Source organism: Salmonella sp. SSDFZ54, from assembly GCF_004010735.1.
Classification (GTDB): domain Bacteria; phylum Pseudomonadota; class Gammaproteobacteria; order Enterobacterales; family Enterobacteriaceae; genus Salmonella; species Salmonella enterica.
This window is the reverse complement of the sequence record NZ_CP034819.1, coordinates 691,442-922,127: the sequence shown is the minus strand read 5'-3', so window position 1 is coordinate 922,127 and position 230,686 is coordinate 691,442. Positions and strand designations below refer to the sequence as shown.

At 52.0% G+C, this 230,686-nt stretch carries 209 protein-coding genes, 7 tRNA genes, 5 pseudogenes and 2 CRISPR repeat arrays; of the genes and pseudogenes, 144 read left to right on the top strand and 77 right to left on the bottom strand.

The features are described 5' to 3' along the window. Positions 1–55: 55 nt before the first annotated feature. The 4 genes and pseudogenes from kduI to EOS97_RS04365 all read left to right on the top strand — a co-directional run bounded on the left by kduI (position 56) and on the right by EOS97_RS04365 (position 4,302). Positions 56–892: pseudogene (gene kduI, locus EOS97_RS04380) on the top strand (5-dehydro-4-deoxy-D-glucuronate isomerase). A 56-nt stretch (positions 893–948) separates the two neighbouring features. Further along, positions 949–1,710, top strand: a complete 762-nt coding sequence (gene kduD, locus EOS97_RS04375) for a 2-dehydro-3-deoxy-D-gluconate 5-dehydrogenase KduD (RefSeq protein ID WP_000602496.1) — start codon at positions 949–951, stop codon at positions 1,708–1,710. 353 nt (positions 1,711–2,063) lie between these two features. Then, entirely contained in the window at positions 2,064–3,482 is a 1,419-nt protein-coding gene (araE, locus tag EOS97_RS04370; protein ID WP_000253646.1) for an arabinose-proton symporter AraE, read from the top strand. Positions 3,483–3,594: 112 nt separating this feature from the next. Then, positions 3,595–4,302 carry an aspartate/glutamate racemase gene (locus EOS97_RS04365; RefSeq protein ID WP_127836124.1) on the top strand — a complete coding sequence of 236 codons (708 nt, stop codon included), beginning with the start codon at positions 3,595–3,597 and terminating at the stop codon, positions 4,300–4,302. On the opposite strand, the gene EOS97_RS04360 is transcribed toward EOS97_RS04365, so the two are convergent. After that, positions 4,274–5,209, bottom strand: coding sequence for a LysR family transcriptional regulator (locus EOS97_RS04360; protein WP_000741798.1), 936 nt, complete (start codon positions 5,207–5,209; stop codon positions 4,274–4,276). The two genes, EOS97_RS04365 and EOS97_RS04360, sit on opposite strands and share 29 nt — an antisense overlap. Positions 5,210–5,326: 117 nt before the next feature. On the opposite strand from EOS97_RS04360, the gene lysA reads away from it, so the two are divergent. Beyond that, positions 5,327–6,589 carry a diaminopimelate decarboxylase gene (gene lysA / locus EOS97_RS04355; RefSeq protein ID WP_000056580.1) on the top strand — a complete coding sequence of 421 codons (1,263 nt, stop codon included), beginning with the start codon at positions 5,327–5,329 and terminating at the stop codon, positions 6,587–6,589. 9 nt (positions 6,590–6,598) lie between these two features. Here the strand turns inward: lysA and EOS97_RS04350 are convergent, their stop codons facing one another. Both EOS97_RS04350 and galR read right to left on the bottom strand, forming a co-directional pair. Then, complete coding sequence (locus EOS97_RS04350) at positions 6,599–7,621, bottom strand: LacI family DNA-binding transcriptional regulator (RefSeq protein ID WP_000968353.1); 1,023 nt, start codon at positions 7,619–7,621, stop codon at positions 6,599–6,601. 10 nt (positions 7,622–7,631) lie between these two features. Continuing rightward, positions 7,632–8,660, bottom strand: coding sequence for an HTH-type transcriptional regulator GalR (galR, locus tag EOS97_RS04345; RefSeq protein ID WP_000201030.1), 1,029 nt, complete (start codon positions 8,658–8,660; stop codon positions 7,632–7,634). A 592-nt stretch (positions 8,661–9,252) separates the two neighbouring features. Between galR and aas the strand changes: the two genes are divergently transcribed. Both aas and lplT read left to right on the top strand, forming a co-directional pair. Beyond that, entirely contained in the window at positions 9,253–11,412 is a 2,160-nt protein-coding gene (aas, locus tag EOS97_RS04330) for a bifunctional acyl-ACP--phospholipid O-acyltransferase/long-chain-fatty-acid--ACP ligase (protein WP_000896101.1), read from the top strand. Beyond that, a complete protein-coding gene (lplT, locus tag EOS97_RS04325) occupies positions 11,405–12,607 on the top strand; it encodes a lysophospholipid transporter LplT (RefSeq protein WP_000004686.1) in 1,203 nt (400 codons plus the stop codon). Before aas ends, lplT begins: the two co-directional genes overlap by 8 nt. 86 nt (positions 12,608–12,693) lie before the next feature. Here the strand turns inward: lplT and EOS97_RS04320 are convergent, their stop codons facing one another. The 4 genes from EOS97_RS04320 to mutH all read right to left on the bottom strand — a co-directional run bounded on the left by EOS97_RS04320 (position 12,694) and on the right by mutH (position 15,903). After that, positions 12,694–13,734 (bottom strand): NADP(H)-dependent aldo-keto reductase, encoded by a 1,041-nt coding sequence (locus EOS97_RS04320; protein WP_000558960.1) that lies wholly within the window; start codon positions 13,732–13,734, stop codon positions 12,694–12,696. Between the two features lie 190 nt (positions 13,735–13,924). Beyond that, positions 13,925–14,143: a YgdI/YgdR family lipoprotein gene (locus EOS97_RS04315; protein ID WP_000758662.1), complete on the bottom strand. Its 219-nt coding sequence runs from the start codon at positions 14,141–14,143 to the stop codon at positions 13,925–13,927. A 169-nt stretch (positions 14,144–14,312) separates the two neighbouring features. After that, positions 14,313–15,026 (bottom strand): TerC family protein, encoded by a 714-nt coding sequence (locus EOS97_RS04310; RefSeq protein WP_127836123.1) that lies wholly within the window; start codon positions 15,024–15,026, stop codon positions 14,313–14,315. Between the two features lie 181 nt (positions 15,027–15,207). Further along, positions 15,208–15,903, bottom strand: coding sequence for a DNA mismatch repair endonuclease MutH (gene mutH, locus EOS97_RS04305; RefSeq protein WP_001274930.1), 696 nt, complete (start codon positions 15,901–15,903; stop codon positions 15,208–15,210). Positions 15,904–16,585: 682 nt separating this feature from the next. On the opposite strand from mutH, the gene rppH reads away from it, so the two are divergent. The 12 genes from rppH (at position 16,586) to recD (ending at position 35,008) form a co-directional block, all read left to right on the top strand. Further along, on the top strand, positions 16,586–17,116 hold the full coding sequence (gene rppH / locus EOS97_RS04300) for an RNA pyrophosphohydrolase (RefSeq protein ID WP_000564481.1): 531 nt from the start codon (positions 16,586–16,588) through the stop codon (positions 17,114–17,116). A 12-nt stretch (positions 17,117–17,128) separates the two neighbouring features. Beyond that, positions 17,129–19,375, top strand: coding sequence for a phosphoenolpyruvate--protein phosphotransferase (gene ptsP, locus EOS97_RS04295; protein WP_000957888.1), 2,247 nt, complete (start codon positions 17,129–17,131; stop codon positions 19,373–19,375). A 215-nt stretch (positions 19,376–19,590) separates the two neighbouring features. Continuing rightward, positions 19,591–20,466, top strand: a complete 876-nt coding sequence (gene lgt / locus EOS97_RS04290) for a prolipoprotein diacylglyceryl transferase (protein ID WP_000204645.1) — start codon at positions 19,591–19,593, stop codon at positions 20,464–20,466. A 6-nt stretch (positions 20,467–20,472) separates the two neighbouring features. After that, entirely contained in the window at positions 20,473–21,267 is a 795-nt protein-coding gene (gene thyA, locus EOS97_RS04285) for a thymidylate synthase (RefSeq protein ID WP_000816247.1), read from the top strand. Between the two features lie 184 nt (positions 21,268–21,451). Further along, the gene (locus tag EOS97_RS04275) at positions 21,452–21,922 is read left to right on the top strand and encodes a prepilin peptidase-dependent protein (protein ID WP_000744668.1); all 471 of its coding nucleotides are present in this window, start codon (positions 21,452–21,454) and stop codon (positions 21,920–21,922) included. Beyond that, the gene (locus tag EOS97_RS04270) at positions 21,913–22,476 is read left to right on the top strand and encodes a prepilin peptidase-dependent protein (RefSeq protein ID WP_000029153.1); all 564 of its coding nucleotides are present in this window, start codon (positions 21,913–21,915) and stop codon (positions 22,474–22,476) included. The genes EOS97_RS04275 and EOS97_RS04270 overlap by 10 nt, the downstream gene beginning before the upstream one ends. Continuing rightward, the gene (locus EOS97_RS04265; protein WP_001078536.1) at positions 22,473–22,880 is read left to right on the top strand and encodes a DUF2509 family protein; all 408 of its coding nucleotides are present in this window, start codon (positions 22,473–22,475) and stop codon (positions 22,878–22,880) included. The genes EOS97_RS04270 and EOS97_RS04265 overlap by 4 nt, the downstream gene beginning before the upstream one ends. After that, positions 22,865–23,185: a prepilin-type N-terminal cleavage/methylation domain-containing protein gene (locus EOS97_RS04260; protein WP_000019293.1), complete on the top strand. Its 321-nt coding sequence runs from the start codon at positions 22,865–22,867 to the stop codon at positions 23,183–23,185. The genes EOS97_RS04265 and EOS97_RS04260 overlap by 16 nt, the downstream gene beginning before the upstream one ends. Positions 23,186–23,200: 15 nt before the next feature. After that, a complete protein-coding gene (gene recC, locus EOS97_RS04255) occupies positions 23,201–26,572 on the top strand; it encodes an exodeoxyribonuclease V subunit gamma (RefSeq protein WP_000946843.1) in 3,372 nt (1,123 codons plus the stop codon). A gap of 177 nt (positions 26,573–26,749) precedes the next feature. Further along, on the top strand, positions 26,750–29,638 hold the full coding sequence (gene ptrA / locus EOS97_RS04250; RefSeq protein ID WP_001138241.1) for a pitrilysin: 2,889 nt from the start codon (positions 26,750–26,752) through the stop codon (positions 29,636–29,638). Beyond that, positions 29,631–33,176, top strand: coding sequence for an exodeoxyribonuclease V subunit beta (recB, locus tag EOS97_RS04245; RefSeq protein WP_001000528.1), 3,546 nt, complete (start codon positions 29,631–29,633; stop codon positions 33,174–33,176). Before ptrA ends, recB begins: the two co-directional genes overlap by 8 nt. Next, the gene (gene recD, locus EOS97_RS04240; protein ID WP_127836122.1) at positions 33,173–35,008 is read left to right on the top strand and encodes an exodeoxyribonuclease V subunit alpha; all 1,836 of its coding nucleotides are present in this window, start codon (positions 33,173–33,175) and stop codon (positions 35,006–35,008) included. Before recB ends, recD begins: the two co-directional genes overlap by 4 nt. Before the next feature lie 102 nt (positions 35,009–35,110). Here the strand turns inward: recD and argA are convergent, their stop codons facing one another. Then, on the bottom strand, positions 35,111–36,442 hold the full coding sequence (gene argA / locus EOS97_RS04235) for an amino-acid N-acetyltransferase (protein WP_000588964.1): 1,332 nt from the start codon (positions 36,440–36,442) through the stop codon (positions 35,111–35,113). Between the two features lie 232 nt (positions 36,443–36,674). On the opposite strand from argA, the gene amiC reads away from it, so the two are divergent. Then, entirely contained in the window at positions 36,675–37,928 is a 1,254-nt protein-coding gene (gene amiC, locus EOS97_RS04230) for an N-acetylmuramoyl-L-alanine amidase AmiC (RefSeq protein WP_000011919.1), read from the top strand. A gap of 109 nt (positions 37,929–38,037) precedes the next feature. Here amiC and EOS97_RS04225 read toward each other — a convergent pair. Both EOS97_RS04225 and EOS97_RS04220 read right to left on the bottom strand, forming a co-directional pair. Next, positions 38,038–38,114, bottom strand: a tRNA-Met gene (locus EOS97_RS04225). A 29-nt stretch (positions 38,115–38,143) separates the two neighbouring features. Further along, positions 38,144–38,220, bottom strand: a tRNA-Met gene (locus EOS97_RS04220). Between the two features lie 207 nt (positions 38,221–38,427). Between EOS97_RS04220 and mltA the strand changes: the two genes are divergently transcribed. Continuing rightward, a complete protein-coding gene (mltA, locus tag EOS97_RS04215; protein ID WP_000678626.1) occupies positions 38,428–39,525 on the top strand; it encodes a murein transglycosylase A in 1,098 nt (365 codons plus the stop codon). A gap of 109 nt (positions 39,526–39,634) precedes the next feature. After that, positions 39,635–40,441 (top strand): tRNA cyclic N6-threonylcarbamoyladenosine(37) synthase TcdA, encoded by an 807-nt coding sequence (gene tcdA, locus EOS97_RS04210; protein WP_000117742.1) that lies wholly within the window; start codon positions 39,635–39,637, stop codon positions 40,439–40,441. Positions 40,442–40,492: 51 nt separating this feature from the next. Here the strand turns inward: tcdA and rarD are convergent, their stop codons facing one another. The 3 genes from rarD to csdA form a co-directional block, all read right to left on the bottom strand. Beyond that, entirely contained in the window at positions 40,493–41,380 is an 888-nt protein-coding gene (gene rarD / locus EOS97_RS04205; protein WP_077248417.1) for an EamA family transporter RarD, read from the bottom strand. A 299-nt stretch (positions 41,381–41,679) separates the two neighbouring features. Then, positions 41,680–42,123, bottom strand: coding sequence for a cysteine desulfurase sulfur acceptor subunit CsdE (gene csdE, locus EOS97_RS04200; RefSeq protein WP_000184191.1), 444 nt, complete (start codon positions 42,121–42,123; stop codon positions 41,680–41,682). After that, the gene (csdA, locus tag EOS97_RS04195) at positions 42,123–43,328 is read right to left on the bottom strand and encodes a cysteine desulfurase CsdA (protein ID WP_000991053.1); all 1,206 of its coding nucleotides are present in this window, start codon (positions 43,326–43,328) and stop codon (positions 42,123–42,125) included. The genes csdE and csdA overlap by 1 nt, the downstream gene beginning before the upstream one ends. Before the next feature lie 192 nt (positions 43,329–43,520). On the opposite strand from csdA, the gene EOS97_RS04190 reads away from it, so the two are divergent. From EOS97_RS04190 to rlmM, 4 genes are all read left to right on the top strand, one after another. After that, on the top strand, positions 43,521–43,748 hold the full coding sequence (locus EOS97_RS04190) for a YgdI/YgdR family lipoprotein (protein ID WP_000750393.1): 228 nt from the start codon (positions 43,521–43,523) through the stop codon (positions 43,746–43,748). A gap of 346 nt (positions 43,749–44,094) precedes the next feature. Beyond that, the gene (gene gcvA, locus EOS97_RS04185; RefSeq protein ID WP_000044409.1) at positions 44,095–45,012 is read left to right on the top strand and encodes a glycine cleavage system transcriptional regulator GcvA; all 918 of its coding nucleotides are present in this window, start codon (positions 44,095–44,097) and stop codon (positions 45,010–45,012) included. 18 nt (positions 45,013–45,030) lie between these two features. Beyond that, entirely contained in the window at positions 45,031–45,426 is a 396-nt protein-coding gene (locus tag EOS97_RS04180; RefSeq protein ID WP_000203913.1) for a DUF423 domain-containing protein, read from the top strand. Next, on the top strand, positions 45,419–46,519 hold the full coding sequence (gene rlmM / locus EOS97_RS04175; RefSeq protein WP_001045497.1) for a 23S rRNA (cytidine(2498)-2'-O)-methyltransferase RlmM: 1,101 nt from the start codon (positions 45,419–45,421) through the stop codon (positions 46,517–46,519). Before EOS97_RS04180 ends, rlmM begins: the two co-directional genes overlap by 8 nt. 58 nt (positions 46,520–46,577) lie before the next feature. On the opposite strand, the gene fucR is transcribed toward rlmM, so the two are convergent. From fucR to fucP, 5 genes are all read right to left on the bottom strand, one after another. Further along, positions 46,578–47,288, bottom strand: a complete 711-nt coding sequence (fucR, locus tag EOS97_RS04170; protein WP_000642330.1) for an L-fucose operon activator — start codon at positions 47,286–47,288, stop codon at positions 46,578–46,580. Between the two features lie 57 nt (positions 47,289–47,345). Beyond that, on the bottom strand, positions 47,346–47,768 hold the full coding sequence (gene fucU, locus EOS97_RS04165) for an L-fucose mutarotase (protein ID WP_000920848.1): 423 nt from the start codon (positions 47,766–47,768) through the stop codon (positions 47,346–47,348). Position 47,769: 1 nt separating this feature from the next. Next, positions 47,770–49,188 carry an L-fuculokinase gene (fucK, locus tag EOS97_RS04160; protein ID WP_000806781.1) on the bottom strand — a complete coding sequence of 473 codons (1,419 nt, stop codon included), beginning with the start codon at positions 49,186–49,188 and terminating at the stop codon, positions 47,770–47,772. A gap of 100 nt (positions 49,189–49,288) precedes the next feature. Continuing rightward, positions 49,289–51,064 (bottom strand): L-fucose isomerase, encoded by a 1,776-nt coding sequence (gene fucI, locus EOS97_RS04155; RefSeq protein ID WP_000724126.1) that lies wholly within the window; start codon positions 51,062–51,064, stop codon positions 49,289–49,291. Between the two features lie 31 nt (positions 51,065–51,095). Further along, complete coding sequence (fucP, locus tag EOS97_RS04150) at positions 51,096–52,412, bottom strand: L-fucose:H+ symporter permease (protein WP_000528622.1); 1,317 nt, start codon at positions 52,410–52,412, stop codon at positions 51,096–51,098. Between the two features lie 555 nt (positions 52,413–52,967). Here fucP and fucA point away from each other — a divergent pair. After that, positions 52,968–53,615 carry an L-fuculose-phosphate aldolase gene (fucA, locus tag EOS97_RS04145; protein WP_000440825.1) on the top strand — a complete coding sequence of 216 codons (648 nt, stop codon included), beginning with the start codon at positions 52,968–52,970 and terminating at the stop codon, positions 53,613–53,615. A gap of 16 nt (positions 53,616–53,631) precedes the next feature. After that, positions 53,632–54,780, top strand: coding sequence for a lactaldehyde reductase (fucO, locus tag EOS97_RS04140; protein ID WP_000013564.1), 1,149 nt, complete (start codon positions 53,632–53,634; stop codon positions 54,778–54,780). 91 nt (positions 54,781–54,871) lie between these two features. Here the strand turns inward: fucO and xni are convergent, their stop codons facing one another. From xni to queF, 5 genes are all read right to left on the bottom strand, one after another. Next, a complete protein-coding gene (gene xni / locus EOS97_RS04135) occupies positions 54,872–55,627 on the bottom strand; it encodes a flap endonuclease Xni (RefSeq protein WP_001519360.1) in 756 nt (251 codons plus the stop codon). Positions 55,628–55,796: 169 nt separating this feature from the next. Further along, positions 55,797–57,164 (bottom strand): L-serine ammonia-lyase, encoded by a 1,368-nt coding sequence (locus tag EOS97_RS04125; RefSeq protein WP_000626389.1) that lies wholly within the window; start codon positions 57,162–57,164, stop codon positions 55,797–55,799. Between the two features lie 58 nt (positions 57,165–57,222). Beyond that, entirely contained in the window at positions 57,223–58,512 is a 1,290-nt protein-coding gene (sdaC, locus tag EOS97_RS04120) for an HAAAP family serine/threonine permease SdaC (RefSeq protein WP_000450462.1), read from the bottom strand. Positions 58,513–59,076: 564 nt separating this feature from the next. Next, on the bottom strand, positions 59,077–60,441 hold the full coding sequence (gene ppnN, locus EOS97_RS04115; protein WP_000627973.1) for a nucleotide 5'-monophosphate nucleosidase PpnN: 1,365 nt from the start codon (positions 60,439–60,441) through the stop codon (positions 59,077–59,079). Between the two features lie 112 nt (positions 60,442–60,553). Next, on the bottom strand, positions 60,554–61,402 hold the full coding sequence (queF, locus tag EOS97_RS04110) for an NADPH-dependent 7-cyano-7-deazaguanine reductase QueF (protein ID WP_000100458.1): 849 nt from the start codon (positions 61,400–61,402) through the stop codon (positions 60,554–60,556). Positions 61,403–61,470: 68 nt separating this feature from the next. Here queF and syd point away from each other — a divergent pair, with 68 nt between their 5' ends. The 8 genes from syd to EOS97_RS04060 all read left to right on the top strand — a co-directional run bounded on the left by syd (position 61,471) and on the right by EOS97_RS04060 (position 69,965). After that, positions 61,471–62,016: a SecY-interacting protein gene (gene syd / locus EOS97_RS04105; RefSeq protein WP_000343990.1), complete on the top strand. Its 546-nt coding sequence runs from the start codon at positions 61,471–61,473 to the stop codon at positions 62,014–62,016. Positions 62,017–62,627: 611 nt separating this feature from the next. Continuing rightward, complete coding sequence (locus tag EOS97_RS04095) at positions 62,628–62,957, top strand: YqcC family protein (protein WP_001804977.1); 330 nt, start codon at positions 62,628–62,630, stop codon at positions 62,955–62,957. Next, a complete protein-coding gene (gene truC / locus EOS97_RS04090) occupies positions 62,957–63,739 on the top strand; it encodes a tRNA pseudouridine(65) synthase TruC (protein WP_000890028.1) in 783 nt (260 codons plus the stop codon). Before EOS97_RS04095 ends, truC begins: the two co-directional genes overlap by 1 nt. 18 nt (positions 63,740–63,757) lie before the next feature. After that, positions 63,758–64,207 carry a flavodoxin gene (locus tag EOS97_RS04085; protein ID WP_000807736.1) on the top strand — a complete coding sequence of 150 codons (450 nt, stop codon included), beginning with the start codon at positions 63,758–63,760 and terminating at the stop codon, positions 64,205–64,207. 481 nt (positions 64,208–64,688) lie between these two features. Beyond that, entirely contained in the window at positions 64,689–66,047 is a 1,359-nt protein-coding gene (gene gudP / locus EOS97_RS04075) for a galactarate/glucarate/glycerate transporter GudP (RefSeq protein ID WP_000097015.1), read from the top strand. Then, the gene (locus EOS97_RS04070; RefSeq protein ID WP_000211797.1) at positions 66,044–67,384 is read left to right on the top strand and encodes an enolase C-terminal domain-like protein; all 1,341 of its coding nucleotides are present in this window, start codon (positions 66,044–66,046) and stop codon (positions 67,382–67,384) included. The genes gudP and EOS97_RS04070 overlap by 4 nt, the downstream gene beginning before the upstream one ends. Before the next feature lie 20 nt (positions 67,385–67,404). After that, on the top strand, positions 67,405–68,745 hold the full coding sequence (gene gudD / locus EOS97_RS04065) for a glucarate dehydratase (protein ID WP_000107113.1): 1,341 nt from the start codon (positions 67,405–67,407) through the stop codon (positions 68,743–68,745). A gap of 77 nt (positions 68,746–68,822) precedes the next feature. Next, positions 68,823–69,965 (top strand): glycerate kinase, encoded by a 1,143-nt coding sequence (locus EOS97_RS04060; protein ID WP_000706477.1) that lies wholly within the window; start codon positions 68,823–68,825, stop codon positions 69,963–69,965. A gap of 43 nt (positions 69,966–70,008) precedes the next feature. On the opposite strand, the gene barA is transcribed toward EOS97_RS04060, so the two are convergent. Further along, positions 70,009–72,765 carry a two-component sensor histidine kinase BarA gene (gene barA / locus EOS97_RS04055; protein ID WP_000186400.1) on the bottom strand — a complete coding sequence of 919 codons (2,757 nt, stop codon included), beginning with the start codon at positions 72,763–72,765 and terminating at the stop codon, positions 70,009–70,011. A gap of 57 nt (positions 72,766–72,822) precedes the next feature. Here barA and rlmD point away from each other — a divergent pair, with 57 nt between their 5' ends. From rlmD to EOS97_RS04035, 4 genes and pseudogenes are all read left to right on the top strand, one after another. Beyond that, a complete protein-coding gene (rlmD, locus tag EOS97_RS04050) occupies positions 72,823–74,118 on the top strand; it encodes a 23S rRNA (uracil(1939)-C(5))-methyltransferase RlmD (protein ID WP_000046867.1) in 1,296 nt (431 codons plus the stop codon). Positions 74,119–74,169: 51 nt separating this feature from the next. After that, positions 74,170–76,404, top strand: a complete 2,235-nt coding sequence (gene relA / locus EOS97_RS04045; RefSeq protein ID WP_000226841.1) for a GTP diphosphokinase — start codon at positions 74,170–74,172, stop codon at positions 76,402–76,404. Between the two features lie 84 nt (positions 76,405–76,488). Continuing rightward, complete coding sequence (locus EOS97_RS04040) at positions 76,489–76,845, top strand: type II toxin-antitoxin system ParD family antitoxin (protein ID WP_023888681.1); 357 nt, start codon at positions 76,489–76,491, stop codon at positions 76,843–76,845. After that, positions 76,811–76,930 (top strand): annotated as a pseudogene (locus EOS97_RS04035) (type II toxin-antitoxin system RelE/ParE family toxin); the annotation flags it as partial. The gene EOS97_RS04040 and the pseudogene EOS97_RS04035, both read left to right, overlap by 35 nt. Positions 76,931–77,048: 118 nt before the next feature. Here EOS97_RS04035 and EOS97_RS04030 read toward each other — a convergent pair. From EOS97_RS04030 to EOS97_RS03995, 8 genes are all read right to left on the bottom strand, one after another. Next, the gene (locus tag EOS97_RS04030; RefSeq protein WP_001804980.1) at positions 77,049–78,098 is read right to left on the bottom strand and encodes a hypothetical protein; all 1,050 of its coding nucleotides are present in this window, start codon (positions 78,096–78,098) and stop codon (positions 77,049–77,051) included. An 11-nt stretch (positions 78,099–78,109) separates the two neighbouring features. Continuing rightward, the gene (locus tag EOS97_RS04025) at positions 78,110–79,195 is read right to left on the bottom strand and encodes a hypothetical protein (RefSeq protein ID WP_001188944.1); all 1,086 of its coding nucleotides are present in this window, start codon (positions 79,193–79,195) and stop codon (positions 78,110–78,112) included. A gap of 28 nt (positions 79,196–79,223) precedes the next feature. Continuing rightward, entirely contained in the window at positions 79,224–79,760 is a 537-nt protein-coding gene (locus EOS97_RS04020) for a fimbrial protein (RefSeq protein WP_001079646.1), read from the bottom strand. After that, positions 79,757–80,227, bottom strand: a complete 471-nt coding sequence (locus EOS97_RS04015) for a fimbrial protein (protein WP_000832396.1) — start codon at positions 80,225–80,227, stop codon at positions 79,757–79,759. The genes EOS97_RS04020 and EOS97_RS04015 overlap by 4 nt, the downstream gene beginning before the upstream one ends. 14 nt (positions 80,228–80,241) lie before the next feature. Next, on the bottom strand, positions 80,242–80,748 hold the full coding sequence (locus EOS97_RS04010) for a fimbrial protein (protein ID WP_000178264.1): 507 nt from the start codon (positions 80,746–80,748) through the stop codon (positions 80,242–80,244). Positions 80,749–80,767: 19 nt separating this feature from the next. After that, entirely contained in the window at positions 80,768–81,541 is a 774-nt protein-coding gene (locus tag EOS97_RS04005; protein WP_001044454.1) for a fimbria/pilus periplasmic chaperone, read from the bottom strand. Positions 81,542–81,553: 12 nt separating this feature from the next. Then, the gene (locus tag EOS97_RS04000) at positions 81,554–84,199 is read right to left on the bottom strand and encodes a fimbrial biogenesis outer membrane usher protein (protein WP_001804982.1); all 2,646 of its coding nucleotides are present in this window, start codon (positions 84,197–84,199) and stop codon (positions 81,554–81,556) included. Between the two features lie 133 nt (positions 84,200–84,332). Next, positions 84,333–84,920 carry a fimbrial protein gene (locus tag EOS97_RS03995; protein ID WP_000842512.1) on the bottom strand — a complete coding sequence of 196 codons (588 nt, stop codon included), beginning with the start codon at positions 84,918–84,920 and terminating at the stop codon, positions 84,333–84,335. A gap of 604 nt (positions 84,921–85,524) precedes the next feature. On the opposite strand from EOS97_RS03995, the gene mazG reads away from it, so the two are divergent. The 5 genes from mazG to EOS97_RS03970 all read left to right on the top strand — a co-directional run bounded on the left by mazG (position 85,525) and on the right by EOS97_RS03970 (position 92,757). Continuing rightward, complete coding sequence (gene mazG / locus EOS97_RS03990) at positions 85,525–86,325, top strand: nucleoside triphosphate pyrophosphohydrolase (RefSeq protein WP_000210454.1); 801 nt, start codon at positions 85,525–85,527, stop codon at positions 86,323–86,325. 227 nt (positions 86,326–86,552) lie between these two features. Further along, positions 86,553–88,190, top strand: coding sequence for a glutamine hydrolyzing CTP synthase (gene pyrG / locus EOS97_RS03985; protein ID WP_000210863.1), 1,638 nt, complete (start codon positions 86,553–86,555; stop codon positions 88,188–88,190). 82 nt (positions 88,191–88,272) lie between these two features. Further along, complete coding sequence (eno, locus tag EOS97_RS03980; RefSeq protein ID WP_000036734.1) at positions 88,273–89,571, top strand: phosphopyruvate hydratase; 1,299 nt, start codon at positions 88,273–88,275, stop codon at positions 89,569–89,571. 135 nt (positions 89,572–89,706) lie between these two features. Further along, the gene (gene queE / locus EOS97_RS03975) at positions 89,707–90,378 is read left to right on the top strand and encodes a 7-carboxy-7-deazaguanine synthase QueE (protein ID WP_001199959.1); all 672 of its coding nucleotides are present in this window, start codon (positions 89,707–89,709) and stop codon (positions 90,376–90,378) included. 296 nt (positions 90,379–90,674) lie between these two features. Beyond that, a CRISPR array of direct repeats spans positions 90,675–91,862; the repeat unit is 29 nt; unit sequence GTGTTCCCCGCGCCAGCGGGGATAAACCG. Between the two features lie 97 nt (positions 91,863–91,959). Further along, positions 91,960–92,757, top strand: coding sequence for an MBL fold metallo-hydrolase (locus tag EOS97_RS03970; protein ID WP_001208007.1), 798 nt, complete (start codon positions 91,960–91,962; stop codon positions 92,755–92,757). Between the two features lie 89 nt (positions 92,758–92,846). Here the strand turns inward: EOS97_RS03970 and queD are convergent, their stop codons facing one another. Next, on the bottom strand, positions 92,847–93,209 hold the full coding sequence (gene queD, locus EOS97_RS03965; protein WP_000108313.1) for a 6-carboxytetrahydropterin synthase QueD: 363 nt from the start codon (positions 93,207–93,209) through the stop codon (positions 92,847–92,849). A gap of 423 nt (positions 93,210–93,632) precedes the next feature. Here queD and cysJ point away from each other — a divergent pair, with 423 nt between their 5' ends. The 3 genes from cysJ to cysH all read left to right on the top strand — a co-directional run bounded on the left by cysJ (position 93,633) and on the right by cysH (position 97,953). Then, the gene (cysJ, locus tag EOS97_RS03955) at positions 93,633–95,432 is read left to right on the top strand and encodes an NADPH-dependent assimilatory sulfite reductase flavoprotein subunit (protein ID WP_000210912.1); all 1,800 of its coding nucleotides are present in this window, start codon (positions 93,633–93,635) and stop codon (positions 95,430–95,432) included. Then, positions 95,432–97,144 carry an assimilatory sulfite reductase (NADPH) hemoprotein subunit gene (gene cysI, locus EOS97_RS03950; protein ID WP_001290651.1) on the top strand — a complete coding sequence of 571 codons (1,713 nt, stop codon included), beginning with the start codon at positions 95,432–95,434 and terminating at the stop codon, positions 97,142–97,144. Before cysJ ends, cysI begins: the two co-directional genes overlap by 1 nt. Before the next feature lie 74 nt (positions 97,145–97,218). Continuing rightward, a complete protein-coding gene (gene cysH / locus EOS97_RS03940) occupies positions 97,219–97,953 on the top strand; it encodes a phosphoadenosine phosphosulfate reductase (protein ID WP_000080387.1) in 735 nt (244 codons plus the stop codon). Between the two features lie 87 nt (positions 97,954–98,040). Here the strand turns inward: cysH and sopD are convergent, their stop codons facing one another. Both sopD and EOS97_RS03930 read right to left on the bottom strand, forming a co-directional pair. After that, complete coding sequence (gene sopD / locus EOS97_RS03935) at positions 98,041–98,994, bottom strand: SPI-1 type III secretion system effector SopD (protein ID WP_001805329.1); 954 nt, start codon at positions 98,992–98,994, stop codon at positions 98,041–98,043. Positions 98,995–99,377: 383 nt separating this feature from the next. After that, positions 99,378–102,077, bottom strand: coding sequence for a CRISPR-associated helicase/endonuclease Cas3 (locus EOS97_RS03930; RefSeq protein ID WP_000192066.1), 2,700 nt, complete (start codon positions 102,075–102,077; stop codon positions 99,378–99,380). A 357-nt stretch (positions 102,078–102,434) separates the two neighbouring features. Here EOS97_RS03930 and casA point away from each other — a divergent pair, with 357 nt between their 5' ends. Genes casA through cas2e form a run of 7 tightly spaced genes read left to right on the top strand, consistent with a single transcriptional unit; the run spans position 102,435 to position 108,322 of the window. Beyond that, positions 102,435–103,970 carry a type I-E CRISPR-associated protein Cse1/CasA gene (casA, locus tag EOS97_RS03925; RefSeq protein ID WP_000366314.1) on the top strand — a complete coding sequence of 512 codons (1,536 nt, stop codon included), beginning with the start codon at positions 102,435–102,437 and terminating at the stop codon, positions 103,968–103,970. Positions 103,971–103,986: 16 nt separating this feature from the next. After that, complete coding sequence (gene casB / locus EOS97_RS03920) at positions 103,987–104,589, top strand: type I-E CRISPR-associated protein Cse2/CasB (RefSeq protein ID WP_000935100.1); 603 nt, start codon at positions 103,987–103,989, stop codon at positions 104,587–104,589. 22 nt (positions 104,590–104,611) lie between these two features. Further along, positions 104,612–105,670, top strand: a complete 1,059-nt coding sequence (gene cas7e, locus EOS97_RS03915) for a type I-E CRISPR-associated protein Cas7/Cse4/CasC (protein ID WP_001537534.1) — start codon at positions 104,612–104,614, stop codon at positions 105,668–105,670. A gap of 9 nt (positions 105,671–105,679) precedes the next feature. Beyond that, a complete protein-coding gene (cas5e, locus tag EOS97_RS03910; RefSeq protein ID WP_000666424.1) occupies positions 105,680–106,405 on the top strand; it encodes a type I-E CRISPR-associated protein Cas5/CasD in 726 nt (241 codons plus the stop codon). After that, positions 106,405–107,109 (top strand): type I-E CRISPR-associated protein Cas6/Cse3/CasE, encoded by a 705-nt coding sequence (gene cas6e / locus EOS97_RS03905; protein WP_000281415.1) that lies wholly within the window; start codon positions 106,405–106,407, stop codon positions 107,107–107,109. Before cas5e ends, cas6e begins: the two co-directional genes overlap by 1 nt. Further along, a complete protein-coding gene (cas1e, locus tag EOS97_RS03900; RefSeq protein ID WP_000118674.1) occupies positions 107,109–108,026 on the top strand; it encodes a type I-E CRISPR-associated endonuclease Cas1e in 918 nt (305 codons plus the stop codon). The genes cas6e and cas1e overlap by 1 nt, the downstream gene beginning before the upstream one ends. Positions 108,027–108,028: 2 nt before the next feature. Further along, positions 108,029–108,322: a type I-E CRISPR-associated endoribonuclease Cas2e gene (cas2e, locus tag EOS97_RS03895; RefSeq protein WP_000062282.1), complete on the top strand. Its 294-nt coding sequence runs from the start codon at positions 108,029–108,031 to the stop codon at positions 108,320–108,322. Between the two features lie 84 nt (positions 108,323–108,406). After that, positions 108,407–110,815: a CRISPR direct-repeat array (repeat unit 29 nt; unit sequence GTGTTCCCCGCGCCAGCGGGGATAAACCG). A 14-nt stretch (positions 110,816–110,829) separates the two neighbouring features. On the opposite strand, the gene EOS97_RS03890 is transcribed toward cas2e, so the two are convergent. Beyond that, positions 110,830–111,876, bottom strand: a complete 1,047-nt coding sequence (locus EOS97_RS03890; RefSeq protein WP_000490481.1) for an aminopeptidase — start codon at positions 111,874–111,876, stop codon at positions 110,830–110,832. 250 nt (positions 111,877–112,126) lie between these two features. On the opposite strand from EOS97_RS03890, the gene cysD reads away from it, so the two are divergent. The 10 genes from cysD (at position 112,127) to EOS97_RS03840 (ending at position 119,568) form a co-directional block, all read left to right on the top strand. Beyond that, positions 112,127–113,035: a sulfate adenylyltransferase subunit CysD gene (gene cysD, locus EOS97_RS03885; protein WP_000372384.1), complete on the top strand. Its 909-nt coding sequence runs from the start codon at positions 112,127–112,129 to the stop codon at positions 113,033–113,035. Between the two features lie 9 nt (positions 113,036–113,044). After that, complete coding sequence (gene cysN, locus EOS97_RS03880; protein ID WP_001092269.1) at positions 113,045–114,484, top strand: sulfate adenylyltransferase subunit CysN; 1,440 nt, start codon at positions 113,045–113,047, stop codon at positions 114,482–114,484. Beyond that, the gene (gene cysC / locus EOS97_RS03875; protein WP_001173663.1) at positions 114,471–115,076 is read left to right on the top strand and encodes an adenylyl-sulfate kinase; all 606 of its coding nucleotides are present in this window, start codon (positions 114,471–114,473) and stop codon (positions 115,074–115,076) included. Before cysN ends, cysC begins: the two co-directional genes overlap by 14 nt. 50 nt (positions 115,077–115,126) lie before the next feature. Beyond that, complete coding sequence (locus EOS97_RS03870) at positions 115,127–115,450, top strand: DUF3561 family protein (protein ID WP_001537530.1); 324 nt, start codon at positions 115,127–115,129, stop codon at positions 115,448–115,450. Positions 115,451–115,640: 190 nt separating this feature from the next. Further along, a complete protein-coding gene (gene ftsB, locus EOS97_RS03865; protein WP_000517480.1) occupies positions 115,641–115,952 on the top strand; it encodes a cell division protein FtsB in 312 nt (103 codons plus the stop codon). 18 nt (positions 115,953–115,970) lie between these two features. Beyond that, positions 115,971–116,681, top strand: a complete 711-nt coding sequence (ispD, locus tag EOS97_RS03860) for a 2-C-methyl-D-erythritol 4-phosphate cytidylyltransferase (RefSeq protein ID WP_000741642.1) — start codon at positions 115,971–115,973, stop codon at positions 116,679–116,681. After that, on the top strand, positions 116,681–117,160 hold the full coding sequence (ispF, locus tag EOS97_RS03855) for a 2-C-methyl-D-erythritol 2,4-cyclodiphosphate synthase (RefSeq protein ID WP_001219244.1): 480 nt from the start codon (positions 116,681–116,683) through the stop codon (positions 117,158–117,160). Before ispD ends, ispF begins: the two co-directional genes overlap by 1 nt. After that, a complete protein-coding gene (gene truD, locus EOS97_RS03850) occupies positions 117,157–118,206 on the top strand; it encodes a tRNA pseudouridine(13) synthase TruD (RefSeq protein WP_000134246.1) in 1,050 nt (349 codons plus the stop codon). Before ispF ends, truD begins: the two co-directional genes overlap by 4 nt. Further along, the gene (gene surE, locus EOS97_RS03845; RefSeq protein WP_001221537.1) at positions 118,187–118,948 is read left to right on the top strand and encodes a 5'/3'-nucleotidase SurE; all 762 of its coding nucleotides are present in this window, start codon (positions 118,187–118,189) and stop codon (positions 118,946–118,948) included. The genes truD and surE overlap by 20 nt, the downstream gene beginning before the upstream one ends. Then, the gene (locus EOS97_RS03840; RefSeq protein ID WP_000253545.1) at positions 118,942–119,568 is read left to right on the top strand and encodes a protein-L-isoaspartate(D-aspartate) O-methyltransferase; all 627 of its coding nucleotides are present in this window, start codon (positions 118,942–118,944) and stop codon (positions 119,566–119,568) included. The genes surE and EOS97_RS03840 overlap by 7 nt, the downstream gene beginning before the upstream one ends. Before the next feature lie 138 nt (positions 119,569–119,706). On the opposite strand, the gene EOS97_RS27045 is transcribed toward EOS97_RS03840, so the two are convergent. Beyond that, a complete protein-coding gene (locus tag EOS97_RS27045) occupies positions 119,707–119,865 on the bottom strand; it encodes a peptidase (RefSeq protein WP_223148970.1) in 159 nt (52 codons plus the stop codon). Here EOS97_RS27045 and nlpD point away from each other — a divergent pair. Both nlpD and rpoS read left to right on the top strand, forming a co-directional pair. After that, the gene (gene nlpD / locus EOS97_RS03835; RefSeq protein WP_223149274.1) at positions 119,795–120,877 is read left to right on the top strand and encodes a murein hydrolase activator NlpD; all 1,083 of its coding nucleotides are present in this window, start codon (positions 119,795–119,797) and stop codon (positions 120,875–120,877) included. The genes EOS97_RS27045 and nlpD overlap by 71 nt on opposite strands. A gap of 62 nt (positions 120,878–120,939) precedes the next feature. Further along, positions 120,940–121,932, top strand: a complete 993-nt coding sequence (gene rpoS, locus EOS97_RS03830; RefSeq protein WP_000081498.1) for an RNA polymerase sigma factor RpoS — start codon at positions 120,940–120,942, stop codon at positions 121,930–121,932. A gap of 44 nt (positions 121,933–121,976) precedes the next feature. On the opposite strand, the gene EOS97_RS03825 is transcribed toward rpoS, so the two are convergent. From EOS97_RS03825 to EOS97_RS03815, 3 genes are read right to left on the bottom strand one after another with little or no spacing between them, the layout of a single operon-like run. After that, complete coding sequence (locus EOS97_RS03825; RefSeq protein WP_000562964.1) at positions 121,977–122,213, bottom strand: non-oxidative hydroxyarylic acid decarboxylases subunit D; 237 nt, start codon at positions 122,211–122,213, stop codon at positions 121,977–121,979. A gap of 10 nt (positions 122,214–122,223) precedes the next feature. Continuing rightward, entirely contained in the window at positions 122,224–123,651 is a 1,428-nt protein-coding gene (locus EOS97_RS03820) for a non-oxidative hydroxyarylic acid decarboxylases subunit C (protein WP_000863168.1), read from the bottom strand. Beyond that, positions 123,651–124,244: a non-oxidative hydroxyarylic acid decarboxylases subunit B gene (locus tag EOS97_RS03815; protein WP_001237180.1), complete on the bottom strand. Its 594-nt coding sequence runs from the start codon at positions 124,242–124,244 to the stop codon at positions 123,651–123,653. Before EOS97_RS03815 ends, EOS97_RS03820 begins: the two co-directional genes overlap by 1 nt. 170 nt (positions 124,245–124,414) lie before the next feature. Between EOS97_RS03815 and EOS97_RS03810 the strand changes: the two genes are divergently transcribed. Further along, positions 124,415–124,819 carry a MarR family winged helix-turn-helix transcriptional regulator gene (locus EOS97_RS03810; RefSeq protein WP_000423343.1) on the top strand — a complete coding sequence of 135 codons (405 nt, stop codon included), beginning with the start codon at positions 124,415–124,417 and terminating at the stop codon, positions 124,817–124,819. Between the two features lie 18 nt (positions 124,820–124,837). On the opposite strand, the gene ygbI is transcribed toward EOS97_RS03810, so the two are convergent. Then, entirely contained in the window at positions 124,838–125,602 is a 765-nt protein-coding gene (gene ygbI / locus EOS97_RS03805; RefSeq protein ID WP_000613178.1) for a DNA-binding transcriptional repressor YgbI, read from the bottom strand. Between the two features lie 196 nt (positions 125,603–125,798). Between ygbI and ltnD the strand changes: the two genes are divergently transcribed. From ltnD to EOS97_RS03775, 6 genes are read left to right on the top strand one after another with little or no spacing between them, the layout of a single operon-like run. Continuing rightward, the gene (gene ltnD / locus EOS97_RS03800; protein WP_000206955.1) at positions 125,799–126,722 is read left to right on the top strand and encodes an L-threonate dehydrogenase; all 924 of its coding nucleotides are present in this window, start codon (positions 125,799–125,801) and stop codon (positions 126,720–126,722) included. Then, positions 126,716–127,978 carry a 3-oxo-tetronate kinase gene (gene otnK, locus EOS97_RS03795; protein WP_000912498.1) on the top strand — a complete coding sequence of 421 codons (1,263 nt, stop codon included), beginning with the start codon at positions 126,716–126,718 and terminating at the stop codon, positions 127,976–127,978. The genes ltnD and otnK overlap by 7 nt, the downstream gene beginning before the upstream one ends. Then, entirely contained in the window at positions 127,975–128,613 is a 639-nt protein-coding gene (locus EOS97_RS03790) for an aldolase (RefSeq protein WP_000209068.1), read from the top strand. Before otnK ends, EOS97_RS03790 begins: the two co-directional genes overlap by 4 nt. A gap of 4 nt (positions 128,614–128,617) precedes the next feature. Continuing rightward, on the top strand, positions 128,618–129,394 hold the full coding sequence (locus tag EOS97_RS03785) for an HPr family phosphocarrier protein (protein ID WP_001136899.1): 777 nt from the start codon (positions 128,618–128,620) through the stop codon (positions 129,392–129,394). A gap of 39 nt (positions 129,395–129,433) precedes the next feature. Further along, positions 129,434–130,384: a D-erythronate dehydrogenase gene (gene denD, locus EOS97_RS03780; protein ID WP_001165730.1), complete on the top strand. Its 951-nt coding sequence runs from the start codon at positions 129,434–129,436 to the stop codon at positions 130,382–130,384. Next, a complete protein-coding gene (locus EOS97_RS03775) occupies positions 130,381–131,877 on the top strand; it encodes a GntP family permease (protein ID WP_000202725.1) in 1,497 nt (498 codons plus the stop codon). The genes denD and EOS97_RS03775 overlap by 4 nt, the downstream gene beginning before the upstream one ends. Positions 131,878–131,918: 41 nt before the next feature. Here the strand turns inward: EOS97_RS03775 and EOS97_RS03770 are convergent, their stop codons facing one another. Then, on the bottom strand, positions 131,919–132,851 hold the full coding sequence (locus tag EOS97_RS03770) for a LysR family transcriptional regulator (RefSeq protein WP_000216308.1): 933 nt from the start codon (positions 132,849–132,851) through the stop codon (positions 131,919–131,921). Positions 132,852–132,938: 87 nt separating this feature from the next. On the opposite strand from EOS97_RS03770, the gene EOS97_RS03765 reads away from it, so the two are divergent. Together EOS97_RS03765 and EOS97_RS03760 are read left to right on the top strand one after the other, a co-directional pair. Continuing rightward, complete coding sequence (locus tag EOS97_RS03765) at positions 132,939–134,147, top strand: MFS transporter (protein ID WP_000222391.1); 1,209 nt, start codon at positions 132,939–132,941, stop codon at positions 134,145–134,147. Then, the gene (locus EOS97_RS03760) at positions 134,144–134,524 is read left to right on the top strand and encodes a DUF4440 domain-containing protein (protein WP_001070481.1); all 381 of its coding nucleotides are present in this window, start codon (positions 134,144–134,146) and stop codon (positions 134,522–134,524) included. Before EOS97_RS03765 ends, EOS97_RS03760 begins: the two co-directional genes overlap by 4 nt. A 55-nt stretch (positions 134,525–134,579) precedes the next feature. Here the strand turns inward: EOS97_RS03760 and mutS are convergent, their stop codons facing one another. Further along, positions 134,580–137,147, bottom strand: coding sequence for a DNA mismatch repair protein MutS (gene mutS, locus EOS97_RS03755; protein ID WP_001005807.1), 2,568 nt, complete (start codon positions 137,145–137,147; stop codon positions 134,580–134,582). A gap of 158 nt (positions 137,148–137,305) precedes the next feature. On the opposite strand from mutS, the pseudogene EOS97_RS03750 reads away from it, so the two are divergent. From EOS97_RS03750 to EOS97_RS03735, 4 genes and pseudogenes are all read left to right on the top strand, one after another. After that, positions 137,306–137,704 (top strand): annotated as a pseudogene (locus tag EOS97_RS03750) (cytoplasmic protein); the annotation flags it as partial. A 210-nt stretch (positions 137,705–137,914) separates the two neighbouring features. Further along, positions 137,915–138,133, top strand: a pseudogene (locus EOS97_RS03745) (hypothetical protein); the annotation flags it as partial. Between the two features lie 156 nt (positions 138,134–138,289). Then, entirely contained in the window at positions 138,290–138,958 is a 669-nt protein-coding gene (locus EOS97_RS03740) for a hypothetical protein (RefSeq protein ID WP_000445914.1), read from the top strand. A gap of 26 nt (positions 138,959–138,984) precedes the next feature. Further along, a complete protein-coding gene (locus EOS97_RS03735) occupies positions 138,985–139,479 on the top strand; it encodes a hypothetical protein (protein ID WP_000424946.1) in 495 nt (164 codons plus the stop codon). A 244-nt stretch (positions 139,480–139,723) separates the two neighbouring features. Here EOS97_RS03735 and pphB read toward each other — a convergent pair whose 3' ends face one another. Further along, the gene (gene pphB / locus EOS97_RS03730; protein WP_000420450.1) at positions 139,724–140,380 is read right to left on the bottom strand and encodes a protein-serine/threonine phosphatase; all 657 of its coding nucleotides are present in this window, start codon (positions 140,378–140,380) and stop codon (positions 139,724–139,726) included. 232 nt (positions 140,381–140,612) lie between these two features. On the opposite strand from pphB, the pseudogene EOS97_RS03725 reads away from it, so the two are divergent. Beyond that, positions 140,613–141,031, top strand: a pseudogene (locus EOS97_RS03725) (transposase); the annotation flags it as partial. 72 nt (positions 141,032–141,103) lie between these two features. Here the strand turns inward: EOS97_RS03725 and EOS97_RS03720 are convergent. Then, a complete protein-coding gene (locus tag EOS97_RS03720; RefSeq protein ID WP_000971651.1) occupies positions 141,104–141,631 on the bottom strand; it encodes a GNAT family N-acetyltransferase in 528 nt (175 codons plus the stop codon). After that, entirely contained in the window at positions 141,628–141,918 is a 291-nt protein-coding gene (locus EOS97_RS03715) for a DUF1778 domain-containing protein (RefSeq protein ID WP_000855694.1), read from the bottom strand. The genes EOS97_RS03720 and EOS97_RS03715 overlap by 4 nt, the downstream gene beginning before the upstream one ends. Before the next feature lie 593 nt (positions 141,919–142,511). On the opposite strand from EOS97_RS03715, the gene EOS97_RS03710 reads away from it, so the two are divergent. Beyond that, complete coding sequence (locus EOS97_RS03710) at positions 142,512–142,838, top strand: hypothetical protein (RefSeq protein ID WP_000393295.1); 327 nt, start codon at positions 142,512–142,514, stop codon at positions 142,836–142,838. A 272-nt stretch (positions 142,839–143,110) separates the two neighbouring features. Here the strand turns inward: EOS97_RS03710 and EOS97_RS03705 are convergent, their stop codons facing one another. From EOS97_RS03705 to invH, 3 genes are all read right to left on the bottom strand, one after another. Continuing rightward, entirely contained in the window at positions 143,111–143,458 is a 348-nt protein-coding gene (locus EOS97_RS03705) for a DUF1493 family protein (protein WP_001555786.1), read from the bottom strand. Next, on the bottom strand, positions 143,443–143,892 hold the full coding sequence (locus tag EOS97_RS03700) for an STM2901 family protein (RefSeq protein ID WP_000381609.1): 450 nt from the start codon (positions 143,890–143,892) through the stop codon (positions 143,443–143,445). The genes EOS97_RS03705 and EOS97_RS03700 overlap by 16 nt, the downstream gene beginning before the upstream one ends. Positions 143,893–144,323: 431 nt before the next feature. Continuing rightward, positions 144,324–144,767: an SPI-1 type III secretion system invasion lipoprotein InvH gene (gene invH, locus EOS97_RS03695; protein WP_000715095.1), complete on the bottom strand. Its 444-nt coding sequence runs from the start codon at positions 144,765–144,767 to the stop codon at positions 144,324–144,326. Positions 144,768–145,223: 456 nt separating this feature from the next. On the opposite strand from invH, the gene invF reads away from it, so the two are divergent. From invF to sptP, 22 genes are all read left to right on the top strand, one after another. Beyond that, positions 145,224–145,874, top strand: a complete 651-nt coding sequence (gene invF / locus EOS97_RS03690) for a type III secretion system transcriptional activator InvF (protein WP_001728903.1) — start codon at positions 145,224–145,226, stop codon at positions 145,872–145,874. After that, entirely contained in the window at positions 145,871–147,559 is a 1,689-nt protein-coding gene (invG, locus tag EOS97_RS03685; RefSeq protein ID WP_000848102.1) for a type III secretion system outer membrane ring protein InvG, read from the top strand. The genes invF and invG overlap by 4 nt, the downstream gene beginning before the upstream one ends. Further along, the gene (gene invE, locus EOS97_RS03680; protein WP_000612171.1) at positions 147,556–148,674 is read left to right on the top strand and encodes a type III secretion system gatekeeper InvE; all 1,119 of its coding nucleotides are present in this window, start codon (positions 147,556–147,558) and stop codon (positions 148,672–148,674) included. Before invG ends, invE begins: the two co-directional genes overlap by 4 nt. Positions 148,675–148,698: 24 nt before the next feature. Next, on the top strand, positions 148,699–150,756 hold the full coding sequence (gene invA / locus EOS97_RS03675) for a type III secretion system export apparatus protein InvA (protein ID WP_000927219.1): 2,058 nt from the start codon (positions 148,699–148,701) through the stop codon (positions 150,754–150,756). A gap of 23 nt (positions 150,757–150,779) precedes the next feature. Further along, on the top strand, positions 150,780–151,187 hold the full coding sequence (gene spaK, locus EOS97_RS03670; RefSeq protein ID WP_001164066.1) for an SPI-1 type III secretion system chaperone SpaK: 408 nt from the start codon (positions 150,780–150,782) through the stop codon (positions 151,185–151,187). Continuing rightward, positions 151,184–152,479, top strand: coding sequence for a SctN family type III secretion system ATPase InvC (gene invC / locus EOS97_RS03665; protein ID WP_000856766.1), 1,296 nt, complete (start codon positions 151,184–151,186; stop codon positions 152,477–152,479). Before spaK ends, invC begins: the two co-directional genes overlap by 4 nt. After that, on the top strand, positions 152,457–152,900 hold the full coding sequence (gene spaM, locus EOS97_RS03660; RefSeq protein ID WP_000555884.1) for an SPI-1 type III secretion system protein SpaM: 444 nt from the start codon (positions 152,457–152,459) through the stop codon (positions 152,898–152,900). Before invC ends, spaM begins: the two co-directional genes overlap by 23 nt. Further along, positions 152,900–153,910, top strand: coding sequence for an SPI-1 type III secretion system protein SpaN (spaN, locus tag EOS97_RS03655; RefSeq protein WP_000503104.1), 1,011 nt, complete (start codon positions 152,900–152,902; stop codon positions 153,908–153,910). Before spaM ends, spaN begins: the two co-directional genes overlap by 1 nt. Continuing rightward, the gene (gene spaO, locus EOS97_RS03650) at positions 153,910–154,821 is read left to right on the top strand and encodes an SPI-1 type III secretion system protein SpaO (RefSeq protein WP_000058734.1); all 912 of its coding nucleotides are present in this window, start codon (positions 153,910–153,912) and stop codon (positions 154,819–154,821) included. The genes spaN and spaO overlap by 1 nt, the downstream gene beginning before the upstream one ends. After that, a complete protein-coding gene (gene spaP / locus EOS97_RS03645; RefSeq protein WP_000526016.1) occupies positions 154,811–155,485 on the top strand; it encodes an SPI-1 type III secretion system export apparatus protein SpaP in 675 nt (224 codons plus the stop codon). The genes spaO and spaP overlap by 11 nt, the downstream gene beginning before the upstream one ends. Positions 155,486–155,510: 25 nt before the next feature. Further along, positions 155,511–155,771: an SPI-1 type III secretion system export apparatus protein SpaQ gene (gene spaQ / locus EOS97_RS03640; protein ID WP_000342503.1), complete on the top strand. Its 261-nt coding sequence runs from the start codon at positions 155,511–155,513 to the stop codon at positions 155,769–155,771. Positions 155,772–155,774: 3 nt separating this feature from the next. Then, positions 155,775–156,566: an SPI-1 type III secretion system export apparatus protein SpaR gene (gene spaR / locus EOS97_RS03635; RefSeq protein WP_000498965.1), complete on the top strand. Its 792-nt coding sequence runs from the start codon at positions 155,775–155,777 to the stop codon at positions 156,564–156,566. Beyond that, positions 156,553–157,623: an SPI-1 type III secretion system export apparatus protein SpaS gene (spaS, locus tag EOS97_RS03630; protein ID WP_000097721.1), complete on the top strand. Its 1,071-nt coding sequence runs from the start codon at positions 156,553–156,555 to the stop codon at positions 157,621–157,623. Before spaR ends, spaS begins: the two co-directional genes overlap by 14 nt. 137 nt (positions 157,624–157,760) lie before the next feature. After that, positions 157,761–158,258, top strand: a complete 498-nt coding sequence (sicA, locus tag EOS97_RS03625) for a SycD/LcrH family type III secretion system chaperone SicA (RefSeq protein WP_000386309.1) — start codon at positions 157,761–157,763, stop codon at positions 158,256–158,258. Positions 158,259–158,260: 2 nt separating this feature from the next. Then, a complete protein-coding gene (sipB, locus tag EOS97_RS03620) occupies positions 158,261–160,042 on the top strand; it encodes an SPI-1 type III secretion system needle tip complex protein SipB (RefSeq protein WP_000245782.1) in 1,782 nt (593 codons plus the stop codon). A 27-nt stretch (positions 160,043–160,069) separates the two neighbouring features. Then, complete coding sequence (gene sipC, locus EOS97_RS03615; protein WP_000909028.1) at positions 160,070–161,299, top strand: SPI-1 type III secretion system needle tip complex protein SipC; 1,230 nt, start codon at positions 160,070–160,072, stop codon at positions 161,297–161,299. A 70-nt stretch (positions 161,300–161,369) separates the two neighbouring features. Then, the gene (gene sipD / locus EOS97_RS03610) at positions 161,370–162,401 is read left to right on the top strand and encodes an SPI-1 type III secretion system needle tip complex protein SipD (RefSeq protein WP_000932241.1); all 1,032 of its coding nucleotides are present in this window, start codon (positions 161,370–161,372) and stop codon (positions 162,399–162,401) included. An 18-nt stretch (positions 162,402–162,419) separates the two neighbouring features. After that, on the top strand, positions 162,420–164,477 hold the full coding sequence (gene sipA / locus EOS97_RS03605) for an SPI-1 type III secretion system effector SipA (RefSeq protein ID WP_000258823.1): 2,058 nt from the start codon (positions 162,420–162,422) through the stop codon (positions 164,475–164,477). Between the two features lie 18 nt (positions 164,478–164,495). Continuing rightward, positions 164,496–164,744, top strand: a complete 249-nt coding sequence (locus tag EOS97_RS03600) for an acyl carrier protein (protein ID WP_001055579.1) — start codon at positions 164,496–164,498, stop codon at positions 164,742–164,744. Positions 164,745–164,787: 43 nt separating this feature from the next. Then, positions 164,788–165,048, top strand: coding sequence for a hypothetical protein (locus tag EOS97_RS03595; protein ID WP_000692255.1), 261 nt, complete (start codon positions 164,788–164,790; stop codon positions 165,046–165,048). A gap of 26 nt (positions 165,049–165,074) precedes the next feature. Further along, a complete protein-coding gene (sicP, locus tag EOS97_RS03590) occupies positions 165,075–165,467 on the top strand; it encodes a chaperone SicP (protein WP_127836121.1) in 393 nt (130 codons plus the stop codon). Then, positions 165,454–167,085 (top strand): SPI-1 type III secretion system effector GTPase-activating protein SptP, encoded by a 1,632-nt coding sequence (gene sptP, locus EOS97_RS03585; RefSeq protein ID WP_000922308.1) that lies wholly within the window; start codon positions 165,454–165,456, stop codon positions 167,083–167,085. The genes sicP and sptP overlap by 14 nt, the downstream gene beginning before the upstream one ends. 53 nt (positions 167,086–167,138) lie before the next feature. Here sptP and iagB read toward each other — a convergent pair whose 3' ends face one another. The 3 genes from iagB to hilD all read right to left on the bottom strand — a co-directional run bounded on the left by iagB (position 167,139) and on the right by hilD (position 171,318). After that, a complete protein-coding gene (gene iagB / locus EOS97_RS03580; RefSeq protein ID WP_000558930.1) occupies positions 167,139–167,621 on the bottom strand; it encodes an SPI-1 type III secretion system invasion protein IagB in 483 nt (160 codons plus the stop codon). A gap of 17 nt (positions 167,622–167,638) precedes the next feature. Then, positions 167,639–169,300 carry a transcriptional regulator HilA gene (gene hilA, locus EOS97_RS03575; protein WP_001120081.1) on the bottom strand — a complete coding sequence of 554 codons (1,662 nt, stop codon included), beginning with the start codon at positions 169,298–169,300 and terminating at the stop codon, positions 167,639–167,641. A gap of 1,088 nt (positions 169,301–170,388) precedes the next feature. Continuing rightward, a complete protein-coding gene (gene hilD, locus EOS97_RS03570; protein WP_000432699.1) occupies positions 170,389–171,318 on the bottom strand; it encodes a transcriptional regulator HilD in 930 nt (309 codons plus the stop codon). Between the two features lie 315 nt (positions 171,319–171,633). On the opposite strand from hilD, the gene prgH reads away from it, so the two are divergent. From prgH to avrA, 10 genes are all read left to right on the top strand, one after another. Next, complete coding sequence (gene prgH / locus EOS97_RS03565) at positions 171,634–172,812, top strand: type III secretion system inner membrane ring protein PrgH (RefSeq protein ID WP_000450196.1); 1,179 nt, start codon at positions 171,634–171,636, stop codon at positions 172,810–172,812. 24 nt (positions 172,813–172,836) lie between these two features. After that, positions 172,837–173,079 carry a type III secretion system needle filament protein PrgI gene (gene prgI / locus EOS97_RS03560; RefSeq protein WP_000235228.1) on the top strand — a complete coding sequence of 81 codons (243 nt, stop codon included), beginning with the start codon at positions 172,837–172,839 and terminating at the stop codon, positions 173,077–173,079. 18 nt (positions 173,080–173,097) lie between these two features. Next, positions 173,098–173,403: a type III secretion system inner rod protein PrgJ gene (prgJ, locus tag EOS97_RS03555; protein WP_000020431.1), complete on the top strand. Its 306-nt coding sequence runs from the start codon at positions 173,098–173,100 to the stop codon at positions 173,401–173,403. Further along, a complete protein-coding gene (gene prgK / locus EOS97_RS03550; RefSeq protein WP_000621238.1) occupies positions 173,400–174,158 on the top strand; it encodes a type III secretion system inner membrane ring lipoprotein PrgK in 759 nt (252 codons plus the stop codon). The genes prgJ and prgK overlap by 4 nt, the downstream gene beginning before the upstream one ends. Then, complete coding sequence (orgA, locus tag EOS97_RS03545) at positions 174,130–174,729, top strand: oxygen-regulated invasion protein OrgA (RefSeq protein ID WP_001591231.1); 600 nt, start codon at positions 174,130–174,132, stop codon at positions 174,727–174,729. Before prgK ends, orgA begins: the two co-directional genes overlap by 29 nt. Further along, on the top strand, positions 174,686–175,357 hold the full coding sequence (gene orgB / locus EOS97_RS03540) for a type III secretion system linker protein OrgB (RefSeq protein ID WP_000916655.1): 672 nt from the start codon (positions 174,686–174,688) through the stop codon (positions 175,355–175,357). The genes orgA and orgB overlap by 44 nt, the downstream gene beginning before the upstream one ends. Positions 175,358–175,372: 15 nt before the next feature. Continuing rightward, positions 175,373–175,825 carry a type III secretion system effector protein OrgC gene (locus EOS97_RS03535; RefSeq protein WP_127836120.1) on the top strand — a complete coding sequence of 151 codons (453 nt, stop codon included), beginning with the start codon at positions 175,373–175,375 and terminating at the stop codon, positions 175,823–175,825. A 345-nt stretch (positions 175,826–176,170) separates the two neighbouring features. After that, a complete protein-coding gene (gene hilC, locus EOS97_RS03530) occupies positions 176,171–177,058 on the top strand; it encodes an invasion transcriptional regulator HilC (protein WP_000243998.1) in 888 nt (295 codons plus the stop codon). A gap of 384 nt (positions 177,059–177,442) precedes the next feature. Further along, positions 177,443–178,198 (top strand): transcriptional regulator SprB, encoded by a 756-nt coding sequence (sprB, locus tag EOS97_RS03525; protein WP_001246668.1) that lies wholly within the window; start codon positions 177,443–177,445, stop codon positions 178,196–178,198. Between the two features lie 160 nt (positions 178,199–178,358). After that, entirely contained in the window at positions 178,359–179,267 is a 909-nt protein-coding gene (gene avrA / locus EOS97_RS03520; RefSeq protein ID WP_077906539.1) for a type III secretion system YopJ family effector AvrA, read from the top strand. A 98-nt stretch (positions 179,268–179,365) separates the two neighbouring features. On the opposite strand, the gene sitD is transcribed toward avrA, so the two are convergent. The 4 genes from sitD to sitA are packed head-to-tail and all read right to left on the bottom strand — an operon-like array spanning position 179,366 to position 182,797. Beyond that, complete coding sequence (sitD, locus tag EOS97_RS03515; RefSeq protein ID WP_000480209.1) at positions 179,366–180,214, bottom strand: iron/manganese ABC transporter permease subunit SitD; 849 nt, start codon at positions 180,212–180,214, stop codon at positions 179,366–179,368. After that, entirely contained in the window at positions 180,205–181,065 is an 861-nt protein-coding gene (gene sitC, locus EOS97_RS03510; RefSeq protein WP_001104334.1) for an iron/manganese ABC transporter permease subunit SitC, read from the bottom strand. Before sitC ends, sitD begins: the two co-directional genes overlap by 10 nt. Further along, complete coding sequence (sitB, locus tag EOS97_RS03505) at positions 181,062–181,883, bottom strand: iron/manganese ABC transporter ATP-binding protein SitB (RefSeq protein ID WP_000083153.1); 822 nt, start codon at positions 181,881–181,883, stop codon at positions 181,062–181,064. The genes sitC and sitB overlap by 4 nt, the downstream gene beginning before the upstream one ends. Next, positions 181,880–182,797, bottom strand: coding sequence for an iron/manganese ABC transporter substrate-binding protein SitA (sitA, locus tag EOS97_RS03500; RefSeq protein ID WP_000182930.1), 918 nt, complete (start codon positions 182,795–182,797; stop codon positions 181,880–181,882). The genes sitB and sitA overlap by 4 nt, the downstream gene beginning before the upstream one ends. A 181-nt stretch (positions 182,798–182,978) precedes the next feature. On the opposite strand from sitA, the gene EOS97_RS03495 reads away from it, so the two are divergent. Further along, positions 182,979–183,323, top strand: coding sequence for a nitrous oxide-stimulated promoter family protein (locus tag EOS97_RS03495; protein ID WP_001805308.1), 345 nt, complete (start codon positions 182,979–182,981; stop codon positions 183,321–183,323). A gap of 61 nt (positions 183,324–183,384) precedes the next feature. Here the strand turns inward: EOS97_RS03495 and flhA are convergent, their stop codons facing one another. From flhA to hypA, 6 genes are all read right to left on the bottom strand, one after another. Further along, entirely contained in the window at positions 183,385–185,463 is a 2,079-nt protein-coding gene (gene flhA / locus EOS97_RS03490) for a formate hydrogenlyase transcriptional activator FlhA (RefSeq protein ID WP_000122692.1), read from the bottom strand. Between the two features lie 218 nt (positions 185,464–185,681). Continuing rightward, positions 185,682–186,692: a hydrogenase expression/formation protein HypE gene (hypE, locus tag EOS97_RS03485; protein ID WP_001059964.1), complete on the bottom strand. Its 1,011-nt coding sequence runs from the start codon at positions 186,690–186,692 to the stop codon at positions 185,682–185,684. Then, positions 186,689–187,810, bottom strand: a complete 1,122-nt coding sequence (gene hypD, locus EOS97_RS03480; protein ID WP_001212958.1) for a hydrogenase formation protein HypD — start codon at positions 187,808–187,810, stop codon at positions 186,689–186,691. Before hypD ends, hypE begins: the two co-directional genes overlap by 4 nt. Continuing rightward, positions 187,810–188,082 carry a hydrogenase 3 maturation protein HypC gene (gene hypC / locus EOS97_RS03475; protein WP_000334871.1) on the bottom strand — a complete coding sequence of 91 codons (273 nt, stop codon included), beginning with the start codon at positions 188,080–188,082 and terminating at the stop codon, positions 187,810–187,812. Before hypC ends, hypD begins: the two co-directional genes overlap by 1 nt. After that, positions 188,073–188,945, bottom strand: a complete 873-nt coding sequence (hypB, locus tag EOS97_RS03470; protein ID WP_000337636.1) for a hydrogenase nickel incorporation protein HypB — start codon at positions 188,943–188,945, stop codon at positions 188,073–188,075. The genes hypC and hypB overlap by 10 nt, the downstream gene beginning before the upstream one ends. A gap of 68 nt (positions 188,946–189,013) precedes the next feature. Beyond that, positions 189,014–189,370, bottom strand: coding sequence for a hydrogenase maturation nickel metallochaperone HypA (hypA, locus tag EOS97_RS03465; RefSeq protein ID WP_000544461.1), 357 nt, complete (start codon positions 189,368–189,370; stop codon positions 189,014–189,016). Positions 189,371–189,579: 209 nt separating this feature from the next. Here hypA and hycA point away from each other — a divergent pair, with 209 nt between their 5' ends. The 12 genes from hycA to hypF all read left to right on the top strand — a co-directional run bounded on the left by hycA (position 189,580) and on the right by hypF (position 201,429). Next, positions 189,580–190,041, top strand: coding sequence for a formate hydrogenlyase regulator HycA (hycA, locus tag EOS97_RS03455; RefSeq protein WP_000158073.1), 462 nt, complete (start codon positions 189,580–189,582; stop codon positions 190,039–190,041). Between the two features lie 145 nt (positions 190,042–190,186). Next, positions 190,187–190,795 carry a formate hydrogenlyase subunit HycB gene (gene hycB, locus EOS97_RS03450; protein WP_001079164.1) on the top strand — a complete coding sequence of 203 codons (609 nt, stop codon included), beginning with the start codon at positions 190,187–190,189 and terminating at the stop codon, positions 190,793–190,795. Continuing rightward, complete coding sequence (gene hycC, locus EOS97_RS03445) at positions 190,795–192,621, top strand: formate hydrogenlyase subunit 3 (protein WP_000097054.1); 1,827 nt, start codon at positions 190,795–190,797, stop codon at positions 192,619–192,621. The genes hycB and hycC overlap by 1 nt, the downstream gene beginning before the upstream one ends. 2 nt (positions 192,622–192,623) lie before the next feature. Next, on the top strand, positions 192,624–193,547 hold the full coding sequence (locus tag EOS97_RS03440; protein ID WP_000110563.1) for a respiratory chain complex I subunit 1 family protein: 924 nt from the start codon (positions 192,624–192,626) through the stop codon (positions 193,545–193,547). A 17-nt stretch (positions 193,548–193,564) separates the two neighbouring features. Continuing rightward, the gene (gene hycE, locus EOS97_RS03435) at positions 193,565–195,274 is read left to right on the top strand and encodes a formate hydrogenlyase subunit HycE (protein WP_001288155.1); all 1,710 of its coding nucleotides are present in this window, start codon (positions 193,565–193,567) and stop codon (positions 195,272–195,274) included. 9 nt (positions 195,275–195,283) lie between these two features. Further along, the gene (gene hycF, locus EOS97_RS03430; protein WP_000493773.1) at positions 195,284–195,826 is read left to right on the top strand and encodes a formate hydrogenlyase subunit HycF; all 543 of its coding nucleotides are present in this window, start codon (positions 195,284–195,286) and stop codon (positions 195,824–195,826) included. Continuing rightward, positions 195,826–196,593, top strand: a complete 768-nt coding sequence (hycG, locus tag EOS97_RS03425; RefSeq protein WP_000067422.1) for a formate hydrogenlyase subunit HycG — start codon at positions 195,826–195,828, stop codon at positions 196,591–196,593. Before hycF ends, hycG begins: the two co-directional genes overlap by 1 nt. After that, positions 196,590–197,000 (top strand): formate hydrogenlyase maturation HycH family protein, encoded by a 411-nt coding sequence (locus EOS97_RS03420; RefSeq protein ID WP_000003725.1) that lies wholly within the window; start codon positions 196,590–196,592, stop codon positions 196,998–197,000. Before hycG ends, EOS97_RS03420 begins: the two co-directional genes overlap by 4 nt. Next, positions 196,993–197,463: a hydrogenase maturation peptidase HycI gene (hycI, locus tag EOS97_RS03415; RefSeq protein WP_000132982.1), complete on the top strand. Its 471-nt coding sequence runs from the start codon at positions 196,993–196,995 to the stop codon at positions 197,461–197,463. The genes EOS97_RS03420 and hycI overlap by 8 nt, the downstream gene beginning before the upstream one ends. 24 nt (positions 197,464–197,487) lie before the next feature. Further along, complete coding sequence (locus tag EOS97_RS03410) at positions 197,488–198,297, top strand: hypothetical protein (RefSeq protein ID WP_023165883.1); 810 nt, start codon at positions 197,488–197,490, stop codon at positions 198,295–198,297. Between the two features lie 200 nt (positions 198,298–198,497). Continuing rightward, positions 198,498–199,043, top strand: a complete 546-nt coding sequence (hydN, locus tag EOS97_RS03405) for an electron transport protein HydN (protein ID WP_001078791.1) — start codon at positions 198,498–198,500, stop codon at positions 199,041–199,043. Between the two features lie 145 nt (positions 199,044–199,188). Continuing rightward, positions 199,189–201,429 (top strand): carbamoyltransferase HypF, encoded by a 2,241-nt coding sequence (gene hypF / locus EOS97_RS03400; protein WP_000963439.1) that lies wholly within the window; start codon positions 199,189–199,191, stop codon positions 201,427–201,429. Positions 201,430–201,525: 96 nt separating this feature from the next. Here the strand turns inward: hypF and norW are convergent, their stop codons facing one another. Continuing rightward, positions 201,526–202,659, bottom strand: coding sequence for an NADH:flavorubredoxin reductase NorW (norW, locus tag EOS97_RS03395; RefSeq protein ID WP_023165884.1), 1,134 nt, complete (start codon positions 202,657–202,659; stop codon positions 201,526–201,528). After that, positions 202,656–204,095 carry an anaerobic nitric oxide reductase flavorubredoxin gene (gene norV / locus EOS97_RS03390; RefSeq protein ID WP_000026008.1) on the bottom strand — a complete coding sequence of 480 codons (1,440 nt, stop codon included), beginning with the start codon at positions 204,093–204,095 and terminating at the stop codon, positions 202,656–202,658. Before norV ends, norW begins: the two co-directional genes overlap by 4 nt. A 185-nt stretch (positions 204,096–204,280) precedes the next feature. Here norV and norR point away from each other — a divergent pair, with 185 nt between their 5' ends. Further along, positions 204,281–205,801 (top strand): nitric oxide reductase transcriptional regulator NorR, encoded by a 1,521-nt coding sequence (gene norR, locus EOS97_RS03385; protein WP_000010808.1) that lies wholly within the window; start codon positions 204,281–204,283, stop codon positions 205,799–205,801. Here the strand turns inward: norR and gutQ are convergent. The 7 genes from gutQ to srlA form a co-directional block, all read right to left on the bottom strand. Further along, complete coding sequence (gene gutQ, locus EOS97_RS03380; protein ID WP_127836119.1) at positions 205,798–206,763, bottom strand: arabinose-5-phosphate isomerase GutQ; 966 nt, start codon at positions 206,761–206,763, stop codon at positions 205,798–205,800. The genes norR and gutQ overlap by 4 nt on opposite strands. Continuing rightward, positions 206,756–207,529 carry a glucitol operon DNA-binding transcriptional repressor SrlR gene (gene srlR / locus EOS97_RS03375; protein ID WP_000804536.1) on the bottom strand — a complete coding sequence of 258 codons (774 nt, stop codon included), beginning with the start codon at positions 207,527–207,529 and terminating at the stop codon, positions 206,756–206,758. The genes gutQ and srlR overlap by 8 nt, the downstream gene beginning before the upstream one ends. A gap of 197 nt (positions 207,530–207,726) precedes the next feature. Then, positions 207,727–208,086: a transcriptional regulator GutM gene (gene gutM, locus EOS97_RS03370; protein ID WP_000255198.1), complete on the bottom strand. Its 360-nt coding sequence runs from the start codon at positions 208,084–208,086 to the stop codon at positions 207,727–207,729. 76 nt (positions 208,087–208,162) lie between these two features. Then, on the bottom strand, positions 208,163–208,942 hold the full coding sequence (gene srlD, locus EOS97_RS03365; RefSeq protein WP_001077369.1) for a sorbitol-6-phosphate dehydrogenase: 780 nt from the start codon (positions 208,940–208,942) through the stop codon (positions 208,163–208,165). Positions 208,943–208,953: 11 nt separating this feature from the next. Next, positions 208,954–209,316: a PTS glucitol/sorbitol transporter subunit IIA gene (gene srlB, locus EOS97_RS03360; protein WP_000111553.1), complete on the bottom strand. Its 363-nt coding sequence runs from the start codon at positions 209,314–209,316 to the stop codon at positions 208,954–208,956. Between the two features lie 11 nt (positions 209,317–209,327). After that, positions 209,328–210,299, bottom strand: coding sequence for a PTS glucitol/sorbitol transporter subunit IIB (locus tag EOS97_RS03355; RefSeq protein ID WP_000199039.1), 972 nt, complete (start codon positions 210,297–210,299; stop codon positions 209,328–209,330). After that, complete coding sequence (gene srlA, locus EOS97_RS03350; protein WP_000573333.1) at positions 210,296–210,859, bottom strand: PTS glucitol/sorbitol transporter subunit IIC; 564 nt, start codon at positions 210,857–210,859, stop codon at positions 210,296–210,298. The genes EOS97_RS03355 and srlA overlap by 4 nt, the downstream gene beginning before the upstream one ends. Before the next feature lie 252 nt (positions 210,860–211,111). On the opposite strand from srlA, the gene mltB reads away from it, so the two are divergent. After that, positions 211,112–212,191, top strand: a complete 1,080-nt coding sequence (gene mltB / locus EOS97_RS03345; protein WP_000476826.1) for a lytic murein transglycosylase B — start codon at positions 211,112–211,114, stop codon at positions 212,189–212,191. A gap of 37 nt (positions 212,192–212,228) precedes the next feature. Here the strand turns inward: mltB and EOS97_RS27040 are convergent, their stop codons facing one another. Then, complete coding sequence (locus tag EOS97_RS27040; RefSeq protein WP_001519391.1) at positions 212,229–212,474, bottom strand: hypothetical protein; 246 nt, start codon at positions 212,472–212,474, stop codon at positions 212,229–212,231. Between the two features lie 195 nt (positions 212,475–212,669). Here EOS97_RS27040 and pncC point away from each other — a divergent pair, with 195 nt between their 5' ends. The 15 genes from pncC to EOS97_RS03260 all read left to right on the top strand — a co-directional run bounded on the left by pncC (position 212,670) and on the right by EOS97_RS03260 (position 224,359). Continuing rightward, complete coding sequence (gene pncC, locus EOS97_RS03335; protein ID WP_000132239.1) at positions 212,670–213,167, top strand: nicotinamide-nucleotide amidase; 498 nt, start codon at positions 212,670–212,672, stop codon at positions 213,165–213,167. Between the two features lie 84 nt (positions 213,168–213,251). Further along, positions 213,252–214,313, top strand: a complete 1,062-nt coding sequence (gene recA, locus EOS97_RS03330) for a recombinase RecA (protein ID WP_000963150.1) — start codon at positions 213,252–213,254, stop codon at positions 214,311–214,313. Positions 214,314–214,429: 116 nt separating this feature from the next. After that, positions 214,430–214,930, top strand: a complete 501-nt coding sequence (gene recX / locus EOS97_RS03325) for a recombination regulator RecX (protein ID WP_001294861.1) — start codon at positions 214,430–214,432, stop codon at positions 214,928–214,930. A 235-nt stretch (positions 214,931–215,165) separates the two neighbouring features. Next, the gene (alaS, locus tag EOS97_RS03315; RefSeq protein WP_127836118.1) at positions 215,166–217,796 is read left to right on the top strand and encodes an alanine--tRNA ligase; all 2,631 of its coding nucleotides are present in this window, start codon (positions 215,166–215,168) and stop codon (positions 217,794–217,796) included. Between the two features lie 234 nt (positions 217,797–218,030). After that, positions 218,031–218,216 carry a carbon storage regulator CsrA gene (gene csrA, locus EOS97_RS03310; protein ID WP_000906486.1) on the top strand — a complete coding sequence of 62 codons (186 nt, stop codon included), beginning with the start codon at positions 218,031–218,033 and terminating at the stop codon, positions 218,214–218,216. A 303-nt stretch (positions 218,217–218,519) separates the two neighbouring features. Then, positions 218,520–218,612, top strand: a tRNA-Ser gene (locus EOS97_RS03305). A 3-nt stretch (positions 218,613–218,615) separates the two neighbouring features. Continuing rightward, positions 218,616–218,692 (top strand) — tRNA-Arg (locus EOS97_RS03300). Positions 218,693–218,753: 61 nt separating this feature from the next. After that, positions 218,754–218,830, top strand: a tRNA-Arg gene (locus EOS97_RS03295). Positions 218,831–218,892: 62 nt separating this feature from the next. Further along, positions 218,893–218,969, top strand: a tRNA-Arg gene (locus tag EOS97_RS03290). A 61-nt stretch (positions 218,970–219,030) separates the two neighbouring features. Further along, positions 219,031–219,107, top strand: a tRNA-Arg gene (locus EOS97_RS03285). A 249-nt stretch (positions 219,108–219,356) separates the two neighbouring features. After that, positions 219,357–219,923, top strand: a complete 567-nt coding sequence (yqaB, locus tag EOS97_RS03280; protein WP_000271296.1) for a fructose-1-phosphate/6-phosphogluconate phosphatase — start codon at positions 219,357–219,359, stop codon at positions 219,921–219,923. Continuing rightward, on the top strand, positions 219,920–220,345 hold the full coding sequence (locus tag EOS97_RS03275) for a YqaA family protein (RefSeq protein ID WP_001279499.1): 426 nt from the start codon (positions 219,920–219,922) through the stop codon (positions 220,343–220,345). Before yqaB ends, EOS97_RS03275 begins: the two co-directional genes overlap by 4 nt. Positions 220,346–220,421: 76 nt before the next feature. After that, positions 220,422–221,978 (top strand): glutamate--cysteine ligase, encoded by a 1,557-nt coding sequence (gshA, locus tag EOS97_RS03270; protein ID WP_000611821.1) that lies wholly within the window; start codon positions 220,422–220,424, stop codon positions 221,976–221,978. 149 nt (positions 221,979–222,127) lie between these two features. Further along, complete coding sequence (gene luxS / locus EOS97_RS03265; protein WP_001130194.1) at positions 222,128–222,643, top strand: S-ribosylhomocysteine lyase; 516 nt, start codon at positions 222,128–222,130, stop codon at positions 222,641–222,643. A 345-nt stretch (positions 222,644–222,988) separates the two neighbouring features. Next, entirely contained in the window at positions 222,989–224,359 is a 1,371-nt protein-coding gene (locus EOS97_RS03260) for a carbohydrate porin (RefSeq protein WP_127836117.1), read from the top strand. A gap of 48 nt (positions 224,360–224,407) precedes the next feature. On the opposite strand, the gene emrB is transcribed toward EOS97_RS03260, so the two are convergent. From emrB to proX, 5 genes are all read right to left on the bottom strand, one after another. Then, positions 224,408–225,946: a multidrug efflux MFS transporter permease subunit EmrB gene (emrB, locus tag EOS97_RS03255; protein WP_001187297.1), complete on the bottom strand. Its 1,539-nt coding sequence runs from the start codon at positions 225,944–225,946 to the stop codon at positions 224,408–224,410. A gap of 16 nt (positions 225,947–225,962) precedes the next feature. Next, the gene (gene emrA, locus EOS97_RS03250) at positions 225,963–227,135 is read right to left on the bottom strand and encodes a multidrug efflux MFS transporter periplasmic adaptor subunit EmrA (protein WP_001275604.1); all 1,173 of its coding nucleotides are present in this window, start codon (positions 227,133–227,135) and stop codon (positions 225,963–225,965) included. A gap of 126 nt (positions 227,136–227,261) precedes the next feature. Beyond that, entirely contained in the window at positions 227,262–227,792 is a 531-nt protein-coding gene (gene mprA / locus EOS97_RS03245) for a transcriptional repressor MprA (protein ID WP_000378431.1), read from the bottom strand. Positions 227,793–228,288: 496 nt separating this feature from the next. Then, on the bottom strand, positions 228,289–229,473 hold the full coding sequence (locus EOS97_RS03240; RefSeq protein WP_000165758.1) for an MFS transporter: 1,185 nt from the start codon (positions 229,471–229,473) through the stop codon (positions 228,289–228,291). 164 nt (positions 229,474–229,637) lie between these two features. Continuing rightward, positions 229,638–230,633: a glycine betaine/L-proline ABC transporter substrate-binding protein ProX gene (gene proX / locus EOS97_RS03235; protein ID WP_001216613.1), complete on the bottom strand. Its 996-nt coding sequence runs from the start codon at positions 230,631–230,633 to the stop codon at positions 229,638–229,640. Positions 230,634–230,686: the final 53 nt, after the last annotated feature.

The window sequence follows — 230,686 nt, the reverse complement described above, 5'->3', positions numbered from 1 at the left end:
CAAAACAGTGTTTTGATTTTATGCCATTGCGATCGATTTATCATTGGAGGGAAAAGTGGACGTAAGGCAAAGCATCCATAGCGAGCACGCTAAAACGCTGGACACCCAGGCGCTGCGACGCGAGTTTTTAATAGAAAATATTTTTGTCGCTGATGAATATACGATGGTCTACAGCCATATCGACCGTATTATTGTCGGCGGCATTATGCCCGTCAGCCATTCTGTTGAAATCGGCGGAGAGGTGGGTAAATAGCTTGGCGTTTCCCGGTTACTGGACCGCCGCGAGCTGGGCGTCATTAATATTGGCGGCGCGGGCGCCATTATCGTTGACGGGCAGCGCCATGATATTGGTCATCGTGATGCTCTGTATATTGGTAAAGGGGCGAAAGAGCTGGTCTTCGTCAGCAATGAGGCGAGCAGACCGGCGAAGTTTTATTACAACAGCGCGCCAGCGCATACCGCTTATCCGACGAAAAAAGTGTCGCCTGCCGACGTTGCGCCCGTCACCTTAGGCGATAACCTCACCAGTAACCGTCGCACCATCAATAAATACTTCGTACCGGATGTACTGGAAACCTGTCAGCTCAGTATGGGACTCACCGAACTGGCGCCCGGCAATCTATGGAACACCATGCCATGCCATACCCATGAGCGCCGTATGGAAGTGTACCTCTATTTCAATATGGAAGAGGACAGTTGCGTTTTCCATATGATGGGGCAGCCTCAGGAAACCCGTCATATTGTGATGCGTAATGAACAGGCGGTTATTTCCCCAAGCTGGTCAATACATTCTGGCGTTGGCACCAAAGCCTATACGTTTATTTGGGGCATGGTGGGAGAAAATCAGGTCTTCGATGACATGGATCACGTTGCGGTACAAGATCTGCGCTAGTCGCGACTGGTGATAACGCCTGTGCGTGACAGGCATGACAAAAATAAGGATTAACAATGATTTTGAATGCATTTTCTCTTGAAGGTAAAGTCGCGGTTGTGACGGGGTGCGATACCGGATTGGGGCAGGGGATGGCGTTAGGGCTGGCGGAAGCGGGCTGTGACATTGTCGGTATTAACATTGTTGAACCGACGGAAACTATTGCGCGCGTCACCGCTCTGGGACGTCGTTTTTTAAGCCTGACAGCCGATCTGCGTCAAATCGATGGCATTCCGGCGCTACTGGAACGGGCGGTGACGGAATACGGTCATATTGATATTCTGGTGAATAACGCGGGTTTGATCCGTCGTGAAGATGCGATTGATTTCACGGAAAAAGACTGGGATGACGTCATGAACCTGAACATCAAGAGCGTGTTCTTTATGTCTCAGGCGGCGGCAAAACATTTTATTGCCCAGGGCAACGGCGGCAAAATTATTAATATCGCGTCTATGCTTTCCTTCCAGGGCGGTATTCGCGTTCCGTCTTATACCGCGTCGAAAAGCGGCGTAATGGGAATAACGCGTCTGATGGCGAACGAGTGGGCGAAACACAATATCAATGTGAACGCCATCGCGCCGGGCTATATGTCCACGAATAATACCCAACAATTGCGCGCTGATGCACAACGTAGCGCCGAAATTCTCGACCGTATTCCGGCTGGACGTTGGGGGCTACCGGGCGATTTAATGGGGCCGGTAGTCTTCCTGGCATCCAGCGCCGCTGATTATATTAACGGCTATACCATAGCGGTAGATGGCGGTTGGCTGGCGCGTTAATCCGCTACTGACAAATGCGTTTCTGGGAAAATCGACGCTTTGGCCGAAAAAACTGATAAAGCCCTGTCCTCGTACAGGGTTTTTTTATGATCTCATTAGCATAGTCCATATTGTGGGTTTAACTTAATCCATATATTGTTAAATAATAGCCATGATCAATGGTTTAATTCATTGAAATATTGGTGGTTTAAAAAAATACCCGGCAACGGCGTTAAATTTAAAAAGTGTAATATCCATCACATATCGCTATAGCGTAGCCATTTAATCCATATTTATGCCGTTTCCAGCCTGACACTTGAGGAAGAGTATCCCGTACTTTCAGGCTATGTCTTACTCTGTTGTGGCAGGAAAATATGGTCTCTATTAATCATGACTCTGCTTTAACGCCGCGTTCGCTTCGCGACACACGACGTATGAATATGTTTGTTTCGGTTTCTGCAGCGGTAGCGGGACTGTTATTTGGTCTGGATATCGGCGTTATCGCCGGGGCGCTGCCTTTTATTACCGACCATTTCGTACTGACCAGCCGGCTGCAGGAATGGGTCGTCAGCAGCATGATGCTTGGCGCGGCAATTGGCGCATTATTTAACGGCTGGCTTTCATTCCGGCTGGGGCGTAAGTATAGCCTGATGGCCGGCGCGATTTTGTTCGTGCTCGGCTCGCTGGGGTCGGCGTTTGCTTCCAGCGTGGAAGTATTGATTGGCGCCCGCGTGATACTGGGCGTAGCAGTAGGGATTGCCTCCTATACCGCGCCGCTTTATCTCTCTGAAATGGCAAGTGAAAATGTTCGCGGCAAAATGATCAGTATGTATCAACTGATGGTGACGTTAGGCATTGTGCTGGCTTTTTTATCCGATACGGCATTCAGCTACAGCGGCAACTGGCGCGCGATGTTGGGCGTGCTGGCGCTGCCTGCGGTGTTGCTCATTATTCTGGTGATATTCCTGCCGAATAGTCCGCGCTGGCTGGCGCAAAAAGGTCGCCATATTGAAGCGGAAGAGGTGCTGCGTATGCTGCGCGATACCTCGGAAAAAGCCCGTGATGAACTGAATGAGATTCGGGAAAGCCTCAAACTCAAGCAGGGCGGGTGGGCATTATTTAAAGCTAACCGCAATGTTCGCCGCGCCGTGTTCCTCGGTATGTTGCTACAGGCAATGCAGCAGTTCACCGGCATGAACATCATTATGTACTATGCGCCGCGCATTTTTAAAATGGCCGGCTTTACCACCACGGAACAGCAAATGATCGCTACGCTGGTGGTCGGACTGACCTTTATGTTCGCGACGTTTATCGCCGTCTTTACGGTCGATAAGGCCGGGCGTAAACCGGCGTTAAAAATCGGTTTCAGCGTAATGGCGTTAGGGACATTGGTGTTGGGCTACTGCCTGATGCAGTTTGATAACGGTACGGCATCAAGCGGTCTCTCCTGGCTTTCCGTTGGGATGACGATGATGTGTATCGCCGGTTACGCGATGAGCGCCGCTCCGGTGGTGTGGATACTGTGTTCGGAAATCCAGCCGCTGAAATGCCGTGATTTTGGCATTACCTGTTCAACCACGACAAACTGGGTATCGAACATGATCATCGGCGCGACATTCCTGACACTGTTGGACAGCATTGGCGCGGCAGGTACATTCTGGCTTTACACCGCGCTGAATATCGCTTTTATCGGCATCACCTTCTGGCTGATTCCGGAAACCAAAAATGTCACCCTGGAGCATATCGAACGCAAGCTAATGGCGGGCGAGAAGCTAAGAAATATTGGCGTGTAATCCCCCCTCCCATGCCGGATAACGCCTGTTATCCGGCATGATGAAAAATAGACTGGAAACGGATGTGTAAGTTTGCTTCACTGCCATAATGCTTTACAAAAAGGAGAGCGCAGTGAAAACGATCGGACTGTTGGGTGGTATGAGCTGGGAATCGACTATCCCTTATTACCGTTTAATCAATGAAGGCATTAAACAGCAGCTGGGAGGCCTGCACTCGGCGAGCTTACTGCTGCATAGCGTAGATTTCCACGATATTGAAGTATGTCAACGCCGCGGCGAGTGGGATAAAGCGGGCGATATCCTGGCGCAGGCCGCCCAGGGGTTACAGCAGGCGGGCGCAGAAGGCATTGTGCTGTGTACCAACACCATGCATAAAATCGCGCACGTTATTGAATCTCGTTGTTCTCTGCCTTTCCTACACATCGCGGATGCTACCGGGCGAGCTATCGCCCGTCAGGGGTTGTATCGCGTGGCGCTATTAGGGACCCGCTATACGATGGCGCAGGATTTTTATCGCGGGCGGCTGGAACAGCAATTTGCGATTGAGACCATCGTGCCGGAGGCGGACGATCGGGCGCGTATCAATCAGGTCATTTTTGACGAGCTCTGTCAGGGGACATTCACCGACGCGTCGCGCCACTATTATTTACAGGTTATCGAACAACTGGCTGCGCAAGGCGCGCAGGGCGTTATTTTTGGCTGCACTGAAATAGGTTTGCTTGTTCCCCAGACGCAAAGCGCGCTACCGGTTTTCGATACTACGGCAATTCATGCCGCAGATGCAGTGAGCTTTATGCTTTCGTCATCGGCCCCAGAATAACCTCCAGCGGTTCGACCAGGCGCGAAAGGTGCGTTTGTAAATGCTTACTGAAGGCGTCAACCAGCGCGGAGGCGGGGCGGTGTAGCGGGCGAATCAGGCTGACGGTAAAGGGCACGTCAATGCTGAAGCGGCGAACGGTGACGCCGCTGGCGGCATAGTCCAGCGCGGTCAGCGGGTTAACGATCGAAACGCCCGCCCCGGCGCGCACCATCGCGCAGACGGAGGCCGCGCTATGCGTTTCCACCACCATTCTGCGCTTCACCTGATGTTCGGCAAATAACGTATCCAACAACTGTCGATAGCTGTCCAGGCGGGAGAGGCTGATAAAGTTTTCCCCCTGAAAATCGTCTGGCGTCAGTACCGTTTTGGCGGCAAGCGGATGGTCGCAGGGCAGTACGCACACTTCATTTAGCGTTAGTAACTCGGTACGGGTTGTTCCTGCCGGGGCATGAAGCGTCTCCGTCAGCCCTAAATCGTGGCGCTGAGCGGAGAGCCACTCTTCCAGCAACGGCGACTCCTGCGGCACAATATTCAGGCTGACATCCGGATAACGCGCCAGAAAAGGCGGTAGTAGCGGCGGCAAAAAGGATTGTGAAAAGACCGGCAGGCAGGCGATAGAGAGTTCGCCCTGACGGAACTCGCGCAGACTTTCCGCCGCGCTGACGATGCGATCCAACCCATACCAGGAGCGTTGTACCTCTTCGAACAGGCGTAGCCCTTGCACCGTCGGATGTAAGCGCCCGCGTGTGCGCTCAAACAGCGTTAATCCCAGCACTTTCTCAAAACGCGCCAGCTCGCGACTGACGGTAGGCTGCGAGGTATGCAGCAGCCGCGCCGCTTCGGTGAGATTTCCGGCGGTCATTACGGCATGAAAAATTTCAATGTGACGTAAATTTACGGCAGCCATACGTTTCCCTGAATCATTTATCCCATATCATTTTTGCATAGGCTGACAATAAAACGATATTTTTTATTCTTTCTAAGGTATGGCGTAATCGTTAAAAAGCCTGTTCCGGAGTTTGTTATGTCATTGCCGCATTATCACGCTGAAACTGACCTTAACGCTGAAAATTTGCTCAGATTGCCTGCTGAATTCGGCTGTCCGGTCTGGGTCTATGACGCGCACATTATTCGCCGTCAGATAGCCGCCCTGCAGCAGTTTGACGTCGTGCGTTTTGCGCAAAAAGCCTGTTCGAACATTCATATCCTGCGCTTAATGCGCGCGCAGGGCGTAAAGGTGGATTCTGTTTCATTGGGAGAGATCGAACGTGCGCTGGCGGCGGGCTACGATCCGCAAACGTGCCCTGATGATATCGTTTTTACCGCCGATGTGATTGACGCCGCCACGCTGGCGCGCGTCAGCGAACTGCATATTCCGGTCAATGCCGGCTCGGTAGATATGCTGACGCAGCTTGGTCAGGTTTCGCCTGGGCATCGCGTCTGGTTGCGCGTGAATCCTGGCTTTGGTCACGGCCACAGCCAGAAAACCAACACCGGGGGCGAAAACAGCAAACACGGCATCTGGCATAGCGATCTTCCGGCGGCGTTGGCGATAATGCAGAAATACCGACTGAAACTTGTCGGTATCCATATGCACATTGGTTCCGGCGTCGATTATGGCCATCTGGAGCAGGTTTGCGGCGCGATGGTACGCCAGGTGCTGGAATGTGGTCAGGATGTGGAGGCGATTTCGGCAGGCGGCGGACTCTCGATACCTTATCGTGAGGGAGAAGAGCCCGTTGATACGCGCCATTACTATGGCCTGTGGAACGCGGCGCGCGAGCAAATCGCCCGCCATCTGGGACATGCGGTCAAACTTGAGATCGAACCCGGACGTTTTCTGGTGGCGCAATCGGGTGTGCTGGTAACGCAGGTGCGTAGCGTAAAACAGATGGGAAGCCGCCATTTCGTGCTGGTAGATGCGGGTTTTAACGATCTGATGCGCCCGGCGATGTACGGTAGCTATCACCGTATTTCGGCGCTGGCGGCGGATGGTCGCGCGCTTGAAAATGGCCCGTGGGTCGAGACGGTGGTCGCCGGGCCGCTATGCGAATCAGGCGATGTTTTTACGCAGCAGGAAGGGGGAATGGTTGAAACACGCGCCTTACCTGCGGTCATCCCCGGCGATTACCTCGTATTGCACGATACCGGCGCGTACGGCGCGTCTATGTCATCGAATTACAACAGCCGCCCGCTCCTGCCGGAAGTACTGTTTGACAATGGACAGGCGCGGCTGATCCGCCGTCGTCAGACCATTGAAGAGCTGTTAGCGCTGGAGATGCTCTGAAGCTCATCATTAGGCCGGACGTTGAAAAAACGGGCCTGCGGCGACGGACTCGCGCAGAATCAGCGTGCCGGTAAAGGGTGGGATCGGGGCGACCGGCTCGCTGTTCGCCAGACGAACGGCCTGATCGATCGCGGTGGCTATCATATCCTCGATGGGTAAATAGACTGTTGAAAGCCCCGGTTCAAGCCAGGTTGCGCCCGGCGCATCGTCAAAACCAAACAGCGACACATCCTGCGGGATGCGTAATCCGGCCTGGCGCAGCGCTTTTGCCGCGCCCAGCGCCGTGTCATCATTACAGGCGAATAGCGCGCTAAACGTGACGCCTTCTTCCAGCAATTCCCGGCAGGCGTCATAGCCGCGCGTCAGCGTGTAATCGCCGTATTTCACTTTTGCCGGTTGCCAGGGGATGCCATATTTTTCCAGCGCCTTGCGATAACCCGCTACGCGTGATGTGCCGGTGGGAGTATGAACAGGCAGCGTAATACAGGCGATATCGCGATGGCCCTGCGTAATCAGATATTCCACCGCCTGGAATGCCGCCGTCTCCTGCTCGAAGAAAATAGCGCGATCGCGGGCCTGAGTGACGTTGCGATTAATAATCACCAGCGGCATTTCCGTGGCGTCAATCAACGACAAAATCGCCGGCTCATCCATATAGCGAGTGTAAAGAATAATAGCGTCGCACTGTCTGTCGGCCAACATTTGTACGGCTTTCTGCTCTCGTTCCGGCGTATCGTGACCATCGGTGACGATCAACTGCTTGTTATGAAACTCCGCCTGGCGCGACGCCCGGCGCAACAAACTGCCAAAATAGAAGCCGTCAAACGTAGAGACGACCAGACCGATGCTGTTGCTGGTGCGATTCGCCAGCGAGCGTGCCAGCAGGTTGGGGCGATAGCCCAGAGCCTGCATCGCCGTAAACACTTTCTGGCGCGTACTTTCTTTTACCTGCCCCGTCCCATTCAGCACTCGTGAGACGGTGGCCTTTGATACGCCCGCATGGCGGGAAACATCCAGCATTGTCGCCATCATGCTACCCTGATTAATCGGTTGTCGACAGGTGCCCGGTATCCGTCGGTGTGGATACCGAATGTCGGCGTACCAGTGTCGGACTAAATACATGGGTCACTTCCGGCGTAGGGCATTTCCCTGCCAGCGCTAACGCCAGTTCCGCCGCCTGTGTCGCCATGGTGACGATCGGATACCGAATGGTGGTCAGTCGGGGACGCACATAGCGTGAGACCAGTACATCATCAAAACCGATGAGCGATACTTCGCCCGGCACCCCCACGCCATTATCATTTAATACTCCCATCGCGCCGGCCGCCATCGAGTCGTTATAGCAGGCCACTGCGGTAAAATTTCTGCCGCGACCTAATAACTCAGTCATCGCCTGCTCGCCGCCGCTTTCATCCGGTTCGCCGAACGTCACCAGCCGATCGTTAGCCGGGATATGGCTTTCCGCCAGCGCATCGTAATAGCCCCTCAGGCGATCTTCGGCATCAGAGATAGTGTGATTGGAACAGATATACCCAATACGCGTATGACCTTGCTGGATCAGATGCCGGGTCGCCAGCCATGCCCCGTAACGGTCGTCCAGCGCGACACAGCGATGTTCTAACCCCGGTAAAATGCGGTTAATCAGCACCATGCCGGGGATTTGCTTCATTAATGAGGCCAGGTCCGCATCCGGAATCATTTTGGCGTGTACCACTAACGCTGCGCAACGATGACGAATCAACTGTTCAATAGCCTGACGCTCTTTTTGTTCGTTATGATACCCGTTGCCAATCAGTAAAAAATTGCCGGTGTGATACGCCACCTGTTCAACGGCTTTCACCATCGCGCCGAAAAAAGGATCAGAAACGTCGCCGACCACCAGACCGAGGGTTTCCGTTGCCTGCTGTGCCAGCGCGCGCGCGTTGGCGTTAGGGTGATAGCTCAGGGACTCCATTGCGCTGGTCACCGCCAGCCGGGACGCTTCGCTGGCTTTTGGCGAATCGTTAATAACGCGAGAAACGGTGGCGACTGAAACACCGGCCAGTCGGGCTACATCTTTTATGGTCGCCATGATAATACCTATAGTGGGTAAACGCTTACATTACGCCAGTTTTACGGAAAATGAACGTCTGTTCAAGCCTCTTGCCCCGCCGTGTCGGGCAAATGTGACCTGCACGGGAGAAATGCGTCTGTAAAGTGACAATACAAATCTTTCGTTACAGTTTGCGAAGCGCTGTTGCGATTGTCTGCTGGCAGGCCAGCGAGTGAGGTTGATAGAGTGGTGATCCCAGAGGTATTGATAGGTGGAATCAACGTCATTGTTGATCACACGAATTACACCAACCTGCGTAGAGATGCGCAGGTTTTTTTTTGTTTCGCCTGAACCTGTAACAGTAACGGATAATTTACACAACTCGTTGCATTTCCGTTTATTCCTTTGCGTTTTCGGACTGGCGATGCAGACGCGCGAAGCCCACAATCAAGATCCCAGAGGTATTGATTGGTGAGATTATTCGGTACGCTCTTCGTACCTGTCTCTTGCACCAACCTGCGCGGATGCGCAGGTTTTTTTTCGAACCTATTTTGCTATCGCTCCTGTTACGCAACTCGTGTAATCTGCCACAACTCATGTTTTAGCGAATTGTCGGCCAAAGGGAGTTGAAATGCTGTTTGGATTTTTCCGTAACCTGTTTCGCGTGCTTTATCGTGTGCGCGTCACTGGCGATGTCCGGGCGCTACAGGGGAACCGGGTCTTAATTACCCCCAATCACGTTTCATTTATCGATGGTATGCTACTGGCGCTGTTTTTGCCGGTACGGCCTGTCTTTGCGGTATATACCTCCATCAGCCAGCAATGGTATATGCGCTGGTTAACGCCGCTGATCGATTTTGTACCGCTCGATCCCACTAAACCCATGTCCATTAAACACCTGGTGCGTCTGGTGGAGCAGGGGCGTCCAGTGGTGATTTTCCCGGAAGGGCGGATTTCCGTGACCGGCTCGCTGATGAAAATTTATGACGGCGCAGGCTTTGTGGCGGCAAAATCGGGCGCAACCGTCATTCCGCTCCGTATTGACGGCGCGGAGCTTACCCCTTTCAGTCGCCTGAAAGGTCTGGTTAAACGGCGCTTATTCCCCCGCATTCAGCTTCATATTTTACCGCCGACGCAAATACCGATGCCGGAAGCGCCGCGCGCGCGCGACAGACGTAAGATAGCGGGTGAGATGCTGCACCAGATCATGATGGAAGCGCGTATGGCGGTGCGCCCGCGCGAGACGTTATACGAATCGTTGCTGGCGGCGCAATATCGTTACGGCGCGGGTAAAAACTGTATTGAGGACATTAACTTTACGCCGGATACGTATCGTAAGTTACTGACCAAGACGCTTTTTGTTGGCCGGATTCTGGAAAAGTACAGCGTTGAGGGCGAGAAAATCGGTTTAATGCTGCCGAATGCCGCCATCAGCGCGGCGGTGATTTTCGGCGCGGTTTCTCGTCGCCGCATTCCGGCCATGATGAACTACACGGCGGGGGTAAAAGGGCTGACCAGCGCGATTACCGCGGCGGAAATTAAAACGATTTTTACCTCCCGCCAGTTCCTCGATAAAGGTAAATTGTGGCACCTGCCGGAGCAGCTAACGCAGGTTCGCTGGGTTTACCTGGAAGATTTAAAAGCGGACGTCACACCCGCCGACAAGCTGTGGATTTTTGCCCACCTCCTGGCGCCGCGACTGGCGCAGGTAAAACAGCAGCCGGAAGACGCGGCGATCATTCTTTTTACCTCCGGCTCGGAAGGGCACCCGAAAGGGGTGGTGCACAGCCATAAAAGCATTCTGGCGAACGTCGAGCAGATAAAAACGATTGCGGATTTCACCGCCAATGACCGTTTTATGTCGGCGCTGCCGCTCTTTCACTCGTTCGGTTTGACGGTGGGCCTGTTTACGCCGTTGTTGACCGGCGCGGAAGTATTTCTTTATCCAAGTCCGCTGCACTATCGCATTGTGCCGGAACTGGTCTATGACCGTAACTGTACCGTGCTGTTTGGTACGTCAACCTTCCTCGGCAACTATGCGCGCTTTGCCAATCCGTATGATTTTTATCGCCTGCGCTATGTGGTGGCCGGTGCGGAAAAACTTCAAGAGAGCACCAAACAACTGTGGCAGGATAAATTCGGTCTGCGCATTCTTGAGGGCTACGGGGTAACGGAATGCGCGCCAGTAGTCTCGATTAACGTGCCGATGGCGGCTAAGCCTGGCACTGTTGGCCGCATTCTGCCTGGCATGGACGCGCGTCTGCTGGCGGTGCCCGGTATTGAAAACGGCGGTCGGCTACAGCTGAAAGGGCCGAATATCATGAATGGCTATCTGCGCGTGGAAAAACCGGGCGTGCTGGAGGTGCCGTCGGCGGAAAACGCCAGAGGCGAAACTGAGCGCGGCTGGTACGACACGGGCGATATTGTACGCTTCGATGAAAATGGTTTTGTGCAGATTCAGGGGCGCGCGAAACGCTTTGCGAAAATTGCTGGCGAAATGGTCTCGCTGGAGATGGTCGAGCAACTGGCGCTTGGCGTTTCGGCGGACAAAATGCACGCTACCGCCATTAAAAGCGATGCCAGCAAAGGTGAAGCGCTGGTACTGTTTACGACTGACAGCGAACTCACCCGAGAAAAGTTACAGCACTATGCCCGTGAACACGGTATTCCGGAACTTGCCGTCCCGCGTGATATCCGTTATCTGAAGCAGCTTCCCTTGCTTGGCAGCGGGAAACCCGATTTTGTGACGCTGAAAAGTTGGGTGGATGCGCCGGAACAACATCATGAGTGAGTCAGTACGTACTAACACCTCCATCTGGTCGAAAGGGATGCTGTCGGTGATTGTCGCGCAGTTTCTCTCGGCTTTTGGCGATAATGCGCTGCTGTTCGCGACGCTGGCACTGCTGAAAGCTCAGTTTTACCCGGACTGGAGCCAGCCTGTTTTGCAAATGGTGTTTGTGGGCGCTTACATTCTTTTTGCGCCGTTTGTCGGCCAGATAGCGGACAGCTTTGCCAAAGGCCGGGTGATGATGGTCGCCAATGGTCTTAAACTGGCGGGAGCGGCAGGTATCTGCCTCGGCGTAAATCCTTTTGTCGGTTATACGTTGGTCGGGATTGGCGCGGCGGCTTATTCTCCGGCGAAATACGGTATTTTGGGCGAACTGACGACGGGCGATAAGCTGGTGAAAGCCAATGGTCTGATGGAAGCCTCTACGATTGCGGCGATTTTGCTCGGTTCCGTCGCGGGCGGCGTATTGGCCGACTGGCATGTCATCGCCGCGCTGGTTGCCTGCGCGTTGGCCTACGCTGGCGCAGTGGCGGCGAACCTGTTTATCCCGAAGCTTGTGGCGGCGCGTCCAGGACAATCCTGGCGGTTGTCGGCGATGACGCGTAGCTTCTTCAGCGCTTGCGTTGTCCTTTGGCGTAACGGTGAAACGCGGTTTTCGCTGGTGGGGACCGGGCTATTCTGGGGCGCAGGCGTGACGCTGCGTTTTCTGCTGGTGCTGTGGGTGCCGGTGGCGCTGGGGATTACGGATAACGCCACGCCGACTTACCTGAACGCCATGGTGGCGGTAGGCATTGTGGTCGGCGCGGGCGCGGCGGCAAAACTGGTGACGCTGGAAACCGTATCGCGCTGTATGCCCGCCGGGATTTTGATTGGCGTTGTGGTTGCGATCTTCTCATTACAGCACGCATTGCTGCCTGCTTATGCCTTGTTGCTGTTGATAGGTATGCTGGGCGGCTTTTTTGTGGTGCCGCTCAACGCTTTGCTCCAGGAGCGCGGTAAGAAGAGCGTTGGCGCCGGGAATGCCATTGCCGTACAAAATCTGGGCGAGAATAGCGCCATGCTATTAATGCTGGGACTGTACTCGCTGGCGGTGCTGGTTGGCGTTCCGGCAGTGGCGATAGGTATCGGCTTTGGCGTGCTGTTCGCGCTGGCGATCGCGGCGCTGTGGATCTGGCAGCGCCGGCAGGCATCATACTGAGTGAATATGCCGGGCGGCGAGTGCGCGTTATCCGGCTTACATTGTCTCTGTAAGCCCGGAAGCGTAGCGCCACCGGGCACTGACCATCACGGCGCCGGATAAGTATAAACCTGATGCGCCGCCTCAATCTCCGCCAGAACCTCTTCGCTTAACGTCAGATGCAGACTTTCCACATTCGTCTTGAGCTGCGCCATCGTGGTTGCGCCCAGTAACGTACTGGCGACAAACGGCTGGCGGCGAACAAAGGCCAGCGCCATCTGCGCCGGATCAAGATTGTGACGCTTCGCGATATCGACGTAGGCGGCAACGGCTTTTTGCGCCTGTTCGCCGCTGTAACGTGTGAAGCGGCTGAACAAGGTATTCCGCGCGCCTGCGGGTTTGGCCCCGTTCAGGTATTTACCGGTTAATGTGCCAAACGCCAGACAGGAATAGGCGAGCAATTCAACACCTTCATACTGGCTGACTTCCGCCAGCCCGACCTCGTAGCTGCGGTTTAACAGGCTATAGGGGTTCTGGATCGTGACAATACGCGGCAGGTCATGTTTTTCCGCCAGATGCAGATAGCGCATAACGCCAAACGCTGTCTCATTTGAAACGCCAATATAACGAATCTTACCCGCTCGCTGAAACTCACTTAGCGCGTCTAACGTCTCCAGCAGACTTACTACTGGCGTGGAGTCCGTCCAGTTATAGCCGAGTTTACCGAAGCAGTTAGTGGGGCGCTGCGGCCAGTGCACCTGATACAAATCCAGATAGTCGGTCTGCAACCGGGTCAAACTGTCGTGTAGCGCTTCGCGAATATTTTTACGATCCAGCGCCTGATGAGGCCGGATGCCTTGATCATTATTACGTGCCGGTCCGCTAACTTTGCTGGCGATGATCAGTTTTTCACGGTTGCCGCGTTTGGCGAGCCAGTTACCGATATAGGACTCCGTCAGCCCTTGTGTTTCCGGGCGCGGCGGTACCGGATACATCTCGGCGGCATCGATAAGGTTAATGCCATTTGCGATGGCATAGTCGAGCTGTGCGTGAGCGTCGGCTTCGCTGTTTTGTTCACCAAATGTCATTGTGCCCAGCCCTAGCGTACTTACTTCGAGCGAGCTGTGGGGTATACGGTGATAGTGCATAGCCGTTTCCTTTTTATTATGAAGTCAGAAATTCCCGACAAAGGACAATAAAAATGGCAGAGGGAAGGCAAAAGGGAAAGTAAAATTGCAGGCTGCGCGGCGTAATTGTTACCGGGCGTGGTCGCCACGCACCGTTACGGGACGCAGCCTGAAGGCTTGCAGAACGCTGACCTCGATCACAGGCCACCGCTTAACGTTCGATGATTTGAGACACTTCGTCACGGTTGATTTGCATCTCGTTTCCCTGTGCATCGGTATAGCTGACCAGACCGGTATCATCGTCAACTTGTGGTTTTCCATCGGTCAGGATCATACGACCATCTTTCGTCGCCATTACATAATCGCTGCTGCATCCGGATACCGCAAAAGCCAACCCTACTGCGGAAATTACAACTGCCCACTTTTTCATCCGTTTGTCCTCACATAGCCTGCATCTGATAATAGTCTGTTAATCATATGTCTGATAATAGTCTAGTAATAACGCGCAGCTCTGCATGTCGGAAGCAGCAAAATCTTAATCTGTGAGAAGAAAGGAAATAAAGTGAGTATTCGCTCCCCGGCGGGGGAGCGAGACAGGATTACAGCGGATTCTTTTTATTACGCAACAGGTTCAGGCTCTCTACTGCGATAGAGAAGAACATGGCGAAATAGATATACCCTTTCGGAACGTGAACGTCGAAACTTTCCAGAATCAGGGTAAAGCCAACCAGGATCAGAAAGGAGAGCGCCAGCATTTTTACCGAAGGATGGCGATCGACAAACTCGCCGATGGGCCGTGCCGCAAACATCATGACGCCCACGGCAATAACGACTGCCGTCATCATAATAAACAGATGATCGGAGAGGCCAACCGCTGTGATAACTGAATCAAGGCTGAAAATAATATCCAGCAGCATAATCTGTACAATTGCGCCCAGGAAAGAAGAAACCCGGGTTTTTAACCCTTCTTCTTCGCCTTCGATGGACTCATGGATCTCCTTGCTGGCTTTCCAGATTAAAAATAACCCGCCCAGTAACAGAATGAGATCGCGGGCGGAAATCGCTTCGCCGAAAAGCTCAAACAGCGGATTAGTCAGACGAGTGACCCAGGCGATTGACGCCAGCAGCGCCAGACGCATGACCATCGCCGCCGCCAACCCAAGCCGCCGTGCGTGGTTCCGTTGCGCCGTAGGAAGTTTTGCTACCACCAGAGAAAGAAAAATAATGTTGTCGATCCCAAGTACAATCTCCAGCAGCGTCAGCGTACCGAGCGCCAGCCAGGCATTAGGATCGGTTATCCATGCAAATAACATCGAACAAAGTCCTGCCAAAAAAAGAAGCGGTAATTATAGGCCCGTCGAGTGACGGGCGAAAGCCCAGGCTGAATTTGCGCAACCAGGAACGGTGTAAAATAGCGGCGTCAATACGCTTACGTTTATCCGGCGCCGGCTCGATGCGTAGCCATAGCGGAGGCGCATTTGCGTGTAATGGACGTTACGGATTCTGCAATAAAAAATGGCGAGCCAGCAGCGCCTGCGTAAAATTTTTTTTCAGATAAAATCCACGCGGTAGCGTCAAAATAGGTTCCCCGCGCGCGCCGATAGCCTCGGTGAGCGCCCTGGCATTGGCGGCTTTGGGTCGTAGTTGCAAGACTTCGCCATGGCGGGCGGTAATGCGTTCCACCTGGCCCAGCACTATCATGTCCATCAGCTCTTCCCAGTCGAGGCGTAGCTGCCTGTCCTCTTCTTCACTCGGACTCCAGAGTAGAGGCGAACCTACGCGGCGTTCGGCTAACGGTATGCTGCGATCGCCTTCGACCGGCACCCATAGCACGCGCTTCAATTTATGCCGTACGTGACTTGTCTCCCAGGTCACGCCGCTGTTACCGGTTAACGGCGCCACGCAAACAAAGGTTGTTTCCAGAGGACGACCCAGACTATCCACCGGGATGGTTTTCAGTTCTACGCCTAACGCGGCGAAATCCTGCTCCGGCTTGCTCCCGGCGCTGGCGCCGAGCCAGATCTCCAGCAAGACGCCAATCCAGCCTTTGTCTCGCTTCAAATCTTTAGGCGTGGTAATGCCGGCCATCGCCGCCAGCTCGCCTAACGTATAGCCGGAAAGCTGCCGCGCCTGGGCTAACAGCAATGCTTCCGAAGCAGGCGGAGTCAGTAGCGGACAAAGAGCGGACATGACAATTACCTTAGGTCAAAAAATGAGCAGTGATTTTATACCGTATGGGCAGAGTTTATCTTTTTCTGTGTCTTATATTCAATAGACTGATTTTTATTGCCTTTTTTGTGTTGTTTCTTCGTGTTGCGCAACGCTGAAGCGGGTTTTCCAATTCTGGTCACTGACAATAAACAGGATCTTACACTATGTTATCCACAGAAAGTTGGGATAACTGTGTAAAACCGCCACTACTGTTTCCATTTACAGCCTTGACGTGCGACGAAAATCGAAAATTCAGACAAATAGTGCGTAAGTTATTGGCACAATCTGTGGATAAAACCGACGCTGGTTGATCTTTCATCAGCATAAGGATCTTAGATGTGATGCTGGTCACGCTTTATGAAGGTGGCATGTAAGATTTGTCTATAACACAATGAATATAAGGCACTATTTTTACTGTTTTCCGCATGAGGAATTCAGACTGTTCTGGGTTTTCCCGTGGTAATTCCATACTTCTTCACAACTATATCCACAGAAAAGGTGAATAAAATGGCGCAAGGGCGTCATCATCTGTTTATAACTCGGCTATTTACTGTGAGTTATTCAATTGTTATTAGGCTGTGTCACTATTACAGAGTGGTTTACCGCCTCACTGGAGTATGAAACAATCGTTCATATATAAGGTTTATGTTGAGGTAGTCCGGTGATTGATGACGATGGCTACCGCCCAAATGTAGGTATCGTAATTTGTAATCGTCAGGGGCAGGTGATGTGGGCCCGGCGATTTGGTCAGCACTCCTGGCAGTTCCCGCAGGGCGGGATAAATCCAGGGGAGTCGGCAGAACAGGCGATGTACCGGGAACTGTTTGAAGAAGTTGGGTTAAGCCGTAAAGATGTGCGGATCCTTGCTTCTACTCGCAACTGGTTGCGTTACAAGTTACCAAAACGTTTGGTGCGTTGGGACACAAAGCCGGTATGTATCGGCCAGAAACAAAAGTGGTTTCTTTTGCAGTTAATGAGCGCCGACGCCGAAATCAATATGCAAACCAGCAGTACGCCGGAGTTTGACGGCTGGCGCTGGGTAAGTTACTGGTATCCGGTTCGACAAGTGGTGTCATTTAAACGCGATGTCTACCGCAGGGTAATGAAAGAGTTTGCAAGTGTTGTCATGGCGCTTCAGGATAATCCCCCTAAGCTACAAAGCGCGCCTGCTTATCGACGTAAAAGAGGTTAAGCCACGCAAATTATGCTCACTCGCCTGCGCGAAATAGTCGAAAAAGTGGCCAGTGCGCCGCGTCTGAACGAGGCGCTGAATATTCTGGTCACGGATATCTGTCTTGCGATGGATACAGAGGTTTGCTCGGTTTACCTGGCCGATCATGACCGACGCTGTTATTACCTGATGGCGACGCGGGGGTTGAAAAAACCGCGTGGTCGAACCGTTGCGCTTGCGTTTGATGAGGGGATCGTCGGTCTGGTGGGCAGGCTGGCGGAACCCATTAACCTTGCCGATGCGCAAAAACATCCCAGCTTTAAATACATTCCTTCGGTAAAAGAGGAGCGTTTTCGCGCGTTTCTCGGCGTGCCGATCATTCAGCGTCGCCAACTTCTCGGCGTGCTGGTCGTACAGCAGCGCGAATTGCGCCAGTACGATGAAAGCGAAGAGTCTTTCCTCGTCACGCTCGCTACGCAGATGGCGGCTATCCTGTCACAGTCGCAGGTCACAGCGCTGTTCGGGCAATACCGGCAGACGCGAATCCGCGCGCTTCCTGCGGCGCCGGGCGTGGCTATCGCAACGGGCTGGCAAGACGCGACCATGCCGCTGATGGAACAGGTTTACGAAGCGTCTACGCTGGATACCTCTCTTGAACGCGAACGACTGACCGGCGCGCTGGAAGAGGCGGCGAACGAATTCCGACGATACAGCAAACGCTTTGCCGCCGGCGCGCAAAAAGAGACGGCGGCCATTTTCGATCTGTACTCACACCTGCTTTCAGATGCCAGACTGCGTCGCGAACTCTTCGCCGAGGTCGACAAAGGCGCTGTTGCGGAGTGGGCCGTTAAAAAAATCATCGAAAAATTTGCCGAGCAATTTGCGGCGCTAACCGATAACTACCTCAAAGAACGTGCGGGAGACTTACGCACGCTGGGGCAGCGGCTGTTATTCCACCTTGATGATTCAGTTCAGGGGCCAAACGCCTGGCCGGAACGTTTTATTCTGGTCGCGGATGAGCTGTCGGCGACCACCCTGGCGGAGCTGCCGCAGGACAGGCTGGCGGGCGTTGTAGTGCGCGACGGCGCGGCAAACTCGCATGCGGCGATTATGGTGCGCGCGCTCGGTATCCCGACCGTCATGGGCGCGGATATCCAGCCTTCGGTGCTACATCGCCGTACGTTGGTGGTGGATGGCTATCGCGGTGAATTACTGGTCGATCCTGAACCCGTGCTTATTCAGGAATATCAGCGACTCATTAGTGAAGAGATAGAACTCAGTCGTCTGGCGGAGGACGACGTCAATCTTCCCGCCCAACTGAAAAGCGGCGAGCGAGTCAAAGTGATGCTGAATGCCGGGCTCAGCCCCGAGCATGAGGAAAAGTTAGGCAGTCGGATCGACGGTATCGGCCTGTACCGTACTGAAATTCCCTTTATGCTGCAAAGCGGGTTTCCCTCGGAAGAAGAGCAGGTGGCGCAGTATCAAGGGATGCTGCAAATGTTTAACGATAAACCGGTGACGCTGCGGACCCTGGATGTGGGAGCGGATAAGCAACTGCCCTATATGCCGATCAGCGAGGAGAACCCGTGTCTGGGCTGGCGCGGGATCCGCATTACGCTGGATCAGCCGGAGATCTTTTTGATCCAGGTCCGCGCGATGCTGCGCGCCAATGCGGCGACTGGCAACCTCAGCATTTTGCTGCCGATGGTCACCAGTATTGATGAAGTCGATGAAGCGCGGCGTCTGATCGAACGCGCCGGGCGCGAGGTCGAGGAGATGATCGGCTATGCGATCCCGAAACCGCGTATCGGCATTATGCTGGAAGTGCCATCAATGGTATTTATGCTGCCGCATCTGGCTAACCGGATCGACTTTATCTCGGTCGGCACCAACGATTTAACGCAATATATCCTGGCGGTAGATCGCAACAATACCCGCGTGGCCAGTATTTACGACAGTCTGCATCCGGCTATGCTGCGCGCGCTGTCCATGATTGCGCAGGAAGCCGAAAAAAATGGCCTCGATCTTCGCTTGTGCGGCGAGATGGCGGGCGATCCGATGTGCGTGGCGATTCTTATCGGTCTGGGATATCGCCATCTTTCAATGAATGGCCGTTCGGTAGCGCGTGTGAAATATCTGCTGCGGCATATCGATTTTGAAGACGCGCAAACTCTTGCCAGACGCAGCCTTGAGGCGCAGATGGCGACCGAAGTGCGTCATCAGGTGGCGGCGTTTATGGAGCGCCGCGGGATGGGGGGATTGATTCGCGGAGGGTTGTAACGACTGGAGCGGGAAAAGAGAGTGACTGTGGATTCACGGCGCAGACAACACGCCTGCAAGATGAAAGACAATGCGTATACATATCTTTTAACGGTAATCGGCATCTCGCTTTTAACCCTTGTGCTATTATTCGCACCTTTGGAGCGTCTGCAACGCGCAGGCGCGCTTATCAATCGCTATCTCTTCAGCGAAATAACAAGAAATTGTGGTGACAGATGACCAGTAGCTATCTGCATTTTCCGGACTTTGATCCGGTCATTTTCTCAATTGGGCCCGTCGCGCTTCACTGGTATGGCTTGATGTATCTGGTGGGGTTCGTTTTCGCGATGTGGTTGGCGGTGCGTCGTGCTAACCGTCCGGGAAGCGGTTGGACCAAAAACGAAGTTGAAAATTTACTCTATGCAGGTTTCCTGGGGGTCTTCCTGGGGGGGCGTATTGGCTATGTCCTGTTTTATAACTTCCCTCTGTTTCTGGATAACCCGCTCTATTTATTCCGCGTCTGGGACGGCGGCATGTCCTTCCACGGCGGGCTTATCGGTGTGATACTGGTGATGATTATCTTCGCCAGGCGCACGAAGCGCTCGTTCTTTCAGGTGTCTGATTTTATTGCGCCGTTAATTCCGTTCGGCCTGGGCGCCGGGCGTCTGGGCAACTTTATCAACGGTGAATTGTGGGGGCGCGTCGATCCTGACTTCCGGTTTGCCATGCTCTTTCCTGGCTCACGCGCGGAAGATATTGCGCTGCTGCCGTCACATCCGCAATGGCAGCCTATTTTTGATACCTACGGCGTATTGCCGCGCCACCCTTCCCAGTTGTATGAACTGGCATTAGAAGGCGTGGTGCTGTTTATCATCCTTAATCTCTTTATTCGCAAACCGCGTCCGATGGGCGCAGTCTCCGGATTATTCCTGATTGGCTATGGCGCGTTTCGTATCATTGTTGAATTCTTCCGCCAGCCGGACGCGCAATTTACCGGCGCGTGGGTACAGTACATCAGCATGGGGCAGATTCTCTCTATCCCGATGATTATCGCTGGCGCGATCATGATGGTTTGGGCATATCGCCGCCGCCCGCAGCAACACGTTTCCTGAGGAACCATGAAACAGTATTTAGAACTGATGCAAAAAGTGCTGGATGAAGGCACACAGAAAAACGACCGTACCGGCACCGGCACGCTTTCCATTTTTGGCCATCAGATGCGTTTTAACCTGCAGGAAGGCTTTCCTCTGGTGACGACAAAACGCTGCCATTTACGTTCAATTATTCACGAACTGCTATGGTTTTTGCAGGGCGATACCAACATCGCTTACCTGCACGAAAATAATGTCACCATCTGGGACGAATGGGCCGATGAGAACGGCGATTTAGGCCCGGTTTATGGTAAGCAGTGGCGTGCATGGCCAACACCGGATGGCCGCCATATCGATCAGATCGCCACGGTCTTAAGCCAGCTTAAAAACGACCCGGACTCTCGTCGTATTATCGTTTCTGCGTGGAACGTCGGCGAGCTGGATAAGATGGCGCTGGCGCCGTGTCACGCCTTTTTCCAGTTTTATGTCGCAGATGGAAAACTCTCCTGTCAGCTTTATCAGCGCTCCTGCGATGTGTTCCTCGGTCTGCCGTTCAACATTGCCAGCTACGCGTTACTGGTGCATATGATGGCGCAACAGTGCGACCTGGACGTCGGCGATTTTGTCTGGACCGGCGGCGACACGCACCTGTACAGCAACCATATGGAGCAGACGCACCTGCAATTAAGCCGTGAACCTCGCGCGCTGCCGAAATTGGTGATTAAGCGTAAACCCGATTCGCTTTTTGACTACCGGTTCGATGATTTCGAAATTGAAGGCTATGATCCGCACCCCGGTATTAAAGCGCCGGTCGCTATCTAAGCGCTGACGATCCTGCCATAACCGACGTCATTGCGCGTCGGTTTTTTTTACCCTTCGTCTCAATCTTCGGCGCGGATTCCTGAAATTTTGCAACGCGCTGCAAGACATGAACTTTTTTCCGTAACGCGCCGAACAATCTGTATTTGGCGCTCGTTATTTTTTCTCCGCCCGCCATACTGCCGACATGAAAAAACAACAGGGCTATACGCTCATTGAAACGGTGGTCGCGATGTCGCTCATTATCATTCTCAGCGCCACAGGACTTTATGGCTGGCAACGCTGGCAGCAGCAACAGCGCCTGTGGCAAACCGCATGTCAGGTGCGGGATTACCTGCTGCAACTTCGTGAGGACGCTCACTGGCATAACCGCGATCACATTCTTCGCGTGGTCAGCGAAGGTGGTTCATGGTGCTTTGTCAGCTCTGTTGCTACGCAAACATCGTGTACGCCATCTTCCCCCTTTGTGTTTACGCCCGACTGGCGTGATGTCGTCCTTGCCGATATCACGCCGTCGTTAGCCTTCTTTGGCCTGCGCAATACGGCATGGGCAGGGCACATCGTACTGAAAAACGCTGCCGGAGAGTGGCGTCTGGTCGTCTCCTCCTGGGGGCGAATCAGGCTATGCGAGCGTAACGAGGCCGCCACGTGTCAATAACCACGCGGGGGTTCTCGCTACTGGAGGTTGTGCTGGCGATGGCGATAGGTTCCATTTTACTGCTTGGGTCCGCACGATTTTTACCGGCGCTACAGCGTGAGATCTGGCACAACACGCGACAGTTATCGCTGGAAGATGAAATCTGGCAGCGAACCTATACCGTAGCGAAGCATCTTCAACGTGCGGGTTACTGTCATGGCCACTGTATTGGCGAAGGGTTACATCTTGCCGAACAGGGGCAATGTGTCATCGTTCAGTGGGACGGGAATAATAACGGTGTCTGGGATACCATACCGGCGAAAGAGGCCGACCAGACCGGGTTTCGTGTGAAGGATAACGTTCTGGAGACATTACGCGGAGCAACATCTTGCCAGGGTAAGGGATGGGAAAAAATGACCGATCCCAATACGGTACTCATCACGGCGTTTACCGTTGAGCGCCGGGATATAACGGGATTCTCGCCAGTGCTCATGCTGCATCTGCGCGGCGCCAGCAAAGCCGAGCCTCAGACGGTTATTGACGCGCAATACAGCGTAACGGGATTTAATCTGTGAATCGGGAACGTGGCGCTTCTTCGCTAATACTGGCGCTTTTAATACTGATTCTGGGTAGTCTGCTACTGCAAGGCGTAAATCAGCAGCAGGCCAGCTATGCCGCCCGCGTGACGACGCAGAGCATGGCGATACAACGCCAGGCGCTCGTACAGTCGGCGCTGGAATGGGGGCGGGGGCAGCTATGGTCAGGCGTAACCGAAATGGAATGTCGGCGCTATTCCTCTTCAGGAGCAAGAGTCTGTTTGCGGAGATTATCGGGGGATGAGGTGGTGATGGCGGCGCAAGATGACGGCATGACGTTATGGCGTTTGGGCAACGTCATTCAGGGAAGTATTGTCTTTTCTCCCCACGGCTGGAGTGATTTTTGTCCGTTAAAAGAGGTGGCGTTATGTCGCATCCCCTGAATTTACAACGCGGGTTTAGCCTCCCGGAAGTTTTAGTGGCGATGGTTCTAATGGTAATGATCGTCACCGCGCTGTCAGGCTATCAGCGGGTATTAATGCACAGTTTTGCATTACGACACCAGTATCTCCAGATCTGGCGGCAGGCGTGGCAGCAAACGGCGCTGTATCCATTTTCGCCTGCTGAAGGGTGGAAGGCCAACCGGATGCAGACAATGCAATCGGGATGTGTCAGCATCAGCGTCACGATGGTTTCACCCTCTGGCAGGCAGGGGCAGATGACGCGCTTGCATTGTCCAAATCGTTAATCGTCAGGAGTAATTATGTTAAGGGTCTACCACTCCAATCGTCTGGATGTGCTGGAAGCGTTGATGGAGTTCATCGTCGAACGCGAGCGGCTGGATGATCCCTTTGAACCAGAAATGATTCTGGTACAAAGCACGGGTATGGCGCAGTGGCTGCAGATGACCCTTTCACAAAAGTTTGGTATTGCGGCGAATATCGCTTTTCCGTTACCGGCGAGTTTTATCTGGGAGATGTTTGTCCGCGTGTTGTCGGATATCCCCAAAGAAAGCGCTTTCAGCAAACAAAGCATGAGCTGGAAACTGATGACCTTGCTGCCGCAGTTGCTGGATAAGGATGAGTTTGTACTGCTGCGCCATTATCTGACCGACGACACCGATAAACGCAAACTCTTTCAGCTTTCCGCGCGCGCCGCCGACCTGTTCGATCAGTATCTGGTTTATCGGCCTGACTGGCTTACGCAGTGGGAAGCGGGACAAACCGTGGAAGGTCTGGGGGAGGCGCAAAACTGGCAGGCGCCGCTGTGGAAAGCATTGGTGGAATATACCGCCGCGCTGGGGCAGCCGCGCTGGCATCGCGCCAATCTCTACCAACGCTTTATTCAAACGCTGGAGAGCGCGACCGCCTGCCCGCCAGGGTTGCCGTCCCGCGTTTTTATTTGCGGCATTTCCGCGTTACCGCCAGTGTATCTCAGCGCATTGCAGGCGCTGGGTAAACATATTGAAATCCATCTCCTTTTTACTAATCCGTGTCGGTATTACTGGGGGGATATTAAAGACCCAGCCTGGCTGGCAAAACTCATGGCTCGCCAGCGTCGTCACACTTTTGAAGACCGTCATTTACCGCTGTTCCGTGAAAATCAGAATCCGGAAGCCTTATTTAACAGCGACGGTGAACAGGATATCGGTAATCCGCTACTGGCCTCATGGGGAAAACTGGGGCGGGATTATATCTACCTGCTATCTGAACTGGAAAACAGCCAGGAGCTGGATGCGTTTGTTGATATTACGCCAGATAATCTTTTGCATCGGATTCAGGCAGATATCCTTGAACTGGAAAGCCATGCGGTGGCGGGCGTAAATCTTGAGGAGTATTCGCGCAGCGACAATAAGCGTCTGCTCGATCCTGAGGATAACAGCCTCTCTTTTCACGTTTGTCACAGCCCGCAGCGCGAGGTGGAAATACTGCACGATCGCCTGCTGGCGATGCTGGAAGCCGATCCGACACTAACGCCGCGCGACATTATCGTTATGGTGGCTGATATTGACAGCTATAGCCCGTTTATCCAGGCGGTATTTGGTAGCGCGCCAACGGAGCGCTATCTGCCTTATGCCATTTCCGATCGGCGGGCGCGTCAGTCACATCCGGTGTTACAGGCATTTATCAGCCTACTTTCGTTACCGGACAGCCGCTTTGTCTCCGAGGATGTTCTGGCGTTGTTAGACGTACCGGTATTGGCTGCCCGCTTTACGATCAACGAAGAAGGGCTGCGTTATTTGCGCTTGTGGGTCAATGAGTCAGGCATTCGCTGGGGAATTGACGATGACAACGTACGCGAGCTGGAACTTCCTGCCACGGGGCAGCATACGTGGCAATTTGGCCTGACGCGTATGCTGCTGGGGTATGCGATGGAAAGCGCCCAGGGCGAGTGGCAGTCGGTTCTGCCTTATGACGAATCCAGCGGTCTGATTGCTGAGCTGGTCGGGCATCTGGCTTCGCTGCTGATGCAGCTTAATATCTGGCGGCGCGGTCTGGCGCAGGAGCGACCGCTGGAAGAGTGGTTGCCCGTTTGTCGCGATATGCTCAATGATTTCTTCCTGCCCGATGCGGACACGGAAGCGGCAATGACATTGATTGAACAGCAGTGGCAGGCCATTATCGCCGAAGGCGTCGCGGCGGAATATGGCGACGCGGTACCGATTTCGCTACTGCGGGATGAACTGGCGCAGCGTCTGGATCAGGAACGTATTAGCCAGCGCTTCCTGGCGGGCCCCATCAATATTTGTACGCTGATGCCGATGCGTTCCATTCCGTTCAGAGTCGTTTGCCTGCTGGGAATGAACGACGGCGTATACCCGCGCCAGCTTGCGCCGTTGGGCTTTGACCTGATGAGCCAAAAACCCATGCGCGGGGATCGAAGCCGTCGCGACGATGACCGCTACCTGTTTCTGGAAGCGTTAATCTCGGCGCAGCAGACGCTGTATATCAGCTACATCGGTCGCTCCATCCAGGATAATAGCGAACGCTTTCCCTCTGTACTGGTGCAAGAATTGGTGGATTACATCGGGCAAAGCCACTATTTGCCGGGCGACGAAACGCTGACCTGTGATGAGAGCGAAGCACGAGTCAAAGCGCATATTACGCGTCTGCATACCCGTATGCCTTTTGATGCGCAAAATTACCAACCCGGCGAACAGCAAAGTTATGCCAGAGAGTGGTTGCCCGCGGCGAGTCAGTCGGGAAAAGCGCATTCTGACTTTGTGCAGCCGCTTCCTTTTACGATGCCGGAAACATTGACTCTGGAAAGTCTGCAGCGTTTTTGGGCCCATCCGGTACGCGCATTTTTTCAGATGCGGCTTCAGGTTAATTTCCGCTCGGAAGAGAGTGAGATTCCTGATGCGGAACCGTTTGAATTAGAGGGATTGACGCGATATCAACTTAACCAACAGTTGCTCAATACGCTGGTTGAAGAGGACGACGCCGAACGCTTGTTCCGCCGTTTCCGGGCTGCGGGAGAGTTGCCTTACGGCGCGTTTGGCGAAATATTCTGGGATGCGCAATGTCAGGAGATGCAGCAACTGGCAAGCCGGGTCATCGCCTGCCGTAAGCCGAGCCAAAGCCTGGAAGTGGATCTGCTTTGCAATGGCGTTCAGCTAACCGGCTGGCTACCGCAGGTACAGGAGGATGGATTATTGCGCTGGCGTCCCGCTTTAATCAGCGTGGCGCAAGGTGTGCAACTTTGGCTGGAACACCTTGTCTATTGTGCCAGCGGCGGGAGTGGCGAAAGTCGCCTGTTTTTGCGCAAAGAGGGAGAGTGGCGATTTCCGCCTCTTGATAAAACGCAGGCAATGGCTTACCTGGCGCAACTGATTGAAGGCTACCGGGAAGGCATGTCTTCTCCACTATTGGTACTGCCGGAAAGCGGCGGCGCATGGATAAAAGCCTGTTATGACGCTGAAAATGATGTCATGTTAGACGACGATGATACCTTACAGAAGGCCAGGACAAAGTTTTTACAGGTTTATGAAGGCAACATGATGGTGAGCGGCGAAGGCGAAGATATCTGGTATCAACGTCTTTGGCGTCAACTGGAATCTGAAACGTTGCAGGCTATCATTGCGCAGTCCCGACATTACCTGTTACCACTGTTTCGTTTTAATCAGTCTCGTTGATTGTATGAAAATCGCGCAATTAAAAGGCTTCGACTATGATGCGCTCTTCGTCACGGACTGATTACTGATAAAAAGATGCTGCCTGGTTCAGCACAATAATATCCCGTTCTGCTCAGGTCGATGGTTTACGTGACCATACAGATGAGTGGGAATGAAAGTTAATGATGAGGTCCGTGAATGCCCCGCAGCACCTGGTTCAAAGCGTTATTGTTATTGGTCGCCCTCTGGGGGCCTGCAGTTCAGGCGGATATCGGTTGGCAACCGCTGCAAGAAACTATCCGTAAAAGCGATAAAGATACCCGGCAGTATCAGGCGATACGTCTTGATAATGACATGGTGGTGTTGCTGGTATCCGATCCGCAGGCTGTAAAGTCGCTTTCTGCGTTAGTGGTGCCCGTTGGATCGCTTGAAGATCCTGAGGCTCATCAGGGGCTTGCTCATTATCTTGAGCATATGTGCCTGATGGGGTCAAAAAAATATCCGCAGGCGGATAGCCTTGCCGAATACCTTAAAAGACATGGCGGTAGCCACAACGCCAGCACCGCGCCTTATCGAACAGCCTTCTACCTGGAGGTTGAAAACGACGCGCTTCCAGGCGCCGTAGATCGCCTGGCCGACGCCATTGCCGCGCCATTGCTCGATAAAAAGTATGCCGAACGCGAACGAAACGCGGTGAATGCCGAGCTGACGATGGCGCGCACCCGCGACGGTATGCGTATGGCGCAGGTAAGCGCCGAAACCATTAACCCGGCGCATCCAGGCTCGCACTTTTCTGGCGGCAATCTGGAAACGTTAAGCGATAAGCCGGGCAATCCGGTGCAACAGGCGTTGATCGCTTTTCATGAAAAATACTATTCATCTAATCTGATGAAGGCGGTGATTTACAGTAATAAACCCTTGCCGGAACTGGCGAGTATTGCCGCCGCAACCTATGGTCGCGTGCCGAATAAACAGATTAAAAAACCGGAAATTACCGTACCTGTCATCACCGAGGCGCAGAAGGGCATCATTATTCATTACGTGCCGGCGCTACCGCGTAAAGTGCTGCGCGTGGAGTTTCGTATTGATAACAATAGCGCGCAGTTCCGTAGCAAGACCGATGAACTGGTCTCTTATCTGATTGGCAATCGTAGCCCGGGGACGCTCTCTGACTGGCTGCAAAAACAAGGACTGGTCGAAGGTATTAGCGCGGATTCCGATCCGATTGTTAATGGTAACAGCGGCGTATTTGCCATTTCGGCAACGCTGACTGATAAAGGTTTGGCCAATCGTGATGAAGTCGTCGCAGCTATCTTTAGCTATCTCAATACGTTACGTGAAAAAGGGATAGATAAACGTTACTTTGACGAGCTGGCGCATGTGCTGGATCTCGACTTCCGCTATCCGTCGATTACCCGCGATATGGACTATGTCGAATGGCTGGCGGACACTATGATCCGCGTCCCGGTAGCGCATACGCTGGATGCGGCGAATATCGCCGATCGTTACGATCCTGCCGCTATCAAAAATCGCCTGGCGATGATGACGCCGCAGAATGCGCGCATCTGGTACATCAGTCCCCAGGAACCCCATAATAAGATTGCGTATTTTGTGGATGCGCCTTATCAGGTCGATAAGATTAGCGAACAGACGTTTAAAAACTGGCAGCAAAAAGCACAGGGCATTGCGTTGTCGCTGCCGGAGTTAAACCCCTATATTCCTGATGATTTCACGCTTGTGAAGAATGACAAAAACTACGTGCGGCCAGAACTGATTGTCGATAAAGCGGATTTGCGCGTGGTTTATGCGCCGAGTCGTTATTTCGCCAGCGAGCCAAAAGCTGACGTGAGCGTGGTATTGCGTAATCCGCAGGCGATGGACAGCGCCCGCAATCAGGTACTGTTCGCCCTTAATGATTATCTGGCGGGAATGGCGCTCGATCAGCTCAGCAACCAGGCGGCAGTAGGCGGCATTAGCTTTTCTACTAACGCCAACAATGGTCTGATGGTCACTGCGAACGGTTATACACAGCGTTTGCCGCAGCTTTTCCTGGCGTTGCTGGAAGGATATTTTAGCTACGACGCCACAGAGGAACAGCTGGCGCAGGCGAAATCCTGGTATACGCAGATGATGGATTCTGCGGAGAAGGGAAAAGCCTACGAACAGGCGATTATGCCAGTGCAGATGATTTCGCAGGTGCCTTATTTTTCCCGTGATGAACGTCGCGCTTTGCTGCCGTCCATTACGTTGAAAGAGGTGATGGCCTATCGTAATGCGTTAAAAACGGGCGCTCGTCCGGAATTTCTGGTTATAGGGAATATGAGCGAAGTCCAGGCGACCTCTCTGGCGCAAGATGTTCAAAAACAGCTCGCGGCGAACGGATCGGCGTGGTGTCGTAACAAAGACGTGGTGGTTGAGAAAAAGCAGTCCGTAATATTTGAAAAAGCGGGCAGTAGCACCGACTCCGCGTTAGCAGCGGTCTTTGTCCCGGTCGGCTACGACGAGTACGTCAGCGCCGCCTACAGCGCGATGTTAGGTCAGATTGTTCAACCGTGGTTTTACAATCAGCTACGAACCGAAGAGCAACTGGGATACGCCGTTTTCGCCTTTCCGATGAGCGTTGGCCGTCAGTGGGGAATGGGATTCCTGCTACAGAGCAACGATAAACAGCCCTCTTACCTGTGGCAACGCTATCAGGCATTTTTCCCTGACGCCGAGGCGAAGCTGAGGGCGATGAAGCCGGAAGAGTTCGCCCAAATTCAGCAGGCGATCATTACGCAAATGCGCCAGGCGCCGCAAACGTTGGGCGAAGAAGCATCCCGTTTAAGCAAGGATTTCGATCGGGGTAATATGCGCTTTGACTCGCGTGATAAAATCATCGCTCAGATAAAATTGCTGACGCCACAAAAGCTTGCCGACTTCTTCCACCAGGCGGTGGTGGAACCACAAGGTATGGCAATATTGTCACAGATTGCCGGTAGCCAGAATGGAAAAGCAGAATACGTGCATCCGACAGGCTGGAAAGTGTGGGATAACGTCAGCGCATTGCAGCAAACGTTACCTCTAATGAGCGAAAAGAATGAATGATGTCGCCGAGACTCTTGATCCTCTGCGCTTGCCCCTGACAGGCGAGCGTCTGATTGAAGCATCAGCGGGCACAGGCAAAACGTTTACTATCGCGGCGCTGTATCTGCGGTTATTGCTCGGTTTAGGCGGCAGTGCCGCATTTCCCCGTCCGTTGACCGTTGAAGAACTGCTGGTGGTAACCTTTACGGAGGCCGCCACTGAAGAGCTGCGTGGGCGAATCCGCAGTAATATCCATGAGTTGCGCATCGCCTGTCTGCGGGAAAGCACGGATAATCCGCTGTATGCCCGCTTGCTGGAAGAAATTAGCGACAAAAAGCAGGCCGCGCAGTGGTTATTACTGGCGGAACGACAAATGGACGAGGCCGCGGTCTTTACCATCCACGGTTTTTGCCAGCGTATGCTCAGCCTGAACGCTTTCGAATCCGGTATGTTGTTTGAGCAACAGCTTATTGAAGACGAATCTTTGTTGCGTTATCAGGCCTGCGCCGATTTCTGGCGGCGTCATTGCTATCCGCTGCCGCGCGACATCGCGCAGGTGGTGTTTGACGTGTGGAAGGGACCGAAGGCGCTCTTAAAGGATATCGATCGTTATCTGCAGGGCGAAGCGCCGGTCATTAAAGCGCCGCCATCGCAGGAGGAGACGCTGGCATCGCGTCATGAACAGATCCTGGCGCGCATCAACCAGGTGAAGCAGCAGTGGTGTGAGGCGGTTAGCGAGCTGGACGCGCTGATCGAATCATCCGGCATCGATCGCAGAAAGTTCAACCGCGGCAATCAGGCGAAATGGATCGAAAAGATCACCGCGTGGGCGCAAGAAGAGACTAAAAATTATCAATTACCTGAGGCGTTGGGAAAATTTTCACAGCGTTTTTTAGCTGAGCGCACCAAAGCTGGCGGCGTGACGCCCCAGCACCCATTGTTTGTCGCCATTGATAACCTGTTGGGCGAACCGCTATCGATTAAAGATCTGGTTCTTACCCGAGCGCTCTCAGAGATCCGTGAAACGGTGGCTCAGGAAAAACGCCGGCGCGGCGAGCTGGGGTTTGACGATATGCTCAGCCGTTTGGATACCGCGCTGCGTAGTGAAAGCGGCGAGGCGCTGGCTGCGGCGATTCGTACCCGTTTCCCGGTGGCGATGATCGATGAATTTCAGGATACCGACCCACAACAGTACCGTATTTTTCGCCGTATCTGGCGACATCAACCCGATACGGCGCTATTGCTGATTGGCGATCCTAAACAGGCGATTTATGCGTTTCGTGGCGCGGATATCTTTACCTACATGAAGGCTCGCAGCGAAGTGAGCGCGCACTATACGCTTGACACTAACTGGCGCTCCGCGCCGGGGATGGTGAATAGCGTTAACAAGCTGTTCAGTCAGATGAACGACGCCTTTATGTTCCGCGATATTCCCTTCAGTCCGGTAAAGTTTGCGCCCAGAAACCAGTCGCTGCAATTTAAAGTGAATGACGCGCCTCAACCGGCGATGACCCTGTGGCTAATGGAGGGGGAAAGCTGCGGTTCGGGCGATTATCAAAGTTATATGGCGCAGGTGTGCGCCACGCAAATTCGCGACTGGCTGCGCGCCGGGCAAACGGGCGACGCGCTGCTGACGAACGGCGATTCGTCGCGGCCCGTTCGCGCCTCGGATATCAGCGTGCTGGTGCGCAGCAGGCGGGAGGCCGCGCTGATACGGGATGCGCTGACCTTACTGGCGATCCCTTCCGTCTATCTTTCTAACCGCGACAGCGTATTCGAAACGCTCGAAGCGCAGGAGATGCTGTGGGTGTTGCAGGCGGTGATGGCGCCCGAACGTGAGAATACGCTGCGTAGCGCTCTGGCGACATCAATGATGGGCCTTACCGCGCTGGATATCGAAACGCTTAACAATGATGAAAATGCGTGGGATGCGGTTGTTGAAGAGTTTGATGGCTACCGACAGATTTGGCATAAACGCGGCGTGATGCCTATGCTGCGCGCGCTAATGTCGGCGCGCAATATTGCTGAAAACCTGCTGGCGACGGCGGGAGGCGAACGTCGGCTGACGGATATTCTGCATATTAGCGAACTGTTACAGGAAGCCGGTTCGCAGCTGGAAAGCGAACATGCGCTGGTGCGTTGGCTGGCGCAACATATCCTTGAACCCGATAGCAATGCTTCCAGCCAGCAACTACGTCTGGAAAGCGATAAGCATCTGGTGCAAATCGTCACCATTCATAAATCGAAAGGTCTGGAATACCCGCTGGTCTGGTTACCTTTTATCACCCATTTCCGCGTGCAGGACCAGGCTTTTTATCACGACAGGCACTCCTACGAGGCGGTGCTGGACCTTAGTCACGCCGAAGAGAGCATAGCACTGGCGGAAGCCGAGCGCCTGGCGGAAGACCTGCGCCTACTTTATGTCGCGCTGACCCGTGCAGTGTGGCATTGCAGCCTCGGCGTCGCGCCGCTGGTACGGCGTCGCAGCGATAAGAAAGGCGAGACGGATGTGCACCAAAGCGCGCTTGGGCGACTCCTGCAAAAAGGCGAACCGATGGATGCCGCAGGTCTTCGCGCCTGTATTGAGGCGCTATGCGACGAGGATATCGTGTGTCGAACGCCAGGCAACACGGATAACGACCGCTGGCAAATTGCCGCTGCATCGCACGCGGAACTCAGCGCCAGAACGCTGCAACGCCTGCTTTATGATAGCTGGCGCGTCACCAGTTATTCCGGTTTGCAGCAGCGGGGACATAGCATGGCGCAAGAGCTTATTCCTCGTCTCGACATTGACGCCGCAGGCGTTGGCGAAGCGGCGGAAGCGCCGGCAATGACGCCGCATCACTTTCCTCGCGGGGCATCGCCGGGAACATTTTTGCACAGCCTGTTTGAAGAGCTTGATTTTACTCAACCGATAAACCCCCAATGGGTACAGGAAAAACTGGAGCTGAGTGGTTTTGAAACGCGATGGGAGCCCGTACTTACCCGCTGGCTGGACACCGTGTTGCACGTTCCCCTTAACGAGACGGGCGTTAGTCTGAGCGTGCTGACCGAGCGTGAAAAACAGGTCGAAATGGAGTTTTATCTGCCGATTGCCCAGCCGCTTACCGCCGGAGAGCTGGATGCGTTGATTCGTCGATACGACCCGCTTTCAGCAGGTTGCCCTGCGCTGGATTTCATGCAGGTTCGCGGCATGTTAAAGGGCTTTATCGACCTGGTGTTCCGTTATGAAGGGCGCTATTACCTGCTCGACTATAAATCTAACTGGCTGGGCGAGGATAGCGCCGCTTATACCCAGACGGCGATGGCTGCGGCGATGCAGGCGCATCGCTATGATTTGCAGTACCAGCTTTATACGCTGGCATTGCACCGTTACCTTCGTCATCGAATGGCGGATTACGACTATGAACGCCATTTCGGCGGCGTCATCTATCTCTTTTTACGCGGGGTGGATAGCGAACGTCCGCAGCAGGGTATTTTTACCACTCGTCCTGCGGCGGCGTTAATTAACCAACTGGATGATATGTTTGCAGGTGAAATGAGTGAGGAGGCGCAATGACAATCCAGGAGCGGTTGCTGGAGGCCGTTGAACAAAAACTCTTACGGCCCATTGATGCCCAGTTTGCTTTAACCGTCGCCGGTAACGACGATCCCGCCGTGACGCTGGCGGCAGCGCTGCTTAGTCATGACGCAGGTGAAGGTCACGTGTGTCTGCCGTTGTCGCGTTTAACGTTAACGGAGGAGGCGCATCCCTTACTGGTCGCCTGGATAAGCGAAACGGCTACGCCAATCGACTGGAAAAAGCGGTTACTGGCGTCTGCGGCGGTTAGCTGCGGCGATAGCCCCGCGCCGTTAATTCTGTGCGGAGATCGCCTCTACCTGAATCGCATGTGGTGCAACGAGCGTACGGTTGCGCGCTTTTTTAACGAAGTTAACCAGGCCATCGCCGTAGATGAAGATCAGTTATCCCGTATTCTGGACGCGCTATTCCCTCCGACAGACGAGGTGAACTGGCAAAAGGTGGCCGCCGCCGTAGCGCTAACTCGCCGTATCTCCGTGATTTCAGGCGGTCCCGGTACCGGTAAAACCACCACCGTCGCGAAGTTGCTGGCGGCATTAATTCAAATGGCGGATGGCGAACGTTGCCGTATCCGGCTGGCAGCGCCGACCGGGAAAGCGGCCGCACGCCTGACGGAGTCGCTCGGCGCGGCGTTGCGTCAGCTTCCACTTACCGATGCGCAGAAAAAGCGTATACCGGAGGACGCCAGTACGCTGCACCGACTGCTAGGCGCACAGCCCGGCAGCCAGCGATTACGCCATCATGCGGGCAACCCGCTGCATCTGGACGTGCTGGTGGTCGATGAAGCATCAATGATTGATTTGCCGATGATGTCACGTTTGATTGACGCTCTGCCGCCGCACGGGCGGGTCATTTTTCTTGGCGATCGCGATCAGTTGGCATCCGTTGAGGCGGGCGCTGTGTTGGGCGATATTTGCGCCTATGTCAACGCAGGGTTTACGGCGGAACGCGCCCGACAGCTAAGTCGACTAACAGGGAGCGCTATTCCGGCGGGGGCCGGAACGCAAGCCGCGTCTTTACGCGATAGCCTCTGTTTGTTGCAAAAGAGCTACCGTTTCGGCAGCGATTCTGGCATCGGCAAGCTGGCGGCGGCGATTAACTGCGGCGACAGGTCGGCAATCCAGGCGGTTTTTCAGCAGGGGTTTAGCGATATAGAGAAGCGTACATTGCAAAGCAGCGACGATTATGCCGGGATGCTGGATGAAGCGCTGGCGGGCTATGGTCGCTACCTGCGGTTGCTGCATGAGAAAGCGACGCCGGAGGCAATCCTTCAGGCTTTCAATGAGTATCAACTGCTTTGCGCGCTGCGTGAAGGCCCATTTGGCGTGAGGGGACTGAATGACCGCATTGAGCAGGCGATGGTGCAGCAACGAAAAATTCAGCGGCACCCGCACTCTCGCTGGTATGAAGGGCGTCCGGTAATGATTGCGCGCAACGATAGCGCGTTGGGGCTATTTAACGGCGATATTGGTATTGCGCTCGATCGCGGGCAGGGGTTACGCGTCTGGTTTGTGATGCCGGACGGCACGATCAAGTCCGTTCAGCCCAGCCGTCTGCCGGAACATGATACAACCTGGGCGATGACGGTACATAAATCACAGGGGTCTGAATTTGATCACGCCGCGCTGATTTTACCCAGCCAACGTTCGCCGGTCGTGACGCGGGAGCTGGTGTATACCGCTGTTACGCGGGCGCGGCAGCGGTTATCGCTGTATGCCGATGAACGGATCCTGGCAGGCGCGATTGTGACGCGTACGGAGCGGCGCAGCGGATTAGCCACCTTATTTGATGAAGTCGGTCGTACCGGATAAGACGAGTTCTCGCCGGATGGCGACGCGTAGCGTCTTATCCGGCCTCCAAATGATGATTTCGAGCGTAGGCCTGATAAGCGCAGCGCCATCAGGCCCCCCTCGTTACCCTAAATCCGCCATCAGCACCTTTGAACGTCGCTGATAGTTATACATTTTTTTCTTGCTCTCAGGCAGTAACTCAATATCGACAGGCGTGAAACCGCGCTCCTGGAACCAGTGAATACTGCGCGTCGTCAGCACAAACAATTTACGCAGCCCCATTTGCCGCGCCTGGGCGGCAACCCGCTCCAGAAGCACTTCTCCACGCGATGAGCTGCGATAATCCGGATGTACCGCTACGCAGGCCATTTCGCCTATTTTCTCTTCCACAAAAGGATACAGCGCCGCGCAGGCGATAGTCATATTATCGCGCTGAATAATGGTAAATTTATCGATCTCCATCTCCAGTTGTTCACGGGAACGGCGAACCAGAATGCCCTGCTGTTCCAGTGGGCGGATAAGCTCCAGAATACCGCCAATATCGTTGATGGTGGCGCGGCGGATCTGCTCGGCGCTCTCCATGACGATCTGCGTACCGATACCATCACGCGAGAACAGTTCCTGTAATAGCGAGCCATCTTCCTGATAGCTGATCAGATGGCAACGACGAACGCCGCTACGACAGGCTTTTACCGCGCCGCGCAAAAAACGTACGGTTCCGGAGTTGTAGTCGCCCTGCGCTTCCAACTCTTCCACCCGCGCCTGCGCTTCATTCGGGAAGAGTTCAGAAATGATGCCGCCCTCGCTATTGGTAACGCCCTGAGAAGAACAGAAACCGATCATTTTTTCCGCTTTCAGTTTAACGGCGAGTTGAGTGGCAATCTCTTCTGAGGTCAGATTAAAACTTTCGCCGGTCACTGAGACGGCGACCGGCCCCATCAGAACGATCGCGCCGTTATCCAGCTGGCGGTTGATCGCATCTTCATCAATGCGCCGGATACGGCCGCTGTGACAGTAGTCCACGCCATCATCAACGCCCAGCGGCTGCGCAATGGTGAAATTGCCACTGACGACATTAATGTGCGCGCCCTGCAACGGCGTATTGTTCAGACTCATCGACAGACGGGCGGTAATATCAAGCTGGAGTAAACCGGCGGCCTGTTTCACCAGCTCCAGTGCTTTGGCGTCCGTCACCCGCGTGTTTTTGTGGTAAATCGGTTCATGATGATGCGCGGCCAGATTGGCGTCGATTTGCGGTCGCGCGCCATACACCACGACAAGGCGAATACCGAGGCTATGCAGTAGCCCGATATCGCTAACGATGCTGGAAAAATTGTCATGCTCAATGGCTTCGCCGCCGAGCATAATGACAAAGGTTTTTCCGCGATGGGTGTTGATATAGGGAACTGAATGGCGAAACCCTTCTACCAGTTCGGTTTTACGTTCCTTTATCATTGCGCGCCCCACTAGTGAATTATTATTCGAAATTAGTGTATTTTTATTCTGTTTTTGCCCTCTGTGCAAGCGTAAATTTTATGCGGTCCGATCGCTTTTCTTAGTAATGCCGTGAATATAAAAAGAATGTTTACCCTTTTATAGATGACAGATTATGCGTCATTCGCTAAAGTTTCCGGTCAATTTGGATGAACTTTGTATGATCTCTATTTAGTTTTTGCTCGGGAGAAGCATGTCGGGAGCCAATTCAGCAATCAGCCGTCGCCGTTTACTACAAGGCGCGGGCGCCATGTGGCTATTAAGCGTGAGCCAGGTCGGGCTGGCTGCCGTAAGCCAGGTCGTTGCGGTGCGTATCTGGCCTGCGTCCAGCTATACCCGCGTCACGGTAGAGTCGAATCGTCTGCTGAAATATAAACAATTTGCCTTAAGTAACCCGGACCGCGTGGTGGTAGATATTGAGGATGTGAATCTGAACTCGGTGCTTAAAGGCATTGGCGCGCAGATTCGCAGCGACGATCCGTATATCAAATCCGCAAGGGTAGGGCAGTTTGATCCTAAGACTGTGCGTATGGTCTTTGAGCTAAAACAAAACGTGAAGCCGCAGCTATTTGCGCTGGCGCCTGTGGCAGGCTTTAAAGAACGTCTGGTGATGGATCTTTATCCTGCCAATGCGCAGGATATGCAGGATCCGCTGCTGGCGCTGCTGGAAGACTACAATAAAGGCGATCTGGATAAACAAGTGCCGCCTTCGCAAAGCGGGCCGCAGCCCGGTAAAGCGGGGCGCGACCGCCCCATTGTCATTATGCTTGATCCGGGACACGGCGGCGAAGACCCCGGCGCGATAGGCAAATACAAAACGCGTGAAAAAGACGTGGTGCTCCAGATAGCCCGCCGCCTGCGCGCGTTGATCGAAAAAGAAGGCAACATGAAGGTCTATATGACGCGCAATGAAGACATCTTCATTCCGTTAAAAGTCCGGGTGGCGAAAGCGCAGAAACAGCGCGCCGACCTGTTTGTCTCTATTCATGCGGATGCCTTCACCAGCCGGCAGCCTAGCGGTTCATCCGTATTCGCACTATCGACCAAAGGCGCCACCAGTACCGCGGCGAAATATCTGGCGCAAACGCAGAACGCCTCGGACTTAATTGGCGGCGTGAGCAAAAGCGGTGACCGTTATGTCGACCATACAATGTTCGATATGGTGCAATCGCTGACCATTGCCGATAGTTTGAAATTCGGTAAAGCGGTGTTGAAGCAGCTTGGTAAAATTAATGACCTGCATAAAAACAAGGTCGAGCAGGCGGGGTTTGCGGTGTTAAAGGCGCCCGATATTCCGTCTATTCTGGTCGAGACGGCGTTTATCAGTAACATTGAAGAAGAACGCAAGCTCAAGACCGCGACGTTCCAGCAACAGGTCGCAGAGTCGATTCTGGCGGGCATTAAAGCGTATTTTGCCGATGGGGCGACGCTGGCGAGAAGAAGTTAACCTGAGATGACGGCGAGTTTATTGCGCGGGTAAGTAGGATGCTGCCCGCACTGTCGTTGCGGACCAGACGACAGATACAAAAAAACACCCGTAAGGGTGTTCATTAAGTTGGTTGCGGGGGCCGGATTTGAACCGACGACCTTCGGGTTATGAGCCCGACGAGCTACCAGGCTGCTCCACCCCGCGTCCGTCTAAACTTGCATTCTCATTGTAATTGGTTGCGGGGGCCGGATTTGAACCGACGACCTTCGGGTTATGAGCCCGACGAGCTACCAGGCTGCTCCACCCCGCGTCCGTGGATGCGCACTATACTCCGCTGAGCTTTTGTTGCAACCCTTTTTTCATATAAATCGCTAATTTCTCATGAATTGCGCAAATACACCGCAGATAGCGCGATTTTTAAACGAATTTACATAATGAGATCGCGATCGCATTTCATTACTCCGGACGGTTTGTTATCTTCACCGGGCACTTTCGATTACGCAGAAGACGAGACACCATGAAAGGACGTTGGGCAAAATATGTGGCGACAGGCGTAATGCTGGCAATGCTGGCTGCCTGTTCATCAAAACCGACCGATCGCGGTCAGCAATATAAGGACGGGAAATTTACCCAGCCCTTCTCCCTGGTAAACCAGCCGGACGCGGTGGGCGCGCCGATTAATGCTGGTGACTTTGCCGAGCAGGTCAACCAGATCCGTTCCGCGTCGCCGCGTTTATACACCAATCAAAGCAACGTCTATAACGCTGTCCAGAACTGGTTACGTTCCGGAGGCGATACGCGCACTATGCGCCAGTTTGGTATTGATGCCTGGCAGATGGAAGGCACCGACAACTACGGTAACGTCCAGTTCACGGGCTACTATACGCCCGTCGTTCAGGCTCGCCATACGCGCCAGGGCGCGTTCCAGTATCCTATCTATAGTATGCCGCCAAAACGCGGACGCTTACCGTCCCGCGCTCAGATCTACGCAGGCGCGCTGAGCGATAAGTACATCCTGGCCTGGAGTAATTCGCTGATGGATAACTTTATTATGGATGTCCAGGGCAGCGGTTATATTGATTTCGGTGACGGTAGTCCGCTGAACTTCTTTAGTTATGCCGGTAAAAACGGCTGGCCTTATCGCAGTATTGGTAAAGTGCTTATCGATCGCGGTGAAGTGAAAAAAGAAGATATGTCGATGCAGGCTATACGCGAATGGGGAGAGAAGCACAGCGAAGCGGAAGTGCGTGAATTACTGGAGCAGAACCCGTCGTTCGTCTTCTTTAAGCCGCAATCTTTTGCGCCGGTCAAAGGCGCCAGCGCTGTACCGCTGATTGGGCGAGCATCCGTCGCCTCCGACCGCAGCATCATTCCGCCTGGCACGACCTTGTTGGCGGAAGTACCGTTGCTGGATAACAACGGTAAATTTAGCGGTCAGTATGAGCTACGTTTGATGGTCGCGCTGGACGTCGGCGGAGCGATTAAAGGCCAGCACTTTGATATTTACCAGGGGATTGGCCCGGATGCCGGGCATCGTGCCGGATGGTATAATCACTATGGTCGCGTCTGGGTGTTAAAAAGCGCGCCGGGCGCCGGTAACGTGTTTAGCGGCTGATTGTGGTATTCTGCGACAACCGGATTGCCCGATAACGCGATCGCTATCGGGCCTGAAAATAGTGAGCAGGGGTGAGGAATAACCTCACCTTTTTTTATTCTGAGGTCATATGTCAGTGGTGATAAGTGATGCCTGGCGCCAACGCTTTGGCGGCACCGCGCGTCTGTACGGTGAAAAAGCGCTGCAGCGGTTTGCTGAGGCGCATATCTGCGTCGTGGGAATCGGCGGGGTGGGATCATGGGCGGCAGAGGCGCTGGCGCGTACGGGCATCGGCGCGATTACGCTGATTGATATGGACGATGTCTGCGTGACCAATACGAACCGTCAGATCCATGCGTTGCGTGATAACGTCGGGTTGGCGAAAGCGGAAGTGATGGCCGAACGGATTCGGCAAATTAACCCGGAGTGCCGGGTAACGGTTATCGATGATTTCATCACGCCGGATAATGTGGCGGGTTATATGGACGCGGGTTTTACCTATGTCATTGACGCCATTGACAGCGTTCGTCCAAAAGCCGCTCTGATTGCGTACTGTCGCCGATATAAGGTTCCTTTAGTGACCACTGGCGGCGCGGGCGGGCAGATCGATCCGACGCAAATCCAGGTCGCTGATTTGGCGAAAACCATACAGGATCCGCTGGCGGCAAAACTGCGCGAGAGATTGAAACATAATTTTGGCGTAGTGAAGAACAGTAAAGGTAAGCTGGGCGTGGACTGTGTTTTTTCCACTGAAGCGCTGGTTTACCCACAGGCGGACGGTTCCGTATGCGCGATGAAAGCTACCGCAGAAGGGCCAAAACGGATGGATTGCGCCTCTGGCTTCGGCGCGGCGACGATGGTGACGGCAACGTTCGGTTTTGTCGCCGTTTCCCATGCGCTGAAGAAGATCATGGCTAAAGCGGCGCGACAAGAATAAAAGGACGGGGCGGAGTGTCACGCAGACGCGTATCCGGCCCTGCGCCCTTTGTTAGCGAAAGAAGCGCTGTACCCTGCCGAACACCGGTTTCAGACGGGCGCGGAGATAATGGGAATATAAATTTTCAGATATGCATAGAAACAACCCGAACCATACTGCACAAAAGCAGAGCAGTTCCGCGTAATTAATGTGCTCGCCAAATATCATAATGGCAAGTAAGAACTGTAACGACGGCTCTATATATTGCGCCAGTCCGGTGACAATCAACGAGGTGTGATTTAACGCGATGGCAAATAATACCAGTGGAATGATCGTCACTGGCGCCGTCATGACATACAAAAAGAAAGGAGTATTAGCGGATATAATTGGTCCGCTATCGCTAAAGAGAAAGATTAATAGTGAGACAGGCAATGCCCATAATGTTTCAATCGTTATCGATGTCATCACATCATAATGTATAAACTTTCGCGCCAGGCCATATAGCGCAAATGATAATCCCATGGTTAGCGCCAGCGCCGGGAAATGCCGTAGCATGATAATTTGAAAAGTCAGGCCACAGACACCAGAAAAAACGGCGATGGCCTGAAACAACGACAGTTTTTCTTTAAGAAAAATGCATCCCAGCGCAATAACAAATAGCGGGTTGATAAAATAGCCGAGGCTGGCATCAAGCACCAGATGATGGGTTAGCGCATAAATAAAAGATGACCATGAGACAATCATCAAAAGTCCGGCGATCATGCAGAAGAAAAAAGATTTTTTATCTTTCCAGGCATCATGAAATCGCGTTCGCTGCCGAAATAACAATCTTACTGCCAGTAATAATGGAATTGACCAGAACACCCGGTATATCAATATTTGTGCGAGATTTCCCCCTGATAAATATTGATAATATAAAGGTGTTAACCCCCATAATATAAATGCCAGTACCACAAACATGGTACCGCTACGCAGATATTTTTCCACTTATCCATATCCTGTTATAACTTCACCCGATACGTATGAATTTTCCAGTTCTCCTGCTACGCTACATCGAGTGGCTTTATTTACTCTAAAATCTTCACGCCGTTTTAACATGGATTCTAACATTGTAATTTCATTGTGATAGCTGATAAAAATCAAAAGAATGTTTATCAGGGAAATCTGACGCCGAAACTAATAAAGTGACTGGATTATTTTATCTGCATCGCCTGACCGCCGCGGACGGCGCTGTCAGGCGACAGAATATTTACGCTATTTCAACGCTTATGCGTTGCGGCAACAATCGCTTCGCTCAGCGCGTTCAGCCCCTGACTGCGTGAGGCGCTAAGCTGGGCGCGTAAACCCAGCTCATCAAACAGCGCCAGCGGTGAACGAGCCTGCAACTCGGCGGCGTTTTTTCCTTCCACCGCGGTGAGCAATACCGCCAGCAGGCCGCGGACAATCCGCCCCTCACTGTCGCCGAAAAAGTGCATCGTTCCGTTATCTGATCGGGTAAAGCCCAGCCAGACGCGGTTCTCGCAGCCGGCTATCTCCTTCGCCTGCGCTTTGCATTCATCCGGCAGCGCGGGGAGCTGTTTTCCTAACAGAATCAACTGACGATATTTATCCTCCCACTGGGTCAGCGGGAGAAAGATAGCGCGTAACGTCTCTTCCGTTACCGTTGTGCCGAACGGGTGTTCGGTATAAAGAGGGTTTGTCATTAATCCACCAGCAGTTCCAGCGCGCGGTCAACGGCGTTAACCAACGCATCCACATCATGTTGGGTATTATACGGCGCAAAAGAGGCGCGCAGAGTCCCTGTGACGCCAAGTTCCGCCAGCAATGGCTGGGCGCAATGTTGCCCGGCCCGGAGCGCAATACCGTATTCCGCCAGCAGCGTCACCATATCGCCGTGGTGCACGCCGACAAAATCAAAGGCCAGCAGGCTGGAGTCCTGGCAGCGGAACGAACGAAAGCCCGGGCGTTTCGCCAGTGCGTCTTCCGCCAGCGTCGCCAGCCCCCGGCTCCAGTTTTCGGCCTGTTCAATATCGATATCGGACAGCCATTCCAGCGCAGCGCTCAGGCCGATGACCCCGGCGACGTTCGGCGTTCCCGCTTCCAGCTTCCAGGGAGCGCTTTGAGTGGTGAAGCCTTCAAAGCTAACGTCACGGATCATCTTGCCGCCGCCGAGCCAGGGCGACATCGCCTCAAGAAGCTCCGGCTTACCGTACAGCACGCCGATACCGGTCGGGCCATACAGTTTGTGAGCGGAAAAAGCATAAAAATCGATATCAAGCTGCTGAACATCCGCCGGGAAGTGTACCGCGCCTTGCGCGCCATCTACCATCACGACCATTCCCGCTGCGTGAGCGGCGCTGATAGCGCTTGCGAGATCCGGACAGCCGCCCGTTACGTTCGACATTTGCCCCAGCGCCAGAATGCGGCTGCGCGACGTGATCAGTTCCGGCAGACGCTCAACATCAGGAAGACGCCGGTCATTAAGCGGCAGTTTTATGACCTGCGCGCCGGTTTGTTGCGCCACCATCAGCCAGGGCACAAGGTTGGCGTGATGCTCGGCGACGCTAACGATAATTTCATCGCCGGGGCGCAGACGAGGACGGGCGTAACACTGCGCCACCATGTTGATCGCTTCGGTGGTGCCGCGTGTCCAGACGATACTTTTTTCATCGGGCGCGTTTAACAGTCGCGCCGCTTTTGCTCTGGCCGCTTCATATTGCGCCGTCAGGCGCTGCGCCTGCGCAAACTGGCTACGATGAACGTTACCGGCGCTCAAACAATAAAACTGGTGCGTGGCGTCAATGACTGCCTGTGGCTTTAATGCCGTGGCGGCGCTATCGAGATAAACACCCGCATCGGCTAGCGCGGGAAACTGCGCGCGAAACTGCGTGGGATTAAAAGCGTTCATGATATTCCTCGGTTCAGTTTACCGATCGTGGCGTAAAAGCGCGGCTGATACAAGGTTTGTCCTAACCATCGGAATCGTCTGTATATCCTGGCGAATTATGTAAAGGAGGTTATGCTGAATAATGTTAGGCGAATGTTTAAGCCTGTTACGGAGTCCGCTTTAAATAGCACAAACAGCTTTAAGGAGAAGAAGATGAAAAAGACTGCCGCAATTATCTCTGCATGTATGCTGACTTTTGCCCTGAGCGCCTGTTCCGGTCCTAATTACGTTATGCACACCAATGATGGACGTAGCATTGTGACCGACGGTAAACCCCAGACCGATAACGATACCGGTATGATTTCGTATAAAGACGCTAATGGCAACAAACAGCAGATCAATCGTACTGACGTGAAAGAGATGGTGGCTCTGGAAAACTAACCGTTTGTTATACAAAAAAAAGCACCGCAATATGGCGGTGCTACATTAATCACTATGGACAGACAGGGTAAATGTACAGGAAGTGAAAAAGGGTAGTCTCGCTACCGTGGTCTGAATCGCAGACCAATTGCAAACACAACAACACAACATCACAACCGTAAGCCAAAAGCCCATCAGAACACGCATTCCGATAAAACTTTTCGTTCCGGCTCAGGAAGTGCCGCCACTATAGGTATTTGCTGGTAGAACCTCAACGGACAATTTATAATGTCTCAGATTAAAAAAACTAATAGGTTACATGTTGTTACCTATTTGTTAAATTCATTCGACATTAAGTCCAGAGGCCATGTCAAAACGATTACCTCCTTTAAATGCGTTACGCGTTTTTGATGCTGCCGCGCGCCATTTGAGCTTTACGCGAGCAGCGGAAGAACTTTTTGTGACGCAGGCCGCAGTAAGCCACCAAATTAAGTCACTTGAGGATTTTTTGGGGCTAAAACTGTTCCGCCGCCGCAATCGTTCGCTGCTGCTGACGGAAGAAGGCCAAAGCTATTTTCTCGACATTAAAGAGATATTTTCCCAGCTCACGGAAGCAACGCGTAAGCTCCAGGCGCGCAGTGCCAAAGGGGCGCTGACGGTGAGTTTACCGCCCAGTTTTGCCATCCAGTGGCTGGTGCCCAGGCTCTCCAGCTTTAACTCAGCTTATCCGGGAATTGACGTTCGGATACAAGCCGTTGACCGTCAGGAAGATAAACTGGCAGACGATGTCGATGTCGCGATTTTTTATGGCCGGGGAAACTGGCCGGGCTTGCGCGTCGAAAAATTATACGCAGAATATTTACTGCCCGTCTGTTCTCCTTTATTGCTCACAGGCGAAAAACCGTTAAAAACGCCGGAAGATCTGGCGAAACACACGCTATTGCACGATGCCTCCCGGCGTGACTGGCAGGCCTACACTCGTCAGTTAGGACTCAACCATATTAACGTTCAGCAAGGGCCGATATTTAGCCACAGCGCGATGGTGCTACAGGCCGCTATTCACGGACAGGGGATCGCGCTGGCGAATAATGTTATGGCGCAGTCGGAAATTGAAGCCGGGCGACTGGTGTGTCCATTTAACGATGTTCTGGTGAGTAAGAATGCTTTTTATCTGGTTTGTCATGACAGCCAGGCAGAACTGGGTAAAATAGCCGCCTTCCGTCAGTGGATTTTGGCGAAGGCGGCGACGGAGCAAGAAAAATTCCGTTTTCGTTACGAACAATAATTAACTTAGGGTATGACCATGACCAGCCGTTTTATGCTGATTGTCGCCGCTATCAGCGGTTTTATTTACGTTGCTCTGGGCGCGTTCGGGGCGCATGTTTTGAGTAAAACCCTGGGCGTGGTTGAAATGGGCTGGATTCAGACCGGCCTGCAATATCAGGCGTTCCATACGCTGGCGATCTTTGGCCTGGCGGTGGCGATGCAGCGCCGTATCAGCATCTGGTTTTACTGGAGCAGCGTTTTTCTGGCGCTGGGCACGGTGCTGTTTAGCGGCAGCCTGTACTGCCTTGCGCTTTCGCATCTGCGCCTGTGGGCGTATATCACGCCTGTCGGCGGCGTCAGTTTCCTGGTGGGCTGGGCGCTATTGCTGATTGGCGCCATTCGTATGAAACGTAAGGGCGCGAGCCATGAATAAAGTTGTCTTGCTCTGCCGTCCGGGGTTTGAAAAAGAGTGCGCTGCAGAAATTACCGATAAAGCGGGAAAACGGGAAATATTTGGTTTTGCACGCGTAAAAGAGAACGCAGGCTATGTCATTTATGAATGCTACCAGCCGGAAGATGGCGAAAAGCTGATTTCAGAACTGCCGTTCAGTTCGCTGATTTTCGCCCGCCAGTGGTTTGTGGTGGGTGAACTGCTGCAACATTTACCGCCGGAAGACAGAATTACGCCGATTGTCGGCATGTTGCAGGGCGTAGTGGAAAAGGGCGGCGAGCTGCGGGTTGAAGTCGCCGACACCAATGAAAGTAAAGAACTGATGAAGTTCTGCCGCAAATTTACGGTGCCGCTGCGCGCGGCTTTGCGTGATGCGGGCGTATTGACGAATTATGAAACGCCGAAGCGTCCGGTCGTTCATGTCTTTTTTATCGCGCCAGGATGCTGCTATACCGGTTATTCGCTCGCGCATAACAATTCACCGTTTTATATGGGCATCCCGCGTTTGAAGTTTCCGTCTGATGCGCCGAGCCGCTCAACGCTGAAACTGGAAGAGGCGCTCCACGTTTTCATCCCGGAAGATGAGTGGGATGAACGTCTGGCGAACGGCATGTATGCGGTGGATTTGGGCGCCTGTCCCGGCGGATGGACGTACCAGTTAGTGAAGCGCAATATGTGGGTCTACTCCGTAGATAACGGCCCGATGGCGCAAAGCCTGATGGACACCGGACAGGTGACCTGGTTGCGTGAGGATGGCTTCAGGTACCGTCCGAACCGGAATAATATTTCATGGATGGTCTGCGATATGGTGGAGAAGCCGGCCAAAGTCACCGCGTTAATGGCGCAGTGGCTGGTGAACGGCTGGTGTCGGGAGACGATTTTTAACCTTAAACTGCCGATGAAAAAACGCTATGAAGAGGTGTCGCATAACCTGGCGTATCTTCAGGCGCAGTTGGATGAGCATGGCGTTAATGCGCAGATCCAGGCGCGTCAGCTTTATCACGATCGCGAAGAAGTGACGGTACACGTGCGTCGGTTGTGGGCGGCTGTTGGCGGGCGTCGCGACGAGCGATAAAAACGCGCTGCCGTCATCCGGCGCGTCATCAGCGCCGGATGGCGCACGCTTATCTGGCCTATGACTGCGGCGCATCTGAAACAATATGCGTCACATCATCCAGATGGCCGATGCGCGCCTCTCCTGAACGATTAAATTTACTTTTATCAATCAATAATAAAGACTGCGAGGCGCGCCTGAGCAGGATAGATTTAAAATCGGCGTTGATCGCATTGGAGTCCCACAGATCGCCGCCGCCGTCGATCCCCTCACAGGAAAAGATGAACAGATCGATATCAAGCGATTTTAGCTGTGAGATAAGCGACGGATTAACATAACAGCCATATTTACGTTCAAGCTGGCCGCCGGAACTTATCAGCGCAATGCGTTCGCGTTTTCCCAGCTCCTGACAGATAGGATGGCTATTGGTAAAAACCTGAATGGGAATATCCGGCAACTGGCGGGCCAGATACCAGCAGGTTGAACTGGCATCCAGCGCAATCGTCATTCCTTCTTCTATCCACGCTAACGCTTCACGGGCAATATCGGCTTTGTGCGCATAATGGCTTTTCAGGCGGATATGGAATGGATCGCCGCTGTCCTGATTTTCACGATGAATATATTTAGCTCGTCCGTGATTACGCAGCACTTTTCCCTGCGTCTGTAGTTCACTGAGATCGCGGCGGATGGTCTCTTTACTGACGTTAAGCCGGGTGGCCAGCGCTTCGGTGGTCAGACTTTTATGATTGATCAGCAGATCGACTATCGCTTGTTGGCGTGCCGCTTTCATTTTTCTCACCCCATCATTCGATGAACGCCCGCGTCATGCGGGCGCACCGGCAAGAGATTACGGCGTTACCCCTTTTTTTAAAAGAATATTTCCGTACTTCGCGCACTCACCTGTGATAACGATCGCAAACGCTTTTTGCGCCCGCTCATAAAACGCATAGCGGTCGATACGAACGATATCCGGGCACGGCGCTTCTAATGACAAGGCATCGCGATAGCGCGCTTCAACGCTGGGATCGAGCGTGTCGCCTTCCACGGCGGCCATCATCACCAGCGGCGGGGCGTAGCTATCCAGCTCAAAGAGCGGAATGATTGCCCGCAGTAGATCGCTGACGCTAAGACCATCGGCGCGAATCACCTGCGGGCCCAGGCTATGCGCGGGAAAGTGAGCGTCAGAAAAAATGATTTCGTCCCCGTGGCCCATCTCGGCCAGCACTTTGAGCAGTGTCGGGGAAATTAACGGTGAAATGGTTTTTAGCATTTCATACTCCCTTAATAATTTCAGGTTCGGTTTGCGGCCAGAAATAGCGATACTGATAATTGACCTGCGCACGCGCCTGTTCCGGGCTACTAAATTCGCCTACGCCGTACCAGCCAAACATGGCAGCGCCGGCCACGGTGGTTTCCGCGTCGTCCAGCACTTTGATAGGGATATCAAGCTGATTCGCTTTAATTTGATTCCACAAAGTGTTGCGACTGCCGCCGCCAACCAGTAACAGTTCTGTGGCGTTAAAATGACCGATTTTCTCCAGCGTGCGCAGATTACGCTGCAGTTGCGCCGTCAGGCCTTCCAGCGCGGCGCGATAGAAATGGCCGCGGGTGGTATTGAGCGTCACGCCCTGCCAGCCTGCATTTTGGCAGGCGAGTAGATCGCACTGCATCCGCACGCCTTCCGCGCCAGCGGGAATAGCGCGCGCTTCGTCGATCAGCGTTTGCCATGGCGTTTCCGGCGTCCACAGCAGTTTTCGTACCCATTCGAGTACGCCGGAGGCCAGCCACTGCATTCCGGGGTTATAAAGCCCCGACTGACTGTCCAGTTCACAGGTCGAGCCCGGATACTGACTGAGCAGCGAGGTATCCACCTGACCGCTGCGCACCATCAGAATCTCCCATGTTCCGGAGGAGAGCACCGGTTCACCTTGCTGCGCGCCAGCGCCGAATAACGCGAACTGAGTATCGTGTCCGGCAGAGATCACCGGCACACCCGCCGGGAGACCGAGTAGCCTGGCCGCGTCTGTCTGTAGCGTGCCTATCGGGGCGCCCGCTTCCACGATACGCGGGAACAGGCGGCGCGCCAGGCCCGTCGCTTGCAGGATTTCCGGACTAAAGTCGCGCTGATGGATATCCAGTAGCTGGCTGGTGCCTGCCATAGTGATATCGGTCGTAAACTCGCCGGTCAGACGGTGGTTAATCAGCGACGAGATAAACAGCCAGCAGTGAGCTTGTTCCAGCAGGCGCGGATGATTCTCTTTAAGCCAGACCAGTTTATACAGCGTGTTAAAGCTGAACGCGCCGACGCCGGAGAGCGTCTGCAATTGCCGGGGCGAGATAAAGCGCTCAATCGTTTCCATCACGGCGGCGGTTCGCGGGCATTTCCAACTGATGACCGGGTAGAGCAGCTTACCCTGCGCATCGACCAGCGCGCCATCGACGCCGAACGTAGTCACCGTAATACCGCGAACAACACACTCCGACAGGGCGCTGGAGAGTGACCTGCAGCAGTCGGCGAAACGTTGCAGGATGGCGTCCAGAGACCACTGATGCCAGGCGCTATTTTCTGCGGCAATGTCGCTGGCGTTAGCGGTTGAGGCGCGGGCGACAATTTTCCCCTGGCGATCAACGGCGATCGCCCGAACGTTAGTCGCACCGCAGTCGAGAACCAGGATAACGTCTTGTTTCATAGATAACTCCATAAACGCCGCCCGATGGCGCTACGCTTATCCGGCCTACGGTTCGCGCGCCCGTAGGCCCGGTAAGCCTGCGCCACCGGGCTAAGCCGCATTAACGTTTATACAGCGGGCCATAATTCTGGCAGGCGCGATAATCCTGGCCTTCGATATCCATACCGTGAGCCGCCCAGGCGGAAGGACGGTAGATCTTCGCCTCCTCCACGTTGTGCATACATACCGGGATACGCAGCATCGCGGCGAGAGTAATAAAGTCCGCCCCTACATGACCGATGGTGAGTACGCCGTGGTTAGCGCCCCAGTTCGCCATCACCGAATAGACATCGGTAAACGGGCCTTTTCCGGTAAGGCGCGGCGCAAACCAGGTGGTAGGCCAGGTAGAGTTGGTGCGGGCATCAAGCTGATCGTGCATCGCTTTCGGCAGTTCGACGCTCCAGCCCTCGGCGATTTGCAGCACTGGTCCCAGGCCTTTGATGATATTCACGCGGGTCATGGTGAATGGCACGCCGCCTTCGGTCAGGAAACGGGATGAGTAGCCGCCGCCGCGGAAGTATTCGTGAATCGCCGGGCACCATTCGGTAGCCGCCAGACACGCATCCGCCTCTTGTTGGCTGATTTCCCAGTGTGGTTTCATGGTCGGCTTGCCTTCGCTGTCGCGCTGTTTACAGGCACCGTCCAGAGCGGCAGAACCGGAATTAATCAGGTGAATAATGCCGTGTTCCGCCAGGCCGCTGAGCGCCTGGCCGGTGACGCGTTCTACGGCTTCCGGCGACCAGTAGGTTCGCACGTCGGCGAATATCTGAGCTGTACCAGTGAGTTGATGGCCGAACAGCATCGCTACGCCGTTCAGACTGTCATTTTCGGTGGCGACGACAAACGGTTCGCGTACGCCATTCCAGTCAAAAGAGCTATTGAGCAGCGCTTCGGCGGTATCGCCGTTCGGGTATTGATCGGTCCAGTGGCGCTGGCCCTGGAAGCCGGCGGCAATGGCGTTGTAGCCCAGCGATTCTTCAACTAACCCTTTGTCCGCCAGCGTCTTGTTGCCCTGCATCATATCGCGAATACACATCGCCATCAGCAGGCTCTCTTTTAGCACCGCGCGGTTCTGGGCTTCATTGCGCTTATACTGCGAGGCGTTCTGATCTTCGCCGTAGCGGAAGTTTTTATCCGCCCACGCCAGCGCCATCTCCAGTTCGGCCTCATCATAAATTTTTTGATCGATACGGCGGCGCAGTTCGGTCATATCTACCGCTTGCACCTTCATGCCCAGCCAGGATTCAAAGAAGTTATGATCGACAATGGAACCCGCGATCCCCATCGACACGCCGCCGACGGAGAGGTAGCTTTTGCCTTTCATACTGGCAACCGCTAACCCTGCCCGCGCAAAACGCAGCAGTTTTTCTTCGACGTCGGCGGGAATGGAGGTATCGTCGGCATCCTGCACGTCATGGCCATAAATGGAGAACGCCGGAATGCCTTTCTGGCTGTGCGCCGCCAGCGCCGCGGCAAGGTAAACCGCCCCAGGACGCTCTGTGCCGTTAAAGCCCCAGATGGCTTTCGGACGCATCGGGTCCATATCAATGGTTTCGCTGCCATAGCACCAACACGGCGTAACGGTAATGGTCACGCCCACGTTCTGGCTGCTGAATTTTTCTTCACAGGCGGCGGATTCCGCCATTCCGGCAATACAGGTATCCGCAATGACGCACTCCACCTGAGCCCCGCAGGCGTGGCGGATTTTCTCAGTGATGAGCGCCGCCGTCGCTTTCGCCATGTTCATGGTTTGTTCTTCGAGCGACTCGCGTACGCCCATACGACGTCCATCAATCACCGGGCGGATACCGATTTTCGGTAAGCTGATTTTTTTCATGACAGATTCCTCACGTTATTCGGATAAATGTTCAGTTTGTCGCCGCTTGTGAACGGAAACGGGCAAAAATGAAGATGACGGCAAAACACAATGCCGGAACCAGTTCGGCGGTCGGGATTTTGCCTGCAGCGTCGCTAACGAAACCCATTACTGGCGTAACAATACCGCCGCCAATGATGGTCATGACGATAAAAGACGAGCCGTACTTGGTGTCCTGTCCCAGATTTTTGATACCCAGCGAGAAGATGGTCGGGTACTGGATTGACATAAATGCGCTACACAACGTCAGCGCCAGCAGGCCGATATGTCCGCCGCTAAAGGCGGAAATCAGACACAGGAGCATGGCAAACAGGGCGTAGGCGGCCAGTACTTTATGCGGCGCGAAGCGGCTGATAAGCCAGGTCCCGGTGAAACGGCCGATAAAGAAGCACACCATCGTGCCGGTCAGGTAGTTGGCGGCGAAACCGGGCGTCATTCCAGGGATCTCCTCAATGGCGTAGCGGATCAGATAGCTCCAGCAGGCGGTTTGCGCCCCCACGTAGCAGAACTGCGCCAGCACCGCCCAGCGCCAGTGGCGGATACGGATGAGTCGGGAGAGAGAAGATAAGAAAGAGCTTTGTTTAGCATCGCTATGATCGTCACTTTGCAGGGCCGGAAATTTGGTCAGCATAATCAGCAGCGCAACTACTAATACGATGGCGACGATAATCATGTATGGCGTTTGTACCGATAACACCAGGCTGTGTTTATAGGCGCTAAGCTGATCCGGCGTCATTTTATCAAGCGCTTCTTGCGATTGATGCGGCACGTTAGACAAAATAAGGCTTTGCCCAAACACAACGGCGATAATAGCGCCAAAGGAGTTAAAAGTTTGCGCCAGATTAAGCCGGAAATGTCCGCCGCTTTCTGGACCTAATACCGTAACAAAAGGGTTGGCTGCAGTTTCAAGGCAACCTAAACCGGCGGCGATGATAAACAGGCCAATTAAAAACAATGTGTAATTCATTATCTCGGCGGCAGGCCAGAATAATGCGGCGCCAACAGCATACAAAAAAAGCCCGGTGATAATCCCTGCTTTATAACTGAGTTTTTTCATCAAAATCCCAGCAGGAATTGGAATGACGAAATAACCGAAATAAAAGGCTGACTGAATAAGCCCAGCCTGAAAGTTAGTTAGCGTAAAAGCTTGTTGAAACTGCGGTAATAAAATGTCATTCAGATTATTGGCGACGGCCCACAGAAAAAATAGCGAGCAAAGTAAGGCGAATGGAATAATGTAGCGCTTGCTCTTGCTTTGCTCTGCATCCACAGCACGAAAACTCTGCGTTTGTATTGTTGTGTTTCCCATAGCATCCTCATCGGTTCAGAAGCTTTTGCGTGCGGTCGGTTCTGGTCACCAGACCGTAAAATTAGGTGAGTTCGCTTTTCTTTCCGGTAATAAATTGGCGTCCGGAATGAACTCATGGATTCATTTTCAAATAAAAAAGGCCTTTTAATATGATGGCGGTCACATTTATACCTGAGAGCAGAGCGTTCTGTGATTATCATCACTTTAATTTCCATAAAAAAATGACCGTTTGAGATGTTTAATTTAAAAAACCACAGACTGAATGCCCGAATTAAATTATTGCCACGAAAACGGGCAGTAGTAACTTATTCTTCATTTTTGCCCGTTTTAAAAAATATTATTAAGAGCGGGCATTTATCGGCGAGAGAAACGGTAGTCGTCTGGTTTATCGTGGCGAATTAATTGATGTGAATCACAAAATATCGTTATTTAAATTCCCTTCTCTTTATTCAGTATGATGATAGTTGCTAACTATTCGATTATTTCAACAGGACAGCAGCGCGATGCGAAAGGCGGTTTTGTTGTCTCATTTTGAATCACAGAGAGAGGTAAATAATGGAACGAAATAGACTGGCGCGGCAGATTATTGATACCTGTCTGGAAATGACGCGGTTAGGGTTAAATCAGGGGACGGCAGGTAACGTGAGCGTACGTTATCAGGGCGGAATGCTGATTACGCCGACGGGGATCCCCTACGAGAAGCTGACAGAGGCGCACATTGTCTTTATTGATGCAGACGGTCAGCATGAGCAGGGCAAGCTGCCTTCCAGCGAGTGGCGTTTTCATATGGCGGCATACCAGACGCGCCCTGACGCCAATGCCGTGGTACATAACCACGCTGTCCATTGTACGGCAGTCTCGATCCTGAATCGCCCGATTCCGGCGATTCACTACATGATTGCCGCCGCAGGAGGAAACTCTATTCCCTGCGCGCCCTACGCCACTTTTGGCACCCGCGAACTTTCTGACCATGTTGCCGTGGCGCTTAAAAATCGTAAAGCGACGCTGTTACAGCATCACGGGCTTATCGCTTGTGAAGAAAATTTAGACAAAGCGTTGTGGCTGGCGCATGAAGTGGAAGTGCTGGCGCAGCTCTATTTAAGTACGCTGGCCATTGTCGATCCGGTACCGGTACTGGATGACGAGGCGATCGCTATCGTACTGGAGAAATTTAAAACTTACGGGTTACGTATTGAAGAGTGATGTCAGGAGACAGGCGATGGCGAACAGAATGATTCTGAATGAAACGGCATGGTTTGGCCGGGGAGCGGTGGACGCATTAACCGATGAGGTGACGCGCCGCGGTTATCATAAAGCGCTGATTGTTACCGATAAAACGCTGGTGCAATGCGGTGTGGTCGATAAAGTGACAAGCAGAATGGATGCCGCAGGGCTGGCGTGGGAGATCTATGCGGGCGTGATCCCTAATCCTACGATTTCCGTTGTCCAGGAAGGGCTTAAGGTCTTTACCCAAAGCGGCGCGGACTATCTCATCGCCATTGGCGGCGGTTCTCCGCAGGATACCTGCAAAGCGATCGGTATTATCAGTAACAATCCGGAATTTGCCGATGTGCGCAGTCTGGAAGGGCTATCGCCGACCCGTAAACCCAGCGTGCCGATTATGGCGATCCCGACAACGGCGGGAACCGCGGCGGAAGTCACTATCAATTATGTGATTACCGATGAAGAGAAACGGCGCAAATTCGTTTGTGTCGATCCGCATGATATTCCGCAGGCGGCATTTATCGATGCCGATATGATGGACGGTATGCCGCCCGCGCTGAAAGCGGCAACGGGCGTGGATGCGCTAACCCATGCTATTGAAGGCTATATTACCCGGGCCGCATGGGCGCTGACGGATGCCTTACATATCAAAGCCATTGAGATTATTGCTGGCGCGCTGCGCGGCGCCGTAGCCGGAGAAAAAGAGGCCGGTGAGGCGATGGCGCTGGGGCAATACGTTGCCGGGATGGGGTTTTCCAATGTGGGGCTGGGACTGGTGCATGGGATGGCGCATCCGCTGGGCGCGTTTTACAACACGCCGCATGGCGTCGCGAATGCTATTTTGCTTCCGCATGTGATGCGTTTTAATGCCGGGTCTACCAACGAGAAATTCCGTGATATCGCCCGGGCGATGGGGGTGAAGGTAGAAGGATTGAGTCTTGAAGAGGCGCGTAATGCCGCAGTGGAAGCCGTATTTACGCTAAATCGCGATGTGGGAATTCCGCTGCATTTGCGTGATGTCGGCGTTCGAAAAGAGGATATCCCGGCGCTGGCGCAGGCGGCGTTCGATGATGTCTGTACGGGCGGCAATCCGCGTGAAGCGAGTCTGGCGGACATTGTCGAACTGTATCATATCGCCTGGTAATTTTGCCGGATGGCGCTGCGCTTATCCGCTCTACATTTCGTGCAGTCCTGTAGGCAGGATAAGGCGTTCACGCCGCCATCCGGCAACAAAACTACCGCGCCAGCCGTAGCTGCTGTAAGTTTCCGTCGATATGTAAATCGGTTTGCAGACGTGCAATATCGCGGCAAAGAAATGCCATTTCTTTATGCGTCTCAAGCTTTTTGCGCCACTTTTCCGGCACCTCGTCCAGATGGGCGTAAATTCCCTCCAGATTTTGAAACTGAATCAACAGCTGGGTCGCGCTTTTGGGGCCGATACCGGCAACGCCGGGGACTTTCGAACTGCTGATTCCTGCCAGACCCCAGTAATCCGGCAACTGCCGGGGAAGTACGCCAAACTCTTTTTCAATAAACGGCGCGTCCAGCCAGCGTTTCTGGAAGTAGTCGCGAATGCGCAATCCCGGAGAGAGCAACTGGCAATAGCCTTTATCGGTTGACACAATGGTTGCCTGGTGTCCGGCTTCGGTAACTTTTAGCGCCAGCGTCGCCGCCAGATCGTCCGCTTCGTTACCGTCTGATGCCCAACAGCGTACGCCGCGCTGTTCAAACGCGGCGCGTAGGGCGGGCATTTCATTATGTAAATCGTCAGGCATCGGCGGACGTCCTGCTTTGTAGTCCGGCAAACGCTGATGACGCCAGCCGCTGCTGCGCGCGTCGTCATCAAATACCGCTACGGCATGGGTTGGCTGGCTGTGGATAATCAATTGATCGAGCGCGTGTTGGCAGGTTTCCACACAGGGCGATCCCTGAACGGCGTGAATACGGCGAATCAAATTGAGCGCGTCGACGATAAGCAGATGAGCAGCCACGGTGTTCTCCCTTACAAACCTGCGCGTAGGGTAACATTCACGGCGGGGGGAGGCGAGCATTGCGAAATAGCGCTATCCGTAGGCCTGATAAGCGAAGCGCCATCAGGCAACAAAGCCGGATGGCGGCGAGCGCCTTATCCGGCCTACAGATCCTAAAATGTGCTGAGAATTAATCGCAGGTAACGATCTTCATCGCCAGGCCCCCGCGCGAAGTTTCGCGGTACTTAGCGTTCATGTCTTTACCGGTTTCGTACATGGTCTCAATCACTTTATCGAGGCATACGCGCGGTTCGCTGGTACGGCGCAGCGCCATACGCGCGGCGTTGACCGCTTTGACTGAAGCAATTGCGTTACGCTCAATGCAGGGAACCTGTACCTGACCGGCAACCGGATCGCAAGTTAACCCCAGATTATGCTCCATGGCGATTTCTGCGGCGATGCACACCTGCGCCGGGCTACCGCCCAGCAGCTCGGCCAGACCCGCTGCCGCCATGGAACAGGCCACGCCGACCTCTCCCTGACAACCCACTTCGGCGCCGGAAATAGAGGCGTTCATCTTATACAGCGAGCCAATCGCACTGGCGACCAGCATATAGCGAGCAAGCGAGTTAGCATTTACTTCGCGGATAAACTTGTCATAGTACGCCAGCACCGCCGGAACAATACCACATGCGCCGTTAGTCGGCGCAGTGACTACTCGTCCGCCTGCGGCATTCTCTTCGTTCACCGCCAGCGCGAACATATTGATCCAGTCGACGACCGCCATCGGATCGGTGGTGGTCTTATCCTGACTGACCAGCACCCGACGCAGCGCCGCCGCGCGACGCGGAACGCGCAGTTTGCCCGGCAATACGCCCTCGGTGGTGATACCGCGCTCGATACCGCTGCGCATTACCTCCCAGACCCTGGCGAAGTGCTGCTCCAGCGCTTCTTTACTGTGCAGGGCCAGTTCGTTTTGCATCATCAGACCGGAGAGCGACAGACCCGTCTCCTGGCAATGGCGCTGTAAATCCGCGGCGGTTTTGTAAGGGTACGGTACGTTAACAGGTTCGCTATTCGTCAAACCAAAGTGCTCTTCATCGACGATAAAGCCGCCGCCAATGGAGTAGTAGGTTTGGCTGTAGAGCACCTTATTGCCCGCCAGCGCGGTAATACGCATCCCGTTTTCATGCAGAGACAGGTTGTCGGCGTGGAAATTCATGCATTTATCGACCGGAAATTCGACTTCATGCTGCCCATTGGCCAGTAGTAAACGCCCATGGGTGTTCACATCCTGGATAAAGGACGGAATGGCGTCGATATCGACGGTGTCCGGCAGATTCCCCGCCAGGCCCATAATAATGGCGATATCAGTGTGGTGGCCTTTGCCCGTCAATGACAGAGAGCCGTAGACATCCACCACGACGCGGGTGACATCTGTAAGGATATGGCGGGCAATCAGATCGTCCGTGAACTGCTTGCCTGCTTTCATTGGTCCGACGGTGTGAGAACTGGAAGGGCCAATGCCGATTTTAAAAATATCGAATACGCTAATCATAGGGCATCCATTGCGGTTGTATCATAGAGAAGCGCCGCGGTAAGCGGCGCTAAAGGACTTAGCTGAACAGTGAGTAGAAAATAGCGGAGATGGCAATCAGGCCCATAATCACAACGAATACGTTGCTGATATGACCGCTGTACTTACGCATTGCCGGTACTTTCTGGATGGCATACATCGGCATCAGGAACAGAATCATCGCGATGATCGGGCCGCCCAGGGTTTCAATCATGCCCAGGATGCTGGGGTTCAGCGTCGCCACAATCCAGGTGGTGACCAGCATGAACAGCGCGGTAATTTTATTCAGTTTGTTGATTTCGATGGATTTACCTTTACCACGCAGCGATTTAATCACCATCCCGTTAAAGCCTTCACGCGCGCCCAGGTAGTGGCCGAGGAAGGATTTGGTGATAGCAATCATCGCAATGATCGGCGCCATCCAGGCGATGATCGGCGCGTTAAAGTGGTTCGCCAGGTAAGACAGAATAGAGATGTTCTGCTCTTTTGCCGCTGCCAGATCTGCCGGCGTCAGGCTCAGCACGCAGCTGAAGACGAAGAACATCACGGTTAGCACCATCATGATGTGGGCGAAGGCCAAAATTTTAGAACATTTCTTCTCTGCGCCTTCACCGTACTCTTCACGCTTCGCAACCGCGAAGGAGGAGATGATCGGGGAGTGGTTGAAAGAGAAAACCATCACCGGAATCGCCAGCCACAGCGTCATCCACAGACCGTTACCGGTAGACGCGGCGGAATCAAAGGACAGCGTTTCCAGCGCCGCGCCGTTCCACTGCGGGATCAGGTACAAGGCCAGCAGCATCAGCGCAGCGACGAACGGGAATACCAGGATACTCATCGCCTTAACGATCATTTGCTCGCCGAAGCGCACGATGGTCATCATGCCAACAATCAGGATCAGGGAAAGAATCGCCCGCGGCGGCGGATTAATCGCTAACTGGTGAGTCAGGAAGCTTTCCACGGTATTAGTAATCGCCACGCTGTAAACCAGCAGGATGGGGTAAATCGCGAAGAAGTAAAGCAGGGTAATCAGTTTACCTGCGCCGATACCGAAGTGTTCCTCAACGACTTCAGTGATGTCTTCACCCGGATTTTTACCGGACAGCACGAAGCGGGTTAAACCACGGTGTGCGAAAAAGGTCATCGGGAAAGCGAGAATCGCCATGATGATGAGCGGAATCATGCCGCCGACGCCTGCGTTGATCGGCAGGAACAGAACGCCCGCGCCGATAGCCGTGCCGTAAAGGCCCAGCATCCACATGGTATCCGTTTTGCGCCATGCGCTTCGAGAGTCAATCGAAGCAATAGTGCTGGTCTGAGTGGTTTCCATCTATTTCTCCTGGAGGATGCTAAAAATCAGGTTGCTGGTCTAATCCAATGAAAAAAGACCTGATCATAAAATGAAATCTGCTTAGGGACGCTTTTTATATAATTTTTCGCCGTAATAATTTTCGGGCGGAAAGATACATTTAAGTGATGAATCTATCAGTGATCCCGATCTCAAATGCAATAATCCGCTTCTTACATGGATAAATTTGGACCATTAATCTATTAAAAAAACGTCATAACGAATTTCCGGGCGCGAAGGCTACCATTAACGATATAAGGCCGGAAAGATTAGGGCGCAAGATACGGAGGTTTGACTATAAAAATCAAGGTTTTTAGTGGATTCTTGCGAAGAATGAGAGTTTGAACCGATAAATCACGGTAAGAGGAGTCAGGTAAACGTTTGCCTGGCAATCTATTTATGATGAATTATAAATGGTGTTTATAAAACAATGCGGGCTATGCCTCTGATGATCATCATAAAAAATGAAGGCATACGTTAATCGCCATACCGCAATGAAAGGAATGGGAGAAGCGCCCGGCTGCTGGCGGCAACCGGGCATAAGCGCTAAGCGCAGATCTCGTAACAGGGGATGTAGGCGGAACCCGGCAATTTCATACGATGCTGCGCGACGAATCCCTGCAGCAGATCGTCCATGCGACGCATCATCTCTCGATCGCCGTGGATTTTATACGGACCATTAGCTTCAATGGCGCGTATCCCGACCTCCTTCACGTTCCCCGCGACAATACCGGAGAAGGCGCGCCGCAGATCCGCCGCCAGAATCTCAACCGGCTGATCCGGGTACAGTTTCAGGTTGGCCATATTCTCATGCGACGGCTCAAACGGCACCTGCAGATCCGGTGCAATACGCATCGACCAGTTAAAACTATAGGCGTCGCCGGTATCGCGGCGATTCTCTTTCACTTGCGGCATCGCTTTCTTCATCAGCCGCGCTACCTCCGCCGCATCGTCAATGATGATGCGGTAATGACGGCGGGCCGCTTCGCCCAGCGTATGGGTAATAAACTCATCCAGCACGCGGAAGTAATCGGCGCTCTCTTTTGGTCCGGTCAGGATCAGCGGCAGCACCTGATTTTTATTGGCTGGATTCATCAGAATCCCCAGCAAATAAAGCAGCTCTTCCGCCGTACCCACGCCGCCCGGGAAGATGATGATACCGTGTGCGATACGGACGAACGCTTCCAGGCGTTTTTCGATATCCGGCATGATGATCAGTTCGTTCACCAGCGGGTTAGGCGGTTCAGCCGCAATAATGGAAGGCTCAGTCATGCCGATAAAGCGGCTGTCTTTATAGCGCTGCTGCGCGTGACCGACCGCCGCTCCCTTCATGGGGGCTTCCATCGCCCCAGGGCCGCAGCCGGTGCAGATGTTCAGCTCGCGCAATCCCAACTGCGTGCCGACGCGACGGGCATACAGGTACTCGTTTTCGTTAATTGAGTGGCCGCCCCAGCATACCACCATGTTTGGCGCTTCGCCGACGTGCAGCGCCCGGGCGTTGCGCAAAATGGAGAACACCAGATTGGTGATATGTGTTGAGCTTTCAAGATCCAGATGCTGGAAACGACCAGCATTGTGGATCTGTCCATTCACAAAGAGAATGTCGCGCAGCACTGCGAACAGGTTAGCCTGTAGCGCACGAATAATCCGCCCGTCAACAAAGGCGTCTTCAGGCGGATTAATCAATTCCAGCTTCACGCCGCGCTCGCGGCGCAGTACGTTAATATCGAAATTTTCAAAGCGGGACAGCAGCTCTTTGCTGTTGTCGGTCAGGCTGCCGGAGTTAAGAACGGCAAGTGAACAGTTACGAAACAGTTGATACAGGTCGCTACTGGCCGTGCGTTTCAGCATGTCCACTTCCAGTTGCGACAACATATCCATTGAGCCAAGCGGGCTAATATGTGTAATCAAGTAAACTCCTTATGGGACGCAACACGCCATTCCCTGTTGATTACAATAGCCCTGGCTGATGACCTTTCACAACCTTACATGCGCAATCCGGCACGCAAAATTGACAAAAAAATTACTGTCGCGCCAGCCTGCCCGTGGCGGGCACGAAATCGGTATTGCTGCGCCAGGGATTAATGTCCAGCCCGCCGCGGCGAGTATAGCGCGCATAAACGCTTAACGTTTCCGGCTGGCAGAAGCGCAGAATGTCATTAAAAATACGCTCTACGCACTGCTCGTGAAATTCATTATGGTGACGGAAGGAGACCAGATAACGCAGCAGTTTTTCCCTGTCGATTTTGCGCCCGCGATACTGAATTTGTATCGAGCCCCAGTCCGGTTGGTGGGTGATCAGGCAGTTGGATTTCAACAGATGACTGACCAGCGTCTCCTCTACTTGCTTCTCGCCGCTGACCGCATGTTGCAGATAGTCGGTAGTAAACTGGTAGTTGTCGATACTGATATCCTGATCGTCAATACAGGCGCCGTGGAAATGGGTGACAGGCTGTCCTTCCAGCTCATCAAGACGATGAAGCTTCACGCTAACGTTGCCCTGCGCGCAGGCGCGCAGATCGCGCTCCAGCGTCTGGCGCACCGTCTCCCAGGTGTCAAAGCGCGTCTGGTTAAAGCTGTTCAGATACAGTTTAAAACTTTTGGATTCGATTAAATTAACGCTGGTGTAATCCAGTTCGACATGCCCGACGGCGACCTGCGGAAGACCCTGGCTGTTAAGCCAGGAAAGTTCATACAACGTCCAGATATCCGCGCCGTGGAACGGCAAATTATCGGCTGTTAATCCGAGCGGGTCACGATTCAAACTGCGCGGTACGCCCTGCAGCAGGCTGGCGTCATAATTGTCCCGGTAATCCGTTGATTTTCCGAGAGTCAGGCCATCAAGAGCCTGATGGTTTTCATAAGAAGACATGTTTCACCGTCATAAACCAGATACACTATGCGCCAAGTGTATCCTGGCTTTTATGAAGAGAGAAACTGGTGGACGAACTGACAGCGCAGGCATTGAAAGCCTTTACGACGCGTTACTGCGACGCGTGGCAAGAAAAACACGGTAGCTGGCCGTTGAGCGAAGAACTGTATGGCGTACCTTCTCCGTGCATTATTTCTTCAACCCGCGATGCCGTTTACTGGCAGCCGCAGCCTTTTGAAGGCGAAGAAAATGTAAACGCGGTTGAACGCGCCTTTGATATTATGGTACAACCTGCGCTCCACGCGTTTTACACCACGCAGTTTGCTGGCGACATGCCCGCGCAGTTTGCGGATGAAAAGCTTACGCTACTGCAAACCTGGAGTCAGGATGACTTTCGGCGCGTGCAGGAAAATCTGATAGGCCACCTGGTCACGCAAAAGCGGCTCAAGCTTCCTCCCACGCTTTTTATTGCGACGCAGGAAAATGAGCTTGAGGTCATTTCGGTCTGTAATCTGTCCGGCGAGGTGATTAAAGAAACGCTGGGCACCCGTAATCGTACCGTTCTTGCCGCAACGCTTGCGGAATTCCTTACGCAACTTAATCCTCTTCTGTAATCGTTTGCCCTAACGGGTGTGAGAGATCTCTTACAAAGTCTGTAGGAGATCGCCAGGATATCAGCGGATACTGAGCCCCGTTTTCTTATGTAAGTCTATATAAAACAACTAATTAAAATGTTTTTGCGCACTTTCATATGAAAATTTACTTAAGGTATTGTCTGTAAGCGTCTTGTAAGACAAGGTGAAACAGGCGATTCTATCTTCGTCGACAGGGAGTCGTACAACGAAGCGAACGTCAGGATGATGACGCTTCAGCAGGACACGCCAGGATGGTGTTACAAGGAAAGGCTTCAGGATGAAGCAAAGTGGAAAGCGCAGGATGCGTTAAAGGACACCTCCAGGACGGAGAACGAGAGCCGATCAGGATGTTCGGCGGGTCTGGATGACCAGGGACGCTTCAGGAAGAAGCTATCACATCGGGCGATGTGCGCAGGATGCAAACGTTCAGGATGAACAGGCCGTAAGGTCACAGGAAAAGTTGTCACGGATGAGCAGGGAGCACGAAAAGTAGCTGGAATGCTGCGAAACGAACCGGGAGCACTGTTTATACAGTGCTCCCTTTTTTTTGTTATTCTTCGCGCCAGATTTTCATCATTGAGGTTTTTAACATGACGACTCATGACCGTGTGCGTCAGCAGTTACATACGCTTGAAACGCTGCTGCGCGAGCATCGCCACTGGCGGCAGGATGCGCCGCAGGCGCACCTGTTTACCAGCACCCAACCATTTTTTATGGATACCATGGAACCGCTGGAATGGCTGCAATGGGTATTGATCCCACGTATGCATACCCTACTTGATAATGCGCAGCCGCTGCCCGAGGCATTTGCCGTCGCCCCTTATTATGAAATGGCGCTGGCGGCGGATCATCCGCAGCGGGAGGCGATCCTGGCGGTTTTGCAGGATCTGGATGCGCTATTCGTCCGCGATAAATCCTGATGCTGGAGATCCTCTATCAAGACCCGTGGCTGGTTGCCGTGAATAAACCCGCAGGCTGGCTTGTTCACCGGAGCTGGCTGGATCGCGACGAAAAAGTCGTTGTCATGCAAACGGTGCGCGACCAAATCGGCCAGCATGTTTTTACCGCCCACCGTCTCGACAGACCCACGTCGGGCGTACTGTTAATGGGGCTGTCCAGCGAAGCGGGACGCCGTCTGGCGCAGCAGTTCGAGCAGCACCACATCCGTAAACGCTACCATGCCATTGTGCGCGGCTGGCTGATGGATGACGCGGTACTGGATTATCCGCTGGTGGAAGAGCGCGATAAAATTGCCGATAAATTCGCCCGCGAAGATAAAGCGCCCCAGCCGGCTGTAACGCAGTATCGCGGACTGGCGACGGTCGAAATGGCGGTGCCGACCGGACGTTATCCCACCACGCGTTATGGTCTGGTTGAGCTGGAACCAAAAACGGGACGCAAGCACCAGCTTCGTCGTCATCTGGCGCATCTGCGTCATCCCATCATCGGCGACAGCAAGCATGGCGATTTGCGACAAAACCGCAGCGCCGCAGAGCATTTTGCCTGTCGTCGCCTGATGCTTCATGCCAGTCGGCTTGAGCTGACGCACCCCTTTACCGGACAGCCGTTGATAATTCAGGCCGGGTTGGATGAAACCTGGATGCAGGCGCTGACACAGTTTGGCTGGCGTGGACTTCTCCCTGACAATGAAAGGGTTGAGTTTACGGCGGCGTCCCGGCAGGATGAGACTCATCAGGCATAATTCAGGGAGATACGCATAATGGCAGAAATTGGTATTTTTGTCGGGACCATGTATGGCAACTCACTGCTGGTGGCGGAAGAAGCGGAAGCGATCCTCGCCAGACAGGGCCACAGCGCGACCGTGTTTGAAGATCCTGAACTGTCCGACTGGCAGCAATATCAGGATAAGGTTGCGCTGGTCGTTACCTCGACGACCGGGCAGGGCGATCTACCGGATAGCATTGCGCCGCTCTTTCACGGCATTAAAGATACGTTGGGTTTTCAGCCAAACCTGCGTTACGGGGTGATTGCGCTAGGTGATAGCAGCTACCCCAATTTCTGTAATGGCGGTAAACAGTTTGATGCCCTGTTGCAAGAGCAAAGCGCGCAGCGGGTGGGGGAGATGTTATTCATTGACGCCAGCGAACATCCGGAGCCGGAGAGCCAGTCCAATCCCTGGGTTGAAAACTGGGGAACTTTACTTTCCTGAGGTAAATCCCTCCCCCCTACGGGAGGGTACCTTTTCGTTTGCTTGCGTTGCCAGTAAGCAAAATCACGACCTGTACACAGTGTAAAGTAACTGAATCGTGTTAGCTTTGGGCATATGCCCGCAAAAGCGGCAGTTTTTTACGGGCGTTTTCATGTAATCAAGCGACCTGTTTCACATTCTTCTCTTTTTACTCCTCCTGCGTCGACGCCTGGCGCCTTCTGATTTCATTTCCGTGAAGTGGCTTCCACTGTCCTGGGCTTTTGCCATAAACAGGCGTAATTCATCGCCAAAATACTGTGTTGTTGCACGGTGAGTGTGTGTGGCGCGCTTTTTATACTTCTCCTGCCAGTGAATAAAAGCATGCAGCGTGCAAAGCAAACGACCTAATAAAAGCTGCAACAAGGAAACGTTATCTCTGATTCCCTACCGGTTGTGCAGTTCAGAGTGAGCGTAGCTAACGCGAAATTTCAGGAGTGCAACAATGAGTTCATTAAGTCACGCGGCGAGCAGTGCGGAGAAACGCACGAACGCCCGCTACTGGATAGTGGTGATGCTGTTTATCGTCACATCCTTCAACTACGGCGACCGCGCCACATTGTCCATTGCCGGCTCAGAAATGGCCAAAGATATCGGCCTTGATCCGGTAGGCATGGGCTATGTTTTTTCTGCTTTTTCATGGGCCTATGTTATCGGGCAGATCCCGGGCGGCTGGCTGCTGGACCGCTTTGGTTCCAAACGCGTCTATTTCTGGTCTATTTTCATTTGGTCAGTCTTCACCCTGTTGCAGGGTTTTGTCGATATCTTTAGTGGTTTCGGCATTATTGTCGCCCTCTTTACGCTTCGTTTCCTGGTTGGTCTGGCGGAATCGCCTTCTTTCCCGGGCAACAGTCGCATCGTTGCGGCCTGGTTCCCTGCGCAGGAGAGGGGAACGGCGGTGGCCATCTTTAACTCCGCGCAATACTTTGCCACGGTTATTTTCGCGCCGATTATGGGCTGGCTGACGCACGAAGTGGGCTGGTCGCATGTCTTCTTCTTTATGGGCGGGTTAGGGATCATCATCAGCTTTATCTGGTTGAAAGTTATCCATGAACCAAATAACCATCCGGGCGTAAATAAGAAAGAGTTGGAGTACATCGCAGAAGGCGGCGCGCTGATCAATATGGATCAGAAAGACACCAAAGCGAAAGTACCGTTTAGCGTCAAATGGGGCCAGATCAAACAGCTGCTGGGCTCTCGTATGATGATTGGCGTTTACATCGGTCAGTACTGTATTAACGCATTGACCTATTTCTTTATTACCTGGTTCCCGGTCTATTTGGTCCAGGCGCGCGGCATGTCGATTCTCAAAGCGGGCTTTGTCGCCTCGGTTCCTGCAGTCTGCGGCTTTATCGGCGGTGTGTTGGGCGGCATCATTTCCGACTGGCTGATGCGTCGTACTGGCTCCCTGAATATCGCGCGCAAGACGCCGATTGTGCTGGGGATGTTGCTGTCAATGGTTATGGTGTTCTGTAACTATGTGAACGTGGAATGGATGATCATCGGCTTTATGGCGTTGGCCTTCTTCGGTAAAGGTATCGGCGCGTTGGGCTGGGCAGTAATGGCGGATACCGCGCCGAAAGAGATCAGCGGTCTTTCCGGCGGCTTGTTTAATATGTTCGGCAATATCTCCGGTATTGTGACGCCAATCGCGATTGGTTACATCGTTGGCACCACCGGTTCCTTCAACGGCGCGTTGATCTATGTCGGCGTACATGCCCTGGTGGCCATCATCAGCTATCTGGTGCTGGTAGGCGATATTAAGCGTATTGAACTGAAACCTGTCGCAGGACAATTATCATGACAACGCAATCCAGTCCCGTTATTACGGACATGAAGGTCATTCCGGTTGCCGGACATGACAGTATGCTACTCAACATCGGCGGCGCGCATAACGCGTACTTCACCCGTAACATCGTCGTCCTCACCGATAACGCCGGGCATACTGGCGTCGGCGAGGCGCCGGGCGGAGAAGTGATTTATCAGACGCTGGTCGATGCTATTCCGATGGTATTAGGCCAGGAAGTCGCCCGCCTGAACAAAGTGGTGCAGCAGGTGCATAAAGGCAACCAGGCCGCTGATTTTGACACCTTTGGTAAAGGCGCATGGACGTTTGAACTGCGGGTTAACGCGGTGGCAGCTTTGGAAGCGGCGCTGCTTGATCTACTGGGGCAGGCGCTTAATGTGCCGGTCTGTGAACTGTTAGGGCCAGGTAAACAGCGCGATGCCGTCACCGTGTTGGGCTATCTCTTCTATATTGGCGATCGCACTAAAACCGATCTGCCGTATCTGGAAAGCACGCCGGGCAGTCATGAATGGTATCGCCTGCGTCATCAGGAAGCGCTGGACAGCGACGCGGTCGTGCGGCTGGCGGAAGCGTCTCAGGATCGCTACGGCTTTAAAGATTTTAAACTCAAGGGCGGCGTGCTGCCGGGCGAACAAGAGATTGATACCGTTCGCGCGCTAAAAAAACGCTTCCCGGACGCGCGTATTACCGTGGATCCGAACGGCGCCTGGCTACTGGATGAAGCCATTGCGTTGTGCAAAGGGCTGAATGATGTACTGACCTACGCGGAAGATCCGTGCGGCGCGGAGCAAGGATTCTCTGGTCGTGAAGTCATGGCGGAGTTCCGCCGCGCGACAGGACTGCCGGTAGCGACCAATATGATTGCCACCAACTGGCGTGAAATGGGACACGCGGTGATGCTCAACGCGGTAGACATTCCTCTTGCCGACCCACATTTCTGGACCCTCACCGGTGCCGTTCGCGTGGCGCAACTGTGCGATGACTGGGGGCTAACCTGGGGCTGCCATTCGAATAACCATTTTGATATTTCACTGGCGATGTTTACCCATGTCGGCGCGGCGGCGCCAGGCAAACCCACCGCTATTGATACGCACTGGATCTGGCAGGAGGGCGATTGCCGCCTGACTAAAAATCCGCTGGAAATTAAAAACGGCAAAATTGCCGTTCCGGATGCGCCAGGACTGGGCGTAGAGCTTGACTGGGAACAGGTGCGAAAAGCGCATGACGCGTATAAAAAGCTGCCAGGCGGCGCGCGTAATGATGCAGGCCCGATGCAATACCTGATCCCCGGCTGGACTTTTGACCGCAAACGCCCTGTTTTTGGTCGCCACTAATTCTGAATAAGGACACAGTTATGAGTACTCAATTTACGACGCCTGTAGTCACTGAAATGCAGGTTATCCCGGTTGCGGGTCATGACAGTATGCTGATGAACCTGAGCGGCGCGCACGCCCCGTTCTTCACGCGCAACATCGTCATTATTAAAGATAACTCCGGCCATACCGGGGTCGGCGAGATTCCGGGCGGCGAAAAAATTCGCAAAACGCTGGAAGATGCGATCCCACTGGTGGTGGGAAAAACGCTGGGTGAATATAAAAATGTCCTGACCGCCGTTCGCAACCAGTTTGCCGATCGAGATGCGGGCGGACGCGGTTTACAAACGTTCGATCTCCGTACCACTATCCATGTGGTGACTGGCATTGAAGCGGCAATGCTTGACCTTTTGGGCCAACACCTGGGCGTCAACGTCGCTTCGCTGTTAGGCGACGGTCAGCAGCGCAGCGAAGTCGAAATGCTGGGTTATCTGTTCTTTGTCGGCAATCGCAAGGCCACGCCGCTGCCGTATCAGAGCCAGCCGGATGAGCAATGCGACTGGTATCGTCTGCGCCATGAAGAGGCGATGACGCCGGAAACGGTAGTGCGTCTGGCGGAAGCCGCCTATGAAAAATACGGCTTCAACGACTTCAAACTGAAAGGCGGCGTGCTGGCGGGCGAAGAAGAGGCCGAGTCAATCGTGGCGCTGGCGAAACGTTTCCCACAAGCGCGCGTCACGCTCGATCCAAACGGTGCCTGGTCGCTGAATGAAGCGATCAGCATTGGTAAATACCTGAAAGGTTCTCTGGCCTATGCAGAAGATCCGTGCGGCGCGGAGCAGGGTTTTTCCGGACGTGAAGTGATGGCGGAATTCCGTCGCGCGACCGGATTACCGACGGCCACCAATATGATAGCGACCGACTGGCGTCAAATGGGGCATACGCTGTCGCTGCAATCCGTCGATATCCCACTGGCGGACCCGCACTTCTGGACTATGCAAGGCTCTGTACGCGTGGCGCAAATGTGTCATGAGTTCGGTCTGACCTGGGGCTCGCACTCTAACAACCACTTTGATATTTCACTGGCGATGTTTACCCATGTTGCCGCGGCGGCGCCGGGCAAGATCACCGCGATCGATACCCACTGGATCTGGCAGGAAGGCAACCAACGTCTGACTAAAGAACCGTTTGAAATTAAAGGCGGCATGGTGCAAGTACCGACCAAACCGGGTCTGGGCGTTGAGCTCGATATGGATCAGGTGATGAAAGCGCATGAGCTCTATCAAAAACATGGCTTAGGCGCGCGTGACGACGCGATGGGAATGCAGTACTTAATTCCTGGCTGGACGTTTGATAATAAGCGTCCTTGCATGGTGCGTTAAGTCAGAGCCGGTTCCGTAAGGAACCGGTTCTTCTCTGGGTGTATGCTTAACAGGATCAACATGCGTAAGGACGACTTATGAAAATAGTGATCGCACCAGACTCGTATAAGGAAAGTTTGAGTGCTCTTGAGGTAGCGACCGCCATTGAACAAGGATTTCGCGAGATCTGGCCTGACGCCGATTACCTGAAATTGCCGCTGGCTGATGGCGGAGAAGGTACTGTCGAAGCGATGGTTGAAGCGACGGCGGGTCGAATCGTGCATGTTGAGGTCACCGGGCCGTTGGGGCATCGCGTCAATGCGTTTTATGGGCTTTCCGGCGATGCGCGTTCCGCGTTCATTGAAATGGCGGCCGCCAGCGGGCTGGAGCAGGTGCCGCCCGCGCAACGCGATCCGTTGAAGACCACGTCATGGGGAACCGGCGAGCTGATCCGTCATGCGCTGGATGCGGGCGTTGAGCATATCATTATTGGTATCGGCGGTAGCGCCACCAACGATGGCGGCGCGGGGATGGTACAGGCGCTGGGGGCCAGGCTACGGGATGCGCAGGGCAATGATATTGCGCAAGGCGGCATTGGGCTGGAAACACTCGCCAGCATTGATATCAGCGGCCTGGATAAGCGTTTGTCGGCGTGCCATATAGAGGTCGCCTGCGATGTCACGAATCCCCTTACCGGCAAAGAGGGCGCGTCTGCGGTTTTTGGTCCGCAAAAAGGGGCGACGCCGGAAATGATTGAACGCCTGGATACGGCATTGACTCGCTATGCGCATTTGATTGCTCGCGATCTGCATGTCGATGTGTTGGATCTGGCAGGCGGCGGCGCGGCAGGCGGCATGGGGGCGGCGTTATACGCGTTTTGCGGCGCGCAGCTACGGCGTGGCATTGAGATTGTCACCGATGCGCTTCATCTGGAAGCGTGTCTTGCGGATGCTGATTTAGTCATCACCGGCGAGGGACGCATCGACAGCCAGACTATTCACGGTAAAGTCCCTATTGGCGTGGCAAACATCGCCAAACGGTATAACAAGCCGGTAATTGGTATTGCGGGTAGCCTGACGGCGGACGTTGGCGTGGTTCATGAACATGGGCTTGATGCCGTTTTCAGCGTGATTTATACCATCTGCACGCTGGAGGACGCGCTGAAGAATGCGAGTGAAAACGTACGAATGACCGCGCGCAACGTGGCTGCAACGCTGAAAGCGGGGCAACAGTTACGCTGAGTTGTAGGCCGGATAAGGCGGTCACGCCGCCATCCGGCGAATATCAGCCTAATATCTTCTTCGCTTCACGCGCGACATTATCCATCTCATCCAGCAGCTCCAGAAACTCAGGCTCCAGCTCCTCTTCGTGGACGCCGCTGCGAAGCTGTTGCTCAATAAGCTGGCAAAGGTTCTTCATCCGCGGTACGCCGCTATAGCCGCAGCTCCCGTGTAGCTTATGGACCAGATCGACCAGACCGTTGGGATTTTCTCCCACCAGTTGTTCTTCAATTTTGTTGCGCACTTCCGGCAGAAAATCAATCAGCATTTGCAGCATATCCCGTGCCAGATCGGGCTTACCGGCAGCCTGGCGGAGCGCAAGCTGCCAGTCGAGCGTTGCATTCGGATTGAAGATAAACTCAGCCGGTTCCGGCGCCATCAGGCGCGCTGCTACGTTGGCGCCAGGTTTATAGCGCAGCAACAGATTATGCAACTTCTCTTCTTCTATCGGTTTAGCCAGATAGTCGTTCATGCCCGCGCTGAGCAACTTCTCTTTTTGCCCGGCCATCGCATGTGCCGTAACGGCAATAACCGGTGTTTGCTGCTGATGAGGAAGCTGGTGAATCAATTCGCAGGCGCGTATGCCGTCCATATCCGGCATCTGAATATCCATCAAAATCAGATCAAACTGCATTTGTTTCGCCCGATCTACCGCCTGATGTCCGCTATCACAAAGTTCTACGTGCTGGACTTTATCTTCTAGTAACGCGCCGATAAGCTTCAGATTGGCGGGATTGTCATCAACCGCCATAACCGTCATGGTGATTTTACTGGTATCCATTAGCAGCGGTTCAGGATGGTGATTCAACTGGCAATATTCCGTCAGCGCTGGCAACAGGCGCGTTGACGTCAATGGTTTTAACAGACAGGCCGCCGCGCCTCCTTGTTTCAGCTTTTCGGCGTTAATTTGCGCATGGCAAGGTAGCGCCAGCAGTAGAAAGTCCGTCATTGACGCCGCTTTCGCCAGACGTTCATGCTGCATGGTGAGCGGCTCGCGGAAGGTCACCGGAACGCTCAAAATCATAATATCGTAGTGCGCTAACGGCAGCGCGGAGAAGGTCGGGCTGTAAACCACCTCCACCGGCGTGTCGCTCAGTAGATCCAGGGTACATTGCGCGGCGGTAGCATTCGGTTCGACATAAGCCAGCCGTTTCCCGGCCAGGCACGCGGTCGACGGCCCGTCAATAATAACATTTGGGTTAAGATCAAGATTAATATGAAACCAGAAGGTCGAGCCGCGATTAGGCTGGCTGTGGAAAGAGATATCCCCGCCCATTTCGTTGACCAGCTTTTGCGTAATCACCAGCCCAAGCCCGGTGCCGCCGTGACGGCGAGAAATACTGGCATCGGCCTGGCGAAACGCCTGAAACAGTCGCGACTGGTCGCGTTCCGGAATGCCGATCCCCGTATCGCGGATCTGCACTTCAATCTGTACTTTGGTGTTACTGAGCGCCCGCTTTTCTACCAGAATGTCGATATTGCCACTCTCGGTGAACTTAATGGCATTACCCACCAGATTAGTAATGACCTGTTGCAGGCGCAGCGGGTCGCCAATCACATTATCCGGGACGTCGTTTTTAATATTTAACGTCAACTCCAGCCCTTTATCATGCGACGAGTGGGCCAGCAGCGTAACCACTTCATCCAGCGTGTTGCGCAGTGGAAAAGGGATACTTTCCAGAATGAGCTTACCGGCTTCCAGCTTGGAGAAATCAAGCACGTCATTAATGATCGCCAGCAGATTATTCGCGGAACGCTCAATGGTGTTCAGATGGTCGCGCTGGGTGGGGTTCAGCTCCGTTTTTAATGTCAGGCGGGTAAAGCCAATGACGCCGTTCAGCGGCGTTCGCAGTTCGTGCGACATGTTCGCCAGGAACTCCGACTTAATACGCGCCGCTTCCTGGGCACGCTTTTTCGCCAGATCCAGCTCAACGTTTTGGATTTCCATCTGCTCAAGGGTTTCACGCAGGTCCGAGGTGGCCTGATCGATATTATGCTGCATCTCTTCGTGATAGGCGGCGAGCGACATCGCCATGGAATTAATGCCGTTTTTCAGCATATCCAGTTCGCCCAGCATAAATCCTTCCACACGGCTATCCAGTTGTCCGCGGCGAATGCGGTCAACGGTATTCACCATATTACGGATAGGCCCGGTGACATCGCGCATAAGCCGCCAGCCAAAGATCAGCGCAATGCCAATACAAAAAAGCATCATCACGCTGGAGATAAAAATCTCTTTGTATTGCTGTAGCCTTACCGACTTGAGATCCAGTTCAAGTGCCACATATCCCAGCATATTTTTGGTATTTTTCGCGTCGGCAATCGCTGACTCGTCCGGCGAATAGCTCTCCGAGATAATCGGGGTGCGCAGAATCATAATATCGCCGTGGCGATCGACGCTCAGACGACGTGGAAACGGCGCTCCGGCGGGAAGCTGCATCTGTGAGGGGTCCAGATGGAAATTAGACGTTACAAACAGGCGGTTATGATCGTCATAAACGGAAATCGCCCGCACAATATCAGAGTGTCTGCGGTGCAGGACGCTGATAAGTTGGCCGATAGACTCCCGGTTTTGTAAGTTCATACCATATTCGCTGGAGACGGCGAGCGGTTCAATAATACTGGCGCCGGCATCTTCCAGTTGACGCTGCAGGTCGTTATAGCGGTGCACTACAAAAAAGATACTGAGCAGCAAACCTATCAGGACGGTCGGGGCCAGGATCAGAATCATCATGCGTGCGCGCAGGCTGTAGTTGGTCATGGAGTTCCGTTATGGGACAATTAGGGTCACACTGTTAAATTGAGAAAAAGCTGGTCGATGGCGCAATTCTACTCTGCAAAACGGCGCGTGACGACGCGTCAGATCATAACCGTTAAAGTCAATGACCTCGATTCATTTGGTCAGGGCGTAGCCCGTCATAACGGAAAGACGCTGTTTATCCCCGGTTTATTGCCTGAGGAAAGCGCAGAAGTCATTATTACAGAAGATAAAAAGCAATTTGCCCGCGCACGCGTTTCGCGCCGTTTGAATGATAGCCCGGAACGAGAAACGCCGCGCTGCCCGCATTTTGGCGTCTGCGGCGGTTGTCAGCAACAGCATGTCAGCATCGCCCTGCAACAACGCAGCAAAAGCGCGGCGCTGGCGCGTTTGATGAAACACGAGGTGAATGACATCATCGCCGGCGCGCCCTGGGGTTATCGGCGTCGTGCGCGGTTAAGTCTGAATTGCCCGCCGGATAAACCGCTGCAAATGGGATTTCGCAAAGCGGGTTCCAGCGATATCGTCAATGTCGAACAGTGCCCCGTTTTGGCGCCCCAGCTTGCAGCATTGCTGCCCCGAATCAGGGCGTGTCTGGCGAGTTTACACGGCACCCGACATCTTGGGCATGTTGAGCTGGTACAGGCGGGAAGCGGTACGCTGATGATTCTGCGCCATACCGCGCCATTAAGTGCGGCGGATAAAGAAAAACTGGAACGCTTTTCGCATTCTGAGGGATTGTCTCTGTTTCTGGCGCCGTTTAGCGAGATACTGGAAACGGTATCTGGCGAAGCGCCCTGGTATGATTCGCACGGCTTACGTTTAGCCTTCAGTCCGCGAGACTTTATTCAGGTTAATGAGGCGGTAAACCAGCAAATGGTCGCCCGCGCGCTGGAGTGGCTTGATGTGCGCGCCGAGGATCGTGTCTTGGATCTGTTCTGCGGAATGGGGAATTTTACGCTGCCGCTGGCAACGCGCGCGGCAAGCGTGATTGGGGTTGAGGGCGTTCCGGCGCTGGTAGAAAAAGGCCGTGAAAACGCCATCCGCAATGGTTTACATAATGTGACATTCTTCCATGAGAACCTGGAGGAAGATGTCACGAAGCAGCCGTGGGCGAAAAACGGCTTTGACAAAGTCTTACTCGATCCTGCGCGTGCGGGGGCTACAGGAGTGATGCGACATATTATAAAATTAAAACCTATTCGCATTGTTTATGTATCCTGTAACCCGGCGACGCTGGCGCGTGATAGTGAAGCGCTGGTCAATGCGGGATATGAGGTTACGCGTTTAGCGATGCTCGACATGTTCCCGCACACAGGACATCTGGAATCAATGGTTCTGTTCGAGCGCATGTAATGATTACCGGCTTACCGACTTCGGTAGGCCTGGTCCCTTAAGGAGAGGACGATGGTCGCGGTAAGAAGTGCACATATTAATAAAGCTGGTGAATTTGATCCGAAGAAGTGGATCGCAAGCCTGGGAATTTCCAGCCAGCAGTCGTGTGAGCGCTTAGCCGAAACCTGGGCGTATTGCCTGCAACAGACACAAGGACATCCGGATGCGGATCTGTTGCTGTGGCGTGGCGTGGAGATGGTAGAAATTCTTTCCACGCTGAGTATGGATATCGACACGCTGCGGGCGGCGCTACTGTTCCCTCTGGCCGACGCCAACGTAGTCAGCGAAGATGTACTGCGCGAAAGCGTCGGCAAATCTATCGTTACCCTGATTCATGGCGTGCGCGATATGGCGGCGATCCGTCAGCTAAACGCCACTCATAACGACTCTGTTTCTTCGGAGCAGGTTGATAACGTCCGTCGAATGTTATTGGCGATGGTGGATGATTTCCGCTGCGTGGTGATCAAACTGGCCGAGCGAATCGCTCATTTGCGCGAAGTGAAAGAGGCGCCGGAAGATGAGCGCGTGCTGGCGGCGAAAGAATGTACCAACATCTATGCGCCGCTCGCTAATCGTCTGGGCATCGGGCAACTGAAGTGGGAACTGGAAGACTACTGTTTCCGCTACCTGCATCCGGCGGAATACAAACGCATCGCCAAACTGCTGCATGAGCGCCGTCTCGATCGCGAACATTACATCGAAGAGTTTGTTGGACATCTGCGCGCCGAAATGAAAAACGAAGGCGTGCAGGCGGAAGTCTACGGACGACCAAAACATATTTATAGCATCTGGCGCAAAATGCAGAAAAAGCATCTGGCGTTTGATGAACTCTTTGACGTGCGCGCCGTGCGTATCGTCGCTGAACGTCTGCAGGACTGCTACGCCGCGTTGGGGATAGTGCATACGCACTATCGCCACCTGCCGGATGAATTCGATGATTATGTCGCTAACCCGAAACCGAACGGTTACCAGTCTATCCACACCGTGGTCCTGGGACCGGGCGGTAAAACCGTTGAGATCCAGATCCGTACCAAACAGATGCATGAAGACGCCGAACTGGGCGTGGCGGCGCACTGGAAGTATAAAGAAGGCGCCGCGTCCGGCGGCGTGCGTTCCGGCCATGAAGACAGAATTGCGTGGCTGCGTAAGCTGATCGCCTGGCAGGAAGAGATGGCCGACTCCGGCGAAATGCTGGATGAAGTGCGCAGCCAGGTGTTTGACGATCGTGTCTACGTTTTTACGCCAAAAGGCGACGTGGTTGACTTGCCTGCCGGATCTACGCCGCTCGATTTTGCTTACCACATCCACAGCGATGTCGGGCACCGCTGCATCGGCGCGAAAATCGGCGGCCGTATTGTGCCATTCACCTATCAGTTGCAGATGGGCGATCAGGTTGAAATTATCACTCAGAAGCAGCCGAATCCCAGCCGCGACTGGCTGAATCCAAACCTGGGCTATGTGACGACCAGCCGCGGACGCTCGAAAATTCACGCCTGGTTCCGTAAACAGGACCGTGACAAAAATATCCTGGCTGGACGGCAGATCCTCGACGATGAGCTGGCGCATTTGGGGATTAGCCTGAAAGAGGCCGAGAAACATCTGCTGCCGCGCTACAACTTTAATGAGCTGGAAGAGTTGCTGGCGGCGATAGGCGGCGGCGATATCCGTCTTAATCAGATGGTGAATTTCCTGCAATCGCAGTTCAATAAGCCGAGTGCGGAGGAGCAGGATGCAGCGGCGCTGAAACAGCTTCAGCAAAAAACATACGCGCCGCAAAATCGTCGTAAAGACGACGGGCGCGTGGTGGTAGAAGGCGTGGGTAATTTGATGCACCACATTGCCCGCTGCTGCCAGCCGATTCCGGGGGATGAAATTGTCGGCTTCATTACTCAGGGGCGGGGGATTTCCGTGCACCGGGCCGACTGCGAACAGCTGGCGGAGCTGCGCTCCCATGCGCCGGAGCGGATCGTAGAGGCGGTATGGGGCGAAAGCTACTCGGCGGGATATTCGCTGGTGGTGCGCGTCCAGGCCAACGATCGCAGCGGCTTGCTGCGCGATATCACCACCATTCTGGCTAACGAAAAAGTCAACGTGCTGGGCGTCGCCAGCCGCAGCGACATTAAACAGCAGATCGCCACCATTGATATGACCATCGAGATCTACAACCTGCAGGTGCTGGGCCGCGTGCTCGGTAAGCTGAACCAGGTGCCGGATGTGATTGATGCACGGCGACTGCACGGGGGGTAAACCCCAGACAGTAATAATGTAGCGGCTTTGCTACTCGTTCAGCAAAGCCGCATTAGCCAACCCCATAAGCATGAGATATGGGGTATGTTTTCGACGTACATTTCATTTCCGGTGTACTCTTATGTAAGATTTATACTTACAGTGGAGGCTGTTATGGTCAGAACAATGACCGTTGATCCTGGCGATGAACTGCGCGAGTTTATTGAATCGCTCATAGAATCAGGTGATTACAGAACACAAAGTGAAGTGATCAGAGAGTCTCTTCGTCTGCTGAGGGAAAAACAGGCCGAGTCACTACTTCAGGCGTTACGTGAACTTCTGGCTGAAGGTCTGAACAGCGGAGAGCCGCAGGCCTGGGAAAAGGATGCCTTCTTACGGAAGGTCAAAACAGGGATGATCAAACCCGATGAGAACGGTAAAATTAACGCCAAAGGCCAGTGAAGATCTGGAAAATATCTGGCATTACTGCTGGCAGCATTTTGGCGAAATACAGGCCGATCGATATATTAATCATCTATCAGATATTATTCGGGATGTAGGGAGATACTCGAGGGCTACGGCTTGATGTTTATAAAGATATCTGGTAGCTATCTGCTTACCAGATATCTGGTATGGTTCCATGAAAATCGGTTTTGTTCAAATTTCTATTCGTATGGCAGTAATACGGTTACCGCACAATCGGTGTCAATGTTGACTCGTCCCCAGGTACCACGAAGTTCTACCATCTGTGAACGGGCACATTCAGTATTGTTTTGATCACAGGGAATAGCCTCAATCTGCATGTTTTTATCATCACATGCTATTGATACTGTTGCATTATCTATTATTTGTGCACAAATTGAATCTGATTCATAGACATCACAGGGCATATTTCCATGTCTTAAAAAAATATTTGCAATGAGCTCATTGGTTTTTGGTCCACTAAATTCTTTATTTATTGAGGTTACTTCTGAGTATTTATCAAAAGAAGCAGCTAAATTTTCAGGATCGATTGACGCGATAATTTGTACGCTGTCACTATCAAATGACATTTTATCATTAATGGTGGTAATGCTGGTCCCAAAATTGGCGTCAATAATCGAAATTTCCGTTTTTATATTATGGTCTGTAAAGCCGTAAGTAGTTATACTATAAGCGTCATAGGATACTTGATGTTTTTTGGTGTTGTAAGTTATTTCCCCATCAATATATTGCGATTGTGCGTAATCATATGAAGATGGTTCGATATGTAATTTTAAATCTTGTTTGATTATTTGTGCATCGTATAGTGGTGATATATTTAATTGTGCATCGATATTGCTGGTCCAGACACAATCAAGTGTGGAGTTATCATGTGATGTACAGCGGGCCCGGCGGGTTTCAGTCATATTGGGAAGTGTGAAAAAAGTGCTGCCAATGATCATTCTTATACTGGAATCCATTGTTATCGTTGATTCAATATCGACCCATAGTCCAGGACCGCACGTTACCTGACTTCCACGTAGCTTTCCACCGGTACATAACATCTCAATATTCTCTGGTAATAATGATGTTCTAACCCGTAGGTCACTATTTAAATTAGTTGTACCTGCCCCAGTGCCTGTCATATCATTCAATTCGGCCTTGATCTTAACGTATCCAGATCCAAATGTATTGTTGGCGAAGAACATAAATAGAATGAATGAAATTATGATTTTTTTGCTTATGGTCATCATTTTTCCTGTGTTTATTCGTAGGGTATCAAAACGGTAATTGCACAAGTTGTATCAATGCTGACTTTCCCCCAGGTACCATTTATCGTACCTACTTTGCCGTTCAGGCAATGTGTTGTGTCTGAAGCATTACAAGTGCTGCTAAAGGCAAGCTGCGCATTCAGATCGTGACATACAAGAGCAACTGACGTCTTATTAAGACTGTAGTTACACAAGGATGTATCGTCGCATGGCGTATTGCCATGGTAGAGATATACAGAGGCTAGCTCGACATTATTTTTTGCGCCAGTCATGGCGACTTCTGTACTGTGCACTATCGTATTTTCAGAAAATGAAGCATCTACTATTTCTGGAGGAAAATAACGATGTAGGGTGGACGCTGGAGAGCCATTAAGTACAAGTGAACCGTTCCATATACCGAAATCACCCTCGGTATCTTCTGTCACTGTTACAGTCCATTTGAATTTCAGATTCTCAATGCCCGACGTTTCCGGTTCATAACTAGCGTAACTGCTTACCGATTCATCAATAATAATATGGCCGGAAAGGGATGAATATTGATTAGTGTCATTATTTCCTCCTCCGGGTATTACCGAAACTGTAAGATTTTGCTGGTTAATTGTTATTCCATTCTGTTTGGTAAGTAAGGTGAGGGGAAGTGAAAATGATTTATCCCATACACAAATTGCGCTGTTAGTTGCCTGATTACCCGTACAGTCGGCATGTGCCGTCGCTTTTACCGCTTCACCAGTAAAACTATAAGTGATTCCGTTATCGACAGCGGTTGTATTGATGAAAGAAGTTGATGGATCAAACTCAAGGGTGGATTCAAGTCCATAGGGAATTGTACCTTGAGTAGTACAACCACCCCCATCGCCTCCACCTGACTTAGTGCACGATGAAAGGATATGAATGTTTGTTGGTAATGGGGTATGGATGGTATCGAGTGTAGGATCGCCAGTCAGTGCACCAAGGCTATCAAACTGTGAAATAATTTGAGAATTATATTCTATATCCGTTCTTACTTCAGCGCATTGTAGCGCAATACACCAAAAACCAGATATTATTACCAGTATTAGCTGTAATAAAATTCGCTGCATTTCATATCCTTATAATTTTACCTATAGCTTACTGATATTCAAAACTCACTGTTGCGCTACCCGAAAATTCCCCCGGCATAACCTCTTCACCAGCGTATTTTTGCAGCCTGGCCTGCAAGTTGATGGTGGTAATCCCTTCTTTCAGCACAAAAGCTGTACCCACTGTTGCATTGATACTCACTGGTTGCTGTGCAGCCGTTTCCACGCCAATCGCAAAACCACTGGCTTCCGACGAGGGCTCCAGCGCCAGCAGTCCGGGCAGGGTACTGTCTTCAACGCCCTGAAAGGTCACCAGCACGCCGTTGGCTAGCGCTGTTTTGCAATCCTGGAGGCTAAGTGTGAATGGAACAGGAGTCGTTTGCCCGCTGGCGTCGAAATTGTCACTGCCAATAGTATGAAAATCCACCGTCGCCATCGTGTCATTATCCACTACCAGGTTACAGGCGCCGGCAACCAGCTTACCGCTGTAGTGCACATTAGGCGTGGCGGCAGGTAGCGTATTGCAAACCGCCCATAACATTACGCCTCCGATCAAATGCCCGGCAGTTTGAAAAATACGGTTCATTGGTAATCCACCTGTAACGTGGCAAAAGCCTCAAAATCGCCTTCGGCAGGCTCTTTACCGGGCTGTTTTACCGGCACGGCTTTTAGTGTGGGAAGCGAAGACTCATCGATGGTTAGCGACGTGCCGGGAGGAAACACCGTGCCGTTCTGCTGAAGTTCAATGCCCAGTTCAGGGACATTGGTGGTTAAGGCATTTGCGGAGTAAGGCGTCGCCGTGCCCAGATAGCTCAACGTAAAAGTTAATGCGTCATCGCGAAAGCTGCTGTCGCAGGTAAGGGTCCACGGGATCTCGGTCAGGTAATTGACGCCGTCAATATTATCAATAATCACGCTACCAAAACTGACCTCCAGCGTTTCACCATTATTGATAGTACAGGCGGGCGGGTTTATCAGTTTGCCGTGAAAGGTCAAATTGTCGGCGCAGGCAAACTGGGTGATTAAAAGCGTCAGGATAAGCACCCTTTTCACTATGAATCTCTCCATCACTGGTAATCCACGACTAACGTCGCACTGGCGTTAAAATCGCCCCCCGCTAACTGCGTGGTGGGCTCTTTAACCGGTACGGCTTCCAGCTCCGGCCCATTGCTGCCGCTCAGGGTGAAGTTCAGCCAATCCGTTATGCCAACCGGAACCAGTTGCTTATTGCCCGCCTGCTGAATACGGATGCCTAACCCCTGAACCGAAGTTTGCAGAACCTGCTCCCCGCTGATGGTGGTAGTGGTCCCCTGAATTTGTAGCTTCAGATAGTCGCTCGCTCTGCCATCGCAGTTCAGGCTGTAGCCCACAGGTTTCGTTTGAGAAGCATCGCCAACTTTGGTGGTCAGGACATCGCCAAACTCTACGGAAGCGCCGCCTATCGTACAGGGCGGTGGTTGAGTGACGACCAGATGCAGCTCCAGTTGCACGGTTTTTGTGCCGGCAGCCTCGGTGCCGGCAACGAATCCACCGCACAGCAGCACCAGCATTTTCCAGCGAGTCAACATCGTCATGGATCTCTTTCGCACAGGATTACTTATTCGCTTTCTTCTCAACGTCACGGGTTTTTTCCTCATTGACCTTGCAGGTATTCCCTGAGCAGGTAAAAACCAGCAGGCGATGACCGCCGTAATCATCGACGTAGCCCACCACCGGCGAGCTGCCGAGCGAGGCACCTTTGATGGGAGAGGTCACTTTTTCACGCGGGGCAATCAGCAGGTTTTTAAAGCCGGAGGCGGTTTCGTTCTCTTTGCTACCGGCATTGCTGATGACGAGGTAAAACGGTGTGGGGTTGTCGAAGATCACTCCATCGCCCTGGTAGGTCAGCGTGAGCTTCGTTTGCCACGGATGCGTCTTATCCACCTGCCGGGCTACGGCTACCGGGCGGTAGAAAAACTTAATACGCGTTTGCAGCGCCAGCTGGAGCGTATTAGGTTTATCGCTTTTCGGCGGAATTTCCCGCACGTTGAAATAAAACAGGCTTTCCCGGTCCTGCGGTAGGCTAGCCGCGGCTGGTAACGGCTGGACTTTAACCTGCCCGTCGGATTTTGGCTCAATACGCTGCAGCGGCGGCAGGGCGGTAAAATAGCGGGTATCTTTGGCGAACTTATCGTCTTCCAGCCACGCCTGTGCGAGATAGGGCAGAGTGGCGTTGCCGTTTTTCAGCGTGACGGTGATTGAATTTTCATTGCCGTTAAAAATAACGCGGGTACGATCCGGCACAATCGCGCTGTGCGATACCAGCGGCGCAGCCAGTAATATCGAAGCGATAAGCGCCTGGCGCTTAAAATGGTTGGTCTTGTTCATTACAGGTTCCCTTTATTCCATATCCTTGCGATTCACCGCATGGTTGTCAGCCAGCGGTATGGGCGGGGTTTGAGTGGTTGTCGCCACCGGCGCGGCCGGTTGGCCATCGGTTTGCGTATGTTCCTGGATTAGCGGTTGCGCAGGCAGCGGAGAACTTTTCTGCGGTGCGGTGGGGGGCTGACCTTCCAGCATTTTGCACGGCAGCAATAGCGCGTTGGCCAATAGCTCCGGTGTAAACGTGGGCGGGAGTGATGCTTCACACTGCGCTGCGCCATCCCAGAAGACTTTCAATGTTTCCCCGGCTTTTACGCCCGCCAGCCAGGCGTTGCCGTCATCGGCCACCAGGCCCAACTGCTGCTGGCGTTCGTTTTTCACTTCGGCGCCGAAAGGTGGGAAGTCGCCGTCTGCCAGCCGGAAAACCGCCATCATTTTCTCGCCGCTGACCACGTCAAAGTGACGGTAGCCGATGGCGCCTTCGGTGAGCGTGATCTGCACAACCGACTTAGTTGCTTCCGCCTTCTCCGGCAATTTGTTCAGATCGATACGCGCCAGGCTGCGCGAATAGCTTCCGACATCCGCAATCACGGCCTTGCCGAAAATGTTGGTTGAGGTTGGCGAGCCGTTACCGCTAACGGGGACGTCCGCAATGCCGTCGGTATCAACCAGCAAACGTGTGCTGCCCGCTAAACTTCCCCGGTGTAGCGCGCCGCCCTGGGTGGTCAGCGTCATGCCGCCGCGCAGCGACATACCCAGCGAACGGTACGATCCTTCTTCATAATCCGCGCTCAGATCGATGTCCGTCAGCGCGCCCTGATGGCTGTAATAACCGTCTGCCTGCGCGCCTTGTTCATCCTGCCCGACGTGAAGCTGCCAGTTATCGCCGTTCTGGCTGTGGCCGGAATAGCCGAGCTGATTACGGTGTTGACTACCGTTAAACGTACCGTTGTAGCTGATGGAATCATTGCCCCAGGGAACAGACAGCGAGATATAGACGCCATCATCTTTATCACCGTTATATTCGCTGCGATAGCCGTTCAGCGACGCACTGAGATTTTTTATCGACCCTAAGTCGAAGTACCAGGAAAGAGACAGGTTATAGTTACTCTGATCCGGGCTGTCCCAGAAGGTACTGCGTGAGTAGCTGAAATAGGCGCTCATGCCCTGTTCACGGAAGTTCTGGTTATAGGTGACCGTATAGCGTTCTTTTTCGTGACCGGCATTGAGATGATGATAGGTTTTCGCATCCAGATAGTCGCTCATGCTCATAAAGTTCTTTTCTGAGAAGCGGTATCCGGCAAAGGTTAGTCGGCTGTCGATTTCATCAAAGTCACGGGAGTAGCTGATGCGATATGAGTTACCCTGCAGCGTTTCGCCGTCAAACCCGTCGTCTTGCGGCATGTGGGCGATGGAGTGCGTAATGTCGACCGCCACCGCGCCCACCACGCCAAGATCCTTACCGCTTCCCAGCGCCACGGCCTGATAGTTGCTTTCTCCAATTGCGCCGCCATATAGCGACCAGCCGTTGGTGACCCCCCACGAAGCTTCCGCCGAGGCGAATGTGCCGGTAATGGGGTGATGATCCCAGTCCTGCGGGCGGCCCAGCGCCATCTTGTAGCGCACCATGCCGGGGCGCGTCAGGAAGGGAACCGATGCGGTGTTAACGTCAAACTCCTGGGTCTGACCGTTCTGCTCTTCCACGGTGACGTGCAACGTACCGGAAACGGACTGGTTGAGATCCTGAATACGGAACGGTCCTGCGGGCACCTGCGTTTCATACAGTACGCGCCCCTGCCAGGAGACTTTGACTTTTGCGTTAGAACGCGCAATGCCCACGATCTCCGGCGCATAGCCGCGCAGTTTCGGCGGCAGCATCTGATCGTCAGAAACGACGCTGGCACCGATATAGTTAAAGCTGTCGAAAACATCGGACTGGAGATAGCTTTCGCCCAGCGTAAGTTTGGCCCCGAGCGTCGGTAGTGCGCGATAGGCGTAGTAGCGGCTCCAGCTCTGATCGTGGTGGGTGGAAGTGTTCTCGTCATCGTCACGATGGTCGTAGCTGGCCTGCCAGTCGGCCCGCAGTCGCCATGCGCCCAGGTTCGCGCCTAACGTCCCGTTGCCGCTGATGCTTTGCTCTTCGCTGCCGCTTTCTTGATCGTGGCGGAGCTGATTATTAATGTTGTAATCCAGAATGATGCCGGGAATACCATTATCCCAGCGGGCGGGCGGGTCCCAGTCGACATCGCTGTATTCCATATACGCCTGGGGTAAATTCACCAACAGCGTGGAGTGCCCCAGGTCGGCCTGAAAATCCATGCCTTTCAGTGAATCTGGCGCCAGACATTGTCGTTCACCGTGCGTTATCCAGACGAGTTTTTCCGCGAGTTCCGGCTTTATACCCAATTGCGTAACTAATTCTGGTTCTGCGCAAACCTCACTTCCTTGTGGATCATGTTCTGGAATAACCCAGTTAACAGGAAATTCCTGCGGCAGAGTCTGTCCGTTAATTTTAATTTGTAGGAGGTAGACGCCTGGCAGAATAAAACCCTTACGAGAAAACTGTGCAATGTTAACGTTATCGCGATTTTTTACATCGAGGAAATCGGTATTAAATTCGATGTCTTTGCCTGACGCGCTATAAGGGGAGACGCTTAGAAGCATTCCCACTCCGCACGCTATTGGGCAAAGAACACTTTTCCATGTGTTATTCATCAAATATATTCCGCAATAAAACTCAACAGGAATACCCTACCTAAAGCGGCAGGGTATTATCGTCGTGACTCTGTTAACTGAATTACAGGTAAGAGATAGTGACGTTGGCGGCGCTGCTGAATTCACCTGTGCCTACGGTGCCGGTTGCTGCGCCAACCAGCCAGGCGGTGAAATTCAGGCTTTGCTTCTCATCAAGAATGGTATCTCCGTCCAGGTCCGCAATGGCCTGTGTATAGGTATCGCCCAGTTTGATATTGTTTTTGCCAGCATCGCCGATTGCCAGGCTTACATTGCTAATAGCGCCAGTGCCGTCAGTCTTCATCAGCGCGAGATTATCCGTGGCGCCTGTAGCCGCTGTGGTTCCACTACCTGTAGTGAATACCACATTCATATTTTTCTCGGTAGCCCAGGTACAACCCTCAAGATCGATATGAAAGGTACGGGCATTGTTGATGGTCGTTTTACCATTACTCAGCGTGCCATTACCGATACTTGAACCCATATTGACTGTTTGATCTTCCGTATCCAATGTGACGGAGCAGGGGGAGTCAACAATATTACCAAGGAAAGTGACCTTCGCTGTGTTGCTACCCGCGGCTTGAGCGCCGGAGACAATTCCCATAACTAAAGATGCAGTTACTGCCAGTTTACAAAAATGAGATGACTTCATCGTGTTATCCTTAATTAACGTGTTTTATGGCAACATTTTGTACGCGTATACCAAGGGATATGCGGCATAGAGCCATGCTGCGGGCTTTGGGTAAAAAATAGGTCATAATAAAAATATTATATTTCTACATTTTTATGAGTATATTCTTATGAGCTGAATGATCGCACCTGCTCATAGAATATTATATGTAATACTTTCAATATATTTATTTCATGTATGTTCCAGAAAAAACAAAAAAGCGGTCTTTTTTGAATATTAAACTGGCGTGCATGCTACTCGTTTTTCCGTAAAAGTGAAATAATTTATTTTTTTAAAAGGGAAGGCTCTTTGGGTGGGGTGCTTATAGTGTTTGCATAATTTTTTTACTTAATTGATGTTATTTATAATGTCTGGTGCAAATATCTGTTTTTTTAATAAATTAGTTATATGATTATTATATTGTTGTGTATCGATTAATAATTTTAAAGTTATACGGGGAAGGTAGCATTCAACACCTGTTAACAATATATTTTATTATATAGGCGTTACCGTAGTGTCTCTGTGCGTGAATGGTTAAGAATAATACGTTACAATTGTCGCTGGTATTTACAACCGATTAAAAACCATGACAACTAACCATCAAATTGACCGTCTTCTCACCCTCATGCAGCGCCTGCGTGACCCGGAAAACGGCTGTCCGTGGGATAAAGAGCAGACCTTCGCCAGCATCGCGCCTTATACGCTGGAAGAAACCTATGAAGTACTGGATGCGATTGCGCGTGAGGATTTTGACGATTTGCGCGGCGAACTGGGCGACCTGTTGTTCCAGGTGGTGTTTTACGCGCAGATGGCGCAGGAAGAAGGCCGCTTCGATTTTAATGATATCTGCGCTGCCATCAGCGACAAGCTGGAGCGCCGCCATCCGCATGTTTTTGGCGAGCTTTCCGCGGATAATAGCGAAGAAGTCTTAGCTCGTTGGGAGCAAATCAAAACGGAAGAGCGCGCGCAAAAAGCGCAGCATTCCGCGCTGGACGATATTCCGCGCAGTTTACCGGCCTTGATGCGCGCGCAAAAAATCCAGAAACGGTGTTCAAACGTGGGCTTTGACTGGACGACGCTGGGACCGGTCGTCGATAAGGTCTATGAAGAGATCGATGAGGTGATGTTCGAGGCGCGGCAGGCGGTTGTTGATCAGGCTAAACTGGAAGAGGAAATGGGCGATTTGCTCTTTGCCACGGTCAACATGGCGCGTCATTTAGGTACGAAAGCGGAGCTCGCTTTGCAAAAAGCGAACGATAAATTTGAACGTCGTTTTCGCGAAGTTGAACGTATTGTCGCAGCCAGAGGCTTGGAAATGACCGGGGTGGACCTGGAAACAATGGAAGAAGTTTGGCAGGAAGTAAAACGCCAGGAAATTGATCTCTAAAGGTTTTAGGCGGTCAAGAGCGATTTGTGTGATTTTTTAAATAACAAGCGCTTGATTTACGTCAAAAACATTTACCTCAAAGGGGCTATTTTCTCCCTCCCTGTGTGAATGTCAGCCTGACGAAGAGGAGGAATAATGAAAGTTTGTGGCGTAGGTCATGTTCGGGTATACTGCTTTCCCGTCCTGGTTATTCCATCGTCTTTTAAACCTAACTTCTCAGGTTCCGCATGACAACGAACTATATTTTTGTGACCGGCGGGGTCGTATCCTCTCTGGGTAAAGGCATTGCCGCAGCCTCCCTCGCAGCCATTCTGGAAGCCCGTGGTCTCAACGTGACCATCATGAAACTGGATCCGTACATCAACGTCGATCCGGGTACTATGAGCCCAATCCAACACGGGGAAGTGTTCGTTACTGAAGACGGCGCTGAAACCGACCTGGACCTGGGGCACTACGAGCGTTTCATCCGCACCAAGATGTCTCGCCGCAACAACTTCACGACTGGCCGCATCTACTCCGACGTTCTGCGTAAAGAACGCCGTGGCGACTATCTGGGCGCAACCGTACAGGTAATCCCTCACATCACTAACGCGATTAAAGAGCGCGTGCTGGAAGGCGGCGAAGGCCACGATGTGGTACTGGTGGAAATCGGCGGTACCGTCGGTGATATCGAATCGCTGCCGTTTCTTGAGGCGATTCGTCAATTGGCGGTAGATATCGGTCGTGAACACGCGCTGTTTATGCACCTGACGCTGGTACCTTACCTGGCGGCTGCGGGCGAAGTGAAAACTAAACCGACTCAGCACTCCGTGAAAGAGCTGCTGTCTATCGGTATTCAGCCCGATATTCTGATTTGTCGTTCCGATCGCGCGGTTCCTGCCAACGAGCGTGCAAAAATTGCATTGTTCTGTAATGTGCCGGAAAAAGCCGTTATTTCAATGAAAGATGTCGATTCCATTTATAAAATTCCAGGCCTGTTGAAATCTCAGGGGCTTGATGATTATATTTGTAAACGATTCAGCTTGAACTGTCCGGAAGCTAACCTGTCTGAATGGGAACAGGTCATTTACGAAGAAGCGAACCCGGCAGGCGAAGTGACTATCGGCATGGTCGGCAAATATATTGAACTGCCGGATGCCTATAAGTCGGTGATCGAAGCGCTGAAACACGGTGGTCTGAAAAACCGCGTTACCGTCAACATCAAATTGATCGATTCGCAAGATGTTGAAACGCGCGGCGTCGAAATTCTGAAAGATTTGGACGCTATCCTGATCCCCGGCGGCTTCGGCTATCGTGGCGTTGAAGGTAAAATCGCCACTGCGCGCTATGCGCGTGAAAACAATATTCCTTATCTGGGCATTTGCCTGGGGATGCAGGTTGCGTTGATTGAGTTCGCTCGTAACGTGGCCGGCATGGACAACGCCAACTCAACGGAATTTGTGCCAGACTGTAAGTACCCGGTTGTGGCGTTAATTACCGAGTGGCGCGATGAAGACGGTAACGTTGAAGTCCGTAGCGAGAAGAGCGATCTGGGCGGCACCATGCGCCTGGGCGCGCAGCAGTGCCAGCTTAGCGATGACAGTCTGGTACGTCAGTTGTACGGCGCGTCGACGATTGTTGAACGTCATCGCCATCGTTACGAAGTCAACAATATGTTGTTGAAACAAATTGAAGCAGCGGGTCTGCGTGTCGCAGGCCGTTCCGGTGATGATCAGTTAGTCGAGATCATTGAGGTACCGAATCATCCGTGGTTCGTGGCCTGTCAGTTCCATCCGGAATTTACTTCCACGCCGCGTGATGGACATCCGTTGTTCGCTGGCTTTGTTAAAGCCGCCAACGAGCATCAGAAACGTCAGGCGAAGTAAAAAAGTTAGAACGGCGGTGCACCCTCAGCGGTGCACCGTTTGTCTGAAGTTTTAGTTTAACTAGTGACTTGAGGAAAACCTAATGTCCAAAATCGTTAAAGTCATCGGTCGTGAAATCATCGACTCCCGTGGTAACCCGACTGTTGAAGCTGAAGTACACCTGGAAGGTGGTTTCGTAGGTATGGCGGCGGCTCCGTCAGGTGCTTCTACTGGTTCCCGCGAAGCGCTGGAACTGCGCGATGGCGACAAATCCCGTTTCCTGGGTAAAGGCGTAACCAAAGCTGTTGGCGCGGTTAACGGCCCGATCGCTCAGGCTATTCTTGGCAAAGACGCTAAAGACCAGGCTGGCATCGACAAAATCATGATCGACCTGGACGGTACTGAAAACAAATCTAACTTCGGTGCAAACGCCATTCTGGCTGTCTCTCTGGCTAACGCCAAAGCTGCTGCTGCCGCTAAAGGTATGCCGCTGTACGAGCACATTGCTGAACTGAACGGCACTCCGGGCAAATACTCCATGCCGGTTCCGATGATGAACATCATCAACGGCGGCGAGCACGCTGACAACAACGTCGACATCCAGGAATTCATGATCCAGCCGGTTGGCGCGAAAACGGTTAAAGAAGCCATCCGTATGGGTTCTGAAGTTTTCCATCACCTGGCAAAAGTGCTGAAAGGCAAAGGCATGAACACCGCTGTGGGTGACGAAGGCGGCTATGCGCCGAACCTGGGCTCCAACGCGGAAGCACTGGCTGTTATCGCTGAAGCGGTTAAAGCGGCTGGTTACGAGCTGGGTAAAGACATCACCCTGGCGATGGACTGCGCAGCATCTGAATTCTACAAAGACGGTAAATACGTTCTGGCTGGCGAAGGCAACAAAGCGTTCACCTCCGAAGAATTCACCCACTTCCTGGAAGAACTGACCAAACAGTACCCGATCGTTTCCATCGAAGATGGTCTGGACGAGTCTGACTGGGACGGTTTTGCATACCAGACCAAAGTACTGGGCGACAAAATCCAGCTGGTTGGTGACGACCTGTTCGTAACCAACACCAAAATCCTGAAAGAAGGCATCGAGAAAGGCATCGCTAACTCCATCCTGATCAAATTCAACCAGATCGGTTCTCTGACCGAAACTCTGGCTGCAATCAAGATGGCGAAAGACGCTGGCTACACTGCTGTCATCTCTCACCGTTCTGGTGAAACTGAAGACGCTACCATCGCTGACCTGGCTGTTGGTACCGCTGCAGGCCAGATCAAAACCGGTTCTATGAGCCGTTCTGACCGCGTTGCTAAATACAACCAACTGATTCGTATCGAAGAAGCTCTGGGCGAAAAAGCACCGTACAACGGTCGTAAAGAGATCAAAGGCCAGGCGTAATCCTGCTTTTAGCTCTTAACGTAAAAACCCGCTTCGGCGGGTTTTTTTGTATCTGTTCAATAGCGCAGCCGCTGTGCATGACCGGGCAGACGAAATCTGCAATAATTAACGATTATCCCCTTAACAGAGAACGCTATGCAGTACCCGATTAACGAGATGTTCCAGACCCTACAAGGCGAGGGTTATTTTACCGGCGTCCCCGCTATTTTTATTCGTTTACAGGGATGTCCGGTCGGCTGTGCCTGGTGTGATACTAAGCATACCTGGGATAAACTGAGCGATCGGGAAGTGTCTCTGTTCAGCATTCTGGCAAAAACCAAAGAGAGCGACAAATGGGGGGCTGCGAGCAGTGAAGACTTGCTGGCAGTGATTAATCGTCAGGGCTATACCGCGCGTCACGTTGTCATCACCGGTGGCGAACCCTGTATTCATGACCTCATGCCGCTCACCGATCTGCTTGAAAAGAGTGGTTTTAGTTGTCAGATTGAGACCAGCGGGACGCACGAAGTGCGCTGTATGCCTAACACCTGGGTCACGGTTTCACCAAAAGTGAATATGCGCGGGGGATATGACGTGCTTTCCCAGGCGCTGGAGCGCGCCAATGAAATCAAGCATCCCGTTGGGCGAGTTCGTGATATTGAGGCGCTGGATGAACTGTTAGCCACGCTGAGCGATGATAAACCGCGCGTGATTGCTTTGCAGCCCATTAGCCAGAAAGAAGACGCGACGCGTCTGTGTATTGAAACGTGTATTGCACGTAACTGGCGGCTGTCTATGCAAACGCATAAATATTTAAATATCGCCTGATGCATTACTAATCTTACAGACGGCCTGCCGATGCCGTCTGTGACTCATCCATTACCTTGCATTGTTTATTTTCTCTATGTGAATTTCGATGAGTGTATAAAAGCGCTGATAAATTTTTCCATAGCGATGCACGGATCACGCTATTTTGGTAAATTTAAAGAAAAAATCATTCTATGAACTTTTTTGCATCAAAATCAGCAAATTAGCTGTTCTTTAATAATTTAAATTGTTGCGATTATGTTGGTGGAATGTGGTGCTGATAAAAAGTAGTTTATAAACAATGATATACGTTTAGTGTGTTCCCCGCGCCAGCGGGGATAAACCGCACATTTCCTCAGTGTGCTTCAGAGGGTGGTAGTGTTCCCCGCGCCAGCGGGGATAAACCGCCGATATCAAAAAAGCGTTTAAACGCCTTGCCGTGTTCCCCGCGCCAGCGGGGATAAACCTTCCTGCGCTTTGGCCAGTTTGGAACCCGCCGCGTGTTCCCCGCGCCAGCGGGGATAAACCGGCACAATTTGTGCTTTTGCAATTCACTTTGAAGTGTTCCCCGCGCCAGCGGGGATAAACCGTGATCACAGAACTGACCGGGTACACCATACCTGTGTTCCCCGCGCCAGCGGGGATAAACCGTGATCACAGAACTGACCGGGTACACCATACCTGTGTTCCCCGCGCCAGCGGGGATAAACCGAATAAACAGCGTCGTAAATGGATCGAGGAAATGTGTTCCCCGCGCCAGCGGGGATAAACCGCATCTCTCTATATGCAGCGCCAGCCAGCGCAAGTGTTCCCCGCGCCAGCGGGGATAAACCGCTTTCCTTGCGTCAATTTTGAGGGAGATTGATGTGTTCCCCGCGCCAGCGGGGATAAACCGATCCCGTGCTCTATTAAAATCTTTGATTGCGTGTGTTCCCCGCGCCAGCGGGGATAAACCGGTAATGTGCGCCGCGCCGGTGATATCTACTTTGTGTTTCCCGCGCCAGCGGGGATAAACCGCCATTGCTGACAGGCAGTGATTTCAATGTGTCGTGTTCCCCGCGCCAGCGGGGATAAACCGGTCATGAATGGCCTCATAAAAACGATGTTGGTGTGTTCCCCGCGCCAGCGGGGATAAACCGCCAGAAATTTAAATGGCTATTCCTGGCTGTAGGTGTTCCCCGCGCCAGCGGGGATAAACCGGCGCAATTGCAGTTTGACGCGGTGCTGTCATTGTGTTCCCCGCGCCAGCGGGGATAAACCGTCGTTTGTGGCGTCAGTAATACTATTATCGGTGTGTTCCCCGCGCTAGCGGGGATAAACCGTTTTTAAATCCGGACAGACCCTGTAACGGATCGTGTTCCCCGCGCCAGCGGGGATAAACCGATCCGACTGTATGCCCAGCAGAACGAGGGCGCGTGTTCCCCGCGCTAGCGGGGATAAACCGCACGAGTGGCAAATTGATTTCGACGAAAAACCGTGTTCCCCGCGCCAACAAGGATAGCCGTTGCATAATCATAATCTGTGTACCAGTAATGGCAGCTACAAACCTGTAAAGTAAAAAGGCCGCGTTTTCCCGGGGAGGCTTTTATACAGGAGAAGGCCATGGCGTTAAGGATCAGGGTATTGCTCGAAAATCATAAGGGGGCTGGAGCGGATAAATCGTTGAAGGCCAGGCCAGGGTTAAGCCTGTTGGTCGAGGATGAGTCTACGTCTATCTTGTTCGATACCGGCCCTGATGGCAGTTTTATGCAAAACGCGTTGGCGATGGGGATCGACCTGTCCGATGTGTCTGCTGTGGTGCTTTCGCATGGTCATTACGATCATTGCGGCGGCGTGCCGTGGCTTCCTGATAACAGTCGAATCATCTGCCATCCCGATATTGCGCGTGAACGTTATGCGGCAATGACTTTTCTCGGTATTACCCGAAAAATAAAAAAATTGTCGCGTGAGGTGGACTATTCACGCTATCGAATGATGTACACGCGTGACCCCCTGCCGATTGGCGAAAACTTTATCTGGTCAGGGGAAATACCGGTGGTCGCGCCTGAAGCCTACGGCATTTTTGGCGGCCACGATGCGGAGCCGGACTCTATTTTGGATGAGGGCGTACTGATTTATCAATCGACAAAAGGATTAGTCATCATTACGGGATGCGGGCATCGGGGGATCGCAAATATTGTCCGGCACTGTCAGAACATTACCGGTATAAAGCGGATTTACGCGCTTGTCGGCGGATTTCATCTCCGCTGCGCATCACCGTTCACGCTGTGGCGAGTCAGGCGCTTTCTGCAAGAACAAAAACCTGAAAAACTATGCGGTTGTCACTGTACAGGGGCCTGGGGGCGGTTGTGGCTACCGGAAATAACCGCACCTGCAACCGGTGATGTACTGCGCTTTTAACACCACGCGCTGGACAATGTTTTCACTGATGAAACGTCGTGTGGATAGGCTGGAATCAATCTGCCATCCAGCCCACGCGTTAATAAACCTTATTCGCCGCGATAGACGCAGCCGGCTGTACAGGTTTCTTTCACCATCACGGCGCTCAGTAGCGGCACGACGGGCTTAACCTGATCCCAAATCCATTTTGCCAGCACTTCGCTGGTGGGATTGGACAGCCCTGGAATATCATTGAGATAGTAGTGATCAAGACGATCGTAAGTCGGTTTAAACGCCGCTTTGAGATCCGCGAAATCCATAATCCAACCGGTATGCGGATCGACTTCACCGGTAATTTCGAGACGCACCATAAACGAGTGTCCGTGCAGGCGGCCGCACTTATGCCCTTCAGGCACGTGTGGCAGGCGGTGAGCGGCTTCAAAGGTGAAATCTTTATACAACGTGGTGGACATGATGAACTCTCAGGCAATAAAAAAACCGCCGTAGGGTACCGGAAAGCGCATTTTTTATCATTAACTAAAACCATTCTCCGCCTTGTGACGGGCAATTAATTTAAGAATTTCCAGAAAATTTAATAATTATCAATCAATTATAAAATCGATTTTGGCGTTAATCACGATAACTAAAACAGGTTAGTTCATTTGGTTATTTGTTATTTCCAACCCTTCTTTAATTGTTATTCCTCTCACCGTTAACCTTATCCTCAGTTTGGGATTTATCGCTTATACATTTCATCTTTCAAGCCGCATCTGTGTTGACTGCGCTTACTCACCCCAGTCACGTATTTATGTACGCTCCTGGGGCGCGCTCAGCTTACGGCGAACTTGAATGATTTTGTGTATAGATCCGCTTTGCTTACTGGAACATAACGACGCATGACGACACCGGCTCCACTGACTGGGTTGCTTCCGCTTAATCCGGAGCAACTGGCGCGCCTTCAGGCCGCGACAACCGACCTTACTCCCGAACAGCTTGCCTGGGTCTCCGGCTATTTTTGGGGCGTACTGAACCCGCGCTCAGGCGCTGTTGCCGTCACGCCTGCTCCTGAGGGGAAGATGCCGGGGGTTACGCTTATCTCCGCTTCGCAAACCGGCAATGCGCGTCGTGTGGCGGAAGCGCTGCGTGATGATCTGCTGGCGGCCAACCTTAATGTGACACTGGTGAACGCCGGCGACTACAAATTCAAACAGATTGCCAGTGAAAAACTGTTGGTGATAGTGACGTCCACCCAGGGAGAAGGCGAGCCGCCGGAAGAGGCCGTCGCTCTGCATAAATTCCTGTTCTCGAAAAAAGCGCCGAAACTGGAAAACACCGCTTTTGCCGTGTTTAGCCTCGGCGACACCTCTTATGAATTTTTCTGCCAGTCCGGAAAAGATTTCGACAGCAAACTGGCGGAACTGGGCGGTGAACGTCTGCTCGACCGTGTCGATGCTGACGTTGAATATCAGGCAGCTGCCAGCGAATGGCGCGCCCGCGTGGTTGATGTTCTGAAGTCCCGCGCACCTGTCGCGGCACCTTCGCAATCCGTCGCTACTGGCGCGGTAAACGACATCCACACCAGCCCCTATACCAAAGACGCGCCGCTGACCGCGACCCTCTCTGTGAATCAGAAAATCACCGGTCGCAACTCGGAAAAAGACGTTCGTCATATTGAGATTGATTTAGGTGACTCCGGTCTGCGTTACCAGCCGGGCGATGCGCTGGGCGTCTGGTATCAGAACGATCCAGCTCTGGTGAAGGAGCTGGTTGAGTTGCTGTGGCTGAAAGGCGATGAGCCGGTGACGGTTGATGGTAAAACCCTGCCGCTCGCCGAAGCGCTGGAGTGGCACTTCGAGCTGACGGTGAATACCGCCAACATTGTTGAGAACTACGCGACCCTGACGCGCAGTGAGTCGCTGTTGCCATTAGTGGGTGATAAAGCGCAGCTCCAGCACTACGCCGCGACCACGCCCATTGTTGATATGGTGCGTTTCTCTCCGGCGCAACTGGATGCTCAGGCGCTAATCGACCTGCTGCGTCCGCTGACGCCGCGTCTGTACTCTATCGCCTCTTCGCAGGCGGAAACTGAAAACGAAGCCCACGTCACCGTTGGCGTGGTTCGTTATGACATTGAAGGCCGCGCCCGCGCCGGTGGCGCTTCCAGCTTCCTCGCCGACCGCGTGGAAGAAGAGGGCGAAGTCCGCGTCTTTATTGAGCATAACGATAACTTCCGCCTGCCAGCTAACCCGCAGACGCCGGTGATCATGATTGGCCCCGGCACCGGCATCGCGCCGTTCCGCGCCTTTATGCAACAGCGTGCGGCGGAAGGGGCGGAAGGCAAGAACTGGCTGTTCTTCGGCAACCCGCACTTTACCGAAGATTTCCTCTATCAGGTGGAGTGGCAGCGCTACGTGAAAGAAGGCGTGCTGAACCGTATCGATCTGGCCTGGTCACGCGATCAAAAAGAAAAAATTTACGTACAAGACAAGCTGCGTGAACAGGGCGCCGAGCTGTGGCGCTGGATCAATGATGGCGCGCATATTTATGTCTGCGGCGACGCCAGGCGCATGGCCGCAGATGTCGAAAAAGCATTGCTGGAAGTGATCGCTGAATTCGGCGGTATGGACCTCGAATCGGCAGATGAATATTTAAGTGAGCTGCGCGTAGAGCGCCGTTATCAGCGAGATGTCTACTAATGAGCGAAAAACATCCAGGCCCACTGGTGGTCGAAGGTAAACTGTCCGATGCCGAGCGCATGAAGCTGGAAAGCAACTACCTGCGCGGTACCATTGCGGAAGATCTGAACGACGGTCTCACCGGCGGTTTTAAAGGCGACAACTTCCTGCTAATACGCTTTCATGGCATGTATCAGCAGGATGACCGCGATATTCGCGCCGAGCGTGCGGCGCAGAAGCTGGAGCCGCGCCACGCCATGCTGCTGCGCTGCCGTCTGCCGGGCGGGGTGATTACTACGACGCAATGGCAGGCGATCGATAAATTCGCGGCGGATAACACGATTTATGGCAGTATCCGTCTGACCAACCGCCAGACCTTCCAGTTTCACGGTATTCTGAAGAAGAACGTCAAGCCGGTGCACCAGATGCTGCACTCGGTGGGGCTGGATGCGCTGGCAACCGCTAACGACATGAACCGTAACGTGCTGTGCACCTCCAACCCGTACGAATCGCAGTTGCACGCGGAAGCCTACGAGTGGGCGAAGAAGATCTCCGAACATCTGCTGCCGCGCACCCGTGCGTATGCGGAGATCTGGCTCGATCAGGAGAAGGTCGCGACCACTGACGAAGAACCGATCCTCGGTGCAACCTATCTGCCGCGTAAGTTCAAAACCACGGTGGTGATCCCGCCGCAAAATGATATCGATCTGCACGCCAACGACATGAACTTTGTGGCGATTGCCGAGAACGGCAAGCTGGTCGGCTTTAACCTGCTGGTCGGCGGCGGTCTGTCTATTGAGCATGGTAATAAGAAAACCTACGCTCGTACGGCCAGCGAGTTTGGCTATCTACCGCTGGAGCACACCCTGGCGGTGGCCGAAGCGGTAGTGACGACGCAGCGCGACTGGGGTAACCGTACCGACAGGAAAAATGCCAAAACCAAATACACCCTTGAGCGCGTGGGACTGGAGACGTTTAAAGCGGAAGTCGAGCGTCGCGCGGGGATCAAATTTGAGCCGATCCGCCCGTATGAGTTTACCGGTCGCGGCGATCGTATCGGTTGGGTGAAAGGGATCGACAACAACTGGCACCTGACGCTGTTTATCGAAAACGGTCGTATCCTGGATTATCCGGGGCGCCCGCTGAAAACCGGCCTGCTGGAGATCGCGAAGATTCATCAGGGCGAGTTCCGTATCACCGCTAACCAGAACCTGATTATTGCCAGCGTGCCGGAAAGCCAGAAAGTGAAAATCGAGACGCTGGCGCGCGATCATGGGCTGATGAATGCGGTGAGCGCGCAGCGTGAAAACTCAATGGCCTGTGTATCGTTCCCGACCTGCCCGCTGGCAATGGCGGAAGCCGAGCGTTTCCTGCCGTCGTTCACGGACAAAGTGGAAGCGATTCTGGAAAAACACGGTATTCCTGATGAGCATATCGTGATGCGCGTGACCGGCTGCCCGAACGGCTGTGGTCGCGCGATGCTGGCGGAAATTGGCTTAGTAGGGAAAGCGCCTGGTCGTTATAACCTGCATCTTGGCGGCAACCGTATTGGGACACGTATCCCACGGATGTATCAAGAAAATATCACCGAGCCGGATATTCTGGCCTCGCTGGATGAACTGATTGGGCGCTGGGCGAAAGAGCGTGAAGCGGGTGAAGGCTTCGGCGACTTTACGGTGCGTGCGGGCATCATTCGCCCGGTGCTCGATCCCGCGCGTGATTTCTGGGAATAACCTGAATTGCCGGATGGCGTCTGTGTAGGCCTGATAAGCACACGCCATCAGGCAAGGCAAACAGTGAGGAACTTATGTCCCAACTCGATCTCAACGCATTGAACGACCTGCCAAAAGTCGATCGCGTACTGGCGTTGGCGGAAACCAACGCTCAACTGGAAACGCTGACTGCCGAAGAACGCGTGGCCTGGGCGCTGGAAAATCTGCCCGGCGAATATGTGCTCTCCTCAAGCTTTGGCATCCAGGCGGCGGTGAGCCTGCACCTGGTGAACCAGATTCGCCCGGATATCCCGGTGATCCTCACCGATACCGGCTATTTGTTCCCGGAAACCTATCAGTTTATTGATGAGTTAACGGACAAACTCAAACTCAACCTGAAAGTTTACCGCGCGGGCGAAAGTCCAGCCTGGCAGGAGGCGCGCTATGGCAAACTGTGGGAGCAGGGCGTTGAGGGCATTGAGAAATACAATGACATCAACAAAGTCGAGCCGATGAACCGGGCGCTAAAAGAGCTGAAAGCGCAGACGTGGTTTGCGGGTCTGCGTCGCGAGCAGTCCGGCAGCCGCGCGCATTTACCCGTTCTCGCTATCCAGCGCGGCGTGTTTAAAGTGCTACCGATTATCGACTGGGATAACCGTACCGTTTACCAGTACCTGCAAAAGCACGGCCTGAAATACCATCCGCTGTGGGATCAGGGCTATCTGTCGGTGGGCGATACGCACACCACCCGCAAATGGGAGCCGGGTATGGCGGAAGAAGAGACACGCTTCTTCGGACTGAAGCGCGAGTGCGGGCTGCATGAAGGGTGATTGTCCTTACGCGGTATGATTATACTTGCTGCTATGAAAAATCCGGCAGGCAGCCGGATTTTAAATTAGTTATATTACTGACTATCTTTATGTCAGTAATATGTTACGACTGCACCCATCTTTACCAATGTGCAAAGAACGTTCATGGGTTAGATATAGCTTTTCAAGAATTACATCAATAAACATTTTTTTTGCATGATAGTCGTTATAATCCTGATTAAGTTTTTTTAAAAAACCGGAATTTGTTGGTTTAAACTCTGCAAACGGCGAATAGGTATGTAGTAAATAGGAGATGCACGGATGCATCATGCTAAAAGCGACTTCACCTTGTGCCTCCTGATAACCTATTTTGCAAAACTGAGTTGTAGGCTCAAAGTTACCGGCATTAATACAGGCCAGCATCGATTTTTCATCTGCAGTAAGTGAGTCCTGCCATTCGACAAGCGGGTGGTCTGGAGCCTCTGCGGGACGCATCATCTCATAAACCGCCGCTTTGATTTGTGCATTGCCCGTCACTTCTTTTCGTAGAGTAGAAATCGACTCCTGAAGTAATTCCGGGTGCCAGGTCATCTTCGAACCAATCACCTCACATATTTGTAAAAATAATTGTCTCTCCTCTCTACTCATAGATTCTATCACTGCATCATCTGATATATTAAGGATGTCCTTAATATTGCTTTGGCTGATCACCGTGTCGCCGACCATAAGTAAAAATTGTGTCTGAGAAGCGTCCATCTTGATAGTAAACAGATCCTGATGAGCCGGGCAGGCCAGATGTTGTAGCCGTTTAAAGGCGTAAATTTTATTTATATCCTCTACGTTAACTTCCATCTCTCCAGGTTCACCACGGCCCTGCCCGTGAATGATGGAGTGTAACACTTCCAGCGCATGGTCCTTTTTTTCCGCTCTAAAATGATCCTGGACTTTATCCCAGCCCCCCATATGGATTGCTTTTTCTTTATCTGCGCTTAACAGATGAGCAAGCCGACTTTCATTAAGCGTATAATTTTGATGATTACCGAAGCTTAAAGTGACTGGCATAATATTTTCCTTCAAATTTATATTATTCAATATCCGGAGTAAAATATATCGTTCAATTCGCTCTTTTTTATTAAACAGATAAAGTTTACTACAGGAGAGAATTTGAACGACATTATTAATACGGCACATTTATGGTTGGTAATCCTTTGTGGTGACGATAATTCAGACAAAAGGTAGATGATTCGCCGCAAATGGTCGTTTTTTTAAATTTTGGTTTGTCATGAATGGTGTTGATGCTGAGAGATAAAGTATGATGAAATGAAGTAGTTAAATTTAATTAATTAAAGGTATTCATGGAAATGGATGTAGATAGAGAAGCTACAAAGATTTTGGTGAATCTAATGTAATAACTTCTCTATACAACGGAGTTAGAATAATACCCGTTATCCAACCAATCCAAAACGTTTACTGTAATAGCTAGCTTCTCCGGCATCAGATACCAGCACGATCTGTCCGGAAGGGCGATGGTGGCGTTTTCTGAAACAGGCTAATGTTTCCTCATCTGGACATTGGAATGTACCAGAATTTTTTTGCCACCATGATTTTCGGACGGATAAGCGACTTTTTTCCCAGCAGAAATCTATTTCATCAACTAAAGGGCGTAGCTGTCCATCAATGTCTTTTCTGGCGAGATAAACATCAACACTCTCTTCACCCAGACGGGTAGAAAATTCTCTATCTTTATCCCATAAAAAGTCGCTGGCTTCTCGATCGTAACCGAGATCGTAACGTAATAAATTTTGCGCAGCCACTGAACGTTGGCTAAGGACTTTGCCAAAGGCAACGTCAGAGATCGTCTGCAAGCCTGCTGGCGCAGCAATTTTCTGCTCGTATACGCCGTCAACGAGTGCTCTGGCATTATCCGGCATACGGATCTCACCATGTTGACGCAGCAGCGCCTGGGTACGCCACAGGCAGGCATGATCGGTGTAAACAAAGCCGGTACCTTTTAGCTCTTGCCCCAACCAGCCCTCTTCTGCCTGCTCCTGCCAGTGAGGGGCCAGAATATGCAATATTGGTGGCTGGCGTTCATCCGGAAGCGTAGATTTTCGTTGCCCATGGGCATCGCGGATATGGCGTTGCAGGCGACCGGCGCGCTGGATCAATAAATCAATCGGCGCCAGATCGGTGATCATCCAGTCAAAGTCCAGATCGAGACTTTGTTCAACGACTTGTGTGGCGATTAATACCTTACCACGTCGTTCAGAAACGGGGGCATTGTTACCAAACCAGTTTAACGTTTTATTTTCAATAGCAATACGATCGATAAAAGCAAAACGGCTGTGGAAAAGCAAAAGATCCTGCTCTGGAACGATTCCCTCGTGTAGCAACTGCTGGTAAGTGTCCAGCGCATCATCAACCGTGTTGCGGATCCAACAAATGCACTGTCCGGTTGCCACAACGCGATAAATAATGTCCAGTGCTTCCTGGCGCTGCTGTATCCAATTAACGGCTACAGTCCTTTGGACTTCGGGACGTGTGGCCAGTGGTTGCTCTAACAGACCGGAGGAAGTGAGGTGGCTTAACCATGGATAACCCGCGTTATCGCTACCACCAGCGCTCATAAATCCCGCGCCATCGCTAAACGCATTAAGTAATTTTTCCCGTAAAGCGGCGGGAAGAGTGGCGCTCAGAATAATAGCGCTACCGCCCTGGGCGGCATGGAAGCGCAATAAACCTTCCAGCAATTTAACCATATAACCATCATAGGCGTGCACTTCATCCAGCAGCAGGATTTTGTCGCGCATCCCTAGCAATCGGAGCGATTGATGGCGAAAAGGCATCACCGCCATTAAGAGTTGATCCAGCGTACCTACGCCGACTTCCGCCAGCAGCGCTTTTTTGCGTGAATCTGCAAACCAGGTATGGCACTCAGTAGTCGCGTTGCCATCATCACGGGCATAATCTTCAGCTAGATTTTCTGTTGGCTGCCAGATGGATTGTCGGAAAGAGTCCGACATTTCTCGCCCACCGTGTGCCAGGATGAGCGATGGCCTGGACTCATCGGTAAATAGCGCATGATAAGCCGATGCCAGGCGCTGATACATGGCGTTTGCGGTGGCCATTGTCGGCAACCCAACGTAGAGACCGTGGCCTTTATTGGCTGACATTAAACGGTGAGTCAGAATCAGCGCGGCCTCTGTTTTGCCTGCTCCGGTAACGTCTTCCAGGACAACCAGCTGTGCACCGGGTGCTGAAATATCCAGTTCGCTTGCCCGTTGCTGAAGAGGGGTGAGCGTCTGAATGAACGGAAATAATGCCCGGTGATCTTGATAATGGCTGTGCTGAGATAACGGCGGCATTCGGAGGATGGCCTGTTGGGCTTTTTCACAAGCGAGAGGCCAATAATCTTTCAATGGCATGGCGCTGCTGAGCAGTGGAAACTGGCTTTCATCCGAGCCCATCCAGTCGGCAAGGGTGACAAGCCCAGCGAAAAACCAACTGTGCTGTTTTAAACATTTTCTCCCTGCTTTGGTTTTCCACTCCTGAGGTAGAGTGAAAGGAAATAATTCACTTAATGCTTCCAGATAATGCGTTGCTGCGACAATGTCTTCATCGGTGAATGCTAGCGAGCTTCTGTTTTTCATGGTGTCCGGCGGGATGCCATGGTGCCCGGTGCTAATAAGCATCCAGCTATTTAAAGCGCTTTCAAACCTGGCGCGATTTTCTGGTTCAATACCTGCGATAATTTCATTACTGCCTGAACTCCACGCTTCAAATAATTTACCCCATAAATAGAAGCCTAAGGAATCATGTCTCTCAAACGCGGAAACACCGCTAACGGGAGAGACTAAGAGAGAGTTTGGGAATTCGGCGTATTTTTGAAATCCTCTGGCGAATTTTCCGATATCGTGGCTGGCAAGAAACCAGATTATCCAGTTTTCTGCATTTGTACCTGAGATATTACATTCCTTTAATATATTACATGAATTGAATATATTGTTTTTTATTATGTATTTCCCGCATGCAGCAACGTCCAGGCAATGGTATGCCAGTAAATGATAATTACAGATTATGTTTTTTGTTGATTTATCAGTTTTCCCCCAATAGCAGAGGTAGTCCAGATATTCTATCTGTGTCATCTTTTTCCTGTAGCAGGGGGATTACAATGAAATCGATAATAAATTGGGATACGGGTAATTGGCCAGTTTTTTTGTCTGGATTAGGTTATCCCCGCTGGCGCGGGGAACGCTGCGCTATTAAGACTGTATCTACGGTTTATCCCATAATTTTAGGGAACGTATTAAAGATAACAGATAACTATAAAAAATACATAGTCTGATTTAAGACTGTATCTACTTTTTATTTATATTTTCGTCTTCGAGAAAATGTAGTATAACTCCGATGACAGTATTTAAGAGATACCTCAGGACGGAACCTACCTATAGGTAGGTAATATTCCAAATTGGCTTAATAAATAGCCCTGCAGGAGTAAAGGTATGGATTTAACCAAAGAGAAATGGCTTCCTGTCATATTTGCAAACGGCGAAAAAACGAGAATATCATTACGCGATCTTCTGGATAACCGCATTCAGGATCTTGCATACCCCCGGCCCGATTTTCAGGGGGCGGCATGGCAAATGCTGATTGGTATTTTACAATGTACCGTCGCGCCGGAAGATAAAGAAGAATGGGCAGATATCTGGCATGAAAGTATCGAATTCGAACAATGGGAGAAGGCGTTAAATACGATTTCTCTGGCTCTACAGTTCGGCGAGCAAAAACCTTCCTTCCTGCAAAGTTTTGATCCTCTCGATAGTGAATATGGTTCTATTGCCGGGCTGCTGGTGGATGCGCCGGGCGGGAATGCGCTCAAGCTCAATAAAGATCATTTTGTAAAACGTGGCAACGTAGAACAAATATGTCCTCACTGCGCGGCGATAGCGCTATTTGCGATTCAAACCAATTCACCTGCCGGCGGGGCGGGTTACCGGGTAGGGATGCGCGGCGGTGGTCCGCTGACTACGCTGGTGGTACCGCAGGAAGAAGATAAATATCCACTATGGAAAAAACTTTGGCTTAACGTTTTGCCGCAGGAAGAGCCGCCGAATGTTACACAGCATCCACTCATTTTTCCCTGGCTTGCGCCGACGAAAACCAGCGAAAAAGCGGGGAATGTGGTCACACCGGATAATGCGCACCCCTTGCAAGCCTACTGGGGGATGCCGCGGCGCATAGAACTGGATTTCACCCACACTGTGGCAGGTATCTGCGATTTGTGCGGGGAGCATCACGAATCACTGCTACTGCAAATGCGTAGTAAAAATTATGGCGTTCAGTACGACAGTTGGCTACATCCCTTCTCCCCATATCGGCAGGCATTGAAAGATCCATCCGCACCCTGGCTGGCGTTTAAAGGGCAGCCGGGCGGGTTAAGTTATAAAGACTGGTTGGGGCTGATGCTCAATCGTGAGGATAAGTTCAACAAAATGCAGCCTGCAAAGGTCGTTCGTGCCGCTGGTCAGCGGAACAAAATGAGCCTGTGGTGCTTTGCCTGGGATATGGATAAGGCCAAGGTCCGCTGCTGGTATCAGCACCGTATTCCGCTCATTAGCGTTTCGCACGAAGAGCAATTTCTCGCTGTGCTTAACATTGTGCTGGTGCTGGCTAGTGAGTCGCTGTCGCTGTTACGGAACGCGTTAAAGAGCGCCAAATTCGATTGTCCGAAAGAAGCCAAAATGGATTTCAGTATGGTGGATATCGCCTTTTGGCAGGAAACCGAACCCGCTTTTCGGGCGTTGCAAGAGGCGCTGGCTGTCGATCCGCTTCGGCAGGATACGCAGACTCGCCACGCAGTAAGTCAGTGGGAGGCGGAATTAGCACACTATCTATTTCACGTTTTTGACCGTGATGCCCTGACCAACCCCGACTGCCCGGACGATATCCTGCAGCGCCAGCTGACGGCCCGACAGGATTTAGCCAGCAGCTATCGTAAACATAAAGCGCGCAAGGATGTGTTGGCGCTGGTCGAATAACAGAAGGAAGCCAAATATGCTGAACAGCAATACCGCAGCGTTATGCAGAATTCTCCACCCCGATGCGCAGAAGGCGCTACTTGACTGGTTTGCTACGCTGTCTGAGCGTTATGAGCACAAGGATGGTAAACGAGTCAACGGTCGCGCCTGGCGGGCTGAGTTGAAAAGAATGGTGCCGCCATATGGCGTAATGATATGTGAAGGGCATGACGCTCTCCGCCAGGCGCTGCTTAAACATATGCGACTGCAACCTCTTGATGAGATGGCTCTGGCTCTGTTTGTCAGCGTCGCTGTGCATATTAAGAGTCATAAGGCGAATATTAGTTTCGCTGCGCAGTTAGGGGAAAAGCTTAAAGGTTCCACGTCGTGCGTTTCTGGTCTGCGTTTTGAACGTTTGCAAAAAGCGTCCGACCCGGAAACATTTTGCCAGTTGTTGATTCAGGCAGTGAAGATTCGCGGTACGGAGGGGGTGAATGTTCTTTCACTTGCCGATGGCATTTTCCTGTGGATGGAAGAGTGGCAACGACGCGAAAACCATCAGCCGGAATTCCGTAACCCCTTTGAACGAAATCGCATCCGTTGGGCGAACGAATATCTTTCCACGTCGCGTGGCAAATAATCATTTTTAGAAGGATTTGATAATGACAACTTTTATTCAACTGCATTTATTGACTGCTTATGCGCCCGCTAACCTGAATCGTGATGAGTCTGGCAGACCGAAGACCGCGTTTATGGGAGGAGTTGAGCGTTTACGCGTATCGTCGCAAAGTCTGAAGCGTGCCTGGCGGGTGTCGGAAACTTTTGAAGCGGCAATGGATGGTTTTATGGGTAAGCGTACTCGTCGAATTGGCGTGGATTATGTTTATCGTCCGATGAAAGATGCCGGAATTGAAGAAAAAATTGCTAAGAGTTCGTCTGAGTTAATCGCTAAGCAATTTGGCAAGCTTAAAAGTGATAAAGATGCGAAACCGGAAAAAAATCTCGAAATTGAGCAGATCGTTCACGTCAGTAACCATGAAATTAGTTTGATTAAGCAACTGGTTGATACGCTAATTGCCGACAAACGCGAACCTAACGATGAAGAAGTGGAGTTGTTGCGCAAAGAGCAGCGTAGCGTAGATATGGCGCTGTTTGGCCGTATGCTGGCGTCATCGCCTGAGTTCAACGTCGAGGCTGCTTGTCAGGTATCCCATGCGTTGGGCGTAAGTGCCGTGACCGTTGAGTCTGATTTTTTCACCGCCGTTGACGATCTGAATAATAAAGAGGAAGACGCAGGTTCCGGGCATATGGGCGAGCAGGGTTTTGCCTCGGCGCTTTTCTATACCTATGTCTGTATCAGCCGCGATCTGCTGGTGGAAAACCTGGGTGGTAACGAAGAACTGGCGAAGCGTACTATCGCGGCACTCACTGAAACAGCGTTAACCGTCTCGCCAACCGGTAAACAAAACAGCTTCGCTTCTCGTGCCTATGCCACCTATGCGTTGGCCGAAGTCGGGCAAAAACAACCGCGTTCTCTGGCGGCGGCATTTTTCCAGCCGGTACGCGATACCGATCAAATTCCTGCGGCAATAACCCGTTTAAAACAGCAGCGCGCCAGCTTCGATAGCGTATACGGAAACTGTGCAGACGATTATCGCGAGTTGAACGTTCAGGAAGGTACGGGATCTCTGGCGGAATTACTGGCCTTTGTTAGCCAGTAAGGATGAATAATGAAGGAATATCTGGTTTTTCAGCTCTATGCGCCGCTGGCGTCGTGGGGGGAAGAAGCGTCTGGCGAGATTCGCCACTCAGCTACGGTTCCCACGCGCTCTGCGCTATTGGGTCTGCTTGCCGCAGCGTTAGGAATTCGTCGCGACGAAGAAGCGCGGCTGAATAACTTTAACCGGCACTATCATCTGGCGGTGCACGCGTTGGCTTCACAAGATCGCTGGTTGCGGGATTATCACACGGTTAGCGCGCCGCGAGAAAACAAAAAGTATCGTTATTACACGCGCCGGGATGAACTGACTCTCGCGCCGGATGAAGTGGGGACGCTTATCTCGCAGCGAGAATATCGCTGCGACGGCTACTGGCATGTGGCAATAAGCGCCACGCCTGATGCACCACATTCGCTTAGCGAATTGCGAGAGGCGCTGCTGACACCGCATTTTCCGCTCTATCTGGGGAGAAAATCCTGCCCGCTGGCGTTACCGTTAGCGGCGCGTTTAATGACCGGCACCTTAAAAGAGGTATTCACCCATGCTGTGGAGGAGATTTCCGCAGCGGAATTAAGTGGATTTACCCTGCGTGAGGGCATTTGTTATTGGGATGATCCTGATGAGGAGAGTCTGGTCTGGCAACAAAAGCAGCATAGCAATAACCAGCCAGTTAGCCGCCAACGCTGGCAGTTTGGCGGCTACACCCGCTTCAATGGGCCGTTGCAGGAGAGAACATAATGTATCTTTCTCGTATTCAACTCCGGTTTAATAATTTGCGACCGGAGATGTTGGCAAAGTGGAATTCAGCCAGGCCTTATGCCAGCCACCAGTGGTTATGGCAGCTCTTTCCGGAACAGGAATTGCGTCAGTTTCTGTTTCGCGAAGAGGCGCATGGCGGCTTTTTTATGCTCTCGGCAATACCGCCGTTATTGCAGCACTCCCTGTTTCTTATTGAAACCAAACCATTTAATCCGCAACTGACAAATGGTCTTGAGCTTGATTTTCAACTACGAGCTAACCCGGTGATAACCCGTAACGGTAAGCGCAGTGACGTGATGATGAACGCGAAACATCAGGCGAAGGCGAATGGTGTGGAGAAAGAACGGTGGTGGGAGCTTCAACAGCAGGCCGCGCAGGCGTGGCTGGAACAACAAGGGCAGCAGCATGGTTTCCGGTTGATTGCACCGGAACCTGATGATTTCGCTATGTGGGCTGGTGACGAGTACAGTAAATTGCAGGCGCATTGTGGATGCGTGCAAGCGTATCAGCAGCATCGTTTTGTCCGTAAAGACCAGGAAACCCCAATCACTTTCAGTAGCGTTGATTTTAGCGGTGCGCTCTGTATCACCGATGCAGCACTGTTTAAACAGGCTTTATTTTCCGGATTAGGTAAAAGTAAAGCGCTGGGCTGCGGAATGCTGATGGTAAAAAGGAAACGCTGATGAGCTGGCTGCCGCTGAATCCCATCCCGTTGAAAGACCGTGTTTCGATGATATTTCTCCAGTACGGACAAATAGATGTGATCGACGGTGCGTTTGTGCTTATCGATAAAACGGGTGTACGTACCCATATTCCTGTTGGATCGGTGGCCTGCATCATGCTGGAACCGGGGACGCGGGTTTCCCATGCCGCCGTGCGACTTGCGGCAACGGTGGGTACGTTACTGGTGTGGGTGGGGGAAGCGGGCGTACGCGTTTACGCTTCGGGGCAACCTGGTGGTGCCCGTTCCGACAAATTGCTTTATCAGGCGAAACTTGCACTGGATGAAGATTTGCGGCTGAAGGTCGTGCGTAAAATGTTTGAATTACGTTTTGGCGAACCCGCGCCGAGCCGTCGTTCTGTAGATCAATTGCGTGGTATTGAGGGGAGCCGTGTGCGGGCAACCTATGCACTACTTGCTAAACAGTATGGCGTGAAATGGCAGGGACGTCGCTACGATCCGAAAGACTGGGAGAAAGGCGATGTCATTAATCAGTGTATCAGCTCGGCAACCTCCTGCCTCTATGGCGTAACGGAGGCGGCAATACTGGCTGCCGGATATGCACCCGCGATTGGATTTGTGCACACCGGCAAGCCGCTTTCTTTTGTCTATGATATTGCCGATATCATTAAATTTGAGACCGTTGTACCGAAAGCATTTGAAATTGCGCGACGTAATCCTGCCGAGCCCGATCGTGATGTCCGTATTGCCTGCCGGGATATCTTCCGCAGTGGAAAAACATTGGCGAAATTGATTCCTCTTATTGAAGATGTTCTCGCGGCAGGGGAAATTCAACCGCCGTTACCTCCTGAAGATTCACAACCCATAGCGATCCCTCTTCCTGTTGCGTTGGGAGATTCCGGTCATCGGAGTACCTAACGATGAGTATGCTGGTTGTCGTTACCGAAAATGTTCCTCCTCGTCTGCGGGGGAGGCTGGCCGTCTGGTTACTGGAAATTCGAGCTGGTGTGTATGTTGGTGATGTTTCCGCAAAGATCCGCGAGATGATATGGCAACAGGTTTCCGTTCTGGCAGATGAGGGAAATGTTGTTATGGCGTGGGCGACAAATACAGAATCAGGTTTTGAGTTTCAGACTTTTGGTGTAAATCGACGTATTCCGGTAGATCTTGATGGACTGCGATTGGTGTCGTTTCTACCTGTTGAAAATCAATAAGTTAGAGATCTTTAAAAATTAGGAAAAGTTGGTGGGTTTTTTGTGCGCTAAAAAAGTATTTAAATTCAATTGGGTAGATTTAGAGTGTTCCCCGCGCCAGCGGGGATAAACCGGCAATTTCCGATATGCGACTTGGGACACCAATGTGTTCCCCGCGCCAGCGGGGATAAACCGACACCGACTCATCCGTTGTTACTCCTGGTATTGTGTTCCCCGCGCCAGCGGGGATAAACCGCGCTACGCCCTGCCCGGTCTCGGTCTCGGTCTGTGTTCCCCGCGCCAGCGGGGATAAACCGCACATCGGGAGCCTCAATCAACCCGGCACGGAGTGTTCCCCGCGCCAGCGGGGATAAACCGAGTTCGATATCCCTTAACGGTACTGCCGTCCTGTGTTCCCCGCGCCAGCGGGGATAAACCGCCTCACGCAATTGAGCCTCTTTCTCGACACGCGTGTTCCCCGCGCCAGCGGGGATAAACCGGGCCAGTTCAACAAACACCACGACGCGGGAATGTGTTCCCCGCGCCAGCGGGGATAAACCGTTCATCACCGTCAGCAAGCTGCGATCCGAAATGTGTTCCCCGCGCCAGCGGGGATAAACCGCCAGCTTGCCGATATCAACGACCTATACCTGTGTGTTCCCCGCGCCAGCGGGGATAAACCGGTTAAAATTTGGGAGGATCGCCCGGGACTCCCGTGTTCCCCGCGCCAGCGGGGATAAACCGGGACCATTGAAACGGCGCTGACATCAGATGTTGTGTTCCCCGCGCCAGCGGGGATAAACCGTACCGAACGGCTCAAAGTATGTTCCAATTGACGTGTTCCCCGCGCCAGCGGGGATAAACCGGTTGAAACCAGCATTCCTTATGCTGTGCTGCCGTGTTCCCCGCGCCAGCGGGGATAAACCGGAGATTTTTCTTGTCCCGCCACACCAGCGGCTGTGTTCCCCGCGCCAGCGGGGATAAACCGTGCATCATCTGATTCGTACGATACGGCAGGGTGTGTTCCCCGCGCCAGCGGGGATAAACCGGGCTGACAAACGAGCAGGTTGAATTTGTCCTGGTGTTCCCCGCGCCAGCGGGGATAAACCGCATGGTCTGTACCGCCTGCATTTCTGCATTGTGTGTTCCCCGCGCCAGCGGGGATAAACCGGGCCGCACCGCTGGCGATCACGATTAATCAGCGTGTTCCCCGCGCCAGCGGGGATAAACCGCGCCTCGCAAAACTGGTCGGGGTTTTTCCCCAGTGTTCCCCGCGCCAGCGGGGATAAACCGTTCGTGTTCTAACAGCAGATCGCTGATACGGCGTGTTCCCCGCGCCAGCGGGGATAAACCGCCAGTAATGAAACGCTGGCAACATTGACGAGCGTGTTCCCCGCGCCAGCGGGGATAAACCGCGCAGACGGCGCAATTGGATTCGGTGATCGGGGTGTTCCCCGCGCCAGCGGGGATAAACCGTGCTCGAGCCGACATTGATCCCGCAAAAATACGTGTTCCCCGCGCCAGCGGGGATAAACCGGGATGCCGATAGCGGTCAGTAATGAAAATGGCGTGTTCCCCGCGCCAGCGGGGATAAACCGAAGATCCTGTCTCTTTTGTGCGGAGCGCCGACGTGTTCCCCGCGCCAGCGGGGATAAACCGTTCGTTTGATCTCCACTCACAACGGTATTGAAGTGTTCCCCGCGCCAGCGGGGATAAACCGGACAATTAGTTCCGACAGACGCCGGTATTAAATGTGTTCCCCGCGTCAGCGGGGATAAACCGCCCACGCGCGGCCGCACTGGCCTCGCGGATAAGTGTTCCCCGCGCCAGCGGGGATAAACCGTCCGGGCCGCCGCTACCACCACTCAGCGGCGTGTGTTCCCCGCGCCAGCGGGGATAAACCGTGGTTTAATAGTATCGGGCAGCATTTTACCGAGTGTTCCCCGCGCCAGCGGGGATAAACCGATCTCAATTAGTCCGTTTCCGGTTGAATCAATGTGCTCCCCGCGCCAGCGGGGATAAACCGGGGTGTACCACGGCATGATGACGGCCAGCCATGTGTTCCCCGCGCCAGCGGGGATAAACCGATTGACAACAGTCTGCTTACCCGAGCTGCTCCGTGTTCCCCGCGCCAGCGGGGATAAACCGTCCTGTCGGCGGTACGGTGGACATCCCGCAGGGTGTTCCCCACGCCAGCGGGGATAAACCGCCAGTCAGCCACTGTTCTTTGCCGTACCTTTCGTGTTCCCCGCGCCAGCGGGGATAAACCGGGGTTATAACCGGGATACCATCCGCTCCAACCGTGTTCCCCGCGCCAGCGGGGATAAACCGCGCCACGTTTTTTGCATTTTATTGGCATCATCGTGTTCCCCGCGCCAGCGGGGATAAACCGGGCAACTGGGCGATCATCTGGGCGCTGTTTATGTGTTCCCCGCGCCAGCGGGGATAAACCGGTGCTCCAGTGGGCTGCTAAGGGGCTTGGTGGGTGTTCCCCGCGCCAGCGGGGATAAACACGTTTCCCCAGCATATCAGGACGTTTTTTCCGCCTTCGCCAGCTCTTTTACCAACGGCAGCATTATCCGCACTACATCGCGGCTACGGCGCTCAATCCGCCCTGGCAGCGCCTTGTCAATATGCTGTTGATTATCAAGCCGTACGTCGTGCCAGCTATTGCCGTTCGGGAAGGAGGCATTTTTCACGCGTTGCTGGTATCCGTCTTTTTTACCCAGATTCCAGTTCGTCGCCTCAACAGAAAGCACCGATATTCCCGCTTTATCGAAAACCTCCGCATCATTACAGCAACCCGTTCCTTTGGGGTAGGATGGATTGCGTCCCGGATTGGTGTTGGCGGCGATACCATAACGGCGCGCAATCGCTAATGCCCGATCGCGGGTCAGTGTACGCACCGCTTCAGGCGTATTTTTCCCGCTATTAAAATAGAGCTTGTCGCCAACAATCAGGTTATCGAGATTAATCACCAGCAGCGTATTTTTCTTCTCAGCGTCACTCATTCGTTTGAGTAAATTTTCCGCGCCTAGCTTTCCCTCTTCTTCCCCGCTGGTGGCGATAAAACGAATCCCGTAATGGGTCGGTATATCTTTCAGACGCGCCGCCAGTTCCAGCATAACGCCTAATCCCGCGGCATTATCATCCATTCCCTGTAACGTTAAACCGCCCAGATTGGCATCGACATCAGCGTCGCTCTGCGGAGCGTACGTATCCAGATGCGCCATAATGATGATCTGTTGCGGCACGCGCCCTTCATGGGCGGCGATGACCGTACTGCCCGTCACGTTATGCCAGTTTTTGCGATTATCCTTCGTGGTATAAATAAATCGGCTATTAAACGTTCGAATATCGCTTTGGTATCCCATCTGGGTAAATTGTTGGCGTAAATAATCGGCAGACAACATCTCGGCGGGGGAGCCCGTCATTCTCCCGGGAAAAAAGGTGGCGATATGTCGTGCCTGAGTATTCGCTATTTCACCAGGCCCTGGTGATGCTGCTTGTGCAGGAAGGATAAAGCCTACGCCGAGCGCCAGAATGACGGCAAAGCGGCGCGTTGCGGAAAACATAATGAGTCCTTAAATACAGAACAAAATTTTACGTGGCTAGTATGAAACCGCGATCGTGTTAATACAATTTCATTTGCTCCTAAATGCTGGCAATCCGGTACGTTAAGCATTTTTTGATATTGGTTTTTGGGCCGCGTTATTCCTTTGAGGAACTACTCATTCCAATTCGTCATTTCATTCACTCTCCTGCGCTCCCTATAGTCGTGTAATCGAAATGTTTAGCAAAAAACGGTATTGCAAAGGAACGGTTATGGATCAAAAACGACTCACCCACCTGCGGCAACTGGAGGCGGAAAGTATCCACATTATCCGTGAAGTGGCAGCGGAATTCGCTAATCCGGTCATGCTGTACTCCATTGGTAAAGACTCCAGCGTCATGCTGCATCTGGCGCGTAAGGCGTTTTATCCGGGTACGTTGCCGTTCCCGCTATTGCACGTTGATACCGGTTGGAAATTCCGTGAGATGTACGCCTTTCGCGATCGTACCGCCAACGCATACGGCTGCGAATTGCTGGTACATAAAAATCCGGAAGGCGTGGCGATGGGCATCAATCCGTTCGTTCACGGTAGCGCTAAACACACCGACATTATGAAAACCGAAGGGTTAAAGCAGGCGCTGAATAAGTACGGTTTTGATGCCGCGTTCGGCGGCGCACGGCGCGATGAGGAAAAATCCCGCGCGAAAGAACGTATTTACTCCTTTCGTGACCGTTTCCATCGCTGGGACCCGAAAAATCAGCGGCCAGAGTTGTGGCGTAACTATAACGGTCAGATTAATAAAGGCGAAAGTATACGCGTCTTCCCGCTCTCCAACTGGACAGAGCAGGATATCTGGCAATACATCTGGCTGGAAAACATCGACATCGTGCCGCTGTATTTGGCTGCTGAACGCCCGGTTCTGGAACGTGACGGCATGTTGATGATGGTGGATGACGATCGTATCGACCTCCAGCCTGGCGAAGTCATCAAAAAAAGGATGGTGCGCTTCCGTACACTTGGCTGTTGGCCGCTCACCGGGGCGGTGGAATCCCACGCGCAAACGCTGCCGGAAATTATCGAAGAGATGCTGGTTTCTACCACCAGCGAGCGCCAGGGGAGGATGATTGACCGCGATCAGGCGGGGTCGATGGAGCTTAAAAAACGTCAGGGGTATTTCTAAGGAGCCGCCATGAACACCATACTTGCACAACAAATCGCCAATGAAGGCGGCGTCGAAGCCTGGATGATGGCCCAACAGCACAAAAGCCTGCTGCGTTTTTTAACCTGTGGCAGCGTTGATGACGGTAAAAGTACGCTGATAGGTCGTTTGCTGCACGATACCCTGCAAATTTATGAAGATCAGCTCTCTTCTCTACATAATGACAGTAAACGTCATGGCACGCAGGGAGAAAAACTCGATCTGGCGCTGCTGGTAGATGGGCTGCAGGCCGAGCGTGAGCAGGGCATTACTATTGACGTCGCGTACCGCTATTTCTCCACGGAAAAACGAAAATTTATTATCGCCGACACGCCGGGCCATGAACAATATACCCGTAATATGGCGACCGGGGCGTCCACCTGCGATCTGGCGATCCTACTGATCGACGCGCGTAAAGGCGTGCTGGATCAGACGCGTCGCCATAGCTTTATCTCCACTCTGTTGGGGATCAAACACCTGGTGGTGGCAATCAACAAAATGGATCTCGTTGACTACCGCGAAGAGACCTTCGCCCGTATTCGTGAAGATTACCTGACCTTTGCTGAACAGTTGCCGGGCGATCTGGATATTCGCTTTGTCCCGCTTTCGGCGCTGGAAGGGGATAATGTCGCCGCGCAGAGCGCGAATATGCGCTGGTACAGCGGTCCGACGCTGCTGGAAGTCCTGGAAACGGTAGACATACAGCGTGCGGTAGACCGTCAGCCGATGCGCTTTCCGGTACAATACGTCAATCGCCCGAATCTTGATTTTCGGGGGTATGCCGGCACTCTGGCGTCTGGTAGCGTCAAAGTCGGAGAGCGCATTAAAGTGCTGCCGTCTGGCGTGGAATCCAGCGTGGCGCGTATCGTCACTTTTGATGGCGACAAAGAAGAAGCCTGTGCGGGCGAGGCCATTACCCTGGTACTCAACGACGACATTGATATTAGCCGCGGCGATCTGCTGCTGGCGGCAAACGAGACGCTGGCACCTGCGCGGCACGCCGCGATCGACGTGGTATGGATGGCGGAACAGCCGCTGGCGCCGGGCCAAAGCTACGACGTTAAACTCGCGGGCAAGAAAACCCGCGCGCGTATCGAGGCTATTCGCTATCAGATTGATATCAACAATCTGACCCAACGAGACGTCGAGAGTCTGCCGTTAAACGGTATTGGTCTGGTAGAGATGACATTCGATGAGCCGCTCGCGCTGGATATTTATCAGCAAAATCCGGTGACGGGCGGGCTGATTTTTATCGACCGACTTTCTAACGTCACCGTGGGCGCTGGCATGGTGCGGGAACTGGACGAACGCGGAGCGACGCCGCCCGTGGAATACAGTGCGTTTGAGCTGGAGCTGAATGCGCTGGTACGCCGTCATTTTCCGCACTGGGACGCCCGCGATTTGCTGGGAGATAAACATGGCGCTGCATGATGAGAACGTGGTCTGGCACTCTCATCCCGTTACTGTCGCCGCTCGTGAACAGCTCCACGGCCACCGTGGCGTGGTGCTGTGGTTTACCGGACTCTCCGGTTCGGGAAAATCAACGGTGGCCGGCGCGCTGGAAGAGGCGTTACATCAGCGTGGCGTCAGTACCTACCTGTTGGATGGCGATAATGTGCGCCACGGTTTGTGCCGTGATTTAGGCTTTAGCGATGCCGATCGTCAGGAAAATATCCGGCGGGTAGGCGAAGTGGCCAGTCTGATGGCGGACGCCGGCCTGATTGTTTTGACGGCATTTATTTCTCCGCACCGCGCCGAGCGGCAACTGGTAAAAGAGCGCGTCGGCCACGATCGTTTTATCGAGATTTATGTCAATACGCCGCTGGCTATCTGTGAACAGCGCGATCCTAAAGGATTGTATAAAAAAGCGCGCGCGGGCGAGTTGCGTAACTTTACCGGCATCGACGCCATTTACGAAGCGCCTGACTCGCCCCAGGTTCATCTTAATGGTGAACAATTAGTAACAAATTTGGTTTCCCAATTATTAGACCTGCTGAGACGGCGCGATATTATCAGATCCTGAGACACCACCGGGCTTGTATGCCCGGTATGGTCAAGGTTACAGGATTTAATATGCGTAATAGCCATAACATTACTTTCACAAGGTCAGACGCCTTCATGGTCGACGATGACGCCACCAGTGCATTTCCGGGGGCGGTGGTCGGCTTTGTGTCATGGCTGCTGGCGTTGGGGATCCCTTTTCTGCTTTATGGCCCTAACACGCTGTTTTTTTTCCTCTATACCTGGCCCTTTTTCCTCGCGTTAATGCCGGTATCAGTGATTATCGGCATTGCGTTGCATCTGCTGGTAAAGGGCAAAATACTTTTTAGCATTATGTTTACTCTACTGGCCGTAGGCGCGCTGTTCGGCGCGTTATTTATATGGCTATTAGGGTAGACGGGTTATCACTGCGCCTCCGGTCATAATTCAAACCGTAACCAACAATGAGATTATGTTCTCCTTACTCGGGTATACGTAACATCCGGCAAATGTGGTACATTTGCCGGCGTTGTCGCGGCAATCCCGTCCTGAATGTGGAGTCACAGAGGACGTTATGGGATGATGATGCCGTTTTTCAGGGGGCAGGATGGGTAAACTAACGCTGCTGTTGCTGGCTTTACTGGTCTGGCTACAGTACTCGCTGTGGTTCGGTAAGAACGGCATACATGACTATAGCCGCGTCAACGATGATGTGGTCGCGCAGCAGGCGACAAACGCCAAACTTAAAGCGCGTAACGATCAGCTTTTTGCCGAAATTGACGATCTCAATGGCGGCCAGGAAGCGATTGAGGAGCGCGCGCGCAACGAACTTAGCATGACCAAACCGGGCGAAACCTTCTATCGTCTGGTGCCTGACGCCTCAAAACGCGCGGCAACGGCGGGGCAAACTCATCGATAAACCATCCAGGGATTTAACATGGCAGCCACTTTATTGGACGTTTGCGCCGTGGTGCCGGCTGCCGGATTTGGCCGCCGAATGCAAACAGAATGTCCTAAGCAGTATCTCTCAATCGGTAATAAAACCATTCTGGAGCACTCAGTTCATGCGCTGCTGGCGCATCCTCGGGTGACACGCGTTGTTATTGCTATCAGTCCTGGCGATCATCGCTTTGCCCAACTTCCGCTGGCGGATCATCCGCAAATCACCGTTGTGGATGGCGGCAACGAACGCGCTGATTCCGTTTTGGCCGGGTTACAGGCCGTTGCAGAGGCGCAGTGGGTGCTGGTGCACGACGCGGCAAGACCCTGTTTGCATCAGGATGACCTTGCGCGGTTGCTGACCATCAGCGAAAACAGCCGGGTCGGCGGTATCCTCGCCAGTCCGGTGCGCGACACCATGAAACGCGGCGAACCGGGGAAAAACGCTATTGCCCATACCGTAGAGCGCGCCGATTTATGGCACGCGCTCACCCCGCAGTTTTTCCCCCGCGAACTCTTGCACGATTGTCTGACGCGTGCGCTGAATGAAGGCGCGACCATCACCGACGAAGCGTCAGCGCTGGAGTATTGTGGTTTTCATCCGGCGCTGGTAGAAGGTCGCGCGGATAACATCAAGGTCACCCGTCCGGAAGATCTGGCGCTGGCGGAATTTTATCTGACCCGAACCATCCACCAGGAGAAAGCATAATGCGAATTGGACACGGTTTTGACGTACACGCGTTTGGCGGAGAAGGGCCGATTATTATTGGCGGCGTGCGTATCCCTTATGAAAAAGGGCTATTGGCGCATTCCGATGGCGATGTGGCGTTACATGCGCTGACCGATGCGCTGCTGGGCGCGGCGGCGCTTGGCGATATCGGCAAGCTCTTCCCGGATACCGATCCGGCATTTAAGGGAGCGGATAGCCGCGAACTACTGCGTGAAGCCTGGCGTCGTATTCAGGCCAAGGGGTACACCCTCGGCAACGTGGATGTCACCATTATTGCGCAGGCGCCGAAAATGCTGCCGCATATTCCGCAAATGCGCGTCTTTATCGCCGAAGATCTCGGCTGCCATATGGATGACGTTAACGTGAAGGCGACGACGACGGAAAAGCTCGGATTTACCGGACGCGGAGAAGGCATTGCCTGCGAAGCGGTCGCGTTGCTGATGAAGGCGGCGAAATGACAGAGTTTGACAATCTCACCTGGCTGCACGGAAAACCACAAGGTAGCGGATTGCTGAAAGCGAATCCGGAAGATTTTGTGGTGGTTGAAGATTTAGGCTTTACGCCGGATGGTGAAGGCGAGCACATTCTGCTGCGTATTTTGAAAAACGGTTGCAATACCCGTTTTGTCGCTGACGCGCTGGCGAAATTCCTGAAAATTCACGCTCGCGAAGTGAGCTTTGCCGGGCAAAAAGATAAACACGCCGTTACCGAGCAGTGGCTGTGCGCGCGCGTGCCGGGGAAAGAGATGCCCGATTTCAGCGCCTTTCAGCTGGAAGGTTGTAAAGTGCTGGAATACGCGCGTCACAAGCGTAAGCTGCGTTTAGGCGCGCTGAAAGGCAATGCCTTTACGCTGGTGTTGCGTGAAATAAGCGATCGCCGCGATGTCGAAACACGATTGCAGGCGATTCGCGATGGCGGCGTGCCGAACTATTTCGGCGCACAGCGATTCGGCATTGGCGGCAGCAACTTGCAGGGCGCGCTGCGCTGGGCGCAAAGTAACGCGCCGGTGCGCGATCGCAATAAACGCAGTTTTTGGTTGTCGGCGGCGCGTAGCGCGTTGTTTAATCAAATTGTTCACCAGCGGCTGAAGAAACCAGACTTTAATCAAGTTGTTGACGGCGATGCGCTACAATTAGCGGGGCGTGGAAGCTGGTTCGTCGCGACATCTGAAGAACTGCCTGAATTGCAGCGCCGGGTAGACGAAAAAGAGCTGATGATTACAGCATCGTTGCCGGGCAGCGGAGAGTGGGGAACACAGCGTGCGGCGCTGGCGTTTGAGCAAGATGCCATTGCCCAGGAAACGGTGTTGCAATCGCTGTTGCTGCGCGAAAAAGTAGAGGCGTCGCGCAGAGCGATGCTGCTTTATCCGCAACAATTAAGCTGGAACTGGTGGGATGACGTTACCGTCGAGTTACGTTTCTGGCTGCCCGCAGGCAGTTTTGCCACCAGCGTAGTAAGGGAACTGATCAACACAATGGGTGATTATGCGCATATTGCTGAGTAACGATGACGGGGTTCACGCGCCCGGTATACAAACGCTGGCGAAAGCGCTGCGTGAGTTTGCTGATGTACAGGTCGTAGCCCCGGATCGTAACCGCAGCGGCGCGTCTAATTCCCTCACGCTGGAATCTTCGCTTCGTACTTTTACCTTTGATAATGGCGATATCGCCGTACAGATGGGGACGCCGACCGATTGCGTCTATCTGGGCGTTAATGCCTTAATGCGTCCGCGTCCGGATATTGTCGTTTCCGGTATTAACGCGGGTCCGAATCTGGGCGATGATGTGATCTATTCCGGTACAGTCGCCGCGGCGATGGAAGGTCGTCATCTCGGCTTTCCGGCATTAGCGGTCTCCCTTAACGGCTATCAGCATTATGATACGGCTGCAGCCGTGACTTGCGCGCTTTTGCGAGGGTTAAGCCGGGAGCCGTTGCGTACCGGGCGTATTCTCAACGTGAATGTCCCGGATCTACCGTTAGCGCAGATTAAAGGCATCCGCGTGACTCGCTGTGGTAGCCGCCATCCAGCGGATAAAGTAATCCCGCAGGAAGATCCGCGCGGTAATACATTGTACTGGATTGGCCCGCCGGGCGATAAATACGATGCCGGGCCGGATACCGATTTCGCGGCGGTGGATGAAGGCTACGTCTCCGTCACGCCGTTGCATGTGGATTTAACCGCGCACAGCGCGCATGATGTGGTTTCAGACTGGTTAGACAGCGTGGGAGTTGGCACGCAATGGTAAGTGGACGTGTACAGGCTCTTCTTGAACAATTGCGCGCGCAGGGCATCAGAGATGAGCAGGTGCTTAATGCGCTTGCCGCAGTGCCGCGCGAGAAATTTATTGATGAAGCGTTTGAACATAAGGCCTGGGAAAATATCGCTTTGCCGATAGGCCAGGGTCAGACGATTTCGCAGCCCTATATGGTGGCGCGAATGACGGAGCTGCTCGAACTGACGCCGCAATCCAGGGTGCTGGAAATTGGCACCGGTTCCGGCTATCAGACGGCGATTCTGGCGCATCTGGTACATCACGTTTGCTCCGTTGAGCGGATTAAGGGGCTGCAATGGCAGGCGCGCCGCCGCCTGAAGCAGCTCGATTTACATAATGTTTCTACCCGTCATGGCGATGGCTGGCAAGGCTGGCAGGCGCGTGCGCCGTTTGACGCTATCATTGTGACGGCCGCGCCGCCGGAAATTCCTACCGCGCTCATGGCACAGTTGGATGAAGGCGGCATTCTTGTTCTGCCTGTGGGCGATGAGCAGCAGTTTTTGAAACGCGTGCGTCGCCGGGGCGGCGAATTTATTATCGATACCGTGGAGGCCGTTCGCTTCGTCCCGTTAGTCAAGGGAGAGCTGGCCTAGTTTGCCCTGCAAACACCCACTCTTACGCCTGATGAAGCCGAAACGAATACCTGGAGTTTTCCTGGTTATTCCCGGTGGGTTAAGCGTATCGTGAACACATTTTCCCGTGTTCACTTAATGCGTTGCACGGTTCTTACGTCACTGGTTGTTAACCAAATTTTTTCCTGGGGGATAAATGAGCGCGGGAAGCCCAAAATTCACCGTTAGTCGCATTGCGGCACTATCACTGGTTTCACTATGGCTGGCAGGTTGTACCAGTTCGTCAAACCCTCCGGCGCCGGTCACGTCTGTGGACAGTGGTTCGTCATCAAATACCAATTCCGGGATGTTGATCACACCGCCGCCAAAAATGGGCGCGACGACGCAACAAACGCCGCAACAAGCGCCGCAAATTCAACCCGTTCAGCGTCCTGTAACGCAGCCCATGCAAACTCAACCGGTCACGGAACAGCCCGTGCAGATGGAAAATGGGCGAATCGTATACAATCGCCAGTATGGGAATATTCCGAAAGGTAGCTATACGGGTGGCAGTACTTACACCGTGAAAAAGGGTGATACGCTTTTTTACATCGCCTGGATTACCGGGAACGATTTCCGCGATCTGGCCCAGAGAAACAGTATTTCTGCCCCGTATAGCCTGAATGTAGGGCAAACTTTGCAAGTTGGTAACGCATCCGGTACGCCAATTACTGGCGGAAATGCGATCACCCAGGCGGATGCAGCACAGCAAGGAGTTGTGACCAGGTCTGCACAAAATTCCACCGTTGCAGTTGCGTCTCAACCAACAATTACGTATTCTGAGGGCTCAGGTGAACAAAGTGCTAACAAAATGTTGCCAAACAACAAGCCTGCTGGGACGGTTGTCACAGCGCCTGTAACGGCACCAACGGTAAGCACGACCGAACCAAATGCAAGCAGTACGTCAACCAGCGCGCCGATTTCCGCATGGCGCTGGCCGACGGATGGCAAAGTGATCGAAAACTTTGGCGCTTCCGAAGGGGGCAATAAAGGGATCGACATTGCAGGCAGTAAGGGACAGGCTATCGTCGCAACCGCTGATGGGCGCGTCGTATATGCCGGTAACGCACTGCGTGGTTACGGTAATCTTATTATCATCAAACATAACGATGATTACCTGAGTGCCTACGCCCATAATGATACGATGCTGGTCCGGGAACAACAGGAAGTTAAGGCGGGGCAAAAAATCGCTACTATGGGTAGCACCGGCACCAGCTCTACACGCTTGCATTTTGAAATTCGTTACAAGGGGAAATCCGTAAACCCGCTGCGTTATTTACCGCAGCGATAAAGCGGCGGAACCAGGCTTTGACTTGCTAGTTCCGTCAAGGGATCACGGGTAGGAGCCACCTTATGAGTCAGAATACGCTGAAAGTTCATGATTTAAATGAAGACGCGGAATTTGATGAGAACGGAGTAGAGGCTTTTGACGAAAAAGCCTTGAGTGAAGAGGAACCCAGTGATAACGACCTGGCTGAAGAAGAGCTGTTATCGCAAGGGGCCACACAGCGTGTGTTGGACGCGACTCAGCTTTACCTTGGTGAGATTGGGTATTCACCACTGTTAACAGCCGAAGAAGAAGTCTATTTTGCGCGTCGCGCACTGCGTGGAGATGTCGCTTCTCGCCGTCGCATGATTGAGAGTAACCTGCGTCTGGTGGTAAAAATTGCCCGCCGTTATGGCAATCGTGGACTGGCGTTGCTGGACCTGATTGAAGAGGGCAATCTGGGGCTTATCCGTGCAGTCGAGAAGTTTGACCCGGAACGCGGGTTCCGCTTCTCAACATACGCAACCTGGTGGATTCGCCAGACAATCGAACGGGCGATTATGAACCAAACCCGTACGATTCGCTTGCCGATTCACATTGTTAAAGAGCTGAACGTATACCTGCGCACCGCACGTGAGTTGTCGCATAAACTGGACCACGAACCGAGTGCGGAAGAAATTGCAGAGCAACTGGATAAACCGGTTGATGACGTCAGCCGTATGCTTCGTCTCAACGAGCGCATTACCTCGGTAGACACCCCGCTGGGCGGTGATTCCGAAAAAGCGTTGCTGGACATCCTGGCCGATGAAAAAGAGAACGGTCCGGAAGACACCACGCAAGATGACGATATGAAACAGAGCATCGTCAAATGGTTGTTCGAACTGAACGCCAAACAGCGTGAAGTGCTGGCGCGCCGTTTCGGTCTGCTGGGATATGAAGCTGCGACACTGGAAGATGTAGGCCGTGAAATCGGTCTTACGCGTGAACGTGTTCGTCAGATTCAGGTTGAAGGCCTGCGCCGTCTGCGCGAAATTCTGCAGACGCAGGGGCTGAATATCGAAGCGCTGTTCCGCGAGTAAGTACCCTTGTCAAAAAAAGGCCAGTCTGTCGACTGGCCTTTTTTTTACCGTTTGTCTTCTGCCAGCAGCGGCGGGATACTCGGCACCATTGGCGCGTCATCAATATCTTTTTGCGTCATGCGAAACGCTTGTGGATAGTGTTCGCGGCTGGTACGGCGTAACGGTTCGGTATCGCGCCAGGTATACAGACAATGCTGACACTGATATACCGTCCAGACTCCTTTTACCGGCGAAGTCGCCATGAGTTCAATATGTGCATCGGCACAGCGTGGACAAATCATCGGTTACTCCTTATTTACGGTTGGCCAGCATGGCGGTCAGCTTTTCAGCCCAGGCTTTAGTTTCCGGTAAATCAACAACCGGCTGGCTATAGTGACCACGGTTATCTGGCGCAACCGGCGTGGTGGCGTCAATGATCAGCTTGTCGGTAATCCCCGCCGGGCTTGAGCCCGGGTCCAGTTCCAGGACGGACATATTCGGTAGCTGTACCAGATCGCCTGCCGGATTCACTTTCGACGACAATGCCCACATCACCTGTGGCAGATTGAATGGATCGACATCTTCATCGACCATGATCACCATCTTCACATATCCCAGACCGTGCGGCGTCGTCATCGCTCGCAGGCCCACCGCGCGGGCAAAGCCGCCGTAGCGTTTTTTGGTCGAGATGATGGCCAGCAGGCCGTGGGTGTACATGGCGTTTACCGCCTGCACTTCCGGAAATTCGGCTTTCAGCTGTTGATACAGTGGCACGCAGGTCGCCGGCCCCATCAGGTAGTCGATTTCTGTCCACGGCATACCTAAATAGAGCGATTCAAAAATGGGTTTGCTGCGGTAAGAGACCTTATCGATACGCACCACGGTCATGTTGCGACCGCCGGAATAGTGGCCGGTAAATTCGCCGAACGGTCCTTCAATTTCACGTTTACGGCTTTCGATGACCCCTTCAAGAATGACTTCAGATCCCCACGGCACATCAAAACCGGTCAGCGGCGCGGTGGCGATAGGATAGGGGCTTTCACGCAGCGCGCCTGCCATTTCATACTCTGACTGATCGTATTTCAGCGGCGTTGCGCCCATCAGGGTAATGATCGGATCGTTACCCAGCGTGATCGCAATCGGCAGATCTTCCCCGCGCTCTTCAGCTTTGTGCAGGTGCAATGCGATATCATGCATCGGCACTGGTTGCAGACCCAGCTTACGCTTGCCTTTAACTTCCATACGGTAGATGCCGACATTCTGTTTGCCGAAGTTATCGGGATCGAGCGGATCGCGTGATACCACACAGGCTTTATCCAGATAGAATCCGCCGTCGCCGTCGTTCAGACGAAACAGCGGCAGGATATCAAACAGGTTGATTGCGTCGCCGTCGACGGTATTTTCCGCCCAGCCCGGATTCGCCCGCCGTTCCGGCGCTACCGGAAAATTGTCCCAGCGGCGAATAAATTCATCGATCTGTTTTTTAACCGGCGTGTTAGGCGGCAAACCCAGTGAGATGGCATGGTTCTGCCAGGAACCGATGGTATTCATCGCCACGCGGGCGTCGGTAAAACCACGAATATTGTCAAACCACAGCGCGGGCGCGCCATCGCCGATTCGTCCCGTTGCGTTGGCAGCGGCGGCGAGATCCGGCTCCGCATTCACTTCCTCGCTGATTTTCAGCAGTTGTCCCTGCTGATCCAGCGCATGTAAAAAACTGCGCAAATCATCAAATGCCATTATCCATTCTCCTGTGAAAAATTTGCTGCCTGTCGCAGTCCTTGCCAGCGACGCGCGCGCGTATGCTCCAGACCAAACTGGTCGAGAACGCGCGCTACGATATGCTGGATAATATCGTCAACGGTTTGCGGCAGGTTGTAGAACGCGGGCATGGGCGGCACTATCGCCACCCCCATACGAGAAAGCGCAAGCATGTTTTCCAGATGAATCGTGCTGAGCGGCATTTCACGCGGCACAAGCACCAGCTTGCGACCCTCTTTCAACACGACATCGGCAGCGCGTCCCACCAGCCCCTCGGCATAGCCGGCGCGAACCCCCGCCAGTGTTTTCATACTGCAGGGGATAATAATCATGCCGTCGGTACGAAATGAGCCGGAGGAAATGGTCGCCGCCTGATCGGCCGGGCTATGACAATAATCTGCCAGGGCGGCTACCTCAGCGGGCGTGTAGGGCGTCTCCAGTTCAATAGTGGTTTTCGCCCACTTTGACATTACCAGATGCGTTTCAACATCAGGTATCGCCCGCAATGCCTGGAGTAGCTCGACGCCAAGCGGCGCGCCGGTCGCACCGGTCATCCCCACAATCAATCTCATTTCTTACCTCAAATATCGTTCGTATACGAACATTTTGATCAAAATACGCCCACACGGCCTTTGCGACAAGATCGCTCCCGATGCCTGCGCACGTTTAGCTAAAGCATTCGTCATTAAAAAACCGTGCATAAGTCGTTATGATAGAAAAAGTTAATTTATCCGGAGCGCTCATGGAGTTACGAAACACCGCGTTTCATCTGTTACGCCAACTTTTTCAGCAACATACCGCACGCTGGCAGCATGAACTACCGGAGCTCACCAAACCTCAATATGCGGTGATGCGCGTTATTGCTGAACATCCGGGTATTGAACAGGTCGATCTGACCGAAGCGGCGGTCAGCACTAAAGCGACGCTGGCGGAGATGTTAAGCCGGATGGAAAATCGTGGGCTGGTAAAGCGAGAAAACGATCCGCTGGATAAACGTCGGCGTTTTGTCTATCTCACCGTTCAGGGCCAAACGTTGCTCGCCGCCTCGATACCACTGGGGGATCGCGTTGACGATGAATTTTTGGGGCGACTGAGCGCTGAAGAACGCGAACAGTTTACGCAACTGGTACGCAAGATGATGACGTAAGCGGCTTGCGCCGCTCCGCTATTTTTTGGCCATCAGCAGTGAGATATCCACTTTGGCCAGCGCCCGAATTGCGCTTTCCGGCAGGCCGTCATCGGTGACGATTTGGTTGAATTCCGCCAGCGGTAACGCCAGCCACGTCGCGACCTGGCCGTATTTGGTCGCGTCGCACACTAGAATTTTTTGGCGGCTGGCGCTGGCGACGGCCCGTTTCACCGTGACTTTATCTTCTGCCGGCGTTGAAATACCGCGCACGCTCCAGGACGAGGCGGAAATAAAGGCCTGGTCAATCATCAGCCCGCGCAAAAGCGTCGCTGCGGCTTCACCGACGCACGACCGGTTTTCCCGGCATACCGCCCCGCCAGTGTGAATAATTGTGCAATCGCTATTGTCCATCAGGTAATCGGCGATAACGAAATCATTCGTCACCACCGTAAGTTTATTCATCGTAACCAGCTGCCTGGCAATCGCCAGCGTGGTAGTACCTGCATCAAGGTAGATACAGCTTTCTGGCTGTACCAGGCTGGCGGCCAGTTTGCCAATCGCCGCTTTCTGCGGCGTCGCCAGTTCGGTTTTGATCTGATGCGAGGGTTCGTGCGCCACGCGAGTCGATGATTGCACGCCGCCAGAGACCTGGATTACCGCGCCTTGCTGCTCCAGTTTTTGTAAGTCACGGCGGATAGTCATGTGGGATACATGCATGCGCTCGGTCAGTTCAGCGATACTGACGATGCCTTTCTCCGCCACCATATCAAGAATGATTTGTCGACGCTCAGTAGGTATCAACGTCTGCTCCTTTCTTTAGTCCTGTCGCGATTTTACGCGATTTCTCGTCACAGCGTGTGAAGTTCTATGAGGATTGCCTTCACAAAAAATAACACATTTTGTTATTTTTTGTGAAACAACTCACCGCAATTGTTTACAAAAACGCCTATATTCACATAACAAAACATAATATCACGTAGATTAACATGGAGTGATAATGACAACAGGAACCGATTTTCATGTCGGCATTGTGGGGCTTGGCTCAATGGGAATGGGCGCTGCGCGTTCATGCCTGCGCGCCGGGCTTTCCACATGGGGGGCCGATCTTAACCCGCAAGCGTGCGCGAATCTTCTTGCTGAAGGGGCTTGTGGGGCTGCCGCCAGCGCCAGGGAGTTCGCCGGCGTCGTGGATGCGTTAGTCATTCTGGTCGTCAATGCCGCCCAGGTCAGACAGGTGTTATTCGGTGAGGATGGCGTCGCCCATCTGATGAAACCCGGAAGCGCGGTGATGGTTTCGTCCACGATCTCAAGCGCCGACGCGCAAGAGATCGCCGCGGCGTTGACGGCATTGAATCTTAACATGCTGGATGCGCCGGTTTCCGGCGGCGCGGTAAAAGCGGCGCAGGGCGAAATGACGGTGATGGCCTCCGGGAGCGAGGCGGCGTTTACCCGCCTGAAGCCTGTGCTGGACGCCGTTGCCAGCAACGTTTATCGCATCAGCGATACGCCGGGCGCAGGCTCAACTGTCAAAATCATTCATCAACTGCTGGCTGGCGTGCATATTGCGGCGGCGGCCGAAGCGATGGCGCTGGCCGCGCGGGCCGGTATTCCTCTGGACGTGATGTATGACGTCGTGACCCATGCCGCCGGCAACTCCTGGATGTTTGAAAACCGTATGCAGCATGTCGTTGACGGCGACTATACCCCGCGTTCGGCCGTCGACATTTTTGTCAAAGATTTGGGGCTGGTTGCCGACACGGCGAAAGCGCTGCGCTTCCCCTTACCGCTGGCCTCTACGGCGTTAAATATGTTCATCAGCGCCAGTAACGCCGGTTATGGCAAAGAGGATGACAGCGCTGTGATCAAAATTTTCTCGGGGATTACTCTGCCTGGCGTCACGCCTGAGGAGCCGTCATGTTAAAAATTGGCGTCATTGCCGACGATTTTACCGGCGCGACTGACATCGCCAGTTTTCTGGTCGAAAACGGGATGCCGACAGTGCAGATCAATGATGTCCCAACCGGGACGCAACCGGAAGGGTGCGACGCGGTGGTTATCAGCCTGAAAACCCGCTCATGCCCGGCGCAAGAGGCGATAAAACAATCGCTGGCGGCGCTGGTATGGCTGAAAAAACAGGGCTGCCAGCAAGTCTATTTCAAATATTGCTCGACTTTCGATAGTACCACCGAAGGCAATATCGGCCCGGTCACCGATGCGCTGATGGTGGCGCTGGATACCTCATTTACCGTGATTTCTCCCGCGCTGCCGGTTAACGGACGCACGGTTTATCAGGGCTATCTGTTTGTCATGAACCACTTGCTGGCGGAGTCCGGTATGCGCCACCACCCTATCAATCCGATGACCGACAGCTACCTGCCGCGTCTGATGGAAGCGCAGGCGCAAGGGCGCTGCGGCGTTATTCCGGCTCAGACGATTGATGAAGGCGTTGCCGCGACCCGTGCGGCGCTGTCGCGTTTACAGCAGGAAGGATATCGCTACGCGGTACTTGACGCGCTCAATGAGCGGCACCTGGAAATCCAGGGCGAGGTTTTGCGTGATGCCCTGCTGGTGACCGGCGGTTCCGGGCTGGCAATGGGGCTGGCGCGTCAGTGGGCGAAGCACGGCGTTTCTCAGGCCCGTTCCGCAGGCTATCCACTGAGCGGTCGCGCGGTGGTGCTTTCCGGTTCCTGTTCGCAAATGACGAATCAGCAGGTGGCTTTCTATCGACAACATGCTCCCACACGCGACGTTGACGTGGCGCGCTGCCTGTCATCCGAGACGCGCGAGGCCTACGCTGAAGCGCTGGCGCAGTGGGTGCTCAGTCAGGACAGCGAACTGGCGCCAATGATTAGCGCCACCGCCTCCACGCAGGCGCTGGCTGCCATCCAGCAGCAATATGGTGCTACCGAAGCCAGCTATGCGGTAGAGGCGCTCTTTTCCCTGCTGGCCGCTCGCTTAGCGGAAGGCGGTATCACCCGGTTTATCGTGGCGGGCGGCGAAACCTCGGGCGTGGTGACGCAAAGCCTCGGTATTACCGGTTTTCACATCGGACCGTGCATTTCACCCGGCGTGCCGTGGGTCAATGCGCTCCATGCGCCGGTCTCGCTGGCGCTAAAGTCAGGCAATTTTGGCGATGAATCCTTTTTCATCCGCGCTCAAAGGGAGTTTCAGGTATGACGACACTGGCAAAAGAAGAGCACGCTTTGCGAGAAGAGATGGTCAGGATAGCCGCCTCGTTTTTCCAGCGCGGCTATGCCACCGGCTCGGCAGGCAACCTCTCGCTGTTACTGCCGGACGGCAATATTCTGGCGACGCCCACCGGTTCGTGTCTGGGTAATCTCGACCCGCAGCGGCTATCCAAAGTGGACCCGCAGGGCGAATGGCTCAGCGGCGATAAACCGTCTAAAGAGGTGCGTTTTCATCTGGCGTTGTATCGCAATAACCCTTGCTGCAAGGCCGTGGTACATCTGCACAGCACCTGGTCAACGGCGCTTTCCTGTCTCGAAGGGCTGGACCCGCAAAATGTGATTCGCCCGTTTACCCCCTATGTGGTGATGCGGATGGGCGACATTCCGCTGGTTCCCTACTATCGCCCGGGGGATGACCGAATTGCCCGCGATTTGGCAGCGCTGGCGGCCCGGCATCAGGCCTTTTTACTGGCTAATCATGGGCCGGTCGTGTGCGGGGAGAATTTGCAGGAAGCCGCTAATAATACCGAGGAGCTGGAAGAGACGGCAAAGCTGATTTTTATCCTTGGCGAACGCCCGATTCGTTATTTAACCACCGAAGAAATTGCGCAGTTAAGGAGATAACCCGATGCCGCGTTTTGCCGCCAATTTGTCGATGATGTTTACCGAAGTGCCGTTTATCGAGCGTTTTGCCGCCGCTGCCGAAGCCGGTTTTCAGGCCGTTGAGTTTCTGTTCCCCTACGGCTTTGCCGCCAGCGAGATTAAAGCCCAGCTATCGCGTCATGATCTGACGCTGGCGCTGTTTAATACTTCGGCGGGCGATACCGCGGCGGGCGAGTGGGGACGTGCCGCGCTACCGGGGCGCGAACACGACGCGCGCGCCGATATCGATCTGGCTCTGGAATACGCTCTGGCGCTGGAATGCGAGCAGGTTCACATCATGGCGGGCGTAGTGCCGGATGGCGCTGATGGCGCACGTTATCGCGCCACGTTTATCGATAATTTGCGTTATGCCGCCGACCGGTTTGCTGCCCACGATAAACGTATTTTGATCGAAGCGCTGAGTCCCGGCGTTAAACCCGGCTACCTCTTTTCCAGCCAATATCAGGCGCTGGGCATCGCAGAAGAGGTTGACCGCCCGAATGTGTTCATCCAGCTCGACACTTTCCACGCGCAAAAAGTGGATGGCAATTTGAGTCACCTGATTCGCGAGTATGCGGGCCGCTATGCCCATGTACAAATCGCCTCGCTACCGGACAGACATGAACCGGATGATGGCGAGATCAACTACCCATGGCTGTTCCGGCTGTTCGATGACGTAGGTTATCGCGGCTGGATAGGCTGCGAATACCAACCACGGAATACCACGCAGGACGGGCTTGGCTGGTTTAACGCCTGGCGCTAACCCTGAACTACCCTACACAACAATAAAGAGGACATCCGGATGCAGATTATCATTACCGGCGGGGGCGGCTTTTTAGGCCAGAAACTCGCAAGCGCCTTATTAAACTCATCGCTGGCGTTTAACGAACTGCTTCTTGTTGATTTAAAAATGCCTGCACGGTTATCAGATTCCCCTCGTTTACGCTGCCTGGAAGCTGACTTAACCCAGCCGGGCGTGCTGGAGAACGTGATTACCGCTAATACCTCTGTTGTTTATCATCTCGCTGCGATTGTCAGCAGCCATGCGGAAGACGATTTCGATCTGGGATGGAAAGTTAACCTGGATCTTACCCGCCAGTTACTTGAGGCGTGTCGTCGGCAACCGCAGAAAATTCGTTTTGTCTTCTCCAGCTCGCTTGCCGTTTATGGCGGTACGCTGCCGGAATGCGTCACCGATACCACCGCACTCACGCCGCGCTCGTCTTATGGCGCGCAGAAGGCCGCCTGTGAACTGTTGGTCAACGACTATACCCGCAAAGGCTATGTGGATGGGCTGGCGCTGCGTTTGCCGACGATCTGTGTTCGCCCGGGTAAACCAAACCGCGCCGCCTCTTCTTTTGTCAGCGCGATTATTCGTGAACCGTTGCAGGGCGAGACGACCGTCTGCCCGGTGTCGGAAAGTTTGCGGCTGTGGATTTCCAGCCCGGCGACGGTGATCCATAACCTGTCGCTGGCCGCAACGTTACCCGCGCCTGGCGAGGCGAGCAGCATCAACTTACCCGGGATCAGCGTAACCGTGGGCGAGATGCTGGAAACGTTGTGTCAGGCGGGCGGCCAGGCGGCGCGCGATCGGGTTACGCATCAGCGCGACGAAGGCGTCGAGAAAATTGTCGCCTCCTGGCCGGGACGTATCGATAACCAGCGTGCGCTGGCGTTAGGTTTTGTCGCCGATAAACGCTTCGATGACATTATTGAACGCTTTCGACAAGATGATATGGAGGGGAGGTCATGACAAGTTTACCGACCCCAATTATCGGCCTGATCGTTGCCGTTTTCGTTCTGGTATGGCTGGTGTTACGCACCCGTGTTCATGCGCTGATCGCGATGCTGGCGGCGGCCTGTATTGCCGGTCTGTTGGGGGGAATGGGCATTGATAAAACGCTCTCTGTCATCACCAGCGGATTCGGTACGACGCTGGGCAGCATTGGCCTGGTGATTGGTCTCGGCGTAATGATGGGGCGCTTGCTGGAGGTTTCCGGCGCGGCGGAGCGTATCGCCTGGAGCTTTATCAAATGGCTGGGGAAACGCCGTGAAGAGTGGGCGCTGGCGATCACGGGTTATATTGTCAGCATCCCCATTTTCGTCGATTCCGCTTTTGTCATTCTTTATCCGGTGGCGAAAGCGCTGGCGAAAAGCGGTAAACGTTCGCTACTGACGCTGGGCGTCGCGCTGGCGGGCGGGCTGGTGGTCACTCACCATACGGTACCTCCGACGCCAGGCCCGCTGGGGGTAGCCGGGATTTTTAACGTCGACATCGGCGCAATGTTATTGACCGGGATGGCGCTGGCGGTGCCCTGTGTGATCGGCATTGTGTTCTATGCGCAGTGGCTGGATAAACGCTACCCTGATTTCGTGCCGCGTACGCTGAACGCCGATGAAGTCAATGCCGCGCTGGAGCAGTACAATAAAGAGAAAGAGCAAAAGGATCTGCCGAGCCTGACGCTCTCTCTGCTGCCTATTGTGGTGCCGATCGTGCTGATCTTCCTGAAGGCTATCTGTTCCACCCTCGCCACTGTAGAAGGATGGTCCGGCCTGGCGACGCATCCGGTGGTACAGGCAATCAACTTTGTGGGAAGTCCAGTGATCGCGTTGGCCATCAGCGTTCTGCTGGCGGTGTATACGCTGGTGCCGCGCATGGATAAACATACCACCGCAGAGCGTCTGGAAGAGGGCTTGCAAAGCGCCGGGATTATCTTACTGGTCACGGGCGCTGGCGGCGCGTTGGGCGCGATCCTGCGCGACAGCGGCGCGGGGCAACAGCTGGCGGAGCAGGTTGCCAACCTGCCGATCTCGCCGATCCTGATCCCGTTTATCGTGGCGACGCTGGTACGCCTGATTCAGGGATCGGGGACGGTGGCGATGATCACTGCCGCCTCGATTTCCGCGCCGATCCTGGCGCAGATCCCCGGCATCAATATGTTGCTTGCCGCTCAGGCCGCAACGATGGGGTCGCTGTTCTTCGGCTACTTCAACGATAGCCTGTTCTGGGTGGTTAACCGCATGATGGGCGTCTCTGATGTCAAACAGCAGATGGTGGTTTGGTCTGTACCGACGACCATTGCCTGGGCGATTGGCGGCACCGGCGTGGCGCTGATTAACCTGCTGTTCGGTTCCGGCGGCAGTTGGCTCGATCCGTTACTGCCGATTGTCGTTCTGGCGGCAATTATGCTGTGGGTGCGTTGGCAGGCGCAGGGGATCAAAGACAAGCTGGTAGTTAAGGATTAAGACGGTATTATCCGTCCGGGAGCGCAATGCTCCCGGGCTGGCTACAATGATGGGGCGTGCTCCCCGCAATCCCATTGCGAACGTAAAAAATCAATAAATGCGCGTACTTTTGTCGATACATGGCGGGCGTCCGGATAAACGGCATAAATGCCCTGACGGGGAAAATGATAGTCGGGTAACAGGTGAATTAACGTTCCATCCTCCAGTGCGGTGTTGACTAACCATTGCGGCAGTAATGCGACGCCGCTTCCTGCGAGAGCGAAGGCCATCAGCGAGCGCGCGCTGTCGACAGAAATTTTGCCGGCTTTGCTTATCTCCAGGCGTGAGTGTTGGCCATGATTATTCGTTACTGTCCACCGTAGCGGCGTAGGTAATCGCTCATGAATAATCCATTCCGCCTGGGCCAACGACTCCAGTGACGACACGGGGTGGCGGGCGAGCCACTGCGGCGCGGCGACCGGCAGAATGGTAAAGCGGGATATCAGCGCGGCGCGATAGCGGGAGTCCGCCAGCGAGCCAAGCCGAATCGCCACATCAAAGCGCTCGGCAATTAAATCGGCATGATGTGATGAGGACATATGCCGAATACGGAGATCGGGATGGCGCTGACTAAACTGCGCCAGTACCGGAATGACCACCTGTTCGCCAAACTCGGACGTAGTGGTAATACGTAACTCGCCGCCCAGCCCACTATGGCTGGCACGCACTTCATCCTGCAAATTTTTCGCTGCATTGAGTAAATTCACGCCTTTTTGGTAAAAGAGGACGCCGGCGTCTGTGAGCGTCAGTCGTCGGGTGGAACGTAGCAGTAACGTTACGCCAAGCTCTTTTTCAAGCTGCCGAATATTAAAACTCACTACCGCTTTTGTTTGGCCCGATGCGGCCGCCGCCGCCGTGAAGCTGCCGCTATCTACCACGGCGATAAACAGCGACATACGCTGCAAATTGAGCATGGCGAGCTCCTTTACTGTCAAAATTATTTTGACAGTATATCGTTGAAGCGCGGACTTATCTGGCTTTCTCCGGACGGCTACATTAGCGCCTCTGACGGAGGATGCATAATGACGTATCGCAGTAAAGTGGCAGTGGTTTACCTGCTCGGCTTCTTTCTTGATCTGATTAATCTGTTTATTGCCAGCGTGGCTTTTCCTGCGATGTCCGTGGATCTGCATACGTCCATATCGGCGCTGGCATGGGTGAGTAACGGTTATATCGCAGGATTAACGCTGATCGTTCCGTTTAGCGCGTTTCTTTCGCGTTATCTCGGCGCACGACGGTTGATCATATTTTCGCTCATTCTGTTTAGCGTTGCCGCCGCTGCCGCAGGTTTTGCCGATTCATTACACAGCCTTGTTTTCTGGCGTATTGTGCAGGGGGCGGGCGGTGGCTTATTGATCCCGGTTGGTCAGGCGTTAACCTGGCAACAGTTTGAACCGCATGAACGCGCTGGCGTGTCATCGGTTGTCATGATGGTGGCGCTACTGGCGCCGGCATGTTCGCCTGCGATTGGTGGGCTGCTGGTGGAAACGTGCGGCTGGCGCTGGATATTCTTTGCCACGCTGCCGGTGGCCGTTCTCACTTTATTGCTCGCTTATTGTTGGCTGAACGCCGCGTCGACGACAATGGCGTCAGCAAGATTGCTCCATCTGCCGTTGTTGACGGACAGGCTGCTGCGTTTTGCCATGATCGTCTATCTGTGCGTACCGGGTATGTTCATTGGTATCAGCGTGGTCGGGATGTTTTATCTACAGAACGTCGCGCAGCTATCTCCTGCGGCGGCGGGGTCGCTGATGATCCCCTGGTCGATCGCTTCATTTGTCGCCATTATGCTTACTGGACGTTACTTCAATCGGCTTGGGCCGCGTCCGCTGATTATCGTCGGCTGTCTTCTTCAGGCCGCAGGGATACTGCTTTTAACTAACGTTACGCCTGCGACATCGCACCGTGTACTGATGATGATATTCGCCTTAATGGGCGCTGGCGGCAGTTTGTGCAGCAGTACCGCGCAGAGTGGCGCTTTCCTGACTATTGCTCGCCGGGACATGCCTGACGCCAGCGCGCTATGGAATCTTAATCGTCAGATCAGCTTTTTCCTTGGCGCGACGCTGTTGACGCTGCTGTTAAATGCGCTCCAGCGCGTTATGTCGCTTGAGGTTGCTTATCGCTGGACCTTTATTGCCGCCGCCGGTATCACCCTGCTGCCCCTTATTTACGCTGTTTGTCTAAACAATAGACAGGCGCTTCTGTGCCTGAAAAAGGAAAGATCATGAATCCATATAAAGAAGAAATTATTCACGCCCATGCGGCGATTGAGAACTGGCTTAGTAAGGGGGTGGGTAGCCTGGAGGCGTTGATAGCGCGTTTTGCTGTTGATTTTACGATGATAACGCCAGGAGGTATTTGTCTGGATTATCCGGCGCTGGGCGCTTTTTTCCAGGCGCAGCGCGGGTGTCGCCCGGGGCTGGTTATCGTGGTTGAGCACATTGACCTTGTGGCGGAGTGGCCGGAAGGCGCCGCGCTGCGTTATCGTGAGCGCCAGCAACTGCCGGGCCAGGCTGAGACGGTACGCTGGTCGACGGTCATTTTAAAAAGGGAAAGAGGACGGATAGTCTGGCGTCATTTACATGAAACGACAGTCACAGCCTGAAAAGCCTGTTCCGGCGCGCAGACCCGATAGCGCGGTGCTATCGGGTCTGACACGTTTACACTAGACTTTTCAGCCGATAGATCCACTCCAGCGCCTGGCGTGGCGTCAGGGAGTCCGGATCGAGATTCTCCAGCGCTTCAACGGCAGGCGATGTCTCCTCCGGGGCGGCAAGCAACGACATTTGCGTGCCGTCCACCTGCGTTGCCGCCGCATTGGGCGAGATGCTCTCCAGCTCGCGGAGTTTTTGGCGCGCGCGTTTGATGACTTCTTTAGGGACGCCCGCAAGCGCCGCGACCGCCAGACCATAGCTCTTACTTGCCGCGCCGTCCTGCACGCTGTGCATAAACGCGATAGTATCGCCGTGTTCCAGCGCATCCAGGTGGACGTTCGCCACGCCTTCCATTTTCTCCGGTAATTGGGTCAGCTCGAAGTAGTGGGTAGCGAACAGCGTTAACGCTTTAATCTTATTCGCGAGATTCTCCGCGCAGGCCCAGGCCAACGACAGCCCGTCATACGTAGAGGTACCGCGCCCGATTTCATCCATCAATACCAGACTGTTTTCCGTGGCATTATGCAGAATGTTCGCGGTTTCGGTCATCTCCACCATAAAGGTCGAACGCCCGGAAGCCAGGTCGTCCGCTGCGCCGACGCGGGTAAAAATACGGTCGATGGGGCCGATTTCCACGTTTTGCGCCGGAACGTAACTGCCGATATAGGCCAGCAGGGCGATCAATGCCGTTTGTCGCATATAGGTACTTTTACCGCCCATATTGGGGCCGGTAATGATCAACATCCGGCGCTGCGGCGACAGGTTGAGCGGGTTAGCGATAAACGGCTCATTCAGTACCTGTTCAACCACCGGGTGGCGACCTTCGGTAATACGGATACCGGGTTTATCGGTAAATGTCGGGCAGGTGTAATTCAGCGTCCAGGCGCGTTCGGCCAGGTTAACCAGCACATCCAGCTCCGCCAGCGCGTTGGCGCTCTGCTGTAAATCGGCCAGATGCGGCAACAGCAGATCAAACAATTCGTCATATAGCTGTTTTTCCAGCGCCAGCGCTTTGCCTTTCGAGGTCAGAACTTTATCTTCGTACTCTTTAAGCTCAGGAATAATGTAGCGTTCGGCATTTTTCAGCGTCTGGCGACGCACATAATTGATGGGCGCCAGATGGCTTTGACCACGGCTAATCTGAATGTAATAACCATGTACCGCGTTATAGCCGACTTTCAGCGTATCCAGCCCGGTACGCTCGCGCTCGCGAATTTCCAGACGATCGAGATAATCGGTGGCGCCGTCCGCCAGCGCGCGCCATTCGTCCAGCTCTTCATGGTAGCCGGGCGCAATAACGCCGCCGTCGCGGACCAGTACCGGCGGCGCGTCAATAATGGCGCGTTCCAGGAGGTCGCGCAGCTCGGCGAAATCGCCCATTTTTTTACGCAACGCCTGTACCGGCGCGCTGTCAACGGTTTCAAGCTGAGCGTGCAATTCCGGCAGCTGCTGGAAGGCGTGACGCATTCGGGCGAGATCGCGCGGACGCGCGGTGCGCAGCGCCAGACGCGCAAGGATACGCTCCAAATCGCCGACCTGACGCAGCACCGGTTGCAGTTCGCTGACGGTGTCCTGCAAGGCGCCGATGGTCTGCTGGCGTTCACGTAATATGTCGGTATTTCGTACCGGCATATGCAGCCAGCGTTTAAGCATTCGGCTACCCATTGGCGTCACGGTACAGTCAAGCACCGCGGCGAGGGTATTTTCGACACCGCCGGCCAGGTTCTGGGTAATTTCCAGATTGCGGCGGGTCGCGGCATCCATAATGATGCTGTCCTGCTGGCGTTCCATCGTAATGGAACGAATATGCGGCAGGGAGGTGCGCTGGGTATCTTTTACGTACTGTAACAGGCAGCCTGCCGCACATAATCCACGCGAGGCATTTTCGACGCCGAAACCGACCAGATCCCGCGTACCGAATTGCAGATTTAACTGCTGGCGGGCGGTATCAATCTCAAACTCCCACAACGGGCGACGGCGCAGACCCCGGCGTCCCTCTATTAACGCCATTTCAGCAAAATCTTCGGCATACAACAGTTCGGCGGGATTGGTGCGCTGCAGCTCTGCGGCCATCGTTTCACGGTCGGCGGGTTCGCTCAGACGAAAGCGCCCGGAGCTGATATCCAGCGTGGCGTAACCGTAGCCTTTACCATCCTGCCAGATAGCCGCCAGCAGGTTATCCTGACGCTCCTGTAACAGGGCTTCATCGCTGATGGTGCCAGGCGTAACGATACGCACGACCTTACGTTCAACGGGACCTTTGCTGGTGGCCGGATCGCCAATCTGTTCGCAAATAGCGACGGATTCGCCCTGATTGACCAGTTTCGCGAGGTAGTTTTCTACGGCGTGGTGCGGGATACCCGCCATAGGGATAGGTTCGCCAGCCGATGCGCCGCGTTTGGTCAGCGAAATATCGAGCAACTGCGACGCACGCTTTGCGTCGTCATAAAACAGCTCGTAAAAGTCTCCCATACGATAAAAGAGCAGGATCTCCGGATGCTGGGCTTTCAGCTTGAGATACTGCTGCATCATGGGGGTGTGGTTGGAGAAGTCCTTATCAAATGACTCATTCATATTGATTTTACTCGTTTTTTTATTCTTTCAAGTGCTCATGTGGCCCCGGGTAAAACCCTTATAAACTCACATAAACCCATAAATTTGTAGCTCACCTGTAGCCTAAAATGTGACAGGTTACATTCTCATCATTCCTGGACTACAACAGGGGTGATACTTTGAAAACAACTCTCAGCCAGCCTTTCATTATCAACAAGTTAAGTATCAATGTTAAGTCTGCACTCAGTCGCTCTGGAAAAATCGTTTTCGAAGCTAACCCAGCTCAAAAACTCTACATTGTTTTCGATGACCACAGAGAAGCTCCTGCTGGTTTCGGGGTAAAAGCCAGTTTGACGAAAAAAACCTACGTAATCCAGCGAAGAGTAGCCTCGTCAGATCGTAATGTCAGTGAGGGTAGGAAGCCAAGTTCTGTCTTGAAAGTAAAAGTTGGAAATGTGTTCGATTTTCCAAATATTGACGAAACAAGGCAAGTAGCCAGGCAATTAGTTCAGACCAGGCTCGCAACAAAGAGAAATCCCAACAAAATTAAGAGGGAAACGGATGCTTCCAAACTCAAAATGAGACTGTAATTAAAATTGTGTAATTACCTGATTTTGATATGTTCGATTCAACATCAAAAGCTGGTTGCTTTATGGACGAAAAACAGTTGCAGGCTCTGGCTAATGAACTGGCCAAAATCTCAAAATACCTGAAGATCTCAGCCCGTTCGATCGTCTGCTGAAGAAAAACCAGACTCGCATTTCCGGCATAGATAACCAACATGCTATCAAAAGCGTACGGTGTTTCCGACGGACGAGTCAGTGAAAAAGGTTGTGTGACTGGCAATTCAGGCCGACATCCGAAAATGGACAATGTCGCTAAGGGACTGGCTCATGACAACGAGTCGCTTTATTATCACGCTCGGGTTCGGTAGCCGCCTGGACGTTCACTTCCGAGAAAGGCATTTACACCGAATGGTGTATAGGCTCGTGGTTGGTCTTCGGTGAGAGGCAGGATGTCTCTCATTAATCTCCAGGAGCGTACAATAGTTGCTCCGGCAGCCTGAAGGATGAAGTGTATATAACCTGAAACATAACGGATATAGCTTCCTTACTCAACCTGACGTAATACGCCGACAGTAAAATCAGGGATACCATACCATCATGGAAAGTCGTCAATACACCCGGCATCTTTCGCTTTCGGAGCTGAAATGGTTTGCTATCGGGATCGGTTTTTTTATTCTCAGCATAGCAACAGCCACCGTGAATTATCGGCTTTCCGGTATATCGCTACTGGTGGGCCTGTTGTTTATCATCTGGAAATTCAGCGTCACAGTTCTGTTTCTGTTTACGCCGCGCAGGATGACGTTAACCGAAACCGCGTTGCAGGCCGGGCATCGTGTTATCCATTACGATGCGCTTGAATCAATGCGTCTGCTCCACCAATCCGACAAACTCATCTTGCGCCACAGTGGCGGCAAGAAGTACGTCATCTACCTTGATTTCTGGAACGATGGCAACGGAATTTACGACCGACTGGCTGCTGAACTTGTCCGGCGACACGGTTCTGCGCTGGGGGCGCGCCTCGCCGCCGATGGACGTCTTAAATTCGGCAAAGTGACCGCGCTGGCGGATCGGCTTGAACACAAAAACCGGGCGGTGCCGTATGCGCAGATCGCCAGTATTCGCACCCAGCGCGAGGAGGGTGCTGGCAGTTCAATGAGCTATCTGATGATTAGCACCGCTACGGGCCGGATCTGCAAAATCGACCGCTCCACTATCGTCAATGAGCCGCTGCTGCTCAACTTTCTTTCCCAGCGTTTACCCGCCTGACGACATTTTTATACAAGGATGAATCAATGGAACTGTATGTATCAAAAACCAGCCAGCAAAACATGCCTGTGGAGTTCAATATCTATTATTCCAGATCTAAAACGTTGGTTGGTATTGTGTTCTGGATTTGTATGATGGGAGTTTTTATTGCGCTGGCGGTGAGTATGGCCACCGATCCCGAGGAGCCCAAAACTGGCGGTGCCGTCTTTATGGGACTTATTTGTTGCGGCAGTCTGTTATTTATTGTGCGCCTGGCTCGCTCATTTTTAAGCGCGGCAAAGCCGGCAGTCACCATCAGTCGTGAAGGTATTCGCTTCTGTAATGGCAAATTCGCGGCCTGGACAAATATCGCCGAAAACACCTGGCATTCACAGAGCATTAACTTCATCCCGGCCGCCGCCGGTATTAAGATTGTGTTGCATGAAGGCAAGCCGATCCATTTCGCCACCACGGTTATTGCGCTTTCTTCCGATAGGTATCTTGAGCTGTGCGATCTTTACTCGTCTCAGGCGATCGAGTAACTACCTGCGTCGGATTACGGCTTCGTTTTTTTGGCCTGCGATCTTAATGCTGAAATGGGCGGAAAAACGCGAAATTTAGACGCTATTACGAATGGGCAATGGTACTTATTGAAGGCTATATCATTGCCCATAATGCAGGGAGGGTTAATATTCTATGATAGAATTCTATGTTTGAATATATATCCTCAGAATACAAAATAAAGTAACGCTATCGTTGCGTATATTATATAATTCTATTTCCAGATTACTTTATTTTAAAAAAAGACAGATTGCCTGAACAGAAAGAACCGGTGTCAATGTAGATTTGATTGGCGAATGTTGTTGTGTAGTCAACAATCATATGGCCGAAGATAAAAGTATCCGCACCGCGTATTGGATGGATATTCCCCTGTAACGAACCAAGCAGACGATCGCGTGACCATAGAACGCTAGCAATATCAACTTGCTTCCCATAATCGTAGCTGTCATCTGGATAATCGGCATGGGCAATCACGTACTTCTTTGAGGACGTTTCAACTTCTATGATGTGAGGACGCTGCTTAAAAGTTAGTAATAGCTCAGTGGCTTCTTGCCTGTCTTTTTCGGTGACCGAGTCGTACCAGTAACCACCGTTTACATACCAGAAATTGCCATCCTGTGTTTCAAAAGCGTCAAGCGCCATAGCTTCATGATTACCCACTACAGAAATAAACCATGAGGTATTTAACAGTTTCAGTGTTTCAAGGTTTTCTTTTCCTCGATCAATGTTATCTCCAGTGGAGATCAAGAGATCGGTATCAGGAGAGAAATTTAATTGAGCCAGTCTGGTTAACAATAAGGAGTAACATCCATGAATATCACCAACGACCCAAATGTGGCGATAGAGATCGCTGTTGATGTCAGCATAACGAATTAATTCCATGATGTTCCTATAGCACAATTTTGGAGGCTGGTATTATAACAAAGAAGTAGGGTGATATTAATTTTTATTCTTTAAAATATACAGTTATTAAAATAACCTACAAGCTAGAAATCAACAGATAATATATATTTTATGAATCGGTTAATTAAAGTAGACGATGTGCTTGAAAGATGCACTATTTCTCGCGCAACACTTTACTGATTAATTGCAAAGGCATACTTTCCCGCTCAGAGGCTCGACAGATGCGCAGGCACTGCCGGGGTTGATTAGCCAGACTCACCGTAAAATCAGGGAAGCCTCGGCTGACGGCGCTTATGACACGCGCTATTGCCATGATGTGTTGTTGAGGAAAAAAATCAGGCCGCTAATCCCGCCACGAAGCGGTGCGCGATACTGGCCGGGCAAGTACCATGAGCGTAACCACGCGGTGGCAAATCAACATCGGAGCGGCAGCAATGAGGTCTGGAAAAGAAAGTGGGCTATCACCGTCGTTCAGTAGTGGAAACAGCGATGTTCCGTCTCAAAACCTTGCTGGGCGACCATCTGAGCCTGCGGAACTATGACGCGCAGGTGGGTGAAGCGATGGCGATGGCCAAAGCGCTGAACAGGATGACGTTGTTGGCAATGCCGACCAGCGTCAGGCTCGTATAACGAGTGCTCCGGTGGGAGTCCTGTATCCTTATCGTTGGCCGATTCTGAATTATTCAACAAAGCCTCATGTTGTCATAACCTACCAGATGCAGATAAAGCCGCATAAAGCGTTTTAAACGACAGTAACAAGGAAAGGGGTTGATCGTTTAATGGTACTGCGCCAAATCCTTTGTACCAGTCGCAGACCTGTTTATTTTTGGCATCAATAAGCAGGGCTACGCCACCGACCTGCAAAGCCGCCTGTATGCAACGCTTTCCGGCAGATAACAAAAGTTGTGCTCCCAGCCCTTGCCCCTGCATAGATTTGTCTACGGCTAAACGACCCAGACGAAACACTGGCACATCGTATCCCCCTAATCCTTTGCTGATTGCGCCGGGAACCTGTGCATATATCAGTGATGCAGGACTGACTGAGTAAAAGCCGTGGATACGTGTAACATCCGAATTATCAAGCGCAACATAGGTTTTCGTTGTCCCTTTCTCATGATTTTGTCGTGCATGGCGTTGCAGGAATTGGTTCAGATCGGCATCCCCACAATCAAAATTCATTCGATTGTGGGTTTTTCCTATCGCGGCCTCATGCCAGTCTGTAAACATCATTTCTTCATGTCCGGCAGGGCGAAAGCAGCGGCAAGAAGCTTTTCATTCGGCGCTGGCGGGTTATCTAAAATTTCCATGATCATTTGAGTATCGCGCTCCGTCAGATATACCCGTTCGGCGGCATCAACAATCTTCTGTGCGACAGGTAGTACGTTACTGACCACAAAATCCGTCAGGTTGGTTTGCTGGATTGCCGCAGCGCGGACTATCAACTTTTTGGCATCCGTCGATACACGCAACGACAGCCTTTCGTTAGATTCTATAGCTATCTGAGGCATGGTTTTCATCCTCCTGTTTATGAACAATATGTACAATTATAATACATATCTGTACGCTTTCAAGGCGTACATGTGAGGATGATATAGTCCAGACATGGCAAGAAGGTCGTTCACTGTCTTTAAACAGGGGATTAACTTCGGTTTATCGCGATTGCATTATTTTAATCTCACTGATTACGTATCATCAGGGAGTTTGCTAAATATATTCATGATTCTCTTTTTTGCCGTAACTGGTTGATTGATCCTACCCGCGTAATAGGGACACAACCCTAAGCGGCGGACATCTTCTGCTCACGTTCAGAAGAAGAGAGCTGAGTTTGCTGTTTACGTGGCTTTTTGGTGGTTGATGCTGGTTTTGTCATGTGAGTCACCTCTTGCTTGAGCGTTTACTCACTTAGTTGCGTGTCCACTATTGCTGAGTAAGATCAGATGGTTAAAAATCAACAAAGGCCCAACGGCGTGCATTAGGCCCTGGTGATGAAGGTGGCATACGGGAGGATGTATATCCTACATTTTCATCCGGATGATGTAACAAAAATACAGATATCGGTAATGAAAGGATCATCACCGTTTAATAGAGGCCCATATATTGAGGTTCCATAATGGAAGAAGTTAACGCTGAATTCACAATCGTTGTTGAGTCTGATCTGGATAAATATGAGTTAATTGATTTTTTATCCCAAGGGATTCCAGACATAATAAAAGTGAATTCATTATATTTAAGATACGAAAATACAATGATTACAATAGAAAGAAATTATGACTGTAATCCTAAGTTGATAAATGAGAATGATGGGTGGCTGTATTATAAATATGAATTAACGGTATTTTCCATGGAGAATACCTCGTATGAATATCAGTATGAATTAGCGAATAAAATTATGAATGCTCTACGTGAGGCGGGATATCTGGCAGAATCAATTTGGTAATATACCGGTACCTATGTAACAGCATTGTCGCCGCCATACACGCAGGCTAAAAAAGAGTGGATAGTCAAACACATTCAGAAATGTCTACTCGCGATATACACCAGAACAAAATGGTCAATTTGAAACGGATGGCGTCAAAGTTACTGGTGATCGAAAGGTAGATACAACAAATTATTTTAATTTGAAAAGCATATGAAATTTACTACTTTTAATTTTAACCGATTAACAAAATTCATAGTAATTAACTCCTGATTAATTCGACATATTTTTCACTAATCATAAAGCCATTTCCCAGCTTTCGCTGACTCAGAAAACATTCTGATTGTTAAAGGTGTACGAGTTCGTTCTACATCTTCCCGTTTTAATTTAAACCATCGTGTAAGCAGTGGAGTATTCTCCCAGGGAAAATAACACGACCATTTAACTTGTGATAAATCTACATTAAATTTTTTTTCAAATTTATCCAAAGCTTCATGCAGGTCATCGCCTGGAGCTTCAAATAAATCAGAATCAAGTTCTAAAGGGATTTCCTTCCAATTGCTGTCTAAATATCCGGGAATCTCTTCACGGAAGAGTGCTAACACCTCTTGCTGAATTGTGTCCATCAAAAGGATGTCCATTGTATACGATCTTTAGGGCGTGCTATTAGGTTGTATTTTGCCTGAGTTCTCCTTGATACCTGGTAAATTGAATTCACAAGACCAACCCAACCTAACCATGGAACATATCGTGCTATGACTGCGGCAAGATTATTTGTTTTTCGCATTCTTATACCAACGGGTGTAGGAACTCTAATACCAAAAGGAGTTCGTGCATTTCGTAAAAGCATTCTCCCATACCTGGAGATAACACTTGTCCCTTTGATTGCCTCTCCCGGTTTCGTTCTGGTTTTTAACCACGGTTGCCCGGCGAGGATGGTAGCACCTGACTCAATACCAATCCCAGGTTCATCACAAAATTGCTCAAGGAAAATTACATCAAATAGTTCACCTGCTGGCAGGTTCGATTGTCCGTGGTAGAAGTAGGTTCCGTTTAGTTCTTCTGTCGTATCCATTCAATCACCTTATAGACTGTTTGCCATTCATTCCAGACATCGGGACGTTTCTGCCGCTATACTAGCCTGGTCGTCAATACGCTGTCACAGGTAAAAAGAACGTTATTCGCGAAAAGTGGATGGGGTATCGTAAGAATGCCAACATGTGGGGCAAGAGGGGGATGTCATTTTATCGCGATATACGAGACGATAGTTTGTCAGTATAAGTTTCGGCTATTTTCCCGAGTCTGGGAGGCCGTTCTTTATCGCCAATAAAAAAAGCAGCAGCGAGGTGCTGCTGTATCAAAAAGCAGATTGATAAATGCAACGTAAGAGACAAATGGCCAACCGTAAAAGTGACCATAGCTATAATAATTATATTGATATTAAGTGGCAATGCAAAATATGGTCTTAATTATATCATGATGAGTTCAGCCAACGGTGATATGGCCTTATAAGGCTTGCAGTCTTTCATGGGCAGCAAGTAACGCCTGATATATGCTTAAATTCTTACTTCCGGGTTCAAGCAAAACTTTTTTAAATTCGGTCATGAGTTGCTCTTCATCTTCTTTCGAACGCATGTATTGTGGATGTTCCTGGAAGAAGGTGAGCGCCTGCTCTTTGGTTTGCTTATATTTTTCGCAAAAAATGCTTGAGCTGATTGCGCTATTTTTTGATGCGGAATTATCAGCGTTCTGGTTTGATAATGATTTATTCTTCGCAAGGTCTGACGGCACATACGGAAGAGACTGACACTCATCAATACTATTTGCGTTGGCCAGTTGCTCTTTCTGAGCGCCAGGTTGCTGTACCGGTTTGCTCACGGAGGAAGGGAGGGGTACCTGGGCACAGCCGATCAGTAAAAAGACAGGAAGACAGCTATAAAATTTTTTCATATTAACTCCAACTACAGAAGAATGAGGCGCAATGTTTTTACACAACCGTCAGAACGTTATCTGACAATAGTTATAAGGGGGTGAATGCGTTTCAGGAATGCTAGCAAAAAAAACTCCTGATATAAATAATTAATTCTCCATTCCGATGACAATATCTGAATTTTTGCTGCTGTAGAATAATAAGCCAGAATTTATACACTATGAGCTGATTTTCTATTTTAAATCAGCGAGCACTGTGCAAGTTGGCTAATTTAATTAGCGGGTGGCATCAGTTTCATAATGTTTGCATCAGGATTTTGCCACCCGCTCCCGGTATTGTTTACATATTAAAATGATTTTTAACTGGTGCTGACAACTATGCTAAATACGCAGGAAGTACTTAAAGAAGGAGAGAAGCGGAAAATCCGCAGCCCGGAAGCATGGTTTATACAGACGTGTTCCGCGCAAAAGCTGCATATGTCATTTTCTGAAGGCCGACACAATGAAAACTGCCTGATTCAGGAAGGCGCGCTGCTTTTTTGCGAGCAGGCCGTTGTCGCACCAGTATCAGGAGACCTGGTTTTTCGACCGTTAAAAATTGAAGTACTCAGCAAATTACTGGCATTTATCGATGGCGCAGGATTAGTGGACACGACATATGCTGAATCCGATAAATGGGTTTTGCTGAGTCCTGAGTTTCGCGCTATTTGGCAAGATCGTAAACGCTGCGAGTACTGGTTTTTGCAGCAAATTATTACGCCTTCTCCGGCCTTCAATAAGGTACTGGCGCTGTTACGAAAAAGCGAGAGTTACTGGTTGGTTGGCTATTTACTCGCTCAGTCAACCAGCGGCAACACGATGAGAATGCTGGGAGAAGACTATGGCGTTTCTTATACCCATTTTCGTCGTTTGTGCAGCAGAGCGTTGGGCGGAAAAGCGAAGAGTGAATTACGAAACTGGCGTATGGCGCAATCGCTGCTGAATAGTGTAGAAGGCCACGAGAACATCACCCAATTAGCCGTTAATCATGGTTACTCATCGCCTTCACATTTTTCTAGTGAGATCAAAGAGCTGATCGGCGTTTCGCCGCGGAAATTATCAAATATTATTCAATTGGCAGACAAATGAAGACACATATTCTTTTGGCCAGAGTGCTGGCATGTGCCGCGCTTGTTCTGGTTGCACCTGGTTATTCTAGTGAAAAAATACCTGTAACGGGAAGTGGGTTTGTTGCGAAAGACGATAGCCTGCGGACATTTTTCGATGCCATGGCGCTACAGCTAAAGGAGCCTGTCATTGTTAGCAAAATGGCGGCACGAAAAAAAATTACGGGCAACTTTGAGTTTCACGATCCTAACGCATTACTGGAGAAGCTTTCCCTACAACTGGGGCTGATTTGGTATTTCGATGGGCAGGCTATCTATATTTATGACGCCAGTGAAATGCGCAATGCCGTGGTTTCTTTACGCAACGTCTCACTCAATGAGTTCAACAATTTTCTAAAACGCTCAGGTTTATATAACAAAAATTACCCGCTACGTGGCGATAACCGTAAAGGAACATTCTATGTTTCAGGGCCACCCGTCTATGTTGATATGGTGGTCAACGCCGCCACCATGATGGACAAGCAAAACGATGGTATTGAGCTGGGACGCCAGAAAATAGGGGTGATGCGTCTGAACAATACCTTCGTGGGCGATCGTACCTACAATCTGCGCGATCAGAAAATGGTTATTCCCGGTATTGCTACGGCCATTGAAAGGTTATTGCAGGGAGAAGAGCAGCCTTTAGGTAATATTGTCAGTAGCGAACCCCCGGCGATGCCAGCGTTTTCAGCGAATGGAGAGAAAGGTAAAGCAGCAAATTATGCCGGTGGCATGAGTCTGCAGGAAGCTTTAAAGCAAAATGCCGCGGCGGGCAATATTAAAATCGTGGCCTATCCGGATACCAACAGTTTGTTAGTAAAGGGAACGGCTGAGCAGGTGCATTTTATCGAAATGCTGGTTAAAGCGCTGGATGTCGCCAAACGTCACGTAGAATTATCCCTGTGGATTGTCGATCTTAATAAAAGCGATCTGGAGCGTTTGGGCACTTCATGGAGCGGCAGCATTACTATTGGGGACAAACTTGGCGTGTCATTAAACCAGTCTTCAATAAGTACCCTCGATGGCAGTCGATTCATCGCCGCGGTCAATGCGTTAGAAGAGAAGAAACAGGCGACGGTGGTTTCGCGTCCGGTATTACTGACTCAGGAAAATGTTCCCGCTATTTTTGATAACAACAGAACGTTTTACACCAAGCTGATTGGGGAACGTAATGTGGCGCTTGAGCATGTAACATACGGAACAATGATCCGAGTGCTGCCCCGTTTTTCCGCAGATGGTCAGATAGAAATGTCGCTGGACATTGAAGATGGCAACGATAAGACGCCGCAATCCGATACTACCACCTCCGTAGATGCGTTACCCGAAGTCGGGCGAACGTTAATTAGCACTATTGCAAGAGTTCCGCACGGAAAAAGTTTGCTGGTCGGTGGTTATACACGGGATGCAAATACCGATACTGTCCAAAGTATTCCGTTTTTAGGCAAATTACCGCTTATTGGTAGCCTGTTCCGTTATTCCAGTAAGAATAAAAGTAATGTTGTTCGTGTGTTCATGATTGAACCAAAAGAAATTGTCGACCCGTTAACGCCGGATGCCAGCGAATCGGTAAACAATATTCTGAAGCAAAGCGGTGCCTGGAGTGGGGACGATAAGTTACAGAAATGGGTTCGTGTTTATCTGGATAGAGGTCAGGAGGTAATTAAATGATTCCTGGCTCAACCTCTGGTATTTCATTTTCCAGAATATTGTCCCGGCAGACATCTCATCAGGATGCGACCCAGCATACTGATGCGCAACAGGCGGAAATACAACAGGCCGCAGAGGATTCGTCTCCAGGGGCGGAAGTACAAAAATTTGTCCAGTCGACGGACGAAATGTCAGCGGCGCTGGCGCAATTTCGTAACCGTCGCGATTATGAAAAAAAATCCAGTAATTTATCTAACAGTTTTGAACGCGTGCTGGAGGATGAGGCTTTACCGAAGGCGAAGCAAATATTAAAGCTAATTAGCGTACATGGCGGCGCGTTAGAAGATTTTTTACGTCAGGCGCGTAGCTTATTTCCTGACCCCAGTGATTTAGTCCTTGTGTTACGCGAATTGCTTCGTCGTAAAGACCTGGAAGAGATCGTGCGGAAAAAGCTGGAGTCGTTACTTAAGCACGTTGAAGAGCAAACCGATCCGAAGACCCTCAAGGCAGGGATTAATTGTGCGTTGAAGGCCCGGCTTTTTGGGAAAACATTATCGTTAAAACCAGGCTTATTGCGTGCCAGCTATCGGCAATTTATCCAGAGTGAATCACATGAAGTGGAGATTTACTCTGACTGGATAGCCAGTTATGGCTATCAACGTCGACTGGTGGTACTGGATTTTATTGAGGGTTCGCTATTAACCGATATTGACGCGAATGACGCCAGTTGTTCGCGCCTGGAGTTTGGCCAGCTTTTACGACGCCTGACGCAACTTAAAATGTTGCGCTCCGCTGACCTACTGTTTGTGAGTACATTGTTGTCGTATTCGTTTACCAAAGCGTTTAATGCGGAGGAGTCGTCGTGGTTACTACTGATGCTTTCGCTATTGCAACAGCCACATGAAGTGGATTCGCTGTTAGCCGATATTATAGGCTTGAATGCGTTATTGCTTAGTCATAAAGAACATGCATCCTTTTTGCAGATATTTTATCAAGTATGTAAAGCCATACCCTCTTCACTCTTTTATGAAGAATATTGGCAGGAAGAATTGTTAATGGCGTTACGTAGTATGACCGATATTGCCTACAAGCATGAAATGGCAGAACAGCGTCGTACTATTGAAAAGCTGTCTTAATTTAATATTAACAGGATACCTATAGTGCTGCTTTCTCTACTTAACAGTGCTCGTTTACGACCTGAATTACTGATTCTGGTACTAATGGTGATGATCATTTCTATGTTCGTCATTCCATTACCTACCTATCTGGTTGATTTCCTGATCGCACTGAATATCGTACTGGCGATATTGGTGTTTATGGGGTCGTTCTACATTGACAGAATCCTCAGTTTTTCAACGTTTCCTGCGGTACTGTTAATTACCACGCTCTTTCGTCTGGCATTATCGATCAGTACCAGCCGTCTTATCTTGATTGAAGCCGATGCCGGTGAAATTATCGCCACGTTCGGGCAATTCGTTATTGGCGATAGCCTGGCGGTGGGTTTTGTTGTCTTCTCTATTGTCACCGTGGTCCAGTTTATCGTTATTACCAAAGGTTCAGAACGCGTCGCGGAAGTCGCGGCCCGATTTTCTCTGGATGGTATGCCCGGTAAACAGATGAGTATTGATGCCGATTTGAAGGCCGGTATTATTGATGCGGATGCTGCGCGCGAACGGCGAAGCGTACTGGAAAGGGAAAGCCAGCTTTACGGTTCCTTTGACGGTGCGATGAAGTTTATCAAAGGTGACGCTATTGCCGGCATCATTATTATCTTTGTGAACTTTATTGGCGGTATTTCGGTGGGGATGACCCGCCATGGTATGGATTTGTCCTCCGCTCTGTCTACTTATACCATGCTGACCATTGGTGATGGTCTTGTCGCCCAGATCCCCGCATTGTTGATTGCGATTAGTGCCGGTTTTATCGTGACTCGCGTAAATGGCGATAGCGATAATATGGGGCGGAATATCATGACGCAGCTGTTGAACAACCCATTTGTATTGGTTGTTACGGCTATTTTGACCATTTCAATGGGAACTCTGCCGGGATTCCCGCTGCCGGTTTTTGTTATTTTATCGGTGGTTTTAAGCGTACTCTTCTATTTTAAATTCCGTGAAGCAAAACGTAGCGCCGCCAAACCTAAAACCAGCAAAGGCGAGCAGCCGCTCAGTATTGAGGAAAAAGAAGGGTCGTCGTTAGGACTGATTGGCGATCTCGATAAAGTCTCTACAGAGACTGTACCGTTGATATTACTTGTGCCGAAGAGCCGGCGTGAAGATCTGGAAAAAGCTCAACTTGCGGAGCGTCTACGTAGTCAGTTCTTTATTGATTATGGCGTGCGCCTGCCGGAAGTATTGTTACGCGATGGCGAGGGCCTGGACGATAACAGCATCGTATTGTTGATTAATGAGATCCGTGTTGAACAATTTACGGTCTATTTTGATTTGATGCGAGTGGTAAATTATTCCGATGAAGTCGTGTCCTTTGGTATTAATCCAACAATCCATCAGCAAGGTAGCAGTCAGTATTTCTGGGTAACGCATGAAGAGGGGGAGAAACTCCGGGAGCTTGGCTATGTGTTGCGGAACGCGCTTGATGAGCTTTACCACTGTCTGGCGGTGACGCTGGCGCGCAACGTCAATGAATATTTCGGTATTCAGGAAACAAAACATATGCTGGACCAACTGGAAGCGAAATTTCCTGATTTACTTAAAGAAGTGCTCAGACATGCCACGGTACAACGTATATCTGAAGTTTTGCAGCGTTTGTTAAGCGAACGTGTTTCCGTGCGTAATATGAAATTAATTATGGAAGCGCTCGCATTGTGGGCGCCAAGAGAAAAAGATGTCATTAACCTTGTGGAGCATATTCGTGGAGCAATGGCGCGTTATATTTGTCATAAATTCGCCAATGGCGGCGAATTACGAGCAGTAATGGTATCTGCTGAGGTTGAGGATGTTATTCGCAAAGGGATCCGTCAGACCTCTGGCAGTACCTTCCTCAGCCTTGACCCGGAAGCCTCCGCTAATTTGATGGATCTCATTACACTTAAGTTGGATGATTTATTGATTGCACATAAAGATCTTGTCCTCCTTACGTCTGTCGATGTCCGTCGATTTATTAAGAAAATGATTGAAGGTCGTTTTCCGGATCTGGAGGTTTTATCTTTCGGTGAGATAGCAGATAGCAAGTCAGTGAATGTTATAAAAACAATATAAGGGCTTAATTAAGGAAAAGATCTATGCAACATTTGGATATCGCTGAATTAGTTCGTTCCGCACTGGAAGTAAGTGGTTGCGATCCTTCATTAATTGGAGGAATAGATAGCCATTCAACAATTGTTCTGGATTTATTTGCATTGCCAAGTATCTGTATCAGCGTCAAGGACGATGATGTATGGATCTGGGCGCAATTGGGTGCTGACAGCATGGTGGTATTACAACAGCGGGCTTATGAAATCTTAATGACCATAATGGAAGGATGCCATTTTGCCCGCGGCGGGCAATTACTTCTGGGGGAGCAGAATGGGGAGCTAACGCTTAAAGCCTTAGTGCATCCGGATTTTTTATCTGACGGTGAAAAGTTCTCTACTGCCTTGAATGGGTTTTATAACTATCTGGAAGTTTTTAGTCGGTCGCTAATGAGATGAAAACACCTCGTTTACTGCAATATCTGGCCTACCCACAAAAAATAACCGGCCCAATTATTGAGGCGGAATTGCGCGATGTGGCCATTGGCGAACTGTGTGAAATACGCCGTGGCTGGCACCAAAAACAGGTTGTTGCACGTGCGCAGGTGGTTGGCTTACAGCGGGAACGCACCGTGCTGAGCCTTATCGGCAATGCCCAGGGGCTGAGCCGCGATGTCGTGCTTTATCCCACTGGACGTGCGTTATCGGCGTGGGTGGGATACTCGGTATTAGGCGCGGTGTTGGATCCGACGGGGAAAATCGTTGAGCGTTTTACCCCTGAAGTGGCGCCGATTAGCGAAGAACGCGTTATTGATGTCGCACCGCCGTCTTACGCTTCGCGCGTTGGCGTCCGTGAACCGCTGATTACCGGTGTGCGCGCGATTGACGGGTTATTGACCTGTGGCGTAGGCCAGCGAATGGGCATTTTTGCCTCCGCAGGATGCGGTAAGACCATGCTGATGCATATGCTGATCGAGCAAACGGAGGCGGATGTCTTTGTTATTGGTCTTATCGGTGAACGAGGCCGTGAGGTCACTGAATTCGTGGATATGTTGCGCGCTTCGCATAAGAAAGAAAAATGCGTGCTGGTTTTTGCCACTTCCGATTTCCCCTCGGTCGATCGCTGCAATGCGGCGCAACTGGCGACAACCGTAGCGGAATATTTTCGCGACCAGGGAAAACGGGTCGTGCTTTTTATCGATTCCATGACCCGTTATGCGCGTGCTTTGCGAGACGTGGCACTGGCGTCGGGAGAGCGTCCGGCCCGTCGAGGTTATCCCGCCTCCGTATTCGATAATTTGCCCCGCTTGCTGGAACGCCCCGGGGCGACCAGCGAGGGAAGCATTACTGCCTTTTATACGGTACTGCTGGAAAGCGAGGAAGAGGCGGACCCGATGGCGGATGAAATTCGCTCTATCCTTGACGGTCACCTGTATCTGAGCAGAAAGCTGGCCGGGCAGGGACATTACCCGGCAATCGATGTACTGAAAAGCGTAAGCCGCGTTTTTGGACAAGTCACGACGCCGACACATGCTGAACAGGCATCTGCCGTGCGTAAATTAATGACGCGTCTGGAAGAGCTCCAGCTTTTCATTGACTTGGGAGAATATCGTCCTGGCGAAAATATCGATAACGATCGGGCGATGCAGATGCGGGATAGCCTGAAAGCCTGGTTATGCCAGCCGGTAGCGCAATATTCATCCTTTGATGACACGTTGAGCGGTATGAATGCATTCGCTGACCAGAATTAAAGTATTGCAGCGGCGCTGTACGGTATTTCATTCACAGTGTGAGTCGATATTACTTCGCTATCAGGATGAGGACCGCGGGCTGCAGGCCGAGGAGGAGGCGATCCTTGAACAAATAGCGGGTCTGAAATTGTTATTAGATACGCTGCGTGCAGAAAACAGACAGCTCAGTCGTGAGGAAATTTATACGTTATTACGTAAGCAGTCTATTGTTCGCCGGCAGATAAAAGATTTAGAACTCCAGATTATACAAATTCAGGAAAAACGGAGCGAGCTGGAAAAGAAAAGGGAAGAGTTTCAGAAAAAAAGTAAATATTGGTTGCGCAAAGAAGGGAACTATCAACGCTGGATAATCCGTCAGAAAAGACACTACATCCAGCGAGAGATACAGCAGGAAGAGGCCGAGTCAGAGGAGATAATTTAATGGGCGATGTGTCAGCTGTCAGTTCATCCGGAAACATTTTACTGCCGCAGCAGGATGAGGTCGGCGGTTTATCAGAAGCATTAAAAAAAGCGGTGGAGAAACATAAGACAGAATATTCTGGTGATAAAAAAGATCGCGACTATGGTGATGCTTTCGTAATGCATAAAGAAACGGCTTTACCGGTATTACTGGCGGCATGGCGACATGGCGCGCCAGCAAAATCAGAACATCACAATGGCAACGTTTCTGGTCTGCATCATAACGGAAAAGGCGAACTCAGGATTGCTGAAAAACTGTTGAAAGTCACTGCTGAAAAATCTGTCGGTTTGATCTCTGCGGAGGCCAAAGTAGATAAATCCGCAGCGTTGCTATCGTCTAAAAATAGGCCGTTAGAAAGCGTAAGCGGTAAAAAATTATCTGCTGATTTAAAAGCCGTGGAATCCGCTAGTGAAGTAGCCGATAACGCCACGGGAATCTCTGACGATAATATCAAGGCATTGCCTGGAGATAATAAAGCCATCGCGGGCGAAGGCATTCGTAAAGAGGGCGCGCCGCTGGCGCGGGATGTCGCACCTGCCCGAATGGCCGCAGCCAATACCGGTAAGCCTGACGATAAAGATCATAAAAAGGTTAAAGATGTTTCTCAGCTTCCGCTGCAACCAACCACTATCGCCGATCTTAGCCAATTAACCGGCGGCGATGAAAAAATGCCTTTAGCGGCGCAATCAAAGCCGATGATGACTATTTTTCCCACTGCCGATGGCGTGAAAGGAGAGGATAGCTCGCTGACTTACCGTTTTCAGCGCTGGGGAAATGACTATTCCGTCAATATTCAGGCGCGGCAAGCAGGGGAGTTTTCGTTAATACCGTCAAATACGCAGGTTGAACATCGTTTGCATGATCAATGGCAAAACGGTAATCCCCAGCGCTGGCACCTGACGCGAGACGATCAACAAAATCCGCAGCAGCAACAGCACAGACAGCAATCTGGCGAGGAGGATGACGCCTGATGTCATTGCGTGTGAGACAGATTGATCGTCGCGAATGGCTATTGGCGCAAACCGCGACAGAATGCCAGCGCCATGGCCGGGAAGCTACGCTGGAATATCCGACGCGACAGGGAATGTGGGTTCGGTTGAGCGATGCAGAAAAACGGTGGTCGGCCTGGATTAAACCTGGGGACTGGCTTGAGCATGTCTCTCCCGCTCTGGCGGGGGCGGCGGTTTCTGCTGGCGCTGAGCACCTGGTCGTTCCCTGGCTTGCTGCAACAGAGCGACCGTTTGAGTTGCCCGTGCCGCATTTGTCCTGTCGGCGTTTATGCGTAGAGAACCCCGTGCCGGGAAGCGCGCTGCCGGAAGGGAAATTGTTGCACATTATGAGCGATCGGGGCGGCCTGTGGTTTGAGCATCTTCCTGAACTGCCTGCAGTCGGGGGCGGCAGGCCGAAAATGCTGCGTTGGCCGTTGCGCTTTGTAATCGGTAGCAGTGATACGCAGCGTTCGTTGCTGGGCCGAATCGGGATCGGAGATGTACTCCTGATTCGTACTTCCCGTGCGGAAGTTTATTGCTACGCGAAAAAGTTAGGTCATTTCAACCGTGTTGAAGGGGGAATTATTGTGGAAACGTTAGATATTCAACATATCGAAGAAGAAAATAATACAACTGAAACTGCAGAAACTCTGCCTGGCTTGAATCAATTGCCCGTCAAACTGGAATTTGTTTTGTATCGTAAGAACGTTACCCTCGCCGAACTCGAAGCCATGGGGCAGCAACAGCTATTATCACTGCCGACCAATGCTGAACTTAACGTTGAAATTATGGCGAATGGTGTTTTGCTGGGTAATGGCGAACTGGTACAGATGAATGACACCTTAGGCGTTGAGATCCATGAATGGCTGAGCGAGTCTGGTAATGGGGAATGATATCTCATTAATTGCCTTACTGGCATTTTCCACCCTGTTGCCATTTATTATTGCGTCAGGAACCTGTTTCGTTAAATTTTCTATTGTATTTGTCATGGTGCGTAACGCCCTGGGATTGCAGCAGATACCTTCAAATATGACGCTTAACGGCGTCGCATTGCTGCTTTCTATGTTTGTTATGTGGCCCATAATGCATGATGCCTACGTCTATTTTGAGGACGAAGATGTCACCTTTAATGATATTTCGTCATTAAGTAAACACGTTGATGAAGGTCTGGATGGTTATCGCGATTATCTGATCAAATATTCAGATCGCGAGTTAGTCCAGTTTTTTGAAAACGCGCAACTGAAGCGTCAGTATGGAGAAGAGACCGAGACGGTAAAGCGTGACAAAGATGAAATTGAAAAACCATCAATATTTGCGTTATTACCTGCTTATGCGCTGAGCGAAATAAAAAGCGCGTTTAAAATTGGTTTTTATCTCTATTTGCCCTTTGTCGTCGTCGACCTGGTGGTATCCAGCGTGCTACTGGCGCTGGGGATGATGATGATGAGTCCGGTGACGATATCTACACCTATTAAGCTGGTGCTTTTTGTCGCGCTTGATGGCTGGACCTTACTGTCTAAGGGATTGATATTACAGTATATGGACATTGCAACATGACATCATTACGAGACGGGATAGTTAAATGGATGATTTAGTGTTTGCAGGTAATAAGGCGCTCTATCTTGTTTTGATCCTGTCAGGGTGGCCGACGATTGTCGCAACGATTATCGGCCTCCTGGTAGGGTTATTCCAGACGGTAACGCAATTACAGGAACAGACGCTGCCTTTTGGCATTAAATTACTTGGCGTGTGTTTGTGCTTGTTTTTACTCTCTGGCTGGTATGGCGAAGTTTTACTCTCTTACGGGCGTCAGGTGATATTCCTGGCGTTGGCTAAGGGGTAAAAAATGTTTTACGCGTTGTACTTTGAAATTCATCACCTGGTTGCGTCTGCGGCACTAGGGTTTGCTCGCGTGGCGCCGATTTTTTTCTTCCTGCCGTTTTTGAATAGCGGGGTATTAAGCGGCGCGCCGAGAAACGCCATTATCATCCTGGTGGCATTGGGAGTATGGCCGCATGCATTGAACGAGGCGCCGCCGTTTTTATCGGTGGCGATGATCCCGTTAGTTCTGCAAGAAGCGGCGGTAGGCGTCATGCTGGGCTGTCTGCTGTCATGGCCTTTTTGGGTTATGCATGCGCTGGGTTGTATTATCGATAACCAGCGAGGGGCAACGCTAAGTAGCAGTATCGATCCGGCAAACGGTATTGATACCTCGGAAATGGCTAATTTCCTGAATATGTTTGCCGCTGTCGTTTATTTACAAAACGGCGGTCTGGTCACGATGGTTGACGTGTTAAATAAAAGCTATCAGCTATGCGATCCGATGAACGAGTGCACGCCTTCATTACCGCCGCTATTAACGTTTATTAATCAGGTGGCTCAAAACGCCTTGGTTCTGGCCAGTCCGGTGGTATTAGTGCTGTTGCTGTCAGAAGTATTCCTGGGTTTATTGTCGCGCTTTGCTCCGCAAATGAACGCCTTTGCGATTTCACTGACGGTAAAAAGCGGTATTGCTGTTTTAATTATGCTGCTTTATTTCTCCCCGGTACTACCGGACAATGTACTGCGACTCTCTTTCCAGGCCACAGGATTAAGCAGTTGGTTTTACGAGCGAGGGGCGACGCATGTCCTCGAATAAAACAGAAAAACCGACTAAAAAACGGCTGGAAGACTCCGCTAAAAAAGGCCAGTCATTTAAAAGTAAAGATCTCATTATCGCCTGCCTGACGCTGGGAGGAATTGCTTATCTGGTGTCGTATGGCTCATTTAATGAGTTTATGGGGATAATTAAGATCATTATTGCGGATAATTTTGATCAGAGCATGGCTGACTACAGTTTGGCCGTTTTTGGGATAGGGTTAAAATATCTAATTCCATTTATGCTGCTCTGCTTAGTGTGTTCCGCATTACCGGCGTTATTACAGGCCGGTTTTGTGCTGGCGACAGAAGCATTAAAACCTAATTTATCGGCGTTAAACCCGGTAGAAGGGGCGAAAAAACTTTTTAGTATGCGCACGGTTAAAGATACGGTCAAAACCCTACTGTATCTCTCATCCTTTGTGGTGGCCGCCATCATTTGCTGGAAGAAATATAAGGTTGAAATCTTTTCTCAGTTAAATGGCAATGTTGTGGATATTGCCGTCATTTGGCGTGAACTTCTCCTCGCATTGGTATTAACTTGCCTTGCTTGCGCATTGATTGTCTTATTATTGGATGCTATTGCGGAATATTTCCTGACCATGAAAGATATGAAAATGGATAAGGAAGAAGTGAAGCGTGAAATGAAGGAGCAGGAAGGGAACCCAGAGGTTAAATCTAAAAGACGTGAAGTTCATATGGAAATTCTGTCTGAACAGGTGAAATCTGATATTGAAAACTCACGCCTGATTGTTGCCAACCCCACGCATATTACGATCGGGATTTATTTTAAACCCGAACTGATGCCGATTCCGATGATCTCGGTGTATGAAACGAATCAGCGCGCACTGGCCGTCCGCGCCTATGCGGAGAAGGTTGGCGTACCTGTGATCGTCGATATCAAACTGGCGCGCAGTCTTTTCAAAACCCATCGCCGTTATGATCTGGTGAGTCTGGAAGAAATTGATGAAGTTTTACGTCTTCTGGTTTGGCTGGAAGAGGTAGAAAACGCGGGCAAAGACGTTATTCAGCCACAAGAAAACGAGGTACGGCATTGAGCCGCGTAAAGCAGTAGCGATGTATTCATTGGGCGTTTTTTGAATGTTCACTAACCACCGTCGGGGTTTAATAACTGCATCAGATAAACGCAGTCGTTAAGTTCTACAAAGTCGGTGACAGATAACAGGAGTAAGTAATGGATTATCAAAATAATGTCAGCGAAGAACGTGTTGCGGAAATGATTTGGGATGCCGTTAGTGAAGGCGCCACGCTAAAAGACGTTCATGGGATCCCTCAAGATATGATGGACGGTTTATATGCTCATGCTTATGAGTTTTATAACCAGGGACGACTGGATGAAGCTGAGACATTCTTTCGTTTCTTATGCATTTATGATTTTTACAATCCCGATTACACCATGGGACTGGCGGCGGTATGCCAACTGAAAAAACAATTTCAGAAAGCATGTGACCTTTATGCAGTAGCGTTTACGTTACTTAAAAATGATTATCGCCCCGTTTTTTTTACCGGGCAGTGTCAATTATTAATGCGTAAGGCGGCAAAAGCCAGACAGTGTTTTGAACTTGTCAATGAACGTACTGAAGATGAGTCTCTGCGGGCAAAAGCGTTGGTCTATCTGGAGGCGCTAAAAACGGCGGAGACAGAGCAGCACAGTGAACAAGAAAAGGAATAATTATGGTAAATGACGCAAGTAGCATTAGCCGTAGCGGATATACCCAAAATCCGCGCCTCGCTGAGGCGGCTTTTGAAGGCGTTCGTAAGAACACGGACTTTTTAAAAGCGGCGGATAAAGCTTTTAAAGATGTGGTGGCAACGAAAGCGGGCGACCTTAAAGCCGGAACAAAGTCCGGCGAGAGCGCTATTAATACGGTGGGTCTAAAGCCGCCTACGGACGCCGCCCGGGAAAAACTCTCCAGCGAAGGGCAATTGACATTACTGCTTGGCAAGTTAATGACCCTACTGGGCGATGTTTCGCTGTCTCAACTGGAGTCTCGTCTGGCGGTATGGCAGGCGATGATTGAGTCACAAAAAGAGATGGGGATTCAGGTATCGAAAGAATTCCAGACGGCTCTGGGAGAGGCTCAGGAGGCGACGGATCTCTATGAAGCCAGTATCAAAAAGACGGATACCGCCAAGAGTGTTTATGACGCTGCGGCCAAAAAACTGACGCAGGCGCAAAATAAATTGCAATCGCTGGACCCGGCTGACCCCGGCTATGCACAAGCTGAAGCCGCGGTAGAACAGGCCGGAAAAGAAGCGACAGAGGCGAAAGAGGCCTTAGATAAGGCCACGGATGCGACGGTTAAAGCAGGCACAGACGCCAAAGCGAAAGCCGAGAAAGCGGATAACATTCTGACCAAATTCCAGGGAACGGCTAATGCCGCCTCTCAGAATCAGGTTTCCCAGGGTGAGCAGGATAATCTGTCAAATGTCGCCCGCCTCACTATGCTCATGGCCATGTTTATTGAGATTGTGGGCAAAAATACGGAAGAAAGCCTGCAAAACGATCTTGCGCTTTTCAACGCCTTGCAGGAAGGGCGTCAGGCGGAGATGGAAAAGAAATCGGCTGAATTCCAGGAAGAGACGCGCAAAGCCGAGGAAACGAACCGCATTATGGGATGTATCGGGAAAGTCCTCGGCGCGCTGCTAACCATTGTCAGCGTTGTGGCCGCTGTTTTTACCGGTGGGGCGAGTCTGGCGCTGGCTGCGGTGGGACTTGCGGTAATGGTTGCCGATGAAATTGTGAAGGCGGCGACGGGGGTGTCGTTTATTCAGCAGGCGCTAAACCCGATTATGGAGCATGTGCTGAAGCCGTTAATGGAGCTGATTGGCAAGGCGATTACCAAAGCGCTGGAAGGATTAGGCGTCGATAAGAAAACGGCAGAGATGGCCGGCAGCATTGTTGGTGCGATTGTCGCCGCTATTGCGATGGTCGCGGTCATTGTGGTGGTCGCAGTTGTCGGGAAAGGCGCGGCGGCGAAACTGGGTAACGCGCTGAGCAAAATGATGGGCGAAACGATTAAGAAGTTGGTGCCTAACGTGCTGAAACAGTTGGCGCAAAACGGCAGCAAACTCTTTACCCAGGGGATGCAACGTATTACTAGCGGCCTGGGTAATGTGGGTAGCAAGATGGGCCTGCAAACGAATGCCTTAAGTAAAGAGCTGGTAGGTAATACCCTAAATAAAGTGGCGTTGGGCATGGAAGTCACGAATACCGCAGCCCAGTCAGCCGGTGGTGTTGCCGAGGGCGTATTTATTAAAAATGCCAGCGAGGCGCTTGCTGATTTTATGCTCGCCCGTTTTGCCATGGATCAGATTCAGCAGTGGCTTAAACAATCCGTAGAAATATTTGGTGAAAACCAGAAGGTAACGGCGGAACTGCAAAAAGCCATGTCTTCCGCGGTACAGCAAAATGCGGATGCTTCGCGTTTTATTCTGCGCCAGAGTCGCGCATAAAAACTGCCAAAATAAAGGGAGAAAAATATGTTAATTAGTAATGTGGGAGTAAATCCCGCCGCTTATTTAAATAATCATTCTGTTGAGAATAGTTCACAGACAGCTTCGCAATCCGTTAGCGCTAAAGATATTCTGAATAGTATTGGTATTAGCAGCAGTAAAGTCAGTGACCTGGGGTTGAGTCCTACACTGAGCGCGCCTGCGCCAGGGGTATTAACGCAAACCCCCGGAACGATCACGTCCTTTTTAAAAGCCAGTATTCAAAATACCGACATGAATCAGGATTTGAATGCTCTGGCAAATAATGTCACGACTAAAGCGAATGAGGTTGTGCAAACCCAGTTACGCGAGCAGCAGGCAGAAGTCGGAAAGTTTTTTGATATTAGCGGAATGTCTTCCAGTGCCGTTGCGCTGTTGGCTGCCGCGAATACGTTAATGCTGACGTTGAACCAGGCTGATAGCAAACTGTCTGGTAAGTTGTCATTAGTCAGCTTTGATGCAGCTAAAACGACGGCAAGCTCCATGATGCGCGAAGGGATGAATGCGTTGTCCGGTAGTATTTCCCAGAGCGCGCTTCAGTTGGGGATCACTGGCGTGGGCGCCAAACTGGAATATAAGGGGCTGCAGAATGAAAGAGGCGCGCTTAAACATAATGCCGCGAAGATCGATAAACTGACCACTGAAAGCCACAGTATTAAAAACGTGCTGAACGGGCAGAATAGCGTCAAACTCGGTGCTGAAGGCGTCGATTCTCTGAAATCGTTAAATATGAAGAAAACCGGTACCGATGCGACGAAAAATCTTAATGATGCGACGCTTAAATCTAATGCCGGAACCAGCGCCACGGAAAGTCTGGGTATTAAAGACAGTAATAAACAAATCTCCCCTGAACATCAGGCTATTCTGTCGAAACGTCTTGAGTCTGTCGAATCCGATATTCGTCTTGAGCAGAATACCATGGATATGACCCGAATCGATGCGCGCAAGATGCAGATGACGGGCGATCTGATTATGAAAAACTCAGTTACGGTCGGTGGTATTGCAGGGGCGTCCGGGCAGTACGCCGCTACTCAGGAACGTTCCGAGCAGCAAATTAGCCAGGTGAATAACCGGGTTGCCAGCACCGCATCGGACGAAGCCCGTGAAAGTTCACGTAAATCGACCAGCCTGATTCAGGAAATGCTGAAAACAATGGAGAGCATTAACCAGTCGAAAGCATCCGCACTCGCTGCTATCGCAGGCAATATTCGCGCTTAATCTGAAAGGTCATCTATACGCCATCAGGGGTGTGATTTAATCGCGCTCCTGATGGCGAACTGGGGATATTATGCTTAATATTCAAAATTATTCCGCTTCTCCTCATCCGGGGATCGTTGCCGAACGGCCGCAGACTCCTTCGGCGAGCGAGCACGCCGAGATTGCCGTGGTACCGTCTACCACAGAACATCGCGGTACAGATATCATTTCATTATCGCAGGCGGCTACTAAAATCCAGCAGGCACAGCAGACGCTGCAGTCAACGCCACCGATCTCTGAAGAGAATAATGACGAGCGCACGCTGGCGCGCCAGCAGTTGACCAGCAGCCTGAATGCGCTGGCGAAGTCTGGCGTGTCATTATCCGCAGAGCAAAATGAGAACCTGCGGAGCGCGTTTTCTGCGCCGACGTCGGCCTTATTTAGCGCTTCGCCTATGGCGCAGCCGAGAACAACCATTTCTGATGCTGAGATTTGGGATATGGTTTCCCAAAATATATCGGCGATAGGTGACAGCTATCTGGGCGTTTATGAAAACGTTGTCGCAGTCTATACCGATTTTTATCAGGCCTTCAGTGACATTCTGTCCAAAATGGGAGGCTGGTTATTACCAGGTAAGGACGGTAATACCGTTAAGCTAGATGTTACCTCACTCAAAAATGATTTAAACAGTTTAGTCAATAAATATAATCAAATAAACAGTAATACCGTTTTATTCCCAGCGCAGTCAGGCAGCGGCGTTAAAGTAGCTACTGAAGCGGAAGCGAGACAGTGGCTCAGTGAATTGAATTTGCCGAATAGCTGCCTGAAATCTTATGGATCCGGTTATGTCGTCACCGTTGATCTGACGCCATTACAAAAAATGGTTCAGGATATTGATGGTTTAGGCGCGCCGGGAAAAGATTCAAAACTCGAAATGGATAACGCCAAATATCAAGCCTGGCAGTCGGGTTTTAAAGCGCAGGAAGAAAATCTGAAAACCACATTACAGACGCTGACGCAAAAATATAGCAATGCCAATTCATTATACGACAACCTGGTAAAAGTGCTGAGCAGTACGATAAGTAGCAGCCTGGAAACCGCCAAAAGCTTCCTGCAAGGATAACAGAAGAGGATATTAATAATGGTTACAAGTGTAAGGACTCAGCCCCCCGTCATAATGCCAGGTATGCAGACCGAGATCAAAACGCAGGCCACGAATCTTGCGGCGAATCTTTCCGCAGTCAGAGAAAGTGCCACAACGACGCTGTCAGGGGAAATTAGAGGCCCGCAACTGGAAGATTTTCCCGCGCTGATCAAACAGGCGAGTCTGGATGCGTTGTTTAAATGCGGGAAAGACGCTGAGGCGTTAAAAGAAGTTTTTACCAATTCAAATAATGTCGCCGGTAAGAAAGCGATAATGGAGTTTGCCGGGCTCTTTCGTTCAGCGCTCAACGCCACCAGTGATTCTCCTGCGGCGAAGACGCTACTGATGAAGGTGGGGGCAGAGTATACCGCGCAAATCATAAAAGATGGCCTGAAAGAAAAGTCAGCTTTTGGGCCATGGCTGCCAGAAACAAAGAAAGCGGAAGCGAAGCTGGAAAACCTGGAAAAGCAGCTGTTAGATATCATCAAAAATAACACTGGCGGTGAATTAAGTAAATTATCGACGAATCTTGTTATGCAGGAGGTGATGCCCTATATTGCTAGCTGCATTGAACATAACTTTGGCTGTACGTTGGATCCGTTAACCCGCAGCAGTCTTACGCAGCTTGTTGACAAAGCGGCGGCGAAGGCGGTTGAGGCGCTTGATATGTGCCACCAAAAATTAACGCAAGAGCAGGGTACCAGCGTAGGACGGGAAGCCCGGCACCTTGAAACGCAAACGTTGATACCCCTGCTGCTACGTAATGTTTTTGCACAAATTCCTGCAGATAAACTGCCTGACCCTAAAATTCCGGAACCTGCGGCTGGACCAGTACCTGATGGTGGGAAAAAAGCAGAACCTACGGGTATTAATATCAATATTAATATTGATAGCAGTAGCCATAGCGTGGATAACAGTAAGCATATTAACAATAGCCGAAGCCATGTCGATAATAGCCAGCGCCATATCGATAATAGCAACCATGATAATAGCCGGAAGACGATTGATAATAGCCGAACATTTATTGATAACAGCCAACGCCATGGCGAGTCACACCATTCGACTAACAGCAGTAACGTAAGTCATAGTCATTCGCGTGTGGATTCGACTACGCATCAAACGGAGACGGCACACAGCGCCAGCACAGGGGCAATTGACCATGGCATCGCGGGTAAAATTGACGTCACGGCTCATGCGACGGCAGAGGCTGTGACCAACGCTTCATCCGAAAGTAAAGATGGAAAGGTGGTCACGTCAGAAAAGGGCACTACGGGTGAAACACCCTCTTTTGATGAAGTTGATGGCGTAACCAGCAAGAACATTATCGGCAAGCCTGTACAGGCCACGGTGCACGGCGTTGATGATAATAAACAGCAAAGCCAGACGGCAGAGATTGTGAATGTGAAGCCGCTTGCCAGTCAACTGGCTGGCGTCGAGAATGTTAAAATCGATACCTTACAATCAGACTCGACGGTAATTACAGGTAATAAAGCCGGTACGACCGATAATGATAATAGCCAGACAGATAAGACTGGCCCATTTTCTGGTTTGAAGTTTAAGCAAAATAGTTTCCTCTCAACAGTACCGAGCGTTACGAATATGCATTCAATGCATTTCGACGCCCGTGAGACGTTTTTGGGTGTGATACGTAAAGCCCTGGAGCCGGATACCTCCACACCGTTCCCTGTACGCAGAGCGTTTGACGGCTTGCGTGCGGAAATATTACCCAATGACACGATAAAGAGTGCAGCGTTGAAAGCGCAATGTAGCGATATTGACAAGCACCCAGAATTGAAAGCGAAAATGGATACGCTTAAAGAGGTCATTACTCATCATCCACAAAAAGAAAAACTGGCTGAGATTGCACTGCAGTTTGCCAGAGAGGCGGGGCTGACCAGGCAAAAAGGGGAAACTGACTATGTGTTAAGTAATGTGCTGGACGGCCTTATCGGAGACGGTAGCTGGCGAGCTGGCCCAGCTTACGAGTCATACCTGAATAAACCTGGCGTGGATCGGGTTATTACTACCGTTGATGGCTTGCACATGCAGCGTTAATTAACCGGGAAAGATGCGATGAATATGGATATTGAAGCAAGAGTCAAAAAAGTGATCACCTCTTGTATTGCCGTTGATGTTGATAGTATCAATGGTCAGACCCATCTGGTTGAGGATCTTTACGCTGACTCATTGGATTTAATTGATATTGTATTTGGTCTTAGTGAGGAGTTTGACATTAGTTGTAATGAAAACGATCTTCCTGATATGACGACCTTTGCGGATATATGTCGTGTTGTTAAAAAAAGTCTTGAGTCCAGGGTGTAGTATTTTTCTCTCGCTCGACAACAATTGAACAAGATTAATTGTTATGAAAATCATCACACATGTAGTACCCGGTTCAGGTATGTCTGCAATATATGATGATATTGCTGACAGTCCGCGTTTTGTTATTAAAGGCAAGTTACGTCATGTTGAAAATGATCCGAAGGAGCTGCTGATATGTGTTCCGATGCGTAGTGAATGGCTATTCTACTGGATTAAAGGAGAGAAATATTGCGCCCGGCGATGGGCGCGAAAATGCATCAAAACATCATGTAACCAGATTAAATTTGAAGAAGCAATCTTATAAAAGATATAATTCAAGAGGAAAGTAAATTGCAAGCACACCAGGATATTATCGCTAATATTGGTGAGAAATTGGGTTTACCGCTCACTTTTGACGACAACAATCAGTGCTTATTACTACTCGATAGCGATATTTTTACGTCTATTGAAGCTAAAGATGATATCTGGTTATTGAACGGTATGATTATACCGTTATCGCCTGTTTGTGGCGATTCTATCTGGCGGCAGATTATGGTGATTAATGGTGAACTGGCTGCGAATAATGAAGGTACGTTAGCGTATATTGATGCTGCAGAGACGTTGTTGTTTATACATGCAATTACCGATCTGACAAATACTTACCATATTATATCGCAGCTTGAGTCATTTGTGACTCAGCAGGAAGCGCTCAAAAACATACTGCAGGAATATGCTAAAGTATGAGGAGAGAAAATTGAATAATTTAACGTTGTCTTCGTTTTCAAAAGTTGGTGTGTCGAATGATGCCCGACTTTATATTGCTAAGGAAAATACTGATAAGGCATATGTTGCGCCTGAAAAATTTTCGTCAAAAGTATTAACCTGGCTTGGAAAAATGCCGTTATTTAAAAACACTGAAGTGGTGCAAAAACATACGGAAAATATCAGAGTACAGGACCAAAAGATTTTACAGACATTTCTCCATGCACTAACGGAAAAATATGGGGAAACAGCGGTTAATGACGCACTGTTAATGTCCCGTATAAATATGAACAAACCCCTTACCCAACGTTTAGCAGTGCAGATCACGGAGTGTGTAAAAGCTGCTGACGAAGGGTTTATAAACCTTATTAATAGCAAGGATAATGTTGGTGTCAGGAATGCCGCTTTAGTCATAAAAGGCGGCGATACAAAAGTGGCAGAAAAAAATAACGATGTTGGAGCAGAAAGTAAGCAACCTTTACTCGATATCGCGCTAAAGGGACTTAAAAGAACATTACCGCAACTGGAACAAATGGATGGAAATAGCCTGCGAGAAAACTTCCAGGAGATGGCTTCAGGTAACGGCCCGCTGCGTTCATTAATGACGAATTTACAGAATTTAAATAAAATTCCAGAGGCTAAACAACTTAATGATTATGTTACAACGTTAACAAATATTCAGATAGGAGCAGACAGGTTCTCACAATGGGGAACCTGTGGGGGAGTGGTTGAGAGGTGGATTGATAAAGCCTCTACCCATGAATTAACCCAGGCTGTAAAAAATATTCACGTTATTGCTAAAGAACTGAAAAACGTTACAGCTGAACTTGAGAAAATAAAAGCCGGCGCGCCAATGCCACAGACGATGAGCGGACCGACACTGGGCCTGGCACGGTTTGCGGTCAGCAGCATTCCAATTAATCAGCAAACCCAGGTGAAACTGAGCGATGGAATGCCTGTGCCAGTGAATACGTTAACTTTTGACGGTAAGCCTGTGGCATTAGCCGGTTCGTACCCAAAAAATACGCCGGATGCGCTGGAAGCGCATATGAAAATGCTTCTTGAAAAAGAATGTTCGTGCCTGGTGGTGTTAACGTCGGAAGATCAGATGCTGGCAAAACAATTACCACCCTATTTCAGAGGGAGCTACACCTTTGGCGAGGTGCATACCAACAGCCAAAAAGTGAGTTCAGCCAGTCAGGGAGGTGCGGTAGACCAATACAATATGCAACTGTCCTGCGGGGAAAAGCGGTATACAATCCCGGTATTGCATGTGAAAAATTGGCCAGATCACCAGCCGTTACCGTCTACGGATCAGTTAGAATACCTGGCGGATATTGTGAAAAATAGTAACCAAAATGGCGCGCCGGGGCGTAGTTCATCAGATAAGCATTTACCGATGATTCATTGTCTGGGCGGAGTGGGAAGAACCGGAACGATGGCGGCGGCCCTTGTACTTAAGGATAATCCTCATAGTAATCTGGAGCAGGTACGTGCAGATTTCCGGGATTCACGGAACAATAGAATGCTGGAAGACGCCTCACAGTTTGTACAACTAAAAGCAATGCAAGCCCAGTTGCTTATGACGACGGCAAGCTGATAAAAAAATAGCTTACTTTTAGAACTATCTGAAAGTAAGCTATTCCTGTCTCATTATTTGTTTACCGCGATAGAAAGTCTTTTGTTTTTCTCTTCTGCTGACATCCCTTTTAATTTTCTGTAATTCTCCCAAATTTTTTTAGCATAACGTTTCCTTATATCCGATCGTTTCGGTGACGTCCCCGCATTATAAGCGCCAACGGCCTCCCAGCTATAACCGTAGATTTTCATCATATCTGATAAAATGGATGCGCCCACAATGACAGAAATGCAGGGGTCCTGTAACAACTGTTTTTCACTAATCCCCATTTTTTTCAGCCTTTTCATATGGAAGCTGTTAATTTGCATCAGGCCAAGATCGGTTGAACCATCTCGGTTATGACCAATGGCGCCAGGTTTCATCGCCGATTCCTGCTGGGCGATAGCGTAAAGTAGTTCGGATTCAATATTGAACATTTTTTCAGCCTGAAGCCAGCAATCAGCCCATGCTGTATTTATGCTAAGCAACCAGATTACGATGATAAAAAAATAATGCATATCTCCTCTCTCAGATTTTACCGTAATTTAATCAAGCGGGGATCCTGTTTCCATCTTTTGAACCAAATATTGTCTTCGTTTTTAAATTTATTCCACATTTTCTCGGCAATAGCTTCGCCGTGGGCAACCAGCACTAACGGTAATAATCCCGGATTATTATCAATACGCTGTTCGCTTTCCAGAAACTCTCTTATCGTCGGTAAGGCACGCTCACTATTCTGACAGTATTCAGCATAAAGAAGATTAACAGCAATAAGCCCTGTTATTTCCTGCGTGGATATTTCTTTAGTTAATTTTCGTGCCAGTTCATGTTTACCTTTAATCGAAAGAAACATAACCTGCATACTTAATAATATTGGATTATCCTGCAAATGTTGTGAGCGTAATTCATCGCCTAAACGTATAGCATCATCAATACCGGTATGATAATAGGTAATCCACAGCTTAGTGATCCCTGCGGCTGCGCGCGTTGGATCCAATTTTAAACACTCGTTAATCGTTTGTAAGGCCTCCTCCAACTGACCAGCCATGAAGAGATTCCAGCCATAATAATATTTAATATCTGCAGAAATGGGCGAAAGTAAGTTAGCTTGTTTGAATAGCAAACTCCCGACGATGTATTCTGAATGAATCGTATTAATTAGCCCCAGTAATCCTAAAGCTTGTGGATTATTGTGGTCCAGCTCTGTCGCCTTAATCGCATGTTCTTTAGCTTTGATCATAGCGTTTTGTTTATCAAAAATCCCCATTTGCGCCATGCTGAGGTAGCATTCTGCCAGCGCACAGTAAGGCGCAATGCTGTTTGGCGACATGTTAACGCATTGAGTCAGCAATTTAAGCGCTTGCTGTAAGCTATAGGGGGTGTATTGATTTAACTCATGCTTACCGCGTAAGTAAACCATAGTACTGTCAATCGAATTTAGCTCGCTAATCTGCTTTGTGTCCCAGCGAAGCCCGGGAATACATCTGAGCAAAAGATTCGCAATTTTGTTTTGCAAGAGAGAAGCGGGTTGGTGTTCTATCAACTTAATGCTTTCCTGGTGCAGCAGGTGATAACCTTTAACCCGAACTATCTCGATCTGTACAATATTATCATTGCCATCGGGTATCATCTGCCCGGAGATATAATAATCGGGGCGTAATTGATCCATGAGCTCGAGAATATCCTTAACACTACGGCAGTTCTTCGTAATGGTCACCGGCAGCACGCTCAGGCCAAAGGGCGCATACTGCGATAATCCCTTCACGATAGAGTAATGCAGACTCTCGGATTGAACCTGATCCTGCATCTGAAAAGGAAGTATCGCCAATGTATGAGTCGTAGGTTGCGGCGCTGGCGGAGACACCACTACGACCGGACGATTAAACCGATAGCCCTGTCCGTACAGTGTTTCAATGTAACGATGCTCTTTATCTTCCGACAGAATACGTCGTAAGGCATAAATACAGCGGGTAAGAGATTCTTCGTTAACTTCCGCGTCGCCCCATACCTGGTCCAGTAAGGTGTTTTTACTCACAATCTCGCCGGCGGCTTCGAGCAGGATGACCAGAACGGCATATTCTTTTGGCGGAATATTGACTTTCTTTTCTGAGCGTAGCAGGGAGCCGTCCATGTTGAGTATGAAATCATCAAAGACGAATTTTTTATTCGATACAGGAACAGGATTAAAATGTGGCATGATAATAGTGTATTCTCTTACAGGGTGAAAAATTATAATAGCTAATACAAGTCGTTAGGATAGAATCTACTGTTTCAGTAATTCTGCTGTTAGTACTAACGGTCAGGTTGAGCTTTTATTATGAGCTTAATGTCATATTGTACGGGCTCGGGTTTATATATTTTTAACATTTGATTATTTAGCTTATGCCTGTGCTTTAAATAACTGACATGTTGGTAATAATATTGTTATAACTAACCGTGATTATCGAATGGACGCTGTCGTATATCCTGGAGCAGAGAGTCAGCGCCGGGCATCTAAATATTTACATATTTAACTTGGCCTCATTGCAATAGAGATTAGTTTTGTAGCTATCTTACTGCATTTTTGGGAGGTGTAAATGCTGCTTATTATATCTTCATGGTTAATGGTCTGATAATTACACCATCAGAACCATTTTTCTCGAAGATTTCCACTAAATGACCATTCGTTGAAAGTTTAAGAGTATAATTTGTCTTAGGTTCCAAAATATAAATGAAAGACTGTTTTTAATGGTGCGCTTATTTTTGTATTTTTTTGCAAAATAATGATATCGTCTTTTCTTTACTCCCTTCAGCTATAGCGTCAAAAAGGCAGGGGGTTTATGAGCAGTATCATCCTCAGGCTGGCCCCCAGGCATTATATCGATATCAGGAGGAAGAGAAGAGGTATGCCTGGCAGAAAGCTAACAAGCGTGACTGTTTCGGTGTAGACCGTTCAGGCAAATAGTTCTCAGAGGGAACGGATGATGTATAAATATGAATAAAATGCCGGCCTTAATCCACAGGGTTAAAGCCGGAAGGAGATAGTGTCATCTGGACGAATTCTTACGCTGTGAATAAGGCAATATCGGTTTACCAGTCATCATAGCGATGACAAGTTCACAAAAATCGTTTATATAATCAGCCTTACTTTAAATTACCAGAGATATCAGTATAAGCTGTCTTCCGGACAGAACAATGATGTTGAATAGCCTCCCATCCTGATAAAGCGTGTTAATGCGCAGTCTGAATTTTAAATTATTACAATTTTAATAAAAATCTTTACTTGAGTGACAGATACAAAAAATGTTAATGGTTCGCCATTTTTATGAATGTCGATGGCGTAGTTTTAAAATATTTTTTGAAACATTGAATGAAGTAGGACGTGCTGTCATAACCACATTTTAATGCTACAGCATTAACATTATGGTTGCCTATGCGTAAAAGTTTTGCTGCCTGATTCATTCTTGCCGATAAGTAGATGTCGCTAAAGCTGGTACCTTCTTCTGCAAGTTTCCGTTTGAGCGTTGACGTACTCATAAATATATGATCGGCAACATCCGTAAGCTTCCACTGTCTACTGGGTGACGAAGATATAATGTTGTAAACGCGCTCCTTTAACGTTATCTGAGCCGAGCTAAGGATGATCTCATAACTCTCCGGGAGTCGGAGAAAAGCAGTAAGCAGGAACAGCAGAAAATAAGGAATTAACTCTTCATTTTCAATACAACTCTTGTTGTTACAGTTACTGCAACCTTTGCTTGTATCCTTCGTACAGGAGAACGCCGTTTTCAGATGTTCAAATACCTCTCTTCTGGCAGGAAAGTCAGGCGTATAGAAGATTTTCTGCGCTTTCTCTGTGGGTACCGCCATTTTGGTTTGCTGCTCGTTTGGGATAAGTGCATAGAGAGCGCCAAGTCGTTGCGTCGGTATCTCGAGTATATCGAAATCCATGTGGCCATTGACCTCTTCAAGCGTCACGTTAACTACCTGCTCTTTTTTGAGCACCAACATCCCAGGTTCGTCACAGTAAATCGTATCGTGATTATTGCTAATCGTCAGTTTACCGCTCCGAAAGCAAACTAAAGTGAAACTGCTTACATAAAGATTTTTGATGGTAACCTGCTGAGTCTGACTTTTAATTTGCTGCCGGGTATTTGTCAAAAGTGATTTTAATTTCTGTAAGTTATCTGCGGCAGGACGCTGATGACTATTACTTACAAAGGTTACATTTTCCATATTATCCCTTTGTTGATGTTATTTTAATGTTCCTTACTGGTATCCTACTGAAAAAATCTGAGTTGTAAATGCTCTTTATTAGCGTGTGTTGGCAATGGTCTGATTGTTACACCAAAAGAACCCAAATTTGGGTAATTTATCTACAGTAGTTTAAGCCCCAATGGGGATGATGGTTCTTTTAATATGTGTTGAGACGCATTATACAGAATAAATTGATTTTATTTCTCACTTTTCATTCTATTTTCATCAGGAATCCCTGTGTCCTGTGCGGTAATCTGCTGCTATCGAGAACGACAGACATCGCTAACAGTATATATGGAAACATCAAAAGAGAAGACGATAACAAGCCCTGGGCCATACATAGTTCGATTACTTAACAGCTCACTGAACGGCTGTGAGTTTCCATTGCTGACAGGCCGAACACTCTTTGTGGTAGGTCAGAGTGATGCGCTCACTGCTTCAGGCCAACTCCCTGATATACCTGCCGATAGCTTTTTTATCCCGCTGGACCATGGCGGAGTAAATTTTGAAATCCAGGTGGATACGGATGCGACCGAAATTATACTCCATGAGCTGAAAGAAGGAAATTCTGAATCTCGTTCGGTGCAATTAAATACGCCAATACAGGTCGGTGAATTGCTTATCCTGATTCGCCCGGAAAGCGAGCCGTGGGTGCCCGAGCAGCCTGAGAAGTTAGAAACGTCTGCAAAAAAGAACGAGCCGCGTTTTAAAAACGGAATTGTAGCAGCACTGGCCGGGTTTTTTATATTGGGAATTGGGACGGTGGGGACGTTATGGATACTTAACTCGCCGCAGCGGCAGGCCGCAGAGCTCGATTCGTTATTGGGGCAGGAGAAGGAGCGCTTTCAGGTGTTGCCAGGACGGGACAAAATGCTCTATGTCGCTGCGCAAAATGAAAGAGATACGCTGTGGGCTCGTCAGGTTTTAGCGAGGGGCGATTATGATAAAAATGCGCGAGTGATTAACGAAAACGAAGAAAATAAGCGTATCTCTACCTGGCTGGATACCTATTATCCTCAGCTGGCTTATTATCGGCTTCATTTCGATGAGCCGCGTAAACCCGTTTTCTGGCTAAGCCGCCAGCGAAACACGATGAGCAAGAAAGAGCTCGAGGTGTTAAGTCAAAAGCTGAGAGCGCTAATGCCTTACGCGGATTCGGTTAACATCACGTTGATGGACGATGTTACCGCCGCAGGCCAGGCGGAAGCGGGGCTAAAACAGCAGGCGTTACCTTATTCCCGCAGGAATCATAAGGGGGGCGTAACGTTTGTTATTCAGGGGGCGCTCGATGATGTAGAAATACTCAGAGCCCGTCAATTTGTCGATAGCTATTACCGCACATGGGGAGGACGCTATGTGCAGTTTGCGATCGAATTAAAAGATGACTGGCTCAAGGGGCGCTCATTTCAGTACGGGGCGGAAGGTTATATCAAAATGAGCCCAGGCCATTGGTATTTCCCAAGCCCACTTTAATTTAACGCAAATAAGGAAGTCATTATGGCAACACCTTGGTCAGGCTATCTGGATGACGTCTCAGCAAAATTTGATACGGGCGTTGATAATCTACAAACGCAGGTAACAGAGGCGCTGGATAAATTAGCAGCAAAACCCTCCGATCCGGCGCTACTGGCGGCGTATCAGAGTAAGCTCTCGGAATATAACTTGTACCGTAACGCGCAATCGAACACGGTAAAAGTCTTTAAGGATATTGATGCTGCCATTATTCAGAACTTCCGTTAATCAGTTATAAGGTGGATTATGTCGATTGCAACTATTGTCCCTGAGAATGCCGTTATAGGGCAGGCGGTCAATATCAGGTCTATGGAAACGGACATTGTCTCGCTGGATGACCGGCTACTCCAGGCTTTTTCTGGTTCGGCGATTGCCACGGCTGTGGATAAACAGACGATTACCAACAGGATTGAGGACCCTAATCTGGTGACGGATCCTAAAGAGCTGGCTATTTCGCAAGAGATGATTTCAGATTATAACCTGTATGTTTCTATGGTCAGTACCCTTACTCGTAAAGGAGTCGGGGCTGTTGAAACGCTATTACGCTCATGATTCGTCGATATCTATATACCTTTCTGCTGGTAATGACCCTTGCCGGCTGTAAGGATAAGGATCTTTTAAAAGGACTGGACCAGGAACAGGCTAATGAGGTCATTGCCGTTCTGCAAATGCACAATATAGAGGCGAATAAAATTGATAGCGGAAAATTGGGCTATAGCATTACCGTTGCTGAGCCTGATTTTACCGCTGCGGTGTACTGGATTAAAACTTATCAGCTTCCTCCCCGGCCACGGGTGGAAATAGCGCAGATGTTCCCGGCGGATTCGCTGGTATCTTCTCCGCGAGCTGAAAAGGCCAGGTTATATTCGGCTATTGAACAGCGACTGGAACAGTCATTACAGACGATGGAGGGCGTGCTCTCCGCCAGGGTCCATATTAGTTATGATATTGATGCTGGTGAAAATGGCCGTCCGCCAAAACCTGTTCATCTGTCGGCATTAGCCGTATATGAACGAGGTTCGCCGCTTGCGCATCAGATCAGCGATATCAAGCGTTTCTTAAAGAATAGTTTTGCCGATGTGGATTATGACAACATTTCTGTTGTGTTGTCAGAACGTTCTGATGCCCAATTACAGGCTCCCGGCACACCAGTAAAACGTAATTCTTTTGCAACCAGTTGGATTGTGTTGATTATTTTGTTATCCGTGATGTCAGCAGGCTTTGGCGTCTGGTATTACAAAAACCATTATGCCCGCAATAAGAAAGGCATAACGGCTGATGATAAGGCGAAATCGTCAAATGAATAGGCAGCCATTACCCATTATCTGGCAAAGAATCATTTTTGATCCGTTATCGTATATCCATCCTCAGCGGTTGCAGATAGCACCGGAAATGATTGTCAGACCCGCCGCCAGGGCGGCGGCAAATGAGTTAATACTGGCGGCATGGCGGCTTAAGAACGGAGAAAAGGAGTGTATTCAAAACTCACTGACGCAGCTGTGGCTGCGTCAGTGGCGCCGACTGCCGCAGGTAGCGTATTTACTCGGTTGCCATAAACTGAGAGCCGATCTGGCAAGGCAGGGAGCCTTGCTTGGCCTGCCGGATTGGGCGCAAGCATTTTTGGCAATGCATCAGGGAACAAGTTTATCTGTCTGCAATAAGGCGCCGAATCACCGGTTTTTACTTAGCGTCGGGTATGCACAGTTAAATGCCCTGAATGAATTTTTACCTGAATCTTTAGCACAGCGTTTTCCTTTGCTTTTTCCTCCATTTATTGAGGAGGCATCGAAGCAGGATGCTGTAGAAATGTCAATTTTGCTACTGGCCTTACAATATGCTCAAAAATATCCCAATTCCGTCCCCGCTTTCGCCTGTTGAGGGGATACTGATAAAGCGTAAAACGCTGGAACGTTATTTCTCTATTGAAAGATTAGAACAGCAGGCGCATCAACGGGCTAAGCGTATTTTGCGAGAGGCGGAAGAAGAGGCAAAGACCTTGCGGATGTACGCCTATCAGGAAGGTTACGAGCAGGGAATGATAGACGCGTTACAGCAGGTCGCCGCTTATCTTACTGATAATCAGACAATGGCCTGGAAGTGGATGGAAAAAATACAGATTTATGCCCGCGAGTTATTTTCAGCTGCGGTCGACCATCCCGAAACGCTTTTAACCGTCCTGGATGAGTGGCTAAGGGATTTCGATAAGCCTGAGGGGCAACTTTTTTTAACACTACCAGTTAATGCGAAAAAAGATCACCAAAAACTGATGGTGTTGCTTATGGAGAACTGGCCAGGCACTTTTAATCTTAAATATCATCAGGAACAGCGCTTTATCATGAGTTGCGGCGATCAGATCGCAGAATTTTCACCTGAACAATTTGTTGAAACGGCAGTAGGCGTCATTAAGCATCATCTTGATGAACTTCCACAAGACTGCCGGACGATTTCTGATAACGCTATTAACGCACTTATTGATGAATGGAAGACAAAAACGCAAGCATTGTAAAATGGAGGTTATAAGGTGATACCGGGTACGATTCCGACTTCTTATATGGTCCCGACAGCGGATACTGAAGCGACGGGTGTGGTTTCGTTGAGTACCAGGGCCGCTATGCTGAATAATGTGGATAGTGCGCCTTTAAGCAATGGCGGCGACGTTGATCTTTATGATGCATTTTACCAACGACTTTTGGCGCTCCCTGAGTCAGCCTCTTCTGAAACGCTTAAAGATAGCATTTATCAAGAGATGAATGCCTTCAAAGATCCTAAAAGTGGTGATTCGGCTTTTGTTTCTTTTGAGCAGCAAACGGCTATGCTACAAAACATGTTAGCAAAAGTTGAACCGGACACCCATTTATATGAGGCTTTAAACGGGGTATTAGTTGGTACAATGAATGCACAGTCACAAATGACCTCCTGGATGCAGGAGATTATTTTATCGGGTGGGGAAAACAAAGAGGCAATTGACTGGTGAACCCCCCATTGCTGGCGATTTGTGATAAGGTATGGTGTATATATTAGCAAATAATGCAGAAAATGCACCATGCCAGTGTATCTATCTTATTGATGTATATGGATTATTAAGGTATCTACTAGGCGTTTTATTCTGAAATGATTATATTAATATTGTAAGCTTCCATTACAAAATTGTGCATAAAGTTTGTAAGAGTATCTTTTTGTGACGAAATGAACGCGCGTTGGAATGTAATTATTGGCTATAATAATAAAAAAATCGGATTTAAATCATCTCTGTGAGTTTTAATTATTTGTTTATAAGAATATAACGATTTTGAGTTCCTTATAGCACACAGGATAAAATATGGTATTGCCTTCAATGAATAAATCAGTTGAGGCCATTAGCAATAATCACCTTCAACAGCCGAACAAATTTCCATTAATAAATGGATTAGCTGACGTAAGAGACTATTATGTCGCAAACTGCTTATTATTTAAACTTAATAAAGGCAGTTTGCGAATTGAAAACGAATTTGGGGAGTTCATCGAACAATCTGCGCCGTGTTTATTTTTATTGGAAAAAGATCAAACAATCACTCTTAGTATGAGCGAAATAGAAGGGCATATTGATTTTTCTTCACTGGAAGTTTCCTATGACTTAATGCAAAAATTCTACAAAGTTTTTTACAGTACAAGAAACTATAATGATCGAGAGCTATCATTAAAAACGAAACCAAAGTATTTTTTTCATGCGGACTTGTTGCCAGGGATGAGTGATACTTTTGACTCTATTTTGCATGGTGTGGCATGTCCACGGGTTTGTAGTAACGTGAGTATTGATGATCATGATTATTCATATTTCTCATTGATGTATCTTATATCGGCATTTGTACGTAAGCCCGGTGGGTTTGACTTCCTTGAGCGAGCAATAAAAATTACGACAAAAGAGAAAGTTTATAACATTATTATCAGCGATCTCACCCGCAAATGGTCACAGGCTGAGGTGGCAGGAAAGCTGTTTATGAGCGTATCAAGTCTGAAGCGAAAACTGGCCGCTGAAGAGGTGAGTTTTAGCAAAATATACCTGGATGCTCGTATGAATCAGGCTATAAAATTATTACGTATGGGTGCTGGAAATATTTCACAAGTCGCGACGATGTGTGGCTATGATACGCCTTCTTATTTTATCGCTATTTTTAAACGGCATTTTAAGATTACACCGCTTAGCTTTATGCGTACGATGAACCATTGATTTGTGAAATTATTTTAAACGTTACTATCTGTTTGCGTTACAGATACCAAATATTTTTTTAATCGTAGTGTATATTTCAGTATCGCTACACCAGTGATATATAGTTAATGAAAGGGAATCGAAAGCGTTCATTGTCAGACATACATGGCCACCAGGCGTCGGGCAATCGTTGTACTCTAAGAGATTACAGTAAAGTAAAACAGCAAATTTAATCATTATCAGATTTGTAAAAGGAATTCATTTCGGTAACGACATTGCGCATGTAATAACGTATCTGGTCTTATTACCTTTGTAGTAAGAAGGCGTTATCTACTTGCGCAGTAGTCGCCCAGGAAGAAAAATTATTACCGAAGCTGTGGTCAGTTTTCAAAAAAGGATAAATAAATGAGAAATGTAATTATATACGGTATTAACTGGACTAATTGTTATGCCCTTCAGTCTATTTTTAAGCAAAAATATCCGGAAAAGTGCGTTAAAACGTGTAACTCATTAACCGCACTTTTGCATTCTCTATCCGATATGCCGGACGCCGGGCTGATTTTAGCTTTGAACCCGCATGAGCATGTTTATCTTTTTCATGCGTTGCAGACGCGGTTGCAGAACCGTAAAGTTTTGGTAGTGGCAGATCGCTTGTATTATATCGATCGCTGTGTGCTGCAATATTTTGGCGTTATGGATTATGTTTTAAAAGACGAACTATCCTGCGCTATCCGCTCGGATCGAGAGAAGCTCCGTCTTCCGGAAGCCTGGCTGCGTTTCTGCCACAGGCCACAAAAGAAAACCGTGGCTACTACGTATGCTTTTAATGCCGGCGAGACGCCGGAAGAGGTATTGTTTAATATCAATCAATACGCCTGGTGGAATCTACCTCCCGGCGTCACTCAGGCGAAATATGCGCTGCTGATATTATTATCCTCCGGACATCCGGCAATTGAACTGGCGAAAAAATTTGGTCTGGGAACAAAAACCGTCAGTATTTATCGTAAGAAGGTTATGTATCGTTTGGGGATGGACTCTTCACCGCTATCGCTGTTCCGGGGACTGAAACTAGACGCGCATTTACAGCGCACTGCTTTTGCACATAACCCTGCTGTACCTGACGATAATTGCGCGTTACCGATTGCGGTAGGAATGAATTAAAATATTTTTTATCATTTATGACCATGTGTTGAGCTTTTATTATAAAAAAGATTTTTTGAGTAGTAATTCTTATATATAATCATCTGGAGGTGATTGGTTGCCTGGCTCAATCATTGAGGCATATTTTTGCGGGCAATATATTGAATCTGAAAAGTTAAAGATGATATTTTCGGTGCAGGAGCTATCATGTGGAGGGAAAAGTATGCTAAGTCCTACGGCTCGTAATATGGGGGCGAGTTTATCGCCTCAGCCTGACGTCAGCGGGGAGCTAAACACCGAAGCATTGACCTGTATTGTTGAGCGTCTGGAAAGTGAAATTATAGATGGCAGCTGGATTCATATCAGTTACGAGGAAACCGATCTCGAAATGATGCCTTTTCTTGTTGCACAGGCCAATAAGAAGTATCCAGAGTTAAATCTTAAATTTGTTATGTCAGTCCATGAGCTTGTTTCCTCTATAAAGGAGACCAGAATGGAAGGCGTTGAATCTGCCCGATTTCTCGTAAATATGGGAAGTTCAGGTATCCATATTTCAGTCGTCGATTTTAGAGTTATGGACGGAAAGACATCGGTGATTTTGTTCGAACCAGCAGCGTGTAGCGCTTTTGGACCTGCTTTACTGGCATTGAGGACCAAAGCAGCTCTTGAACGTGAACAACTGCCTGATTGTTATTTTGCTATGGTCGAGCTGGACATTCAACGAAGCTCTTCTGAATGCGGTATTTTTAGCCTGGCGCTCGCCAAAAAACTTCATCTTGAATTTATGAACTTAGTAAAAATTCATGAAGATAATATTTGTGAACGTCTGTGTGGTGAGGAACCTTTTCTCCCGTCTGATAAAGCAGACCGTTATCTGCCGGTGAGTTTTTACAAACATACTCAAGGCGTACAACGATTAAATGAATATGTGCAGGCCAATCCGGCGGCGGGAAGCAGTATAGTGAACAAAAAGAATGAAACGCTTTATGAGCGATTCGATAACAATGCCGTTATGCTAAACGATAAAAAACTCTCTATATCCGCTCATAAAAAAAGGATAGCTGAATATAAGTCTTTACTTAAACCGTAATGAAATTATAAGGTTGCCTGCCAGAGAAAATACTTCCAGCGCCATAAGACTACTCTATATTATGACCGTATGTTTCCTGAATAGCAGGCAAAAAAGTGTTAACCTTGCGCCTCTGGTACGATTTCATTACGCCTGTCACGCCATGTTGCGTAAATAAATACCGCAATAAACACGATGGCAAATAATACCACGATGGTCGGCGCTGGCGCGCTATCAAGATAAAAAGACAGATAAACGCCCGCAAAAGCGGTAATAACTGACAGACTCACCGCTAATCCTAGCGCGCGCGCAAAGCGTCGCGTCAGCAAAATGGCAATTGCGCCGGGGGCGATAAGCAATGAAATCGACAGAATAATGCCCACCGATTTCAGCGTGGCGACGATAGTCAGCGCAATCATACATAGCAGGCCATAATGCAGTAGCGTGGTATTCAGCCCGCTGGCTTTCGCCTGGTGCGGGTCAAAAGCGTGTAGCAGGAGATCTTTCCATTTCAGCCCAATGATTAACGCAATACCCAGTGCAATAACTGACGTTTGTACGATATCCCCCAGCGATACGCCCAGCATATCCCCAAACAGGATGTGATCCAGATGCACTTCCGATTGAATAGAAACATAGAGCACCAGACCTGCGCCAAACATCCCGGAAAAGACGATGCCCATCACCGTATCACGCTTGATGCGGCTGTTATCGTCCAGATAACCGGTCGCGATAGCGCAAAATAATCCGGCAATGAAAGCGCCAATCGCCAGGGGGATCCCCACAATATATGCCAGCACGACCCCGGGGAATACCGCATGACTCATTGCGTCGCCCATTAACGCCCAGCCTTTTAACACTAAAAACACGGACAGTAAGGCGCAGGGAATCGCCACAATGACCGAAACCATAAGGGCGTTCACCATAAAATCAAACTGAAAGGGTTCCAGTAACGTTGTTAAGAACATGTCGGCTCCTTCTGCAGGCGGGCGCGTCGACGGTTGGCTAACAGACCGTGTTTCGGGGCGAAAATAAAGGCAGTGATGAACAGTAAGGTTTGCATGACGACAATAATTCCGCCAGTGGCGCCATCCAGCCAGTAGCTAAGCCATGCGCCCAGAAAACTGGTCAGGCTGCCAATCACGACGGCAATTATGAGCAGACGTGGAAAACGGTCGGTGAGTAACCAGGCCGTCGCGCCCGGCGTGACGACGAGACAGATCACCAGGAACGCCCCAACGGTTTGCAGGGCCGCTACGGTAGAGACGGACAATAGAGTGAAAAACAACAGCTTCAGTCGACCCGGATTAAGCCCGATAGAACGCGCATGGGTCTCATCGAAAAAGACGACCATCAGATCTTTCCACTTTAACAGCAGAATCGTCAGCGAGACTGCGCCGATAATCGCCAGTTGCGCAATATCCGCTGGCGCGATCGCCAGCACGTTGCCGAGAATAATCGTCTGGATATTCACCGACATCGGATTTAGCGACACCATAAAAAGGCCGACGCCAAAAAAAGAGGAGAAGATAAGCCCGATAATCGCGTCTTCTTTCAGGCGTGAGCGTTGGTTAAGAAAGAGCATACTGCCTGCCGCCAGTCCGCCGGAAAGAAACGCGCCGAGCGAGAAGGGCAGCCCTAACATCCAGGCGCCAGCGACGCCAGGCACAATAGAGTGAGATAGCGCATCGCCAATGAGCGACCAGCCTTTGAGCATCAAATAGCAGGAGAGAAACGCGCACAGACCGCCCACCATCGCGGAGACCCACATCGCGTTGAGCATATACTGGTAGCCAAACGGCTCAACAAGCCAGTTCATGACGATTTTCCTCCGCTGGCCACGCGCCGGGAAATAAAGGGGCGCTCGTCATCGGTGATGATGTGCTCTTCACCTCCGCTTAGCGCGATATGACGTAGAACGCCGCTAAACGCCTGTTCCAGATTCGCGGCGGTAAACGTGGTTTCGGTAGGGCCGCTGGCCAGTACGGTTCCTTTAATCATTACCGTATAGTCGCAAAACTCGGTGACGGAGCCGAGATTATGCGTTGAGACCAGCATCGTGCGGCCTTCATCGCGCAGTTCCCGCAGTAGATCGATGATTCGCGCTTCGGTTTTTACATCCACGCCGGTAAAAGGTTCATCCAACAGGATTACCTGTCCATCCTGAGCGATGGCCCTGGCAAGAAACACACGTTTTTTCTGCCCGCCGGACAGTTCGCCAATCTGCCTGTGACGATATTCCTGCATATCCACCCGCGCCAGCGCGGCGTCAACACAGGCGTGATCATGCGCAGTGGGACGGCGTAGCCAGCCCATATGGCCGTAGCGTCCCATCATCACCACATCTTCTACCAGCACCGGAAATGACCAGTCCACTTCTTCCGATTGCGGAACATAAGCAATGAGGTTTTTTTTCAGCGCCTTGTTGACTGACTGTTGCAGGATAGTGATATCGCCCTGCGCAAGATGCACAAAGCCCATTAACGCTTTAAATAACGTAGACTTACCGGAACCATTTACGCCTACCAGCGCGGCGATTGAACCGCCAGGCACCTGAAAAGTGGCGTCCCGTAGGGCGGTATGACCGTTGCGATACGTCACCGTGACTTGATCAACGGTAATCGCAGATTGACTCATTGTTGACTCCTCAGTCCGTCGTTAATGCCGTTGACGATGGTTTCGGTCGTGACGCGCAGCAGATCCAGATAGGTTGGCACAGGGCCGTCAGCGGCGCTCAGAGAATCGACATACAGCACGCCGCCATAATGCGCGCCGGATTCACGCGCGACCTGACGGGCCGGTTTATCGGAAACCGTACTCTCGCTAAAGATGGCGGGAATATGGTGCTTTTTAATGGTATCAATCACTTTACGCACCTGTTTTGGCGTCCCCTGTTGATCGGCGTTAATTGGCCAGAGATAAAGCTCTTTCATGTCATTATCGCGCGCCAGGTAAGAGAACGCGCCTTCACTGGTGACCAGCCAGCGCTGATCGGCGGGAATTTTTTCCAGCTCGGCACGCAACGGATCGGCCATCTGGCGAATTTTCGCTTTATAGCGTTCGGCATTTTGCTTATAGATCTGCGCATTATCCGGATCGTACTTCACCAGGGCGTCGCGAATGTTATCGACATAAATCAGCGCGTTTTCTGCCGACATCCAGGCGTGCGGGTTCGGTTTACCGTTATACGGGCCTTCGGTAATGCCCATCGGTTTGACGCCGGTAGAGACGACGACTTCCGGCACGCCGGAAAGGTGCTGATAAAAGCGGGCGAACCATCGCTCCAGGTTCAGACCATTCGCGAGGATAAGCTGTGCCCCCTGCGCTCGTTTAATATCGCCGGGCGTTGGCTGATACTCATGGATTTCAGCGCCAGGCTTGGTAATTGAGCTGACTTCCGCTGCGTCGCCCGCCACGTTTTTCGCCATGTCGGCAATAACGGTAAACGTGGTGATGACTTTAAATTTCTCTTTTGCATAGGCTGGCGATAGCGCGAGTATCGCAACAATACCGGCAATCAGGAGTGTTTTCAGACGATGTAGATTCGTCATAGTATCCCTCGCAACAATGTGGTTAATTAATCATCGAATATAGCCTTTGCTATGTTATATAGCACAAGGCATGAATAAATGAAAATAATTCTTATTTGCGTAATGGCGACGATATGCAGTGATAGTGCTAAAGAGGGATAAGGTGTAAAATAAATACACCTTAATGTTCGGAGAGAGCACGATGCCTGGTAAACGTATCGCTCGTGAAAAACTGACGATCAAAAAAATGATCGCGCTGTATGAAAGCCAGTGCCCACAGGCGTCAGCGGTGCAGGGGCATTACGACGCGCTGTTCGCCTACGCGCAAAAACGTCTTGATAAATGCGTATTTGGCGAGGAAAAACCCGCCTGTAAGCAGTGCCCGGTGCACTGCTATCAGCCGGCTAAACGCGAAGAGATGAAGCAGATTATGCGTTGGGCAGGTCCGCGAATGCTTTGGCGACACCCTGTCCTGACCGTGCGGCACCTTATCGACGATAAGCGCCACGTTCCGGAATTGCCGGAAAAATATCAGCGCAAGAAGTGAAGGGGAAGCGCCAGGCCTACGGCGCGCATCATCTCCAGGCCGGATCAGATCCGGCAACCCGTTACGCTAACGCGTCTTTATCAATACCCAATCGCTTCATACGCGACAGCAGGGTGGTTCGTTTAAGCCCCAGACGCTGCGCCGCGCCTTTTGGTCCAGCCACTACGCCATTGGTCTCTTTCAGCACGCGTATAATAAGCTGATATTCATCTTCGCCTTCTTTGGCGCTTTCAGTCGCAACAGGCGAGGTATCGGGCGTTACGGCGGTAATATCCGGCAGCGACAGTTGTAGCACATTGCCGCGCGTCAGCAGCACGGCGCGCTCGACGACATTCTCCAGCTCGCGAACGTTCCCCGGCCATTCCATGCTGCTAAGCGTGCGCAGCGTTTCGGCGGGAATGCTGTCGATATTACGCCCCATTCGGCGGGCGATTTTGAAAGTGAACGCTTTGACCAGTAGTGGAATATCTTCCGGACGTTCGCGCAACGGAGGAAGCTGGATCGGAAAAACATTCAGCCGATAGTAGAGATCGTTACGGAATTCGCGATCGGCGACCATTTTTTTCAGATCGCGGTTAGTCGCGGCGATCAGCCGCACGTCGGTCTGGATCAGTTTATTGCTGCCGAGACGTTCAAACTCTTGCTCCTGAAGGACGCGCAGCAGCTTAGGCTGTAGCTCCAGCGGCATGTCGCCCACTTCATCCAGAAACAGCGAGCTTTTATCCGCCAGCTCGAAACGGCCAATCCGCTGCGCGCTGGCGCCGGTAAACGCGCCGCGCTCATGACCAAACAAATCGCTTTCCAGCAGCCCCGCCGGCATCGCGGCGCAGTTCATCTTTACCATCCTGCGCCCGCTACGTCCGCTCAGGTTGTGAATGGCGCGGGCAATCAACTCTTTACCGGTTCCCGTTTCGCCCAGAATCAGCACGGTACTGTCGCTCTGCGCCACCATCTCAACCTGCTTTAGCACGTTGTACATCGCTTCGCTGCGTCCGATGATCTCGCCAAACTCGCTGTCGACGTTATTAAGCTGCTCCGTGAGCGCCAGGTTTTCGTCGACCAGGCGTTCCTTCAGTCGGTGGATTTCCTGATAGGCCAGCGCATTATCCACGGCAATGGCTACCCGTTCGGCAATCTGACGCAGCAGCTTGAGGTTGGCGGTGGTAAACACTTTTTCTTCGCACTGGGCCAGTTTGAGCACGCCAAGCATCGTCTTGCCGGACATCAACGGCAGCAGGCAAAGCGTCTGGATCTGATTGCCCCAGGTATCGAACAGCATGCGTTCGTAGGGGGCAAGCGGATCGCGTTCGTTGAGGTTGATAAGCAGCATCTCTTTACTTTTAAAGACGCGCTCCGTGAGCGTGCCGGCTTCGTCGACTTCGCTCTGTTCGTGCGCCGGATGATGCTCATCAAGGTAGTGGGTGGAGTAGATATTCAGCTTATTTTTGCGATGGCTGCGCAACACGATGCTGATTGCGTCGATATTGAAATAGTGGTGGATCTCTTTTGCGACTTCGCTTACCAGCTCATCAATATCCAGACGCGACAGGACGGCGTTGGTAATCGCAACCAGAATACGGAAGTTATCGCGTTCGCGGCACAACAGATCATAATCGACGTTATTGTTTACCCGGTTTTGAATTTGCTCGGCGACCACGCCGACAATTTGGGTAAACGTATGCAGACGGTCATATTCCTTTTCACTCCAGGGGCGATCTTCCTGACGGATGAATTCGCAGCCGCCGAAAATACGGCCCTCCGCGGCTAAAGGAAGCAGACAGTAATGACCAAATTCAGGGTAGAGGCCGCTCGCGGCAAGCTGCGGCCAGGTTTCGGTAAACTCATGGAAATTACAGTGCAATGCATCGGGGCGAGAAAGGATGCGACGTACCGGGCCGTGCGCCAGTACGGTTTCATCTTCATATTCAACAGGACGGCCATTTTCTCGCGTCGCATAATATTGTGCGCGTTGCGACTGCGCCTGCCATAGCACAATGCCGGCGCTGTCGGCGAGCGCTGAACGCTTTACCAGTTGCGAAAGCGCTTCACTGAGCGACGCCAAATCGGGCTGCTGCAATAAGGTACGAGTGATATCGAACAAGCCTTGCTGTCCAAGATCGCTCATGGGTGTATACGACATGTTGCTTTTCCAGGAAAATACCGCAAAACGGTGCGAAAACGGTAAATGAATTATAGGTATAAGTCGTAAGTTATTGCCGGATGGCTGACCGCAAACTCGCTGGTCACACACTCCGTAGGCCTGATAAGCAAAGCGCCATCAGGCGTTAATGCAGCGTTAATGCCGGATGTCGACGCAAATGCGTCTTATCCGGCCTACAGTATGCTGCCAACAGGCTGCTAGCATATACGAGGTAATGGTTCGGCGTGTGGCAAATCAAGGGTTCGCTTCACGCCATAGAGTCCGGCTAAGCGAACGCCTTTGCGTTCCACGACTTCGCCAATCAGCGCCGCATCACGTCCCAGCGGATGCGCGCGTAATGCCGCCAACGCCCGATCTGCGGCCTGCCGTTCAACGGCAATCACCAGTTTTCCTTCGTTGGCAAAGTTCAGGGCATCCAGCCCCAACAGCTCGCAGACGCCGCGCACGGCAGGTTTGAGCGGCAGTGCGGATTCGGACAATTCAATACCGTAACCGCAGGACGTCGCAAACTCATGGGCGACCGCATTCACGCCGCCGCGCGTGGCGTCACGCAATGCCTTCACTCCGTCAATATGACGCAGCGTCTGAATAAGCGGCGTTAATACTGCGCAGTCGCTCGCCAGCTCGCCATCCAGCCCCAGTTGCTCACGCAGGTTGAGGATAGTGGCGCCGTGATCGCCAAGCGTACCGCTGACTAACAGCACATCGCCAACGCTCAGCGTTTGCGCGCCCCAGTGAATATCGGCGGGAATCGCCCCCATGCCGGCAGTGTTGATAAACAATTTATCCGCCGCGCCGCGCTGCACAACTTTGGTGTCGCCGGTTACAATGGCGATACCCGCTTCCCGCGCGGTCGTCGCCATGCTATTGACCACGCTTTTTAACGTCTCCATCGGCAGCCCTTCTTCAAGGATAAAGCCGCAGGAGAGATAGCGGGGGATCGCGCCGCTCACCGCTACGTCGTTCGCCGTACCGCAAATCGCCAGTTTGCCGATATTGCCGCCGGGGAAAAAGAGCGGATCGATCACATAGCTATCGGTAGAAAACGCCAGACGGTCGCCCTCCGCCGTCAGTTGCGCCAGCTCCAGACGCGCCTGATCTTCTTGTTCCGCCAGCCACGGGTTGGCAAAGGCCTCCATAAACAGGCTATTAATCAACTGTTGCATAGCCTGGCCGCCGCTGCCGTGGGCGAGTTGTATATTGTTCAAACTTCACACTCCTGCTGACGATACTGATACCAGGCGGCGCATGCGCCTTCGGAAGAGACCATCAGCGCGCCGAACGCGGTCTCTGGATTACATGTTTTACCAAATAGCGGGCACTGATGCGGCTTGCATCTGCCGGTCAGCACTTCGCCGCAGCGGGCGCGCGGATCGTCATAGACCTGTTGCGGCGCTGGGCGGAAATGCGCTTCGGCGTCAAAGCGCTGATACTCTGGCGTCAGGTGGACGCCGGAGGATTCAATCACGCCCAGACCGCGCCACTCGCTATCGCCATTAACGCAGAACACATCGGCGATGGCCTGCTGCGCCAGCATGTTTCCGGCATCCGGCACCACGCGACGGTATTGGTTTTCAACCTGGCTTAGGGCCGCTATTTTCTGCTCAACCAGCATGACCACGCCTTGCAGTAGATCAAGCGGTTCGAATCCAGCCACCACCAGCGGGCGATGAAAATCGGCGGCGATAAACTGGTACGCCTCGGTGCCGATGACCATGCTGACGTGGCCTGGCGCAAGAAAGGCGTCAATGCCGTTGTCCGGCTGCTCCAGTAGGCTACGCAGCGTCGGGATCAGCGTAATGTGCTGGCAGAAAAAGTAGAAGTTTCGCACGTCACGCTGTTTTGCCTGCTGCAGCGTGATGGCGGTGGTCGGCATGGTAGTTTCAAAGCCCAGCCCGAAAAATACCACTTTGCGGGTCGGGTTATCCTGCGCCAGCTTCAGCGCGTCCATCGGAGAGTAAACAATACGGACATCCGCGCCGCGCGCTTTAGCCTGCAACAGCGAACCCTGTTTCCCCGGCACGCGCATGGCATCGCCAAAGGTGCAGAAAATCACCTCCGGATGGCTGGCGATTTCCACGCAACTGTCGATACGTCCCATCGGCAGCACGCAGACCGGACAACCGGGGCCGTGAATAAACTCCACGTTTTCGGGCAGTAACTGATCGAGACCAAATTTAAAAATTGCGTGGGTATGACCCCCGCAGACTTCCATAATGCGCAACGGACGTTCGGCAGTGTAAGGAAGAAGGGCGGCGCGTTCACGCAGGTGTTCAATGAGCTGCATTACCTGTTCCGGCGCACGGTACTCGTCAACAAAACGCATTATCTCTCCTCACCATACAGCAGTGCGCCGACGTCCGGCTCAACATCAAACATATTTTGTAGCGCGTCGAGCGTGTCGCGCGCTTCCGCTTCGTTAATGACGCTCATGGCGAATCCGACATGGACCAGCACCCACTGACCCAGACGCGGCTGACCGTTTTCATCACAACTGCCGACTAATGTGAGATCGACGTCGCGCTGAATGCCGCAGACGTCAACTTTTGCCTGATTGCCGTCAATGGCGCGGATTTGACCCGGAACGCCTATGCACATCGCTGCGCCTCCAGCCAGGCCAGCCACTGATCCATGCCTTCGCCGCTGGTGGCGGAAATCAGGATAATTTCAATCTCCGGGTTCACTTCACGCGCGCTGGCGATGCACTTCTCAACGTCAAAATTGAGGTAGGGCAGCAGATCGACTTTATTGAGCAGCATGAGCGACGCAGCGGCAAACATATGGGGATATTTCAGCGGCTTATCTTCACCTTCGGTCACGGAAAGCACTGCGACTTTATGCTTTTCGCCCAGATCGAAGCTGGCCGGGCAGACAAGATTACCGACGTTTTCGATAAACAGAATACCATGGTCATCCAGCGGCAGGCGCGGCGCGGCGTCGGCGATCATTTGCGCGTCAAGATGGCAGCCTTTACCGGTGTTGACCTGAATGGCGGGCGTGCCGGTAGCGCGGATGCGGGCGGCGTCGTTCACTGTCTGCTGGTCGCCTTCAATCACCGCGCACGGTACACGGTCTTTCAATTTCATTAGCGTTTCAGTCAGCAGGGTGGTTTTACCGGACCCGGGGCTGGACACCAGGTTGAGCACCAGTTGCTGGCGGGCGGCGAAACGGGCGCGGTTGCGCTCAGCCAGACGATTATTTTTGTCCAGCACGTCGATTTCAACCTCCAGCATCCGCCGCTGACTCATACCAGGCGCGTGGGTTCCGGCTTCGCCGTGGCCGTAATGCAGATCGCCTTCTGCGGTCTGACTTGGGGCAAAGTCAGGCGTTTTAATGCCGGTAATATTCAGCGCCGGGCGAGCCGCTGGGGCAAAGGGCGCGCTACGAAACGCTGAGTGCGGATTATGTTCATCGCCTTCTATATAAAGGTTGCCTTCAGCGCAACCGCAAGTCGTACACATCGCTTACTCCTGATCTTTTTCTTGTTACAGGCTTTCTGCCGGATGGCGACGCGAGCGTCTATCCGGCATTAATCTTCAGTTTCATCAATCTCTATGCGCCGAATTTGTAAGCCGTCATCGGCCACAATTCGCAGCGTATCGCTATGACATTGCGGACAACGACGTACACGGTGGGTTAACAACGTGACATATTGTTGACAATGCTCACACCAGCATTCGGCTTCCTGTTCTTCGAGGTGCAGTTTACAACCTTCTGCTATCGTGCCGCGGCATACCAGATCAAAACAAAAGGAAAGAGCGCTGGTTTCCACGCAAGAAAATGCGCCAATTTTGATCCAGACGGCTGTCACACGTTTTGCACCGTATGCTGAAGCCTGTTGTTCAATCAATTCCAGTGCCCGTTGGCAGAGGGTGATTTCGTGCATATCGCCTCCCGTAGTGGTTGCCCCTGTAAAGCAATATTTATGCCAATATTTTTATCCCCTGGCAGGTTAATGTCGACGATGACGAAATGACATGTCGTCACCGCGTCGAAACGGCAGTAACTGCGCTCGTCTGCTATTAAAAACAATAAGTTAAAAATTGGCATGGAAAATGCTTAACGCAGGCATCTCTGTTAAACGGGTAACCTGACATGACTATTTGGGAAATAAGCGAAAAGGCCGATTACATCGCGCAACGGCATCGTCGCCTACAGGACCAGTGGCATATTTACTGCAACTCGCTGGTTCAGGGGATCACCCTCTCGAAAGCGCGCCTGCATCACGCAATGAGCTGCGCGCCGGAAAGGGATCTTTGCTTTGTCCTGTTTGAGCACTTTCGTATTTACGTCGCGTTGGCGGATGGTTTTAACAGCCACACCATTGAGTACTACGTTGAAACCAAAGATGGCGAAGATAAGCAATTGATTGCACAGGCGCAGCTCGATATCGACGGCAAGGTTGACGAACGGGTTAACAACCGCGATCGCGAGCAGGTGCTGGAGCACTATCTGGAAAAAATCGCCAGCGTTTACGACAGCCTCTATACCGCTGTAGAAAACAACTCGCCGGTTAATTTGCGTCAATTGGTAAAGGGAAACAGCCCGGCGGTATAAGCCTGAGGCGTTGCCCGCTTTGATTCGCGATGTGGCGTTGCGCCACGTCATGAATGTTTTGGGAATGGGCGTGTCGATAAGTGTCGAAAATGACATTTCAACGGCATGTTTTCGTCAAAAATGACAATCACCTGAGGAATGCCTGGTGAATCGTTTTGTAATTGCTGACTCCACTCTCTGTATCGGCTGCCACACCTGTGAGGCCGCCTGTTCAGAGACGCATCGCCAGCATGGCCTGCAGTCAATGCCGCGCCTGAAAGTGATGCTGAATGAAAAAGAATCTGCGCCGCAGCTTTGTCACCACTGTGAAGATGCGCCATGCGCCACGGTATGCCCGGTTAACGCGATTAATCGCGTTGACGGCGCTGTCCAGCTTAATGAAAGCCTGTGCGTGAGCTGCAAACTGTGTGGTATTGCCTGTCCGTTTGGCGCTATTGAGTTTTCCGGCAGCCGTCCGCTGCATATTCCAGCGAACGCCAATACGCCGAAAGCGCCGCCCGCGCCGCCAGCGCCTGCGCGCGTCAGTACGTTGCTCGACTGGGTGCCGGGCGTACGCGCTATCGCGGTGAAATGCGACCTGTGCAGCTTTGACGAGCAAGGCCCGGCCTGTGTGCGGATGTGCCCGACTAAAGCGCTACACCTGGTGGAGAACACGGATATCGCCCGCGCCAGCAAACGTAAACGTGAGCTGACGTTTAATACCGATTTTGGCGATCTCACCTTGTTTCAGCAGGCTCAGAGTGGGGATGCATAATGAGTTCACTTTCACTGATTACTAGCGGCGTCGCGTGGTTTGCCGCCGCCGCCGTTCTGGCGTTTCTGTTTTCGTTTCATAAAGCGCTGAGCGGCTGGATTGCCGGTATCGGCGGCGCGGTCGGCAGCCTGTGTACGGCAGGCGCGGGGGTCACCGCGCTGACCAGCGCCGTTACGGTGAGCGGCGTGATGCCGTTTACCGGTCACATGCTGCAAATTACGCCGCTGAATGCTATCTGGCTGATTACGCTGGGGCTGTGCGGCCTGTTCGTCAGCCTGTTCAATATCGACTGGCATCGCCATCCACAGGTAAAAGCCAACGGACTGTTGATCAACCTGCTGATGGCGGCAGCCGTCTGCGCCGTGGTCGCCAGTAATCTGGGGACGATGGTGGTGATGGCGGAAATCATGGCGCTCTGCGCCGTGTTCCTCACCGGCGGTAGCAAAGAGGGCAAACTGTGGTTTGCGCTGGGCCGTCTCGGTACGCTGCTGCTAGCAATCGCCTGCTGGCTGGTGTGGCAGCGCTACGGCACGCTGGATCTGGGGCTGCTGGATCAACGCGCTCAGCAACTGCCGCTGGGCTCCGATATCTGGCTGCTCGGCGTTATCGGCTTTGGTCTGCTGGCCGGGATTATCCCGCTACACGGTTGGGTGCCGCAGGCGCACGCCAACGCCAGCGCTCCCGCCGCCGCGCTGTTCTCGACCGTAGTGATGAAAATCGGGCTGCTGGGCATTCTCACGCTATCTCTGCTTGGCGGCAATGCGCCGCTGTGGTGGGGCGTGGCGCTGTTGGTGCTTGGGATGATCACCGCCTTTGTCGGCGGTCTGTACGCGCTGATGGAGCATAACATTCAGCGCCTGCTGGCCTATCACACGCTGGAAAATATCGGCATCATTTTGCTCGGTCTGGGCGCAGGCGTTACCGGGATTGCTCTCAATCAGCCGGTACTGATCGCGCTGGGTCTGACCGGCGGGCTCTATCACCTGCTGAACCATAGCCTGTTCAAAAGCGTGCTGTTTCTGGGCGCGGGCAGCATCTGGTTCCGTACCGGTCATCGCGATATCGAAAAACTGGGCGGTATTGGTAAACGGATGCCGGTTATTTCTATCGCCATGCTGGTCGGTCTGATGGCGATGGCCGCGCTGCCGCCGCTGAACGGCTTTGCCGGCGAGTGGGTGATTTACCAGTCCTTCTTCAAACTGGGCAACAGCGGCGCATTTGTTGGTCGTCTGTTAGGACCGCTGCTGGCGGTTGGCCTGGCGATTACCGGCGCGCTGGCGGTGATGTGTATGGCGAAAGTGTATGGCGTGACGTTCCTTGGCGCGCCGCGCACGAAGGAAGCTGAAAATGCCAGCTGCGCGCCGATCCTGATGGGCGTCAGCGTGGTGGCATTGGCGATTTGCTGCGTACTGGGCGGGGTTGCCGCGCCGTGGCTGCTGCCGATGATTTCCACTGCGGTACCGTTGCCGCTGGAAACCGCGCACACCACCGTATCGCAGCCGATGATCACGCTGCTGTTGGTCGCCTGTCCGCTACTGCCGTTCATCATTATGGCGATGTTCAAAGGCAACCGTCTGCCGTCGCGTTCTCGCGGCGCGGCCTGGGTGTGCGGCTACGACCATGAGCAGTCGATGGTGATTACCGCGCACGGTTTCGCCATGCCGGTGAAAGAGGCCTTTGCCCCGGTACTCAAACTGCGTAAGTGGCTCAACCCGGTATCGTTGATTCCGGGCTGGCAGAACGCGGCGGCCGCGGGGCTGTTCCGTCGTCTGGCGCTGATTGAGCTGGCGGTGCTGGTGGTGATTGTGGTTTCACGAGGAGCCTGAAAATGAGTGTGTTTTATCCGTTAATTCAGGCGCTGGTGCTATTTGCCGTTGCGCCATTGCTGTCCGGTATTACTCGCGTGGCGCGCGCCCGTCTACACAATCGCCGAGGGCCGGGCGTGTTGCAGGAGTACCGCGACATTATCAAACTGCTCGGTCGTCAGAGTATTGCGCCCGCTGATTCCGGCTGGGTTTTTCGCCTGACGCCGTTTGTGATGGTCGGCGTGATGCTGACTATCGCCACCGCGCTGCCGGTCGTCACCGTTGGATCTCCGTTGCCGCAACTGGGTGATTTAATCACCCTGATTTACCTGTTCGCCATCGCGCGCTTCTTCTTCTCTATTGCAGGCCTGGATACCGGCAGCCCGTTCACCGCGATCGGCGCCAGCCGTGAAGCGATGCTCGGCGTGCTGGTGGAGCCGATTCTGCTGCTGGGTCTGTGGGTCGCCGCGCAGGTGGCGGGTTCAACTCATATCAGCAATATCGCCGATACCATTTATCACTGGCCTGTCGCGCGCAGTATTCCGCTGATTCTGGCGCTGTGCGCCTGCGCCTTCGCCACCTTTATCGAAATGGGCAAGCTGCCGTTCGACCTGGCGGAAGCGGAGCAGGAGTTGCAGGAAGGGCCGTTGACCGAATACAGCGGTAGCGGCTTTGCGGTGCTGAAATGGGGCATCAGCCTTAAGCAACTGGTGGTGCTGCAAATGTTCGTCGGCGTGTTTCTGCCGTGGGGACAGATGGAAACCTTCAGCGCAGGCGGACTGTTGCTGGCGCTGGTGATTGCCGTCGTCAAGCTGATTGTCGGCGTACTGGTGATCGCCCTGTTTGAAAACAGCATGGCGCGACTGCGTTTTTGCGCCACTTCACGCGTGACCTGGGCCGGTTTTGGGTTTGCGTTTTTAGCCTTCGTCTCCTTGCTGGCGGCGTGATTTAAGAGAGTTTGAGCATGTCTGAAGAAAAATTAGGTCAACAATACCTTGCGGCGCTGCACCAGGCGTTTCCGGGCGTCGTGCTGGACGAAGCCTGGCAGACCAAAGATCAGCTGACTATTACGGTAAAAGTGAACTATCTGCCGGAAGTGGTGGAGTTTCTTTACTACCAGCAGGGTGGGTGGCTGTCGGTGCTGTTCGGTAATGACGAACGCCAGTTGTGCGGCCACTATGCCGTTTATTACGTGCTGTCGATGGAGCAGGGCACGAAGTGCTGGATTACCGTTCGCGTTGAAGTAGATGCCAATAAGCTGGAATTCCCATCCGTTACGCCGCGCGTGCCGGCTGCCGTGTGGGGTGAGCGCGAAGTACGCGACATGTACGGTTTAATCCCGGTCGGTCTGCCGGACGAGCGCCGTCTGGTGCTGCCGGACGACTGGCCGGATGAACTCTATCCGCTGCGTAAAGACAGCATGGATTATCGTCAGCGCCCGGCGCCGACCACCGATGCGGAAACCTACGAGTTCATTAACGAGCTGGGTGACAAGAAAAATAACGTGGTGCCGATTGGCCCGCTGCATGTCACCTCCGATGAACCGGGCCACTTCCGTCTGTTCGTCGATGGCGAAAACATTATCGACGCCGACTACCGCCTGTTCTACGTCCACCGTGGTATGGAAAAACTGGCGGAAACCCGCATGGGTTATAACGAAGTCACCTTCCTGTCGGATCGCGTGTGTGGTATCTGCGGCTTCGCGCACAGCACTGCCTACACCACTTCCGTGGAAAACGCGATGGGCATTCAGGTGCCGGAACGTGCGCAGATGATCCGCGCTATTCTGCTGGAAGTGGAACGCCTGCACTCGCATCTGCTCAACCTTGGCCTGGCCTGTCACTTCACCGGCTTTGACTCCGGCTTTATGCAGTTCTTCCGCGTGCGTGAAACCTCCATGAAAATGGCGGAGATACTGACCGGGGCGCGCAAAACTTACGGACTGAACCTGATCGGCGGGATTCGCCGCGATCTGCTCAAAGAGGACATGATCCAGACCCGTCAACTGGCGCAGCAGATGCGTCGTGACGTGCAGGAGCTGGTGGACATGCTGCTGAGCACACCGAATATGGAACAGCGTACCGTGGGTATCGGTCGTCTGGACCCGGAAATTGCCCGCGACTTCAGTAATGTCGGCCCGATGGTGCGCGCCAGCGGTCACGCCCGCGACACCCGCGCCGACCACCCGTTTGTCGGTTACGGTCTGCTGCCGATGGAAGTACATAGCGAGCAGGGCTGCGATGTGATTTCTCGTCTGAAAGTCCGTATCAACGAAGTTTACACCTCGCTGAATATGATCGATTTCGGTCTGGATAATCTGCCGGGCGGCCCGCTGATGGTGGAAGGCTTTACCTATATTCCGCACCGTTTTGCGCTCGGCTTCGCTGAAGCGCCGCGTGGCGATGATATCCACTGGAGCATGACTGGCGACAACCAGAAGTTGTACCGCTGGCGCTGCCGTGCGGCGACCTACGCCAACTGGCCAACGCTGCGCTATATGCTGCGCGGCAACACCGTTTCTGATGCGCCGCTGATCATCGGTAGCCTCGATCCTTGCTACTCCTGTACCGACCGGATGACCGTGGTCGATGTGCGTAAGAAGAAGAGCAAAGTCGTGCCGTACAAAGAACTTGAGCGCTACAGCATTGAGCGTAAAAACTCGCCGCTGAAATAAGGAATCGCCATGTTTACCTTTATCAAAAAAGTTATCAAAACCGGCACGGCGACCTCGTCTTATCCGCTGGAGCCGATTGCGGTTGATAAAAACTTCCGCGGCAAGCCGGAACATAATCCGCAGCAGTGCATCGGCTGCGCCGCCTGCGTTAATGCCTGCCCGTCGAACGCGCTGACGGTGGAAACCTTACTTGCGACCAATGAGCTGGCGTGGCAGTTCAATCTTGGCCGCTGCATCTTCTGCGGTCGCTGCGAAGAAGTTTGCCCGACGGCGGCGATCAAACTGTCGCAAGAATACGAACTGGCAGTGTGGAAGAAAGAAGACTTCCTGCAACAGTCCCGCTTCGCGCTGTGCAACTGTCGCGTGTGTAATCGTCCTTTCGCCGTACAGAAAGAGATCGACTATGCCATTGCGCTGCTTGCGCACAACGGCGACAGCCGCGCGGAAAACCACCGCGAAAGCTTTGAGACCTGCCCGGACTGTAAGCGTCAGAAATGCCTGGTGCCGTCCGACCGTATTGAACTGACTCGCCATATGAAAGAGGTCAGCTAATGAGCAATTTATTAGGCCCGCGTGACGCCAACGGCATTCCGGTACCGATGACGGTGGATGAATCCATCGCCAGCATGAAGGCGTCTCTACTGAAAAATATTAAGCGTTCGGCATACGTTTACCGCGTGGACTGCGGCGGCTGTAACGGCTGTGAAATCGAAATCTTTGCGACGCTTTCGCCGCTGTTTGATGCCGAGCGTTTCGGCATCAAAGTGGTACCGTCGCCGCGTCATGCCGATATTCTGCTGTTTACCGGCGCGGTGACCCGCGCCATGCGCTCTCCGGCGCTGCGCGCCTGGCAGTCGGCGCCGGACCCGAAAATCTGTATCTCTTACGGCGCCTGCGGCAACAGCGGCGGCATCTTCCACGATCTCTACTGCGTGTGGGGCGGTACCGACAAAATCGTCCCGGTGGATGTGTATATTCCAGGCTGCCCGCCAACGCCTGCGGCGACGCTGTATGGCTTTGCGATGGCGCTTGGCCTGCTGGAGCAGAAAATCCACGCCCGCGCGCCGGGTGAGCTGGACGAGCAGCCCGCAGAGATCCTGCATCCGGATATGGTGCAGCCGCTGCGCGTGAAGGTGGATCGCGCGGCGCGCCGGCTGGCGGGTTATCGCTATGGTCGTCAGATCGCCGATGATTACCTGACACAGTTGGGGCAGGGCGAGCAGCAAGTGGCGCGTTGGCTGGAAGCGGAAAACGATCCGCGTTTAACCGAAATTGTCACCCATCTCAATCATGTTGTTGAAGAGGCGCGTATCCGATGAGCGAACAGGTGGTGTTCAGTCAACTGAGCCGTAAGTTTATTGATGAGAACGATGCGACGCCTGCCGAGGCGCAGCAGGTTGTCTATTACAGCCTGGCGATTGGTCACCACCTGGGGGTTATCGATTGTCTGGAGGCCGCACTCACCTGCCCATGGGATGAGTATCTGGCGTGGATCGCCACCCTGGAAGCCGGTAGCGATGCCCGGCGTAAAATGGAAGGCGTGCCGAAGTATGGCGAGATCGTCATCGATTTCAACCATGTGCAAATGCTGGCGCGCGCGTTTGATGAGGCGCGCGCCGCGCAGACCCCGCAGCAGCAAGAATGGAGCAAACTGATGCTCAGTATGCTGCATGACATTCATCAGGAAAGCGCCATCTACCTGATGGTGAGGAGGCTTCGTGACTGACGTTTTACTCTGTGTCGGCAACAGCATGATGGGCGACGACGGCGCAGGCCCGTTACTGGCGGAAATGTGCGCGGCGCAGCCGAAGGGCAACTGGGTTGTCATCGATGGCGGCAGCGCGCCGGAAAACGACATTGTGGCGATTCGCGAACTGCGCCCGCAGCGTCTGTTGATTGTCGACGCCACCGACATGGGGCTTAATCCGGGCGAGATCCGCATTATCGATCCGGATGATATCGCCGAAATGTTTATGATGACCACCCACAATATGCCGCTGAACTACCTTATCGATCAGCTCAAAGAGGATGTCGGCGAGGTGATTTTTGTTGGTATCCAGCCGGATATCATCGGGTTTTATTATCCGATGACTCAACCGATTAAGGACGCGGTAAATATCGTCTATCAGCGCCTGGACGGCTGGCAGGGAAACGGTGGATTTGCCGCGCTGGAAGCGCCGGAGGCGTAAGATGCGTACCCATTGGACGGATTTGTGTTACCCGGCATAGGCGGTAAGAAGAACGTGAAGATTATCGTATGGTGCGGACTGCTATTTTTCTGCATCGCCGCGCGCGCACTGGCCACCGGTTTTGTCGGTTACCTGCCGATGAGCGACGGTGAATATGCGCAAAAGCGTGCGCTGAAGCCGCTGTTGACCCTGCCTTATTCTGTATCGCCCGACCAGACCTGGTATTTTCGCCAGGTCGGAGTCAGTGGCGTGACGCTACTGCCGGAGCCGAAAAAAGATAACGAATGGCGGATTAGCGGAAAAGACAGAGCCGGTAATTCGTGGGTTGTCCCGGTGGGAATGCTGATTAATTTGGCGGGTAATGCGCAATTTTATCGCGCTGACCTCGATCGTAACGGCATTCAGGATCTGGTTATCTGGTTGGGTAATCCTGGGTTGGGCCTGGCGCCGAGCGCGCAATACATCATTTTCACCTTTCTCAAGAATGGCCGCCCCTGCGTCTTTGAACCGTGGGGGTTTTATACCGCGACCGATACTGGCGTCGATGATTTGCTTGATTTACAGGGCAATGGGCGCACGCAACTGTTGGATATGCAGTTTGACTCAGGCTACTGGATAACCAATTTATATCAGGTGAAGGACGCCCGCTGGCAGCGCGTACACGGCTGGTTTGGCCGGTTGAGTTATCCGGCGCTGACCCGTTTTAATCACTATCCTGGCCGTAAATTAATTATCAAACCTATTGCCGGAAGGAATCCGCAAACGGACGATCTTTCCCTTACGCAGCGCTGTTTAATACGCGGTAACGTATTGCCAGGCGTTAATCAGGATTGATGCCAGTTTCGGTGCAGAGTTGGCTGGCTATCACTGCAAATTTTGACCACCACTGGCGACATTACGTGTCATCGACACTTGTGACGATGACACGTAAATGCTCACGAAAATAGAAATAATATTCTTAAATAACAACGAAATAAAAATTGGCACGATTCGTGTATATATCGGCACATCATCTGTTATTGCTGGAGAATTTGATGAACCGTTTCATCATTGCAGACGCGAGTAAGTGCATTGGTTGCCGTACCTGTGAAGTGGCTTGCGTCGTATCCCATCAGGAAAATCAGGATTGCGCATCGCTGACCCCTGAAACCTTTTTACCTCGTATCCATGTCATCAAAGGCGTGAATGTTTCCACGGCAACGCTGTGTCGCCAGTGTGAAGACGCGCCGTGCGCCAACGTTTGCCCGAATGGCGCCATCAGCCGTGACAAAGGCTTTGTTCATGTGATGCAGGAACGCTGCATTGGCTGTAAAACTTGCGTAGTGGCATGTCCTTACGGCGCCATGGAAGTGGTGGTACGTCCGGTGGTTCGCAATAGCGGCGCGGGGCTGAACGTGCGTGCCGAAAAAGCCGAAGCCAACAAGTGCGATCTGTGTCACCACCGTGAAGCCGGTCCGGCCTGTATGGCCGCTTGCCCAACGCACGCCCTCATCTGCGTGGACCGCAATAAGCTTGAACAGCTGAGCGCGGAAAAACGCCGTCGTGCGGCGCTGGATTCAACGGCATCGCTGCTTTTCTGATTTCTGCGATTGCGCGTAGAATACGCCACAAAGCATTGCCGGATGGCGGCATCAATGCCTTATCCGGTCTACGGTCCGTGCGGTTGTAGGCCTGATAAGCGTCGCGCCATCAGGCATCCGGGTTCGATGATGGCGGGAAAATAAGATGGCGATAGACACACCTTCCGGCGTACAGCTACGCATTCGGGGCAAAGTACAGGGCGTCGGTTTTCGTCCTTTTGTCTGGCAACTGGCGCAGCAGTTGCGATTACACGGCGACGTGTGTAATGACGGCGACGGCGTCGTCGTTCGGCTGCTGGAAGAGCCGTCGCAATTTATTGCCGCGCTCTATCAGGATTGCCCGCCGCTGGCGCGCATTGACAGCGTTGAACACGCGTCGTTGGTATGGGAGCGCGCACCGACGGATTTCACCATTCGTCAGAGCGCAGGCGGTTCGATGAACACGCAAATCGTGCCGGATGCGGCGACCTGCCCGGCATGTCTTGCCGAGATGAATACCCCAGGCGAGCGGCGCTACCGTTATCCTTTCATCAATTGCACCCACTGCGGACCACGCTTCACCATTATTCGCGCTATGCCCTATGACCGGCCATTTACGGTGATGGCGGCGTTTCCCTTGTGTCCGGAATGCGACAGCGAATACCGCGATCCGTACGATCGCCGTTTTCATGCCCAGCCCGTTGCCTGTCCGTCATGCGGGCCGCATCTTGAGTGGCGGAGCCAACATGAACGAGCGGAAAAAGAGGCGGCTTTGCAGGCGGCGGTCGCCCAACTGAACGCCGGAGGCATTATTGCCGTTAAAGGGCTGGGGGGTTTTCATCTGGCCTGCGATGCGCGCAACGCTAACGCAGTGGCGATGCTGCGGGCGCGTAAACATCGCCCGGCGAAACCATTGGCGGTGATGTTGCCCACGGCGCAAACGCTGCCGACCGCGGCGCGTTCGCTGCTGACCACGCCAGCGGCCCCGATTGTACTGGTGGATAAGCAGTATGTACCTTCGCTGAGTGAGGGCATCGCGCCAGGACTTACGGAGGTGGGTGTGATGCTGCCAGCCAACCCATTGCAACACCTCTTGTTGCAGGAGCTCAATTACCCGCTGGTGATGACATCCGGCAACCTGAGCGGCAAACCGCCCGCCATCACCAACGAACAGGCGCTGGACGATTTACACGATATTGCCGATGGTTTTCTGTTGCACAATCGCGACATTGTACAGCGCATGGACGACTCTGTCGTGCGCGACAGCGGCGAAATGCTGCGTCGTTCGCGGGGATACGTGCCGGACGCGATTGCGTTGCCGCCCGGATTTCGCGATGTGCCGCCGATACTTTGTCTGGGCGCGGATCTGAAAAACACGTTCTGTCTGGTACGCGGCGAACAGGCGGTTGTCAGCCAACATTTAGGCGATCTCAGCGATGACGGTATCCAGGCGCAGTGGCGCGAGGCATTGCGTTTGATCCAGTCAATCTACGATTTTACGCCAGAGCGTATCGTCTGTGATGCGCATCCGGGCTATGTTTCCAGTCAGTGGGCCAGTGAGATGCGTCTGCCGACAGAGACGGTGTTACACCATCATGCCCATGCGGCGGCTTGCCTGGCCGAGCATGGTTGGCCGCTGGACGGCGGAGAGGTGATTGCCCTGACGGTAGACGGTATCGGCATGGGTGAGAATGGCGCGCTATGGGGCGGAGAATGTCTGCGGGTCAATTATCGCGAGTGCGAACATTTAGGCGGTTTACCCGCCGTGGCGCTGCCGGGAGGCGATCTGGCTGCCAAACAGCCGTGGCGTAATCTGTTGGCGCAGTGCCTGCGCTTTGTGCCGGACTGGCAGGATTATCCGGAGACAGCGGGGCTGCAACAGCAAAACTGGAATGTCCTGGCGCGCGCCATTGAGCGCGGCGTCAATGCCCCGTTGGCCTCTTCCTGCGGGCGGTTGTTTGACGCGGTGGCCGCCGCGCTTCGCTGCGCGCCAGCATCGCTTAGCTATGAGGGCGAGGCCGCCTGCGCGCTGGAGGCGCTGGCCTCTCAATGCGCTAACGTTGAGCATCCGGTAACGATGCCGCTTAACGGCGCTCAACTGGACGTCGCTGTTTTCTGGCGACAATGGTTGAACTGGCAGGCCACGCCCGCGCAACGCGCCTGGGCTTTTCATGATGCGCTGGCGTGCGGGTTTGCCACGCTAATGCGCCAGCAGGCTACGGCGCGGGGGATAACCACTCTGGTCTTCAGCGGCGGGGTGATACACAACCGCTTACTTCGCGCGCGTCTTGCCTTTTATCTTTCTGATTTTAAATTGTTATTTCCGCAGCGGTTACCAGCGGGCGACGGCGGGCTGTCGTTTGGACAGGGCGTGATTGCCGCAGCGCGAGCGTTAAGTGAAGTGTAGGGCGCCGGATGGCGGCTGCGCCTTATCCGGCCTGTAAACAGATGCTCACTCGTAGGCCGGATAAGACGCGAAGCGGCACCATCCGGCATCACAGGCTTATACCGACAACGTTTTTAGCAGTGCAAAGGCCTCTTTCATGCGGTCTTCACTCACCACAAAGGCGCGTAGTTGGCCTTCTCCGCTCATGCCTTTGGCAATCATACCGTCAGATTCTGCGGTAATATGCCAGCTTAAATCACGGCGCTGAGTTTCTCCCGCCAGATGCAGCGGCAGTTCCGGCGTTTTGACTTTGACCAGCATCGCCGGTAGCTTCAGCGGCGCGCTGCCACCGAGCAGATTTTTCGCCAGGTACATCGCGCTTAACTGGATCGGTTGCAGGAAGGGCAGTACCTGACCGTTGATCTCCGCGCAATCGCCGATCGCATAAATATCCGGGTGACTGGTCTGTAGATAGCTATCCACGCAGACGCCGCGGTTGACGGCTACTCCGGCGCGGCGCGCCAGAGTGGTTTCCGGGCGTAAGCCGGTGGCGGCAATCACCGCATCGACCTCAATACTATGCGGGCTTACCAGCGTAGCGCGGATACCGGCTTCGGTTTTCTCCAGTTTTTGCAACTGCGATTTCAGCAGCAGATGCACCCCCATATCGGTCAGGTGATGCTGTAAGCGACTGCTCACTTCCGGTGGCATCAGTGAGGCGAGAAGGCTGGCGGCGTTATCCATCAGCGTTACCGTTTTCCCGGCGCGGCAGAAATCCATCGCTAATTCACTGCCAATGAGACCGCCGCCGACAATCAGCACTCGCTGCGCGTCGCGCAGTTGTGTCTCACAGGCGCGGTACTCCTGCTGGCTATTCAAAGTAAGCATTAACTCACGTCCTGCAATCGGCGGCACAAAGGCTGTCGCCCCGGTCGCCAGTACCAGCTTGTCGTATTGCCACTGCTTATCCTGACTTTTCACCACATGGGCATCGGCATCAATGTCAGCAACCCTGGTATGCGGGAACAGTCGCAGATTAAACTGTTCAGCAAATTCCCCCGCTAACTGGCGGGTGAGATCATCGGCGCGCTGCGACTGGCTGATAACGTGGCTGAGATCGGGCTTGTTGTACTCATCCATGCTGTCCGCCGCAATCAGGGTTAACGGCACATGCGCATCTTGTTTACGGATATTTTTGACGAGCTGGCGGGCGGCGAAGCCCGACCCAATAATGATGATCCCCCGACTCATTTTGCCTCCGTCGCCAGTACGTCGAACACGTCTTTACCTAATGAACATTCCGGGCACAGGAAGTTATCCGGCACGTCGCTCCACGGCGTACCCGGCGCGACATCCTGCAACGGCTCCCCCTGCGCAGGGTCGTAAATCCACTGGCATACGCTGCATTGCATTTTAGGACCGAGGTCTGCGGCGGCGCAGGTTGTGATTTCTTCGGCTGGCGCGGTTTTCTGTGTGGTTTCCGGCAGCGGAGCAAGCGCCCACTGACGCGCGATGTCGCGACCGTGCTGACGGCACAACTCCAGCGCATCCAGATCCGGACGCCATTTCGCTTTCAGACTCAGGGACATTTCAAAACCGGCATCCTGTAAGCGCGTGGACAGTCGATCCACAGCGCCGCCGCTCCAGCCATGAGAACCGAAGGCGCTGGCGCGTTTGTTGCGAAAGCGCAGGCCGGTCATCTCTTCCACCAGGCCAGCGATTTTCGGCATCATCACGTTGTTCATGGTAGAAGTGCCGACCAGCACGCCTTTCGAACGGAAGACGTTGGTCAATATTTCATTTTTATCGCTGCGGGCGACGTTAAAGATTTTGACCGCCACGTTGGGGTCCACTTCATTGATACCCTGTGCGATGGCATCCGCCATCATGCGAGTATTGTTCGACATGGTATCGTAGAAAATAGTGATACGATCTTCCTGATAATCTGCCGCCCATTTCAGATACAGTTCCACGATTTGCGTTGGGTTGTCGCGCCATACCACGCCGTGTGAGGTGGCAATCATATCCACCGGCAGGTTGAAGCCGAGGATTTCGGTAATTTTTGGCGTTACCAGACGGCTGAACGGCGTCAGGATATTGGCGTAGTAGCGCTGGCATTGTTCAAACAGTTCAGTTTGGTCCACTTCATCATTGAACAGGCGCTCGTCGCAGTAGTGCTGACCAAAGGCGTCGTTGCTGAATAACACCGCGTCGCCGGTCATATAGGTCATCATGCTGTCCGGCCAGTGCAGCATCGGCGTTTCCACGAAGATCAACTGCTTGCCGTTGCCGATATCCAGCGTATCGCCGGTTTTCACCACCTTAAAATTCCATTCCGGATGATGGTGATGGCCGTTGATAGAGTCAATGGCGTTGGCGGTACAGTAGATAGGCGTGTCCGGGATCTGCGCCATCAGTTCGGTCAGCGCGCCCGCATGGTCTTCCTCGGCATGGTTAATGATGATGTAGTCGATATCCGCGAGGTCGATTTCACTGCGCAGGTTTTGCACAAACTCACGGCTAAACTTATGATCGACAGTATCGATCAGCACATTCTTTTCTTCACGAATGAGATAGCTGTTATAGCTGCTGCCGCGCAGCGTTTTGTATTCAGTACCGTGAAAATCACGTACTTCCCAGTCGCGTTGGCCAACCCAATGAATATTATTTTTAACCAGAATAGACATAACCACCTCAATTCATTCAACGTTTACAAAAAGTTGTTTTGCTTATTGCAGGTAGTGTGCCAACTTTGCATCTGATTGATTTATATTAAGTTATAATAAGTTTGTATTTTTGATATAGTCAAAAAGACTATAAATGATGCTGTCAATATGACACTATAGATTGTCAAAATGGCAATGAGGTAACCATGAGTTTTTCCGTGGAGGTATTGGCGGGCATCGCCATTGAGTTACAACGCGGCATTGGGCATCAGGATCGTTTTCAGCGGTTGATTACTACGCTGCGTCAGGTGCTGGCGTGCGACGCCTCGGCGCTGCTGCGCTATGAATCACGACAATTTATTCCACTGGCGATTGATGGCCTGGCGCAGGACGTCCTCGGCAGACGTTTTACCCTGGAAGGGCATCCGCGCCTGGAAGCCATCGCCCGCGCGGGGGACGTGGTGCGTTTTCCGGCTGATAGCGATTTGCCCGATCCGTATGACGGGTTAATTCCCGGACAGGAAAGCCTGAAAGTCCACGCCTGTGTTGGTCTGCCGCTGTTTGCCGGACAGAACCTCATCGGTGCGCTGACCCTTGATGCTATGACGCCGGAGCAGTTCGAGGTATTTAGCGATGAAGAACTACGGCTTGTCGCCGCGCTGGCCGCCGGGGCATTGAGTAATGCGCTGTTAATTGAACAACTGGAAAGCCAGAACATGCTGCCGGGGTCGTCAGGCGTGTTTGAACCGATAAAAGAGACGCACATGATCGGCCTGTCGCCGGCGATGACGCAGTTGAAAAAAGAGATCGAGATTGTGGCGGGCTCCGATCTTAACGTGCTGATCGGCGGTGAAACGGGGACCGGTAAAGAGCTGGTGGCGAAAGCTATTCACCAGGGCTCCCCCAGAGCGGTTAATCCGCTGGTCTATCTCAACTGCGCCGCGCTGCCGGAAAGCGTGGCGGAGAGCGAGTTGTTTGGTCATGTAAAAGGGGCTTTTACCGGGGCTATCAGTAATCGTAGCGGTAAGTTCGAAATGGCGGATAACGGTACGCTGTTTCTGGATGAGATTGGCGAACTGTCGCTGGCGCTACAGGCCAAGCTACTTCGCGTGTTGCAGTATGGCGATATTCAGCGCGTCGGCGACGATCGTAGCCTGCGCGTGGACGTGCGGGTGTTGGCGGCGACCAACCGTGACCTGCGTGAAGAGGTGCTGGCAGGGCGTTTTCGCGCCGATCTGTTCCATCGCCTGAGCGTTTTCCCGCTCTTTGTGCCGCCGCTGCGCGAGCGCGGCGATGATGTGGTGCTGCTGGCGGGCTATTTTTGCGAGCAGTGCCGACTGCGGCTGGGGCTGTCCCGCGTGGTGCTGAGTCCCGACGCGCGCCGCCATTTGCTCAACTATGGCTGGCCGGGCAACGTCCGGGAGCTGGAACATGCCATTCACCGTGCGGTTGTACTGGCGAGAGCGACCCGGGCAGGGGATGAGGTGATACTGGAGGCGCAGCATTTTGCCTTGTCAGAGGACGTTTTACCCGCGCCGCCTGCGGAAAGCTTTCTGGCGCTGCCGACTTGCCGCAATTTGCGCGAATCGACGGAGAACTTCCAGCGAGAGATGATTCGCCAGGCGCTGGCGCAAAATAATCATAACTGGGCGGCCAGCGCGCGGGCGCTGGAAACCGACGTCGCCAACCTGCATCGGCTGGCGAAACGTCTGGGACTGAAGGATTAGATAATCCCCGCCTGGTAGAAATCCTGCAGGTTAATGGCGCCGGTGAGTTTGCCGTTTTCATCGACCACTGGCGCGGCGGTAATTTTGCGTTTCATCAGGAGCTCTTTGGCGTCAATGGCGCGGCTTTGCGCCTGGAGCGTAATACCGTTGGGCGTCATGGCTTCGCTTACCGGCGTGGTGAGCGCGCCGCCGCCCACCAGCCAGCGACGCAGGTCGCCGTCGGTAAAGACGCCTTTCACAACATGTTGCTCATCGCAAACCGCCACCAGCCCCAGCCCGGTACGGCTAAGTTCCAGCATGGCATCCATCACGCTGGTGGCAAGCATCACCTGCGATATTGCATCGCCCTGGCGCATCAGGTGATGCACATTATTGAGCAAACGCGCGCCCAGTGCGCCAGCCGGATGTGAACGGGCGAAATCTTCTTCGTTAAAACCGCGCGCCTGCATGACCGCCATCGCCAGCGCATCGCCCATCATCAGCGTATTGACGGTACTGGACGTTGGTGCCAGATGCATCGGGCAGGCTTCACGCTCGACGGAAATATCCAGAACGGCTTTTGCCGCTCGCCCCAGCGGAGAGTGAGGTTTACCGGTCATCGCCAGCAGCGCGACGGATTTATCTTCCAGACGCGGGATGATGAGGTCGAGTTCTTTTGCGCCGCCGGAATAGGAGATAAATAACATCACGTCGCGGCTTTCAATCATCCCCAGATCGCCATGCAGTGCTTCCGCCGGATGAACAAAAAAAGCGGGAGTACCGGTACTGGCAAGCGTCGCGGCGATTTTTTTACCAATATGACCTGATTTACCAATACCGGAAACGATCACTTTGCCTTCACAGTGAATAATGATATTGGCGGCGCGGACAAAATCATCGCCCAGACGCTCCGGCAGACGGCTGGCTTCCTGTAGCTCCAGCATTAAGGTCTGACGGCCCGCGTTTAGTAGTGCATCACTCATTGCTTTCTCCGGTTATGATTACTTCAATCCCTTTTGCTTCCAGCGCCTGACGAAATGCCGGATCGATCCCCGCGTCCGTGATCAGTTTGTCGACGGTTTCCAGACTGCACACCACATTGGGGCTTTTACGACCAAATTTTGAGGAGTCCGCCATCAGAATCACCTCGCGTGCTGCATTGCACATTGCGTTACTGACGGTGTAAACCTCATTGAACGTGGTCACACCGACATTCAGGTCAATACCGTCAGTTCCCATGAAAAGTTTATCAAAGCTGAATTGCTCAAAGGCGTTTTCCGCCAGTTGACCGTGAAACGACGCCGATTTTTTACGGAAGGTGCCGCCGGGCATCAGGATAGTTTGTTCGTTGTCCAGTTCCGATAGCGCGTTAACAATATGGAGGCTGTTGGTCATCACCGTGATGTTGCTAAAACGCGAAAGCAACGGCACCATCTGTAACACGGTACTTCCGGCGTCCAGAATAATGGAATCGCCATCATGGATATATTTCACAGCGGCTGCGGCTATCAGCGCTTTTTTGTGGGTGTTGATAAGCGTTTTGTGATCAATAGGCGGATCGGACTCTTCTTTATTCAACACCACGCCGCCATAGGTGCGGATGACGGTTCCGGCATTTTCCAGAATGACCAGATCTTTACGGATAGTGGTGCCTGTCGTGTCAAAGTACTGGGCCAGTTCTTCAACCGAGCATTTTCCCTGTTTTTGCAGGTGCTCCAGAATCGCGGCCTGACGCTGACGAGGTTTCATAGGCGTGATTACCCTGACTTATGTATTTACCCGTCATACTTCACGCTGCATGTGCGTTGGCTTTCCTCGCTCACCCCGGTCACGTACTGATGTACGCTCCTGGGATTCGCTGCGTTGCCGCCTTCCTGCAACTCGAATTATTTAGGGTATTGGTTGCAAAATGATAATTTCGCAAGCTATACGCATTCACAACGAAATTACCCATGTTTCAGTTTAAGCGCCAATGATAGTGCATTCTGCGCGAGCGAATCATGGGGAAAGATCACATCAGGCTGTAATTCATGCAAATGTTTTCCTTGCATTGCGGCAATTTTAACCGGTCTGGCGAATACCGTAAGGCCTTTCATCAATAAAGTGTCCGTCACCCGCTGCTGTTCGTCCAGCGCCACGGCAACCACCACCCGGGGCTTAAAACGCCCGCCGGAGCGCCCGACGCCGACCCGCCCCTGTTGGCTAAGTTTATCGAAAGCCCGATTAAAGCGGGAAATCTGCCAGCCGCCCAGCGCCAGCTGCGCACACCAGGCGATAACGGCGACGGTAATCAGAGTGGAAACCATAATGTGCTCCTGTTGGTTTGCCTGATGGCGGCGTAACCGTCTTATCCGGCCTACGGCGCCATCCGGCAATTCACGGTCAGAACATCACTTGACCGCCGGTTACGTTGATCGACTGCCCGGTGCAATAAGACGCTTTCGGGCTGGCATAAAATAGCAGCATGTTCAGCACATCCTGATAATCACACCCGCGTTTGAGCGGTACTTTATCAATGTAATACTGTTCCACCTCGTCGGGCTTAATGCCCAGTTTAGTGGCGTATTGCGGCAGCAGTGACTGGAACATTGGCGATTTCAACAGGTTGCCGAGCATCAACGAGTGTACGGTAATGCCGTATTCCGCCAGATCCAGCGCCAGAGACTGGGTTAACCCCACGCCGCCGAATTTCGCCGCGCTGTAGCCGGAGTTGTGTTTACTGCCCACTTTGCCGGATTTAGAGTTAATCTGAATAATGCGCCCCTGAATGCCGTCGCGGATCATCAGGCGGGAAAACTCACGGGCGCAGAGGAAATAGCCCACCAGATTCACCTGTAGCGAGCGGGCAAAATCGCCCAACTGGAAATCGCTGATAAACGCCGCTTTGGCGATACCCGCGCTGTAAACCAGCAGATCGACGCGCCCGAAAATCTCGTCTACGCCGCGGGAAAGCGCCAGCACGCTCTGCTCGCTGGTGGCGTCGGCGCCAAAACCGTACGCCATACCTTCGCCAAAATCGGCGTTAATTTCCTGGGCGACATTCGCGGCTTTATCGCTTTGAATATCAACGACCGCCACGCGGTATCCTTCTTCTGCAAGCCCACGGCAAAGGAATGCCCCTAGGGTCTGGCCTCCGCCAATGACAACGGCAACTTGATTCATGTTTTTTCTCCTTAAGCGACAAACGTCAAAATACAGCCCGGCGCGATATCGTCCGGTACAGGCCCCGCAACGTGTACGGTGCCGGGAAATTCCGCTTCACGCAGACCATCGAAGCGCAAAGTGATATGCCCCAGTTCACGCAGGTTTTGCTCGGCTACGCTGCCGACCGCCGTGACCGGATAGCAATGTTGGCCCAATTCACACCGCGCGCCAGGCTGCAGCGCGCCGGTCAGTTCGCCATGACAATGGATGAAGCAAAATTCTTCGATATCCGCCGGCGCGCCTTCCCGAAACGTAATCAGCATCTGTTCGCCGAGCGCCTCCTTCGCGCTCTGGCCGATACGGGTGATGGTGGTTTGATAAATCACGCTCATGTCTGAACCTCTTATTGATAGATAAAGCCGGAAACAAACCAGGCGATAAGTACCGTGGGCGCGCCAGTCAGGAAGCGTCCGACCAGCACGGAAGGTACGCCGACGCGAACGGTGTCTTGCTTCGCTTCCGCCAGCGACAGGCCGACCGGGATAAAGTCGCAGGCCGCCTGCGCGTTAATCGCGAACAGGGCGGGAAGCGCCAGATGCGGGGGGATATTGCCCAGGCCTATCTGAACGCCAATCAGGACGCCAATGACCTGAGCGATAACCGCGCCAGGGCCGAGAAAGGGCGACAGCAGCGGGAAAGAGCAGATCAATGCCAGCGTCACCAGCCCCAGTGGATGGCTGGCTAATGGCGCCAGGCCGTGGGCGATCCAGTCGCCAAGACCTGAGGCCATAATGATGCCGATCAGCGCCGAAACGAACGCCATAAACGGCAGGATTGTTTTCAGAACCGTATCAATGGTGTCGCGACCGGACTGGAACAGTACCGCCACGGCGGAGCCCATTCCCATACCAACTTTTGCCAGCAGCCCGTCGCTCTGCTCGGTGATTTTTTTGCTGGTGTCGTAGTCACGTCCTAATGTCGTTTTGGCAGGCTGAGGACTGGCAGGCGTTTCGCCGACAAGAGTAATGTTTTCTTCTTTTACGCCGGAGACATAAATATCCTCAACAATATACTGCGCCAGTGGGCCGGACTTACCCGTCGAGTGAATATTAATGGTTGGAATCCGGCGTTTCGGATAGATACCGCAGCGCAGCGTACCGCCGCAGTCGATAATGGCCGCGCCGATCTCCGCTTCCGGCGGTTCGCCTTCTTTAAAGCCGTCCACCGCTTGCCAGCCTGTTAGTTGCGCCAGTTTGTCGACGATCGCCGGGCGCGTACCGGCTGTGATATAGACGATCTTTTTGCCTGGCGTAACGTCCAGTTCAAGCGGGCCGCCCCAGCCGCCGGCGCCTTTCTCAATACGAACCCGTGTCATGATACCGCTCCTGTCAGATGAACTTTCTGCTCAAGTTGAATCCCCATTTTTTTCTCAAAAATAGCGGTGGTGAGATCGGTGACCCAACCGCGGAAGAAGTTCGTCACCAGACCTACCAGCAGATAGCTCACCGCGAGCGGGCCGAGAGGAAGCCCTAACGTGGTGAGTCCGCTGGCGATACCCAGATAAACAAACAGTTCGCCGGGATTGATATGCGGAAACAGACCGTTCATGGAGTGACAGCTATAGGAGGCCGCCGCGTAATAGCTCGGCTTGTACTTCTCCGGCATAAAGCGTCCCAGGCTCAGGGTCATCGGATTACAAAAAACAAATGTCCCGATACACGGTAAAAGCAGGTAACGAGATAGCGGATTTCCGGCACAACGTTGGGCAAAACGCTCAATACGCTGCTGGCCGATAAAATTGATGAGCGCATTCATGATAACCAGCAGGCTTATCAGTAGCGGAAGAATACCTGTCACCATACCGGTAAACACCTCTCCGCCTTTCTGGAATAACCCGATGAACCACTCCGCACCATGTGTAATGGTTTCGATCATTGTTCTCTCCTGTAGGGTTTTTAGTTTTCTTGCTAATTTCCTGTTCATTGTAATCATGTTGAAAGATTTAAAAGTGTTATTGTGATCGCAAAATAAAAGAAAAATATTTTAAGTTGAAAGATTGCGGGGTGGGGGAGCGGATACAAACTGAAAAGAGGAGAAAGGTGATTTATTCTCTTGTGCCGCTTCCTTGTGCGGCGGGGGATGCTTTACCATACTTCTCCCTGGCTGAATTTGTTTAATGGATGTCTCATGTTCAAGCGTCGTTATGTAGCGTTACTTCCACTTTGCGTATTGCTTGCTGCCTGTAGCAGCACGCCAAAATCTTCCGAGACTCAAGCGACGACGGGCACGTCTTCCGGCGGCTTCCTGCTTGAGCCGCAGCATAACGTCATGCAAATGGGCGGCGACTTCGCCAACAACCCTAATGCGCAGCAGTTCATTGATAAAATGGTCAGTAAACACGGTTTCGACCGTCAGCAGCTGCAGGAGATCCTCTCGCAGTCTAAAAGACTGGATTACGTCCTGCGTCTGATGGACAGACAAGCGCCGACCACTCAGCCGCCCGCCGGACCAAATGGCGCCTGGCTTCGCTACCGCAAACAATTTATTACGCCGGATAACGTGCAAAACGGCGTCGCGTTCTGGAATCAGTATGAAGACGCGCTGAACCGCGCCTGGCAGGTATACGGCGTACCGCCGGAAATCATCGTGGGGATTATCGGCGTGGAAACCCGCTGGGGACGTATCATGGGGAAAACGCGGATTCTGGACGCGCTGGCGACGCTGTCATTTAACTATCCGCGCCGGGCGGAATATTTCTCCGGCGAGCTGGAAACCTTCCTGCTCATGGCGCGCGATGAGCAAGACGATCCGCTCAATCTGAAAGGTTCCTTTGCGGGCGCGATGGGCTACGGCCAGTTTATGCCGTCTTCCTATAAAGAATATGCGGTCGATTTCAATGGCGATGGGCACATTAACTTGTGGGATCCGGTAGATGCCATCGGCAGTGTGGCGAACTACTTCAAGGCGCATGGTTGGGTGAAAGGCGATACGGTTGCGGTGCCAGCGAATGGTCAGGCGCCGGGACTGGCGAATGGTTTCAAAACAAAATACAGCCTCTCTCAGCTTGCCGCCGCAGGCTTAACGCCGCAGCAATCGTTGGGCAATCATCAGGAAGCCAGCCTGCTGCGTCTGGATATCGGTACGGGCTACCAGTACTGGTACGGCCTGCCGAACTTCTACACCATTACCCGATATAACCACAGCACGCATTATGCGATGGCGGTTTGGCAACTGGGCCAGGCGGTAGCGCTGGCGCGGGTGCGCTAATTTACGCTTAGGGAGGGGAGCACCCCCTCCGCTATTATTATGGCTTTTTGGGCTGATTCTCTGCCTGCAAGTGGGATATCTTCTTTGATAGTGCCAGACTATATCCCAGACATCCCAGGCCTAAGATAATTTGACCGCCATCATACGGTTCAAAATAGCCTGACGACAATATATTCAGTACTCCCATTCCTAATGAACATACTCCACCCACAATTAACCACAGCCGTAGTTGACAGGTTTGTTTCAGTTTGTGCTGTGTGCTTTCCGTTTTTTTGAGTGACATCCTTGCTTTCTCTCCATGCGTGTAAATTTAGCGACATGGTACTGCTATTTAGTCATGTGCTACCTCATTTCATTCTGCATAAATAACCTGCTGGCATTTTTTCGGAATCCGACTCGTAAAATCGACTGCTCGTCCCCATCTCTGGTGAGAAAGTGCTATCTTGTGCGGCAGGATTTCTAACTGACAGAGGTCATGATGACTGACAGTGAACTGATGCGGCTTAGCGAGCAGGTCGGGCTGGCGTTAAAAGCGCGCGGGGCGACCGTAACGACAGCAGAGTCCTGTACCGGCGGCTGGCTGGCGAAAGCCATTACCGACATCGCCGGAAGCTCCGCCTGGTTTGAACGCGGCTTTGTCACCTATAGTAATGAAGCCAAAGCGCAGATGATTGGCGTGCGTGAAGAGACTCTGGCGCAGCATGGCGCGGTCAGCGAACCCGTAGTGGTCGAAATGGCGATCGGGGCGCTGAAGGCCGCTCGCGCCGATTTTGCTGTCGCTATTAGCGGGATTGCCGGGCCGGATGGCGGCAGTGAAGAAAAGCCGGTTGGTACGGTGTGGTTTGCTTTCGCCAGCGTCAGCGGAGAAGGGATTACGCGTCGGGAATGCTTCAGCGGCGACCGTGAATCGGTGCGTCGACAGGCGACGACGTACGCGCTACAAACCCTGTGGCAACAATTTCTACAAAACACTTGATACTGTATGAGCATACAGTATAATTGCTTCAACAGTACGAATTCACTATCCGGTTCAATACCAAGTTGCATGACAGGAGTAATAATGGCTATCGACGAAAACAAACAGAAAGCGTTGGCGGCAGCACTGGGCCAAATTGAAAAGCAATTTGGTAAAGGCTCCATCATGCGTCTGGGTGAAGACCGTTCTATGGATGTGGAAACTATCTCCACCGGTTCGCTTTCACTGGACATCGCACTCGGTGCGGGCGGTCTGCCGATGGGGCGTATCGTCGAAATTTACGGGCCGGAATCTTCCGGTAAAACGACCCTGACGCTGCAGGTGATTGCCGCTGCGCAGCGTGAAGGTAAAACCTGTGCGTTTATCGATGCGGAACACGCGCTTGACCCTGTTTACGCACGCAAGCTGGGCGTCGATATCGATAACCTGCTCTGTTCTCAGCCGGATACCGGCGAGCAGGCGCTGGAAATCTGTGACGCGCTGGCGCGTTCAGGCGCGGTGGACGTCATTGTGGTCGACTCCGTAGCGGCGCTAACGCCGAAAGCGGAAATCGAAGGCGAAATTGGCGACTCTCACATGGGCCTCGCGGCGCGTATGATGAGCCAGGCGATGCGTAAGCTGGCGGGGAACCTGAAACAGTCCAACACGCTGTTGATTTTCATCAACCAGATCCGTATGAAGATTGGCGTGATGTTCGGTAACCCGGAAACCACCACCGGCGGTAACGCGCTGAAATTCTACGCCTCTGTTCGTCTTGATATCCGTCGTATTGGCGCGGTGAAAGAGGGCGATAATGTCGTGGGTAGCGAAACGCGTGTGAAAGTGGTGAAAAACAAAATCGCCGCGCCGTTTAAGCAGGCCGAGTTCCAGATCCTCTACGGTGAAGGCATCAACTTCTATGGCGAACTGGTTGACCTGGGCGTGAAAGAGAAGCTGATCGAGAAAGCGGGCGCATGGTACAGCTACAACGGCGAGAAGATTGGCCAGGGTAAAGCGAACGCGACTACCTGGCTGAAAGAGAACCCGGCGACAGCGAAAGAGATCGAGAAAAGGGTTCGTGAATTACTGTTGAGTAATCAGAATGCCACGCCCGATTTCGCCGTTGACGATAGCGAAGGCGTTGCAGAAACCAACGAAGATTTTTAAGCATCAGGTGATGGTGGGTCGGACAAAACGAAGCCGCCATTCAGCAAAACGTTAAATTACCATCAAGGGCTGCATTTATGCGGCCCTTTTGGCATTTCTCCCTGTTAAGGTTTTTTATGAGTGAACCCACATCGCGCCGTCCCGCTTATGCTCGTCTCCTTGATCGTGCGGTACGTATTCTTGCTGTCCGCGATCACAGCGAGCAGGAATTACGGCGTAAACTCTCCGCGCCGGTGATGGGCAAAAATGGGCCGGAAGAGATTGATGCGACGGCAGACGATTATGAACGCGTGATCGCCTGGTGCCACGAACATCACTATCTTGATGACGAGCGCTTCGTGATGCGCTTTATCGCCAGTCGTAGCCGCAAAGGCTATGGCCCGGCGCGTATTCGCCAGGAGTTGAATCAGAAAGGCATTTCCCGTGAATCGACTGAAAAAGCGATGCGAGAATGTGAAATTGACTGGAGTGAAATGGCACATGAACAGGCCGTTCGCAAATATGGCGAGCCGCTCCCTTCAAACTTTTCAGAAAAGGTTAAGGTACAGCGCTTTTTGCTCTATCGCGGGTATCTGATGGACGATATCCAGCAAATATGGCGAAATTTTGCAGATTGAGCGCATACGGGATTTTACTTCCCGGTAAAGAAAACTTATCTTATTCCCACTTTTTCCGTCTGGACGCGGGTTGCTTAACGGCGAACAGCGTCTGCGACGAATATTCCTTAAATACACAAAATCATTCAAGCCGCATCAAAGCGGCAAGTGAGCCTCGGGAACGCGTGACCGGGAAACTCGCAGCCAACGCAGAGGCGGCCTGAAGGATGAAGTGTAGCTTGATTTCAGGATAATTATGAGCAAGAGCACCGCTGAGATCCGTCAGGCGTTTCTCGACTTTTTCCATAGTAAAGGGCATCAGGTAGTTGCCAGCAGTTCCCTGGTGCCTAACAATGACCCCACTCTGTTGTTTACCAATGCCGGGATGAACCAGTTCAAGCATGTTTTCCTTGGGCTCGATAAACGTAATTATTCCCGTGCAACCACTTCCCAGCGTTGCGTACGCGCGGGGGGTAAACACAACGATCTGGAAAACGTCGGATACACTGCACGTCACCATACTTTCTTCGAAATGCTGGGCAACTTCAGCTTCGGCGATTACTTCAAACACGACGCCATTCAGTTCGCATGGGAATTACTGACCGGTGAAAACTGGTTTGCTCTGCCAAAAGAGCGTTTATGGGTCACCGTCTATGAAACCGACGACGAAGCCTATGAGATCTGGGAAAAAGAAGTCGGCATCCCGCGCGAGCGTATCATCCGCATCGGCGACAATAAAGGCGCGCCATACGCATCGGATAACTTCTGGCAGATGGGCGACACCGGTCCCTGCGGTCCGTGCACCGAAATCTTCTACGATCATGGCGACCACATCTGGGGCGGCCCTCCGGGAAGCCCGGAAGAAGACGGCGATCGCTATATTGAGATCTGGAACATCGTCTTTATGCAGTTCAACCGTCAGGCTGACGGGACGATGGAACCATTGCCGAAACCGTCTGTAGATACCGGTATGGGGCTGGAGCGTATTGCCGCGGTACTGCAACACGTTAACTCTAACTATGACATCGACCTGTTCCGCACGTTGATTGAAGCGGTAGCGAAAGTCACCGGCGCCACCGATCTGGGTAATAAATCGCTGCGCGTTATCGCCGACCACATCCGTTCTTGCGCATTCCTGGTTGCCGATGGCGTGCTGCCGTCGAATGAAAACCGTGGCTATGTGCTGCGTCGCATTATTCGTCGCGCGGTGCGTCACGGCAACATGCTGGGCGCGAAAGAGACCTTCTTCTACAAGCTGGTTGGGCCGCTGATTGAGGTAATGGGCTCCGCAGGCGAAGAGTTGAAACGTCAGCAGGCGCAGGTCGAGCAGGTTCTGAAAACGGAAGAAGAGCAGTTCGCCCGTACGCTGGAGCGCGGTCTGGCGCTGCTGGATGAAGAACTGGCGAAATTGCAGGGCGACACCCTGGACGGCGAAACAGCTTTCCGTCTGTATGATACTTATGGTTTCCCGGTCGATCTAACGGCGGACGTCTGCCGTGAGCGCAACATCAAAGTCGATGAAGCCGGTTTTGAAGCCGCTATGGAAGAGCAACGCCGTCGCGCGCGCGAAGCTAGCGGTTTTGGCGCGGACTACAACGCGATGATCCGCGTTGATAGCGCTTCTGAATTTAAAGGTTATGACCATCTGGAACTGAACGGCAAAGTGACCGCGCTGTTTGTCGATGGTAAAGCGGTTGAAGCGATTAACGCGGGACAGGAAGCAGTTGTCGTGCTGGATCAGACCCCATTCTATGCGGAATCAGGCGGTCAGGTTGGCGATAAAGGCGAGCTGAAAGGCGCTGGATTTACTTTCGCTGTGGACGACACGCAAAAATATGGTCAGGCGATTGGTCATATCGGCAAATTGTCTGCGGGCGCTCTGAAAGTGGGCGATGCGGTACAGGCTGACGTAGATGAAGCGCGCCGCGCACGTATCCGTCTGAACCACTCCGCCACGCACCTGATGCACGCGGCGTTGCGCCAGGTGCTTGGGACACACGTTGCGCAGAAAGGTTCGCTGGTTAGCGATAAAGTGCTGCGCTTCGACTTCTCGCACAATGAAGCGATGAAGCCGTCGGAGATTCGTCAGGTTGAAGATTTGGTGAATGCGCAAATCCGTCGCAACCTGCCGATTGAAACGAACATCATGGATCTCGAAGCGGCGAAGGCGAAAGGTGCCATGGCGCTGTTTGGCGAGAAATACGACGAACGTGTACGCGTTCTGAGCATGGGCGATTTCTCTACCGAACTGTGCGGCGGTACTCACGCCAGTCGTACCGGTGATATCGGTCTATTCCGTATTATCTCTGAGTCCGGCACCGCAGCGGGCATTCGTCGTATTGAGGCGGTAACCGGTGAAGGCGCTATGGCCACCGTTCATGCGCAAAGCGATCGCTTAAACGATATTGCGCATCTGCTGAAGGGCGACAGCCAGAATCTGGGCGACAAAGTGCGCGCCGTGCTGGAACGTACACGTCAGCTGGAAAAAGAGTTGCAGCAGTTGAAGGACCAGGCCGCAGCGCAGGAGAGTGCAAATCTTTCCAGTAAAGCGGTCGATCTCAACGGCGTGAAGCTCCTGGTCAGCGAGCTTGCTGGTATTGAGCCGAAAATGCTGCGAACCATGGTTGATGATCTGAAAAATCAACTGGGGTCTACCGTTATCGTACTGGCAACGGTTGTTGAAGGTAAGGTTTCTCTGATTGCGGGCGTGTCGAAGGATGTGACCGACCGGGTTAAAGCAGGGGAATTGATTGGTATGGTCGCTCAGCAGGTGGGCGGTAAGGGTGGCGGTCGTCCGGACATGGCGCAAGCCGGTGGTACGGATGCGGCAGCTCTGCCTGCAGCGTTAGCCAGTGTACAAGGCTGGGTCAGCGCAAAATTGCAATAATTATAAGTGTTCGTTGGCGCCGCAGCCCGTGCTGCGGCGTTTACGTCAACGCTATCGACAACGATAAAGTCAGGTTGAAGTTTTGTATATCGGCTAAACTTAGGTTTAACAGAATGTAATGCCATGACTGCTTACACCTAAGGTGTTTGTCATCGCTTACTTTTTGGCGTTATATGATGGATAATGCCGGGATACAGAGAGACCCGACTCTTTTAATCTTTCAAGGAGCAAAGAATGCTGATTCTGACTCGTCGAGTTGGTGAGACCCTCATGATTGGCGATGAGGTCACCGTGACAGTTTTAGGGGTGAAGGGCAACCAGGTGCGTATTGGCGTGAACGCCCCGAAAGAAGTTTCTGTCCATCGTGAAGAGATCTACCAGCGTATCCAGGCTGAAAAATCCCAGCAGTCCAGTTACTAAGGTTTTCGCGTCTCACTTTTCGGGTGAGACGCAGCCTCTCTTCTCGCTCGCCCGCGTTGTCCCTTCATGACTTTTTTCAACCTCACTGTTGATATGGTGCGCTTTTGGCGGCCAGCGTGTCATCAAATTATCTGTTGATAAAACACTCTTTTTGGCTTTTTTACAGACTAATTGAGCGTGAAGTGTGCAAACGATAAAAGCTCTGGAAAAATTGTTTGACTTATAAGTCCCAGAAAGTAATATGTGCGCCACGCAGCGACGATGAGCAGAACAAGTTCTTCGAAGCACTCGTAAGAGGCGTGTGGTGAGGTGGCCGAGAGGCTGAAGGCGCTCCCCTGCTAAGGGAGTATGCGGTCAAAAGCTGCATCCGGGGTTCGAATCCCCGCCTCACCGCCATTTGCATCCGTAGCTCAGCTGGATAGAGTACTCGGCTACGAACCGAGCGGTCGGAGGTTCGAATCCTCCCGGATGCACCATCTCTTACTTGATACGGCTTTCCCGCGGTATCAAAATCTGCAGTAAAGTAAGTTTCCCGATGCATCCGTAGCTCAGCTGGATAGAGTACTCGGCTACGAACCGAGCGGTCGGAGGTTCGAATCCTCCCGGATGCACCATCTCTTACTTGATACGGCTTTCACCGCGGTATCAATATCGGCAGTAAAGCAAGTTTTCCGATGCATCCGTAGCTCAGCTGGATAGAGTACTCGGCTACGAACCGAGCGGTCGGAGGTTCGAATCCTCCCGGATGCACCATCCCTTACTTGATACGGCTTTCCCGCGGTATCAAAATCTGCAGTAAAGTAAGTTTCCCGATGCATCCGTAGCTCAGCTGGATAGAGTACTCGGCTACGAACCGAGCGGTCGGAGGTTCGAATCCTCCCGGATGCACCATATTCTCCATACTTTATTCTCCGTACTTTCAGCGATGAAGATGCAGATAAGATAGCGGTAATCACCGCTGGCATCAGAAGGATAACGTTGCGTCAGCAACGGCCCATAAGGCGAATAATCCTCCCGGATACGTCACTGTCCCGCAATCGCTTTTCCCCTTATCCTGAACACACCTCTTCATCTCTATTAGCGACAAAATCAACCAATTGCGATAAAGTACTGTCTGGTTATTCGGTTTGCGAGAACACGATGTACGCACGTTATGCTGGTTTGATTTTTGATATGGACGGTACTCTCCTGGATACCGAACCCACGCATCGCAAAGCGTGGCGTGAGGTTTTGGGGCGCTATGGTCTTCGTTTTGATGAACAGGCAATGGTCGCGCTTAACGGTTCGCCAACCTGGCTTATCGCCCAGTCAATCATTGAGCTTAACCATGCCGATCTTGATCCCCTGTCACTGGCGCGTGAGAAAACCGACGCGGTAAAAAGCATCCTGCTGGACTGCGTAGAACCGCTGCCGCTGGTTGAGGTGGTTAAAGCGTGGCATGGGCGGCGTCCCATGTCGGTCGGTACCGGTAGCGAAAGCGCTATCGCGGAAGCCTTGTTAGCGCATCTGGGACTGCGTCGTTATTTTGATGCGGTTGTGGCGGCAGATCACGTACAGCATCACAAACCTGCGCCTGACACCTTCCTACTGTGCGCCCAGCGGATGGGCGTCATGCCGACGCAGTGCGTGGTATTTGAAGATGCCGATTTTGGTTTACAGGCGGCGCGGGCGGCGGGAATGGATGCCGTGGATGTTCGACTATTGTGAGTGACGGACTGTCGCTCCTGTCTCTGTTTGCCAGTAGTTTTCTCAGCGCGACGCTGTTACCCGGTAATTCTGAGGTGGTTTTGGTTGCTATGCTGGTCTCCGGCGTCAGCCATCCCTGGGTCTTAGTCTTAACAGCAACAATGGGTAATAGCCTTGGAGGGGTAACTAACGTTATTCTTGGGCGTTTCTTTCCGCTGCGCAAAACGTCGCGCTGGCAGGAAAAAGCGACTGGCTGGCTAAAGCGTTATGGCGCAGCCACACTATTATTAAGCTGGATGCCGGTCATCGGTGATTTGTTGTGCCTGTTAGCGGGATGGATGCGCATCCCGTGGGGGCGGACGATCTTTTTTTTGTGTCTTGGTAAGGCGCTGCGCTATGTTGCGCTCGCAGCGGCGACGGTTCAGGGCATGATGTGGTGGTAATAATTGTAGGTTTGGCATGTATGGCTGCCATTACAGTTATGCTTATTAAAACGATTTGGACAGGCGGGAGGTCAATTTGATCCCGGACGTATCACAGGCTCTGGCCTGGCTGGAAAAACATCCTCAGGCGTTAAAGGGGATACAGCGCGGGTTAGAGCGCGAAACGCTGCGTGTCAATGCTGATGGCACGCTGGCGACAACAGGTCATCCTGAAGCGTTAGGTTCAGCGCTGACCCATAAATGGATTACCACGGATTTTGCGGAAGCCCTACTGGAGTTTATTACGCCAGTCGATGGCGATATCCAGCATATGCTCACTTTTATGCGCGATCTCCATCGGTATACGGCCAGGAAACTGGGCGATGAGCGGATGTGGCCATTAAGTATGCCCTGCTATATTGCGGAAGGGCAGGACATAGAGCTGGCGCAGTACGGCACATCCAATACCGGGCGCTTTAAGACGCTCTATCGCGAAGGGCTGAAAAATCGTTATGGCGCCTTGATGCAAACCATCTCCGGCGTACATTACAATTTTTCATTACCGATGGCGTTCTGGCAGGCGAAATGCGGCGTTACGGAAGGCGAAGCGGCAAAAGAAAAAATTTCTGCCGGCTATTTTCGTCTGATTCGCAACTATTACCGTTTTGGCTGGGTCATCCCCTATCTGTTTGGCGCGTCTCCGGCCATTTGTTCCTCTTTCCTGCAAGGAAAGCCAACCACATTACCGTTTGAAAAAACGGACTGCGGCATGTACTACCTGCCGTATGCGACGTCGCTGCGTTTGAGTGATTTGGGCTATACCAATAAGTCGCAAAGCAATCTCGGAATTACGTTTAACGATTTGCATGAATACGTTGCAGGTCTGAAGCGCGCGATTAAAACCCCTTCCGAGGAGTACGCGCGGATTGGTGTGGAAAAAGACGGTAAGCGGCTACAGATTAACAGCAACGTTCTGCAAATTGAAAATGAGCTGTACGCGCCCATTCGTCCCAAGCGCGTGACGCGCAGCGGCGAATCGCCTTCTGACGCGCTTCTGCGTGGTGGTATTGAGTATATTGAAGTTCGTTCTCTCGATATTAACCCGTTCTCACCGATCGGCGTAGACGAGCAACAGGTGCGCTTCCTCGATCTGTTTATGGTCTGGTGCGTATTGGCCGATGCGCCGGAAATGAGTAGCGATGAGCTGTTATGTACGCGTACTAACTGGAATCGCGTTATTCTGGAAGGGCGTAAGCCGGGCCTGACGTTAGGCATTGGCTGTGAAACTGCGCAGTTCCCGCTGCCCAAAGTCGGGAAAGATCTCTTCCGCGATCTGAAACGCGTGGCGCAAACGCTGGACAGTATCCACGGGGGAGAGGAGTATCAAAAGGTATGTGACGAGTTGGTCGCCTGCTTTGATAATCCTGAACTGACATTCTCTGCCCGGATCCTACGGTCTATGATTGATGAAGGCATTGGCGGCACCGGGAAAGCGTTCGGTGAGGCTTACCGTAATCTGTTACGCGAAGAGCCGCTGGAGATTTTACAGGAAGAAGAGTTTATTGCTGAACGTGACGCTTCAGTACGTCGTCAGCAGGAGATTGAGGCGGCGGATACCGAGCCGTTTGCCGCGTGGCTTGCAAAACACGCCTGACCCAAAAGAAAAAGGCCACTCACGGAGTGGCCAAAATTTCATCGCTGAAAACAGGGATGATGATAACAAATGCGCGTCTTTCATATACTCAGACTCGCCCCGGAACAAAGAGTTCAGTTTATTTTTAAAAAATTATCGGAGGTGACTAAATGCCATTATTAGATAGCTTCGCAGTCGATCATACCCGGATGCAAGCGCCGGCGGTCCGGGTTGCAAAAACGATGAACACCCCGCATGGCGACGCAATCACCGTGTTTGATCTGCGTTTTTGCATTCCGAACAAAGAAGTGATGCCGGAAAAAGGGATTCATACGCTTGAGCATCTGTTTGCTGGCTTTATGCGCGACCACCTCAACGGTAACGGCGTTGAGATTATCGATATCTCGCCGATGGGCTGCCGCACCGGCTTTTACATGAGCCTGATTGGCACGCCGGACGAGCAGCGTGTTGCCGACGCGTGGAAAGCGGCGATGGCGGATGTGCTGAAAGTGCAGGATCAAAACCAGATCCCGGAGCTGAACGTTTACCAGTGCGGTACGTATCAGATGCACTCGCTCAGTGAAGCGCAGGACATTGCCCGTCATATTCTGGAGCGTGATGTGCGCGTGAACAGCAATAAAGAGCTGGCGCTGCCGAAAGAAAAACTGCAGGAACTGCATATTTAGTCTTATTGGTAAGCGGTTCCAGTATTTAAATTAACCCCGGTTTATGGCCGGGGTTTTTTATTGCTTAATATAATTTGCGTTTATTATATTTGCGGCGAGAATATATTTTAAATTAAGTAATGCCTGGCCTGTTAAATAATAAAATGTGATCTGGTAAACAGAAAAGGCGGATAACTCACGATGCCAGAGTGTATTGATCACATAAACTAAAAATCATAAATAATTAATAGAAAAACATAATGGAATGCGCCAGATATCCAGGTAATAACAAGACTCTACTAATAGCCGGTCGATGGGGTTTTTAGCAAATCTTATCTGGTATACATCAAACTTAAGGGATAAAAAATGAAGGCTAAATATTTGGCGCTGATGATCGGTGCTTGCTTTTCTCATAACCTTTGGGCAGCGAATAATATCACTATTGAGCAGCGTCTGGCTGAACTGGAGCAACGTGTTGTTAATGCTGAAAAACGGGCATCCGATGCCGAGGCGCAAATTCGCTCGCTGAAACAGCAGCAGGTCGCCGCTACGCCGACGGTGAATGTCCAGTCTGCCGAGCCCACTGCAGCAGGTAAAACACCGCCGAAGCTGACCTTATCCGGATTCAGCGATATTAAGTTCTATGGCGATGTCGAATTTAATATGGATGCGGCAAGCCGTTCCGGTAGCCTGACCTCGATGAGAACGTCAGCGAATAAAGATTGGGCATCAGGAACCAATGAACGCTGGGATATTAACGGGCGCTTGTTGCTGGGCTTTGATGGCTACCAGCGGTTGGACAACGGTAATTTTGCCGGATTCTCTGTACAGCCTCTGGCGGACCTGACCGGAAAAATGAACCTTGATGATGCCGTTTTCTTCTTTGGTCGTGAGAATGACTGGAAAATTAAGGTTGGTCGTTTTGAAGCCTACGATATGTTCCCGCTGAATCAGGATACGTTTATTGAATATTCGGGGAATACAGCGAACGATCTTTACAGTGACGGTTACGGCTATATCTATATGATGAAAGAAGGACGGGGACGTAGCGACAGTGGGGGTAACTTCCTGCTGAGCAAAACCATCGACAACTGGTATTTCGAAGTTAACACATTGCTGGAAAATGGCAGTACGTTATATACAGAGAAGCAGTACCACGGAATGGATTTAACCAACGATAAAAACGTGGCTTACGTCCGTCCGGTTATTGCCTGGCAAAACGGGCGTTTTTCAACGGCGATAGTGATGGAAAGTAACGTCGTTAACAACGCCTATGGCTATTATGAGAATGGGAAGTGGATCGATCAGTCAGATCGTACGGGCTATGGTTTTACCATGACCTGGAATGGTCAAAAAACTGACCCGGAAGATGGCGCGGTGATTAACCTGAATACCGCTTATATGGATGCGACCGATGAGACAGATTTTACCGCTGGGGTGAATGCGCTGTGGCATCGATTTGAACTGGGTTATATCTATGCGCATAACAAAATCGAAGCCTTCAATGCTACTAATATCGATGCCGTTTGTGAGGACGATTGCTGGATCACCGATCCCGGCAATTATGACATTCACACTATTCATGCCTCATATTTATTCCCCAACGTGATGGATATGAAAAACTTTAACATCTACCTCGGTGCCTATGCTTCATGGGTAGAGTCCAATCCGAATAATGGCGATAACAGTGAAGATGCGCGTTACGGCGGGCGTCTGAGATTCAAATATTTCTTCTGATTGTTGGTCTACTAAAAAAGGGATCCGCAGATCCCTTTTATCAGATAGTTAGTGCGCGCCGCCACCGCCGCCGCCCGCACCGAAGGGCGGTTTGGCGAACCACACCAGGCCGAGCAGCACCAGGAAGATCCCCGCCGACATCCAGAAGATTTCGTTGGCGGAAATAATCAGCCCCTGATTCGTGATTTGCTGGGCTATCCAGCCTGACGCCTGTTGGTGCGTCATCCCTAAGCCTTCCAGTTTATCGTACATAGCCTGAGCGTTTGGATTATACGCCGTAATCGACTCCGTGAGCTGAGCATGGTGTAGCGACTCACGATCGGTCCACATAGTGGTGGTAATCGAGGTGCCGATGGAGCCTGCCAGCGTTCGCGTGAAGTTCGACAGGCTTGATGCCGCCGCCAGCCGTTCTGGCGGTAACCCGGAGAGCGTAATGGTGGTCAGCGGCATAAAGAAGCAGGCGACGGCAAATCCCTGAATAAACTGCGGCCATGCGGAAGCGCCGAAATCCATACCCGGTTCGAACGTCCAGGCGCGCCAGTAAAAACAGACGGCGTACATAATGAAGCTGAACGTGACCAGCCTGCGCATATCCAGTTTATGCGCGAAGCGTCCGATAATCGGCGACAAAATTACCGGAATAATGCCGACTGGCGCCGACGCCAGACCTGCCCACGTTGCGGTATAGCCGTACACCTCTTGCAAAAGCTGCGGCAGTAGAACAATGGCGCCGAAATAGAGCATATAGGCAAGGCTGATGCACAAGCAGCCAATCGTGAAGTTACGCGATTTAAAAAGAGAAAGATCGACGATAGGGTGATCGTCGGTCAGTTCCCAGACGATCAGGAAACTGATGGCGATGACGGCGACCACGGTCAGGATGATAATTTCCTGCGAGGAGAACCAGTCCAGCTCTTTACCGCGATCGAGCATAATTTGCAGGCTGCCGATGCCAATCACCAGTAACGCCAGCCCGACGGCGTCAATACGTCGCCGTTCGGTATGCGTTTCACGTCCGCGCAGCGTGTGTAACGTCATCAGGACGACGGCGATGCCAATCGGCACGTTGATGAAGAAAATCCATCCCCAGTGGTAATTATCACTGATGTAGCCCCCCAGAATCGGGCCGCAAATCGGCGCGACAATGACGGTCATTGACCAGAGCGCCAGCGCAATGGAGCGCTTTGCAGGCGGATAGTTATTCAGCAACAGGCTTTGCGAGAGCGGAATCAGCGGCCCGGCGACCACGCCCTGCACCACGCGGAAGAAGATCAGCATGTTCAGGCTGCTGGATACGCCACAGGCCCAGGAGGCCGCGGCAAAGGCGACCGTCGACCACATGAACAGTTTGACTTCGCCAAAACGTTTCGCCAGCCAGCCGGTTAAGGGAATCGAGATAGCGTTCGCCACCCCGAAAGAGGTGATAACCCATGTCCCCTGGCTTAGGGAAGAACCCAGGTTCCCGGCGATGGTCGGAATCGCCACGTTGGCAATGGTGGAGTCCAGCACCTGCATGAATGTCGCCAGCGACAGCGCGATCGTCATGATGACGAGCTGCGCGCCCTCCAGCGGTTTTTGCTGTTGCATCACACGCACCTCAGGATTAACCCGCGTTAGCCTGTACGATGTCGTCGATCAGTTTATTGACCGGCGCGAGATTAATTTCGCGTGCGTTACTTTCGGCAACCGGCGTCGTTCGTACCTGGCTGGCCAGTACCTGACCGTCGCGATTAGCGGTATCCACGGTGACCAGCGTCGATAAACCAATACGCAGCGGATGTTGTTCTAACTGGCGGGCGTCCAGTTCGACGCGTACCGGCAGACGTTGAACCACTTTAATCCAGTTACCCGTCGCATTTTGCGCGGGCAGCAGGGAGAAGGCGCTGCCTGTCCCCATATCCAGACCAACGACTTTACCGGTGTATTTTACGTCGTCGCCATAAATATCAGTAATCACCGTCACTGGCTGCCCAATGCGCATATTCGCTAATTGGGTCTCTTTAAAGTTAGCGTCCACCCACAGATCGGTTGCAGGCACCACGGCCATCAGCGGCGTGGTGGGGCTGATTTGCGCGCCAGGCTGGACGGCGCGGCGGGAGACATAACCAGTCATTGGGCTGACGATGCGGGTACGCTCCAGCGCCAGCCAGGCGTTACGCACTTCGGTCGCCGCTTGTTGAACCGCGGGCTGATCTTCCAGTTTACTGTTGAGTATCATTGCCTGGTTGGCATTGTACTGTTGAATGGCGACATCCAGCTGTGCCTGCGCGCTGGCGACGGCATCGCGGGCGTGTTGCAGCTCTTCACGGCCAATAAGATTGGCGTTACCCAGCGGCACACGACGGTTAAGGTCGCTTTGCGCTTGCGCCAGGGCGGTTTTTTGCACGTCGATATTCGCCTGCAACTGCTTGCTGTTAATCATCAACTGGTGCGTCTGGCGCACGCTGGAGGCCAGCGCCGTTTTGGCTCTTTCAAACGCTTGTTTGGCGTCAGTCTGATCGAGCGTGACCAGAACATCGCCCTCTTTTACAAAGTCGGTGTTATCAGCCCAGACTTTCGTCACGCTGCCTGACACCTGCGCCATGATTTGAACCTGGTTCCCTGCCACGTAAGCATCATCTGTCTCTTCAATATGACGCAATACTAAAAACCAATAAATTCCATATGCCACGGCAATAATAACAAAGAGCAAGGTAAGAAGTAGCAGCGCTGTTTTGCGTTTGCCTTTCTTCTTAGCCGGTTGCTGCGGGGTTTGGATCTCCGCATTTGCGCTCATGTTGTTCTCCACGATCTTATTATTCACATCGGCTGAGCCGACCTGTTGTCAGAAAGGCCAGCAGTAACGCGTGCCGGCCTGTCCGCTTTCCTGTTATTAATCTGGATTTTTGAGCGGGTCGGCGCTTTAGCGCAGCGCCTCAAGAACAGTGCCTTCCTGCTCCATTTGATCAAGACGCGTCAGGAGTTTACGAGTGATGTGCTCAAGTTGATCTTTTTCGGCAGTGCTAAGTGATGACCAGAGTTGATGCAGACAATGATGCTGAGGCGGAAGCACTTCTTGCAAAAATGCCTGGCCTTTCTCCGTTAATTGCAGATGCAGGCAACGGCGGTCGTTATCGCTCTCACGACGCTCAATCCAGCCGCGTTTTTCCAGCTCATCTGCAATGCGTGTCGCATTGGTGCGAGATGAACCCAGCGCGCAGCTTAATTCAGACGGCTGAATACTGTGGTTTTCCTGAGACTCCAGCGTAATCAACGCCATAAACAACGTCTCGTTAATCCCTTGAGCCTTCAGCATTTTATTGCGGTTTTCCAGGAGCTTGCCTTGCATGTGCATACAAAGACGAGTCAAAAGAATTTCCTGGTAAGGAAAGTCTTCGTGACGGCTGGCGCGAAATTTTAGCATTTGTTCAATGGGCGTAAACGAACTATCCATTTGGGCATGACCTCATTAATTTCAGCCGATATAGTAACGACAGTGACAAATAAAGTAAATGTATTATTAATACAAAATCATTCTTTCAGGCTATAAAGCAACCAATGATACGCAGACTGAGACGTCAGCGGGAACATTGGGCCCGGTAAAGCGCCACCTGCGGCAAATCCAGGAATGACGAGAAAAGCGTGAGTGCCTGCATGAAAAAATCAGGAGAGAACGATAAGCGGGAGGGGCGAAAGCCGGGTAAACGGCCTTACAACCCGATGCAAAAGCCACCGGAATATCACGGATAGCTATCGGTGAACGACCTTCGAATCCTTGAACGGGCGCTATTGGCCTGGGAGCAGATGGGGATGCAGGGCTTTCCATAGAATTATATTATTCTTCACCGGTATAAAAATAACCATGATAAATGAATAGCATAACCTTAACAGACTGGGGAGCTCCTTAACACCCTAAGGAGCTTAAACAAAGGTAAACGCTCACTATCCGCTTAATTTACGGCTTCCTGTCGGTGAAAACCTCGCCACCAGACCAGTAAATTAAGTAAGGCTACCGTGACACCCGCCAGACAAACACCGGCCCAGCCGGCATGTTGCCAGGCGGAGGCGGAAATCAGCGACCCCGCGGCGCCACCGATAAAGTAGCTGGTCATATAGCCGGCGGTGAGCCGGTTACGCGCATCCGGATGCAAACGATAGATGACCGTCTGATTGGTGATATGTACCCCCTGAACGGTGAGGTCCAGTACCAGAATGCCAATAATCAGCGCCAGTACCGAGGTGTGCCCAAGCCAGATAGCCAGCCAGGAGAGTAACAGCAGCAGTAAGCCGAACGTGGTGGTGAGGTGAGATTTACCTTTATCGGCAAATCCGCCAGCCGGACGCGCGCCTAAAGCGCCGGCGGCCCCCGCCAGGCCAAACAGGCCAATCATCCCCTCGGAATAGCTAAACGGCGGCGCGGCGAGCAAAAAGGCCATTGATGTCCAGAGGATGCTGAAATTAGCAAAGGTCAGACAGCCCAGCAGCGCGCGGGTACGCAGCAGCTTATCGTGAATAAACAGGCTGAATACAGAACCCAACAGTTGCGGGTAATTAAGATGGGTGTCGGATTTGAGCTTTGGCAGTCCGCGCCATAACGCGACGGCCATCAGCGCCATCAGCGCCGACGCTACCCAAAATACGGTGCGCCAACCGCCGAGGTTTGCCAGCAGTCCGGCGACCGTTCGCGCCAGCAGGATCCCCAGCAACAGGCCGCTCATAATGGTGCCGACCACTTTACCGCGGGTGGCGGGCGTCGCAAGCGTGGCGGCCAGCGGAACCAGAATCTGCGCCACCACGGAGAACAGTCCGGTTAAGGCCGTTCCGAGTATCATCATGCTAAGCGACTGACTGCTGGCGGTGATCAGCATTCCGCCAGCCGCCAGCAACGTCATGGAGACAATCAGCGTTCGGCGTTCAAACATGTCGCCGAGCGGCACCAGAAACAACAGGCCAGCGGCATAGCCCAACTGCGCGGCGGTAACGATAAACCCTGCGGAGCTGGCGGAAAGCGAAAAGTGATGCGCGATGGTATCAAGCAGCGGCTGGGCATAGTAGTTGCTGGCGACCGCCAGACCCGTGGCCACAGACATTAAAACGATCAGCGCCGGGCTAAGCTCATGAGTGGGTTTCGTCATTATGGTAATCGTGATTCAGATAATTATTTCCTGGGAAAACAATCATAGCGGATGTTGATGAATAAAGGGGAACGGTGACGTGATGAATCGTGCGCTTTGAGGAGAGATTGAATAGGCCGGATAGCGGCGCATGAACTGCGCTTTATCCGGCATAAAAAACGATCTTATTTCTGCGCGGCCAGCGCTTCTTTCACCCAGCCGTCAAACTGCTGCTGGTGGGCGTTGATCCAGCCGTCCACGTGGCCCTGAACATCGGCTTCAGACGATTTACCGGCATGCATCATGGCGTTCTGCGCGTTGATATCCGCCAGCGGCAGCTTCATGATGGCGAACAGTTTCGCCGCCGCCGGGTTTTTCTCCGCCCATGCCTTATTGGCGACAATATGCATGGTATTAACCGGGAACCCATAGTTCGCGCCGTTCGGCAGTTTAGTATCAATATTTTTCTGTTCGCCCGGCAGGGAGGAGAACGGTACCTGTAGCCAGACGACATCTTTACCCGGCTTCATTACGTCGCTCACCCAGTACGGAGTCCAGGTGTAATACAGCACCGGCTTGCCTTCTTTAAAACGGGTAATGGTATCAGCCATCATCGCCGCATAGTTACCGTGGCTGACCTCAACGGTTTTTTGCAGATCAAACGCTTTATTCTGGTGATTGATCACGGCTTCGCAGCCCCAGCCCGGCGAGCAGCCCATCATGTCCGCTTTTCCGTCGCCATTGGTATCGAAGATTTTGGCGATTTTTGGATCTTTTAGCTGAGCGATATTGGTGATGTTGTACTGCTCGGCGGTTTTTTTATCGATCAGATAGCCCTGCGCAGCGCCGGAGACGAAGACGCCCTCGCGGTAAAACTTTTTGTCTCCGCCTGCTGCGGCATACATATCATCATGCAGCGGCTGCCAGTTCACGGCGGTAAACGTCGCATCGCCAGAGGCGATGGAGGTATAGCCTACGTTGTAATCGACTTCACTCGGCTTATTTACGGTATAACCCAACTTTTCCAGCGCCCGGCTGACCAGTAACGTCTGGAAGGACTCTTCAGAAATCGTGCTTTGGATTGGTTGGACGGTAATGCCTTTGCCAGGCAGGTCGGCAGCGAAAGCGCTGGCGGTGACAAGGGTGGCAAACGCTGAGGCAAATATCACAGTATGTCGCATCGTTGTTCCTTTAATTATGGTAGGGAGTTGTAAGCCCGGTAAGCGCAATGTCA

Excerpts from the sequence above, each read along its gene's own strand:
- kduD (WP_000602496.1), top strand. The coding sequence starts at position 949 with ATGATTTTGAATGCATTTTCTCTTGAAGGTAAAGTCGCGGTTGTGACG.
- araE (WP_000253646.1), top strand. The coding sequence starts at position 2,064 with ATGGTCTCTATTAATCATGACTCTGCTTTAACGCCGCGTTCGCTTCGC.
- EOS97_RS04360 (WP_000741798.1), bottom strand. The coding sequence starts at position 5,209 with ATGGCTGCCGTAAATTTACGTCACATTGAAATTTTTCATGCCGTAATG.
- lysA (WP_000056580.1), top strand. The coding sequence starts at position 5,327 with ATGTCATTGCCGCATTATCACGCTGAAACTGACCTTAACGCTGAAAAT.
- EOS97_RS04350 (WP_000968353.1), bottom strand. The coding sequence starts at position 7,621 with ATGATGGCGACAATGCTGGATGTTTCCCGCCATGCGGGCGTATCAAAG.
- galR (WP_000201030.1), bottom strand. The coding sequence starts at position 8,660 with ATGGCGACCATAAAAGATGTAGCCCGACTGGCCGGTGTTTCAGTCGCC.
- aas (WP_000896101.1), top strand. The coding sequence starts at position 9,253 with ATGCTGTTTGGATTTTTCCGTAACCTGTTTCGCGTGCTTTATCGTGTG.
- lplT (WP_000004686.1), top strand. The coding sequence starts at position 11,405 with ATGAGTGAGTCAGTACGTACTAACACCTCCATCTGGTCGAAAGGGATG.
- EOS97_RS04320 (WP_000558960.1), bottom strand. The coding sequence starts at position 13,734 with ATGCACTATCACCGTATACCCCACAGCTCGCTCGAAGTAAGTACGCTA.
- EOS97_RS04315 (WP_000758662.1), bottom strand. The coding sequence starts at position 14,143 with ATGAAAAAGTGGGCAGTTGTAATTTCCGCAGTAGGGTTGGCTTTTGCG.
- EOS97_RS04310 (WP_127836123.1), bottom strand. The coding sequence starts at position 15,026 with ATGTTATTTGCATGGATAACCGATCCTAATGCCTGGCTGGCGCTCGGT.
- mutH (WP_001274930.1), bottom strand. The coding sequence starts at position 15,903 with ATGTCCGCTCTTTGTCCGCTACTGACTCCGCCTGCTTCGGAAGCATTG.
- ptsP (WP_000957888.1), top strand. The coding sequence starts at position 17,129 with ATGCTCACTCGCCTGCGCGAAATAGTCGAAAAAGTGGCCAGTGCGCCG.
- lgt (WP_000204645.1), top strand. The coding sequence starts at position 19,591 with ATGACCAGTAGCTATCTGCATTTTCCGGACTTTGATCCGGTCATTTTC.
- thyA (WP_000816247.1), top strand. The coding sequence starts at position 20,473 with ATGAAACAGTATTTAGAACTGATGCAAAAAGTGCTGGATGAAGGCACA.
- EOS97_RS04275 (WP_000744668.1), top strand. The coding sequence starts at position 21,452 with ATGAAAAAACAACAGGGCTATACGCTCATTGAAACGGTGGTCGCGATG.
- EOS97_RS04260 (WP_000019293.1), top strand. The coding sequence starts at position 22,865 with ATGTCGCATCCCCTGAATTTACAACGCGGGTTTAGCCTCCCGGAAGTT.
- recC (WP_000946843.1), top strand. The coding sequence starts at position 23,201 with ATGTTAAGGGTCTACCACTCCAATCGTCTGGATGTGCTGGAAGCGTTG.
- ptrA (WP_001138241.1), top strand. The coding sequence starts at position 26,750 with ATGCCCCGCAGCACCTGGTTCAAAGCGTTATTGTTATTGGTCGCCCTC.
- recB (WP_001000528.1), top strand. The coding sequence starts at position 29,631 with ATGAATGATGTCGCCGAGACTCTTGATCCTCTGCGCTTGCCCCTGACA.
- recD (WP_127836122.1), top strand. The coding sequence starts at position 33,173 with ATGACAATCCAGGAGCGGTTGCTGGAGGCCGTTGAACAAAAACTCTTA.
- argA (WP_000588964.1), bottom strand. The coding sequence starts at position 36,442 with ATGATAAAGGAACGTAAAACCGAACTGGTAGAAGGGTTTCGCCATTCA.
- amiC (WP_000011919.1), top strand. The coding sequence starts at position 36,675 with ATGTCGGGAGCCAATTCAGCAATCAGCCGTCGCCGTTTACTACAAGGC.
- mltA (WP_000678626.1), top strand. The coding sequence starts at position 38,428 with ATGAAAGGACGTTGGGCAAAATATGTGGCGACAGGCGTAATGCTGGCA.
- tcdA (WP_000117742.1), top strand. The coding sequence starts at position 39,635 with ATGTCAGTGGTGATAAGTGATGCCTGGCGCCAACGCTTTGGCGGCACC.
- rarD (WP_077248417.1), bottom strand. The coding sequence starts at position 41,380 with ATGTTTGTGGTACTGGCATTTATATTATGGGGGTTAACACCTTTATAT.
- csdE (WP_000184191.1), bottom strand. The coding sequence starts at position 42,123 with ATGACAAACCCTCTTTATACCGAACACCCGTTCGGCACAACGGTAACG.
- csdA (WP_000991053.1), bottom strand. The coding sequence starts at position 43,328 with ATGAACGCTTTTAATCCCACGCAGTTTCGCGCGCAGTTTCCCGCGCTA.
- EOS97_RS04190 (WP_000750393.1), top strand. The coding sequence starts at position 43,521 with ATGAAAAAGACTGCCGCAATTATCTCTGCATGTATGCTGACTTTTGCC.
- gcvA (WP_000044409.1), top strand. The coding sequence starts at position 44,095 with ATGTCAAAACGATTACCTCCTTTAAATGCGTTACGCGTTTTTGATGCT.
- EOS97_RS04180 (WP_000203913.1), top strand. The coding sequence starts at position 45,031 with ATGACCAGCCGTTTTATGCTGATTGTCGCCGCTATCAGCGGTTTTATT.
- rlmM (WP_001045497.1), top strand. The coding sequence starts at position 45,419 with ATGAATAAAGTTGTCTTGCTCTGCCGTCCGGGGTTTGAAAAAGAGTGC.
- fucR (WP_000642330.1), bottom strand. The coding sequence starts at position 47,288 with ATGAAAGCGGCACGCCAACAAGCGATAGTCGATCTGCTGATCAATCAT.
- fucU (WP_000920848.1), bottom strand. The coding sequence starts at position 47,768 with ATGCTAAAAACCATTTCACCGTTAATTTCCCCGACACTGCTCAAAGTG.
- fucK (WP_000806781.1), bottom strand. The coding sequence starts at position 49,188 with ATGAAACAAGACGTTATCCTGGTTCTCGACTGCGGTGCGACTAACGTT.
- fucI (WP_000724126.1), bottom strand. The coding sequence starts at position 51,064 with ATGAAAAAAATCAGCTTACCGAAAATCGGTATCCGCCCGGTGATTGAT.
- fucP (WP_000528622.1), bottom strand. The coding sequence starts at position 52,412 with ATGGGAAACACAACAATACAAACGCAGAGTTTTCGTGCTGTGGATGCA.
- fucA (WP_000440825.1), top strand. The coding sequence starts at position 52,968 with ATGGAACGAAATAGACTGGCGCGGCAGATTATTGATACCTGTCTGGAA.
- fucO (WP_000013564.1), top strand. The coding sequence starts at position 53,632 with ATGGCGAACAGAATGATTCTGAATGAAACGGCATGGTTTGGCCGGGGA.
- EOS97_RS04125 (WP_000626389.1), bottom strand. The coding sequence starts at position 57,164 with ATGATTAGCGTATTCGATATTTTTAAAATCGGCATTGGCCCTTCCAGT.
- sdaC (WP_000450462.1), bottom strand. The coding sequence starts at position 58,512 with ATGGAAACCACTCAGACCAGCACTATTGCTTCGATTGACTCTCGAAGC.
- queF (WP_000100458.1), bottom strand. The coding sequence starts at position 61,402 with ATGTCTTCTTATGAAAACCATCAGGCTCTTGATGGCCTGACTCTCGGA.
- EOS97_RS04095 (WP_001804977.1), top strand. The coding sequence starts at position 62,628 with ATGACGACTCATGACCGTGTGCGTCAGCAGTTACATACGCTTGAAACG.
- truC (WP_000890028.1), top strand. The coding sequence starts at position 62,957 with ATGCTGGAGATCCTCTATCAAGACCCGTGGCTGGTTGCCGTGAATAAA.
- EOS97_RS04085 (WP_000807736.1), top strand. The coding sequence starts at position 63,758 with ATGGCAGAAATTGGTATTTTTGTCGGGACCATGTATGGCAACTCACTG.
- gudP (WP_000097015.1), top strand. The coding sequence starts at position 64,689 with ATGAGTTCATTAAGTCACGCGGCGAGCAGTGCGGAGAAACGCACGAAC.
- EOS97_RS04070 (WP_000211797.1), top strand. The coding sequence starts at position 66,044 with ATGACAACGCAATCCAGTCCCGTTATTACGGACATGAAGGTCATTCCG.
- gudD (WP_000107113.1), top strand. The coding sequence starts at position 67,405 with ATGAGTACTCAATTTACGACGCCTGTAGTCACTGAAATGCAGGTTATC.
- EOS97_RS04060 (WP_000706477.1), top strand. The coding sequence starts at position 68,823 with ATGAAAATAGTGATCGCACCAGACTCGTATAAGGAAAGTTTGAGTGCT.
- barA (WP_000186400.1), bottom strand. The coding sequence starts at position 72,765 with ATGACCAACTACAGCCTGCGCGCACGCATGATGATTCTGATCCTGGCC.
- rlmD (WP_000046867.1), top strand. The coding sequence starts at position 72,823 with ATGGCGCAATTCTACTCTGCAAAACGGCGCGTGACGACGCGTCAGATC.
- relA (WP_000226841.1), top strand. The coding sequence starts at position 74,170 with ATGGTCGCGGTAAGAAGTGCACATATTAATAAAGCTGGTGAATTTGAT.
- EOS97_RS04040 (WP_023888681.1), top strand. The coding sequence starts at position 76,489 with ATGTTTTCGACGTACATTTCATTTCCGGTGTACTCTTATGTAAGATTT.
- EOS97_RS04030 (WP_001804980.1), bottom strand. The coding sequence starts at position 78,098 with ATGATGACCATAAGCAAAAAAATCATAATTTCATTCATTCTATTTATG.
- EOS97_RS04025 (WP_001188944.1), bottom strand. The coding sequence starts at position 79,195 with ATGCAGCGAATTTTATTACAGCTAATACTGGTAATAATATCTGGTTTT.
- EOS97_RS04020 (WP_001079646.1), bottom strand. The coding sequence starts at position 79,760 with ATGAACCGTATTTTTCAAACTGCCGGGCATTTGATCGGAGGCGTAATG.
- EOS97_RS04010 (WP_000178264.1), bottom strand. The coding sequence starts at position 80,748 with ATGACGATGTTGACTCGCTGGAAAATGCTGGTGCTGCTGTGCGGTGGA.
- EOS97_RS04005 (WP_001044454.1), bottom strand. The coding sequence starts at position 81,541 with ATGAACAAGACCAACCATTTTAAGCGCCAGGCGCTTATCGCTTCGATA.
- EOS97_RS04000 (WP_001804982.1), bottom strand. The coding sequence starts at position 84,199 with ATGCTTCTAAGCGTCTCCCCTTATAGCGCGTCAGGCAAAGACATCGAA.
- EOS97_RS03995 (WP_000842512.1), bottom strand. The coding sequence starts at position 84,920 with ATGAAGTCATCTCATTTTTGTAAACTGGCAGTAACTGCATCTTTAGTT.
- mazG (WP_000210454.1), top strand. The coding sequence starts at position 85,525 with ATGACAACTAACCATCAAATTGACCGTCTTCTCACCCTCATGCAGCGC.
- pyrG (WP_000210863.1), top strand. The coding sequence starts at position 86,553 with ATGACAACGAACTATATTTTTGTGACCGGCGGGGTCGTATCCTCTCTG.
- eno (WP_000036734.1), top strand. The coding sequence starts at position 88,273 with ATGTCCAAAATCGTTAAAGTCATCGGTCGTGAAATCATCGACTCCCGT.
- queE (WP_001199959.1), top strand. The coding sequence starts at position 89,707 with ATGCAGTACCCGATTAACGAGATGTTCCAGACCCTACAAGGCGAGGGT.
- EOS97_RS03970 (WP_001208007.1), top strand. The coding sequence starts at position 91,960 with ATGGCGTTAAGGATCAGGGTATTGCTCGAAAATCATAAGGGGGCTGGA.
- queD (WP_000108313.1), bottom strand. The coding sequence starts at position 93,209 with ATGTCCACCACGTTGTATAAAGATTTCACCTTTGAAGCCGCTCACCGC.
- cysJ (WP_000210912.1), top strand. The coding sequence starts at position 93,633 with ATGACGACACCGGCTCCACTGACTGGGTTGCTTCCGCTTAATCCGGAG.
- cysI (WP_001290651.1), top strand. The coding sequence starts at position 95,432 with ATGAGCGAAAAACATCCAGGCCCACTGGTGGTCGAAGGTAAACTGTCC.
- cysH (WP_000080387.1), top strand. The coding sequence starts at position 97,219 with ATGTCCCAACTCGATCTCAACGCATTGAACGACCTGCCAAAAGTCGAT.
- sopD (WP_001805329.1), bottom strand. The coding sequence starts at position 98,994 with ATGCCAGTCACTTTAAGCTTCGGTAATCATCAAAATTATACGCTTAAT.
- EOS97_RS03930 (WP_000192066.1), bottom strand. The coding sequence starts at position 102,077 with ATGACACAGATAGAATATCTGGACTACCTCTGCTATTGGGGGAAAACT.
- casA (WP_000366314.1), top strand. The coding sequence starts at position 102,435 with ATGGATTTAACCAAAGAGAAATGGCTTCCTGTCATATTTGCAAACGGC.
- casB (WP_000935100.1), top strand. The coding sequence starts at position 103,987 with ATGCTGAACAGCAATACCGCAGCGTTATGCAGAATTCTCCACCCCGAT.
- cas7e (WP_001537534.1), top strand. The coding sequence starts at position 104,612 with ATGACAACTTTTATTCAACTGCATTTATTGACTGCTTATGCGCCCGCT.
- cas5e (WP_000666424.1), top strand. The coding sequence starts at position 105,680 with ATGAAGGAATATCTGGTTTTTCAGCTCTATGCGCCGCTGGCGTCGTGG.
- cas6e (WP_000281415.1), top strand. The coding sequence starts at position 106,405 with ATGTATCTTTCTCGTATTCAACTCCGGTTTAATAATTTGCGACCGGAG.
- cas1e (WP_000118674.1), top strand. The coding sequence starts at position 107,109 with ATGAGCTGGCTGCCGCTGAATCCCATCCCGTTGAAAGACCGTGTTTCG.
- cas2e (WP_000062282.1), top strand. The coding sequence starts at position 108,029 with ATGAGTATGCTGGTTGTCGTTACCGAAAATGTTCCTCCTCGTCTGCGG.
- EOS97_RS03890 (WP_000490481.1), bottom strand. The coding sequence starts at position 111,876 with ATGTTTTCCGCAACGCGCCGCTTTGCCGTCATTCTGGCGCTCGGCGTA.
- cysD (WP_000372384.1), top strand. The coding sequence starts at position 112,127 with ATGGATCAAAAACGACTCACCCACCTGCGGCAACTGGAGGCGGAAAGT.
- cysN (WP_001092269.1), top strand. The coding sequence starts at position 113,045 with ATGAACACCATACTTGCACAACAAATCGCCAATGAAGGCGGCGTCGAA.
- cysC (WP_001173663.1), top strand. The coding sequence starts at position 114,471 with ATGGCGCTGCATGATGAGAACGTGGTCTGGCACTCTCATCCCGTTACT.
- EOS97_RS03870 (WP_001537530.1), top strand. The coding sequence starts at position 115,127 with ATGCGTAATAGCCATAACATTACTTTCACAAGGTCAGACGCCTTCATG.
- ftsB (WP_000517480.1), top strand. The coding sequence starts at position 115,641 with ATGGGTAAACTAACGCTGCTGTTGCTGGCTTTACTGGTCTGGCTACAG.
- ispD (WP_000741642.1), top strand. The coding sequence starts at position 115,971 with ATGGCAGCCACTTTATTGGACGTTTGCGCCGTGGTGCCGGCTGCCGGA.
- ispF (WP_001219244.1), top strand. The coding sequence starts at position 116,681 with ATGCGAATTGGACACGGTTTTGACGTACACGCGTTTGGCGGAGAAGGG.
- truD (WP_000134246.1), top strand. The coding sequence starts at position 117,157 with ATGACAGAGTTTGACAATCTCACCTGGCTGCACGGAAAACCACAAGGT.
- surE (WP_001221537.1), top strand. The coding sequence starts at position 118,187 with ATGCGCATATTGCTGAGTAACGATGACGGGGTTCACGCGCCCGGTATA.
- EOS97_RS03840 (WP_000253545.1), top strand. The coding sequence starts at position 118,942 with ATGGTAAGTGGACGTGTACAGGCTCTTCTTGAACAATTGCGCGCGCAG.
- rpoS (WP_000081498.1), top strand. The coding sequence starts at position 120,940 with ATGAGTCAGAATACGCTGAAAGTTCATGATTTAAATGAAGACGCGGAA.
- EOS97_RS03825 (WP_000562964.1), bottom strand. The coding sequence starts at position 122,213 with ATGATTTGTCCACGCTGTGCCGATGCACATATTGAACTCATGGCGACT.
- EOS97_RS03820 (WP_000863168.1), bottom strand. The coding sequence starts at position 123,651 with ATGGCATTTGATGATTTGCGCAGTTTTTTACATGCGCTGGATCAGCAG.
- EOS97_RS03815 (WP_001237180.1), bottom strand. The coding sequence starts at position 124,244 with ATGAGATTGATTGTGGGGATGACCGGTGCGACCGGCGCGCCGCTTGGC.
- EOS97_RS03810 (WP_000423343.1), top strand. The coding sequence starts at position 124,415 with ATGGAGTTACGAAACACCGCGTTTCATCTGTTACGCCAACTTTTTCAG.
- ltnD (WP_000206955.1), top strand. The coding sequence starts at position 125,799 with ATGACAACAGGAACCGATTTTCATGTCGGCATTGTGGGGCTTGGCTCA.
- otnK (WP_000912498.1), top strand. The coding sequence starts at position 126,716 with ATGTTAAAAATTGGCGTCATTGCCGACGATTTTACCGGCGCGACTGAC.
- EOS97_RS03790 (WP_000209068.1), top strand. The coding sequence starts at position 127,975 with ATGACGACACTGGCAAAAGAAGAGCACGCTTTGCGAGAAGAGATGGTC.
- EOS97_RS03785 (WP_001136899.1), top strand. The coding sequence starts at position 128,618 with ATGCCGCGTTTTGCCGCCAATTTGTCGATGATGTTTACCGAAGTGCCG.
- denD (WP_001165730.1), top strand. The coding sequence starts at position 129,434 with ATGCAGATTATCATTACCGGCGGGGGCGGCTTTTTAGGCCAGAAACTC.
- EOS97_RS03775 (WP_000202725.1), top strand. The coding sequence starts at position 130,381 with ATGACAAGTTTACCGACCCCAATTATCGGCCTGATCGTTGCCGTTTTC.
- EOS97_RS03765 (WP_000222391.1), top strand. The coding sequence starts at position 132,939 with ATGACGTATCGCAGTAAAGTGGCAGTGGTTTACCTGCTCGGCTTCTTT.
- EOS97_RS03760 (WP_001070481.1), top strand. The coding sequence starts at position 134,144 with ATGAATCCATATAAAGAAGAAATTATTCACGCCCATGCGGCGATTGAG.
- mutS (WP_001005807.1), bottom strand. The coding sequence starts at position 137,147 with ATGAATGAGTCATTTGATAAGGACTTCTCCAACCACACCCCCATGATG.
- EOS97_RS03740 (WP_000445914.1), top strand. The coding sequence starts at position 138,290 with ATGGAAAGTCGTCAATACACCCGGCATCTTTCGCTTTCGGAGCTGAAA.
- EOS97_RS03735 (WP_000424946.1), top strand. The coding sequence starts at position 138,985 with ATGGAACTGTATGTATCAAAAACCAGCCAGCAAAACATGCCTGTGGAG.
- pphB (WP_000420450.1), bottom strand. The coding sequence starts at position 140,380 with ATGGAATTAATTCGTTATGCTGACATCAACAGCGATCTCTATCGCCAC.
- EOS97_RS03720 (WP_000971651.1), bottom strand. The coding sequence starts at position 141,631 with ATGATGTTTACAGACTGGCATGAGGCCGCGATAGGAAAAACCCACAAT.
- EOS97_RS03715 (WP_000855694.1), bottom strand. The coding sequence starts at position 141,918 with ATGAAAACCATGCCTCAGATAGCTATAGAATCTAACGAAAGGCTGTCG.
- EOS97_RS03710 (WP_000393295.1), top strand. The coding sequence starts at position 142,512 with ATGGAAGAAGTTAACGCTGAATTCACAATCGTTGTTGAGTCTGATCTG.
- EOS97_RS03705 (WP_001555786.1), bottom strand. The coding sequence starts at position 143,458 with ATGGACATCCTTTTGATGGACACAATTCAGCAAGAGGTGTTAGCACTC.
- EOS97_RS03700 (WP_000381609.1), bottom strand. The coding sequence starts at position 143,892 with ATGGATACGACAGAAGAACTAAACGGAACCTACTTCTACCACGGACAA.
- invH (WP_000715095.1), bottom strand. The coding sequence starts at position 144,767 with ATGAAAAAATTTTATAGCTGTCTTCCTGTCTTTTTACTGATCGGCTGT.
- invF (WP_001728903.1), top strand. The coding sequence starts at position 145,224 with ATGTCATTTTCTGAAGGCCGACACAATGAAAACTGCCTGATTCAGGAA.
- invG (WP_000848102.1), top strand. The coding sequence starts at position 145,871 with ATGAAGACACATATTCTTTTGGCCAGAGTGCTGGCATGTGCCGCGCTT.
- invE (WP_000612171.1), top strand. The coding sequence starts at position 147,556 with ATGATTCCTGGCTCAACCTCTGGTATTTCATTTTCCAGAATATTGTCC.
- spaK (WP_001164066.1), top strand. The coding sequence starts at position 150,780 with ATGCAACATTTGGATATCGCTGAATTAGTTCGTTCCGCACTGGAAGTA.
- invC (WP_000856766.1), top strand. The coding sequence starts at position 151,184 with ATGAAAACACCTCGTTTACTGCAATATCTGGCCTACCCACAAAAAATA.
- spaM (WP_000555884.1), top strand. The coding sequence starts at position 152,457 with ATGCATTCGCTGACCAGAATTAAAGTATTGCAGCGGCGCTGTACGGTA.
- spaN (WP_000503104.1), top strand. The coding sequence starts at position 152,900 with ATGGGCGATGTGTCAGCTGTCAGTTCATCCGGAAACATTTTACTGCCG.
- spaO (WP_000058734.1), top strand. The coding sequence starts at position 153,910 with ATGTCATTGCGTGTGAGACAGATTGATCGTCGCGAATGGCTATTGGCG.
- spaP (WP_000526016.1), top strand. The coding sequence starts at position 154,811 with ATGGGGAATGATATCTCATTAATTGCCTTACTGGCATTTTCCACCCTG.
- spaQ (WP_000342503.1), top strand. The coding sequence starts at position 155,511 with ATGGATGATTTAGTGTTTGCAGGTAATAAGGCGCTCTATCTTGTTTTG.
- spaR (WP_000498965.1), top strand. The coding sequence starts at position 155,775 with ATGTTTTACGCGTTGTACTTTGAAATTCATCACCTGGTTGCGTCTGCG.
- spaS (WP_000097721.1), top strand. The coding sequence starts at position 156,553 with ATGTCCTCGAATAAAACAGAAAAACCGACTAAAAAACGGCTGGAAGAC.
- sicA (WP_000386309.1), top strand. The coding sequence starts at position 157,761 with ATGGATTATCAAAATAATGTCAGCGAAGAACGTGTTGCGGAAATGATT.
- sipB (WP_000245782.1), top strand. The coding sequence starts at position 158,261 with ATGGTAAATGACGCAAGTAGCATTAGCCGTAGCGGATATACCCAAAAT.
- sipC (WP_000909028.1), top strand. The coding sequence starts at position 160,070 with ATGTTAATTAGTAATGTGGGAGTAAATCCCGCCGCTTATTTAAATAAT.
- sipD (WP_000932241.1), top strand. The coding sequence starts at position 161,370 with ATGCTTAATATTCAAAATTATTCCGCTTCTCCTCATCCGGGGATCGTT.
- sipA (WP_000258823.1), top strand. The coding sequence starts at position 162,420 with ATGGTTACAAGTGTAAGGACTCAGCCCCCCGTCATAATGCCAGGTATG.
- EOS97_RS03600 (WP_001055579.1), top strand. The coding sequence starts at position 164,496 with ATGAATATGGATATTGAAGCAAGAGTCAAAAAAGTGATCACCTCTTGT.
- EOS97_RS03595 (WP_000692255.1), top strand. The coding sequence starts at position 164,788 with ATGAAAATCATCACACATGTAGTACCCGGTTCAGGTATGTCTGCAATA.
- sptP (WP_000922308.1), top strand. The coding sequence starts at position 165,454 with ATGCTAAAGTATGAGGAGAGAAAATTGAATAATTTAACGTTGTCTTCG.
- iagB (WP_000558930.1), bottom strand. The coding sequence starts at position 167,621 with ATGCATTATTTTTTTATCATCGTAATCTGGTTGCTTAGCATAAATACA.
- hilA (WP_001120081.1), bottom strand. The coding sequence starts at position 169,300 with ATGCCACATTTTAATCCTGTTCCTGTATCGAATAAAAAATTCGTCTTT.
- hilD (WP_000432699.1), bottom strand. The coding sequence starts at position 171,318 with ATGGAAAATGTAACCTTTGTAAGTAATAGTCATCAGCGTCCTGCCGCA.
- prgH (WP_000450196.1), top strand. The coding sequence starts at position 171,634 with ATGGAAACATCAAAAGAGAAGACGATAACAAGCCCTGGGCCATACATA.
- prgI (WP_000235228.1), top strand. The coding sequence starts at position 172,837 with ATGGCAACACCTTGGTCAGGCTATCTGGATGACGTCTCAGCAAAATTT.
- prgJ (WP_000020431.1), top strand. The coding sequence starts at position 173,098 with ATGTCGATTGCAACTATTGTCCCTGAGAATGCCGTTATAGGGCAGGCG.
- prgK (WP_000621238.1), top strand. The coding sequence starts at position 173,400 with ATGATTCGTCGATATCTATATACCTTTCTGCTGGTAATGACCCTTGCC.
- orgA (WP_001591231.1), top strand. The coding sequence starts at position 174,130 with ATGATAAGGCGAAATCGTCAAATGAATAGGCAGCCATTACCCATTATC.
- orgB (WP_000916655.1), top strand. The coding sequence starts at position 174,686 with ATGCTCAAAAATATCCCAATTCCGTCCCCGCTTTCGCCTGTTGAGGGG.
- hilC (WP_000243998.1), top strand. The coding sequence starts at position 176,171 with ATGGTATTGCCTTCAATGAATAAATCAGTTGAGGCCATTAGCAATAAT.
- sprB (WP_001246668.1), top strand. The coding sequence starts at position 177,443 with ATGAGAAATGTAATTATATACGGTATTAACTGGACTAATTGTTATGCC.
- avrA (WP_077906539.1), top strand. The coding sequence starts at position 178,359 with ATGATATTTTCGGTGCAGGAGCTATCATGTGGAGGGAAAAGTATGCTA.
- sitD (WP_000480209.1), bottom strand. The coding sequence starts at position 180,214 with ATGTTCTTAACAACGTTACTGGAACCCTTTCAGTTTGATTTTATGGTG.
- sitC (WP_001104334.1), bottom strand. The coding sequence starts at position 181,065 with ATGAACTGGCTTGTTGAGCCGTTTGGCTACCAGTATATGCTCAACGCG.
- sitB (WP_000083153.1), bottom strand. The coding sequence starts at position 181,883 with ATGAGTCAATCTGCGATTACCGTTGATCAAGTCACGGTGACGTATCGC.
- sitA (WP_000182930.1), bottom strand. The coding sequence starts at position 182,797 with ATGACGAATCTACATCGTCTGAAAACACTCCTGATTGCCGGTATTGTT.
- EOS97_RS03495 (WP_001805308.1), top strand. The coding sequence starts at position 182,979 with ATGCCTGGTAAACGTATCGCTCGTGAAAAACTGACGATCAAAAAAATG.
- flhA (WP_000122692.1), bottom strand. The coding sequence starts at position 185,463 with ATGTCGTATACACCCATGAGCGATCTTGGACAGCAAGGCTTGTTCGAT.
- hypD (WP_001212958.1), bottom strand. The coding sequence starts at position 187,810 with ATGCGTTTTGTTGACGAGTACCGTGCGCCGGAACAGGTAATGCAGCTC.
- hypC (WP_000334871.1), bottom strand. The coding sequence starts at position 188,082 with ATGTGCATAGGCGTTCCGGGTCAAATCCGCGCCATTGACGGCAATCAG.
- hypB (WP_000337636.1), bottom strand. The coding sequence starts at position 188,945 with ATGTGTACGACTTGCGGTTGCGCTGAAGGCAACCTTTATATAGAAGGC.
- hypA (WP_000544461.1), bottom strand. The coding sequence starts at position 189,370 with ATGCACGAAATCACCCTCTGCCAACGGGCACTGGAATTGATTGAACAA.
- hycA (WP_000158073.1), top strand. The coding sequence starts at position 189,580 with ATGACTATTTGGGAAATAAGCGAAAAGGCCGATTACATCGCGCAACGG.
- hycC (WP_000097054.1), top strand. The coding sequence starts at position 190,795 with ATGAGTTCACTTTCACTGATTACTAGCGGCGTCGCGTGGTTTGCCGCC.
- EOS97_RS03440 (WP_000110563.1), top strand. The coding sequence starts at position 192,624 with ATGAGTGTGTTTTATCCGTTAATTCAGGCGCTGGTGCTATTTGCCGTT.
- hycE (WP_001288155.1), top strand. The coding sequence starts at position 193,565 with ATGTCTGAAGAAAAATTAGGTCAACAATACCTTGCGGCGCTGCACCAG.
- hycF (WP_000493773.1), top strand. The coding sequence starts at position 195,284 with ATGTTTACCTTTATCAAAAAAGTTATCAAAACCGGCACGGCGACCTCG.
- hycG (WP_000067422.1), top strand. The coding sequence starts at position 195,826 with ATGAGCAATTTATTAGGCCCGCGTGACGCCAACGGCATTCCGGTACCG.
- EOS97_RS03420 (WP_000003725.1), top strand. The coding sequence starts at position 196,590 with ATGAGCGAACAGGTGGTGTTCAGTCAACTGAGCCGTAAGTTTATTGAT.
- hydN (WP_001078791.1), top strand. The coding sequence starts at position 198,498 with ATGAACCGTTTCATCATTGCAGACGCGAGTAAGTGCATTGGTTGCCGT.
- hypF (WP_000963439.1), top strand. The coding sequence starts at position 199,189 with ATGGCGATAGACACACCTTCCGGCGTACAGCTACGCATTCGGGGCAAA.
- norW (WP_023165884.1), bottom strand. The coding sequence starts at position 202,659 with ATGAGTCGGGGGATCATCATTATTGGGTCGGGCTTCGCCGCCCGCCAG.
- norV (WP_000026008.1), bottom strand. The coding sequence starts at position 204,095 with ATGTCTATTCTGGTTAAAAATAATATTCATTGGGTTGGCCAACGCGAC.
- norR (WP_000010808.1), top strand. The coding sequence starts at position 204,281 with ATGAGTTTTTCCGTGGAGGTATTGGCGGGCATCGCCATTGAGTTACAA.
- gutQ (WP_127836119.1), bottom strand. The coding sequence starts at position 206,763 with ATGAGTGATGCACTACTAAACGCGGGCCGTCAGACCTTAATGCTGGAG.
- srlR (WP_000804536.1), bottom strand. The coding sequence starts at position 207,529 with ATGAAACCTCGTCAGCGTCAGGCCGCGATTCTGGAGCACCTGCAAAAA.
- gutM (WP_000255198.1), bottom strand. The coding sequence starts at position 208,086 with ATGGTTTCCACTCTGATTACCGTCGCCGTTATCGCCTGGTGTGCGCAG.
- srlD (WP_001077369.1), bottom strand. The coding sequence starts at position 208,942 with ATGAATCAAGTTGCCGTTGTCATTGGCGGAGGCCAGACCCTAGGGGCA.
- srlB (WP_000111553.1), bottom strand. The coding sequence starts at position 209,316 with ATGAGCGTGATTTATCAAACCACCATCACCCGTATCGGCCAGAGCGCG.
- EOS97_RS03355 (WP_000199039.1), bottom strand. The coding sequence starts at position 210,299 with ATGACACGGGTTCGTATTGAGAAAGGCGCCGGCGGCTGGGGCGGCCCG.
- srlA (WP_000573333.1), bottom strand. The coding sequence starts at position 210,859 with ATGATCGAAACCATTACACATGGTGCGGAGTGGTTCATCGGGTTATTC.
- mltB (WP_000476826.1), top strand. The coding sequence starts at position 211,112 with ATGTTCAAGCGTCGTTATGTAGCGTTACTTCCACTTTGCGTATTGCTT.
- EOS97_RS27040 (WP_001519391.1), bottom strand. The coding sequence starts at position 212,474 with ATGTCACTCAAAAAAACGGAAAGCACACAGCACAAACTGAAACAAACC.
- pncC (WP_000132239.1), top strand. The coding sequence starts at position 212,670 with ATGACTGACAGTGAACTGATGCGGCTTAGCGAGCAGGTCGGGCTGGCG.
- recA (WP_000963150.1), top strand. The coding sequence starts at position 213,252 with ATGGCTATCGACGAAAACAAACAGAAAGCGTTGGCGGCAGCACTGGGC.
- recX (WP_001294861.1), top strand. The coding sequence starts at position 214,430 with ATGAGTGAACCCACATCGCGCCGTCCCGCTTATGCTCGTCTCCTTGAT.
- alaS (WP_127836118.1), top strand. The coding sequence starts at position 215,166 with ATGAGCAAGAGCACCGCTGAGATCCGTCAGGCGTTTCTCGACTTTTTC.
- csrA (WP_000906486.1), top strand. The coding sequence starts at position 218,031 with ATGCTGATTCTGACTCGTCGAGTTGGTGAGACCCTCATGATTGGCGAT.
- yqaB (WP_000271296.1), top strand. The coding sequence starts at position 219,357 with ATGTACGCACGTTATGCTGGTTTGATTTTTGATATGGACGGTACTCTC.
- luxS (WP_001130194.1), top strand. The coding sequence starts at position 222,128 with ATGCCATTATTAGATAGCTTCGCAGTCGATCATACCCGGATGCAAGCG.
- EOS97_RS03260 (WP_127836117.1), top strand. The coding sequence starts at position 222,989 with ATGAAGGCTAAATATTTGGCGCTGATGATCGGTGCTTGCTTTTCTCAT.
- emrB (WP_001187297.1), bottom strand. The coding sequence starts at position 225,946 with ATGCAACAGCAAAAACCGCTGGAGGGCGCGCAGCTCGTCATCATGACG.
- emrA (WP_001275604.1), bottom strand. The coding sequence starts at position 227,135 with ATGAGCGCAAATGCGGAGATCCAAACCCCGCAGCAACCGGCTAAGAAG.
- mprA (WP_000378431.1), bottom strand. The coding sequence starts at position 227,792 with ATGGATAGTTCGTTTACGCCCATTGAACAAATGCTAAAATTTCGCGCC.
- EOS97_RS03240 (WP_000165758.1), bottom strand. The coding sequence starts at position 229,473 with ATGACGAAACCCACTCATGAGCTTAGCCCGGCGCTGATCGTTTTAATG.
- proX (WP_001216613.1), bottom strand. The coding sequence starts at position 230,633 with ATGCGACATACTGTGATATTTGCCTCAGCGTTTGCCACCCTTGTCACC.